Origin of the sequence: Deinococcus puniceus (assembly GCF_001644565.1) — a bacterium.
Classification (GTDB): domain Bacteria; phylum Deinococcota; class Deinococci; order Deinococcales; family Deinococcaceae; genus Deinococcus; species Deinococcus puniceus.
In genome coordinates this window covers 1,452,557-1,680,104 of sequence record NZ_CP011387.1, presented here as the reverse complement: position 1 = coordinate 1,680,104, position 227,548 = coordinate 1,452,557, and the positions used below count along the sequence as shown (strand labels likewise).

The 227,548-nt window shown below is 62.8% G+C and carries 209 protein-coding genes (1 of these 209 only partly in view); 126 read left to right on the top strand and 83 right to left on the bottom strand.

The features are described from left to right. The first annotated feature begins 70 nt into the window (after positions 1–70). The 7 genes from SU48_RS07650 (at position 71) to SU48_RS07620 (ending at position 7,063) form a co-directional block, all read left to right on the top strand. The gene (locus SU48_RS07650) at positions 71–832 is read left to right on the top strand and encodes a nucleotidyltransferase family protein (RefSeq protein WP_064014736.1); all 762 of its coding nucleotides are present in this window, start codon (positions 71–73) and stop codon (positions 830–832) included. A gap of 9 nt (positions 833–841) precedes the next feature. Continuing rightward, complete coding sequence (locus SU48_RS07645; RefSeq protein WP_064014735.1) at positions 842–1,747, top strand: NAD-dependent epimerase/dehydratase family protein; 906 nt, start codon at positions 842–844, stop codon at positions 1,745–1,747. After that, a complete protein-coding gene (locus tag SU48_RS07640) occupies positions 1,744–3,969 on the top strand; it encodes an Agd3-related carbohydrate-binding protein (protein WP_064014734.1) in 2,226 nt (741 codons plus the stop codon). Before SU48_RS07645 ends, SU48_RS07640 begins: the two co-directional genes overlap by 4 nt. A gap of 65 nt (positions 3,970–4,034) precedes the next feature. Then, positions 4,035–4,739 (top strand): endo alpha-1,4 polygalactosaminidase, encoded by a 705-nt coding sequence (locus SU48_RS07635; protein ID WP_064014733.1) that lies wholly within the window; start codon positions 4,035–4,037, stop codon positions 4,737–4,739. Continuing rightward, complete coding sequence (locus SU48_RS07630) at positions 4,736–5,680, top strand: MJ1477/TM1410 family putative glycoside hydrolase (protein ID WP_064014732.1); 945 nt, start codon at positions 4,736–4,738, stop codon at positions 5,678–5,680. The genes SU48_RS07635 and SU48_RS07630 overlap by 4 nt, the downstream gene beginning before the upstream one ends. Before the next feature lie 85 nt (positions 5,681–5,765). Next, entirely contained in the window at positions 5,766–6,275 is a 510-nt protein-coding gene (locus SU48_RS07625; protein WP_064014731.1) for a PsbP-related protein, read from the top strand. Between the two features lie 86 nt (positions 6,276–6,361). Then, positions 6,362–7,063 (top strand): DUF2259 domain-containing protein, encoded by a 702-nt coding sequence (locus SU48_RS07620; RefSeq protein WP_064014730.1) that lies wholly within the window; start codon positions 6,362–6,364, stop codon positions 7,061–7,063. 16 nt (positions 7,064–7,079) lie between these two features. Here the strand turns inward: SU48_RS07620 and SU48_RS07615 are convergent, their stop codons facing one another. Further along, positions 7,080–8,747 (bottom strand): VOC family protein, encoded by a 1,668-nt coding sequence (locus tag SU48_RS07615; RefSeq protein WP_064014729.1) that lies wholly within the window; start codon positions 8,745–8,747, stop codon positions 7,080–7,082. A 207-nt stretch (positions 8,748–8,954) separates the two neighbouring features. Here SU48_RS07615 and SU48_RS07610 point away from each other — a divergent pair, with 207 nt between their 5' ends. Further along, a complete protein-coding gene (locus tag SU48_RS07610) occupies positions 8,955–9,500 on the top strand; it encodes a DoxX family protein (RefSeq protein WP_064014728.1) in 546 nt (181 codons plus the stop codon). Between the two features lie 171 nt (positions 9,501–9,671). On the opposite strand, the gene SU48_RS07605 is transcribed toward SU48_RS07610, so the two are convergent. Both SU48_RS07605 and SU48_RS07600 read right to left on the bottom strand, forming a co-directional pair. Further along, a complete protein-coding gene (locus SU48_RS07605; RefSeq protein ID WP_064015925.1) occupies positions 9,672–10,202 on the bottom strand; it encodes a MarR family winged helix-turn-helix transcriptional regulator in 531 nt (176 codons plus the stop codon). A gap of 163 nt (positions 10,203–10,365) precedes the next feature. Further along, positions 10,366–11,655 carry a PLP-dependent aminotransferase family protein gene (locus tag SU48_RS07600; protein WP_064014727.1) on the bottom strand — a complete coding sequence of 430 codons (1,290 nt, stop codon included), beginning with the start codon at positions 11,653–11,655 and terminating at the stop codon, positions 10,366–10,368. A gap of 286 nt (positions 11,656–11,941) precedes the next feature. On the opposite strand from SU48_RS07600, the gene SU48_RS07595 reads away from it, so the two are divergent. Both SU48_RS07595 and queA read left to right on the top strand, forming a co-directional pair. After that, positions 11,942–12,505, top strand: coding sequence for a LabA-like NYN domain-containing protein (locus SU48_RS07595; RefSeq protein WP_064014726.1), 564 nt, complete (start codon positions 11,942–11,944; stop codon positions 12,503–12,505). 15 nt (positions 12,506–12,520) lie between these two features. Further along, positions 12,521–13,603, top strand: coding sequence for a tRNA preQ1(34) S-adenosylmethionine ribosyltransferase-isomerase QueA (queA, locus tag SU48_RS07590; RefSeq protein ID WP_064014725.1), 1,083 nt, complete (start codon positions 12,521–12,523; stop codon positions 13,601–13,603). Between the two features lie 114 nt (positions 13,604–13,717). Here queA and SU48_RS07585 read toward each other — a convergent pair whose 3' ends face one another. Continuing rightward, positions 13,718–14,671 carry a GNAT family N-acetyltransferase gene (locus SU48_RS07585; RefSeq protein ID WP_064015924.1) on the bottom strand — a complete coding sequence of 318 codons (954 nt, stop codon included), beginning with the start codon at positions 14,669–14,671 and terminating at the stop codon, positions 13,718–13,720. 96 nt (positions 14,672–14,767) lie between these two features. On the opposite strand from SU48_RS07585, the gene SU48_RS07580 reads away from it, so the two are divergent. After that, positions 14,768–16,819, top strand: coding sequence for a M3 family metallopeptidase (locus SU48_RS07580; RefSeq protein ID WP_064014724.1), 2,052 nt, complete (start codon positions 14,768–14,770; stop codon positions 16,817–16,819). A 109-nt stretch (positions 16,820–16,928) separates the two neighbouring features. Beyond that, positions 16,929–17,432 (top strand): CAP domain-containing protein, encoded by a 504-nt coding sequence (locus SU48_RS07575; protein WP_064014723.1) that lies wholly within the window; start codon positions 16,929–16,931, stop codon positions 17,430–17,432. A 98-nt stretch (positions 17,433–17,530) separates the two neighbouring features. On the opposite strand, the gene SU48_RS07570 is transcribed toward SU48_RS07575, so the two are convergent. Then, the gene (locus SU48_RS07570) at positions 17,531–18,163 is read right to left on the bottom strand and encodes a hypothetical protein (protein WP_064014722.1); all 633 of its coding nucleotides are present in this window, start codon (positions 18,161–18,163) and stop codon (positions 17,531–17,533) included. Between the two features lie 31 nt (positions 18,164–18,194). Between SU48_RS07570 and SU48_RS07565 the strand changes: the two genes are divergently transcribed. From SU48_RS07565 to SU48_RS07555, 4 genes are all read left to right on the top strand, one after another. Beyond that, positions 18,195–19,007, top strand: a complete 813-nt coding sequence (locus SU48_RS07565) for an inositol monophosphatase family protein (protein ID WP_231881561.1) — start codon at positions 18,195–18,197, stop codon at positions 19,005–19,007. Further along, the gene (locus SU48_RS14285) at positions 19,008–19,184 is read left to right on the top strand and encodes a hypothetical protein (RefSeq protein ID WP_197474630.1); all 177 of its coding nucleotides are present in this window, start codon (positions 19,008–19,010) and stop codon (positions 19,182–19,184) included. It abuts the gene before it with no gap. 410 nt (positions 19,185–19,594) lie between these two features. Further along, positions 19,595–20,515: a histone deacetylase family protein gene (locus tag SU48_RS07560; RefSeq protein WP_064014721.1), complete on the top strand. Its 921-nt coding sequence runs from the start codon at positions 19,595–19,597 to the stop codon at positions 20,513–20,515. A gap of 112 nt (positions 20,516–20,627) precedes the next feature. Then, complete coding sequence (locus tag SU48_RS07555) at positions 20,628–22,100, top strand: GGDEF domain-containing protein (RefSeq protein WP_064014720.1); 1,473 nt, start codon at positions 20,628–20,630, stop codon at positions 22,098–22,100. A gap of 461 nt (positions 22,101–22,561) precedes the next feature. Here the strand turns inward: SU48_RS07555 and SU48_RS07550 are convergent, their stop codons facing one another. Together SU48_RS07550 and SU48_RS07545 are read right to left on the bottom strand one after the other, a co-directional pair. After that, a complete protein-coding gene (locus SU48_RS07550; RefSeq protein WP_064014719.1) occupies positions 22,562–23,140 on the bottom strand; it encodes a DoxX family protein in 579 nt (192 codons plus the stop codon). Positions 23,141–23,318: 178 nt separating this feature from the next. Further along, the gene (locus SU48_RS07545; protein WP_064014718.1) at positions 23,319–24,194 is read right to left on the bottom strand and encodes a hypothetical protein; all 876 of its coding nucleotides are present in this window, start codon (positions 24,192–24,194) and stop codon (positions 23,319–23,321) included. A 193-nt stretch (positions 24,195–24,387) separates the two neighbouring features. Between SU48_RS07545 and SU48_RS07540 the strand changes: the two genes are divergently transcribed. Next, entirely contained in the window at positions 24,388–25,215 is an 828-nt protein-coding gene (locus tag SU48_RS07540; protein WP_231881560.1) for a hypothetical protein, read from the top strand. Between the two features lie 56 nt (positions 25,216–25,271). Continuing rightward, positions 25,272–25,598 (top strand): hypothetical protein, encoded by a 327-nt coding sequence (locus SU48_RS07535; RefSeq protein WP_064014717.1) that lies wholly within the window; start codon positions 25,272–25,274, stop codon positions 25,596–25,598. 33 nt (positions 25,599–25,631) lie between these two features. Here the strand turns inward: SU48_RS07535 and SU48_RS07530 are convergent, their stop codons facing one another. Beyond that, positions 25,632–26,408, bottom strand: a complete 777-nt coding sequence (locus SU48_RS07530; protein ID WP_064015921.1) for an intradiol ring-cleavage dioxygenase — start codon at positions 26,406–26,408, stop codon at positions 25,632–25,634. 138 nt (positions 26,409–26,546) lie between these two features. On the opposite strand from SU48_RS07530, the gene SU48_RS07525 reads away from it, so the two are divergent. Next, a complete protein-coding gene (locus SU48_RS07525) occupies positions 26,547–26,954 on the top strand; it encodes a hypothetical protein (RefSeq protein WP_064014716.1) in 408 nt (135 codons plus the stop codon). 183 nt (positions 26,955–27,137) lie between these two features. Here the strand turns inward: SU48_RS07525 and SU48_RS07520 are convergent, their stop codons facing one another. Beyond that, positions 27,138–28,247 (bottom strand): peptidylprolyl isomerase, encoded by a 1,110-nt coding sequence (locus SU48_RS07520; protein WP_064015920.1) that lies wholly within the window; start codon positions 28,245–28,247, stop codon positions 27,138–27,140. A 76-nt stretch (positions 28,248–28,323) separates the two neighbouring features. Here SU48_RS07520 and SU48_RS07515 point away from each other — a divergent pair, with 76 nt between their 5' ends. Together SU48_RS07515 and SU48_RS07510 are read left to right on the top strand one after the other, a co-directional pair. Beyond that, complete coding sequence (locus SU48_RS07515; protein WP_064014715.1) at positions 28,324–29,388, top strand: lipid II:glycine glycyltransferase FemX; 1,065 nt, start codon at positions 28,324–28,326, stop codon at positions 29,386–29,388. A gap of 74 nt (positions 29,389–29,462) precedes the next feature. Continuing rightward, positions 29,463–29,900: a hypothetical protein gene (locus SU48_RS07510; protein WP_064014714.1), complete on the top strand. Its 438-nt coding sequence runs from the start codon at positions 29,463–29,465 to the stop codon at positions 29,898–29,900. A gap of 115 nt (positions 29,901–30,015) precedes the next feature. Here the strand turns inward: SU48_RS07510 and SU48_RS07505 are convergent, their stop codons facing one another. Beyond that, positions 30,016–31,047 (bottom strand): NADPH:quinone oxidoreductase family protein, encoded by a 1,032-nt coding sequence (locus SU48_RS07505; RefSeq protein ID WP_064014713.1) that lies wholly within the window; start codon positions 31,045–31,047, stop codon positions 30,016–30,018. Positions 31,048–31,196: 149 nt separating this feature from the next. Here SU48_RS07505 and SU48_RS07500 point away from each other — a divergent pair, with 149 nt between their 5' ends. Continuing rightward, the gene (locus SU48_RS07500; protein WP_157451117.1) at positions 31,197–33,302 is read left to right on the top strand and encodes a 3-hydroxyacyl-CoA dehydrogenase NAD-binding domain-containing protein; all 2,106 of its coding nucleotides are present in this window, start codon (positions 31,197–31,199) and stop codon (positions 33,300–33,302) included. A gap of 94 nt (positions 33,303–33,396) precedes the next feature. On the opposite strand, the gene SU48_RS07495 is transcribed toward SU48_RS07500, so the two are convergent. The 3 genes from SU48_RS07495 to SU48_RS07485 all read right to left on the bottom strand — a co-directional run bounded on the left by SU48_RS07495 (position 33,397) and on the right by SU48_RS07485 (position 37,359). After that, the gene (locus SU48_RS07495) at positions 33,397–34,401 is read right to left on the bottom strand and encodes an ABC transporter permease (RefSeq protein ID WP_064014711.1); all 1,005 of its coding nucleotides are present in this window, start codon (positions 34,399–34,401) and stop codon (positions 33,397–33,399) included. Positions 34,402–34,438: 37 nt separating this feature from the next. Then, complete coding sequence (locus SU48_RS07490; protein ID WP_064014710.1) at positions 34,439–35,467, bottom strand: ABC transporter permease; 1,029 nt, start codon at positions 35,465–35,467, stop codon at positions 34,439–34,441. 299 nt (positions 35,468–35,766) lie between these two features. After that, complete coding sequence (locus SU48_RS07485) at positions 35,767–37,359, bottom strand: ABC transporter substrate-binding protein (protein WP_064015919.1); 1,593 nt, start codon at positions 37,357–37,359, stop codon at positions 35,767–35,769. Positions 37,360–37,595: 236 nt separating this feature from the next. Between SU48_RS07485 and SU48_RS07480 the strand changes: the two genes are divergently transcribed. Next, the gene (locus tag SU48_RS07480; RefSeq protein ID WP_064014709.1) at positions 37,596–38,861 is read left to right on the top strand and encodes a S1C family serine protease; all 1,266 of its coding nucleotides are present in this window, start codon (positions 37,596–37,598) and stop codon (positions 38,859–38,861) included. Positions 38,862–38,871: 10 nt separating this feature from the next. On the opposite strand, the gene SU48_RS07475 is transcribed toward SU48_RS07480, so the two are convergent. The 6 genes from SU48_RS07475 to SU48_RS07450 form a co-directional block, all read right to left on the bottom strand. Continuing rightward, positions 38,872–39,195: a hypothetical protein gene (locus SU48_RS07475; protein ID WP_064014708.1), complete on the bottom strand. Its 324-nt coding sequence runs from the start codon at positions 39,193–39,195 to the stop codon at positions 38,872–38,874. Between the two features lie 79 nt (positions 39,196–39,274). Continuing rightward, the gene (locus tag SU48_RS07470) at positions 39,275–40,078 is read right to left on the bottom strand and encodes a [LysW]-aminoadipate kinase (RefSeq protein ID WP_064014707.1); all 804 of its coding nucleotides are present in this window, start codon (positions 40,076–40,078) and stop codon (positions 39,275–39,277) included. Positions 40,079–40,098: 20 nt separating this feature from the next. Further along, positions 40,099–40,407 carry a DUF1294 domain-containing protein gene (locus SU48_RS07465; RefSeq protein ID WP_231881559.1) on the bottom strand — a complete coding sequence of 103 codons (309 nt, stop codon included), beginning with the start codon at positions 40,405–40,407 and terminating at the stop codon, positions 40,099–40,101. Positions 40,408–40,495: 88 nt separating this feature from the next. Continuing rightward, positions 40,496–40,822, bottom strand: coding sequence for a GNAT family N-acetyltransferase (locus tag SU48_RS07460; protein WP_064014705.1), 327 nt, complete (start codon positions 40,820–40,822; stop codon positions 40,496–40,498). 8 nt (positions 40,823–40,830) lie between these two features. Further along, the gene (yjjX, locus tag SU48_RS07455) at positions 40,831–41,403 is read right to left on the bottom strand and encodes an inosine/xanthosine triphosphatase (protein ID WP_064014704.1); all 573 of its coding nucleotides are present in this window, start codon (positions 41,401–41,403) and stop codon (positions 40,831–40,833) included. Then, positions 41,400–41,858, bottom strand: coding sequence for a hypothetical protein (locus SU48_RS07450; protein WP_064014703.1), 459 nt, complete (start codon positions 41,856–41,858; stop codon positions 41,400–41,402). Before SU48_RS07450 ends, yjjX begins: the two co-directional genes overlap by 4 nt. 192 nt (positions 41,859–42,050) lie before the next feature. On the opposite strand from SU48_RS07450, the gene SU48_RS07445 reads away from it, so the two are divergent. Further along, the gene (locus SU48_RS07445) at positions 42,051–42,524 is read left to right on the top strand and encodes a response regulator (protein WP_064014702.1); all 474 of its coding nucleotides are present in this window, start codon (positions 42,051–42,053) and stop codon (positions 42,522–42,524) included. 96 nt (positions 42,525–42,620) lie between these two features. Here SU48_RS07445 and argC read toward each other — a convergent pair whose 3' ends face one another. From argC to SU48_RS07415, 6 genes are all read right to left on the bottom strand, one after another. Beyond that, the gene (gene argC, locus SU48_RS07440) at positions 42,621–43,682 is read right to left on the bottom strand and encodes an N-acetyl-gamma-glutamyl-phosphate reductase (RefSeq protein ID WP_157451116.1); all 1,062 of its coding nucleotides are present in this window, start codon (positions 43,680–43,682) and stop codon (positions 42,621–42,623) included. 68 nt (positions 43,683–43,750) lie between these two features. Further along, entirely contained in the window at positions 43,751–44,557 is an 807-nt protein-coding gene (locus SU48_RS13925) for an NUDIX hydrolase (RefSeq protein ID WP_082869712.1), read from the bottom strand. Positions 44,558–44,573: 16 nt separating this feature from the next. Continuing rightward, entirely contained in the window at positions 44,574–46,625 is a 2,052-nt protein-coding gene (locus SU48_RS07430; RefSeq protein WP_064014701.1) for a beta-N-acetylhexosaminidase, read from the bottom strand. 52 nt (positions 46,626–46,677) lie between these two features. Next, on the bottom strand, positions 46,678–47,301 hold the full coding sequence (locus SU48_RS07425; protein WP_064014700.1) for a hypothetical protein: 624 nt from the start codon (positions 47,299–47,301) through the stop codon (positions 46,678–46,680). 159 nt (positions 47,302–47,460) lie between these two features. Continuing rightward, on the bottom strand, positions 47,461–48,702 hold the full coding sequence (locus tag SU48_RS07420; protein ID WP_064014699.1) for an ABC transporter substrate-binding protein: 1,242 nt from the start codon (positions 48,700–48,702) through the stop codon (positions 47,461–47,463). A gap of 124 nt (positions 48,703–48,826) precedes the next feature. Beyond that, positions 48,827–49,537: an N-acetylmannosamine-6-phosphate 2-epimerase gene (locus SU48_RS07415; RefSeq protein WP_064014698.1), complete on the bottom strand. Its 711-nt coding sequence runs from the start codon at positions 49,535–49,537 to the stop codon at positions 48,827–48,829. Positions 49,538–49,765: 228 nt separating this feature from the next. Between SU48_RS07415 and SU48_RS07410 the strand changes: the two genes are divergently transcribed. Together SU48_RS07410 and SU48_RS07405 are read left to right on the top strand one after the other, a co-directional pair. Continuing rightward, positions 49,766–51,241 carry a glycoside hydrolase family 3 protein gene (locus SU48_RS07410; RefSeq protein ID WP_231881558.1) on the top strand — a complete coding sequence of 492 codons (1,476 nt, stop codon included), beginning with the start codon at positions 49,766–49,768 and terminating at the stop codon, positions 51,239–51,241. Next, positions 51,238–52,128, top strand: coding sequence for a GNAT family N-acetyltransferase (locus tag SU48_RS07405; RefSeq protein WP_064014697.1), 891 nt, complete (start codon positions 51,238–51,240; stop codon positions 52,126–52,128). The genes SU48_RS07410 and SU48_RS07405 overlap by 4 nt, the downstream gene beginning before the upstream one ends. Before the next feature lie 240 nt (positions 52,129–52,368). On the opposite strand, the gene SU48_RS07400 is transcribed toward SU48_RS07405, so the two are convergent. The 6 genes from SU48_RS07400 to SU48_RS07375 all read right to left on the bottom strand — a co-directional run bounded on the left by SU48_RS07400 (position 52,369) and on the right by SU48_RS07375 (position 57,315). Beyond that, a complete protein-coding gene (locus SU48_RS07400; protein WP_064014696.1) occupies positions 52,369–53,247 on the bottom strand; it encodes a DegV family protein in 879 nt (292 codons plus the stop codon). Beyond that, positions 53,247–54,134 (bottom strand): NAD(P)-dependent oxidoreductase, encoded by an 888-nt coding sequence (locus SU48_RS07395; protein WP_064014695.1) that lies wholly within the window; start codon positions 54,132–54,134, stop codon positions 53,247–53,249. The genes SU48_RS07400 and SU48_RS07395 overlap by 1 nt, the downstream gene beginning before the upstream one ends. A gap of 226 nt (positions 54,135–54,360) precedes the next feature. Beyond that, entirely contained in the window at positions 54,361–54,945 is a 585-nt protein-coding gene (locus SU48_RS07390; protein WP_064014694.1) for a hypothetical protein, read from the bottom strand. A gap of 36 nt (positions 54,946–54,981) precedes the next feature. Beyond that, on the bottom strand, positions 54,982–55,977 hold the full coding sequence (locus tag SU48_RS07385) for a prohibitin family protein (protein ID WP_064014693.1): 996 nt from the start codon (positions 55,975–55,977) through the stop codon (positions 54,982–54,984). 40 nt (positions 55,978–56,017) lie between these two features. Beyond that, positions 56,018–56,821, bottom strand: coding sequence for a zinc-dependent alcohol dehydrogenase (locus SU48_RS07380; RefSeq protein ID WP_231881557.1), 804 nt, complete (start codon positions 56,819–56,821; stop codon positions 56,018–56,020). 107 nt (positions 56,822–56,928) lie between these two features. Then, positions 56,929–57,315, bottom strand: a complete 387-nt coding sequence (locus tag SU48_RS07375) for a YchJ family protein (protein WP_064014691.1) — start codon at positions 57,313–57,315, stop codon at positions 56,929–56,931. 535 nt (positions 57,316–57,850) lie between these two features. On the opposite strand from SU48_RS07375, the gene SU48_RS07370 reads away from it, so the two are divergent. The 3 genes from SU48_RS07370 to pepF all read left to right on the top strand — a co-directional run bounded on the left by SU48_RS07370 (position 57,851) and on the right by pepF (position 61,997). After that, positions 57,851–58,705, top strand: a complete 855-nt coding sequence (locus SU48_RS07370; RefSeq protein WP_064014690.1) for a TrmH family RNA methyltransferase — start codon at positions 57,851–57,853, stop codon at positions 58,703–58,705. Further along, on the top strand, positions 58,702–59,877 hold the full coding sequence (locus tag SU48_RS07365) for a hypothetical protein (RefSeq protein ID WP_064014689.1): 1,176 nt from the start codon (positions 58,702–58,704) through the stop codon (positions 59,875–59,877). Before SU48_RS07370 ends, SU48_RS07365 begins: the two co-directional genes overlap by 4 nt. 299 nt (positions 59,878–60,176) lie before the next feature. Continuing rightward, complete coding sequence (gene pepF / locus SU48_RS07360; RefSeq protein WP_064014688.1) at positions 60,177–61,997, top strand: oligoendopeptidase F; 1,821 nt, start codon at positions 60,177–60,179, stop codon at positions 61,995–61,997. 296 nt (positions 61,998–62,293) lie between these two features. Here pepF and SU48_RS07355 read toward each other — a convergent pair whose 3' ends face one another. The 3 genes from SU48_RS07355 to SU48_RS07345 form a co-directional block, all read right to left on the bottom strand. Beyond that, complete coding sequence (locus SU48_RS07355; RefSeq protein WP_064014687.1) at positions 62,294–62,764, bottom strand: YbjN domain-containing protein; 471 nt, start codon at positions 62,762–62,764, stop codon at positions 62,294–62,296. A gap of 148 nt (positions 62,765–62,912) precedes the next feature. Beyond that, positions 62,913–63,410, bottom strand: coding sequence for a septal ring lytic transglycosylase RlpA family protein (locus SU48_RS07350; protein ID WP_064014686.1), 498 nt, complete (start codon positions 63,408–63,410; stop codon positions 62,913–62,915). Beyond that, positions 63,407–64,456, bottom strand: a complete 1,050-nt coding sequence (locus SU48_RS07345) for a M24 family metallopeptidase (RefSeq protein ID WP_064014685.1) — start codon at positions 64,454–64,456, stop codon at positions 63,407–63,409. Before SU48_RS07345 ends, SU48_RS07350 begins: the two co-directional genes overlap by 4 nt. A gap of 203 nt (positions 64,457–64,659) precedes the next feature. Here SU48_RS07345 and sucC point away from each other — a divergent pair, with 203 nt between their 5' ends. The 4 genes from sucC (at position 64,660) to SU48_RS07325 (ending at position 68,148) form a co-directional block, all read left to right on the top strand. Beyond that, positions 64,660–65,823, top strand: a complete 1,164-nt coding sequence (gene sucC / locus SU48_RS07340; protein ID WP_064014684.1) for an ADP-forming succinate--CoA ligase subunit beta — start codon at positions 64,660–64,662, stop codon at positions 65,821–65,823. Positions 65,824–65,826: 3 nt separating this feature from the next. Then, entirely contained in the window at positions 65,827–66,738 is a 912-nt protein-coding gene (sucD, locus tag SU48_RS07335; protein ID WP_064014683.1) for a succinate--CoA ligase subunit alpha, read from the top strand. 279 nt (positions 66,739–67,017) lie between these two features. Continuing rightward, on the top strand, positions 67,018–67,599 hold the full coding sequence (locus tag SU48_RS07330; RefSeq protein WP_064014682.1) for a hypothetical protein: 582 nt from the start codon (positions 67,018–67,020) through the stop codon (positions 67,597–67,599). 192 nt (positions 67,600–67,791) lie between these two features. Then, positions 67,792–68,148: a hypothetical protein gene (locus tag SU48_RS07325; protein ID WP_064014681.1), complete on the top strand. Its 357-nt coding sequence runs from the start codon at positions 67,792–67,794 to the stop codon at positions 68,146–68,148. Here the strand turns inward: SU48_RS07325 and SU48_RS07320 are convergent. From SU48_RS07320 to SU48_RS07305, 4 genes are all read right to left on the bottom strand, one after another. Next, positions 68,142–70,460, bottom strand: a complete 2,319-nt coding sequence (locus SU48_RS07320) for a fimbria/pilus outer membrane usher protein (RefSeq protein ID WP_157451113.1) — start codon at positions 70,458–70,460, stop codon at positions 68,142–68,144. The two genes, SU48_RS07325 and SU48_RS07320, sit on opposite strands and share 7 nt — an antisense overlap. Continuing rightward, positions 70,438–71,172 (bottom strand): fimbrial biogenesis chaperone, encoded by a 735-nt coding sequence (locus SU48_RS07315; RefSeq protein WP_082869711.1) that lies wholly within the window; start codon positions 71,170–71,172, stop codon positions 70,438–70,440. Before SU48_RS07315 ends, SU48_RS07320 begins: the two co-directional genes overlap by 23 nt. Beyond that, positions 71,169–71,636 carry a hypothetical protein gene (locus SU48_RS07310; protein WP_064014678.1) on the bottom strand — a complete coding sequence of 156 codons (468 nt, stop codon included), beginning with the start codon at positions 71,634–71,636 and terminating at the stop codon, positions 71,169–71,171. The genes SU48_RS07315 and SU48_RS07310 overlap by 4 nt, the downstream gene beginning before the upstream one ends. 85 nt (positions 71,637–71,721) lie before the next feature. After that, entirely contained in the window at positions 71,722–72,258 is a 537-nt protein-coding gene (locus tag SU48_RS07305) for a hypothetical protein (protein WP_157451112.1), read from the bottom strand. A gap of 485 nt (positions 72,259–72,743) precedes the next feature. Between SU48_RS07305 and SU48_RS07300 the strand changes: the two genes are divergently transcribed. Beyond that, complete coding sequence (locus SU48_RS07300; protein ID WP_064014676.1) at positions 72,744–74,807, top strand: hypothetical protein; 2,064 nt, start codon at positions 72,744–72,746, stop codon at positions 74,805–74,807. Between the two features lie 51 nt (positions 74,808–74,858). Here the strand turns inward: SU48_RS07300 and SU48_RS07295 are convergent, their stop codons facing one another. Further along, a complete protein-coding gene (locus tag SU48_RS07295) occupies positions 74,859–75,425 on the bottom strand; it encodes a YceI family protein (RefSeq protein ID WP_064014675.1) in 567 nt (188 codons plus the stop codon). A gap of 187 nt (positions 75,426–75,612) precedes the next feature. Here SU48_RS07295 and SU48_RS14145 point away from each other — a divergent pair, with 187 nt between their 5' ends. The 5 genes from SU48_RS14145 to SU48_RS07275 all read left to right on the top strand — a co-directional run bounded on the left by SU48_RS14145 (position 75,613) and on the right by SU48_RS07275 (position 79,494). Further along, a complete protein-coding gene (locus tag SU48_RS14145) occupies positions 75,613–76,044 on the top strand; it encodes a hypothetical protein (protein WP_157451111.1) in 432 nt (143 codons plus the stop codon). Positions 76,045–76,166: 122 nt separating this feature from the next. Further along, positions 76,167–76,613, top strand: a complete 447-nt coding sequence (locus tag SU48_RS07290) for a DUF1775 domain-containing protein (protein ID WP_064014674.1) — start codon at positions 76,167–76,169, stop codon at positions 76,611–76,613. Between the two features lie 120 nt (positions 76,614–76,733). After that, the gene (locus SU48_RS07285) at positions 76,734–77,129 is read left to right on the top strand and encodes a copper resistance CopC family protein (protein ID WP_064014673.1); all 396 of its coding nucleotides are present in this window, start codon (positions 76,734–76,736) and stop codon (positions 77,127–77,129) included. After that, the gene (locus SU48_RS07280; protein WP_064014672.1) at positions 77,126–77,932 is read left to right on the top strand and encodes a CopD family protein; all 807 of its coding nucleotides are present in this window, start codon (positions 77,126–77,128) and stop codon (positions 77,930–77,932) included. Before SU48_RS07285 ends, SU48_RS07280 begins: the two co-directional genes overlap by 4 nt. Positions 77,933–78,078: 146 nt before the next feature. Continuing rightward, a complete protein-coding gene (locus SU48_RS07275) occupies positions 78,079–79,494 on the top strand; it encodes an aspartate kinase (RefSeq protein WP_064014671.1) in 1,416 nt (471 codons plus the stop codon). A 104-nt stretch (positions 79,495–79,598) separates the two neighbouring features. On the opposite strand, the gene SU48_RS07270 is transcribed toward SU48_RS07275, so the two are convergent. Together SU48_RS07270 and SU48_RS07265 are read right to left on the bottom strand one after the other, a co-directional pair. Then, the gene (locus tag SU48_RS07270) at positions 79,599–80,270 is read right to left on the bottom strand and encodes a phosphatase PAP2 family protein (RefSeq protein ID WP_231881556.1); all 672 of its coding nucleotides are present in this window, start codon (positions 80,268–80,270) and stop codon (positions 79,599–79,601) included. A gap of 210 nt (positions 80,271–80,480) precedes the next feature. Beyond that, positions 80,481–82,466, bottom strand: coding sequence for a lipocalin-like domain-containing protein (locus SU48_RS07265; protein ID WP_157451110.1), 1,986 nt, complete (start codon positions 82,464–82,466; stop codon positions 80,481–80,483). A 234-nt stretch (positions 82,467–82,700) separates the two neighbouring features. Here SU48_RS07265 and SU48_RS14140 point away from each other — a divergent pair, with 234 nt between their 5' ends. Then, complete coding sequence (locus tag SU48_RS14140; RefSeq protein WP_157451109.1) at positions 82,701–82,871, top strand: hypothetical protein; 171 nt, start codon at positions 82,701–82,703, stop codon at positions 82,869–82,871. Between the two features lie 301 nt (positions 82,872–83,172). On the opposite strand, the gene uvrC is transcribed toward SU48_RS14140, so the two are convergent. After that, positions 83,173–85,029: an excinuclease ABC subunit UvrC gene (gene uvrC / locus SU48_RS07255; protein ID WP_064014667.1), complete on the bottom strand. Its 1,857-nt coding sequence runs from the start codon at positions 85,027–85,029 to the stop codon at positions 83,173–83,175. 79 nt (positions 85,030–85,108) lie between these two features. Here uvrC and SU48_RS07250 point away from each other — a divergent pair, with 79 nt between their 5' ends. Further along, a complete protein-coding gene (locus SU48_RS07250) occupies positions 85,109–85,756 on the top strand; it encodes a histidine phosphatase family protein (protein ID WP_082869710.1) in 648 nt (215 codons plus the stop codon). Between the two features lie 113 nt (positions 85,757–85,869). Here SU48_RS07250 and aspS read toward each other — a convergent pair whose 3' ends face one another. The 3 genes from aspS to SU48_RS07235 all read right to left on the bottom strand — a co-directional run bounded on the left by aspS (position 85,870) and on the right by SU48_RS07235 (position 89,419). Then, complete coding sequence (aspS, locus tag SU48_RS07245; RefSeq protein ID WP_064014665.1) at positions 85,870–87,609, bottom strand: aspartate--tRNA ligase; 1,740 nt, start codon at positions 87,607–87,609, stop codon at positions 85,870–85,872. Continuing rightward, positions 87,609–88,913 carry a histidine--tRNA ligase gene (gene hisS / locus SU48_RS07240; protein ID WP_064014664.1) on the bottom strand — a complete coding sequence of 435 codons (1,305 nt, stop codon included), beginning with the start codon at positions 88,911–88,913 and terminating at the stop codon, positions 87,609–87,611. Before hisS ends, aspS begins: the two co-directional genes overlap by 1 nt. A 119-nt stretch (positions 88,914–89,032) precedes the next feature. After that, positions 89,033–89,419: an IPT/TIG domain-containing protein gene (locus SU48_RS07235; protein ID WP_064014663.1), complete on the bottom strand. Its 387-nt coding sequence runs from the start codon at positions 89,417–89,419 to the stop codon at positions 89,033–89,035. A 36-nt stretch (positions 89,420–89,455) separates the two neighbouring features. Between SU48_RS07235 and SU48_RS07230 the strand changes: the two genes are divergently transcribed. Beyond that, entirely contained in the window at positions 89,456–90,451 is a 996-nt protein-coding gene (locus SU48_RS07230) for a diacylglycerol/lipid kinase family protein (RefSeq protein WP_407919257.1), read from the top strand. Between the two features lie 75 nt (positions 90,452–90,526). Here SU48_RS07230 and SU48_RS07225 read toward each other — a convergent pair whose 3' ends face one another. The 3 genes from SU48_RS07225 to lnt form a co-directional block, all read right to left on the bottom strand. After that, positions 90,527–91,309, bottom strand: a complete 783-nt coding sequence (locus tag SU48_RS07225) for an amino acid ABC transporter ATP-binding protein (protein WP_064014662.1) — start codon at positions 91,307–91,309, stop codon at positions 90,527–90,529. Between the two features lie 108 nt (positions 91,310–91,417). Continuing rightward, positions 91,418–92,401, bottom strand: a complete 984-nt coding sequence (locus tag SU48_RS07220) for a tyrosine-type recombinase/integrase (RefSeq protein ID WP_064014661.1) — start codon at positions 92,399–92,401, stop codon at positions 91,418–91,420. A 218-nt stretch (positions 92,402–92,619) separates the two neighbouring features. Next, complete coding sequence (gene lnt / locus SU48_RS07215) at positions 92,620–94,092, bottom strand: apolipoprotein N-acyltransferase (RefSeq protein ID WP_231881555.1); 1,473 nt, start codon at positions 94,090–94,092, stop codon at positions 92,620–92,622. 59 nt (positions 94,093–94,151) lie between these two features. Here lnt and SU48_RS07210 point away from each other — a divergent pair, with 59 nt between their 5' ends. After that, the gene (locus SU48_RS07210) at positions 94,152–94,646 is read left to right on the top strand and encodes a tetratricopeptide repeat protein (RefSeq protein ID WP_064014660.1); all 495 of its coding nucleotides are present in this window, start codon (positions 94,152–94,154) and stop codon (positions 94,644–94,646) included. A gap of 63 nt (positions 94,647–94,709) precedes the next feature. Continuing rightward, positions 94,710–95,411, top strand: a complete 702-nt coding sequence (locus tag SU48_RS07205) for a metallophosphoesterase family protein (protein ID WP_064014659.1) — start codon at positions 94,710–94,712, stop codon at positions 95,409–95,411. Between the two features lie 63 nt (positions 95,412–95,474). On the opposite strand, the gene SU48_RS07200 is transcribed toward SU48_RS07205, so the two are convergent. The 4 genes from SU48_RS07200 to SU48_RS07185 all read right to left on the bottom strand — a co-directional run bounded on the left by SU48_RS07200 (position 95,475) and on the right by SU48_RS07185 (position 99,641). Continuing rightward, positions 95,475–96,650: an alanine--glyoxylate aminotransferase family protein gene (locus tag SU48_RS07200; RefSeq protein ID WP_064014658.1), complete on the bottom strand. Its 1,176-nt coding sequence runs from the start codon at positions 96,648–96,650 to the stop codon at positions 95,475–95,477. Between the two features lie 112 nt (positions 96,651–96,762). Then, positions 96,763–97,518 carry an alpha/beta fold hydrolase gene (locus SU48_RS07195; protein WP_082869709.1) on the bottom strand — a complete coding sequence of 252 codons (756 nt, stop codon included), beginning with the start codon at positions 97,516–97,518 and terminating at the stop codon, positions 96,763–96,765. Between the two features lie 47 nt (positions 97,519–97,565). Next, on the bottom strand, positions 97,566–98,312 hold the full coding sequence (locus SU48_RS07190) for an alpha/beta fold hydrolase (protein ID WP_064014656.1): 747 nt from the start codon (positions 98,310–98,312) through the stop codon (positions 97,566–97,568). Between the two features lie 60 nt (positions 98,313–98,372). Further along, a complete protein-coding gene (locus SU48_RS07185) occupies positions 98,373–99,641 on the bottom strand; it encodes a hemolysin family protein (protein WP_082869708.1) in 1,269 nt (422 codons plus the stop codon). A 60-nt stretch (positions 99,642–99,701) separates the two neighbouring features. Here SU48_RS07185 and SU48_RS07180 point away from each other — a divergent pair, with 60 nt between their 5' ends. The 5 genes from SU48_RS07180 to SU48_RS07160 are packed head-to-tail and all read left to right on the top strand — an operon-like array spanning position 99,702 to position 104,383. Then, a complete protein-coding gene (locus SU48_RS07180) occupies positions 99,702–100,685 on the top strand; it encodes a dipeptidase (protein ID WP_064014655.1) in 984 nt (327 codons plus the stop codon). A gap of 50 nt (positions 100,686–100,735) precedes the next feature. Continuing rightward, positions 100,736–101,614 (top strand): C40 family peptidase, encoded by an 879-nt coding sequence (locus tag SU48_RS07175; RefSeq protein ID WP_064014654.1) that lies wholly within the window; start codon positions 100,736–100,738, stop codon positions 101,612–101,614. Next, positions 101,584–102,648, top strand: coding sequence for a dipeptide epimerase (locus tag SU48_RS07170; RefSeq protein WP_407919256.1), 1,065 nt, complete (start codon positions 101,584–101,586; stop codon positions 102,646–102,648). Before SU48_RS07175 ends, SU48_RS07170 begins: the two co-directional genes overlap by 31 nt. Next, the gene (locus SU48_RS07165) at positions 102,645–103,175 is read left to right on the top strand and encodes a hypothetical protein (protein WP_064014652.1); all 531 of its coding nucleotides are present in this window, start codon (positions 102,645–102,647) and stop codon (positions 103,173–103,175) included. The genes SU48_RS07170 and SU48_RS07165 overlap by 4 nt, the downstream gene beginning before the upstream one ends. Beyond that, a complete protein-coding gene (locus SU48_RS07160) occupies positions 103,172–104,383 on the top strand; it encodes a Gfo/Idh/MocA family protein (RefSeq protein WP_064014651.1) in 1,212 nt (403 codons plus the stop codon). Before SU48_RS07165 ends, SU48_RS07160 begins: the two co-directional genes overlap by 4 nt. A 65-nt stretch (positions 104,384–104,448) precedes the next feature. On the opposite strand, the gene pdxT is transcribed toward SU48_RS07160, so the two are convergent. From pdxT to rho, 5 genes are all read right to left on the bottom strand, one after another. After that, positions 104,449–105,060 (bottom strand): pyridoxal 5'-phosphate synthase glutaminase subunit PdxT, encoded by a 612-nt coding sequence (pdxT, locus tag SU48_RS07155; protein WP_064014650.1) that lies wholly within the window; start codon positions 105,058–105,060, stop codon positions 104,449–104,451. Positions 105,061–105,281: 221 nt separating this feature from the next. Then, positions 105,282–106,187, bottom strand: coding sequence for a pyridoxal 5'-phosphate synthase lyase subunit PdxS (gene pdxS, locus SU48_RS07150; RefSeq protein WP_064014649.1), 906 nt, complete (start codon positions 106,185–106,187; stop codon positions 105,282–105,284). A gap of 75 nt (positions 106,188–106,262) precedes the next feature. Further along, entirely contained in the window at positions 106,263–106,676 is a 414-nt protein-coding gene (locus SU48_RS07145) for a response regulator (RefSeq protein WP_082869707.1), read from the bottom strand. Further along, a complete protein-coding gene (locus SU48_RS07140) occupies positions 106,673–108,088 on the bottom strand; it encodes a peptidoglycan DD-metalloendopeptidase family protein (RefSeq protein WP_231881554.1) in 1,416 nt (471 codons plus the stop codon). The genes SU48_RS07145 and SU48_RS07140 overlap by 4 nt, the downstream gene beginning before the upstream one ends. Positions 108,089–108,172: 84 nt before the next feature. Continuing rightward, on the bottom strand, positions 108,173–109,453 hold the full coding sequence (gene rho, locus SU48_RS07135; protein WP_064014648.1) for a transcription termination factor Rho: 1,281 nt from the start codon (positions 109,451–109,453) through the stop codon (positions 108,173–108,175). 779 nt (positions 109,454–110,232) lie between these two features. On the opposite strand from rho, the gene SU48_RS07130 reads away from it, so the two are divergent. Next, positions 110,233–110,577 (top strand): DHCW motif cupin fold protein, encoded by a 345-nt coding sequence (locus SU48_RS07130; RefSeq protein ID WP_064014647.1) that lies wholly within the window; start codon positions 110,233–110,235, stop codon positions 110,575–110,577. A 246-nt stretch (positions 110,578–110,823) separates the two neighbouring features. Then, positions 110,824–114,102, top strand: coding sequence for an isoleucine--tRNA ligase (ileS, locus tag SU48_RS07125; RefSeq protein WP_064014646.1), 3,279 nt, complete (start codon positions 110,824–110,826; stop codon positions 114,100–114,102). 85 nt (positions 114,103–114,187) lie between these two features. Here the strand turns inward: ileS and SU48_RS07120 are convergent, their stop codons facing one another. After that, a complete protein-coding gene (locus SU48_RS07120; protein ID WP_064014645.1) occupies positions 114,188–115,033 on the bottom strand; it encodes a DegV family protein in 846 nt (281 codons plus the stop codon). Between the two features lie 277 nt (positions 115,034–115,310). Here SU48_RS07120 and bshA point away from each other — a divergent pair, with 277 nt between their 5' ends. The 5 genes from bshA (at position 115,311) to tpiA (ending at position 120,096) form a co-directional block, all read left to right on the top strand. Then, positions 115,311–116,495, top strand: coding sequence for an N-acetyl-alpha-D-glucosaminyl L-malate synthase BshA (gene bshA / locus SU48_RS07115; RefSeq protein ID WP_157451107.1), 1,185 nt, complete (start codon positions 115,311–115,313; stop codon positions 116,493–116,495). A gap of 190 nt (positions 116,496–116,685) precedes the next feature. Next, on the top strand, positions 116,686–117,678 hold the full coding sequence (gene gap, locus SU48_RS07110) for a type I glyceraldehyde-3-phosphate dehydrogenase (protein ID WP_064014643.1): 993 nt from the start codon (positions 116,686–116,688) through the stop codon (positions 117,676–117,678). A gap of 200 nt (positions 117,679–117,878) precedes the next feature. Beyond that, positions 117,879–119,048, top strand: coding sequence for a phosphoglycerate kinase (locus SU48_RS07105; RefSeq protein ID WP_064014642.1), 1,170 nt, complete (start codon positions 117,879–117,881; stop codon positions 119,046–119,048). 14 nt (positions 119,049–119,062) lie between these two features. Next, positions 119,063–119,365 (top strand): NIPSNAP family protein, encoded by a 303-nt coding sequence (locus SU48_RS07100; RefSeq protein ID WP_082869706.1) that lies wholly within the window; start codon positions 119,063–119,065, stop codon positions 119,363–119,365. Beyond that, the gene (tpiA, locus tag SU48_RS07095; RefSeq protein ID WP_064014640.1) at positions 119,362–120,096 is read left to right on the top strand and encodes a triose-phosphate isomerase; all 735 of its coding nucleotides are present in this window, start codon (positions 119,362–119,364) and stop codon (positions 120,094–120,096) included. Before SU48_RS07100 ends, tpiA begins: the two co-directional genes overlap by 4 nt. A 98-nt stretch (positions 120,097–120,194) precedes the next feature. Here the strand turns inward: tpiA and SU48_RS07090 are convergent, their stop codons facing one another. After that, positions 120,195–120,725, bottom strand: coding sequence for a DUF1697 domain-containing protein (locus tag SU48_RS07090; protein WP_064014639.1), 531 nt, complete (start codon positions 120,723–120,725; stop codon positions 120,195–120,197). A 36-nt stretch (positions 120,726–120,761) separates the two neighbouring features. Between SU48_RS07090 and asnS the strand changes: the two genes are divergently transcribed. The 4 genes from asnS to SU48_RS07070 all read left to right on the top strand — a co-directional run bounded on the left by asnS (position 120,762) and on the right by SU48_RS07070 (position 124,636). Next, positions 120,762–122,117, top strand: a complete 1,356-nt coding sequence (gene asnS, locus SU48_RS07085) for an asparagine--tRNA ligase (protein ID WP_064014638.1) — start codon at positions 120,762–120,764, stop codon at positions 122,115–122,117. Positions 122,118–122,314: 197 nt separating this feature from the next. Further along, positions 122,315–123,202 (top strand): PhzF family phenazine biosynthesis isomerase, encoded by an 888-nt coding sequence (locus SU48_RS07080; protein ID WP_064014637.1) that lies wholly within the window; start codon positions 122,315–122,317, stop codon positions 123,200–123,202. A gap of 208 nt (positions 123,203–123,410) precedes the next feature. Next, positions 123,411–124,205: a Cof-type HAD-IIB family hydrolase gene (locus SU48_RS07075; protein WP_064014636.1), complete on the top strand. Its 795-nt coding sequence runs from the start codon at positions 123,411–123,413 to the stop codon at positions 124,203–124,205. A 65-nt stretch (positions 124,206–124,270) separates the two neighbouring features. Further along, positions 124,271–124,636, top strand: coding sequence for a DUF1622 domain-containing protein (locus tag SU48_RS07070; protein WP_231881553.1), 366 nt, complete (start codon positions 124,271–124,273; stop codon positions 124,634–124,636). Between the two features lie 102 nt (positions 124,637–124,738). Here SU48_RS07070 and recQ read toward each other — a convergent pair whose 3' ends face one another. Then, positions 124,739–126,922 carry a DNA helicase RecQ gene (recQ, locus tag SU48_RS07065; protein WP_064014635.1) on the bottom strand — a complete coding sequence of 728 codons (2,184 nt, stop codon included), beginning with the start codon at positions 126,920–126,922 and terminating at the stop codon, positions 124,739–124,741. A gap of 248 nt (positions 126,923–127,170) precedes the next feature. After that, positions 127,171–127,560 (bottom strand): S1 RNA-binding domain-containing protein, encoded by a 390-nt coding sequence (locus SU48_RS07060; protein WP_064014634.1) that lies wholly within the window; start codon positions 127,558–127,560, stop codon positions 127,171–127,173. A gap of 233 nt (positions 127,561–127,793) precedes the next feature. On the opposite strand from SU48_RS07060, the gene SU48_RS07055 reads away from it, so the two are divergent. The 5 genes from SU48_RS07055 (at position 127,794) to infB (ending at position 132,506) form a co-directional block, all read left to right on the top strand. Continuing rightward, a complete protein-coding gene (locus tag SU48_RS07055; protein ID WP_064014633.1) occupies positions 127,794–128,411 on the top strand; it encodes a septum site-determining protein MinC in 618 nt (205 codons plus the stop codon). Positions 128,412–128,574: 163 nt separating this feature from the next. Continuing rightward, entirely contained in the window at positions 128,575–129,126 is a 552-nt protein-coding gene (gene rimP, locus SU48_RS07050) for a ribosome maturation factor RimP (RefSeq protein WP_082869704.1), read from the top strand. A 36-nt stretch (positions 129,127–129,162) separates the two neighbouring features. Then, positions 129,163–130,347, top strand: a complete 1,185-nt coding sequence (gene nusA, locus SU48_RS07045; protein WP_064014632.1) for a transcription termination factor NusA — start codon at positions 129,163–129,165, stop codon at positions 130,345–130,347. A 3-nt stretch (positions 130,348–130,350) separates the two neighbouring features. Beyond that, on the top strand, positions 130,351–130,629 hold the full coding sequence (locus SU48_RS07040; protein WP_064014631.1) for a YlxR family protein: 279 nt from the start codon (positions 130,351–130,353) through the stop codon (positions 130,627–130,629). 38 nt (positions 130,630–130,667) lie between these two features. Then, complete coding sequence (gene infB, locus SU48_RS07035) at positions 130,668–132,506, top strand: translation initiation factor IF-2 (protein WP_064014630.1); 1,839 nt, start codon at positions 130,668–130,670, stop codon at positions 132,504–132,506. A gap of 159 nt (positions 132,507–132,665) precedes the next feature. Here the strand turns inward: infB and SU48_RS07030 are convergent, their stop codons facing one another. Next, a complete protein-coding gene (locus SU48_RS07030) occupies positions 132,666–133,319 on the bottom strand; it encodes a hypothetical protein (RefSeq protein ID WP_064014629.1) in 654 nt (217 codons plus the stop codon). A gap of 183 nt (positions 133,320–133,502) precedes the next feature. On the opposite strand from SU48_RS07030, the gene SU48_RS07025 reads away from it, so the two are divergent. Beyond that, on the top strand, positions 133,503–133,844 hold the full coding sequence (locus tag SU48_RS07025) for a hypothetical protein (RefSeq protein WP_082869703.1): 342 nt from the start codon (positions 133,503–133,505) through the stop codon (positions 133,842–133,844). 64 nt (positions 133,845–133,908) lie between these two features. Further along, positions 133,909–136,194 (top strand): protein translocase subunit SecD, encoded by a 2,286-nt coding sequence (gene secD / locus SU48_RS07020; RefSeq protein ID WP_064014628.1) that lies wholly within the window; start codon positions 133,909–133,911, stop codon positions 136,192–136,194. A gap of 62 nt (positions 136,195–136,256) precedes the next feature. Here secD and SU48_RS07015 read toward each other — a convergent pair whose 3' ends face one another. From SU48_RS07015 to argJ, 4 genes are all read right to left on the bottom strand, one after another. After that, positions 136,257–136,589 (bottom strand): hypothetical protein, encoded by a 333-nt coding sequence (locus tag SU48_RS07015; protein WP_064014627.1) that lies wholly within the window; start codon positions 136,587–136,589, stop codon positions 136,257–136,259. Positions 136,590–136,670: 81 nt separating this feature from the next. After that, entirely contained in the window at positions 136,671–137,429 is a 759-nt protein-coding gene (locus SU48_RS07010) for a TspO/MBR family protein (protein ID WP_064014626.1), read from the bottom strand. A gap of 68 nt (positions 137,430–137,497) precedes the next feature. After that, positions 137,498–138,280 carry a hypothetical protein gene (locus tag SU48_RS07005; protein ID WP_064014625.1) on the bottom strand — a complete coding sequence of 261 codons (783 nt, stop codon included), beginning with the start codon at positions 138,278–138,280 and terminating at the stop codon, positions 137,498–137,500. Between the two features lie 72 nt (positions 138,281–138,352). Further along, positions 138,353–139,501: a bifunctional glutamate N-acetyltransferase/amino-acid acetyltransferase ArgJ gene (argJ, locus tag SU48_RS07000; protein WP_064014624.1), complete on the bottom strand. Its 1,149-nt coding sequence runs from the start codon at positions 139,499–139,501 to the stop codon at positions 138,353–138,355. Positions 139,502–139,857: 356 nt separating this feature from the next. Between argJ and SU48_RS06995 the strand changes: the two genes are divergently transcribed. Further along, positions 139,858–141,450, top strand: a complete 1,593-nt coding sequence (locus tag SU48_RS06995) for a GMC family oxidoreductase (RefSeq protein WP_064014623.1) — start codon at positions 139,858–139,860, stop codon at positions 141,448–141,450. Positions 141,451–141,545: 95 nt separating this feature from the next. Then, positions 141,546–142,058, top strand: a complete 513-nt coding sequence (locus SU48_RS06990; RefSeq protein WP_064014622.1) for a hypothetical protein — start codon at positions 141,546–141,548, stop codon at positions 142,056–142,058. 61 nt (positions 142,059–142,119) lie between these two features. On the opposite strand, the gene SU48_RS06985 is transcribed toward SU48_RS06990, so the two are convergent. After that, the gene (locus SU48_RS06985) at positions 142,120–143,361 is read right to left on the bottom strand and encodes a hypothetical protein (protein WP_157451106.1); all 1,242 of its coding nucleotides are present in this window, start codon (positions 143,359–143,361) and stop codon (positions 142,120–142,122) included. Between the two features lie 205 nt (positions 143,362–143,566). Here SU48_RS06985 and SU48_RS06980 point away from each other — a divergent pair, with 205 nt between their 5' ends. The 4 genes from SU48_RS06980 (at position 143,567) to SU48_RS06965 (ending at position 147,753) form a co-directional block, all read left to right on the top strand. Next, a complete protein-coding gene (locus SU48_RS06980; protein WP_407919255.1) occupies positions 143,567–144,427 on the top strand; it encodes a serine/threonine-protein kinase in 861 nt (286 codons plus the stop codon). Beyond that, entirely contained in the window at positions 144,424–145,323 is a 900-nt protein-coding gene (holA, locus tag SU48_RS06975; RefSeq protein ID WP_064014620.1) for a DNA polymerase III subunit delta, read from the top strand. Before SU48_RS06980 ends, holA begins: the two co-directional genes overlap by 4 nt. 330 nt (positions 145,324–145,653) lie before the next feature. Further along, positions 145,654–146,790: an acyl-CoA dehydrogenase family protein gene (locus tag SU48_RS06970; protein ID WP_064014619.1), complete on the top strand. Its 1,137-nt coding sequence runs from the start codon at positions 145,654–145,656 to the stop codon at positions 146,788–146,790. A gap of 123 nt (positions 146,791–146,913) precedes the next feature. Beyond that, positions 146,914–147,753 (top strand): SDR family oxidoreductase, encoded by an 840-nt coding sequence (locus tag SU48_RS06965; protein ID WP_064014618.1) that lies wholly within the window; start codon positions 146,914–146,916, stop codon positions 147,751–147,753. A 64-nt stretch (positions 147,754–147,817) separates the two neighbouring features. Here SU48_RS06965 and SU48_RS06960 read toward each other — a convergent pair whose 3' ends face one another. Both SU48_RS06960 and SU48_RS06955 read right to left on the bottom strand, forming a co-directional pair. Continuing rightward, positions 147,818–149,422 (bottom strand): gamma-glutamyltransferase family protein, encoded by a 1,605-nt coding sequence (locus SU48_RS06960; RefSeq protein WP_064014617.1) that lies wholly within the window; start codon positions 149,420–149,422, stop codon positions 147,818–147,820. 225 nt (positions 149,423–149,647) lie between these two features. Beyond that, positions 149,648–150,919, bottom strand: coding sequence for an MFS transporter (locus tag SU48_RS06955; protein ID WP_231881552.1), 1,272 nt, complete (start codon positions 150,917–150,919; stop codon positions 149,648–149,650). A gap of 151 nt (positions 150,920–151,070) precedes the next feature. Here SU48_RS06955 and SU48_RS06950 point away from each other — a divergent pair, with 151 nt between their 5' ends. The 10 genes from SU48_RS06950 to SU48_RS06905 all read left to right on the top strand — a co-directional run bounded on the left by SU48_RS06950 (position 151,071) and on the right by SU48_RS06905 (position 162,378). Continuing rightward, positions 151,071–151,745, top strand: coding sequence for a PspA/IM30 family protein (locus tag SU48_RS06950; RefSeq protein WP_064014616.1), 675 nt, complete (start codon positions 151,071–151,073; stop codon positions 151,743–151,745). Positions 151,746–151,998: 253 nt separating this feature from the next. Further along, on the top strand, positions 151,999–152,715 hold the full coding sequence (locus tag SU48_RS06945; protein WP_064015905.1) for a hypothetical protein: 717 nt from the start codon (positions 151,999–152,001) through the stop codon (positions 152,713–152,715). Continuing rightward, positions 152,712–154,646 carry a 1-deoxy-D-xylulose-5-phosphate synthase gene (gene dxs, locus SU48_RS06940; protein WP_082869701.1) on the top strand — a complete coding sequence of 645 codons (1,935 nt, stop codon included), beginning with the start codon at positions 152,712–152,714 and terminating at the stop codon, positions 154,644–154,646. The genes SU48_RS06945 and dxs overlap by 4 nt, the downstream gene beginning before the upstream one ends. Positions 154,647–154,768: 122 nt before the next feature. Further along, positions 154,769–156,076, top strand: coding sequence for an adenylosuccinate lyase (gene purB / locus SU48_RS06935; RefSeq protein WP_064014615.1), 1,308 nt, complete (start codon positions 154,769–154,771; stop codon positions 156,074–156,076). Positions 156,077–156,391: 315 nt separating this feature from the next. Next, positions 156,392–156,760: a phage holin family protein gene (locus tag SU48_RS06930; protein ID WP_064014614.1), complete on the top strand. Its 369-nt coding sequence runs from the start codon at positions 156,392–156,394 to the stop codon at positions 156,758–156,760. A 17-nt stretch (positions 156,761–156,777) separates the two neighbouring features. Then, positions 156,778–157,755 carry a pantoate--beta-alanine ligase gene (gene panC, locus SU48_RS06925; RefSeq protein ID WP_231881718.1) on the top strand — a complete coding sequence of 326 codons (978 nt, stop codon included), beginning with the start codon at positions 156,778–156,780 and terminating at the stop codon, positions 157,753–157,755. Continuing rightward, positions 157,752–158,828, top strand: coding sequence for a PilT/PilU family type 4a pilus ATPase (locus SU48_RS06920; RefSeq protein WP_064014612.1), 1,077 nt, complete (start codon positions 157,752–157,754; stop codon positions 158,826–158,828). Before panC ends, SU48_RS06920 begins: the two co-directional genes overlap by 4 nt. 148 nt (positions 158,829–158,976) lie before the next feature. Continuing rightward, the gene (locus tag SU48_RS06915; RefSeq protein ID WP_064014611.1) at positions 158,977–159,447 is read left to right on the top strand and encodes a transcription elongation factor GreA; all 471 of its coding nucleotides are present in this window, start codon (positions 158,977–158,979) and stop codon (positions 159,445–159,447) included. A 666-nt stretch (positions 159,448–160,113) separates the two neighbouring features. Further along, positions 160,114–161,622, top strand: coding sequence for a 4-alpha-glucanotransferase (malQ, locus tag SU48_RS06910; RefSeq protein WP_064014610.1), 1,509 nt, complete (start codon positions 160,114–160,116; stop codon positions 161,620–161,622). A gap of 183 nt (positions 161,623–161,805) precedes the next feature. Further along, complete coding sequence (locus SU48_RS06905) at positions 161,806–162,378, top strand: cob(I)yrinic acid a,c-diamide adenosyltransferase (RefSeq protein WP_064014609.1); 573 nt, start codon at positions 161,806–161,808, stop codon at positions 162,376–162,378. Between the two features lie 79 nt (positions 162,379–162,457). Here the strand turns inward: SU48_RS06905 and SU48_RS06900 are convergent, their stop codons facing one another. The 3 genes from SU48_RS06900 to rsmA form a co-directional block, all read right to left on the bottom strand. Next, positions 162,458–163,594 carry an N-acetylmuramoyl-L-alanine amidase family protein gene (locus SU48_RS06900; protein ID WP_231881551.1) on the bottom strand — a complete coding sequence of 379 codons (1,137 nt, stop codon included), beginning with the start codon at positions 163,592–163,594 and terminating at the stop codon, positions 162,458–162,460. Between the two features lie 254 nt (positions 163,595–163,848). Then, positions 163,849–164,784, bottom strand: a complete 936-nt coding sequence (locus SU48_RS06895; protein WP_064014608.1) for a carbohydrate kinase family protein — start codon at positions 164,782–164,784, stop codon at positions 163,849–163,851. 145 nt (positions 164,785–164,929) lie between these two features. Then, positions 164,930–165,805: a 16S rRNA (adenine(1518)-N(6)/adenine(1519)-N(6))-dimethyltransferase RsmA gene (gene rsmA / locus SU48_RS06890; protein WP_064015902.1), complete on the bottom strand. Its 876-nt coding sequence runs from the start codon at positions 165,803–165,805 to the stop codon at positions 164,930–164,932. 217 nt (positions 165,806–166,022) lie between these two features. Between rsmA and SU48_RS06885 the strand changes: the two genes are divergently transcribed. The 18 genes from SU48_RS06885 to ftsZ all read left to right on the top strand — a co-directional run bounded on the left by SU48_RS06885 (position 166,023) and on the right by ftsZ (position 191,047). Further along, positions 166,023–166,940 carry a tetratricopeptide repeat protein gene (locus tag SU48_RS06885; RefSeq protein WP_064014607.1) on the top strand — a complete coding sequence of 306 codons (918 nt, stop codon included), beginning with the start codon at positions 166,023–166,025 and terminating at the stop codon, positions 166,938–166,940. 110 nt (positions 166,941–167,050) lie between these two features. After that, positions 167,051–168,427 (top strand): NAD(P)H-hydrate dehydratase, encoded by a 1,377-nt coding sequence (locus SU48_RS06880; protein ID WP_231881717.1) that lies wholly within the window; start codon positions 167,051–167,053, stop codon positions 168,425–168,427. Between the two features lie 235 nt (positions 168,428–168,662). Then, positions 168,663–169,388, top strand: a complete 726-nt coding sequence (locus tag SU48_RS06875; RefSeq protein ID WP_064014606.1) for a DUF4388 domain-containing protein — start codon at positions 168,663–168,665, stop codon at positions 169,386–169,388. Positions 169,389–169,892: 504 nt separating this feature from the next. After that, positions 169,893–171,578: a chloride channel protein gene (locus SU48_RS06870; protein ID WP_064014605.1), complete on the top strand. Its 1,686-nt coding sequence runs from the start codon at positions 169,893–169,895 to the stop codon at positions 171,576–171,578. A gap of 4 nt (positions 171,579–171,582) precedes the next feature. After that, the gene (locus SU48_RS06865; RefSeq protein WP_064014604.1) at positions 171,583–172,830 is read left to right on the top strand and encodes an MFS transporter; all 1,248 of its coding nucleotides are present in this window, start codon (positions 171,583–171,585) and stop codon (positions 172,828–172,830) included. 288 nt (positions 172,831–173,118) lie between these two features. After that, the gene (locus tag SU48_RS06860; RefSeq protein WP_064014603.1) at positions 173,119–174,087 is read left to right on the top strand and encodes a TAXI family TRAP transporter solute-binding subunit; all 969 of its coding nucleotides are present in this window, start codon (positions 173,119–173,121) and stop codon (positions 174,085–174,087) included. Between the two features lie 88 nt (positions 174,088–174,175). Next, positions 174,176–176,311: a TRAP transporter permease gene (locus SU48_RS06855; RefSeq protein WP_197474629.1), complete on the top strand. Its 2,136-nt coding sequence runs from the start codon at positions 174,176–174,178 to the stop codon at positions 176,309–176,311. A gap of 256 nt (positions 176,312–176,567) precedes the next feature. Further along, positions 176,568–179,693, top strand: a complete 3,126-nt coding sequence (gene uvrA, locus SU48_RS06850) for an excinuclease ABC subunit UvrA (RefSeq protein WP_064014602.1) — start codon at positions 176,568–176,570, stop codon at positions 179,691–179,693. 47 nt (positions 179,694–179,740) lie between these two features. Then, positions 179,741–180,388 (top strand): hypothetical protein, encoded by a 648-nt coding sequence (locus tag SU48_RS06845; protein ID WP_197474628.1) that lies wholly within the window; start codon positions 179,741–179,743, stop codon positions 180,386–180,388. A 224-nt stretch (positions 180,389–180,612) separates the two neighbouring features. Next, on the top strand, positions 180,613–181,101 hold the full coding sequence (locus tag SU48_RS06840; RefSeq protein WP_064014601.1) for a hypothetical protein: 489 nt from the start codon (positions 180,613–180,615) through the stop codon (positions 181,099–181,101). A 329-nt stretch (positions 181,102–181,430) separates the two neighbouring features. Further along, a complete protein-coding gene (locus SU48_RS06835; RefSeq protein ID WP_064014600.1) occupies positions 181,431–182,615 on the top strand; it encodes a pyridoxal phosphate-dependent aminotransferase in 1,185 nt (394 codons plus the stop codon). Positions 182,616–182,689: 74 nt separating this feature from the next. Next, complete coding sequence (locus SU48_RS06830; RefSeq protein WP_064014599.1) at positions 182,690–183,442, top strand: AIM24 family protein; 753 nt, start codon at positions 182,690–182,692, stop codon at positions 183,440–183,442. A gap of 184 nt (positions 183,443–183,626) precedes the next feature. Then, positions 183,627–184,856: an undecaprenyldiphospho-muramoylpentapeptide beta-N-acetylglucosaminyltransferase gene (gene murG, locus SU48_RS06825; RefSeq protein ID WP_231881550.1), complete on the top strand. Its 1,230-nt coding sequence runs from the start codon at positions 183,627–183,629 to the stop codon at positions 184,854–184,856. 248 nt (positions 184,857–185,104) lie between these two features. Beyond that, entirely contained in the window at positions 185,105–186,481 is a 1,377-nt protein-coding gene (gene murC / locus SU48_RS06820; RefSeq protein ID WP_064015899.1) for a UDP-N-acetylmuramate--L-alanine ligase, read from the top strand. Beyond that, positions 186,478–187,383, top strand: a complete 906-nt coding sequence (locus SU48_RS06815) for a UDP-N-acetylmuramate dehydrogenase (RefSeq protein ID WP_064014597.1) — start codon at positions 186,478–186,480, stop codon at positions 187,381–187,383. Before murC ends, SU48_RS06815 begins: the two co-directional genes overlap by 4 nt. Then, positions 187,380–188,120, top strand: coding sequence for a cell division protein FtsQ/DivIB (locus tag SU48_RS06810; protein ID WP_064014596.1), 741 nt, complete (start codon positions 187,380–187,382; stop codon positions 188,118–188,120). The genes SU48_RS06815 and SU48_RS06810 overlap by 4 nt, the downstream gene beginning before the upstream one ends. Next, a complete protein-coding gene (gene ftsA / locus SU48_RS06805; protein ID WP_064014595.1) occupies positions 188,117–189,493 on the top strand; it encodes a cell division protein FtsA in 1,377 nt (458 codons plus the stop codon). The genes SU48_RS06810 and ftsA overlap by 4 nt, the downstream gene beginning before the upstream one ends. A 480-nt stretch (positions 189,494–189,973) precedes the next feature. After that, positions 189,974–191,047, top strand: a complete 1,074-nt coding sequence (gene ftsZ, locus SU48_RS06800; protein WP_064014594.1) for a cell division protein FtsZ — start codon at positions 189,974–189,976, stop codon at positions 191,045–191,047. 179 nt (positions 191,048–191,226) lie between these two features. Here the strand turns inward: ftsZ and pfkA are convergent, their stop codons facing one another. The 4 genes from pfkA to SU48_RS06780 form a co-directional block, all read right to left on the bottom strand. Further along, positions 191,227–192,231 (bottom strand): 6-phosphofructokinase, encoded by a 1,005-nt coding sequence (gene pfkA / locus SU48_RS06795; protein WP_064014593.1) that lies wholly within the window; start codon positions 192,229–192,231, stop codon positions 191,227–191,229. 53 nt (positions 192,232–192,284) lie between these two features. Beyond that, positions 192,285–193,265 (bottom strand): 16S rRNA (cytidine(1402)-2'-O)-methyltransferase, encoded by a 981-nt coding sequence (rsmI, locus tag SU48_RS06790; RefSeq protein ID WP_082869699.1) that lies wholly within the window; start codon positions 193,263–193,265, stop codon positions 192,285–192,287. Beyond that, complete coding sequence (locus SU48_RS06785) at positions 193,258–193,494, bottom strand: hypothetical protein (RefSeq protein WP_064014592.1); 237 nt, start codon at positions 193,492–193,494, stop codon at positions 193,258–193,260. Before SU48_RS06785 ends, rsmI begins: the two co-directional genes overlap by 8 nt. Before the next feature lie 153 nt (positions 193,495–193,647). After that, positions 193,648–194,076: a hypothetical protein gene (locus SU48_RS06780; RefSeq protein WP_064015897.1), complete on the bottom strand. Its 429-nt coding sequence runs from the start codon at positions 194,074–194,076 to the stop codon at positions 193,648–193,650. 248 nt (positions 194,077–194,324) lie between these two features. Between SU48_RS06780 and SU48_RS06775 the strand changes: the two genes are divergently transcribed. Continuing rightward, on the top strand, positions 194,325–194,765 hold the full coding sequence (locus SU48_RS06775) for a 23S rRNA (pseudouridine(1915)-N(3))-methyltransferase RlmH (protein WP_064014591.1): 441 nt from the start codon (positions 194,325–194,327) through the stop codon (positions 194,763–194,765). 131 nt (positions 194,766–194,896) lie between these two features. Here the strand turns inward: SU48_RS06775 and SU48_RS06770 are convergent, their stop codons facing one another. Then, positions 194,897–197,842 (bottom strand): insulinase family protein, encoded by a 2,946-nt coding sequence (locus SU48_RS06770; protein WP_064014590.1) that lies wholly within the window; start codon positions 197,840–197,842, stop codon positions 194,897–194,899. Between the two features lie 177 nt (positions 197,843–198,019). Here SU48_RS06770 and SU48_RS06765 point away from each other — a divergent pair, with 177 nt between their 5' ends. The 11 genes from SU48_RS06765 to ilvD all read left to right on the top strand — a co-directional run bounded on the left by SU48_RS06765 (position 198,020) and on the right by ilvD (position 208,728). After that, positions 198,020–199,018, top strand: coding sequence for a putative Ig domain-containing protein (locus tag SU48_RS06765; RefSeq protein WP_064014589.1), 999 nt, complete (start codon positions 198,020–198,022; stop codon positions 199,016–199,018). Next, positions 199,015–199,887 (top strand): hypothetical protein, encoded by an 873-nt coding sequence (locus tag SU48_RS06760; RefSeq protein WP_064014588.1) that lies wholly within the window; start codon positions 199,015–199,017, stop codon positions 199,885–199,887. Before SU48_RS06765 ends, SU48_RS06760 begins: the two co-directional genes overlap by 4 nt. Beyond that, entirely contained in the window at positions 199,884–200,420 is a 537-nt protein-coding gene (locus tag SU48_RS06755; protein ID WP_064014587.1) for a hypothetical protein, read from the top strand. The genes SU48_RS06760 and SU48_RS06755 overlap by 4 nt, the downstream gene beginning before the upstream one ends. 178 nt (positions 200,421–200,598) lie before the next feature. Then, on the top strand, positions 200,599–200,811 hold the full coding sequence (locus tag SU48_RS06750; protein ID WP_064014586.1) for an RNA-binding S4 domain-containing protein: 213 nt from the start codon (positions 200,599–200,601) through the stop codon (positions 200,809–200,811). After that, positions 200,805–201,365, top strand: coding sequence for a DUF1684 domain-containing protein (locus SU48_RS06745; RefSeq protein WP_064014585.1), 561 nt, complete (start codon positions 200,805–200,807; stop codon positions 201,363–201,365). The genes SU48_RS06750 and SU48_RS06745 overlap by 7 nt, the downstream gene beginning before the upstream one ends. Before the next feature lie 11 nt (positions 201,366–201,376). Continuing rightward, positions 201,377–202,333, top strand: a complete 957-nt coding sequence (locus tag SU48_RS06740; RefSeq protein WP_082869829.1) for an NAD(P)/FAD-dependent oxidoreductase — start codon at positions 201,377–201,379, stop codon at positions 202,331–202,333. Between the two features lie 312 nt (positions 202,334–202,645). After that, the gene (locus tag SU48_RS06735; RefSeq protein WP_064014584.1) at positions 202,646–203,647 is read left to right on the top strand and encodes an isocitrate/isopropylmalate dehydrogenase family protein; all 1,002 of its coding nucleotides are present in this window, start codon (positions 202,646–202,648) and stop codon (positions 203,645–203,647) included. Between the two features lie 428 nt (positions 203,648–204,075). Beyond that, a complete protein-coding gene (locus SU48_RS06730) occupies positions 204,076–204,993 on the top strand; it encodes a phospho-N-acetylmuramoyl-pentapeptide-transferase (protein ID WP_064014583.1) in 918 nt (305 codons plus the stop codon). Between the two features lie 49 nt (positions 204,994–205,042). Continuing rightward, positions 205,043–206,026 carry a class I SAM-dependent rRNA methyltransferase gene (locus tag SU48_RS06725; RefSeq protein WP_064014582.1) on the top strand — a complete coding sequence of 328 codons (984 nt, stop codon included), beginning with the start codon at positions 205,043–205,045 and terminating at the stop codon, positions 206,024–206,026. Between the two features lie 129 nt (positions 206,027–206,155). After that, a complete protein-coding gene (locus SU48_RS06720; RefSeq protein ID WP_064014581.1) occupies positions 206,156–206,833 on the top strand; it encodes a c-type cytochrome in 678 nt (225 codons plus the stop codon). A gap of 200 nt (positions 206,834–207,033) precedes the next feature. Beyond that, positions 207,034–208,728 (top strand): dihydroxy-acid dehydratase, encoded by a 1,695-nt coding sequence (gene ilvD, locus SU48_RS06715; RefSeq protein WP_064014580.1) that lies wholly within the window; start codon positions 207,034–207,036, stop codon positions 208,726–208,728. Between the two features lie 71 nt (positions 208,729–208,799). On the opposite strand, the gene SU48_RS06710 is transcribed toward ilvD, so the two are convergent. The 3 genes from SU48_RS06710 to SU48_RS06700 form a co-directional block, all read right to left on the bottom strand. Then, positions 208,800–209,405, bottom strand: a complete 606-nt coding sequence (locus SU48_RS06710) for a hypothetical protein (protein WP_064014579.1) — start codon at positions 209,403–209,405, stop codon at positions 208,800–208,802. Between the two features lie 43 nt (positions 209,406–209,448). After that, complete coding sequence (locus tag SU48_RS06705) at positions 209,449–210,624, bottom strand: acyl-CoA dehydrogenase (RefSeq protein WP_064014578.1); 1,176 nt, start codon at positions 210,622–210,624, stop codon at positions 209,449–209,451. A 421-nt stretch (positions 210,625–211,045) separates the two neighbouring features. Next, on the bottom strand, positions 211,046–211,294 hold the full coding sequence (locus SU48_RS06700; RefSeq protein WP_064014577.1) for a hypothetical protein: 249 nt from the start codon (positions 211,292–211,294) through the stop codon (positions 211,046–211,048). A gap of 134 nt (positions 211,295–211,428) precedes the next feature. Here SU48_RS06700 and SU48_RS06695 point away from each other — a divergent pair, with 134 nt between their 5' ends. The 7 genes from SU48_RS06695 to SU48_RS06665 all read left to right on the top strand — a co-directional run bounded on the left by SU48_RS06695 (position 211,429) and on the right by SU48_RS06665 (position 217,510). Continuing rightward, entirely contained in the window at positions 211,429–211,680 is a 252-nt protein-coding gene (locus SU48_RS06695) for a hypothetical protein (RefSeq protein ID WP_064014576.1), read from the top strand. 154 nt (positions 211,681–211,834) lie between these two features. Next, complete coding sequence (mreB, locus tag SU48_RS06690; RefSeq protein ID WP_019010543.1) at positions 211,835–212,875, top strand: rod shape-determining protein; 1,041 nt, start codon at positions 211,835–211,837, stop codon at positions 212,873–212,875. 155 nt (positions 212,876–213,030) lie between these two features. After that, the gene (gene fabZ / locus SU48_RS06685; RefSeq protein ID WP_064014575.1) at positions 213,031–213,462 is read left to right on the top strand and encodes a 3-hydroxyacyl-ACP dehydratase FabZ; all 432 of its coding nucleotides are present in this window, start codon (positions 213,031–213,033) and stop codon (positions 213,460–213,462) included. A gap of 91 nt (positions 213,463–213,553) precedes the next feature. Then, entirely contained in the window at positions 213,554–214,699 is a 1,146-nt protein-coding gene (locus SU48_RS06680) for an LptF/LptG family permease (protein ID WP_064014574.1), read from the top strand. Between the two features lie 90 nt (positions 214,700–214,789). Continuing rightward, positions 214,790–215,971 carry an MGDG synthase family glycosyltransferase gene (locus SU48_RS06675; protein ID WP_064014573.1) on the top strand — a complete coding sequence of 394 codons (1,182 nt, stop codon included), beginning with the start codon at positions 214,790–214,792 and terminating at the stop codon, positions 215,969–215,971. 38 nt (positions 215,972–216,009) lie between these two features. After that, positions 216,010–216,702 (top strand): polysaccharide deacetylase family protein, encoded by a 693-nt coding sequence (locus SU48_RS06670; RefSeq protein WP_331710205.1) that lies wholly within the window; start codon positions 216,010–216,012, stop codon positions 216,700–216,702. Between the two features lie 67 nt (positions 216,703–216,769). Next, positions 216,770–217,510: a class I SAM-dependent methyltransferase gene (locus SU48_RS06665; RefSeq protein ID WP_064014571.1), complete on the top strand. Its 741-nt coding sequence runs from the start codon at positions 216,770–216,772 to the stop codon at positions 217,508–217,510. 399 nt (positions 217,511–217,909) lie between these two features. On the opposite strand, the gene SU48_RS06660 is transcribed toward SU48_RS06665, so the two are convergent. After that, complete coding sequence (locus SU48_RS06660) at positions 217,910–218,818, bottom strand: transglutaminase-like domain-containing protein (RefSeq protein ID WP_064014570.1); 909 nt, start codon at positions 218,816–218,818, stop codon at positions 217,910–217,912. Positions 218,819–218,921: 103 nt separating this feature from the next. On the opposite strand from SU48_RS06660, the gene SU48_RS06655 reads away from it, so the two are divergent. Then, positions 218,922–220,964, top strand: coding sequence for a thioredoxin domain-containing protein (locus tag SU48_RS06655; protein ID WP_064014569.1), 2,043 nt, complete (start codon positions 218,922–218,924; stop codon positions 220,962–220,964). 115 nt (positions 220,965–221,079) lie between these two features. On the opposite strand, the gene rpiA is transcribed toward SU48_RS06655, so the two are convergent. Continuing rightward, positions 221,080–221,784 carry a ribose 5-phosphate isomerase A gene (rpiA, locus tag SU48_RS06650; RefSeq protein WP_064014568.1) on the bottom strand — a complete coding sequence of 235 codons (705 nt, stop codon included), beginning with the start codon at positions 221,782–221,784 and terminating at the stop codon, positions 221,080–221,082. Next, the gene (locus SU48_RS06645) at positions 221,777–222,289 is read right to left on the bottom strand and encodes a peroxiredoxin (RefSeq protein ID WP_064015895.1); all 513 of its coding nucleotides are present in this window, start codon (positions 222,287–222,289) and stop codon (positions 221,777–221,779) included. Before SU48_RS06645 ends, rpiA begins: the two co-directional genes overlap by 8 nt. A 394-nt stretch (positions 222,290–222,683) precedes the next feature. Here SU48_RS06645 and deoC point away from each other — a divergent pair, with 394 nt between their 5' ends. The 5 genes from deoC to SU48_RS06620 form a co-directional block, all read left to right on the top strand. Further along, entirely contained in the window at positions 222,684–223,355 is a 672-nt protein-coding gene (gene deoC, locus SU48_RS06640; protein WP_064014567.1) for a deoxyribose-phosphate aldolase, read from the top strand. 15 nt (positions 223,356–223,370) lie between these two features. Further along, a complete protein-coding gene (locus SU48_RS06635; RefSeq protein WP_064014566.1) occupies positions 223,371–224,039 on the top strand; it encodes a Maf family nucleotide pyrophosphatase in 669 nt (222 codons plus the stop codon). Positions 224,040–224,076: 37 nt separating this feature from the next. Next, a complete protein-coding gene (gene mreC, locus SU48_RS06630) occupies positions 224,077–224,859 on the top strand; it encodes a rod shape-determining protein MreC (protein ID WP_064014565.1) in 783 nt (260 codons plus the stop codon). A gap of 212 nt (positions 224,860–225,071) precedes the next feature. Then, entirely contained in the window at positions 225,072–225,626 is a 555-nt protein-coding gene (gene mreD / locus SU48_RS06625) for a rod shape-determining protein MreD (protein ID WP_064014564.1), read from the top strand. Beyond that, a protein-coding gene (locus SU48_RS06620; protein WP_064014563.1) for a peptidoglycan D,D-transpeptidase FtsI family protein crosses the window boundary here: on the top strand, positions 225,623–227,548 show its 5' portion. The gene runs 198 nt beyond the window's last position; the window shows 1,926 of its 2,124 coding nt (coding positions 1–1,926); its start codon is at positions 225,623–225,625; its stop codon lies off the right edge, out of view. The genes mreD and SU48_RS06620 overlap by 4 nt, the downstream gene beginning before the upstream one ends.

The following is a 227,548-nucleotide window of genomic DNA, read 5'->3' as shown; positions in this document are numbered from 1 at the left end:
TTCCGACTGCTCTGTTCGGTCTGCCGCACCGTCTTCCCACCTTCTCTCCTGAGCTGTCACCGGAGGTTTTATGCACGCCATCATTCTTGCTGGAGGAAAAGGCACCCGCCTGCGCCCCTACACCACCCATATTCCCAAGCCACTTGTTCCCCTCGGCGACACCTATTCCATCTTGGAGGTCGTGCTGTACCAGTTGCGGCATCACGGCTTTTCCAGCGTCACGCTGGCCGTGGGGCACATGGGCCACCTGATTCGCGCCTTCGTGGGCGACGGCAGCCGCTACGACCTGCAGGTGGCGTACACCGACGAGGAAACACCGCTGGGCACCATTGGCCCGGTACTCACCGTGTTGGACGACCTCCCCGAACACTTTCTGGTCATGAACGGCGACATTCTGACCAATCTGGACTACAGCACTTTTCTGCGCCGCCATGCAGCGACCACCCGCCCCGTGACGGTGGCGACCTATCACCGCGAAATCAAAAGCGAATTCGGCGTGCTGGACGTTTCAGAGGACGGCACTACCATCGTGGCCTTCCGCGAGAAGCCTACGGTGCAGTTTCAGGTCAGCATGGGCGTGTACGCCATGACCCGTGAGGCCCTGCGCCGCTACACGCCCGGTCAGGCGCTAGGCTTCGACACCCTGATGCTGGATCTGTTGGGTGCAGGCGAGCAGCCCGGCAGCGACCTGTTCGGCGGCTACTGGTTGGATATTGGCCGTCCTGAGGACTACGACACCGCCAACACGCAGTGGGCGACGATGGCCCCCATCCTGCTGCCGCATCTGGCCCTGACTGCCGACGCACTCGCCCAGCCCAGCGCTGCCGACTGAGGCCCTGAGATGACTCAATTTTTAGCTCCAATCTTGCTGCTCGGCGCTTCCGGCTTTCTAGGCCGCCACATTCACGCGGCCCTACTGAGCGCGGGCTACGAGGTGCGTGGGCCGGATTTCGACTTGTCGGTGCTGCCTCCATCGGGCTGGGACACCCTGATGGAAGGGGTCGGAGCGGTGGTGAACGCCGCTGGGCGCACCACCGGGCCACTGACCGAACTGACCAAAGCCAATGTGATGCTGCCTGCCCACGCGCTGGACGCGGCCCAGCGTGCCGGACTGCGGCTGCTTCATCTGTCGTCGGCGGCGGAATATGGCCGCACCGCTGAGGGCTACGCTGCCGGGGAATGCGATCCGGCGCGGCCCTTGTCGGCCTACGGAGCCAGCAAACTGGCCGCCACCGTGATGATCGAGGAAGCGGCCCGTGGAGGGCGCGTGAACGCCCTGGCCCTGCGGGTGACCAACCCGATTGGCGCGGGCATGGCCCCGACAGGCCTGCCCGGACGCGCCGCACAAGAACTCCGTGAGGCCGTGTGGGAGGGCCGCTCCAGCGTGCGCTTTGGCCCGCTCGGTGCCCAGCGCGACCTGATCGCCGCCCATGATGTGGCCCGCGCCGTGGTGCATCTGTTACCCGGTTCCCCCGGTGAAACACTGACAGGCGTGGTGAATGTCGGCAGCGGCGAGGCGGTGCCCGTTCGGCAGATCGTACAAACGTTGGCCGAGCTGCTGGGCTATGAGGGAGAAGTGCAGGAGGACGCTCCCGGAAGTCCCCGCAGCGGCGACGTGCCGTACCAACGGGCCGATATTACCCGCCTGAACCGCAGCGGTTTTGTGGCCGAATGGAACCTTGGGCACGCCCTCAACGCCCTCCTGTACCCAGATTCAATTCCGACTCCTAGGACATTGCTGATATGACCCCTCAACCTGCCAACTCTGTGCCCCGCTCTCTCAAACGCCTCTTGCCCCTGCTGACCCTGAGTCTGGTTTTGGCGGCCTGCTCTCAGCCCTCCAGCATGCCCCTCAACCAGTCGGTCTCTGGCGACCCCAGCGCCTCTGCGCCCCAAGATCACGACGATCACGATGCTTCTCGCCATGCCAGTGAAAAGGGTCACATTCACGAGATTCATGCCGCGCTGCCGGGCGTGCCCCGTTCCGAATTGCCCACCAATGCAAAATTAGCTCCGGGCACCCTGACCGTGCCGCAGGGAACGCGCCTGAGTGCCCAGGCCCTGCCCAGCAACACGCAGACCAACAAAGTGGCCCTGAAAGTGCTGATTCTGAGCAGCGGCCCCACTGATTTCGGACTCAATTCGGCCAAGTCCATGCTGAGCCAGTCTGGTGTGCCGTTTGATGTGCTGGACGCCACCACCACGCCCCTGACGACACAGTCCCTCATCGCCAGCGACGGCGTGGGCAAGTATCAGGGCATCATCCTCACCGACGCCGCACTGACTTTTCAGAGCAGCCCCAACTTTTATTCCAGTGCGCTCGATACCAGCGAGTGGGCCACGTTGTTTGAATACGAAAAGGCTTACAAGGTGCGGCAACTCGCCCTGTACGGCGCACCGACCACCGTACCCGAAGATTACGGCCTGCGGATCGTGCCCGGCACCGAGTTCGCCACCGGAAACCTGAACGTGACGGCGGCAGGGAAGACAGCCTTCAAAGACCTGACCGGAAACGCTCTTCCGCTGCGCAATGCCTATACCTACGCCACCCAACTCGAAGCTGTGACCGGCGTGGTCACTCAGCCCCTGCTGACCGATGATGCAGGCCGAATCGTCGCGGCGACAAGCGCCACCGACGGCCGCGAGCGCCTGATCCTGACGAGCGCCCAAAATCCAGCGCTTCTTCACACCCAAATTTTGGGTTATGGCTTGGTGCAGTGGCTCACTAAAGGCGTGCATTTAGGCGAGCACCGCCGATTCCTACAGGTCGATATCGACGATTGGTTTGTGAATGGCAGCGTCTTCGACCCGGCGACGGGCGGCCTGCGCTCCGAACCCTTCCGTCTCTCGGCCAGCGACGCTCTGGGGGCCAGAGATCAGCAGCGGGCGATCGACAGGGCTTACAACGTCGTCAACAACTTTGAGTACGCCGTCATGTTCAATGGACGGGGCGCGGTTCCGTCCAGCCCAGCGACCTGTGTCCCCCAACTGTACGGCGATCAGATCAAGGATGCCCTGAGCAGTGTGTCGCGCTGCATGGCCTACGACTTCGATTGGGTCAACCATACCCGCGATCATTGGCGTATGGACGTGATGGATTTGCCCACCTCCACGGCGGCTATCGTAAGTAATTTTACAATCGGCACGCAGTTGGGTCTGCAACTGAGCCGCAAGAGCCTCGTCACAGGCGAACACAGTGGTCTGGGGTATATGGATCCCACCGACAACGGCAACAACAACGACGGCGGATTCTTGCAGCCCAAGCAGGATTTGGGGCTGGGGCGCAGCAACCCCAACCTGATTACGGCAGCGGTCAACAGCGGCGTGCGTTATCTGGCCTCTAACCGCAGCATCGCCAGCCAGTGGGACGCGAGTTGCCCCAGTTGCGGCGTTCCTCACCCCATGAACCCCAACCTGCTGCTCATTCCGCGTTACCCCAACAGCCTCGGCTACCATGTCACCACGCCGGAAGAAGCCACGACCTCCTACAACAACCTGTATGCACCGGGCGGCGCGGCGGCCTACTGGGATCACGCCTTCGATTACGCCGAACTGCTGGACGTAGACAGCACGCAGGGCGTGGGGCACCTGTTTGATGGAACGGCTTGGCCCACCTATATGCACCAGACCAACCTGCGCCAGTACGCCCCCGGCAAGAGTTTGGCGAGCGACTGGGTGAACGCTGTCGTGGAAAAATACGCCCGCTATTCCACGCTGCCCCTGAACACCCTGCGGTGGGACGCGCTGGGGGCCTATGTGGAGCGCCACACCCGCGAACAGAAAGCCTTGGCAGCCAACGCTTACACGGCCATTTGGAACCGTACCTTCAACACCGTGAGGATTACTCCTGCTGGCGCGCCCGTTCCATTTACCCTGACTGGCCTGTGGGGCGGCAAAGTCTACGGCGCGTATGAGGCTTACCCTCTGACCATTAACTCCGTAGTGGACATCGTCGTCAGAACCCGCTGAGCCGCACCGGTTAAGCTGAAACTCTGATTCCCACCTCTCCCTTTCTCCCTCGCCGCGCCCTGAGCATGTGCCCCCTCAGCGTGTACTACGGCCCCGCCACCCGGCAGGCTGTCAGCACGCTGGGGGGCTTTGACGTGGTGGTGCTGCATCCTACGCTGTACGCCCCTGCCGACTTGCAGGCCTTACGGGCGGGCGGAACCCGCGTGCTGGGCTACCTGAGTGTGGGGGAAGATCACGCTTTCGGAGACGTGGCGTGTGTGCCCGGCAGCGCCCCGTACCACTGCGGCGTGAATGCAGAGTGGGGCAGCGTGGTGGTCGACGCAGGCCATCCGGCTTGGCGCGAAGTGGTGCTGATGCGTGCAGAACAGGTGCTAGAACATACCGACGGCCTGTTGCTGGATACGCTGGACAGTGCCGACCCCGCCGCCACGCTGGAGTTGGTGAGGGCGTTGCGGGCTGCTGCTCCCCAAGCCACGCTGATGGCGAACCGGGGCTTCGGCCTGCTGCCGGGGCTGACCCCACTCGTTCAGTCCGTCTTGTTCGAGGCCTTCAGTACCACGCATTCGCCCCGGCTGGCGGCCCACGACCGGGAAGGGCTGGCGTATACGGCCCACTGGCTGGCTGTTCTCCGGGCCGCTGGCCTGCCCGTGTTTGCTCTGGACTACGCCGCCAAGCCCAAACTGATCGCCTTTGCCCGCGCCCGCGCCGCGCAGTACGCTGTGCCTACCTTCGTCACCAACCGTGACCTGACCCTGCCCGGAGGTTTATGATTCCCTTTGCTTCCACCCTCTGGCCCGCGCTGCTGCTGTACTCGCTGTCCGGTTCCTCTCCGGGGCCTTCCTCTGTACGGCCATCCTTTGTATGGCAGAGCCAAGCGGCGGCTTCTGCGACCCTGTCTCGCCACCAGAAACTCATGGCCGTGACCACTTGGGGCATTCAACTCACCGGCTACGGCCAGAAGCGCCTGACCAATGTCGTTCAGGGCGAATTTGATCTGGTGGTTATCGATCCCACCGACGACAACGCCGTGCCGTGGACAAAAAGTGAAGTCTCGCGGGCCTCACAGGGCACATCAGCACAGGGCAAACTCTTGATCGCTTACCTGAGCATGGGGGCCGCCGAAAGTTACCGCCCGTACTGGAAACCCGGCTGGCGCGTGGGCAACCCGGCGTGGCTGCTGCAAGAAGACCCGGATTGGCCCGGCAACTACGACGTAGCCTACTGGAACGCCGATTGGCAGCGCATCGCCCTCGCGCAGCTTGACCGGGCCATAGACGCCGGATTTCACGGCACCTATATGGACTTGATCGACGCTTACCAGCGCAATCCGGGGCGTGTCACCGCCCGCGCCGACATGGTGACTTGGGTGTGCCGGATCGCTGCCCATGCCCGCGCCCGCGATCCCGAATTTCTGATCATTCCTCAAAACGCCGCCGACCTGCTGAAAGACCCGCGCTACGCCGCCTGCGTGGACGCCACCGGGCAGGAAGAAACCTTCGTGTACGCCACAGACCGCCCCACCGAATCACAGCGGAAGCGGACGCAACTGGCCGACTACCACCTCTGGAAGAAGGCTGGAAAGCCGGTGCTGACGCTGGATTATGCCAACAAGCCCGCGTTGATTTCCAGCATTTATGCCAAAGCGCGGCAGGCAGGTCTGGTGCCGTATGTGACGACTGTGGCGCTCAATACGCTGCCGCCCTCCCGCTGAGTCTGACCGCTGGCTGTTCTCACTCTGGCCGCGCCCCCACCCAATTCACCCGCTGCACTCACATTCGGTTGGTACGGTGCAGCCCATGAAGGTTTCCCGCATGTTGCTGGCTTCGGCCCTGGTTTCGCTTCTTCCGTTGGCGGGCGCACAAACCCTGATCAAGTTCAGCGATCCCAAATTGCCGTTTTCGTTTAGTTACCCGCAGGGCTGGGTGGGCATCGACTTTAAAGACGACACCAACGGCGTGAGCCTGCTGTCGGCCAAGACCAAACCCGCATCGCTGGTGCGCCTGCTGTTTGCCAGCAAGGCCGGGCGGGCCGTGAACCTCGCCACCGAATACCAGAACTTCGAGTCGGGCGTGAAGACCAGTGGAGCCACCCTGAAACTGCTGAGCAGCAAGGCCGCGAGCTACGGCGGCGTGACCGGGCAGGAGCGCGAATACACCCTGACCATCAAGGAAGGCCAACTGCGCCTGCGCGTGTGGTACGGCAACGGAGCCAAGAATATCTATTCCTTCCAACTCACCGATACGCCTGCTCGGTATGCAGCGGCCAGCGCGACGTTCAGCAAGATCCTGAACAGTGTGCGGTTCTGATAGTGCAGGGGGCGTCTAAGGCTTTAGGCAGCGCCAGCAATCCTCCCTAAAGGGGGTGCCTGCCCCCAGCCGGTGTACGGTAAGCCATGCGGCGACTTTTTTTTCCGGCCTTGATCCTCTTGGCCTCTACTGCGTGGGCAGGCAACCGGCTAGACATCGTTCGGGTGGCGTTCTCGCCGTCCAGCCACCGGGTTGTCGCCGTCACCTCCGGCGAACTGGACGGCAGCGGCTTCGGCGCGGCGCAGATCGACGTGCTGAATACGTCTAGCGGGGCCACCGTCTACACCGTTCAAAAAGACGTTGAAGAAGCGACGGCCCCCGCCGTGTTGGCGCAAGTGCTGACCTCTGCGCCTGTGGTCAATATTTTTGCCCAATCGGGACTGAATCCGGGGGTGACGTCCGTTCCGCGTTACCGCCGCGTGTACTCCACCGGATATGCTTCGTGGTCAGACGGCATCGGGGCGGGGCAGCGCCGCACTACCTCTGTTTCACTCTGGACGGCGGGCGTTTTCGCACCCATCAAGCTCGATGTGTTTCGCCTGCCGTCCAAGTGCCCGCAGGAGTACTTCAACCCCGGCGATGTCGCGTCCGGCTTTCGCCTGAGCGTGCGGGGGCGCGTGGTGTATCAGGATAAGGTCTTGCCTGCTGCCCGCTCCTGCGCCGCCCGCTACAGTCTGGAACGGGTGGATGTGCGGGGCAACCGCGCCCTATTCACGCTACGGGCCTACGGCATCGGCTTTGAGGGCCCAGACGCCGATCCCGTATTTGTGGCCGTCACGCTGAAATAGCGGCGGAGAAGTGGGGCTAAACCAGCCCCGCCACGCCCTGCATCACCCGGCGCACGGCGTCCAATTCATCTTTGTTGATGGAATGCCCCAGCCCCGGATACACGCGGGCGTCTACGGCGGCCCCGCGTGCCCGCAGGTGATCGGCGCTGGCCTGAAAGCGGCTGAGCGGAATGTGGGCATCGTCGGGCGCGACGCCCATAAACACGGGTGTGCCGCCCAGATCGCCCCCCTGATCCAGCGTGATCAGGCCGCCGCTGAGGGCCACCACGCCGCCCAAGCGCCTGCCCTGCGCGGCGGCGCGGCTGGCATATTCCAACGCCAAGCACGCGCCCTGAGAAAAGCCGCCCAGTACCACGTTCTCTGGCCCGATTCCCTGTTCCCCCAGCGCGTCTATCACCGCGCCCACCGCCCCCAATGCCCGGTCTAAGTGCGGCTGGTTCTGCGCCACCGGAGCCAAAAACGACTGCGGATACCACGTGTTCCCCTCGGCTTGCGGGGCAAGGTAGGCAAAGGCGCTGAGGTTCAGATCGTCAGACAGGCTCAGGATGTCGGCTGCCGTGCCGCCGCGCCCGTGCAGCAGCACCATCGCCACCCGCGCCTCGGCCAAGGGGCGGCCCGCTGCATACACTTGCACACCGCCCGCTTCCTCAAGATCGTCTGGCGCTGCGTCCTGCGCGGCACTCAGGTCGCGGTTGCCGATGGTCACCCCGTATTCGCGGCTCACGATTTTGGGCGCGTTGGCTTCTATGGCGGGGCGCTGGGCCTCGTACCACGCGGGCAGTTTCAGGTGCTTGCCCAGTTCCTCTACCGCTTCGTCGTCGGGAAAACCGGGGGCGTCGGTGGCAATCTCGAACAGGACGCCATTGGGCTCCCGGAAATAGATGGAATGAAAATACTGGCGGTCTTGTACAGGCGTGGGCCGGAAGCCTGCCGCCGTCAGCGTTTGCAGGTAGGCCAACTGCTCGGCGTCGTTGCGGGTACGCAGGGCCACATGATGCACGCTGCCCGCCCCGAAGGTGCCGCGTGGCTGGCCGGGCCGCGCCACTACGTCTACATACAGGCCCACGCCGCTGCCACTGCCTCTAAAGCGGGTGCGCTGGCCTTCCGTCCCTTCCTCAGTGCTGTCCTCTCCAAACCCCAACTGCCCCACCAACAACGCCCGCACGGGCTGGGTGTCACCCACCCACGCCGTGACCGAATGAAAGCCGCGCAACTCGTGTTCGGCGGGTACGGGCGAAGCGGGCCAAGGTTGCACGGGTTGGCCATCGTCGAACACCAGTTCCACCCACGTGCCGTCCGGGTCTTCCAGCGTCAGCACGCGCTCGCCAAAGCGCAGGTCTTCTTTCAGAGCAAAGCCGTGCGCGGTCAGCCGCTCGCGCCAGTAGGCTTCCGATGCACGCGGGGCGCTGTAGGCCGTTGCCACCACTTCGCCATTCCCGCGCACACCCTTTTTGGCGGCGGGCCAGGGGAAATGGGTCATGATCGTGCCGGGTTGCCCGGTGTGATCGCCGTAATACAAATGGTAAGTGCCGGGATCGTCAAAGTTCACCGTCACCTTCACCAGCCGTTGCCCCAGCGTCTGCGAATAAAAATCGATGTTGCGCTGCGGGTCTTGCGCCATCACCGTGACGTGGTGAAGGCCCTGCACAGGAGAAGTGTCCGGCGTGGAAGGGGAGAGGGTCATGTCACTAGAGTAACTTAACATTGAACGATTTTAAAGCGGGTCTGAGCGGGGCGTTTCAGTTGCCTCAACAAATGCTGAAGCACTTGTCCAGAAGGGTGAGGGATCGGTATGGAGTTGCGGGGCAGATGTCTGCCCACTCGGTCACGACAATAGGGCCAGAGCCTCGGCGGGGCTATTCAATTCCTGCCGGGGCTGGGAGGAAGCCGTATGACCGACAACACTGGCCGCCGCGCCCTGCATCCGCTTGCTGCCCGCATCAATCACCTTGATCTGGAAATCGTGGGCTGGTTCGGACGGCACGGCATCACACTGCTGCGCCTGTCCATCGGCCTGATTTTCCTCTGGTTCGGCGTCCTGAAATTCTTCCCCGGCGTCAGCACCGCCGAGGGCTTGGCGACCCGTACCATCTCGGTGCTGACGTTTGGCGTTGTGCCTGCCAATGTCAGTTTGCCCGTGCTGGCCGCGTGGGAATGCCTGATCGGGCTGGGGCTGCTGTCGGGGCGTTTCCTGCGGGCCACCCTGTTCCTGCTGTTCGCGCAGATGGCCGGAACGTTCCTGCCGTTGCTGTTTTTCCCTGCCGAGACTTTTAAAATCTTTCCCTTCGTGCCTACGTTAGAGGGCCAGTACATCATCAAAAACTTCGTGATCATCTCGGCGGCGCTGGTCGTGGGGTCTACGGCACGCGGCGGACGTCTGATCACAGACCGCAAGGCCGCGCGGGTGGCCGAGGAAATTCAGGCGCACCGCTCGTAGATTGACGCTGGAAGGTGAACCCCCCCGTTGCTAGCGCAACGCCCCCCCTTAGAGGGGAGGACAAAGGCTCTTGCGCTCCCCTCTAAGGGGGGCTGGCTGCGAAGCAGACTGGGGGGTTCACCCTCCACCTCCAGCTCTCACCCCAGCCAGAAACCAGACCTTCCCACCCGCCTAATCCTCCGCGTTGGCCCGGATCGGTTCTGCCGCTCCCGCGCCACGCTTACGGGTCTTCTGCTGCGCTCCGTTTTCCTTCTCCGCCAAGCCCAATCCCAGCTTGCGCGTCAGGGCTGCCAGCTGAATCAGTTCCTCGGGCGTCAGGATGGTAAACAGGTCGTGAATCCCGCGCACATGCTGAGGCAGCACGCTGTCTATCAGGGCCTCCCCCTGCGGCGTCAGCGACACGTTGACCACGCGCCTGTCTACCGGATCGCGGTCACGGCGCACCAGCCCGTCGCGCTCCAGATTGTCAATGACCATCGTCAGGTTGCCGCTGGAACGCAGAATTTTGTCGGCCAGTTGGCGCTGGCTCAGGGGGCCGAGGTGATACAGCGCCTCGATGACTCCGAATTGGCTGATGGTGAGATCGTAGGCAGACAGGTGGCGGTTGGCCGTCACTTCAACGGCGTGTGCGGCGCGCCAGAGCTTGATGTACGCCTCCAGCGCCCGGCGCTCCTCGGGCGTTCCAGAGTAACGGGTGGGCATATAGGCGTCATCCTCGGGGTCAGCGGCCAGAAAATCAAGCCGGAATGTCCGGCGGTGCAGTTGGGGGGGAGCGGCTCGGTCTGACGTCAGGCCCGAAAAAAGAGGCTGGCAACGCCAAAACACAGCGCGGTCAGCCTCTTTTTGTGCCCACTCCAAACAAGCTCTATGCGGTTCGGCCTGCGCGGTATTCTTCTGTCGCCAGCCGGATACAGGTGGCGACGGCTTTCATGGCCGCGAAGACTTCGGCTTCTGGGGGGCGCGTGGGGGCCAAGCGGATATTGCGTCCGGTGGGGTCTTTGCCGCCCGGATAGGTGGCCCCGGCGGGCGTCAGGCTCACTCCGGCCATGTCGGCCAGTTGAACGACCCGCGCCGCCACAGGTTCAGTGGTATCGAGGCTGATGAAGTAGCCGCCCTTGGGCGTCGTCCACGTGGCGTATTCGCCCGACTCGCCCAATTCCTGCGCCAGCGTGGTGTATACGGCCTGAAACTTGGGCGCGATCAGGCGGGCGTGGTCACGCATCAAGCCTTCTAGACCGCCCTCGTACTGGGCCAAAAAGCGCACGTGACGGGCCTGCTCCAGCTTGTTGGGGCCGATGCTCTGGGCGTTCAGATACTTGGTGGCCCAAGCGATATTGTCTTCGCTGCTGCCCACGAAGCCGAGGCCGCCGCTGGCAAACGTGACCTTGCTGGTGCTGGCGAACACGAAGGCGCGGTCAGGAAATCCGGCGTCGCGGCACAGCGTCACAAAATTCACGGGTGCGTCTTGGTCGGTGTCCGAGAGGTGATGCACGCGGTAGGCATCGTCGGCAAAGATGGTGAAATCTGCCGCCGCCGCCTTGATTCCGGCCAGTCTCGCCGCCTTGGCCGCGCTGATGCTCTCGCCGCCCGGATTGGAATAAGTGGGCACGAACAGCACACCCTTCACGGAAGCGTCGCGGCCCGCGATCCGGGCGATGGCGTCCACGTCGGGGCCGTCGGGCTGCATGGCGACGGTCAGGAGTTCGAAGCCCAGCGTTTCCAGCAGCAAAAAGTGACGGTCATAGCCGGGCAGGGTCACGATCATCTTGGGCTTCTGGCTGTCCAGCAGCTTGACCCAGCCGCCCGTGCTGCCCCGGACGCCGTGCAGAAGGGCAAAGCTGAGCAGCAGGCCCTGCAATTCTAGGCTCGAGTTGTTCCAGACCAGTACGTTTTCGGCCTTGAGGTCTAAGTAGGCCGCAAACAGCGCCCGCGCACTGGGCAGGCCGTGAACGCCGCCCGGATAGTTGCGGAGGTCGAGGCCGTCCTGATGCGTGTCTGTTTCCCCCAACGCAGTCAGCAGGCCGTTGGAGAGGTCGAAATCGGCGTCGCTGGGCTGGCCGCGCTGCATGTTCAGTTTCAGCTTTTGCCCCTGCAATTCTGCATAAGCCGCCTGCGCCGCCGCCAAGCCGGCTGGAATGATCGCGTCCGTTGTCATGCCCCCAGCGTAACGGTCTGGGCCGCCCGGTGCAGCGAGTTATGTAGGGCGGCCAGCAGAGCTGAAGGCCTATCTGCCATTTCCAATCCCACTTTTGTTAAAATTCTTACACCTTCGCACAGATGGCAGGCCTATGCTTCTTGCCGCGTTCCCCCGGGGGCATTTACACTCCATTTGTTCATTTCCGTTTCTGTCCGCTCATTTTCCACCGCGTTTCTTTCCGCTGCCCTGCGCCGACTCACCCAAACCGTCTGCGCCGCGCAACACCCCAACAGGAGAATTCCCAATGCAATACGTCGTTTCCCGTCCCCGCGTCGGTGTGTTCATCGATACCCAGAACCTGTACCACTCCGCCCGCGATCTGCTGGAGCGCACCGTCAACTTCGAAACGCTGATGCGCGTGAGTACCGACAACCGCGAACTCGTGCATGCCATCGCCTACACCGTGGAGCGTGAAAACGAGGCCACTGCCCGCCCCTTCATCTACAAATTGTCTACGCTGGGGTTCAAGGTGCGCCGCATGAACCTGACGCTGCACCACGTCACCGAGGGCGGCAAGGCTATTTATGAGGGCAACTGGGATATGGGCATCGTGGCCGATATGGTGCGCCTGTGCGATCACCTCGACATCGTGGTGCTGGGCAGCGGCGACGGGGATTTCACCGACATCGTGGAAGTGCTTCAGGAGCGCGGCAAGCGGGTCGAAGTGATTTCTTTCCGCGAACATACGGCCCAAAAACTGATCGACGCCGCAGACCGCTTTATGCACCTGCCCGACATAGAGGGCGGCCTGATGCCTGCCCGCCACAAGCCCGCCCGCGCCGAAGAAGCGCCCGCGCTGGAGCCTTGATCCCCGTCCTCTGACATGCCCGATTCTCACTTGAACCCGGATGCGGTGCTGGCGCAGTTGGCCTTCATGCTGCCGCCGGAGCGCATCGCCCAATTGGGTGCAGAACCCCGCGACTCCTCCCGCCTGATGGTGGTGGGGAACGAAATAGCGCATCTGACCTTCCGCGACTTGCCCAGCCTGCTGCGTCCCGGCGATCTGCTGGTCTTCAACGAAAGCCGGGTCATTCCGGCCCGCGTGATGGCCCGCAAGCCCGTGCAGAACGGCTTCGGCGGCGGGCAGGTGGAAGTGATGCTGCTGCGAGAGGAATACGGTACTGACTTGGGGGCGCACCTCTGGTCTGCCTACCTGAAACCCGCCAAACGTGCTGGCCCCGAACTCCTGCTCGGCCCGCCCGACGCTCCCCACCGCGCCGAAATCGTGGGCCAACTGGACGACGGCGCACGCCTGTTGCGCTTCGAATACGACATCAAGCCGCACCTCGACACCATCGGGCGTTTGCCGCTGCCGCCCTACATCGACGCAGGCGACAACGACGAACGCTGGCGCGAACGCTACCAGACGGTGTATGCCTGCGAACCCGGCAGCGTGGCGGCTCCTACGGCGGGCCTGCATTTTACTCCCGAACTGCTGGCCGAGTTGGAAGCAATGGGCGTGCAGCGCACCGCCATCACCCTGCACGTGGGCGCGGGCACCTTCCGCCCCATCTCCGGCAGCGTGGCCGACCATGTGATGCACGCCGAACGCTATTCCATCAGCGCGGCGACGGCGGAGGCCATCAACACGGCTAGGGCAGAAGGCCGCCGCATCGTGGCTGTTGGCACAACCACCGTGCGGGCGCTGGAAAGTGCGGTGGACAGGGCAGGACAGGTGCAAGCGGGCGAGGGCGATACCCAGATTTTCATCACCCCCGGAACGCCCGTGCGCGTGCCCGATCTGCTGATTACCAACCTGCACCTCCCCGGAAGCACCTTGCTGCTGCTGGTGGCCGCCTTTGCGGGTGTAGATCGTATTCAAGCTGCTTACGCTGCCGCGCTGGAGGGCGATTACAGGTTCTATTCGTTGGGTGACGCGATGATTTTGGAGCGTGGTGAGCTGTAGGTGGATCGTAGAGATGTGAAATGAACCTCTAGGGGTGTTCCCAAACTTCAAGCTCAGAATCTTGACATTTCTGCCCACCCGCGCTGTTCCCACGATCCACCCACCACGATCTCTCTACACTCCCTTCTTCACCGTCACCCACGCTGTTTCCCGCACAAATCCCAGTCGCTCATTAATCCCCAGCATCGGCGCGTTGATGCTGTGATTCCCGGTGCGAACATGTGTAAATCCGCGTGCCAGTGCAGCGCGGGCCGAAGCCAGCTTAAGGGCGTAAGCGACGCCGTGACCGCGCCAGTGGGCCAGCACGCCAGTCAGCCCATTGCGGAGCGTGTGGGGATGCGCCGTGCTGACCAAATACAATTCATTCACGCCCACCCACTCGCCGTCCGGGCCTACCGCTACAAATAGACCTGCAGGGTCAATCTGATCCACGATCCGCAGTTGCCACGTTTCGAACGGCCACACCTTGACCGGAGACGTGCTGGGCACATCGCGCAGGAGGGCGGCGATCAGGGTATACAGCCGAAATTGCTGCGCTTCATCAAATGGCCCTAATTCGCTGAGGGGCCGAATCTGGATTCCGGCGGCGTGCGCTTTTTGCTCCTGCGCGGCAAAAGCGGCGAAGTCCAATTTGGTCAGGTCAAGCGTGCTGCTCCACAGCCGGTCATGCTCGCGGTAGCCGTGCGATTGAAGCAGCGGCAGTTCCCACCAGTCTTCCCGTGCACGGCTCAGCAGCGTGTGTGCGCCGCATTCGGCAGCCACCGCTTCGGCCCGTGCCAGCAGCACTTCTCCAAGCGCCGTATGTGTGGGCAAGGTACAGACGGAAATGCTCAGCCAGCCCGCGTGCGAGTCGCTCCGGGGCGTATCGACTTCATACAGGCCCACCCAGACGCCGTTTTCTTCTATCACCCCGCGCCTATGCACTTCGCTGGGCAAGTGGCCCCGCTCCAGCCGTTCCAGTTCGGCGGCGGTGATGGGGGCGTCGGGGTGGGCGGCGCTCAGCAAATCGGCCAAGCGATTCAGGTCTGTGGGCGTGTGCCAAGTCAGTTCGGGCGATAGGTCAACCATGCACCAGCACAGCACGGCCCGCGCCCCGGCACATCCGCCATTCGGCTTGTCTCACATTCATGAACCGACCCCATTCCAGCCTTCTATACTCAGTCTATGAGCAATCCAACACCTGTGCAGAGCAGCAACCCGCTGCTGAATGTCGGCTTCCGCATTCCGTTCGATCAGATTCGCCCCCAGCACGCCGAGGAAGCCATAGAGACGCTGATTGCGGCCACGCAAACCCGGCTGGATCATCTGGCGGCAGCGGGCGAGCGCGGCTTCGAGGGCTTTATGGCCGATCTGGACGACCTGACCGCCCAACTGCAAACCGTCAGCACCATCGTGTATCACCTCGACAGCGTGATCAGCGACGAGGCGTGGCAGGCGGCCAAGAAAGCCATCATTCCCAAAGTCAGCGAGTTCTATACGCAGCTCAGCCTGCATCCGGGCCTGTGGGCCGCCGTGAAAGCCTACGCCGACACCGACGCGGGCCGCGCCCTCGACCCCGTGCGGGCACGTCACCTGAAACTGACCATCGACGAATTCCGCCGCGAGGGGGCCGACCTGCCCGCCGAGCAAAAAGACCGCCTGATGGCCCTGAACACCCGCTTGGCCCAGATCACCAACGAGTTTTCCAAGAACGTGCTGGACTCTACCGCTGCCTTTGAACTGTACGTGTCCACCGAACGCCTAGCCGGAGTGCCGGGGCGGGTGCTGGACGCCACCCGCGCCGATGCCGAGGCGCACGGCAAAGAGGGCCACCGCCTGACGCTGCATATGCCGGTGGTGGAACCGATCCTGACCTACGCCGATGACCGCGAGTTGCGCCGCGAGCTGTGGGAGGCGTCGCAGAGTACGGGCGTGCAGGAAGGCCGCGACAACCGCCCGCACGTGCGCGAAATCCTGAAACTGCGCCGCGAGCAGGCCCGCTTGCTGGGCTTCCGCGACTTCGCCGACTACGTGCTGGAAGACCGCATGACGGGTGGGGGAGACGTTCCTCTGAAATTCCTGCGCGACCTAGAGGCCCGCACCCGCCCCGCCTTCGAGCGCGAGAACGCCGAGCTGGACGCCTTTTACCGCCAGCACGCCGGACAGGATGCCCCCGCGCTGATGGGTTGGGACATCGGCTACTGGGCCGAAAAGCAGCGTCAGGCCGAATACGACTTCGACGAGGAAGCCCTGCGCCCCTATTTCCCGCTTGACCGCGTGATGAACGGCATGTTCGACATCGTGACCCGCATTTTCGGCGTGACCGTCAAGGAATCGAGCGCCCCCGTCTGGCATCCCGAGGTTCGCTTTTACGATATTCAGGACGAATCGGGCACGCACATCGCCAGTTTTTACACCGACTGGTTCCCCCGCGACTCCAAACGCAGCGGCGCGTGGATGAACGGCCTGATCACGGGCGGCCCGCGCGAGCAAGGTGTAGAACCCCATTTGGGCCTGATGTGCGGCAACATGACCCCGCCCAGCGGCGACACGCCCGCGCTGCTGTCTATCCGCGAAGTGGAAACCGTCTTCCATGAATTCGGCCACCTGCTCCACCATGCCCTGTCTCGCGTTCCCGTTCGCAGCCTCAGCGGAACCCGCGTGGCGTGGGATTTTGTGGAGTTGCCCAGCCAGATCATGGAAAACTGGGTGGCCGAACGGGACGCGCTGGATCTGATCGCCGCCCACTGGCAGACCGGGGAGCCACTGCCCGCCGACCTGTTTGACCGCATGACCCGCGCCCGCAACTTCCGCGCCGCCAACTCCTCTATGCGCCAATATTCCTTTGGCCTGATGGATCTCACGCTGCACGTGGAATTTGACCCCGAAGGCGATGAAGACCCGATAGCGGTGGCCCGCGACGTGATGGCCCGCTTTTACCCCTACCCACTGGCCGAAGACTACGCCCGAGCCGCGCAATTCGGGCACTTGTTCAGCAGTCCGGTGGGCTACGGGGCTGGCTACTATTCCTATAAATGGGCCGAAGTGCTGGACGCCGACGCCTTCTCGCGCTTTGCCGCCGAGGGCATCTTCAACCGCGACACGGGCCGCGCCTTCGTGGACGCTGTGCTCAGCCGGGGCAACAGCGCCGAAGCCGCGCAACTGTACCAAGAGTTCATGGGACGCGGCCCCGACCCCGACGCTCTACTGCGCCGCAGTGGACTACTGGAGGCGTAAAACTCAATGTGTAAAGGCGGTGTTGCCCAGTGCAGCGCCGCCTTTTCTCATATCTCTCCACTTGATCCTCACAGCCTACACACAGCCTTAGCGTTTAGAATCCCTTCACATGCTTAAGCGTTTCTTTTGGCACGGCTTTCGGCACGTTCTGGGTCTTCTCGCGGTGGTTGCTTCTGCCAGCGCTGTCGCCCAGACCTCCGCAGAGTCGCAGTTGCTGGCCCGCCTGAACGCGGCGCGGGCGCAGGGCGTCACTTGTCCCGGCAGTGGCCGCCGACCCGCCGCCGGAGCTTTGGCCTTCAGCAACACCCACGCGCAGGCTGCCCGTATTCAGGCCAACTACATGACCGCCAGTGGGCGTATCAGCCATACGGGAGCAGGCGGAAGCACGCCCCGCATCCGGGCAGCCAGCAGCGGCGTCAATGCGGTCAGCGTCACCGAAATCATCTTTATGGGCACGGGCCTGAACCCCGAAGCGGCCATTCGTTGGTGGCTTAACTCCCCTGTTCACTGCTTCTGGATGAACGAGGCCCGTTACACCCACGCCGGAGCCAGCATCGTGCAGGGTTCGCGGGGCACGTCGTATGTGGTGGTGTTGAGCAGCCAGCCGCGTTGAGGTGACGTGTGGAAGTGCGGGGCTGAGCTTGAGGCGTTCTGCCAGAGTTCAAGGCCAACAGTTCTAACGCTCATCTCCACCTGCGCCTTTCCCACGTTCTACGATCCACCCTCTCCTTTCTGAATCCCTACCCACAGCACTCGGCCCCCAGCCACCGCGTCTTGCGGCAGATAAATTCCCCACGCATTGCGGGGCACCACGTCCGGCAGTCCGGCGGCGCGTTGCAGGGCGTTTTGATAAGTCGAGCAGTCGTAGTCCGGCCCCATTCCGCCCACGCTGTAGGGGGCACGGTTCAGGCGTTGGGCTTCGGCCCTCAGCGCGGGCAGCTTGTCCAAGGTCACGCCTGTGTCCAGCACGATGACGACGGCGCGGCGGTACAGGGTAGACGTCGGTACGGTTTGCACGCCGCCTGCGAACAGGTTGGGCGATTCGGTCAGCAGCCCTGCCGAGAGCTTGCGCGTGATGTGGCTGCACAGGCCCCACGACAAAGCGCCACGCGGCCCCGCTTGACAGGCCACGATCACGCTGCCGTCTGGGGCACGTTCTACGGCCTCGGGGACATCCAAAAGGCGGTCTGCGGGGACGAGTTGCGTGGGCAACAGCGTCGCCGCATCTATCTCGCCGCCTGCCACGCCTGCCCGGAAGTTCAGGGTGGCCACGTTCTGCACCGGGGTACAGCCCGTCAGGGCCGCCGCAGCCACCGCGAGGAGCAAGATTCGGGAAAAATTCATCCCCACCATTCTGAGCCTCTACACTCTGTACGTGACTGCACTTGCTTCCATTCTGTCTGATCTCGCCCCCTTCTTGGCTGTGGCTGTCGCGGCGGCGCGGGCAGCGGGGGCCGTGCATCTGGTGCACTTGGGCACGGCCCGCATCGTGCAGACCAAAACCACCTACGCCGATCTGGTCACCGAGGTGGACGGTGAAGCCGAACGGGTCATCCGCGCCGTCATAGCCGAGACTTATCCCGATCATGCCGTGCTGGGTGAAGAAGAAGGCTTGGGTGAAATAGAAGCCAAATCAGACTTCCGCTGGGTGGTCGACCCGCTGGACGGCACGGTGAACTACGCGCACGGCTACCCAGTGTTTTGTGCCTCGGTGGCGCTGGAATACCGGGGAGAGGCCATCGCGGGTGCGGTGTTCGATCCCACGCGCGACGAACTGTTTACGGCCACACTGGGCGGCGGCTCATTCCTGAACGGCCAACCCCTCGCCGTGAGTGCCACGCCCACCCTGACCACGCCCGCCCTCGTTGCCACCGGATTTCCCTACGACAACAGCGGCGAACGCAATCTGGCACTGGTGGCCCGCCTGCTGCGGCTGGGCATTCCGGTTCGCCGTCCCGGAGCGGCGGCCTTAGACCTGTGCAACGTGGCCTGCGGGCGCATGGACGCCTACTGGGAAATCGGTGTAAAACGCTGGGACGTGGCCGCCGGAAGCCTGATCTTGCAAGAAGCGGGCGGCCACGTGTCCGACGCTGGAGGAGTGCCCACCCCGCACGGAGAGATGATCGTGGCCACCAACCGCCTGCTGCACGCCGAATTGCTGGGAGTGTTGCAAGAAGGCGGAAGTTAAGTGCTTCCCGGTCTGCTGCTCGTTCTCCTTGTCAGCCTCAATCTAGGCGGCCTGTTCAGCATCATCATGCAGTTCGGGCGCGGCGAAATCGGGGCGGCGCTGGGATCGTTGGCCTTCGTGCTGGCGCTGAATGCCTTGGGATTCTGGATTCTGCGGGAGTTGAGGGAGAACGGGTAGGGGTGGGTGGGAAAGGCAATTGCTAAGGCCCACTCACCCACGTTGCTGGCTCCGAGCTTCCCCCATAGAGAGGAAGCAAACACCCCCGACACCGCCACCCCGACACCGCCACTCCAACACGTCCCCGCCCAAATGCGTGTGAGGCCGTCATCCGCGCAGCGGGTGGGCCCATTCCAGTGTCAAGACGACTGGCAATTCCGCTTCAGAAGAATGGGGAAGCCGAGTCTGGATGCGACAAGATCACTCCTGCCGAGCGCAGCGACAAACTCCCCTGACCCCTTTGGGGGCGGGGGCTGGGGGGTGGGGGAAGCCAACGTGGGAGAAGCCCAACAATCCTCAAGCTAATTCGAACTCCTCAAATCGTGCCATTCCATCCCACCCCCCTCCCCCCGCCGCGCCACACTGGCCCCGTGACCGCCTCGCCGCCCACCTTCTCCCACCCCTTCCGCGCCTACACGCCCGCCGCCTACACCTTCCCCCTGCCCGAAGGTCACCGCTTTCCCGCCTACAAGTACGCCGGAGTCCGTGACCGCTTAGCTGGCCTGCTGCCCGTGCTGGACACCCCCAACCTCCGCTGGGCCGACGCCGCCCGCGTACACGACCCGGTCTGGCTGAGACGCTGGCGGCGTGGCGAGGTGACGGCTGCCGAAGAACGCGCCTTTGGGTTGCCGTGGAGTTTGGGTGTGGTGGAGCGGGCGCGGCGGGCGGCGGGCGGGTCTCTGGCGGCGCTGCACGACGCATTGGCGGTGGGCTGGGGCGCGAACCTCGCGGGTGGCACGCATCATGCGTTCGCGGCCAGTGCCGAGGGCTTTTGTCTGGTCAACGACGCGGCTATCCTGACCCGGATCGCGCTGGATGAAGGGCTGGCGCGGCGCGTGGCGATCCTTGATCTGGACGTGCATCAGGGCAACGGCACGGCGGCGCTGCTGGGGGCCGAGGCACGCGCCTTTACCCTCAGCATTCACGGCGAGCGCAACTACCCCTTTCGAAAGGAGCGCAGCAGTCTCGATCTGGGCCTGCCCGATGGCGTCACAGACAGCGAATACTTGTCGGTGTTGCGGGAATCGGCGCTGCCAGCCCTGCAAGCCTTCCGGCCCGATCTGCTGCTGTACTTAGCGGGGGCCGATGTGCTGGCCGGAGACCGCTTCGGGCGCTTTGCCCTCACGTTGGACGGGGTGTACGAGCGCAACCACACGGTGCTGACTTGGGCGCGGACGGCGGGAATCCCCGTGGTGACCCTGATGGCGGGCGGCTATAACCGTGACCACAGCCTGACCGTCGAGGCCCACAGTAGCGTGGTCTTGGCTGGTCTAGACGTGTTTGCCCACTGAAACGATTTTTTGTGCCTTCATTCCCTCCCATCTTCCCTTTAGTAGCCGTTAGGTGTCTTAAGATGCTGAAAAAATCTCATTGTAGAGCCTTAAAGTTGCCTATGCTATTGAGATGCCGCACCCTCTGCCCACCACACTCACTGCCTCTGGGCGGGCGTGGGCTGACCGCGAGCTGAACCCCACCAGTGCGCGGCAATGGGCGCAGGCCTCGCCGCCCTCACCTGTGCGCGACGTCATGCTGGCATACCTCGATTGGCGCACTGGAGCCTACACTTCCGCCTTTGAGCATGTGAACGCCGCGCTGTCCGAGTTGACTGCGCCCGATGTCTGGCGTTCGCGTGCCCTGAATATCCGGGCAGGCCTGATGATGGCGCGTCTGGATTTCAGCGCGGCGCACGCCCTGTACCACGAGCAATTGGCGGTAGCAACGGGCTGCGGCGACCTTGTGGAGCTGGCCCATGCCAAGCACGATCTGGCCCTCGCGCTCCTGGATTTCAATGTGGGAGAAGCACTGCCCCTGTTGCAGGAGTCGCTGGAGTTGTTCGAGGACTGCGGCCAGTCCGAGCAGACTGGCGTGGCGTACCTGAATCTGGGGATGGTGTACCAGCGGCGCGGCGAATTTGGCCGGGCAGAACAGCACTATGCCCGTGCCGTGCAGCGCGGCCAAGATGGCTACGCGGTGCTGCATATTCTGGCGCTGGCGCAGTTGGTCGTCCTCAAGGTGCAGCAGGGCCAACTGGGAGCGGCCCAGGCGCACTTTAACGACCTCGATCAGCTTCCGCAGTCTCAGGATATAGAGGCGGAAGTCGAGCGTGCCCGCGCCAGTGTACTGCTGACCCAAGAGCTGAGCCGGGTGCGCTGGGCGCAGGATCAGGGTGACTGGGACGACACTGCACGCGAGCAGACCGCTGGGCTTCAGGCCGTTGACCCGGCCACCCTGGCGCTTGCCATGATCGGGCAGGCCAATGCACGGCAGGCCCAACGGTTGGCCGAACTCGAAGCCTCGTTGGCCCAGGCTGAAGCCCAGCACGCCGAAGCTGAACGCCGCAGCGTAACCGACCTGCTGACCGGCCTGCACAACCGCCAACACCTGATGACCGAGGGGGCGCGGCGCTTGACGAATGGAACAGCCCAGGCTCCTGCTCAGGCAGCCATGATCGACGTAGACCGCTTTAAACGGGTGAACGACACGCACGGCCACGCCACCGGAGATACCGTCTTGCGCGAAATCGCTGCTCTTCTCAAGGCCCATGCCCTGCCAGGTGATCTGGTGGCCCGCTACGGAGGAGAAGAATTTGTGCTGGTGCGCTGTGCGGGTCAGCCGAGCCTCGTGCCCACCTTGGAGGGCTTCCGATTGGCCGTGCAAAATCACGCGTGGACGACCCGGCCCGTCACAGTCAGCATCGGGATGACACTGGTGCCCGGCGACACCTTGGACGTGGCCCTAGACCGGGCTGACCAGCTGATGTACGCCGCCAAACGCGCTGGGGGCAACAGATTGCGCCATGACCTGCCCCGCGACAGCTCCCGTGGTACGCCGCACATCAACTTGATCTACGACCCCGAACGCGATTCCGTCTGCTGAGTTCACACTCTTTAGCCGCAAGCGTGACCCAGCATAGATTTGGGCCTGTTTGCCGCGCAGTATAGGCTCCTATACGAAATTAAAATGATCGCGTGACACTGCACGGGATGGCTCCCTCACCTCGCTGCTGGCGCATCGCTCCTTTCCTACAGGTGAAGAGAGCGAGAATATACGTTCAGAACTCTTCTTATTCTTGGATCAGGTGGAGTCCATGCGATCTAGGCACGCACGATTTGGGTGCTGGGGTACCCACCTTACAGCATTTGTCATCATAGTGACCGAGCGAAGCGAGTGAACTTTACCGAGCAGGAGGGAGAATGGAGCCACCGAAAGTCTCTTTTCTCGGTGGCGTAATTCGGGGAACTGCTCTAAGCGGCGTCGGTATTGACTGTTCTCAGCAATGAAAAACGAGTCAACCCTCCCACTAAAGTTGACCCCTTGTTTCCCTTAAATTTGAGCGGCTAAGTGGCCTTTGTTCGCGTTCTGCCAGTCTTGTCGGTATTCGTAACACTGACCCCCAACTTGGGCAGCACCCAACGGTCTAGACCCCAGTATCCAGCCACTCGCCAGCCCAAGACCAGCCACGTTGCCAGAATAAAGAGCAGCGGATTGGTACTAAGGGTTCCGGCCAGCAGGTAACTGACATTCATAAAGCCGCCGAAGAAGGCCGCCAAACCGGTCAACAGGCCCAGAATCAGGGCGATGCCCACCAGCACTTCTCCGTAAGCCACCAGATATGAAAAGACGGCGGCGTTGGGCAGCGCCACGTTTTGAATAAACCATCCGTACCAGCCCGAAACGTCTGGGTGATCGCCTGTGGTTTTGGCGAGTGCGCCAGTGAGGTAGCCGGTGACGGCTGTACCCGCCTTTTCGCCGACCCAGACGCCTGCTGGATTGGTCACTTTGCCCCAGCCCGCGACCAGCCAGGCGTAGCCCACATAAATGCGGATGAAGGCCCAGAGGGGCGCGAGGCGTGGGTTGGCGAACAGAAGCTGAGCCAAGTGCGGTTCAGGAATCATGGCATGGACGGTCTGGGTCATAGGGTTCCCTTTGATGTCGTGGTTCCAGATCAATTCTGTTCCCGCCCATACCCCTAGAAGGCGTCGTTTCGGCCCTGCATCTGCCCGAGTTCCGTATGACAGCCTAAACCCGCCACATGAGCTTGCGGGTTCGGTTGACCCAAAGCTGCGGCGGGAAGAGGTGTGCTGGCCTAAGTTTTTAGAACACGATGGGGCGCAGGCCGATGCTGCTCTGCCCGCAGGCCACCGTCACCGTCGCTCCGGCAGGCGTGACCGTGCAGCCCAGCGAGCGCAGGCCCAGCAATGGGAAGATCAGGTTTTTCCCGTCTGTGGCGGGCGCGAAGGGCAGTTCCACGTTGCCCGCCGTCGTCTGCCCGCCGCTCAGTTGGGCAGCTTTGGCTCCCACCGTCACGGTCAATGCGGTATCTCCTGCGTTCAGGCGGTAGCGGTTGCCTCCCAGCGCCGTCACATTCACCACGCCGATCAGGTCGCGGCCCAGCACATACGGCTGACCCTTGACCGCTCCGGCGGGGGTGGCGGGGCGGGCAGCGGTCGTGGCGGCGGCAGTCACGGCGTCAATGGCGACCAGCGATTCGGTGGCCGACAGCCCCCGCAGCAACACGAACGCGCCCACAGGCCCATTCACGGTTTCCGATGCCAACAGTGTGCTGCTGGTGCCAGTGGTCTTCCAGTCGCCCAGCGCCCGGCCCGCCAGCTTGCCGCGAATCAGGGGGCGCAGGCTGGCCGGGGTGTTTTTGGAGTACAAGCACACGGCCCGCACGCTCAGTTTTAGGGCAGCGGGGCATGAGATGATCTGGCCCTTGATGACGCCCCCAACCTCTACCGCGATGGCACTCACGGCGCGGGCGGTGGCTGCCGAGGGTGCGCCGGGCAAGGGAGTGCGGGCAGGCGCGGCAGGAGCCGTGACAGGCGCGGGCGTTGCTGGCTGTGCAGGCGCGGGCTGAGCAGGAGCAGTCTGGGCGGCACCCTGTGTTGACAGGAGCGCGGTAGACAGCAGCAGGGCAGGCAACAACAGCAGACCCGGAGCGCGGGCGGCAGGGGAGGATAAACGCATGATGCCTATGCTACCCGCCGTCCATGAGCGGCGACTTTGATTGTCTGACGGGCCTTCATCTGACGGGCCGACTGTTGGTGGGCAGAAGGGAAGTCGGCAGGAACACTGCCAGGTTTTGACGCTGTGGCGGGCGGGAGTCTTACCTGAACATACTGCCTTTATCCGGCTCGGCCAACTGAGGGATGAAGGCCTTATGCTTGCCCCCGTGAACCCCGCCGCCCGCCTAGACGCCCTCGACGCTCTGGACACCCGTATCCGCGCCGCGTTGCTGGCCGATGACCGCTTGCTGTACGCCCTCGCTTACGGCAGCCGCACCCAAATCCGCCCCGATGGTTCGCCCGCCGCCGATGAGTGGAGCGACTTGGAGTATTACGCTTTTGTGCGTGTTGGACGGCCTCTAGTTGCGTTCGAGTTCCTGCGTGCCATCACGCCTGTTGCGCTGGAAGTGGTCAATCCATTTGGCACACCCAATATTGTTACGCCCGATTTGTTGCGGGTGGAACTGCATCTAGAGCCTGAATCGGCGCTGGATCAGATACGCGGCTGGCCCAATGGGGGCGGCGACCCGGCACAAATGTTGATCAAGGATCAGGGCGGCACACTGGCGAGTATCTTGGGCGAGTGGGCGTCTAGACCGTCCTTCGCATCCACCTTGCCGGGTTCCCAAACAGAATTCGACAACATGCTGAACTGGTTGGTGTTCGCCTCTGCGGTTGCTCTGCGGGGCGAGAGCCTCCGGGCGTGGGAACTCCTGAACTGGGTGCGCGGCGGCCTGTTGCGCTTGGCCCGCACGCTGCACGGTGCGCCGCAACCTCAAGCTCCGGCGCGGAATGCCGAACGCGACTTGCCGCCGGGAGTGTTGGCCGCCCTGAATGAGACGGTCAGCGGAACGGCGGTGCAAGCTTGTTTTGCTGCTCTCGCGTTGGCCCGCGCCCTCGCTGCCCGTCTACAATTAGACCCGCGTGCCGAGGTGCTGGACGCCTTGCAAGCCGAGCTGAAGGCCCCAACTGACAGTCAATGAAACGGCAATGCATCGCTCACTCTGAGTCCTGCCCCCTGCCCTAGCCTACTTCCCTGATGGCCCGCCGCCTGCCTGCCTCCGATTGGCCGCCCCCGCCCAGCACGCCGGATCGCTGCGGCCTGTGTGACCGCGCCGTGCCGCACCTGACCGAGCATCACCTGATTCCCAAGTCACAGGGGCGTCGGCAAGGCGTCAAAATCCACGCGCTGCCGACGGTGTTGTTGTGCCCGCCCTGCCACAAGTTCCTGCACCGCACCTTCACCAACGCGGAACTGGCCGGAGAATATTCGTCGGTAGACGCGCTGCTGGCGCATGAAGACGTGCGGCGGTTCGTGGCGTGGATCAGCAAGCAGCCGCCGACGAAGGGGGTGCGCGTGCGCTGAGGGTGTGATTTGGCCCCAGTTCCAGTCCCAGCCTCAGCCGATATTCAGCCCCACGTCAAACGTTGCGCGGTAGCCCTTCTGAGGATTCCCGGTCAGGTTCAGCAGCAGCTGGCTGCCGCCGTTGCGGTAGATGCCGTCGGTGCTGTTCAGCGTATTGCGCTTGCCTTTGCGGTTGTAGGGTGCGGCGGCGTGGGCCGCGTCTGTCACGGCTTCGGGGAAGAACAGTTGCGACGTGAATTCCCCGGTGGGCTTGCCGCTGGCATCCAGTGGGCGCAGCTTGAAGTGGATATGCACGGCGCGGCCCGGATACCAGCCGGGATACACGGTGGTGAAGCTGGCCTTGCCCTGTGCGTTGGTGACCTGCGAGCCGCGCAGGAAGTCGTCGGTGTTGCCCGAGACGTCCGAATACACACCCAGCGCGTCGCATTGCCACACGTCTATCAGCACCCGGCCACGCGGCGTGCAAGTGCCTACCGTCACCTTCGACACCACAAAATCCAGTGTCAGCGGAATGCCCGCGCTGGCCTTGCCGGTCTTGGAATCCTTGCGAATATCGCTGCGGTTCAGTTTTTCGTCAATAAAATACGGGCCTTCGGTCTGGGCGGGCCGCACCACACATCCGGGCAGGCTGGTGGCACCAGTGGTTCCCGCGCTGGTGCGCTGGGCCAGCACGCTGCCTGCCGCCAACGCCGCCACGCCGCCGCCCCATCCCAGCAGCCTCAGCGCCCGCCTGCGGCTGAGCAGAGTCCCCACCATCTCATCGTCGTTGTCTTCGTCGGGCGCGGGGTTCACGTTCGGGTGCTGGTTCATGTCGGCTCCTTGGGGGTGCATGTGTCTCTTGAAATCTGTGTGCTGAAACAAGCTTACGCAGGCTGTGTTAAAGCAACGTTGGCGTGAATCTGATCTTGGCGTGCAGTGTGTTCATACTGGCCCCCGTACCCTTAATACATGACCCAGCCCGCCCCCCTCGTTTTCGTCTACAACGCCGATGGCGGCGTGCTGAACGGCCTCAAAGACCTGTGGATCAAAACGGTGCGTCCGCAGGACTACGAGTGCCAACTGTGCGCCGTCACGTATGGCCCACTGGGAATGAAGCGCGAGTGGCGCGACTTCGTACGCGGGCTGGGGCCGAATGTCCGCTTTCTGCACCGCGACGAACTCCGCGCCGAATACGGCCTAGACGGTGTGCCCCTGCCCGCCGCGTTCGAGGTACAACCAGACGGCACATTGCAGGAGTGGCTGTCAGCCGCCGAGATGCGTTCGTTCGGGACGTTGGATGACCTGATGGGCGCGGTGGGGCGGCGGGTGCATGGAGGCGGCGTTGGCGTTCCTGAGACAAGCGTCTATAGGGTCTAGGATCTAAGGGTCTAAGAACAGCGTAAAAGCGCACTTGTCCTCCCCTCAAGGGGGGGCGTTGTGGAGCAACGGGGGGGTTGAACTTCCAACGCTCCCACCCAGCACCTTAGACCCATCCGCACCGCCCAGCACAGCAAAGAGAAGGCGGAAGCCGCAGCCCCCGCCCTCCGGTTCGCTTGCCCCTTACTTGGCCGGAGCCGCGCCCACCACATCAGCAAAGCTCTGCACTTTCAGGCGGGCCACCTGAGCATTCACGTATTTCTGAGAGGCGTCGCGGGCCAGTTGCTCGCGGATCAGCGGCTCGGCCACGGTCAGCGGCGCGAGGCCTGCATTGGTGCGCCCAGTCACGGTCAGCACGTGGTATCCGAACTCGGTCTGAACCAACTGGGGCACGTTCAGCGGCCCCTTGAAGCTGGCGGTATCGAAGGCCGCCACCATTTGGCCCGGCCCGAAGCAACCCAGATCGCCGCCGTCTGCCGCGCTGCCGGGGTCTTGGCTCTTGGCCTTGGCAATGGCCGCGAAGTCGCCGCCTGCCACCAGATCCTTCTGAATCTGCTGGGCTTCGGGCTGGGTCTTGACCAGGATGTGCTTGGCGCAGGCCTCACCTTCACGAGTAAACGAGGCTTTGTTGAGGTTGTAAAAGCCCAAAACCACGGCATTGCCGAAGGTCAGGCGCTTCTTCACGCTGTCCAGATAAGCGGCGACCACGGCCTGCCGTTCCAGTTCTGCCCGGAGTTCAGCGGGCGTGCTGAAGCCGGTCTGCGCCAAGCCCTCGCTGAATTCAGCGTCGTCGGCAAAGTTCTCGCGGGCCTTGGCAACTTGTGCGTCAATCGCGGCTGCGTCGGGCTTGTTGGCAATCCGGGCAATCTGGTACACGGCGCGGTCACGCACGTACTGGGTCAGAAAGTCGCGGCGGGCGTCGGCAAATTCGGTCAGGTACGACTCTTCAAAGGGCACGCCTTGAGAATTGACGAGCCGCGCAACAGCCACCCGAAACGCCTGATCGAACTCGCCCAGCGTCACTTTCTCGGTGCCGATGGTGGCGACCAAGGTGGACGGATCGGCAGCGGGAGTGGCCGCAGGTGCAGGAGCCGCCGCCGGAGCCGTTGCGGGCGCAGTGGGCGCTGGCGCGGGGGTCGGAATCGTGGCCGGAGTTTGCACGGGTGCTGGAGTGGGTGTAGGTGCGGGGGTGGTTTGGGCCAGAGCAGCGCCCAGCAGCAGCGTTCCCGTCAGCACTGTTCCTCTCAGAAAGGGTGAGGTCAGACGAGCCGCAGTGTATCCAGCAAATTTCATGCTCATTACTCTAGCGTTCCGGCGGGCAGGCACGCTGAGCGCCACATGAACCCCGGCCTGTCGTACAATCCCCCCCGTGCGCCTGACTTTGGAAGAAACCACCGATGCCCGCGTCTATGACGACGCTGTAAGTAGCCTGCCGATTACAAGTGCCCTGCAAGGCTGGGGCTACGGCGAGGCGCGGCGCGTGCTGGGACAAACGCCTGTGCGTTATCTCATCAAGGCTGAGGGCCGCACGGTGGGTGCGGTGCAGCTTCTTCGCAAGCGCCTCGTGCCGGGGTTTTCGACGCTGTACGCGCCGCGTGGCCCCGCCTTAGAGTCGCTGGATTTGCTGCCCGCTGTGGCCGAAGCCCTGCGAAAAGTCGCCAAGCCCACCGACGCGCTGCTGAAAATAGAGCCACCCCTGCCCATCCCCGCCGACGATAGCGTGGCCGTGCCGGAAGCGTATGGCCCCTTTCGCCGCGCCGAAACCGAGCAGCCCGAACACACGATCATCGCCGACCTGACCCGCACCGAAGAACAGATGTTCGCTGACCTGCACAGCATGGCCCGCCGCAATGTGCGTGCCGCCCACAAATTCGGCGTGGTGGCAGGCCGGGATGACGACTTCGAAGCCTTCTGGGACATTTTTACGGCCACCAACGAGCGGGCCAAACTGGGCGCATTTCCCCGCGCCTACTACGAAGCCATGCTGCGCGAAGGCAACGCTTACGGCGGCGAGGCCTACATCGTGCTGTCTCGGCACGAGGGCAAAGCGCTGGCGGGCGGCTTCTTTTTGGGGATGGGCAAGGGCGCGTATTACCTGTTCGGCGGCAGCGTGCGCGATGACCGCGTTGGCGAAAATGGCGAACCCCGCAAGGATGCCAAAGCCCCCGACGCCTTTTACTGGAACGCCATGCTGGATGCCAAGCAGCGCGGCTACGAACTGTTTGATTTCTGGGGCATTCCCCGGCAACTGGACGAAGAAAAACACTCGTTCGGCGTGTTCAAGATGAAACTGAAATTCAGCGAGCAGCGTGTGTGGTATCCCGCCTACGATCTGAACCTGAATGCCGCCGCGCCCGCCATCGTGAAGGCCCTGCGTTGGCGCAAAACGCAGAACAATTTGAAGAAACGGGGAAGCAAAGAAGACGTGTTGTAAATCTGGGGTGCTGAGATTCGGCTTCTGCGCCAGCGGGCCAACCGCCCCACCCCCCATCCCTTAATCTGACCAACATGGCAACCCTCTATCTCATTTTGCTGACCTTCCACAACATCACGCGCTGGCTGGTGCTGATCGCGGGCGTGTGGGCGCTGATCCGCACGGTTCCGGCTCTGAGCGGCGATAAGGAGTTCACCGCCGCAGACCGCCGCCCCGTCGTGTTGTTCGCGGGCAGCGTGCATCTGCAAGTGGTGCTGGGACTCCTGCTCTTTGGCCTGTTGGGATCTCAGGGGGCCGGAGCGTTTGCCGACAGAAGCTCCAGCTATCAGTGGCAGCATGTGGGCCTCGGCCTGATCGCTGCCGTGACCGCCACCTTAGCCAGCGCCCTCAGCAAACGCGCCGCCACAGACCGGGCCAAATTCCGTGTGGCGGCCCTCTGGACGGCGGTGACGTTGCTGATTTTGCTGGTGTCTATTCCTTGGTGGCGGCCTCTGCTGCGGCTATTCAGTTAAAACCAGTGAGTGGTAAGTGGTCAGTAGTGACTGGGGAGGTCAAAACAGAATTACAGATCGTTTCTGCTCTGGCACCTCATCCACTGACCACTACCTACTCACCACTTACCGTCTTTCACCTCTGCGGTTCAATCACCACTTTGCCAGTCGTTTTCCGATCCAAGATGTCCTGAAAAGCCCGCACGCTTTCGTCTAGCGCGTAGGTTGGCCCCACTTGCGGCGTCACTTGCCCGCTGGCGATCAGGGGCGTCAGGGCCAGCGCTGCGTCGCGGGTGGCTTCGGCGTCGCCCATCAGGCTGGTCAGCCACAGGCCCGTCACGGTCACGTTGCGCTTCATCAGTTCTACAGGGCGCAAGTTGGCCTGCTCGCGGCTGGCGTTGCCGATCACGATTACGCGGCCCCGGTTTATCACCACGTCCAAACTCTCCTGAAACCTTGGCCCGCCCACCACTTCCAGCACGAGGTCTACGCCGCCTTTGGGGTTAGAGTCGCTGGCAGCGGCGGCGCGGATTTTCTGCACGCGGTCTGGGTCATCTTGCAGCAGGGTCACGTCTGCGCCCAGTTTGCGGGCCAGTTCCAGTTTTTCCTCGGTGCTGGCGGTGGCAACTACGTTCATGCCCATCGCTTTGGCAAGTTGAATGCTGGCCGTGCCCAGTGCGCCCGCTGCCGCCTGCACCCACACCCACTGCCCCGGCTGGCCGTATCCCAGCGTCTTCAGGCCGTGATAGGCCGTGAAATACGACACCGGAAACGCCGCCGCCTGAGCCGCCGTGAGGCTGGCAGGCACGGGAATCAGGGCCGCTGCATGGGCCACCGCGTAAGTCGCGAGGCTGCCGCTGCCGCCCAAGCAGGCCACCAATTGGCCCACTTGCACGCCTGTCACGCCCTCGCCCAATGCGTCCACGGTTCCGGCAAATTCCATGCCAGGCGTGTAGGGCACGCGGGTTCGTGTCAGATACTCGCCCGCCACACTCAGCACGTCGGCAAAGTTGATGCCCACCGCTTCCACCTTCAAGCGCACTTGCCCCGGCCCCGGCTGCGGCACGGGCACGCCTTCACGCACCTGCATCACATCGGGCGCACCCAACTGCTCTACCACAATGGCCCTCATCGTCTGTGCCGCTCCACTTTGGGCTGTATCGGTCATAGGCTGAAGCATACCTGACTGAATCCTGAAAGTGAACGTGCACGGACACTCTGAACGTCAACGTATTTGACCCAGCGGGGTAGGGCATGACAGCATGACGCACCAACCCCTCGTTTTGCCCCGACTTCTTTCCCTAGGAGGCTTCACCCATGACCACTGCCCCAACCCCAATGATCGACCAATCCCGCGACGGCGACATTTTGATTCTCACGATCAACAATCCGCCCGTCAACGCTTTTTCGCCCGGTGTACCGGAAGGCCTGCACGCGGGTCTGGACGTGGCCGAGCAGGATCAGAGCGTCAGCGCGGTGGTCATCATCGGCGGTGGGCGCACGTTTATCGCTGGGGCTGACATCAAAACCTTCGACCTGCCCCGCGAGCAGGCCCCCGATTTGCGCGGCTTCATCACGCGGCTGGACGCCTTCCCCAAGCCCACCGTCGCCGCCATTCACGGCACGGCGTTGGGCGGCGGCCTAGAAGTGGCGCTGGCCTGCACGTACCGCGTGGCGTTGTCGGGCGCTCAGCTAGGCCTGCCCGAAGTCAAGCTGGGAATCTTCCCCGGTGCGGGCGGCACCCAGCGCCTTCCCCGCGTGGTGGGCGCACAAAAGGGCCTAGAAATGATGCTGTCGGGGAGTCCCATCGGGGCCGCCGAGGGCGCACAGTTGGGCCTGATCGACGAACTGATAGAGGGCAAAACCGAGGCCGACTTACGCGCCGCTGCCGTAGCGTTTGCCCGCGCCCACGCTGCAACCCGCCCGCTGCCCCGTGTTTCTGAGCGCGGCGTGGAAGGCGCAAGCCCCGAACTGTTTGCTGCCGCCCGCGCAGGCCTAGGCAAAACCCACCGGGGCCAGATGTCGCCCGGCATGATCGTAGACCTCACCGAAGTGGCCGCCACCCGCCCCTTTGAGGAAGGTTGGAACGCCGAAGCCGGGTTGTTTTTGCAGGCCAAAGATTCGCCGCAGTCGCGCGGCCTGCGTCATATTTTCTTTGCCGAACGCGAAAGCGCCCGTGTGCCCGGCATCGGCAAAGACACCCCCCTGACCGAGATTCGCAGCGCAGGCGTGATTGGCGCGGGCACGATGGGCGGCGGCATCGCCATGAATTTCCTGAACGCGGGCATTCCCGTGACCATCGTGGAAACCGCGCAGGACGCGCTAGACCGGGGCGTGGCAACGATTCGCCGCAACTACGAGAACACCGCCAAAAAAGGCCGCCTGAGCATGGACGACGTGGAGGCGCGAATGGCCCTGCTGACGCCCACGCTGAACATGAATGATCTCGCGCAAGCCGACATCATCATTGAGGCCGTGTTTGAAAACATGGATGTAAAGAAGGATATTTTTACGCGCCTAGACGGGATTGCCAAGCCGGGAGCCATTCTGGCGAGCAATACCAGCACCCTAGATGTGAACGAAATCGCCAGCGTCACTTCGCGCCCCGAAAGCGTGATTGGACTGCACTTTTTCAGCCCCGCCAATGTGATGAAGCTGTTGGAAATCGTGCGGGCCGAGAAAACCAGCGCGTCGGTGTTGGCGACGAGTATGGCCCTCGCCCGCAAGATCAAGAAAGTGGGTGTGGTGGTGGGCGTCTGTGACGGTTTCGTGGGCAACCGCATGGTGCACCGCTACGGCGACGAAGCCCGCAAATTGGTAGAGGAAGGCGCGAATCCGCAAGACGTGGACGGCGCCATGCACGCGCTGGGGCTGGCGATGGGGCCATTCGAGATGTCCGATATGGCGGGGCTGGACATCGGTTATTCCATCCGGCAGCATCAGGCGAAGGTGCGCGGCGAACCGCAACCCGACGGCTGGCTAGACCGGATCGTGGCGCAGGGCCGCAAGGGGCAGAAAACACAGGCCGGAATCTACGACTACCCGGACGGCAGAAAGCCCGTGCCCAGCGCCGAAATGTCAGACCTGATCGCCACTTACCGCAGCGAAAAAGGCTTGCAGAGCCGTACCATCAGCCCGCAGGAAATCACCGAGCGGCTGGCCTACAGTCTGGTCAACGAGGGCGCGAAGATTCTGGAAGAAGGGATTGCCCAGCGGGCCGGAGACATAGATGTGATCTACATTTACGGCTACGGCTTCCCCGCCTACCGGGGCGGCCCCATGCAGTACGCCGACGAAATGGGCCTGAGCAACGTGGCTGCCGCGCTGGAGAAGTACGGCCAGACGCCCGCGCCCCTGCTGAAGCAGTTGGCCGACGAGGGTAAGACGTTTGGGGCGTGGGACAAGGAAAAAGGGCGAGGGTAAGGCGCTTTAAGTTTTGGACGACGACTCCAAAGAGAAGGGACACAGACTGAAACTGGTCTGCGTCCCTTCTGTTTAGCTCTTAAAGATTGTGGATTTACTGCGTACTGCGTGGGTCAAGTACATCGCGCAGGCCGTCGCCCAGCAGGTTGAAGCCCAGCACCGTCAGAAAGATGGCGAGGCCGGGAAAAATCATCGTCCACGGAGAATCCACGTAATACTGGCGGGAATCGCTGATCATGGTGCCCCATTCCGGCAGCGGGGGCTGAGCGCCGATGCCGAGGAACCCCAGCGCGGCGACCTCGATGGTGGCGGTGGCAATGCTCAGTGCGCCCTGCACGATCAGGGGTGAGAGGCTGTTGGGCAATACGTGCTTGAACACGGTGCGAATCTGGGTGGCTCCCAAGGCACCCGACGCCTGTACAAACTCGCGCTCGCGCAGGCCCAGCACCACGGCGCGGGAGAGGCGCATGTAGACCGGAATCTGCACCAGCGACACGGCCAACATCGCCGTGACCAGTTGCGGACTGTTCAGCACGAATATTCGGTCTATGGCACTGATCAGCAGAGGCGGATTGTCTGAACTGAAGATGCTGGCAAAGCCGATGGCGAGCAAAATACTGGGGAAGGCCAGCATCACGTCCGACAGGTAGCCGGTGACGCTGTCGAACCAGCCGCCAAAGTACCCGGCCAGCACGCCCACCAACGTCCCGATGACGAGGGCCAGCACCGTACTGACCACGCCCACCTTCAGGCTGATGGCGGTGCCGTGCCACACGCGAGTCAGCACGTCGCGGCCCAGATTGTCGGTGCCGAACGGGTGTGACCAAGGATTGACCTGACCCGTCACCGGATCGCGGTATTCCTCGGCTACTTCTGGATTCCACAGCGCGGCCACGCTAGGCGGCTTCAGGTTCAGGCGGTAATTGCGGTCACTGGAGGCGTCGTAAGGCTTGAGAATGGGGGCCAGCAGCGCCAGCAGCACGAAGACAGCCACGATGGCCGCGCCGACTTTGCCGGGCGTGCTGCGCCGAAACCGCCGCGAGAAGATGCTGGGCTGGCGCTTGGCTTTGGGGGCGGCGGCGGGGGAAGCAGTGGTCATGGGGTGCCCCCTGTGATCGGAAATGGCTGGAAAAGTCTCATCGGTACTGAATCCGGGGATCAAGAGAGGCGTAGCTGAGGTCGACCAGCAGGTTGGTCAGACTGACCACCAGCGCCGCAAAAATCACGCCGCCCTGAATGATCGGGTAGTCGCGCTGGCTGATGGCCTCATAGACCCATGAGCCGATGCCGGGCCACGAAAAGATGGTTTCGGTCAGCACCGCGCCGCCTAGCAAGGCTCCGGCTTGTAGCCCGATGACCGTGACGACGGGCAGCAGCGCATTCCTGAGCGCGTGCTTTAGCGTAATCGTGCGTTGAGACAGCCCTTTGGCACGGGCCGTTCGCACGTAGTCTTGGCCCAGCACATCCAGCAGACTGCTGCGCGTAATACGGGCAATGATCGCCAGTGGAATACTACCCAGCGCAATAGCGGGCAAAATCAGGTGGCGCAGGGCGTCCCACGCATCGGCGGGACTGCCACGTAAAATACCGTCCAGCACATAAAATCCGGTGATCGGTTCCAGTGTAGATTCATTGCCCAGCCGCGCACTCGGCGGTAGCCAGCCCAGCTTCACCGCAAAAAAGTAGGACAGCAGCAGCCCCAGCCAGAATACGGGCATACTCACGCCCACCAAACTGATGGTGGTGGCGAGATTGTCCCAAACGCTGTTGCGGCGCAGCGCGGCCAAAATGCCAGCGGGCAGGCCGATGATCAGGGCAAAAAACAGCGCGGCCAAACTCAGTTCGGCGGTGGCCGGAAAGCGCGAGCCGAGTTCATCGCGTACCGGAATATTGCTCTTGATGCCGCTGCCGAGATCGCCCTGAGCCAGCGCCGCCAGATATTTCGGATACTGCGCGTCCAGCGGGTTGGACGGGTTGAAAAACCACGGTTTATCGAGGCCCAACTGAGTGCGGAGCGCCGCCACAGACTGCGGCGTGGCGCGTTCGCCCAGCATCGCGGTGGCCGGATCGCCGGGAATAGAGCGCACGAATACGAACACCAACAGGCTGATGCCCAGCATCACCAGCAGCGTCCTTGCAATACGGCGAATCAGATAACTGCCCAAGGAAAAGCCCCCTTCTGAACATAGAAATTCCTAAACTCTGGAAACGGCAAAAATCGAACGCGGAAAAAAAGTGACGGGAGTGCCAGATTGGGGCTAGCGCCAGTTTACCCGCCCGGCGCTGAACTCGGATCAACGCGGCCAGCAGCGGTGGGCCACAGCAAAGGGGCAGGGTCGGCCAGTACAGGCCAGCCCCACCCCCATCAACCTTGTCCGGACGTGGTGTGCGGCCTCTAGAACAGAAGCCCGCCCACTCGTTCCACTCCGCTAGCACACAACAAGCGTGCCCCAGCGGAACAAACTTATTTCTTGCCCACCAACGAAATCGTGTTGTAGGCTTCGCTGCCCAGTGGGCTAGGAACCCAGCCTTTCAGGTAGGTGCGGGCCGCCGACAGCGGGTTGCTGTGCACCATCGGAATGCGGTACTTGGCGTTGTAGGTGATTTCGTGAATCTGCGAGTAGGCCTTGGCTTTCTCGGCCTGCGTGGTGGCGGCGCGGCCCTGCTCCAGCAACTTCTGAAGTTCGGGTGGGTTCCAGTTGATGTCATCGGAGGCGTTGGGGCCGTAGTAGGCGCTGTAGAAGTTGTCGGGGTCGCCGTAGTCGCCCGTCCAGCCGATCATGTACATATCGAAGCCGGGTTCCTTGTTGCGGTCTTCGAGGTACTTGGCCCAGTCCTGCGTTTTCAGGTTCACCTTCACGCCGATGGCGCTGAGGTCGGCGGCAATGGCTTCGGCAATCGGCTTGGGCGTGGGGAAGTACGGACGGCTGACGGGCATGTACCACAGGTCGATGGAGAACCCGTTGGGGTAACCTGCGTCGGCCAGCATCTTCTTGGCGGCGGCGGGGTCGAACTTGTAGTCGGTGGGCACTTTGGTGCTGTTGGCCCACGCCAGTACAGGCGGCACGAAGCTGGCGTTGCTGATGCCGAGGCCGTTCCAGAACGCTTCAGCGATTTCTTTCTTGTTGATCGCCATGCTGATGGCTTCACGAACCTTGGCGTTCTTGAGGAACTCGTTGCGGTTGTTGAGGCTGACGAAGCCGACGTTGAAGCTGGGGCGCTTGACGGCCACCAGATTCTTGTCGTTCTGAATGTTGCGCAGGGCGTCGGGCGTCAGGTCGTTGGTAAAGTCGATGGTTCCGGCCTTCAGCTCGTTCAGGCGCTGAGAAGCGTCTTTGATAGAGCGGATGACGAGTTGATCCACCTTGGCTTTTTCGCCCCAGTACAGCTTGTTGGGCAGCAAGACCACGCGGTCACCCGTGCGCCAGCTTTGGAAGATGAAGGGGCCGGTGCCGACGGCTTTGCTGGCAGGCGTGCCGTACTTCGCGCCGTCCTTGCGAATGGCGGTGGGGCTGGCGATACCGAAGTAGCCGCTGCCGATCACGTTGGGGAACACGCTGCTGGACTTGTTCAGATCCACGCGCACGGTGTAGGCGTCGACCTTCACGATGTTCTTGATGACGGCGGTGGGGTCACCCTTGTAGCCGCCCAAAAGTTCGCCCACAATTTCGAAGGTGCGGCCCTGATCGCGGAAGCCGAAGGGGTGCGCCTTGTCCCACCAACGGCTGAGGTTGAAGATCACGGCGTCGGCGTTCATGGGGGTGCCGTCATGGAACCGCACGTTGCGGCGCAGGTTAAACGTCCACTGGGTCGCGTTGGCATTGCTCTTCCAAGAGGTGGCGAGGCCGGGCACGGGGTCGGTGGTGCCGTTCTTGAAGTCGACGAGGGTGTCGTAAATCTGGCGCTGCACCAGAATGCTGATGCCGTCGGTGATGTTGGCGCTTTCCAGCGACACGGGATCGCCGTTGGCCCCGAAGACCAAGGTGGCGGCTCCGGCGGAGGAGAGGGTGGCCAGAGCTGCGGTCAGAAGCACGTTCTTAAAGAGTACTTTCTTCATGAAACCTCCAAACATCCCGCCACACGTTCGCCGCCCCCTGAGGAGGGCGTCCGATCATGAATGGCGGATAAAACGTGTCAAGCGTGCGCTTAGGGTAGGGGTGCAGACAGAGGGTGTCAAGCCAACAGATTCCGGTTGACAATTGACCGCCTGTCATGGGTGGGGCACCGACACACGTAAAGGCCCGGCCAGTTCTTTTTAACCGTCATATAACCGCTCTGGGGCATGCTTTGGCCATGAACAAAAACCTTTCCCTCTTGGCCCTCACCGGAACCCTTGCGCTGGGCGGGTTTGTCGGCTACGGCCTGAATGAACGCAGTAACGCGCAGGTGACGCCCAACAGCCCCACCACCGTTCAAACCTCTGTGACCACTCCTTCTGCCACCACCTACGACAATGGCCGCGCCCGCACCGAGGCCGAAGCCAACACCGTGCAAGTGGTCAAGCAGCGCCAGAACGGTCTGGTGTACATCGGCGTCACGGAAGGGGCTGACGACAGCGCCGAAGCCCAGATGCGCCGCCGCCTGCAAGACCAGTTCGGATTCCCCATTCCCGAAGGCGGCGAGGCACGCACCGGCACGGGCAGCGGCTTTTTCGTGAATGCGGCGGGCGATATCATCACCAACAATCACGTTGTGGAGGGAGCCAGCGAAATTACCATTCGGCTGCACGGCTCCAAGAAGACCTACAAAGCCAAAGTGGTGGGCCGCGCCCCCGATTTCGATCTGGCCCTTATCCGCGCCGAGGGGCTGCCCGCCGGAGCCATCCAACCGATTCCGCTGGGCGACAGCACCAAGCTGGACGTAGGCTTGAAAGCCATTGCGATGGGCGCACCGTTCGGGCTGGATTTTAGCGTGTCGGAGGGCATTATCAGCAGTCTGGAGCGCACGGCTCCGGTGGGCACCCGGCAGGTGTATCAGCAGGTCATTCAGACCGACGCGGCCATCAACCCCGGCAACTCCGGCGGCCCTCTCCTGAACAGCGCAGGTGACTTGATCGGCGTGAATACCCAAATCCTGACGGGTGGCATCGGCCAGAGCGCGGGCGTCGGCTTTGCGATTCCGGTGAATACTGTGACCAAGTTGTTGCCCCAGCTTCAGGCGGCAGGCGGCAAAGTGGTACAAACGCCCTCTCTGGGGGTCGGCTTCACCGATCTCAGCGCCCTGAGCGACGAAGACCGTCAAAAGGCCAAGTTGCCCGCTGCTGGCGCGTTGATTCAGCAGGTGTACCCCAACAGTCCCGCTGCCGCCGCCGGATTGAAGGGCGGAACGGGCAACAGCCTGAGCCTGAACACTCCCGGACAAGCTGCAGAACCCCTCTTTACAAACGGAGACATCATCACCGCCATAGACGGCCAAGCGATCACTGAAGGCGAAGATTTGCGCCGTCTGATCTTGGGCAAACGCATCGGGGACAGCATCAAGCTGACCGTGCAGCGTGACGGCAACAAACGGGATGTGACCGTAAAATTGCAACCCTTCACGCTGCCTACCACCGAGTAAACAGCCTGCTCTAGCTGAATAACGGCCCCAAGTCCGTCATCTCTCCCGTTGCCTCCGCGCCCCTGAACGTGTAGCCGCCGAAGATGTCCAGATACCCCGCCCGCGAAAGTTGGCGGGTTTGTCCACTTGGCCCAGTGGCCTGCACCGCGTCTCCGCGCACCGTAAAGCGGTATTCGCCTACTTCGCGCACCTCTTGGCGGCGGCCCCGGCCATGCACTACGCACGCAGCCACCCGGAATTCCTGCCCGCCGCGCACCGCCAACAAGTCCAGCAGGGCAGAGGCAGCGATGGGTTCGCGGTTCACGTGCGATGGGGCTGTGGCAGAGGCCGACATAGAGCGCGAAAGATAGCAGGTTGGCGGGGGTAGGGGTGAGTGGCGCAGAGATTGCCCTCACCTAACCCCTCAGACGCCCTCAGCTCACCACCGTTCCTGCCCCCTCCAGCGCCGCTGTAATCGGCAGTCCGGCGCGGGCGTCGCCAAAAATTACGCGCTTTACTCCGCCCTGTACGGCTTCGGCAGCCCCCAGTACCTTCTTTTTCATGCGGTCTTGGGCGAACTCCAAGTAGCTTTCCACGTCGGCGGCGGGAATGGCCCGGATCAGGCTGGCTTCGTCGGGGTAGTTGCGTAGCAGGCCGGGAACGTTGCTCAGCAGCAGCAGTGCGTCGGCTTTCAGGGCTACGGCAAGGGCGGCGGCGGCGCGGTCTCCGTCTACGTTAATGGCCACGCCTTCATAACTGGCAGCGGGCGGCGTCAGCACCGGCAGGTAGCCCGCGTTCAGCAGCAGGTCAATCAGGCCCGTGTTGACCTTTTCCACTGTTCCGGTATGATCCCCCCGCAGCACCTTCACTTTGCCGTTTTCCACGGCCCGCACGCTGTCCTTGTGCCGTCCCTCAAAAATCCGGCCATCCAGCCCGCTCAGGCCCACCGCGTTCACGCCGAGACGTTGCAGCCGCTCCACGATGCCTTTATTGATCTTGCCGCAGTACACCATCTCAAAAATTTCGAGCGTTTGGCGGTCTGTAAAGCGCGAGGTGTAGCCGCTGGGGCTGGTCACGAATTTGGGCGGATGGCCCAAGGCTTCGGCCACCCGGTTGGTTTCGCCGCTGCCGCCATGCACCAGAATCAGCCGCTCCCCGGTCTTCCAGCGGGCGGCGAGGTCTGCACATACGGCGTCGTAATCTATTCCGGCGCTCCCGCCGACCTTCACAACAATCATGCGTGCAAACTTAGCACATGTTAAGCGTTCAGGCGAGACACTATCCAGACGATAAGTACGAGTGTGCAGGCGGCCAGCCACATCAGCGCCGCACGTTTGTACACCCGCTGGTAGGATTCCTTGTACGTTTTGTGCCGCCAGAGCCGCTGTGCTAGCCCCGATCCCAGCCACCCGCCCCACCATTCGTAGCTGTGCAGGCGGTCTTCCGAGATTCGCCAGCGGTGGGCGGCAGCCAAGTTTTTATCGTGCCAGATAGCAATAAAGGCCACCAAGCTCCAGATAAGCTGCCACCCGACAAACACACTCACGGCGAGATCTAGGGTGTTCATCACGCCCTCATTTTCCCACAGTCGTGTTTGCGGCGAGTCAGGTTAAACCTTAACTCTACAGTCAGTTAAGCGGGGAGTCCACCGCTTTCTACAGCCCAAACATGCCCCGCTGCTGAGGCTGTACCAAGTCCAGATATTCGGCATGCTCGCGGATAAATGCAGCGACGAAGGGGCACATCGGCACCACGTCCACGTTGCGCGCCCGTGCGTCGTCCAGCGCGGCCCGCACCAGAATTTTGCCTAGGCCTTGGCCTTCGTGTCCTTCCTCTATTTCGGTGTGCGTGAGCATAATGGACGGCCCGGCGGGGCGGTATTCGGCCACACCCACGACGCGGCCCGCCAATTTCAGTTCATAGCGCCGCTCGGCTTCGTTGTTGTGGACTTCGGTGGACGGCGCAGGTTCGTTGGCGGTCATGCCAGAGCCTAAAGCATGGAGAGGGGCCGAGTCTGCTGTTCCGAACCGTATAACTCTGCGTTCAGAAACGGGGCTAGGGCCAGAGCCAGCCCCATTCGCCAGACGTCGGCCCGGTCTGCCAGCCCACCCGTCAGCACGCCCACGCTGCCCACACCGCGCTTCACGTCCACGGTACCCAGCAGGTCATCCATGACGCTGCCCAGCTCCTCGCCCCCTTGCACGCGAGCCAATACCGGGGGCGGCAGGCGCATCTCCGCCGTTCGCACGGTTTCCAGCTTGCCGCTGTGGGCCACCGCCACCATGCCAAACAGCCAGCCGTTGCCGTCGGCGTTTAGTCGCACGCCGCCCTCCAGCCCGATTCCCCAAGCGTCGGCGCTTTGCTCGGCTTCGGCCAGTTTTAGTGCCGCCCACGCCCGGTTCACCGCTCCCCACCGCGTTTCTTCCTCGCCCAAAGGTTGATCGGGCACGCCGCTGGGAACGTCGCGGCCTACCACCACGGCTTGCGGTTGCAGTTGCCCAAACACATCTTGCACGGGCCGGACTTTGGCCGGATTTTGGCTGCCCACGATGACCAGTCTCATGCGTCTGTTTCCCTGCCGATTCCCCCACCGAAGACCGGATCTTCGCCGCTCCAGTCGCCGTGCAAGCGCCGTATCAGGGCCACCTGCCCCCAGTGATAGGCGTTATGAACGGCCAGATCGGTCAGAATGTCCCGTGCCCGCTCCGACGGGTCTTCGGCCAGCATCACGGCTTCGGCCAGTGCCAAAGCGATTTCCAGCCGAGTCTGCGCCAGTTGTTCGGCGGTAGGCGGCGTGCCGGGCCACACTTCCAACCCTTCTGGCCAACCTGTAGCCCGCCCCGACGCCAGATCCAGGCTGGCCCGCATGGTCACATTCAGGTGGTGCAGCACATCTGAGATGGTGTAGGGCAGTCCCGGCACAAGCTTGGTCGCCCCCTCGAACGTCAGTTCCTTCAGGATGTATTCCGGCTCCCGGAAGGCGGCGCTGCCACCCAGCGAGGCTTGCAACAGGTTCATGCCCCCAGGCTAGCGCCTCTGGCTGGGCGAGAAGATAAACATCACCCAAGCGCGGCAATAAGAGTCTGCTAAGGCCAGCTTTCTAGACGGTAAAGCCGCCGTCATGCGGTACCCAGAACCCTTTGAGACACTGAAGATCAGGAAGAACTTTCGGTCAGAACCTCTGACCACCTGTAGGCAGGAGTAGCCCCAATGACCCCCCAGCTCGATCCCAGACTCCCCGCGTCCCAGCCCAGCACCCCCATAGAAATTTTGCTGGTAGAAGACAGTGAACCGGACATTATCCTGACTCAGGAAGCTTTCGCCGAGGCGGGCGTCACCAACAACTTGCATGTCACCCGCGACGGCGTAGAGGCCCTCGAGTTCCTGCGCCGTCAGGGGCCATACCGCCTCGCGCCGCGTCCAGACGTTATTTTGCTGGACATCAACATGCCGCGTATGAACGGTCTGGAAGTCCTGTCGGTGATCAAACACGATCCCAATCTGATGACCATTCCCACCATCATGCTGACCACCAGCGCCGCTGATGAAGACATCTTGCGGTCTTATCAGGCGCACGCGGCCAGTTACGTCGTCAAACCCATCGAGTTCGATACGTTTTACGCGGCCATTCACGCGCTAGGCCGCTACATGCTGAGCATCGTGCGTTCGCCGGGGCCGGGGTAAGGGATTGTAGAACGGAGGCTATGGCTGGTGGCACAGGCAAAACGCGGGGGCATTCATTTCAGCTCAAGCTGCCCCCGCCCTCCCTGCACTCTCCGGTTACGCCGGATGCAGTCCCGCGAATTCCAGCCCCGCCGTTTCCTCCCACCCATGCGCGATATTGAGGCACTGAATAGCGTGTCCTGCCGTGCCCTTCACCAGATTGTCTATGGCGCTCATCAGCACCACGCGGCCCGAATCCATGTCCATCTCGAAGCCCAGATCACAGTAATTGGTGCCGTCCAGCAACATGGGATCGGGGTAACGGTGAATGCCGCGCGCCACCTTCACGATGCGGATGAAGGGTTCGGCGGCGTAGACCTCGCGGTAGGCGCTCCACACGTCGCGGTCACTGTAGCCGTCGGGAATCCACGCCTGAATGGTGGACAAAATGCCGCGCACACGGGGCGTGCTGATGGCGGTCAGGTGAATGGGGAAATGGCCGGGGAGTTCTTGCTGCACTTCGGCGGTGTGGCGGTGGCCCACAGGTTTGTACACGCGCAAGCTTCCGGCCCGCTCCGGGTGGTGCGAGGCGTCCGAACTGCTGGCCCCCGCCGCGCTGCTGCCCACCAGTCCGGTGGCGATGATGTCTTTGGGTAGCAGCACGCCTAATTTAAGGAGCGGGTACAGCGCGAGAATTACGGACGTGGCGAAGCAGCCCGCGCAGGCGATCCGCGTGGCTCCCCGGAGTTCCTCGCGGCGCAGTTCGGGGTTGCCGTACACCCACTGGCCCAGCAAGTCGGGGGCTGGGTGCGCTTCTCCATACGCCTGCTGGAACACTTCGGGGTCTTTGAGTCGGAAGTCGGCGCTAAGGTCTACGATCACGCGGCCCTTGCCCTCAAATTCGGCGATACGTCCGGCTGCACTGCCGTGTGGGAGGGCCAGCACGATGATGTCGGCTTCTTTCAGTTCGGCGGCTTTGCGAAACTTGAGGTTGGTGCGCCCGCGCAAATTGGGATGCACCAGCGCCACAGGCTGCCCCGCGCTGCGCTCACTGGTGACCTGTGTCACTTTCAGGTGAGGATGCCCCAGCGCCAGTCGAAGGAATTCCCCGCCCGCATACCCGCTGCCGCCCACGATTGCCACGCTGAGAACGTTGTTGCCCTGATCAGATGAAGCCATGCTGCCAGTTCAGCACAAAACGCCGCGCCGAATGTTCCGAGTATTTACAAACGTATAGCTAAACCCTGTTACTGCTTGGCATACACAAGGTCGATGACATTCGGGAGATCGGGCTTGAGTTTTTCGCCTGCGGCCGCTCGCTTCCGCAGTTGCTCTGGTGTCAGCCATTCTGCCCCGCTGAAATCGTCGGGATTCAGATGAGGCAGGGTGTCTATACTCACCTCGTAAATCCGCATAAAGCAGCTTATGCCTGTGCTAAACGGCGAAAGATCGGCCATCACCCGCCAGCCAAACTCCCCAACATCCACATTCAGTTCCTCGCGGGCTTCACGTACAAACGAGTCGTCCAACGATTCGCCCGCTAGCGTGTAACCGCCCACGCTGAAATCTAGCGCTCCCGGCCAGCGCGTTTTGTGTGCTGCACGACGCGGAAACAGCAGTTGGCCAGCACTATTTCGGAAGAAGGCATTGACGCCCCGCACGCCCTTCACGCCGTCCGAGACCGAGCGCCACAGCACGCCCGACACCGCTCCGGAATCGTTCAGCAGATCAAGCAATTCATCGTCGCCAGCGTCAATCACGCGTCCCAGCAACGTACTGAAATAGCTCAGCTTGCGCCCCGGCAAGGCTGCCCGCAACGCCCACCACAGCGCATGGCCCTCGCGCTCGAAGGCGGCGTCTTCGTTCTCGCCCGCCCCCAAAAAGTTGGCCCGCATCGGTAGGGGTGACATAGGGTCACTCATATTCAGCGTGGAATCGAAGGCGTCGGCCCACGCTTCTAGCCGCGCTGTCAGTGTGTTCGGCAAGCCCAGTGTGGCCGGGTCTAGGTTGTCTCCACCTGTCTCCCACAGCGGAAAACAGTGGTAGTCGGCCATCAGCTTGAGGGTCAGATTATTTCCCTTCCCCGATCAACGTCAGCCCGATCAGCGTCAGGTTGGCGTTTTTGCCCTCACTCACCACCGTCACCGAAGAAATCACCTTGTCGGGCTTGGGGTTCACCCAGTCCAGCACGGGCACAGCGACCTCTAGACCGTCTTTGGTCTGACCCGCCCACGCCGGGGCCGGAATCATGGAGGTAGTCAGCGTGTCTGTCCAAGCCCGGATGTGCCGCCCGTATTCCAATGGCTGATTGATCAGGCTGCCATCGGCGTAACGCACCTCGTAGCGCCCGATGACCTCGCGGGCGGTGGCGGCGGGCCAGCCAGTCGTGTGCAGGAAGGCAATGGACGTGGCCTTGCGCCCCAGTTCCAGCGTCACCCGTTCGGGCAAGTCTTTGGCGGCGGGCCGAGAACCTTTCAGCATCACCGCACCAGACACGTCGAATTTGTATGCGCCGAAGCGGTTGACACCTGTTTTTAGATTCCGCAAATCTATGTCCGCACCCTTCAAAATCCAGCCTTTTTCATCGTCGTCAGTCAGCGAACGCGTGACCAGCGGGGCCAGATTCACCACCATGCCCGATGTGGCCCGGTATGCTTCTGGTTGGTAGGTGGCGCGGTAAATGCCCTCAGCGTTGGGCACGCTCCCCGCCGCCGGGTTCCAGAAGGCGTTGGCCGCCCGCACGAACGGCACGCCCTGATCTGCCGCCCCGTCCCAGATGCTGGGGTTGCCAAAATAGCCTGTCCAGCGCGTCTGGATCATGCCGGACGCGCCCACCAGCGCGGCCACTTTGGCGTAGCCTTCCGCGTTGCCTACCTCGGCCCAAGACGCGCCCAGCACCGGAAATCCCAGCGCCTTGATGCGTTCCAGCAGGCCAAAGCTGTTGCCGGGAGCGTAGTTCCAGTAGGCCACCTGAATATCTTTGGGCAACTGCGCGGGCAGCGTGGCAATCACGGAGTCGGCAAACGCGGTGTCGTGCCACATCATCGTGCCCACACTCTGCTCTTTCAGAAAGCCGTGTAGCTTCACTACGTCGTCTACAAACAGTTTCTCGAAGCCCACTGCCTTGCCGTTTTCGCGGGCCGGAAAGCGGTCACGGTTCCTCACCTCGTCGTGCCCGATATGAATGACCTTGGGCTGAAACACTTCCACCGCTTCCTTCAAAATCGGCAGGATGACCCGCGAATAGGTGGCCGGATTCAGGGTGTCGTAGGCCCAAGGATTCTGGCTTTCGGTGTCTTGGCGCAAGTCCATGTTTTTGCCGCCGTAGAACATCCAGCCCACGTGCCCCAGCGTTTCTAACAGCGGAATGGGTTCAAGGCCGTAGGAGCGGGCCAACGCCGCCACCCGCACCGCCTCTGCCTTGCTGGCCCCGCCGGGATGAGCGAAGCCGCCCGATTTGGCCGTGTCCCACTGCACGTAATTGCTCATGACCAGCACGCGGTTGTATTTCAGCGCGGCTAGCATAGGAATCAGTTTGTTGTTGATGGCGGCGCTGTACTGATCGAGGTAAATCATGGCAATGCGCTGAGACAGAGCGGGCGCGTCGCTGATGCGGGCAAACTTGAGGCCGTCTGCCGTGAGCAGTTGCCGGAGCGTTTGCGCCCCCAGATACGCCCCGCGTGCGTCTGCGCCGACCACATACGCGCCGCCTGCTTCCACCCACAGCGCGTAGCCTTCCGCGCCCGCCGCCGTCAGGCCCGCCGCCTTCACTTTGGCCGCCAAGCCCGTATCGGCCACCGTGCCCACCGTCACCAGCACCTTGCCTGAATCTGGCAACTCTGCGCCCAGCCGCGTTTTCCACTCGGCCCGTAGGTCACGCACGGCCCAAGCCAATTCAGGGGCATTGCCCACCACGCGCACGCCCAAGCCCGAGAGCGGCAACGTTCCCGCAGGGAAACTGGCCTGCTTGGGCGTAGGCACCAGCGTTCCATGCGGCGCAAGGGCGCGGGCATCGGGAACGGGGGAGAGTTGGAGTGGGGCGGCGTCGGCAACTCCGGGCAGGAGCAAACTCAGCAGGAGGGCCGCGCCCAACCGTGTTGCCAGTCGTGTTTTTGGTTGCATCTCAATCACCTTTGTGTATTTGCCTGACGTGAATCCGATGGGCTGAACCTGCTTACTGTCGGCAGCGGTCAATCCTGCCCCAACCTTCCGCCGCGCCCACACCATTGAAGGTCAGTGCCAGAGGTTTCCCCAGCACCGCGCCTGAGCCGGATGAAGGTGAAACAGTGACCAGCACCTTCTGGCCCGTCAAAAGAATGCCGAAGAAGGCTGTGGCGTCGGCCTTCGCCAGCAAAACGGAGTCCGTCAATTCTGGATCGGCAGGCCCAAGCTTCAACGTGCGCGTGCTTCCGCCCCAAGTCGCCTGAAAGCGGAAGGCTTGTGCCGCCAACGATTGCTTCAGCACCAACCGCAATTCGTATTGGCCGCCATCCACGCACCGCATCACCAGATACTCCTCGCCGATGCGCGATTCGTCGGCTCCAATGAATAAAAATCCCCGGTGTACCCCATTGTCGGTGAATACGCCCACCCGCGTGCCCCCAATTAAATCCGGGGGCGTGTCCCAAATGCCGGGGGCGATCCGGGTTTCGTCGACAGTGGCGGTCAACGGGAATTCCGGTTGATCGTCCGGGCGGTAGGCGGGTTTATAAGGCGTAGAAAACGGCGCTGAGGCACGAGGCTTTTGCGGTCTGACCTTTTGGGCATGTGCCGCACCACACAGCAACAGGGCCGCCATCAAGACGGCCCTGCAATCTGACTCAACTCGCCCGGTTCCGGCCATTTCATCCTCCTCCAGAACAGCGCCGGAGGAAAATTCCATTCCGGAATCCGGCTTTTTCCTTTTCCTGCCAGTCGGGTAGGCCAGTTGAAAAGGGCTGGCCTACCGGAATCATCCTTACAGGCTCGCGTTCCAAGCCTTCACAATGTCATCAAGTGCCTGCTTGGCACTCTTCTGGCCTGCCATTGCCGCTTCCACGTTGTCCTTAAATACTTTGTTCAGTTTGCTGGCATCCGGGTACACCAATGTCAGGTCTTTGGCCTTTTTCAGTTCGGTGCTGCTCACCAGTTTGCCCTGATCGACAGCATTGGTTCCGCCCTGCTTAAAGAATTTGTCGGTGCTGGCCTTCACGGTGCTGGGGAAGGTGGTCTTGGTGACCTTGCTGAATTGCAACTGGTTCACATCGTTGGTCAGGAACAGTGCCAGCTTCTGCGACAGCGCCTTGTCCTTCACACCTTTGGGTACGGTAAAGCCCATCAGCGGCGTATGAATCACGTTTCCAGCAATGTTGATGGGATAGGGCGCGACTTTGGTCAGGTCATAAATGGCTTTATTGTCATTTTCTACCCGGAGGATAAACTGCGGCCCTGTAATCAACATTGCCAGTTTTCCGCTGGAATACAGCTCGGTAGCAGCCACGAAGCCCCGGCGCATGGTGTCTTCGGGAATGTAGCCACCTTTGTACAGGTCTACATAAGTTTGCAGCAGTTTTACATGCTCGGGGCTATTAAACACAGCCTTGCTGCCGCTCTTGTCAAAGATGGGAAGGCCCGCTTCCTGAAACATGAACAGCATGTTGATGTTGTTGATGTTGGGCATGAAGCCGTACATACCGGTCTTGTCTTTGATCTGCTTGGCCGCCGCGATCAGCGTCTGAATGGTGCGGGGCGGGTTGGCGGGGTCTAGGCCAGCCTTGCGGAAAATGTCGGTGTTGTAGGCCACGACTTTGGGAGCCCAGTACCACGGCAGGCCCATGTTTTTGCCCTCGAAGGTAAAGGTGCTGAGCGGGCTGGGGAAATAGCTCTTTTTCTGTGCGTCGCTCAGCGTCAGGGTTTCCAGTGCGCCTTGTTGGACCAACTTCACGGCCATATCGCTGCTGAGGTTCACGGCGGCAGGCGGGCGGCCCGAAGCGACGGCAGCCAGCAATTTCTGCTCGATGGCGTTGGCGGGCACATCCACCCATTTCAGGTTCACCGTCGGGTTTTCCTTCTCGAACTGCGACACCAGACGGTTCATCTCATCGTTAAACAATGGCGCGAGGCTGATCGTCCAGAATTCCAACTCGGTCTTCTGTGCGCCTGCGGTGGAAGCGGCAATCAGGGCGGCGGTCAGCAGGGCTTTTTTGTAGGTGGATGTCATAGCAACTCCTTGGAGTCGGCTGGCCCAGTCTGTGGTGTGGCGGGCTGGCCTTGAGGTCATGTTGAGATTGCGCTCAGAGTAGCGTGTGAATCTAACGGCAACCTGAGAAACGGGCGTCCGCCTCTCATGCGCCCGGTGTGCCACTCCGCAGGGCTGCGGCAAACCAGCGGGTTACGTGGTCTGGACGGGTAATGGCGCTGCCCACCACCACGCACAGCGCTCCCGTTTGCAACGCTGCCGCCGCCAACTCCGGCGAATTGATACGCCCCTCGGCGATAAAGGGCAGTCCTGCCGCCGCCAACGCCTCCATCAACGCGAAATCTGGCCCTGTGAGTTGCGGACTGTGAGGCGTGTAGCCGCTCATGGTGGTGCCCACGATGTCTGCGCCCGCCGCATAGGCTGCCCGCGCTTCCTCCAACGTGCTGACATCAGCCATAGCCAACGCACCCGCCGCGTGTGCCGCCTCAATTAATTTTGCCACGCTGTAGGGGCGCGGCAAATCGGTGCCGTCGAAGGCCACGATGTCGGCCCCGGCTGCCGCTACTTCCCGCACCTCGCCCGGTGTAGCCGTGATATACACGTCGGTTCCGGGATGCGCCTGCTTGGTCAGCCCGATAATCGGTACGTCCGTCATCGCCCGCACAGCCCGAATATCCTCTGCCGAACGGAGGCGCAGGCCCGCCGCGCCGCCCAAAAGTGCCGCCCGACTCAGCGCCACGATATGCACCACTTCTCTCAGGGGGCTGCCGTCGTCGGCCTGCACGCTGACCACCAGTTGCCCGCGCAGGCGTTCGAGAGCGGCGGGCAGGGGAGAACGGGCTACTTGTTCGGTCATGGGGGAAGCCTAAGGCATCGGCGGGGGACGGGGGGCACAAGGCGTCTAAGGGTCTAAGAACTGCTGACACACCTGCTTAAGCCTTTTGTCTGCGGAAGAAGCTACCACCCAGCACCGTCCCCGCCCCAGCACCTTAGACCCTAGACCTTTAGACCAGGCATCCGCAAACGCCACCGCCACACCCAAGAAGGCACAGCCCATCCCCCAATCCGTATTACCCTGAATCCCGTGACCCCACAAACATCCCGCCCGCTGCACGGCGCACTGGCTATGGTAGACATCCCCGGCCCTGTCCTAGACGCCGACACCGCCGCCCACCTGACCCGGCACGGCGTTCGGAGCGTGTGCCTGTTCGGTAAAAACATAGAGTCGGCGCAGCAGCTTTCGCGCCTGTGTGCCGACTTGCGGAACGTGCTGGGCGAGGGGGCCCTGATTGCCCTAGATCATGAAGGCGGCGCAATTCTGCGGCCCACCTTCTGGCCGTTTGCCCCCTCGGCCATGAGCCTCGGCGCGGCAGATGACCCCGCCCTGACCGAAGAAGTGAACGCGGCGCTCGCCCGCCAACTGCGCTCGGTGGGCATCAACTGGAACTTTGCGCCCGTGCTGGACGTGAATGTGAACCCCGCCAATCCCGTGATAGGCGAGCGGGCTTACGGTGCAGACGCCGCGCTGGTGACCCGGCACGGGCGGGCAGCGTTGGCTGGACATGCCGCCGGGGGAGTCGCCGCCTGCGTCAAGCACTTTCCGGGGCACGGCGACACGCACCTCGATAGTCACAAAGCTTTGCCCCGCGTCAGCAAAAGCCGCGCCGAACTGGACGCCACCGAATTCGCACCCTTCCGCGACTTGCTGCCCGTGACCCCCGCCATCATGACCGCGCACATCGTGTACGACGCTCTGGACGCCGTTCACCCCGCTACATTGTCGCGCCCAATCCTCACCGACTTGCTCCGCGCTGAATGGGGTTACGATGGAATAACTCTGACAGATAGTATGGGGATGCAGGCCATCGATTCCCACTACGGACGCGGAGAAGCAGCGGTGCTGGCGCTGCGGGCCGGAGCCGATCTGGTCATGGCCCTAGGCCGCCGCGAAGCCCAAGAAGCCACCCTGAACGCCGTGCAAGCCGCCCTGCCCACCCTGAATCCCGGCGAACTGGATGCCAGCCTGCGCCGCCTGCACACGCTCGCCGCCGCTTACCCGTCCGCCTCCACCCCCTTCGATCCCGCCACCGACGCGCCCCTGTTTGCCGAAGCGTGGGCACGCGGCCTAAGTGGTTACCAAACTCCGGTTGCGCCGCCCCCCGGCTCCCGCGTGTTGCTGGTAGCCCAGCGCCGTGTGCAGCGCGAAAACGTCAGCGAGGCCAGCGTAGATGCCGACACCTTGGCCCGCGAACTGGGCAGTGTGTATTCGGTGCAGCTTCACGCTTACGACGCACCCGAAGAGCTGGACTGGGCAGCCATTCGCGCCGCTGGTCTGCCCGTCATTCTCGCCACCACCACCCGCCACCGCCAACCCGCGTTACTGGGGGTGCAACCCGATCTGCATTTGGCCCTCTACAACCCGTATGCCGTGCTGGACGTAGATTCGCCAGCGGTGGTGTCGTTCGGCTTTCGGCCCGAAGCCCGCGCCGCGTTGCTGGGCTGGCTGGGCGGCGGGAGGGAGCTGACTGGACGTCTGCCCTTTGCCGGGGCGATCAAATGACTCCTCCGACTGCTGCCGAAATCCACACGCTCTGGGCTGCCGCCCTGCCCGAACTGCTGCCCCATCCACACGGCTTAGAGCAGCGCTTGGGTGACCCCGCTCACCTCCTACAGCGCCGCGCCCCGGACGGAACCTTGCTGGCCGCCCTCGCCCTGCGCCCGCCCGAAGCCTACGCCCATGCTCATATTCGGCTGCTGCTTGTTCACCCGGAGTTCAGACGGCAAGGGCTGGGGCGCTCGCTGATGCAGGAAGCCCGCGAACGCCTCGGCCCCGTCGCACTGGCGCTTGGCGAAGAACGCGGCCACTTTTTGCCTGCCCCCACAGCGTCCAGCCTGCCTTTTTTTGAAGCCTTGGGATTTACCCCGACAGGCCGCGAAAGCTCGGACATGGCGCTTGACCTGCGCTCGCCCCTGCCCGCGTCCGAGCTTTCGCCCGAATTTCGCGTGACCGACGCCAGCCAAGACAACTTGATACCGCCCCTGCTGGCCTTTGCCGAAGCCGTCTTCGGCCCCCGCTGGAAGCACGACGCCGGAGCTGTGGCCGCCCGCGACGCCTCGCAAGTGCTGATGCTGATGAACGGCCCGCAAGTGGCCGGATTCGCCCTGACCGGCCTAGAAACTGACGCCGCCGTGCTGCCGTCCTTCTTCTTCCCAGATGCGTTACGAAAAGCAGTGGGACTAGAAGGGTTGGTAGGCGGCCTCGGCCCCATCGGAATTCACCCCGACCTGCGCGGAGGCGGTGTGGGCAGCGCCTTTATGCTGGCCGCCATGACCCATCTTCAAACTCGCGGGGCACAGGCGATGGCCATTGATTGGACGAATGTGGCCCCGTTTTACGAGCGGCTGGGGTTTAGGGAATTCGTGCGGTATTTCCACATGCGAGGGTGAGAGCTGGGGTTGCCACGAGAGCTGAGCGACGTTGAACGGAGGCCAGACATTCAGAACGTGGATCGTGGAACGTGGGAAAACCAAACCACGATCTACGATCCACGTTCTGTAGAGCAGTTCTCCGAATTACACCACCGAAAAAAGAGACTTTCGGTGGTTCCATTCTCCGTCCTGCTCGATAAAATTCACTCGCTCCGCTCGGTCATTATTATGACAAATGTTGTAGTCCAGCTTTGGCTTTTACCGCTCCCATGGCCAAGCGCCCGGTGCCGCCGCGATGCCCACCGTTCTCGGCCCGGTATGAATGTTCAGCACCGGATTGACGCCCGCAACGCCTGCCCACACCACCGGATGCCGGGCCTGAACTGCCTTCAACAAGGCGTCGGCGTCGGCCTGTTCGCTGCCGTACAACAGGCCCAACCGCAGCGGCGTTCCTTCCCCATAGCGGGCCGTAATTTGCGTGGCAATCGCTTCTATGGCACTCCGGTAAGAGCGCACGCGGGCCAAATTGGTATAGGTTCCGCTGGCCTTGTCCACTGTAATCACGGGCTTGAGGTTCAGCAGGCCGCCCAGCGTGGCCTGTACGCGCCCGATTCGCCCGCCGCGCCGCAGGTATTCCAGCGTCTCAATCGTAAAATACAGTTCGGTTTCCTGCTCTACGGCTTTCATCCATTCCAGCGCCGTTTGCAGGCTTTCGCCGCGTTCGGCAGCGGTCACGGCAGCATGTACCTGAAAGGCCTGCGCCGCGCTGAGCGTGCGCGAATCGTGAATGGTCACCTTCGCGCCGTCCATCACCTGCGTCGCCTGCTCCGCCGCGTTCCGGCTGCCGCTGAGGCCCGCGCTGATGGTCACGGCCAACACTTCTGGCGTGCCCGCCGCCCGGTAAGCGTCGGCCCAGTCTTGCGGCGTGGGCTGGCTGCTGGTGGGGTGTTCGGGGTTGCTCGCCAACTCGCGCAGCAGGTCTTCCCGGCTGATTTCATGCGTGCGCCGACTCACGCTGCCAAAATTCACGCTAAACGGCGCTATTGGCACACTGTTCTTCAACTCCGCGTAGGCGTCCAGCCCACCGTCAGTTACGACTCCAAACTTTGCCTGCCCAATTTGTCCCTGTCCAGTCATCACTCGATCACCACCTTATTCATCTGCTCGATAAGTCGAAGGGCCGCCGTGTGGTCTACGTCGCTGCCGACGATGTTGGCCGCCGCCCGCATCAGGGCCGCCGTCTGCGCCAACATCGGGGCGCTGCTGTGCGTGCTGTTCACCATATCCAGCGCAATGCCCGCGTCTTTGGCTAAGAGCCCCAGCCCAAACGTGGCCGGAAATTCCCGCGTCAGCACCCGCGCCGGAATCAGGTTCTGGCTGGCATTGCTGCGCCCGCTGCTGGCATTGATGACCTCCAGCGCCGCGCCCAACTTCACGCCGCTGCGCCCCAATACGGCCAAGCCTTCCCCGGTGGCCCACAGCGTCACGGCCAACAGCGCATTGTTGATGGCCTTGACCGCAAAGCCCGCGCCCGTGTTGCCCACCCGGATCACCCGCCCCGCGAAGGCGTCCAGCAGGGGCCGCACCCGTTCTAGGTCAGCTTCCGCACCGCCCACCATCACCGTCAGTTGGCCCGACACTGCGCCGCCTGTGCCGCCACTGACCGGAGCATCCAGAAAAGCCACGCCGCGCTCTGCCAGGGCCGCCGCCTGTCGGGGTGCCGCGTCAGGATGCCCGCTGGTGCAGTCCACCCACACCGCGCCGCGTTTCAGGGCGGGTAGGGCGGCCAGTACTTCATCAAGGTCGGCGCTGGTAGGCAGGCAGGAAAACAGCACGTCGGCTTCGGCCAAGCTGTCAGGCGTGGCAAGTTCGCTGCCGTAGGTCTGGGCGTGCGCTTCGGCCCGCGCCGCTGTGCGGTTCCACACCAACGAGCGCCCGTCGGTGGCCTGTGCGTGCCGCGTCAGGTGGGCGGCCATCGGCGTGCCCATCGCGCCGAGGCCCAAGAATGCAGTCGTGAGGGTCATAGATGATGGCAGGCTAGCGGCTCTCTCGCCTCTGGCCTGCCATTCTGAACCGAGTACAATCTTTAGGATTGAGGTTTGTGCGTGGCTTGTCTAAGGGTCTGAAAGTCGAGGGTCTAAGGTGCTAGGGCGGGGACGTTGCGGTGTGGCTGCTTCTTCCACACATAAAAAGGGCTTGAGCAGTTGCCTTTAACCAGTTCTTAGACCCTTAGACCAACCCCAAGCAACCTCAAACGTCTCCCACTTTCCCCAAACTCAGGCTCCCCTCCGTGCCCCCAAAGCGTTCGCGCAAAAAGCGCCCCTGCGTCAGCAAGCGGTCTGCCGCCGCGTGGTCATGGCGCAGGGCTTCCCGCACGCCGTCTTCCATCAGCGCGATCTGCTCGGTCAGCAGCGTTTCGGGCGACTGGCCCTGAGCTTCCAGCGCCCGCCGCGCTCCGTCGGTGAGTCCAAGGTAGGCCCGCAAGGTGTCGGGCAAGTACGATTCCCGCGTCTGGCGCAGCAGATAAGCCGTGCGCGTGTCGGCGTTTTCGGTGCCTTTCTGGGCGTCGGCCACCGTAGACAGCAGCGCCCAAGCCCGCGCTCTGGCCTCGGCGGGCAGGCGCAGGGTCAGGGTCTCGGGGGCGTCCTGCACGGTGGGGTGTGGGGCAGGCAACGCGGCCAAGGCTTTGGCTGCTGCCGCTGGCAACGCCTGCCCTGCTTTGGCCGCCGCGTCCTCCAGTTGCCACGCCCGCTGCCGCGCCTGATTGTTGCTCTCCACATACTTGATTAGGGCAATGCCGCCGAAAATCACGATCAGAATCAATACGGCAATCATGCGTTCATCCTAATCCAACCGGCCTAGCCAACCGGCTCAGGGTTTGGGCGTGCTGGCCGCCGTCTGCAAGCTCTTCATATCCAGCAGGAAATTGCCGTCGGCGGGCAGCATCACTGTCTGAATGGTGGGAGCCAGTTTCTCGGCCACCGTCAGCTGAATCAGTTGAGGATTTTCACGCAGCGCACGCCCCCGCAGCGTCAGCGCCTCGGCGTCGCCGCGTGCTTTGGCAATGGCCGACTTGGCCGCGCCCTCGGCCACCACCACTTCACGCTTGGCACTGATTTCGGCCTGTTGCAACTTGTTGCGCTCCACCGCGACTTGTTGCTCGGCGGCCTGCTTCAACTCAATGGCCTTGGCGATACTGTCTGGAATCCGCAGTTCGCGCAGCAGCACGGCGTCCAGCAGCAGGTTGTTCTTGGTGAACACGTCGCGCAGTGCGCCCGAAATGCTGGCCTCCACCTGTTGCCGCTTGGTGCTGATGATGTCGGCGGCGCTGAATTGCCCGATGGCGTCGCGTACCTTAGAGCGAATTTGCGGGCTGATGACGGTCTGAACGTAGTTGCGCCCCAGTTCCTTATGCAAAATGGCCGCTTTGCTGCGGTCTATTCGGAACTGCACGGTCACGTCTGCCGTGATGTCCAGTCCTTCCTGACTGCGGGCGCGAATCGCCCCGGACTCGCCGCCGTCCTCATCGGTATGGGCCAGCGTGATCTCTTGCAACCGGGCGTCGTACAAGTTCACGCGGTCTACGAACGGGGTCACGAAATGCACGCCTTCCTGAATCACGCCGGGCTTGACGCCGCTCAGGGCGCTGAACACTACGCCCACATGCCCCGCCGGAATGACCTTCACACTCTGGCCGATCAGGAGTGCCGCCGCCACGACGCCGCCCACCGTCCACAGCAAGCGGCGAGAGGGGGGAGTGCGCTGCACGGGCGCGTCGTTGCCCATCTTGGGAAAAGAGCGGGCGCGCTTGGTGTCGCTGCTGGCTTCATTGTCCGCCGTGTTGCCCGGCGTGCTGTTGTCGGTCATATGCCTGAGTACGAGGCTCGGTACGGCAGAGTTGCCGGGATCACTCGAATGCTGTGCCGCGTGTCCAATCCGCCACCACCGAAACCGGACGCGGCCAACGGCGCAGACGCTCGAACATCGGTATCAGTTCCGCTGGAGAAACCGTGACCTCAAAAAGCCGTTCGAGCAGAGGGTGAGCGTTGACCCATAGCCAAGCTGCGTAGGCGTGGTAATTGTCGCCGTCGCTGGACGCAACCAGAGACAATTCCCGCTCATGGAAGGCCGCAGGCAGCGCCAATTGGCCCCAGTTGCCGTCACTCAGCACACAGGCACGGGCGTGTGGCCGCAGGCAGGTCAGGAGTTCTGAGAATCCCGCTGGACTCGCGCTGCACTCGAAGCCCACATCGAATTGATCGTGGTCGGTTTTGCCGGGCCGGAGTGCCTCCGCGCCAAAGAGCCGCGCCAATGTGCGCCGTTCAGGGTCAGGTTCCAGAACTGTGACGTCCTGAATGCCCAGGCGAGTGAGATTAAAGATAGTCAGCAAGCCCAACAGGCCAGCACCAGCAATCAATACACGTTCATCAGGACGGGGCGCGACCTTGCGGATGCCTTTAGCAGTTTCCTCGCCCAATACGGCGGCCAGAGCTGTCCGGTCTGTAATGTCTGTCGGAACCTCTATGCAGCGGCTCGCCTGAGCAATAGCTGCGCTGGCGTGTCCGTAAAAAGCCACCACACGTGTACCTACAGCAAGGTCAACGCCAGCGCCTGCCTGTTCCACCACGCCCAAGCTCTGATAACCCAGCGAATAGGGGAGAGCGTGAGCCGTTCTGCCGTCCACCACGCTCAATTCTGAGGCCACACTCACAGCGCTCAACAGGGTTCTGATTCTTACCTTTCCCTCAGCGGGTGCATCCAGTTGATGCGTCTCCCAAGTCATACGCCGCAGCCCATCAAGGCGCAACTGCTGGGCCTTCACCCCTCCACTTCCTCCCCGTCCACATAGACCCACGCCCCGCTTACCTGCTCGAAGCGGCTGCGTTCGCGCAGGCTGTAGCGTTCGCCGCCCGGCAATTTCAATGAGGCCGTGAACTCTACCGTTTCGCCCGCCGCCGTATGCACGCGCAGGCCCATGTAGCGCGTGCCGTCGTTCAGGTCAAGGTGGCTGGGGCGGGTGCTGGCGTGCCAAGTGTGCAGCACAAATGGCAGATTGCCCAGAGCGTATGCCGTATACCGCGCCCGCATCAGCGTTTCGGGGGTGGCGGGGGGCCGGGAGCCGTCGTGGGCAGGCCCGCAGCACGCGCCGTAGCTGCGGCCCGACCCACACGGGCAAGACTTGAACGGCGGATAGGCGAGCGGCATAAGGGTAAGGTAGTGCAGGAGCAGGCGCTTCGGTAAGTGGTCAGCAGAGGGTGAGGAGTGGAAAAAGCCTGGTAGCCGCATCATCCATGCCCTGAGCAAGACGGGCCGCTTTCGGGGAGCCGCCCTACTGTGAACGCTGTGCTGGGCATTTTAAATTATCGTCCGAATCTACCGATTATCGATGCAATACTTATATGCCGCCTACCTCTAAATCCCACGCACTTCCTCAATAATACGGTTCTCGACACTGCATCTCATCACCAATCCGTTGGGAAAGATTTCAAATTCATACTCTCCTCCGCACTGAAGACATCTCCATTCTGTTTTTTCGTATTTCTTGATCTCCTCTAGGGATAAAAATGCATCGTCTATTTCTTATCTAAGGGCGCTTATATCATTTTGGCTTTGAAATTGCATACTCTGGCCTCCATTATCCTATACACAGATTGACTGGCTTGCCTTCACGCCACAATAACGGCAGGGGGATTAGGCGAATGTGCCAGCACAGGCCACCCGGCGGGCATAATGAGGCCCGATGACCGCGCCGGACGTAATTACTTCTCTTCAAAATGCCCTCGTCAAGCGGTTGGTGCGCCTGCGTACCCGCCGCGAGCGCGAGCTGGACGGCGTGATCGTGATCGAGGGGGCCAGAGAAACCACACGTGCTTTGGCTTCTGGCGTGCGCCCCAGCCTGACCGTGACCTGCCCGCCGCTGTACAGCCCCGAAGCGTTGGCAGTGGCCCACACCCTCACGGGCGAGCGTGCCGAACTGTCGCGCACCGCCTTCGAAAAGGTCAGTGGCCGCGAGAACCCAGACGGCTTACTGATGCTTGCCCCCACGCCTATGCCTGTGCTGCCCGACCCACCCGAACAGGCGACGGTGATCGTGCTGCACGGCCTGGAGAAACCCGGCAACGTGGGCGCGATTCTCCGCAGCGCCGATGCAGCCGGGGCGCACGCGGTGTTGGTGCTGGGGCGCGGCGCTGATCCGTATGGCCCCAACGTGATCCGGGCTTCTCAGGGCAGCGTGTTCCGGGTGCCTACCGCCGTCCTGACCGAAGAAGAAGCGTGGGTGTGGCTACTGCGGCACGGCTTTACTACTGTGGCCTGTACGCCCGACGCGCCCCACGCCTACTGGGACGCCCCCCTCACTGGCCGCGTGGCCCTGCTGCTGGGCACCGAACACGAAGGCTTGCCCGAAGAATGGCGCACCTCCCGCAGTGCGTCCAGCCTCAGCGTCGGTATTCCGATGCACGCTGCACCCGGCGGGGCCGACAGCCTGAATGTCTCTACCGCCGCCGCCCTCGTGCTGTTCGAATGCGTGCGCCAACGCCGCAGCCTGTTGACCCAATCTCACCACCCACAGTTTTCCTCCGAGGTACAACCATGACCAATTTGGCGTCCACCCATTCCAACGACCCCTACCGAGAATGGCTGCGGCAACGACTCGGCCAAGAAATGGGCGTGCGTGAAGCCGAAATGACCATTCAGGGCGCGGTGCAGCGCCGGGGTTGGACGGCGGTTCGGGCGCTCGGCCCGCGTGACGTGGTGGCTGTACTGCAAGACGTGTACAAAGTCATGCGCGATCAGGTGGGCGAGGGCCGCGCCGACAAATGGCTGGAAGTGGCCTCCACCGATCTGGCACAGTTGGCCGAAACGGTGCCTGTGCCCACCGTCACGCCCGCGTTTACCGAGAGTGCGCCGCGTGCCCTGCGCTGGGGCCGCCGCGCCCACGATCTGGCGTTGCTGCTGGCCCGCTCTCACGCCGAAATTGCCATGCGGAGTCTGGGGGCCATCCGCTCCAATCCAGACCTGTCGGCCCTCGAAACCGCCGCCGAATGGGACGTGCAGGCCACCCAAGCCGAAGTGCGCCGCTGGGAAACCGAGGACATGCTGACCAACTTGCGGGCCGACCATGCCCGCGTGGAAGTGGCCGATCAGGTGGCCGCCTCCCGCGCTCAGGCCGAACTGCTGTTCTTACGCGTAACAGAATTGGAAGGTGGGAAAGGCCGCGAGCAGGCCACGCCCGCGCAACTGGCCCACAGCCGCTTGATGCTGACCCAGACCACCTCGTTTCTGGACGCCTTTGCCCCGCTGGTGGCCGAAGAAGACGCCGACACGCCCCTGACCATGCTGGATATGAACCTCGACAACGCCCGATTCTCGTTGGGTGTGCCGCTGCATCCCAACGTCCTCCGCGCCCGCCACACCCTCAACTATGCCCAGTGGCAGGCCGGAGAACAGGTCAATCAGGCTCCCGTTGTGGCCGAGGCCCGCCGCAATCTGGCGCAGGCCGAGGCCGAAGCAGGCGCGCAACTTCACGCCGCGCTGGACGCCGCCCGCACCCACCAGACGGCCCTGCGTCAGTTGGCCCAGACCGTTGAAGCCTTGGAAACCCGCGCCGTACATCTGAAGGCCAATGGCGGCGATCCCCTCAGCCTCGCCCGTGTGCGCTTCGAATGGCGTCAGGCCCGCGCTTCCGCCCGGATTCAGAGTCACCGCATGGAAGAAGCGATTCGCCTGCTGGAAGCGTTGGTGAGCGAGCCGGGGGACTTCCGGTAAGTGGGCGGGGTGGATTGGAGGAGAAGGGCAAGAGCGGTCTGAGGGTCTACGAAGGTCAAACGCTGACGCTCGTCTGTTGGTGGGTTATGCCGTCACCGAACCCGCCCCAGCACCTCATACCAAATTGCGATGATTTGCGAAAATCATCCGAGCGGAGCGAGTGGCAAAAGTACGGGCTGGCGCCGATGGACGAACATCCGGTGGGGTTGCGGATGTTCGGGAATCAGAGCAAGTCCGGATCAGACTCTCGACCTTTAGACCCTTCGACCTCGTCCCCTGGCCGTGTTAACCTTCCCGCCATGACCACAATTCAACCCGTTGTGAGCCTCCCCAAACGCCACGAAGTGCCCCGCGAGCAGACATGGGATATCGAAGCCATGTACGCCACCCCGCAGGCGTGGGAAGCCGACGCCGAAGCCTTGCCCGCCGACATAGACGCGCTAGCTGCCTATTCGGGCACGCTGGGCCAAAATTCTGCCGCGCTGCTGGCCTACCTGCAAGCCGAATCCGAATTGGAACTGCGCCTGACCCGCTTTTTCTCCTATGCCTCCATGAATGCCAGCGTCGACGGACGCGACGCGGAAGCCGCCGCCCGCCGCGACCGGGCCAGTGGCATCGCCGCCCGCTACGGCAGCGTCACCGCGTTTGCCCGCCCGGAACTGCTGGCGCTCGATGAAGCCACGTTGGCAGGCTGGATCGCGCAACCCGAACTGGAACCCTTTCGTATCCGTCTGGAGCGGATTCTGCGCCAGAAACCCCATGTGCGGAGTGCCGAAGTCGAAGAACTCTTGGGCGCGGTGCAGGCTCCTTTTTCCTCGGAACGCGGCATTCACCCCGCACTGGTGAACATGGATTTGCGGTTTGGTACGGCAGGCGGCACGCCCGTAACGCAGGGCAACGTAGACCGCCTCACCACCGACCCTGACCGCGAGATTCGCCGCCAAGCATGGGAAGGCTATGCCGACGCCCATTTGGCCGTGCAGCACGCGCAGGCCGCCGCCTATTCCACCAACGTTCGGCAAAATGTGTTCTTGGCCCGCGCCCGCCGTTATCCCGATGCCATCACGGCCACCCTCGCACCAGACCGCATCCCCACCGATGTGGTCACGACCCTGCTGGACACTTACCGCGCCCACACCCCCACTTGGCACCGTTACTGGAAGGTGCGCCGCGAGTGGCTGAAGCTGCCGGAACTGCGCGAGTACGACGTAAAAGCCTCGCTGGTGCCGCCTGTGCCCGTGGACTACGCGCAGGCCGTGGAGTGGCTGGCCGAAGGCATGGCCCCGCTTGGCCCCGATTACGTGACTGAGATGCGGGCGGGCCTGACCACCGAGCGCTGGGTGGATTACGCCGAGAATGACGGTAAACGCCAAGGCGCGTATTCCAGCGGCGGCGGGCGCGTCAAGCCGTACATCTTCATGACTTGGAACGGCACGCTCGCCAGCTATTCCACCCTCGCCCACGAAATCGGCCACTCCATGCACTCGCTTCTCTCGGCCCGTGAGTATCCCTTCAGCGTGCCGCGCTACACGCTGTTTCATGCCGAAGTCGCCAGCAATTTCAATCAGGCGATGGTGCGCCAGCATTTGCTGAAGGGGGCGCGTGAGGCAGGCGATACCCACATGGAAGTCGCGCTGATCGAAGAAGCGTTGGGCAATTTCCACCGCTACTTTTTCATCATGCCCACGCTGGCCGCCTTCGAACTGGAAGCCTACCGCCGCGTCGAAGCGGGCGGCAGCCTCAGCGCCCCCGACCTGAATACTCTCACCGCCGACCTCTTGGCGGAAGGCTACGGCGACGGCGTGACGATGGATCGTGACCGCAGCGGCATCCTCTGGGCACAGTTTTCCACTCACCTGTACGCCAATTTTTATGCCTACCAGTACGCTACGGGCATCAGCGCGGCCCACCAACTGCTGAGCCAATTCGACGCCGACCCGGACGCCGCCCGCGAGCGCTACCTGACGTTCCTGAAATCCGGCGGCAGCCTTGACCCCATCGACGCCCTGAAAGCAGCGGGCGTGGATATGCTCTCGCCAGAGCCGGTGCAAGCCACCTTCCGCACGTTGGCCGGGTATGTAGACAGGTTGGAGGAGTTGTTGCGGGAGCGGCAGAACTGATTGAGGTCATTTCGACGGGCATAAAATTTCGCAAACATGGACGGGGCTAGAATATGGCCCGTCCGTGTTTTGTTGTTGGGGCCGAACAATTCCAGTCGTCATTCAGAACGCTTTCCCGCAGCACTCAAGAGATGACACGCTGGCCTTCGCCCCTCCTTAGACCCTCAGCCCCTTGACCCTTAGACGCATTAAACGTAACAAACAAAACCCTCACAACCCGGATTTATCGTGAATCATTTCACTTGTTCTCTCAAAGCAAAGGCGGGAATGACCCCGCCCCGCTTAATCCCTGAGGCTTATGCCTGAGGCATCTGCAACTGCGGGCCGTTGGCGTCGGGCACGTAGCCTTCCAACGTCGCGTAGTCGTCCTGAAAGTGCATCAGCACGCCGCCGAACAGCGTGTCGAAGGTTTCCTGAGGCATTTCGGCCAGCGTAGGGTAAAAGCCGACGTACTCCAGCCACACGTTGCCGTCGGCGTCGATGCTGCGGGCAAAAGCGCGTTCGCGGTTGCGGTCATTCAGCATGTTCACGATCTCGGCGCGGCGTCCGGGGTACTGCTTCTGGGTCACGCAAGTGACTTCCAGACGGCTGGTGTTGTTGGGGCCGTCGTTGACGCTGACCAAGACGGCGGCGTCGCCCATCTCGAAGCGCCAGCCCATGCGAATGAAGCGCTGGCCGTTGTTCTCTTCCATATCCAGCTGAACTTCTTTTTCCTTCAGGTATTTTGCGAGCGTGTCCAGCGTAAGCAGTGCCGTTTCCATCGTCATTAAAACCATCCTCCTCGGTGGGGTGAAACACAAACAGGTTGAGACTAAAGCTTGTGTGGTTGAAACCCGTGAGATTCTAACACCCCTGCCGATGCCTACGCGGTAGGAAAGGTCTTCATGCAGCCGGGGGCCGGGTACGGGCCAGAACTCAGGGCCTTGACAAGATCGTCAGCGTCACCGGAGCCACGCCCTGCGACAAGATGCCCAGCACCGCTGCCGCCTCGTTGGAAATGTCGATAATGCGGCTAGGCACGCCAAACGGCCCCCGGTCATTGATCATCACATCCACGCTGCGGCCTGTGCTGGCATGCGTCACACGCACCCATGTTCCAAACGGCAAGCTCAGGTGTGCCGCCGTCATAGACGTTTGGCTGTTGCCCCGCCCGCCGTAATACACCGCCGAGCCACGCTGAAACACCGGGGCTTCCTGATTCACCACCCGCGCCGTGTCCGTTCCCCCCGGCAACTTCAGCACTTGCCCGACTTCCAACAGTTGGCCCGGCAAGTCGTTCATTCGCTGTAAGGCCGCCACCGTCACCCCGTTTTGCTGGGCCAGTTTCCACAGCGTATCACCGGGCTGCACGCGGTAGACCCGTTCGGCAGAGGCCGTACCGAGCACTAGGAGCGCAAGCAGCAACCGCCTCATATGGCTTCCTTCGGCGTCAGGCTCAGCACCTCATACCCGTCCTCCGTCACCAGCAGCAAATCCTCGATCCGCACGCCGCCCACTCCCGGCAGATACGCGCCCGGTTCGATGGTAATGACCATGCCCGCCGCCAGCACTTCCTCACTGGTTTTGCGGAGGCCGGGAGCCTCGTGGATATTCAGGCCCACGCCGTGCCCCAGCGAGTGCGCGAAGGCTTCGCCCAAGCCGTGCCGCTCCAAGATGCCCCGTGCAACAGCGTCCAGATCGGCACACTTCATGCCCGGTTTCACGGCGGCGATGGCGGCTTCCTCAGCTTCCAGTACCGCCCCGTACACCCGCCGCATCTCATCCGATGGCGTGCCCACCGCCAGCGTGCGCGTCATATCGGAGTGGTAACCGTGCAGCCGTGCGCCAAAGTCGATGGTCACCAGATCGCCGTCTTCGATCACGCGCCCTGACGCGACGCCGTGCGGCATGGCCCCGCGTGGCCCGCTCGCCACAATCACGTCGAAGCCCACTTCGGCCCCGGCGCGGCGCAGGCCCAATTCCAGTTCCAGCGCCACGTCCAGTTCTCGCACTCCGGCCCGGATCATGGGGCGCACCTCGGCAAACACGTGGTCTGCCACCGCCTGCGCTTCCCGAATGGCCTGCACTTCCTCCGGCGATTTGATGGCCCGCAGTCCCTCGATCAGCCCGCGCATCGGCACCAGTTCGGCGTCCCAGTGCTGGCCTAAGTCTTCCAACCCTGCCACCGTCAGATGCTCGGCCTCGATGCCTACGCGCAGGCCTTTTAAGCCGTCTGCCGCATGTTGAAAGGTTTCCGGTGGGCGGGCAATATGAACCGTCACCCGCGATTCTTCCTGTGCCTGCACGGTGTAGCGCGAGTCGGTATACAGCGTCACCGCGTCCCCCGGCCCCACCAACACCTTGCCGTCTGCGCCGCTGGAAAAGCCCGTCAGCGCCTGCACGTTGGCCGGAGTGCTGACCCACAGGGCGTCTACACCCGCTTCCCGAATGACCTGCTGTAAGTCTGCAAGTTGTGTCATGCCCGCCAAGGTACCAAAAGAGACGGCGGCAGGCTGTGGAGTCTCAGACGGCCCGCCACTGTCCCCACTCTAGGGACATTCGCCCACCCCCACTCCCCGGCGCTTATACTTCTTCGGGACGAAAAGACGGCGGCCCCTGCCTGACCGGGTATGGGTCAACACAAGACAGACTGTTCCCGCGTGGGAACCAAAGAGGAGAAACCGTGAAACTTCACGAGTATCAGGGCAAGGAACTGCTGCGCCAATTCGGCGTGAACGTGCAAGACGGCAAAGTGGCCTACACCCCCGACGAAGTGCGCTCCATCGCGCGTGAGTACGGGCAAGCGGTGGTCGTCAAGGCTCAGGTTCATGTGGGCGGGCGCGGCAAAGCGGGTGGCGTGAAGTTCAGCCCCACCATCGACAAGGCCTTCGAGAACGCCGAGAAGATTCTGGGCATGGACATCAAAGGCCTGACGGTGAACAAGGTGCTGGTCACCAAAGCCGTGGACATCGACGCCGGAACCGAGTACTACGTGGGCATGATCGTTGACCGCAACGTGCAGAGCTTTACGCTGATGGCCTGCGCCGAGGGCGGCATGGAAATCGAAGAGTTGGCTGCCGAGCGCCCCGAAGCCATCATCCGCCACCGCGTCGACCCCATTACCGGCCTGCGCCCCTACGAGGCCCGTGAAGTCGCCATCCGCGCCGGATTCAAGGGCAACCTGAACAAGATTGCCGACATGATGGTGAAGATGAGCCAAGCCGCACTGGCCCGCGACGCCGTGCTGGTGGAAATCAACCCGCTGTTCATCGACGCCGACGGCACGCCCCTCGCGCTGGACACCAAATTCGAAATCGACGACAACGCCATGTACCGCCACAAGGATTTGCTGGACTGGCGCGAACTGGAAGCCGAGCATCCCCTCGAAATCGAAGCCAGCAAGTACGGCTTCGCTTACGTGAAACTGGATGATGGCAACGTGGGCGTGCTGGGCAACGGCGCAGGCATCGTGATGACCAGCCTCGACGTGGTGAACCGCGCCGGAGCCAAACCCGCCAACTTCCTCGATATCGGCGGCGGTGCCAAAGCCGAAATCGTGTACAACGCCGTCAAGCTGGTCTCCAAAGACACCGACGTGAAGGCCATTTTCATCAACATCTTCGGCGGCATCACCCGCGCCGACGAAGTGGCTAAAGGCGTGATTCAGGCCCTCAAGGAAGGGATTCTGACCAAGCCCGTGCGGATGCGGATTGCCGGAACCGCCGAAGAGGAAGCCAAGGCGCTGCTTGCCGAAGTCAACAGCCCCCTGATTCAGATGTACCCCGATATGTTCCAGGCGGCAGAAGCAGCCTCTAGAGACGCAAACTCAGCTGGGGAGGCGAAATAAGTCATGGGCATCCTAGTCAATAAAGACAGCAAGGTCATCGTGCAGGGCATGACCGGGCGCGAAGGCGCGAGCCACAGCCGCGCCATGAAAGAATTCGGCACCCAAGTGGTGGCAGGCGTGACCCCCGGCAAGGGCGGCAGCGACTTTGAAGGCTGGCCCGTGTACAACAGCGTCGCGGAAGCCAAAGCGGCACACGGCGCGAACGTGTCCATCATCTTCGTGCCCCCCGCCGGAGCCGCCGACGCCGTGCTGGAAGCAGCCCACGCCGGAATGCCTCTGATCATCCTGATCACCGAGGGCGTGCCCACCACCGACATGATGCGGGCCGTGCAGGAAGTCAAGGCGCTCGATGCCATCAGCCGTGCAAATGGTGGCGAAGGCGTGCGCCTGATCGGCGGCAACTGCCCCGGCCTCGTCACCAGCGGTGAGTGCAAGGTGGGCATCATGCCCAACAAGATTTACAGCGAAAAGGGCCGCATTGGCCTGATCAGCCGCTCCGGAACCCTGACCTACGAAGCCGCCAAGCTGCTCAGCGACGCGGGCCTCGGAACGTCTACGACGGTGGGCATCGGCGGCGACCCTGTGATCGGCACCACCTTTGCCGACGTGCTGCCCATGTTTGAAGCCGACCCCGACACCGACGCCGTTGTGCTCATCGGTGAAATCGGTGGAGCCGACGAAGAAGCTGCCGCCGAGTACATCGGTCTGCACATGAAAAAGCCCGTGATCGCCTTCATTTCGGGCCGCAGCGCTCCTGCTGGCAAGCGCATGGGCCACGCCGGAGCCATCATCATGGGCAACGTGGGCACGCCTGAAAGCAAGCTGGCTGCCTTCGCCGCCGTGAACGTGCCTGTGGCCGACACCATGCCTCAAATCATGGATATGGTCAAGAAAGCCCTGAATATTCAGAACTGATTCCGATTAAAAGCCATGTATTTGGGCTTTTAATCCGAGCAGACTTGCAAAGCTGCGCAGCAGAGCGAGTGGGAAACAGTACGGATTCCAGAATGGAGTTATCCTCCGGTGTTTTTCCGGAGGATAACGGAATGGCCGGAATCTGTATGAGCAAGCAAAACAGGGGAGAGGCCGGGGCACACGCTCTGGCCTCTTTCTCATGCTGTTCTGCTCTCGTGGACGTAAAGGAATCGTCATCCGTCGTCACAACACCATCAGGCCCGCGAGTAGAATATGGGTATGAACCTCACTGCTCGGCCCCTCGCCACCTTGACCCTGCTGGGACTCGGAACGCTGGCCCCGGCGTCCGCGCAAAGCATCGCGGGCACGGTAACGGGCAGCGCCGCCGAGGGTATACGCATCAGCGGCTGGGCCGTGACCCCCAGCGGTCAGGCGGTACAGGAAATCGTGAGCGTGCCCATTAACGGCGGCAAATTCCGGCTGGAGTTGCCTGCCATCGCTCCCAGCGCCCGCGCCCAAACTACACTCAGCGCCCAGAATGTCAGCTGGCCCGGTGTGATCGACCCCGTGACGGTCAGCGCCCCGGTGCAAACGGCAGAAGTCAAGTTCTTTACCTACCGCGACACCAACCGTAGCGGCCAGCGCGACGACAACGAACCCCTGAACGAAGTCACGCTGAATTCGGGCAACAGCAGCGTGTTCGTGGCTTGGGTGGGCACCGACGTGACCGTGAAGGCCAACCGGGGCTACGAGGCCACCCTGAAACGCGGCTGGAACGTGTTTCTGGTCGATGTGGGCCGCGCCGTGAAAGTCTCGCCCTTTGCCGATACGGCCCAGGTGTCGCTGAATCTGGGCCGCTGAGTCCGGCACAACGCACCTACACCTCACAGGGCGTGCTTTAGTTCACGCCCCTTGTGCTGCCGCGTCGAAAATTCTGGATTGATCTCGCCTGTAGAGAGAAGCGCGTGAGAAGCCGCCTCCTACGCTGAGCCGTATGAAGGTGAGGGCCGAGCGCTGCTGGATGTGGCGCAACACCTCCACCGGGGAGGCTCTATGTTCCAGCCACAGTTCAAACAACTGCTTATTCGTACCACTGCTGCCGTCCTGCTCTCGGCGGCCTGCGCTGCGTCGGCGGCACAAACGACCATCAGATTCACGGTCACGGTCGTCGGCACCTGCCAGATTCAGGCGCAGGATGCAGCAGGCGTCACGCTGCGCTGTACCAAAGATTTCAGCCCGGCAGACCCGCGCACCCTGCCTGCTTTACTGGGCCAGTTGCCGCCTCAGCAGCTTGCCTTGGTCGGCGCAGAGGCCGCCGCCGAGGGCGGAACGCTGAACCGCTACGCCTTCGCTGCGGCAGCCAACGCCGAGCAGCAGGAGCAGCACTCGGGAGTCGTGGCCTTTTACTGATCCTGCGTCAGCTGATCTTGGGCCGCTGAACTGGGCGTACAGACTGCACGTTCGTCGCCCGGCTGGATATCGACCTGACACCGTCTGGCGCTGGTGTTGCTGCGAATCTCGCCCCGAAGGACTTCCGAAGAACTGGGAGTGAGACCGTAACCCTCGTCGTCGACCAGCACGCGCTCGCCATCTATCAGCACGTCAGTTCCGGTGGCGACTTCCTGTTCCGACCAGAAAAACCGCACGAAGCGGAAGGCTCTGAAGTTTTCGCGCCAGTCCACCACCGTGACGCCGCTGAGTGGAGGTACAATTTCTCGCTGCTCTGCTCCCAGGGCTACACCAAATGGCAGCGACGCCACATCGACTCGCACCGACACGACTTCTCCAAGTGGCAGTTCAGTAATGAGAGCCTCGCCACGGGCGTCGGTGACTGCGACTACCGTTCCGCCCACCAGCAGGCGCACATTGGGTATGCCCGTCTGAACTAAGAGGGCTTTCTGGGCCAAAGCAGGCTTGAGCTGCACCGTTCCGTTGGTCAAGATCAGCGCGCCAGTCGCCTGTGCCGACGCGCCACGCAGGCCCACAGTCGCCTGCACATTCACTTCCCGGTTATAGGCGTAGGAGAGTGCGGCGTCACTGGATGACACGTTGAGGCGCATAGCCTGAGCCGGGCTAAGTTGATAGCCCAGGCTGCCACTGATCTGGCTTCCTGTGGGCGCAGTCGATACCTGCGCGGCCACTTGCAGGTTGGGCGTAGGGATGAACGACGCACTCAGGCCGACTCGGTAGCTGCCGGGCAACACATCGGCCTGGGCCGAAACACTGCCCCGTTGACCAAAAAAGTAGGTGGCCGAAGCGCCCGCCTGCCAGGTCTGCGGCTGAAATCCGGTGGAACCATTGGCCCCCACCAGCCAGTTGCGGTTGGAATACGAGGCTTTGGCTCCTACGACGCTGCCCCGCAACTCATGCAGGGGCAGGATGACAAAGCCCTGCACCTGTGCGGCCCCCACCCCTGTTCCGGCATTCAGGTTGGCCGTCAACCCCTGGCTGACTTGCCCCGCCGAAGTGGTGGCACGGGTGGCCTCCAGTGCCCCCGCAAAGCTGAAGCGGTCTTGGGTGTAAGTGGCACTGGCCCGCACGGAAAAGCTGGTTTCTGCCGAGGGGGAACGCTGTGCGGCGGCCTGAGTACTGACCGCCCAACCGTTCGTCAGGCCCAGTTGAACTGCGCCGTAGCCCAACAGGGTGCCGTTGGAGACCCCTGCCTGAGCGCTGGCCAGATACGCACCGGGGGGCAGCGCCCGCAAGCTGCCGGGCACATCGGTGGTCACTTGCCGGGTGCCGCTCTCGTCGGTGATATACACCACGACACGGCTGGGGCCAGAGACGCTGAGCGGAATGTTACGCAGCGTGAACGACCCGGCGGTGGCCCGAAAGGCCCGGATTCTTTTCAGATTGACGGTGACTTCGATCTCTGCATCTACGGGCAATTCGATGACCAGTTCATCAAGCTGGCGCGTAAAGCCGCCCCGTGCAGAAACCGCCACTCCCCGGAAGGCAGACGAGGCGAACCCCGGATCGTTGCCGTTTGGACTGGCATTCCATGCGCCGTAGACCACCAGATTAGGATTCACCGTGAACTGCGCCACCCCCCGGAATTCGGTTGCCGCCGATTGGGTCGCCGTCCCAGTGCGGGCCAACAGTCCGGCGTATCCAGCCAGCCGACCCTGTGCGGCACCGACCCCCACGTAACCTGCGCCCGTATAGCTGTTGGGCACGTCCAATCCGGCTCCGTCCCTCTGGCGGTAGGTCGCGTTGCCCTGCGCTCCAGCGTTTATGCCCCAAGATGACCGCTGGGCCTGAGGCTCGCTGGCGGTGTCCTGTGCCGGATCAGGCAAGCTTAAATCCACGCTGCCGCTGCCCAGCAGATTCAGTGCCGGAGACACACGAACAGCTTGGTTGCTCTGGTCGTAGCGCACCTGAAGCTCAGGTTTCAGCATCACGAACGCTTCGCCGTCACAGTCGAGCCGCTGCAAAATGTAGGTCTGTTCTGCGGGGCGCAGGGCAGCGGCGGGCAGCAGTACCGACACCTGATCCTGGGGATCACGGCTGACCCGCACGATGAACGTGCCGCGTTCAGTTCCGCCCACCGCCACACTCAGCAACTCTTCCGGCGCGCTGCACTGCGCAGGCAGTCCCCTGCTGGCCTCTTGCGCCGCCGCGCCGCAGCACAGCAAAACGCTGCACAGTACCAGCCCACTCCACCTTTTTGCGGAGCGCTGGGCCGTGCAAGGCGTGTGTTTAGGGAACAGAGATGAGGTCATTGACGGTCACTCCATCCTCGTTACGGAAGGTGAGCTTGAGCTGTCCGCTCTTGTCGGCAAGTCCCGGCACACGCAGGGTAAACTCTGCACCACTCAGTACGGCAAACGACTGAATATCGACCTTCTGATTGTCCCGCGTGACCGCCAGATTGTTGAACGTGGCGTGGCGATTGCCCTGGTTGGTCACCTTGACGGTCAAATCATCGCCTGCTCGCTCCACGGTGTATTTGACCGCCGACTTCATGGAGGGATTGGCTACGTAAATGGGCACGGAAAAGCCCAGCGCCAGATTGAGGTTGGTCGTGATGCCGTTGGGCTGCTGGGTCTCGATCTGCGCCATGCTGCCTTCCAGCGGCAACTGCTGAACAAGAACGCGGTAGGTCAATTCCTCGTTGCCCGGATTTTTCCGCAGGCCCACACGCAGAATCTGATTGCCTCCCGCCGGAATGGTGAAGGTGGTCGGATTGACCAGCACATCACGGGTATCGGTCAGCACGGTTTTCCCGTCCACCATTGTCCAGCTTTTTAGGGTGACGGCAAAGCGGGCGGGGCGATTGGTCGTATTAAACAGCGTTGCCGAAGTCGTCAGCGACTCGCGTGAATTGATGTTCAGAACCGTTGGCGCTATGCCGAAGCCCTGCGCCTGCGCTTCTGGAGCCAGCAAGCCCAGTGCGAGGGCCAACAACACACCGCGAAAAGATCTTGAAATCATGGTTTAGCTCCGAAAGGAAGAGTGAGAGGGTTCAGGGAAGCGGGCGATTCGGCAGGCAGCAGGCTCAGACGGAGGTTGGCCGCGTATTGGCCGCCGCCCGTCCACTGTCCAGCAGGCACCGAAACTGGAAAACGCAGGCGCTGACTGCCCTCCATCACCCCACCGCTCAGGAGTGTCCCTGCTCCCTGCATCAGCATCAGCAGTTGACCCGGAGTGTTCAGGCCGTGCAATCTGATCTGCACCGTTCCGCCCGGCTGGTCAGGCTGGCCCCCTGCCCCCAGCAATTCCAGTTGGTAGCGGTCTGTGGGCGCGTCACAGCGAATCTCGACCTGAAAGCTGCCGTGTTGCGGTTGCAGCGCCACGTAACTGCTCAGATCGAGAGCTGTCCGGGTAATTTCACATCCGGCCTGTGCGGGTGCGCTGAGGGCCAGCACCATGAACAGAGAAAAGAATTTGGGGAACATGGCGACCTCGTTGCACACAGGAAGAAGGCGTAGGGTAAGAGAGAGGCGTCCGAGCACAACGGCCCGGACGCCCCGAACGGGCCGCTTAGTTGTAAGAGACCGTGAAGTTTAGGGTTCCGCTATAGCTGCCTGCGGGTACGTTCCATTGGCCAGCTTCAGGAGTGAAGGAAAATTCGCCCTGCCAGACGTCGCCGTTGCTGGAGGCGGTAGCAGTTTGGGAAAGCTTGGCCTCGTAATTGCCAAGCAAAGAATTGCCGCCGTTAGCCAAGTTCATGCCACCAGTGTTAATGATGTCACCGGCGTTGAGGCTGGCGCTGGTCGTGGTCGTGCCACCAGCAGGAGTGGTGCTCAAGGTCAGAGAAGTACCCGTGGTGCACTGAAGGTAGCCGATGTTTCCAGTTGTGCTGGTGGCCGTCGGGTTTTGCAATGCGGTGTAGTTGGGCGTGTTGACTGGCACGCTCACTGATGCGGGAACGCTAGACAAGGAGCCGCCACCTGCTGAATTTCCGGAGATCGCACAAACGTTGACGACAGTGGTGTTAAAGGTGATAGCTCCACTTGCAGCGGGTGCAGCACCAGCGGTTCCAACCATCATTGCGGCGAGCAGCATCATTTTCTTCATAACTTCCTCCCGTTCAACGTCTCTCGCGTGCAGTCTTGATCACCGACCCGGCATCCCCCCGGAAGCCTGAGTGGGTCGTGGTGCTCTGCAGTGCGAAGTTGTCTTGAACTGCAGTCACTGTAGGGGCGCAGCCGCAGAGGGTCAAGTTCCCCCCCTGCTAAGACGTAAAGTTCAACGTTAAATGGTGATGAAGTTTTATTATGCCTGTAAATCTAAGGTTAGTTACATTAGGTGGCACTTTATGGGGCATGCTTGTGAGCAAACACACTTATCTCACACCCGATGCATCCGTTCTGCCGGAGCAAAAACAGAAGAGCGCCAACGTTAAAGTGAAGTTTCCGTCATCTAAGCACACCCGACAGTGAAATCTGTAAAGTAGTCCTCATTAGCACTGTTTAAGAGTAGAATAGAAACTAAATGAGAATGGGCAGCCGTTAAAGTGTGAGGTTTTTCATGAAAATGTGCTGGCAAGTTATCTGTTTTGTATGTTGACGTTGAAGGTGCTGGGTTCTACTTCTCTGCAGACCACCACGGGTTCGGTCAAGGTGTCGGCAAAAGGTTTGGCGTTGCTGGTCTACCTGACGCTCGAAGACCGCCCAATTCACCGCGAAACACTGGCCAACTTGTTGTGGCCGACCGGTGGGGGACTGGGGAGTTTACGGGTCGAACTCTCTAAATTGCGGCAAGCGGGCGTTGACTTGTCGCCGGGTCGTGCGCCGCTGCTGCGCTGCACCTTGCCCACCGATCTGGCGCAACTGGAACACGCCGTAACTGGAACCACATGGCAACAAGTGTTGCGCGGCCCGCCACTGGGCGGCCTGGACGACGCCATGTGTCCAGAACTGTTGCCTTGGCTGCACAGCCAGCGCACCCGCATTTCGGCGCAGGTGCAGCACGCCCTGCAAGGCGCTTTGGCTCACGCGGCTCAGCACGGCCACACCGCCCAAGTCGCCCTGCTTCGGGAGCGGGCCGAGGCAGCGGGCGTGACCTTGGTGTCGCCGCCCGAGGTGCAAGCGTTTCACCCGGCGCGGGCTTTGGCAGGGCCACTGGAACAAGATCTGCTGCGGGCGACCCGGTTGGCCGAGCGTGCGCCCCATCTGCTGGTGCTGGTGGGGCGGCACGGCAGCGGGCGGCGCGAGATGTTGCAGGCGGCTCTGGAAGGCCATCCCTGGCCCGTGGCGCATCTAGACGCGGTGGGTCATCCTACGCTGCTGGTCATGTCGCTGATGATGCGGCTGCTGCCCCTGCTGCGCGAGGATCTGAAGCCCGCCCTACACGCACTGATGGCCCGCTCGCTGCCTGCGCCGGAAGCCATGACCGCGCTCTCGGCCCTGCTGCTGGAGGCCAATGCGCCGCTGACTGTGGTGATGTATGGAGCCGAAGCCCTGTCGGACGAAGTGGCCCCCCTGTTCGACTTTGCGCTGAACTGGCCGTTGCCTTTTTTGCTGGTGCTGGTGACCACCGACACCCGCGAGGCCGCCCTGATGCAGTTGCTGGGGCGTCATGTGCGTCCCGAACGTTTTACGCTCAGCCGTTCTCGACCCTTGGCGGCCCCCGATCTGCATGCCCCTCACCTTTCTGCACCCGGCCCCGCTGCCGAGCGCCATCTGTTTCAGGTGGCCCGCCAATCCGAGGGCTGGGCGACGGCGGCGCTGGCCCTGTTGCCACTGCCCGCGCCCTTGCCCCAGCGCGTCCCTATGCCCCCCGAAGTCCGGGCCGTCCTGATCGGAGAGGCGTATCAGGCGTTGGGCAGTCACTTGGCCGTACTTGCGCCGCTGGCGGCCCTGCCTGGCCCTTTTTCGGTCGAGCTGGCGCTGCACACACTCCGCCGGGTGGCGCGTGGCTCAGGAGCAGAACAGAGTCTGGATCAGCAGGCGCTAGAACGTGCCCTGCAAGCGGGCCTGCTGGAACGTGTCCCGGCGCATCTGGACGTCGCCCTGCCCAGTGGCCGGTTCAGCGTTCCCGACGGCGATCATCCGCTGGCTTTCCGCAGCGAATTGCAACGTGCGGCGCTGGCCGGAACGCTGGATTCGGCGTTGCGGGCCAGCCTGCGCCAAAGCAGCGCGGAATCGCCCTCAACCAGCGAAGTCTGTCCCGGCGTCGTTCCATTTGCCGTCCAGTCCACTCTGGCTCGCTCGGCATTTTCTGGCCTGCCGGAAACCACCGTCTCCCCGCCCGGCGGCTACCGCCTGCATGTGGCCCCCGATCTGATGACCGTGTTGCGGCTCGGCGCACGCGGCCACCGCCCACCCGAACTCCGGCTGCATGTGCCCACACCGCCCGGCGCTCGGCACTGGCAGTTCAGCTTTTGTCTGGAAACACCCTACAGCAGCGCCGACGTGTTTCCCCTCTGGCTGCTGGGCAGCACCGAGGCGGCAACGCTGACCCCCATCAGCGTGCCGGAAAGTGGCCTGTGGTACGCGGCGTCCGGCGAATTGTCCGCGCCCGGCTCACCCCTCGTTCTGGGCGTCCGGGCGCATGACTTGATCTTGCATCTGGCCGATTTTGCGTTCCCTTCTACAGATTCCGCACCGGTTCAGCACATCTAGAACCCTGCACTGAGTCCGCTTGCCGCCTGACCTCTACAGCAGTCCCCAGAATCAGCGCGGCGCGAGCGTAAACGTCACGTTCAACGTGGCCGAATCGCTGCTGCCCGGATAGTTCACTTCGTAGTCCTTCGGATTGATCTTGAACTGCGTACTCACATTGACCTTGCCGCCCTGCAAGGTGGCCTTCACCGGCGCACTGATCGGCAATGTTTTGCCCTTGATGGTCAGCTTTCCGGTGGCCGTCGTGGACAGCGTTTGGCCTTCCACCAGTTTGCCGCCCGTCAGTTTCTCCAGCGTAAACACCGCGTTGGGAAACTTGGCGGCGTTCAAGGCCACGTCGCTCTTGGCATGATCATCGCGCAGGCCGATCCCCGTTTTCAGCCGCACCACAGGCACCGTGACCGTGCCCTTGGTGGCCGCCAGATCGTTGGCATCAAGCTGCACGGTGCTGGTCACGTCGGTGATATTGCCCTTGACATTGATAAAGCGCACCTTGTGTTCGAAAGTCGCCATTCCGCCCGCAGCGGTGTAGGGCACAGTGGCGGCGGCGGCAGCCCCCAGCAGGCCAGCGACAAGGGCAGGAAGTGACAACCAGCGCAAGCTTGAGGGTTGATTCATGTCCTTATGGTGAAGGCTGGTCAGTGAATGAAATGAGATAAAGCTGACTGACTCTAAATATCACTCTACTTTGAATCATAAACTACAGGTCAGCTGCGTTTATCTTGGAATAACTCGAACATCGCACTGTCTGCTCTCCGCTTAGAAGGGACATCATTCTTCCCCCGATTGCTACACTGCCCCCACGATGCAGCGCAGAAGGCGGCACACAGCCAAACGCTGGTGGGCGGCCCTGCTGACCCTCGTGGCCGCCTTCGCCTTCCCGGTGCGCGGGCCACTGCTGTCTCCGCACCCCGTCTCCGCTGGCCCACAAGTGCAGCACGGAGCAGCGCCAGCCCATCCGCACGGGCCACCTGCCGAGGCCACAGCTCACGCTGCACACGTTGAACGCTCCGAATCCCCCACCAGCCCGCATCAGCACTCGCAAGCCCACTGTCTCTTTTGCCTGACCGGGGCTTTTGCGCTGACAGCCGACTCTGCCGCGCCACCGCCCGCACCAATAGTTCACCTTGCCCCGGCCTTACCAGTGGTGGTGCAGCCCCGCGCCGCCGCCCTGACCCATACCGATGCCCGTGCGCCGCCCCCCGCGCCTGAGCTGCGTCAGCACAGCCGAGTCTAAAGAGCTGAGCCGAACGAATCACACCTGCGTTGCGCGTCAGCAGGAGCCATCTCACGGCCCTCTATGGTGCAGAACACTCTGTCCGCTTCACCCTCTCTCCACTTTCCCCCCGGAGTTTCCCCATGTTCAAATCCCTGATTCTGACCGTCCTGCTCGCTGCCCTCCCGTTTGCCGCCGCCCACGCCACCGTCAGAACAGAGGCGGGTCTGAGCGAAAGCAAGGCAGGCGCGGGCGAGAGCTACCGCCTGAACGTCCCCACCGAAAAAGAAATCAGCACCACTGAAGTCCGTCTGCTTGTTCCGGCGGGCGTGACCATCACCCGTTTTCAGACCATGCCCGGCTTTACCCGAACCGTCACCAAAAACGCGGCTGGCCTCGTGACCGAAGTGGTCTGGAAGGGCCGCATCGCCCCGATGGAATTCGCCCGCTTCTTGTTCAGCGCCCGCAATCCTGCCGACGCCGGAACACTGAGCTGGAAGGTGTACCAGAAATACAGCGACGGCTCGGTGGTGGCGTGGGATGACAGTGACCCCGAAAAAACGCCTGCCAGCAAAACCACCGTCAAGTAGGCGTGACCGCGTGTCAGATGTGTGCAGGCCTCATCTGACCGTCTGACCGCGTTCGCATTCACCAAAGCGGAAGGTTGAACCGTTGCGCCTTCCGCCCCCATTCGCCCCGGAGGTTTTCCCTTGACCCGCACCCTTGCCCTCCTATTGGCCGCCCTCGGTACGGCCTCTGCCCACACCGAAGTCACGGTGGTCAGCCCCACCCCCACCTTGCCCGTCAGTGCCCCCAAAGCCGTACTGCTCCAGTTTTCAGAACCCGTGAATCTGCGCTTTGCTTCCTTCCGGGTGCTGCCGATGCCCAGCGCCAAAACGCCTGCCGAAGTTGCAAAAATGGCGCTGGCGCTGAAGCCTGATTCTCCTCAACTGGTCAACACTGGCGGCCTTCTCAGCGGCATGGCGGCCAAGCTCAGCCTGCCCCTCAAGCCCAACCTGAAAGCAGGCCCGTACCTGATCGCTTGGGCCGTCCTGTCGGAAGACGGCCACCCCGTAACCGGCCAAAGCCTGTTCCGCGTCCGGTGATCCCCCTCCTGATCCTCGCCAAAGGCCTGCTGTACGCGGGCGCTGTGGTGCTGGTGGGCGGCACCTTTACCCGCCGCGCCCTGACGCCCGCCCACCCTGCCCGCCGAATCTTGGGCGTGGGCGGCCTGTTGCTGCTGGCAGGCATGTTCCTGACGCTGCTGGGTACGCTGGCCGTGGTGGGCTTCACCGCGCCTGCCGATTACCTCGATTACCTGACCCAGACCGGGGCGGGCCGCGCCCTGACGCTGCTCCTGATCGGCGCATTGTTGCTGCTGGCCGCCGAATTGGGGCAGTGGCCCCGCCCCCTGACTGCCGCCGCCGCCGCCATCACCTTGTGGGGACTGGCGGGAATCGGGCACGGCGCGACGCACGGCCCCACCGTCCGCCTGCTGCACGTGGTTCATGCCGGGGCCATGTGCCTGTGGGTAGGTGGCGTGCTGGCTCTCCTGACCCTGCGCGTGGCTGGCCCACAACATGCAGCCCGCTTTACCCCAGTCGCCACTGCCTGCGTCTTCACCCTGGCCCTTACCGGAACGTTTGCCACACTGGAACACGCCGGAACGCTGTGGGGCGTCTGGAACAGCACTTACGGTTTCACGCTGATGGTCAAGCTGGGTGTGGTGGCCCTGACCCTGCTGGCTGCCCTGCTGGCCCGCCGCGCCTTTGCCCGCGTCCGGGGAATCCGGCCCCAATTGGCACTGGAACTGGCCCTGTTGGTGGGGGTACTGGCCGTGACCGCCACCCTGTCGGAAACGCCTCCGCCGACGCATGATTCGGGGCAGATGAACATGGAGGGGCATTGAGTAGGACGTGTGGGAAGGCGTGTAAGGCACAAGGGTCTAAGAGCCGCTGAAACCAAAACTTGAAGAGGGGAGACGATGCCCCTCATCCCCGGCTTGCCCAGACGCCCCCGCTGCCCACACAGGCCGGGGGCTTCATACTGCTGGGTATGTCAGACGCTCCCACCTTACTCGTCATGAAATTCGGCGGCACCAACATGGGCGACGCCCGCGCCATTCGCCACAGCGCCTCTCTGGCAGGCCGCAGCGTGCGGGAAGGCGTGCGTGTGGTGGTGGTGGTGTCGGCCATGGCGGGCGTGACCAACCAGTTGCTCCGCTTGGCCGACGCCGCCCAGACGGGCGATATCGCCGCTGCCAACGATGAGATCGCCGCCATGCGAACCCGCCACTTCACGGCGGCGCAGGAACTCGGCGCGGCCCCCGACAGCGACGCCGTGCGCGAAATCCGCGAGATGCACGAAACCCTGCGTCAGGCGGTGTACGGCGTGTATCTGCTGCGCGAACTGACGCCCCGCAGCCGTGACCTGATCGTGGCCTTCGGTGAGCGGCTGTCTGCCCCCCTGATGACGCTGGCCCTCGAACAGTCGGGCGTGCGTGCCCACCACGTCACGGGGGGCGAGGCAGGCATCGTCACCGACACGCATTTCGGCAATGCCCGGCCCCTGCCCAGTGCCTACGCCCGCATCAAAGACCGACTCAGCGGCCTGCTCAATGCGGGCGTGACCCCGGTGGTGGCCGGATTCATGGGCGAAACCGAACAGGGCGCACTGACCACGCTGGGGCGCGGCGGCACCGATTTCAGCGCCACGATTATCGGCAAGGCGCTGGGAGCCACCGAAGTCTGGGCATGGAAAGACGTGGACGGCGTGATGAGTGCCGACCCCAGAGTCGTGAAAGACGCCCGCAACATCGAAATTCTGAGCTACGGCGAAGTGATGGAACTGGCCTATTTCGGGGCCAAAGTACTGCACCCGCTGGCCGTGACCCCGCTGCAAGAGAGCGGCATTCCCCTGCGCGTCAAGAGTGCCGCCGACCCCGATTTCCCCGGCACGCTGGTGCAGGCCGACCCCCACGACGACGCCCGCCATCCGGTGAAGGCTGTCACCGCCATTCGCAATGTGAGCATCATCAACGTGACCGGAGCAGGCGTGCTGGGCGTGCCGGAAGTCGTGGCCAGTCTGTTCAGCGCCATAGCCCGTGAAAACATCACCCTGCTGATGGTGTCTCAGAGCAGTTCGATGAGTAACGTGTCGCTGGCCGTGCAAAGCGTGTACGCCGAGCGCACCGTGTCGGCCCTGCGTGCGGCGGTAAGCGGGGAACTGAAAGTCGAGGAACAACCCGGCGTAGCTGTCCTTGCCATCGTGGGCAGCGGCATGCGCGGGCAAAAGGGCGTGGCGGCCAAGCTGTTCGGGGCGCTCGCGGGCGACGACGTGAACATTCTGATGATCAGTCAGGGCAGCAGCGAGCTGAACATCAGCGTGGCCGTAGAAGACGCACAAGTCGAACACGCGACACGGGCGGTTCACGGCGCGTTTGCGCTTCAGGAAGTGGCGAGCGGCGTGTAGGAAGTGGGTTGTGGATCGTGGGAAAAGCGGGCCAGCCGCGTTGTAGCAAGTCACCCACAACCAGACGGGCGAACAGGAGAGCTTCCGCGTTCGCCCTTTTCCCATTACCGCGTGTCCCGTTCCCCCTTCGGCGATTTCCTCAGCCTCGGCCACCTGCGGCCCATCAGCAGGTACAGCCCGGCCACCCACGCCGCCGAAGCCAAAAAACCCGCCAGCACATCGGACGGGTAATGCACGCCCAGATAATTGCGGCTGGCCCCGACGGCAATGGCCCACACCCCGGCCACCACCGCCACCGGCCAGCCCGCCCGTGAGCGCCAGAACACCAGAATTAGGGCAAATCCAAACGCGGCATTGCTCATGGCGTGGCCGCTGGGAAAGCTGAAGCCCGGCTCCCGCACCAACGCCTCCAACACGTCAGGCCGGGCACGTTGGAAGAACAGCTTGGCCGCTCCGTTGAGGAGGGCCGCCCCCGCCAAGGCCAACACCAGAAACCAACCGTGTGCCTTGGCTCCAGCGCGTGCCAACAACCAAGCGATCAGGGCCGTGACCACCGGCAACACCCAGACGCCGCCCAGTCCGGCCAAAGCGTTGGCCAGAGCAGTCAGCCCCGGTGTCCGGTTCTCTCTGTACCACGCCAGCACCGACACGTCCCACGCGAATCCGCCTTCCTCGAACACTTCTTCGGCCAGTTCCGAAAACAGCAGCAGTGGCCCCAGCACACCCAGCAGCAGCAACAACAACGCCCGCCAATTGGCCTTCAGGAACGCCCACAACTCCCGGCGTGTGAAGTGCCACCTCGAGGTATACCGTTTCAATCGCTGCCCAAACATGCGGGTCAGTAGAGCATTGTCCGGCGTTCGTCAGCTCTCGCTCGGTGCGCCGGAACCTTAACTAAAGACAGTGTTCTGTCTCGGGAGAGTGGTCGGTGGGACGAGCGTGGTGGGCCTGGAAGTCTGGCCCTGAGTACGTGCCAACACCCCGCCTCACTTGCCATCATCCAAAAAATAGTTCCGGCCACCCACATACAGCCATTCCAGATCCGGTTTCCCGTTGTTGGTGTTAGGCCAATAGGCAAACTGTTTTTCTACCCGCCCATCGTTATACGTCAGTGTCAATGTATTGCCCGACAGCGTGTATTTGCCACTGTTTTTGCGCTGGCTGCTGCTCGATACCCCGCCTGTCGTTTCACCAAAAGCTGTGCCGTCGGTGGTGGTGGTGATAGAAACACCGCCACTCGATTCTCTGCTAAACGTGCCGTCTTTTCGGAAGGTCAGATTGTTGTAGAAGACGCCGCCGCCCGAACCTACTACCGCCGTGAATGTACTGATGGCCTGATAGTCTCCCGCCAATTTGAGGTTCCCCAACGGCGTCACTTTGTTCAGTTCTTCGCCGTCCAGTTTATAGCTTGTGGCGGTGCGTTCCCACTTCTCCGGTTTGTCGTTGCCAATCGTGATCAGGCCATTTTTGATGGAATACACCTCACAGAGTGGCAAGCCATTGGGCCGAGTCTTGCTGCAATCGGCGTCGGCCAACGACGTTTCTGGATCGCCAGTAAACACATACCCGTTCTTATTGAAGATATAGAAGTAATGATTCAGGCTGGCATTCGGGTAAAAGTTCTGGACGGTTTGAGAATATGCGCCCTCGATGCCGCCCGACCCGGCAGGCGGGGCCGGAGCCTTGGCGGTGCCAAATTTCGGCTCGACTATCGGCTTGGCCACCAGACTACACCGCATCTTCCGTAGGATGCGGTTAAATTCACGCTCGCCCAACTCATCTTCGGAGTAGGTGGAATATTCCTCGTCCAGCGGGCCACCCACAAAATCCACGCCGCTGAACGAGTCGCCCTGTTTGCCCATGATATTGACGGCGTATTTGCCCGTGCCGCCGCCATAGCGGTACACGCGGCCCGCCAGCAATTCCAGCGTGCCCAAGTCGGTGTTTTTGCCGTCCAGCGAGCGGCAGGGATACTTGCCCACCTGCGGGTCTTTGCGCCGAAATTCCACCAGTGCGTGATTCTCGGCGCTGCCCCGTTGGTGGCAGTACAGCCGCCGATCTTCATCGGTCACGCCGTCTAGCTGAAGGGTCTGGCCGTAGGTGCTGTCGAACAGCAAAAAGGCGTCGTCGGTGCCTGCCAGTGGCCCGCCCTGCCAGCGCACGTAATTCAGCGAGCTGCTGCTCGATTGCACCATTTTGTAAGTGCCCTCGCCGCCGGGAGCGCGGTACCGCCCATTCGGCAACATCTGGAGTGCGAAGGCTGGCTTGGAATAGTCGCTGCCGTTGTAGGACAGGTAGCAGCGGAATTCGTCGGGAAAGGGTTGCTTCTGTGGATTCAGCCCCGCCCGCACCAGTTGCGCCACGTTCGGCGCGGCCAAGGCGGGCAGCGAGCTGGAAGCCTTGACCACCGGAGCAGGAGTGCTGACCGATGGAGTGGCCGCTTTCGTTGTTCCTGCGGTCGCCGGAGCTTTTACGTTCGCAAAGTTCAGCCGGTCTGTGAAGCCCGTCAGTTCCCCCTGATGCGCCGTGAAACTTTCCAAGCTGGAGGCGCTGAATACCAGCATCTCGGCCCGGTTACCGGCTTTGGTGGCCGCGAACAACCGCCATTCGCTGCCGCTGCCCGCCTTCACCACCACAACAGTCGCCAGCACAGGCAGGCCGTTCTCATCGGTATCGGCCTGCGTGGCTGACTGGCTCTGTACCGCCGCGCCCTTGTTAAATGCCGCCACCTGCGCCGCGAACCAAGCCTCGAGGCTTCCCGTCAGTACCGCCCCCGCCGTGAGCCGAATGGTGGCCCGGTCTCCGGCACTCTTGGGCGGCAGCGTCAACACCAGTCCGCTGCCCTGCTTGGCCTGCGTCCAGCCCGCCGGAAGATCGAACACATAGTTGCCGAACGTGGCGGCGTGGGCACTGCCCGACAGCGCACCCACCAACAGTCCGGCCCTCAGCAGCATCTTCCAGCGCGGTTCCATCCTCTATACATATCCGCTGGCACGTGAAGCGGGATGAGGGCGAAGGGCAGCTGCTTAAGGCTCAGGCGTCGACGTAAGTTACAGCGGAATAACTTAAATATTACCCTAAGCCACTCTGCTCATTCCTCTATGCGCCACTCGGAGCATGCGCCGCGCCCCCACCAGAGCGCACCATAAGGCCACAAGAAAGGCGCACCACCGGGCCACCCACAGGCCGCGCCCCCGGAGAACACCATGCACTTCCTGACCGTCGAGATTAGCGCTCTGCACGCCGAAGCCCTCCGCGCTGAGGCCAAACGCGAAGCTCAGGCCCGCGCCGCCCGCCAAGGCCGACCACAACGCCCCGGCTTCAGCCTCCGCACCGTCCTGCACCGCCTCTTTGCCGCGCCAGTCCGTCCCGCGTGAAGCCAGTCAACGCAGTTAAGTCAAACCCCCTCAGAAGTTGAGGGGGCAATTTTTTGGCGTTGGGCTTGCGTCACGGCTCTCTAATGGTCTTGCTCGGCCACCAACACGTGAAGTTTAGGATCGCTCAGTAAGTCCTGCGAGATGGGCGATTTGTAAGCTCAGCTTGGGCGAAGAGAGACTGAGTTGCTTGTACAGTGTTTGCAACTTGGCAAGATCGCTGGAGCGTGCATGTCGAATGAGACCTTCGGGTAGAGGGCAGTCTGGAGACCCCTGACAACGCTGCTTTTGACAACAACTCTCCCTACAACGGAGCTGCGTTTGCTTCCCGCTGCACCAAAAAGTCTTTCACGCTCTGCGCAGCCCGTGCGTTCATGCCCGGTACGCGGGCAATGTGTTCCACGGGCGCACTCGCCAAATCCTCCAAGCTCGTGAAGTGTTCCAGCAGAGCGTCCCGGCGTTTTTGCCCGATCCCCGGCAAGTCGTCGAACACGCTGCGGAGCATGTCCTGCCCCCTCAATTTCCGGTGGTACGACACAGCGTAATTGTGCACCTCGTCGCGCACGCCGATCATCATGCGGAGGGCCGGGTGCGTTTGCGGCAGCAACAATTCCCGGTCTACGCCGACTTCCGTGCCTTCCGTCAACCACCACTGCGCCCCGAACCGCCCCGGCAAAATCAGGCGTTCTTCGCGCTTGGCGAGGCCCACCACCGGAACCCGGATATCCGCTTCCTTCAAGGCGTCCAGCGCGGCGTTCACCTGCCCGCGCCCCCCGTCGATCAGCAGCAGATCAGGCAGCGGCAACTTGTCAGCCAGACTGCCCGTAAAGCGCCGGACAATCGTCTGCTTCATCGACGTGTAGTCGTCCGGATGATCCAGCCCTTTTACCTTAAAGCGGCGATGTTCGCCCCGGCGACTGCGCCCGCCCTCGAACACCACCATGCCCGACACGATATTGCTGCCGAACAGGTTGGAATTGTCGTAGCCCTCGATGCGCCACGGACGCTCCGGCAAGGCCAAGACTTCGCGCAGAGCGTCCAGCCCCGGATGATCGCCGCGCCGCTCCAGCAGGGCCATTTCGGATTCCAGCCCGTTCACGGCGTTGCGCTGCGCCATCTCGATCAAGTCCACTTTATCGCCGCGCTTGGGCGTCCTCATCTCAATCTTGCGGCCCGCTTTCTCGGTCAGGAACTCGCTCCACACAGGCGCGGCCTCAAAGTCTGCTGGAAGCAGGATCAGCCCCGGCACATGCGTAGCCTGCGTGTAGTAGTCCTGCACGAAAGCTTCCACGATTTCGCCCTCGCCGCCGCTGCCGTCGCCCTCCGCATCGGTCAGGAAGCGCTTATCGCGGCCCACCACCCGCCCCGCCCGCATGCGGAACAGTTGCACCATCGCGTATTCGCCCGCCCGCGCCACACCCAAGAAATCCAAGTCGGTTTCATCGCTCACAAAGGCGTGCTGCTCGGTGCCGAACAGCTTTTCCACGGCCTGCACCCGGTCACGCACGCGGGCGGCCTGCTCGAAATCCCGGCCTTTTGCGGCAACGGCCATATCGTCACGCAAGCGGGCAATCACGGGAGCGGCGCGGCCTTCCAGCAGCCCTTTTACGTCCTCTACGATCCGGGTGTATTCGTCAGGATCGGCCTTGTCCACGCACGGCCCCAAGCAGCGCCCCATATGAAAATTCAGGCACGGGCGCGGCTTTTTTTGCAGCGGCAGTCCACTGTTCTTCCTCAGCGGAAACATCGTGTCGATCAGGTGTTTCACCCGCCGCACCGCCGAAGCATCCGGATATGGGCCGTAATAGTTGGCCCCGTCCTTGATGACCCGCCGCGTGACCAGCAGCATCGGAAACTGTTCGTTGGTCAGCTTCAGGAACGGGTAATGCTTGTCATCCTTGAGCATCACGTTGTAATGCGGGCGGTGCTGCTTGATCAGGTTGGCTTCCAGCACCAAGGCTTCCACCTCGTTGCGGGCGGTAATAAATTCCAGCGTATCGGCCAGCGACGTGAACTTGCCGCTTTTGCCGCCCGCCTTGAAATGCTGGCCTACCCGCGAGCGGAGGTTGTTGGCCTTGCCGATATAAATAGGCGTTCCGGTGCGGCGAAAAATGTACACGCCGGGCGTGGTGGGCAGCACGGGCAGGTCGTCAAAATGCACGCTTTAGCATAGAGCGTAATGGCATGTTCAACCGGATGTCTGCTTACGGGGGCCTTCAGATGGCGCTAGTCTAGGGTTCATGCCCGTTCACGCCTCCTCCCCAGACCGCGTTTTCCTGGTTCGACATGGCCGCACAGCAGGCAACGTCTCGCAGGTCTTGACTGGGGGCGCGGATGACCCTTTAGATGAAGTGGGGCAAGCACAGGCCGAAGCCGTCGCCCGCTGGTTCGCCGTGGAGAACATAGAATCGCCGCGAATTTTCACCAGCTCTTTCCTCCGGGCCAGACAAACCGGAAGCGCTATTGCTACAGCTCTAGGCACGCAACTCACCGTGCTGGACGGCCTGCAAGAAATCGCCCCCGGAGACTGGCAGGGGAGAGCGTATGCCGACATGCACACCCACGTGCATGAATTGGTGCGCTCTGACGGCAGCTTCGGCTTTCCCGGCGGCGAGAGTTTGGCGGAAGTGGCAGCAAGATTCAAGGCCGCGTTGGAACCTGTGCTGGCCGAACCCGCAACCCCCATCGTCGTCGCTCACGGCGGCTCCCTGACCGCTTATCTGACTGACCTGATGGGCGCAGATGTCCGGCAAGCGTGGCTGGATGGCCGCTACGCCCATGCCAACACAGCGGTAACGGAACTGCAGAAGTTGAATCAGGGCTGGCACGCCGTGAAGATCGCTTTCACAGGCCATCTTGAACACCCTGAAAAGACGAATAAGCAATAACAAACAATAATTTCACGAGCCAGATTTATCGTGAATGATTTCACTTGCGTACTGTCAACATTAATAGGGGAGAGGCCCACACTCTCGCCTCCCCCTATCCACATCCCTACGCTTTATTCCACCTCAACCCGCGCCGCCACCTGAACGCCTACTTCCGCCAGTTGCGCCGCGTCCACCGCTGCCGGAGCCAATGCCATCAAATCCGCGCCCCGGTTATTCTTCGGAAACGCGATGACTTCGCGGATACTTTGCGCTCCGGCCATCACCATCAGCAGGCGGTCAAAGCCCCACGCGATGCCGCCGTGCGGAGGCGTGCCCGCCGCCAGCGCATCCAGAAAAAAGCCGAACTGGGCGTGGGCTTCCTCGGGCGTGAACCCAATCGCCGCGAACATCTTTTCCTGCACGGCGGGGTCATGAATCCGGATGCTGCCGCCGCCGATCTCAAACCCATTGAGCACCAAATCGTAGGCCTGAGCGCGAATCTCGCCCTGCCGCTCGGTGCCGAACAGCCCGATGTCGTCAAGGTGCGGAGCAGTGAACGGGTGATGCATGTACGTCCAGCGGGCGTTGTCCTCGTCGTATTCCAGCTGAGGAAATTCCGTAACCCACGACACGTGGAATTGCCCACCCGCCGCCAGCCCGAACAGGTCACGCAGGGCCAAGCGTACCGCGCCCAACGCCGTCACGGCTTTTTGCCAATCGCCCGCCGCAAACAGGAGCGTGCCGCCCGCCGCGACGCCCGTGCGCGACATCAGTTCTGCCGCCTGATCGCCCACGAACTTGCTGATTCCACCCGTAAACCCGTCACCGTCGCGCTTGAGCCATGCCAAGCCTTTAGCCCCATGTTGTTTAGCGACTCGTTCCAGTTCGTCGATCTGCTTACGCGTGAGCTCCGGCGCAGCAATCACCTTCACGCTGCCCGCACTGGCAAACGCCTGAAATGCACCGCCCGCGAACAGGTCAGTCACGTCTACAAACGCCGAATCGAAGCGCAAGTCGGGCTTGTCGGAACCGTATTTATCCATCGCCTCGAAATACGACAGGCGCGGAAACGGCAGCGGCAACTCTACGTCCAGCACGTCGCGGAACACCGCCGCCAGCAGGCGCTCCTGAAGCTCCAGCACGTCTTCTTGCTCCACGAAGCTCAGTTCCATATCGAGCTGCGTGAAGTCGGGCTGGCGGTCTGCCCGTAAATCCTCGTCGCGGAAACAGCGGGCCAACTGGTAGTAGCGGTCAAATCCGGCGATCATCAGCAGCTGCTTGAACAGCTGAGGCGACTGCGGCAGCGCGTAAAATTCGCCGGGATTCAGGCGGCTGGGTACCAAAAAGTCGCGCGCGCCTTCCGGCGTGGACTTGGTGAGCATCGGCGTTTCTACCGCAATAAACCCCTCAGCGTCCAAAAAGCGCGTGACCGACGCCACGGCTTTACTGCGGAGCATCAGGTTGCGCTGCATTTCGGGACGGCGCAAATCCAGATAACGGAACTTCAGGCGTATGTCTTCGGCGACGCTGTCGCCCTTGTCCAGCTCGAAGGCGGGCGTTTTGGCGGCGTTCAGCACCTTCACGCGGGAAGCGATGACTTCAAAATCAGCCGCGCCACCCTTGCGCTGTGCTTCCGGGCGCATCTGATATATCCCCTCGATCTCGGCCACGTACTCGCCCCGCAGCTTATCGGCCTCAGCAAACGCCGCCGAATCGGGTTCCACCTGCACCTGTACCAGTCCGCTCCGGTCTCGCAATTCGATGAAAATCAGCCCGCCCAAATCGCGGCGGCGGTTGATCCAGCCTTGCAGCGTGACGGTTTGTCCAGCGTGCTTCTCGTTTAGTTGCCCCATCATTGCCGTGCGTTTCATCAGTTGCTCTCCAATTCGGTCAGTACGGCATTCAAGTCATCCAGCGACACTTCCCGCTGCTCGCCCGACACCAGATTCTTCAGATTCAAGACGCGTCGCTCTGCTTCATCCGTGCCGATGACGGCAGCATAGCGGGCGCGGCGGCGCTCGGCATCCTTAAAGGCATTGCCGGGTTTCTGGGCCTTGTAGGCAAATTCCACACGGGCCACTGCACGCGCTCCCAATGCAGTCTGAGCGGCCAACCCTACATTCTCCGTATCCATCGCCGCCAAATACAGCAGCGGCCCCGGCGTCTGCGGCAAGCCCACACCCTCGGCTTCCAGCGCCAGCAGCAGCCGCTCTATGCCAAAGGCCCAGCCGATCCCCGGCACTTCCGGCCCGCCCAACTGTGCGCTGAGGCCGTCATAGCGCCCGCCCCCGCCGAGGGCCGACTTTGCGCCGACGCCCTCGTGGTGCAGTTCCCAAGCCGTGCGGCGGTAATAATCCAGCCCGCGCACGATGCTGGGGTCAAGGTCATACTCCACACCCCACGCCGCCAAGTACGCCTGCACCTCCGCAAAGTGGGCCGACGCCTCCGCGCCCAAAAAGTCCAGCATAGGCCGCACGTTCAGTTCCCGCAGCAGCGCCTGATCTTCCGCGCTCTTGCTGTCCAGAATCCGCATGGGGTTGCGGGTCAGGCGGTCTTTGGAATCGTCCGAAAGGCGCTCCAGTTGCGGCGAGAACAGCCCGCGCAAATACTCGTTATAGCTGTCCCGGTCTGCCGGATCACCGATGCTCCCCAGCTTCACGCGCACGCCCGTCAACCCCAGCGCCCGCACCACGTCCACCATAAGCGCAATCGCTTCGGCATCGACCAGCGCGTCGGCACTGCCCAGCACCTCGTAATCGACTTGGTGAAACTGACGGTAACGGCCAGCCTGCACATTTTCAGCGCGGAACATCGGGCCATGCGTCCACAGCTTCAGCGGCGCGGGCAACTGCTTCAGCCCATTTTGCAGATAAGCCCGGACAATGCCCGCCGTGCCCTCTGGCCGCAGGATGTACCCGCCATGACCGCCAAAATACGTCACGGTGTACATCTCTTTCCGAACAATGTCCGTGCTGCCGCCTACGCCACGCTTGACCAATTCAGCTTCTTCAAAAATCGGTGTCGCTATGAATTGCGCTCCGGCCCGCTCCAGCACTCTCCGCGCAATGTTGGTGACGTGGGTGTGGGCCGACGCGACGGTATGAGCTTTTAATGCAGGTGTTCCATCCGGCAAAAGGTCGTTGGTACCTTTAATACTGTTAATCTTCGTCGCCATAACGCCCCGGAGTCTACAGGGCAGCGGGCAGGGAATGAATCGGCCTGATGGCAGAGCAGCAAAATGGGCAGGGGAGAGGGCGGCCTCCGCACCAACAGGCCGCCCCCAACTTTCTCAGTTTACTGGGCGATGCTGTAAGGCAGGCCGTTAGACTTCGAGTTTCCAACGAGAATAAAGATGTAGCCGCCGCCCGCAGGCAGATCAGACGGGACAGTGAAGGTAATTTCGTCTGCCGTCCAACTTTGAATGGCGTTGGCGGGAAGGTCAAACCCGCCGCTTCCATCAAATGCAAGGCCCATCCGAATCTTGGCACTCGCTGGGCCGCCCAGATACCGGCCCTGAACGGTGAGTGTGCCGCCACGAACGACGGGGGCGGAAACTTTGTAGAGCACGGGCGCAACCGTAACAAACCGCTCCGTGCCAGCTTGTTGACGCGGCGCACAGGAAGAAAGCGAACCAAGAAACAGGCCAGTCATCAGTAAAGAACCCACCAAGAAACGCGCCATAAAGAGCCTCCGTGCGGGCAGTCTAATGAGCCTTGTATGACCGGTCAAATCACCCCCCCCACTGCTGCATTGTTCACAGCACTTTCTGACGCAGATCAGGCCACCCTCGCTCCCCTTGCTGGCAAGCGGGTGATGGTCGTCTTCAACCCCAAAAGCGGCCAAGGCGACAGCGATTTGCCCGCGTTTATCGCGTTTCTGAAGGATGCCGGGGCACAGGTTACCGAGCGCGAACTCGTGCCTGACAGGCCCATGAGCAGCTATGTAGAAGACATCGCGTCGTTTGATGTGGTGGTGGGCGCGGGCGGTGACGGCACGGTCAGCAGCCTCGCCTATGCCAGCCGCTACAAGAATGTGCCGCTGCTGGCGTATCCGGCGGGAACGGCCAACCTGATCGCGCAGAATCTGGACTTGCCCCGTGCGCCACTGGCACTCGCGCAGGTGGTGGCGGGCGCACACGCCGTGCGGGTGGATCTGGGAGAGATCGAGGTCAAAGAGCAGAAGTACGGTTTTGCCATGCTGGCCGGAGCCGGGGCCGACGCCGCCATGATCCGCGACTCCGAGGAACTGAAGGAAAAGTTTGGCGCGATGGCCTACGTCATGAGCGCCATGAAGCAGCTGAATCCCAAAAAGACCACCTTCCATCTTGTGCTGGACGGCCAAAAACGCGAGTTTGAAGGCATCGGCGTGATGGTGGCGAACTTCGGCATGGCCAATTACCGCCTGCCGATCACCAGCGACATCAGCCCCAGCGATGGCCGCTTCACGGTGGTGCTGATGAAGGCAGGCAACATCATGCGCCTCGTACCCAACCTGATCGACTCTGTGCGCGCCAAGCTGAATCTGGGCGATCCCCTGTTCAGCGGCAATCTGGAAACCATCGAAGCCAAAGAAGTGACTGTGGTGGCCGAGGAACCCTTCCCACTGCAATACGACGGCGAACTGCACGAGGAAACGACGCCCTTCACGGCGCGGATTCTGCCGGGGGCGATCCGGTTTTTGACGGCGGCCAAGAAGGCGGACTTGGATACGTAGAAGCGGTAGGTGGGATAAGGATAAACAGCCGGAAGCTTTGTGCCCCGGCTGTTATTTTGTAGCTCAGAGCCGCCCTCAGTGACCCAGTACCTTGCTCAAAAACGCTTTGGCCCGCTCGTGCTGAGGGTTGTTGTAAAACTGCTCCGGAGTCGTATCTTCCACGATGTTGCCCTGATCGAAGAAGACCAAGCGGTCTGCCACTTCCCGCGCGAAGCCCATTTCGTGCGTTACACACAGCATGGTCATGCCGCTGCCTGCCAGCCCCTTCATCACGTCCAGCACTTCTTTGATCATCTCGGGATCGAGGGCTGAAGTCGGTTCGTCGAACAGCATGACTTTGGGATCCATGGCGAGGGCGCGGGCAATAGCGACACGTTGCTGCTGCCCACCCGACAATTGCGCGGGGTATTTGTAGGCTTGTTCCTCGATGCCCACCCGCGTCAGCAGCTCCATCGCCCGCGCCTCCGCCTGCGCTTTGGGCTGCTTGCGTACCCGAATGGGGGCCAGCGACACGTTTTGCAGCACGGTCAAATGGGGAAACAGGTTGAAGCTCTGAAACACCATGCCCACTTCCCGCCGAATAGCGTCCAGATTCTGCCCGTCTTTGAGTTCCATTCCGTCTACTACGATGGTGCCCTGATCGTGCGCCTCTAGACGGTTGATGGTGCGAATAAAGGTGGATTTGCCGCTGCCGGACGGCCCGATGATGACCACCACTTCCCCGGACTGCACCGACATATTCACGCCTCGCAGGGCATGAAAAGAGCCGAAATGCTTGTGCACATCGACGGCCTTGATGATCGGTTCGCCAGATTTGGGGGGGATTGCCTGCTTGCTGAGATTGGGTTGGGCGGTCATGGCTCCTCCAGAATAAATGAGACGGCGTTGTCGGTTGCTGGGGCTAGTCTAAGGCCACAGCCGAAGCGCGACGTGGTGGAGTGTCTAACCCGATGGGGAAGACCCCGATCAAACAAACCCCTCCATCACCTCATCTAGATCGTCTTCCGGCAATTCCACGTAGCGGCGCGTGGTATCCACCTGTTCGTGGCCCAAGAATCCGGCCACCCGCGTAAAGTCTTTGACGGCGGCGTACAGCTGCGTGCCCGCGTACTTGCGCCCTGCGTGGAAGCCCCGGAACTCATGCTCGCGCCCGCATTTTAGCGCCAGCTTTTGCAGCCGCTCGTAGGCGCTGGAATACGCCGAGAAGGAGAACAGGCGACTGGTGGGCGTGGACACCGTTTCGGCCTTCAGAGCTTCCAAGGCTTCCCGCAACTTGGCACTCAGCGGCACGATCCGCGCCTTGTCGCCCTTGCCGTGCGCCACCAACAGCCGCCTGCGCCGCAAATCGATGTTGCCCCACTCCACCGCCAACGCCTCAGCGATCCGCAGGCCCGCGTGCGTGAGCAGCAGCACCAGCACTGCTTCCTGCGCGTCAGCCTCAGCCAGCATGGCCTGCACAAAATCAGCGCGGTATGGAGGATTTTTCACGATGCCTTTGGTGCGGTCTTTGGGGCGTTTCACGTCGCCAAACGGATCGGCGTCGGTGGCCCCGGCCCAACGCAGGGCGCGGTACAGGGCGCAGGCCGCAGCCACACGGGCCTGTACGGTGGCCGGTTTCAGACCCGATGCACTGAGGCTCGCCACATACAGCGCGGGTTCGCGGCGGCCCGGATGCGTGAGGTTCCACGCGTGGGTGCAGGCATGCTCTAGGAGCACCTTCACACCCGTTTTATAGGCCCGCAAGGTATGGGGGCTGACGCGCACGCCCGCGCTGGTGTCGCTGCTCAGGCAGGCGAGCGTGAGCGCCCAGAGGTCTTCGGCGTCCTTGTCACGGGCCGCGCGAATGGCCCGCACGCGCAAGGCTTCGTCGGTCAGTCCTGCAAAAGCGCGGGCTTGGGTCAGGCGATCACCGGAGTACAGGACGGGGGCAGCTGTCGGCGTGTCGGACATACCGCCCGATGATAACAAGCCTTATCAACGGCGACTAGAAGCAATTAGCTTTGAGTGTCACCCTCTGAATGATGAATAGCTGCAAACGCCGTCCTACACAGCAAAAATCTAACAAGCCCACAGGAAGGCCGTGAAGGGCCGCCGAATGTCATTTGAGGGGGAAAATACCAGCAGCTTTGTCAGCGAGCGCTTCAGTTCAGAGCTTGCATGACTTGCGCTTACAATCTCCGCCGATAGCGCCGATCCGCCAGCCCCGCGAACGCCAGCATCAGCCCAGCCAACCCCAGCGCCAGCCAGTCGCCCAAGCGCACGAACAGGGTTTGCCCGGTCAAGCGCAACGGACGGGCATGCAGGACGCCTTCGCCAGATTCCAGCGTTTGCCGGGGCCGCCCCAGATCATCAATTTCGGCGGCGATCCCGAAGTTCACGCTCCGTACCACATAGCGCCGGGTTTCTATGGCCCGCACTCGGCCCATCATGAAGTGTTGCTGCACCCCCCAGCCGTCGTACCAGCCGTCATTGGAGACGTTGACCAACACTTCTGCGCCTTTGCCCACCAGCACGCGGGCCACCCACGGAAACACGGAATCGTAGCAGACATATGCGCCGTACTGAACACCGTTCAGTTGGAGGGTATTCAGGGTTTGAGCGGGCGGTACACTTTCCAGCCCGATGCCGATGATGCGCTCGATCTGGCTCCAAGCTGGGGCGAGGGCTTCCCGGAAGGGAAAGTATTCACCAAAGGGGACGGGGCGGGCCTTGTCGGTTTCGGAGGTGACGCTGCCGCCGTCCCATGCGCGAACCGAGTTGCGGCGGGGTTCCATCTGACTCACGCCGTAAATTCCCGCAGCGGGCACGGCGGGCAGCAGGGCCGGGTCTAAGACGCTGCTTTCGCTCCAGACCACCACTTCTTCAGGGCGGCGGTTGGCGCGGGTCAGGTTGGCCTGCAACTCGAACTGCTCCTGCACACTCAGGCGGCGGGAGGCGCGGTCAAAGGAATCGATGGTGGTTCTGAGCAGCAACATCGGGGTTTCTGGCCCCGTGCCCGCCGTGCGGGTCAGGCCGTAGACCAGCGCCAAGGCCCAAGCCACCGCCATCAACCCCAGCGGGCGGCGTCTCCCCCATCCTTCTCCCCGCTGGCGCACGGTGCCCACAAAGCACGCCAGCGCCGCAGCCGTCGCCGCCACCAGCACACTGCCCAGCAGCACGCCGCCGAGGTCGGCAATCTGAATGGCGGGTGTGGGCAAGAGCGTATAGCCCAGCGTGGGCCACGGAAAGGCGGGCGGGCCGAGGAAGCGCAGCCATTCCAGCACCACCCAGCCGCCTGCCAGCCCCCACACCCGCGCACCCGGTGACCGGAGTAGGCGGCCCACCAGCCACGCCATGCCCGCCAAAAACGCACCTTCTAGGGCAAACAGGGCGAAGGCCAGCACGCCAGCGGGCGGAAAACCGAACAGCTTGCCTAAAAACGCGGTGAGCCACCACAGGTGTACGGCGCTGTAGGCACTTCCTGCCCAGAAAGCGCGGCCCGCCACGTCGCGTGCGCTTTGGCCCTGAGCGGCAAACGCCAGCAGCGCGGCCAGCGGCAAAAAACTGAGAAAGCTCCAGCCCAGCGGCAATCCGCAGAGGGCCAGCAGGACTCCGAGCAGCACGGCGAGCAGGATGGTGGGCAAGGAGGGCGAGACACGCACCGGGTCATTGTAAAGCGGGCGCGGGTGAGCATCTTGCAGGGCATGCGGCACACTGGGGCATGACCGCTGCTTGGGAAGATGACTTGGCCGCCTTGTGGGCCACGCTGGACAACGTGAGTGGCCCGGACTTTGTGGCGCAGATGGAACTGTTGACGGCGCGAATGCCTCCGGCGGAAAGCCTGTTTGAGCGCGGTGCGGCCTTCGATTCCACCGGACATCCGGAGCAAGCCTCCGCGCTGTACCGGGAAGCGCTGGCCGCTGGACTCGTGGGCGAGCGCCGACGCCGGGCGGTGATTCAGTGGGCGAGTTCGCTCCGGAATTTGGGGCAGGCCGAGGAAGCCTTAGCGTTGTTGACGGCCGAAGCGGGCCAGCCCTCCGATGAGTTGGACGGAGCAGTGGCGACGTTTCTGGCCCTCACGCTGGCCGACTTGGGGCGCGAACGGGAAGGCTTGGCGGTGGCACTCACGGCGTTGGCCCGCACCTTGCCGCGCTACAACCGCTCGGCGGCGCGGTATGCGGGGGCATTGATGAACGACACGTTGATGAACGGATAGGGCATCCCCTGTTGGGGGGTTTGCTGCTGCGCCGCGCCGCTGGGCTGCTAGGATAAACAAACCTTGAGAATCGCGTTTATCAGTGACCTGCACGCCAACATTCACGCGCTGACTTCCGTGAAGCGGTTTTTGTCGGAAAATATTGTCAATCAGGTGATCGTGGTGGGTGATCTGGTGGGCTACGGCGCTTCGCCCGGCCCCGTTATCGACTTTGTGCGGCGCGAGGGCTGGGCCACCGGTCTCGGCAGCAGCGATATGCGCGTGTCTATGGAACTGGGCGAGCGCGCCGAGCGCAAGGGCGTGGCCGATCAGGTGCTGACGTGGACGCGCAAAATGCTGACGCCAGAGCAGAATGACTACCTGCGCCGTCTGCCGCCCGGTGGCCGGATCATGACTCCGGTGGGCCGGGTGCGCTTTTTTCACGGTTCGCCGCACAATCCCGAAGACCGGATAGACCTGATGGCGCAGGAGCGGGATCTCGAAGCTTTGGCCGATACCCTCAGCGCCCGCGTGATCGTGGTGGGCGGTTCGCACGTGCCGTTCGTGCGCGTCATCGGAGACACCACTTTTCTCGATCCGGGCAGCGTGGGCCTGAGTCTGAACCACGAACCCGGCGCGGATGTGGCGATTGTGGACTGCGTGGGCCGCCGCCCGAAAGTGTCGCTGCACAAGGTCACGTATGATTTCGCGTCCAGCGCCTTCGACATCATGGCGTGGAACCTGCCGCCTGTGATCGCGGATGTGATTCGCACGGGGAAAATGTAGGCAGTGGGAAAAGAAGAAAGAGGCGTCCGCGTGTGCAGACGCCTCTTTCTTGTGGTTTGAAATCTAGACCAGCACGCTTTGCTTCTCCCCCACCAAGCCCGCCGCTTCCAGTTCTTCTTCGTAGCGGGCCACCAGACCGGGAGCGCCGAGCAAGTCTTGCAGGGCCACCATCAGGGCGCGGTACGGCGCGGGGCGGGCGGCTTCTCCCATCAAGCCCAAGCGCCAGATCACGCCAGCGGTGGGGCCGAGGCCGCCTGTCACGCTGATTTCGCGGGCGCGGAGTGCCAAGCGCACGGCGCTGTCATCCATGCCAGTCGGCAGGCGCAGGGCCAGTACGGTGGGCAGGCGGTCTTCGGGGCGGCGCACATAGTGTGAAAATCCAAGCGGCGCGAGGGTGCGGGTGATGACCTGCCCAAGCTGCTGCACGCGCAGTTTTCGGGCGTCTAGGCCTTCTTCCAATGCGGCTTGCAGGGCGGCGTGAAAGGCGTAGTGCAAGTTCACGGGGATAGTGTGATGGTAGGTATGCTCCACCCAGTAGTCGCGCAGGCCCTCGAAGTCGCAGTACCACAGCGGCGTGGGCGTGCGGCGGGCGGCGTAGCGGGCAAAGGCGCGTTCGCTGATGGCAATGGGCGCGAGTCCGGGCGGGGCCGACAAGCATTTCTGTGCACCCGTGTAGGCGTAATCCACGCCCCAGTCCTGCATATGGAAGGGTTCCATTCCAGCCGTCGTCACGGCGTCTACCGTGAGCAGCACGCCGCTGCCGCGTACCAGCCTGGCAATTTCGGGCACAGGATTCAGCACGCCCGTACTGGTTTCGCCGTGAACGACGGCCACCATCGCTACGCCGTCAAGGTGCGCGGCCACGTCTTCTGGCTTGATGGCTTCACCCAGCGGGGCCGTCACCAGCCGCACGTGAGCGCCGTAACGGGCCGCCATTTCGGCCATGCGCCGCCCGAAGCTGCCGTTGGCGCAGACCAGAATTTCGTCGCCCTTTTCTACCAGATTCGCAAAACCCGCTTCCATGCCGAGGCTGCCCGTACCCGCCAGCAGCGCGGTGAAGGCTTCGGGTTCCGTGCCGTACATCACGCGCAAGTCGGCCTGAATTTCGCGGTTCAGGGCGAAGACTTCGGGATCCATGTGGCCCAGCATTCCGCGCATCAGGGCTTGTTGGGCGCGGGGATGAATCGGGGTGGGGCCGGGCGTCAGGAGTACGTGGTGGTCGTGGGTGTCCTCGAACATTTGACTGAGTGTAGCATTGCGTGGGGCAACTCTAGCAACGGGGTTGCGTCGATGTGCCTAGACGGATCAGCCAAAGCAATAGGATTGCGTCAAAACCGATTTGGCTTGGCGTTCACGGCTCACATAGAGCGGCTGGCTCTTGCGATTGGCCCGCTTCGACCCGCCGCAAGAAATCCAGCGTGTAACGGGCCACCGTCTTGGGGTGAGAATCGGTCAGGGCATGGGTGCCGCCGGGCACGGTTCGCACGACGGCTCCGGGAATGGCGCGGCGAATTTCGCGCACCGTCCACGACTGAATCACCGGATCGGCGTCGCCGTCGAGCAGCAAGGTCGGCACCTGCACGGCGGGCAGGAGCGGCCCGGTATCGTGCTGGCTCTGGTCGCTGGCGAGCCGCAGCATCAGGCCGAAGCCGCTGGTGGAATAGGCGCTCAGGGCGGGCAACAGCAGGGGCAAGCGCTCGCGGGGCAGGTCACGCAGCAGGCGCAGGAGTTGCATGGTCACGCTGGGATTTTCGGGAATGCCGGTGGGGGCGCAGGCGATCAGCGCCGACGTGCAGGTGGGATAGCGGGCCGCCAGATCAAAGATGACCTCGCCGCCCAGCGAATGCCCGAACAGGGGCGCGCAGTTCAGGCCGCACTCGACCAGCCACTCGGCCAGATGATCGGTCAGGTCTTCCATATTGCGTGGGTAGTCGCGGCGGCCCTTGCTGAAGCCGTGTCCGGGCGGGTCGTACACGTACACGGTGCGCTCGCGGGCCAGTTCGCGCGACACGCGCACATACATCCACGACGCGCAGCCCAGCCCCGGCACCAGCACCAGCGGGGGGCCGTCGCCGCGTACCCAAGCGTGGGTCTGCAGGCCGTTCACGCGGGTAAAGTGGGATGTTCCGAGCGGTGAGGTTGCAGCAGATTTGGTCACGCGGGCTGACCCTGACGCAGGAAGTCCAGCACCAGCGCGTTGAAGCGCTCCGGCGCGTCCACCATGACCACGTGGCCTGCCCCCGCGATTTCTTCGTAGCGTGCGCCGGGAACGGCGGCGGCTAGGGCGCGTCCCAGCCGGGCCGGAACCAGCGCGTCGCGGGCACCCCAGATGACCAGTGTTCGGGCATTCAGGGCGGGCAACACGTCCAGCACGTTGTCTCCCAGCAAATGCAGGGTACTGCGCCACATGTTGGGCAGGCCAGCGCGGGCGGCGTCCAGCAGAATGCGCGGCACGAAGGAGGGCCGCCCGGTGATGACGGCGCGCGGCAGCTTGAGCGCCACCCGCACCGGATGCCCGTCCAGTAGGCCGCTGGCACAGGCCAGCACGAGGTTATTCACCCGTCCGGGGCGCAGGGCCGCCACGCGCAGGGCGATGTGTCCGCCCATGCTATGGCCGATCAGGGTTACCTGTTCCAGATTCTGGTTGTCCAGCCACGCCGCGATCAGGGCCGCGTCTTCGCGCACGCCGAGGGAACGCTGCCGCCGCGCGCCGCCGTAGCCAGCGAGATCGAGGACGTAGACGCGGTGAGACTGCGAGAACACGGGCACATTGCGCCGCCACCAGCGGCTCGAACCGCTGAGGCCGTGAATCAGCACCATCGGTTCGCCCTGACCTGTCGCGTCGTAACGCAGCGTAGCCTGACCGTACCGGAACTCGAGGGAGCGCACGCGGGGCAGCATAGCGTTCCGGGGGGTCAGGCGGGCCGAGGGTCAAGATTCGGGGAAGCCTGCACCACACTCTCAGGGCTGCGGCGGCACGATCAGGATTCGGTCGAGGCGCGGGCCGTCCACGTCCACCACTTCCAACGTCCAGCCGCCGACTTCGGCCACCGCGCCCACCTGCGGAAATTCGCCCAGCGCTTCGAGGACGTATCCGGCCAGCGTACTGAAGTCTTCCCGGTCTTGCTGCGGCAAGGGCAGGGTCTGGCGCAGGATGTGCATGGGCAGGCCGCCGTCGACCAGAAACGAGCCGTCGTCCCGGCGCACGATCAGGTCATCGCCCGGCGCGTCTGTTCCGGCCAGTTCGGTCAGCAGGTCGGTGGAGGTCAGTAGCCCCGACGACGTGCCGTATTCATCGACAGCCACAGCGAGGCGGCGCAGGCCTTCTCTGGTCAGGCGGCTCAGGACATCTTCGGCCCAGGCGGTTTCGGGAATGAAGACCACCGGGCGCAGCAAGTCCGTGAGGGCTTCTCCGGTTTGCACCGCGCGCAGGATGTCCACCACGTCCAGTTGGCCTATCACCTCGCCGCGTGCGTCCACCACCGGGTAATGATCGTGCGGATGGGCCAACACCTGATCCACCAGCGCTTCCAGAGACAGCCGGGCGTCGAGGGTCACCACGTCCAGCCAGGGCGTCATCAGTTCGCGGGCGCGGCGGTCATTGAAGCGCAGGACGCGCTCGATCCGCTCGGTTTCCACGTCTTCCAAACTGCCGCTCTCGGTGGCCTGAACCATCAGGGCGCGCACGTCTTCTTCCGTAATCCGTTCTTGGGGTTCTCCGCGCAACCCGGCCAGCCACAGCAGCCCCCGCGTGGTGGTTTCCAGCAGCCACACCACGGGCCGCGCCACCCGTGACAGCACCTGAAAAAGGGGGGCCACCCGGACGGCGAGGGCTTCGGGATTTCGCAGGGCGATGCTTTTGGGGGCCAGCTCGCCCAGCACCAGGGACAAGAACGTGACCAGCAGGATGACGGCCACCGAAGCGACTGTATCGGCAGCGTCGCCCAGCAAGGGCCGCAGCGCCGCCGTAAAAGGCCCAGTCAGACTGCCGCCCGCGAAGATGGCGCTGATGGTGCCGATCAGGGTAATGCCGATCTGAACGGTGGCGAGGAAGACGCCGGGGCGCTCGGCCAGATCGAGGGCTTGCGCGGCGCGGCGCTGTCCGGAAGCGGCCTGAGCTTGCAGGCGCGACTTGCGGGCCGACATGACGCCCAGTTCGGAGCCGGAGAACAACCCGTTGACGAGCAGCAGCAGCACGAGGATGGCGAATTCAAACAGAGGATTGCCCACAGGGGGCAGTCTAGGGGACGGCGGCTAGAATGGCTGATCTATGACTGACGGGATGAACGGGTGCTGATCGACGGACATCTGGACTTGGCGTTCAATGCCGCGCTGGGACGGGACTTGACCTTATCGCTGGCAGACTTGCGGCGCGCTGATCCGGTGGCGGGCGAAACGGCCACCGTGACATTTTCGGAGCTGGGGGCGGCGGGCCTGCGCGTGTGCTTCGGGACGCTGTTTGCCTTGCCCAAAACCGCCGAGAGCCCGGACGGGTACGAGGGTCACGCCGGGGCACGGCGGCAGGCATTGGGGCAACTGGAGCAGTATCGGCGCTGGGAAGACGGCGGGCAGCTGCGGCTCCTGAGAACGGGCGCGGAGGTGGCGGCACATCTGGCACTGGAGGGCGCACCCCCTGGTGTCGTCCTGCTGATGGAAGGTGCTGACCCGGTGCGGGATGTGGATGATCTGGCGTTTTGGGCAGCGGCGGGCGTGCGGGTCATCGGCCCGGCGTGGGGGCGTACCCGGTACGCGGGCGGCACGGAAGCGCCCGGCCCTCTCACGGCGGCGGGGCGGGAACTGGTGGGGGCGATGGCGTCGCTGGGCATAGCGTTGGACGCCTCGCATCTGGACGATGCCAGCTTCTGGGACGCCGCAGAGTTGCACCCGAGGATGATCGCCACACACGCCAACAGCCGTTCCATCGTGGCCGGAAACAGACACCTGACCGACGACATGGCCCGCGCCATTGCCGAGAAGGACGGCGTGACCGGGCTGGTCTACCATTCACGCTTTATTGGGGCGGGCTGGCAAGACGGCGACGAACGTGCCCCGCTGAGCGGGTTGGCCGCCCACGCCGCGCACTATGCGGGCCTGATCGGGTGGAACCGTGTTGCCCTCGGCACCGATCTGGACGGCGGATTCGGGCAGGAAAAGTGCCCGGCGGGGGTGGACAGCTACCGCGATGTGCCGGGCAGTGCGGACGTGCTGCCCCCAGAGGTGCGGGCCGGGGTGCTGGGGGAAAACTGGGCGCGGTGGATGACGCAGTATCTGTAGAAGCCGGGAGGGGTCATCTCCTCACCGCGCCTATGCTCTAGGCTGGGGCCATGACTGCTGCACCTCCCTTAGACACGCGCCTGCACGCCTATGACCCCGAACGCCGCTTGGCCGAAACAGGCTTGCAGGGCCAGTTGGAAGGCGGGGATTGGCACTGGCTGACGCCGCGAGCGCGCTGGGCCGGGAATGCCCGCCTGAGCCTGCGGGCCGCGCCGGATGCAGGGGCCGAGCAGGTGAGTGAGGCCCTGCCGGGAGAGCCGCTGTCGGTGCTGCACCGGGAGGGAGACTGGTCGTGGGTTAAGACTGGGCACGACGGCTATCCGGGCTGGGTGCGGGCGGACGGGGTGCTGGACGGGTTGCCCACCGGAGAAACGCTGACGGTCACAGCTTTACGTGCCCATGCGTATGCCCGCCCGAAGGTCAGTGCGCCCATCATGGCCGAGCTGTGTTTTGGGGCGGCAGTGGTACAGGGCAGCGGCGAGAATGTGACCGAGGGGGGCCGGGTCTGGCGGCCTGTGCTGCTGCCGGACGGCGCGGCGGCGTGGGTGCAGGCGGTGTGCTTTTTGCCTGTTTCAGAGGGTGATCTGGCCGACTTCGCGCTGCGTTTTTTAGAGGTTCCGTATGTGTGGGGGGGCCGCTCTGCGTGGGGACTGGACTGTTCGGGGCTGTCGCAGGTGGCGTATGCGGCGGTTGGCCGGGCCTTGCCGCGTGATGCTGATTTGCAGCAAGAGGCACTGACGGCAGTGACCGAGCCGACGCGCGGAGATCTGGCGTTTTTTCCCGGTCATGTGGGCATCATGCTGGATGAGCGGCGCATGCTCCACGCCAACGCCACGCACATGCGGGTGACGGTGGAAACGTTCGGGGAAGGCGACTACGGCACGCGGCTGGCGGCGAGTTGCACCGGGTTCGGGCGGTGGACGGCTTGAACCTGACTTGGGAGACCCTCTCTTGGGAAACACTGGAACTCCACACCGCGCAGCCGTTCGGCATTGCCCGCTGGACGCATTCGGTGTATCCGCGCACCTTCGTCAGCCTGACGCACGAGGGCGTGACCGGGCAGGGCGAAGCCGCACCCAACGCCTTTTACGGCGAAACGCGTGCTACGGTGGAAGCGGTGCTGCCGCTGCTGGCCGGGGCCGTTTCTGACGATTTGTGGGACTGGGACGGCCTGCATGCCCGCCTCACCGCGTTGATGCCGTTTCACCATCCGAGTGCCAAATGTGCGCTGGAAATGGCCGTACTGGAGTGGTGCGCCCGGCGGGTGGAGCTTCCGGTGGGGCGGCTGCTGGGCCTCTCCCCCGCTCCCATTCCCGAAAGCAGTTACACGGTCAGTTTGGCCGACTTGCCCGAGATGCGGCGGCAGGCGCGGGAAGCCGTAGGGCGCGGGCACGGGATTTTGAAGGTCAAGTTGGGCACAGAGCGCGATGAGCAGATCGTGGAAGCGTTGCGCGAAGAAGCGCCGAACGTGGCCCTGCGGGTGGATGCCAACGCCGCGTGGACGCGCCCGCAGGCGAAACGGATGCTGGGCGTGCTGGACGCGGCCCGCGTGGAGTTTGTAGAGCAGCCCCTCGCGGCGGCGGATTTGGAGGGGCACGCCGCGCTGCGGGCGGTGTCCCACGTGCCCATCGTGGCCGACGAGAGCCTGCACTCTGTCTCGGATGTGCCTGCTTTGGCGGCGGCCTTTGACGGCGTGAACCTGAAATTGGCGAAACTGGGGGGGCCGTTGCAAGCCCTACACGCGCTGAGGTTGGCCCGCACGCACGGCCTACAGGTCATGATGGGCTGCATGATCGAAAGTTCGCTGGGCATCTCGGCGGCGGCACAGTTGGCAGGCGCGTGCGACTGGGCCGACTTGGACGGGGCGTTGCTGCTGGCTGACGACCCTTACACGGGGCTGGACTGGCAGGCCGGAACGGTGGGAAGGCCGACTGGCATAGGCTGGGGCGTGACGCGGGCGTGAGTGAGGATGAATTGCTGGATGCGTTGCGGACACGAATAGCCCATCACGCCGCCGATGAAGTGAAGGATGCGAAGGTCGGCACGCCCCTCACTGCCGCAGATGTGCAGGCCGCCGTCCAAGAATTGGAGATGCCAGTTCCTGCACTCTTGGCGCGTGTTCTGACTGAACTTGGGAACGGTGATTGGGGGCCGGGATACGGTTTCTATCCGCTCCTCGTGCCAGAGAACCAAAACCTGAGCTTATCTGTGACGGAATTGGAAACCAGCAGCGTCCAGTGGATGCGCGACTGCTCTCCGGATGGTTGGCCGCGCCAGCTGCTTTTTTTGGCCTATTGGGGATGTAACGTCAGCTCGATCCTGAACTTGAAAGATGGACGGGTCGGCATCTTTGATTTCTCGGTGTTGGCTGACACTGAGGATTTAACGGGTGCAGCAGAGTCGATCTTGTGGCAAGCAGAGTCGTTGCACGACTGGCTGAGCCGCTGGGTGGATGGGGAATCGCTGTTTTACGAATTGGATCAGTCATGAATTCCGTCCCAACCATCGCCATTCTCGGCTGCGGCAATCGGGGCGCGGATGTCTACGCCCGGCATTTGGCCGCACAGGGCGCACAGGTCACCCACCTGATTGACCCCCGGCCCGCGCGGTTGGCCGAAGTCGCCGCGCGGCATGGGCTGGGTGCGGGTGCCTGTTTTGCCGATACCGACGCCTTTTTTGCACTGGGGCGGGTAGCCGATGCACTGGTGATCGCCACACCTGACGACGCGCATGTGGGGCCGTGCCTGCAAGCGCTCGCGCTCGGCTACGACGTGCTGTTGGAAAAACCCATCTGCTTGCAGGAATCCGATTTAGACCTGTTGCTGGCGGCAGAAGCGGCGTCTGCTGGACGGGTGACGGTGTGCCATGTGCTGCGGGCCACCGCCTTTTTCGGAGCAATACGGGCCGTGCTGGATTCGGGGCGACTCGGGCGCTTGGTGGGCATTCAGCATGCTGAAAACGTGGCGTACTGGCATTACGCGCATTCGTTCGTGCGCGGCAATTGGCACTCCAGCCCGCCTGCCGCGCCATTCATTCTCGCCAAAAGCGGGCACGATCTGGACTTATTGCGCTGGTTCGCGGGTGCGCCGCCGCTGCGGGTCTCCAGTGAGGGTGGGCTGCATCATTTCCGGCCCGAAGACGCTCCAGCGGGGGCCACAGACCGCTGCGTGACGTGCCCGGTGGTGCAGTGTCCCTACGATGCCCGCGCTATCTACGAGGGGCGCGACCCGGCGGTGTGGCCCGTCACGGTTCTCACGGCGGGTGGGGTCACATTGGCCGATGCTTTAGCACATGGCCCGTATGGCCGCTGCGTCTACGGCGGTGGCAACAACGTCGCAGACCATCAGGCCGTGACCGTCACATTTGCCAATGGCGTCATCGCCCAGCTCACGGTCAGCGCGTTTACGCACAACAACACGCGCACGCTGAAGCTGCTGGGCACGCACGGCGAACTGCGCGGCCAGATGGAGCGGGGCGAATTGGAGTTGCACGACTTCCGCACGGGTGAAGTGGAACGCTGGGCGGTGAACGCGGCGGGCAATCACGGCGGCGGTGACGTGGGCTTGGTGGCCGCGTGGCTCGCGTACCTACGGCGTGAAGGTGCGCCGCCTATCCCACTGGCCGAGTCGCTGGATTCGCACCGGATGGCCTTTGCGGCAGAACGGGCACGGCTGGCGGGGACAGTCGAACGGGTGTGATGAAGGCGGAAAATAGGTAAGTGAAATCATTCACGATAAGTCTAGTTCGTGAATAATTTGTTTGCCTATCTGACACTTTCCAAGACCGTTTCGTTGACCAGACCGAGGAAAAGCTCGTGTAGACGCGGGTCAAGCGTCAGCTCCGGGTGAAATGAACTGGCGAGGAGGCGGCCTTGGCGGGCGAGGACGACTTGGCCGTCATGCTCGGCCAAGATCTCTACGCCCTCGCCCACGCGTTCAATTACGGGGGCGCGAATAAAGACGGCGGGAAAGGGTTGCTGGAGGCCAGCCACAGCCAGCGGCGTCGTGAAGGAATCCACCTGCCGCCCAAAGGCGTTGCGGCGGACGCGAATATCCATCAGATTCAGGCTGTCCTGCACGCCGAATTGCGGCGGTGCGCCCTGCACGTCACGGGCCAACAGAATGGCTCCGGCACAGGTGCCCCAGAGTGCGCCGCCGCGTGCGTAAAAGTCTCGGACAGGCTGCCAGAGGACGTAATCGGTCATCAGGCGGGCCATCGTGGTGCTTTCGCCGCCGGGAATGATCAGGCCGGACAGGCCGCGCAGATCGGCGGGCAGGCGCACTTCTTTCACAGGTGCGCCGAGCGTTTGGAGGCGGTGGCGGTGTTCGCGGAATGCGCCTTGCAGGGCCAGAACGCCGAGTGTGGGCTGAGTCATGGGAAACCTCATGGAAACAGGGAGAGCGGTGGTGGCCGTCTCCCCTGTTTGGGTGGTGAGTGGTGGGGTGATTCAGATGACCCTCAGACGTCGCCGCTCTCGTTCCGAATATGCCCCAACACCGGGCAAACTCTACACTTCCACTGCGACGTCTGTTGTTCGCTTCTCGCTCTGCTCGGTTCAGTCGGGGCTAAATGGCGACTGTCTTATCAGCCGCTGTCTTACCAGCCGCGAGAAGCCAGACGCTCGGCGGGAATCAGGTCATCAATATTGATGCCAGTCATGGGTGCGCCGAGGTTTTCGCTGATTTCGGCCAGCATGTCGGGGTTGTCGAAGTGGGTCACGGCCTTCACGATGGCGTGGGCGCGGCGTTCGGGGTTGTCGCTCTTGAAGATGCCGCTGCCCACGAAGACGCCGTCTAGGCCGAGGTGCATCATCAGGGCGGCGTCGGCGGGGGTGGCGATGCCGCCCGCAGCGAAGTTGACGACGGGCAATTTGCCGTGCGCGTGAACGTACTGAATCAGGTCGTAGGGAGCCTGAAGATCGCGGGCCACCGTCATCAGTTCTTCGGGCGGGCGGGTCTGGATGGCGCGAATTTCGCCCAAAATGGTGCGGGCGTGCCGGACAGCCTCGATCACGTTGCCGGTTCCGGCCTCGCCCTTGGTGCGGATCATGGAGGCCCCTTCTCCAATGCGGCGCAGGGCCTCTCCGAGGTTCTTGGCCCCGCAGACGAACGGCACTTTGAAGCCGTGCTTGAGGATGTGGAACTGGTCGTCGGCGGGGGTCAGCACTTCGGATTCGTCGATGAAGTCCACGCCGAGCGCCTGCAAGATCTGGGCTTCCACGATATGACCGATGCGGGCCTTGGCCATTACGGGAATCGTGACTGCGCCGATGATTTCCTTGATCATGGAGGGGTCGCTCATGCGGGCTACGCCGCCGTCTTTGCGGATGTCGGCAGGCACGCGCTCAAGGGCCATCACGGCGGTGGCTCCGGCAGCTTCGGCAATGCGGGCCTGATCGGCGGTGACCACGTCCATGATGACGCCGCCCTTGAACATTTCGGCAAAGCCCTGCTTGATCTGTGGGGTTCCAGTTTGGGGGGTTCCGGTCTGAGAATCGGTCATGAACAGAGCGTAAAGAAAATCTGACCCCAATGATAGGGCCAGATGAGGGGCGAAAATGGGGTCAGTCTGTTGAAATCAGTCCGAGGGGCGATTTCGGGCGGCGCGGGCCACCTGACCGATGACCTCGACCAGCTGAGACGGGCGAAAGGGCTTGACGAGGTAGGCCGCGATCAGGGCGTCTCCGAGGTCGGGCACCTGTGCGGCGCGGTTGAGGCCCGATAGGAACACGACCGGAGGCAGCGCGGGGCCGAGGGCGGCGTGCAATTGGCGCACGGTTTCGAAGCCGTCCCAAGGGGTCATCAGGATGTCGAGGACGATCACGTCGAAGGCCCGCGACTGGGCCAGAGCTAGGGCGTCTGGGCCGCTGCGGGCGGTGGTCACGAGGAAGCCGCTCATGGTGAGGGTCAGGTCGAGCAGCTCCAGAATCTGGGCCTCATCGTCCACCACCAACAGGTGCAGGCCCGCGTCTTCCCCGTGCGGCTGGGTCATGGCAGCAGCGCCAGTGGGTCAACCGTTTGCCCGCCGAGCCGAATTTCGAAGTGCAGGTGCGGGCCGGTGCAGATGCCGGAACAGCCCACGTAGCCGATAAGTTGGCCGCGAGACACGGTTTGGCCCGCAGCAACGGCAGTGCGGCTCATGTGGCCGTAGACCAGCGTGGCATTGCCGCTGGCCGTGAACACGTTCAGGCCATACGCGCCGTAGCCGCTTTGGGTCACCGTACCGCCCGCCGCCGCGTAGATGGGCGTGCCAGTCGGGGCGGCCAGATCGATGCCGCCGTGAAACACCTGCTGATGGAAGGGAATATCGCGCTCGGCGTAGCGGCTGGTGATGCGGTAGGAACGCATAGGCCAGCCCAGACCGCCGCCCGCTGTGACGCGGCCTACCACCTCCCCCCGGCCTATGTTCGAGCTGGAGGCTGCGGTGGTGGCAGCGGCGCGGTTGGCGGCGGTCTGCTGCTGGGATGCTTGTAATTGGTCTGCCCGTTCGCGGGTGCGGCGGGCAGCCTCTGCCGCTTCAAATTGCACCTGACGCTGGTAGGCGGCGATCCTGCGCTGGCGCTCCGGGCTGGTCTTCCAGGCAAGGTACGCCTCGTATTTGGCCTGCTTGGCGTATTTTTCCTCCAGCCGGGCGCGTTCGCGGTCTTTTTTCCACTGCGTGAAGCGGGTGTACTGGGCCAGAATCCGGGCCTCGGCGTCGGCTTTTTCCTCGTTCTCGCGGCGTTCTACGAGTTGCTCGTGAAAATCTTCGGCCAGGATGCCGGGCAGAAGCAGTTCGTCGCCTACCCCCAGTTCGGTGGGCAGCACGCCGTTGGCCTGCGCGGTGGCCTGCAAGTCTGCGCCGTAGCCTGCGATCAGGGACAGGGCGGTCTGACCAGGCTTGATGCGGACAAGGACGCCCGTTTCGGCGGTGGGAATCCGCACGGTTTCGCCGGATTTCAGGTCGTCCAGGCTTTCGCGCTCCAGATTGACGCCCAGCAGTTCGGTCAGCGTCAGGCGGTGGCGGCGGGCTACCAGATCGAGGGTCTCGCCGGGACGCACGGTGTAGTCGATGACCGACTCGGGGCGCACGGGGACAGCTGCCGCCTGCTCGGCGGGCAGTTTGACGCGGCGCACCCGCACGCCCGGCTCCGGTGTCGGCAACAGGTCGACGGCCTCTGCGGGCACGCCGTAGCGCCGGGCCACCGCCGCCGAGGTTTGGCGGGCGTCGGTGACGATCAGGAGCGTGGGGGCGGCAGAGGCCCGCTTGAGGGACACGGCGGGCGGAGGCACCAGCAGCGCGGCGGGGTCGCGCAGCAGGGGTTGAGCGTCGGCAGCGCCGGGCAGCCACGCAAGAAGGGTCAGGCTGAGGGCAGAGAGGATGGGAGCGCGAGAGGCCGGGAAAGGGTGAGAACGGTCAGGCACTAACAGACTCCGGTCAGGGGATACCGCCTGCCCACACGGGAAACAGGCGGCAAGAAAGAAGGAAAGGCAGGCACAGGCAGAGGATCAGCCGCCTGCCAAGGCCTGCAAGAATTCGACGTTGTTGCGCGTTTTGCCCATGCGCCCCAACAGCATTTCCATCGCGTCGGCAGGATCCATGTCACTGATGACTTTGCGCATCAGCCACATTTTTTTCAGGACTTCAGGCTGAAGCAGCAGTTCCTCGCGTCGGGTTCCCGATTTGAGGATGTCCATGGCCGGGAAGATGCGGCGTTCTTCGAGGCGGCGGCTCAGGACAAGTTCGGCGTTGCCTGTGCCTTTGAATTCCTCGAAGATCACGTCGTCCATGCGCGAGCCGGTTTCGACGAGCGCGGTGGCCAGAATGGTCAGGCTGCCGCCCTCGCGGATGTTGCGGGCCGCGCCTAAAAAGCGCTTGGGCCAGTGCAGCGCGTTGGAGTCCAGACCGCCCGAGAGGGTGCGCCCGGTGGGAGGCGTCACGAGGTTGTTGGCGCGGGCAAGGCGCGTGATGGAATCGAGCAAGATGACGACGTGGCCGCCTTCCTCGACAATCCGGCGGGCGCGTTCGTGCACGAATTCGGCCACCCGGACGTGGTGCTGCGGCGGCTCGTCGAAGGTAGAGGCGATCACCTGTGCGCCCTGCACGCTTTCGCGGAAGTCGGTCACTTCTTCGGGGCGCTCATCGACCAGCAAGACCATCACGGTCACGTCGGGGTAGTTTCGAACGATGGAATTGGCGATCTTTTTCAGCAGCGTGGTCTTGCCTGCTTTGGGCGGCGCGACGATCAGGGCACGCTGGCCCCGGCCAATCGGCACGAGCAGATCCACGACGCGCAGGCTCAGGCCGTCGTCGGTGCCGGGTTCTTCCAAGACCAGCTGAATATCGGGAAACGTCGGCGTGAGGTCGTCGAAGCGGGGGCGGCGGCGGGCGGCTTCGGGGTCGAGGCCGTTGACGGCTTCCACCTGAATCAGCGAGCCGTAACGCTCGTTTTCACGGGGCCTGCGGGCGCGGCCAATCACGTCGTCCCCGGTACGCAGGTGAAACTGCTTGATCACGCCCGCCGTGACCAGCACGGAGCGGGACGCCGGATCAAGCAGATCGGACTGCAAGAAGCCGTAGCCGTCGGCGCTGATTTCCAGAATGCCGCGTGCCAATACCTGCCCGTCGCGGTCAGCCTGGCGCTCCATGATGGCCAGCGACAGGGCATCTTTTTTCAGCTTGCGGTAATTTTCTATGCCGTACTCGGCGGCAATCAGGTGCAGTTCGGGCAAAATCTTTTGCTGAAGCTCGTGAAACGGCAGGGCAGGCTGAGACTGAACGTCTGTCATAGAGACTGCTCCTGAATAGTTTTGTGCTGCAGAGGGCTCATCTTGTCTGGCCTCTGGCACGGGCCATTTTTATTGAAATAAGCAGTGATCGGGTTTGAAAACACCGCTGTATCTGTAAAAAATTTCATGTTCTCACTCCCTGTAGGGAATTGTAAGCGCAACTCGTTCAGGAATCCATGACCAAGTCGTCAGTAGCGGAAAGCGGCCCGCCGTTGGCAGGAGGCTGGCTCCGGAAAGCGGGGCAGCGGCGGGAGGCCAGAAACTCTGGCACCATTGCAGCGCTGCTGCTGTTCTTCCGTAGGCCTTAGCATACCCACAAGTGGCAAGGGGGATCTGTAAATGTCTGGCACTGGCGTGTAGAGACGGCCATCCGTCATCTGACGCATTGACCGTTGCCATGATGCCGCCCTACCATGAGCATTGCCCCGGCTCCCAGATGAGCCGGGTGCGACAACACAGCAGCGAACGTCAGGCCAGTAGAGAGTGCAGGGCAGCCACAGCGAATCAGGGACGGTGAAAGCCTGATGCCAGCCGCACCCACCGAAGATCTCCTGCCGCGCTGGGCGAAGAAAGGCCCCACAGGCCGACTAGACCGCCCCGGACACCCCCCGACAGAGGGCCGCAACGAGACTCCTCCACTTTAAGAGGTGAGGGAGTGAAGTTGGGTGGTACCACGCACAACCGCAGCAGACTGTACAGGCGGCGCGTCCCAGCATTTTCCGCTGTGGCGTGCCGCCTTTTTTGTGCCGCCTTCCCCCTCATCTCCGCGAGGTTTCCGTATGCAACTCACCGATATTCCGTTTGGCGTGACCGATTGGGCCACCGTTGCCTCCACGCACCACCCCGGCGAAAGGGGTACGGCCACGTGGCGCACACAATATTTTGGGCCGGATGGGAACCAGACGCGGGTGCGCTGCGTGGAGTACAGCCCCGGTTATCTGGCCGATCACTGGTGCAGCAAAGGCCATGTGCTGCTGGTGCTGGAAGGCGAGTTGCTGACCGAGCTTGAAGATGGCCGCACTTTTACCCTGCGCGCAGGCATGAGCTATCAGGTGGCCGACGCCGCAGAGGCCCACCGCTCCAGCACGGGGGAAACGGGCGCGAAGTTGTTCATCGTGGATTAGGGGCAGTCTAAGGGTCTAGTGTCTAAGGGACTAAGAAACCCAAACGACGATGCAGTTGTCCTCCCCTTTAAGGGGGGGCATTGCGGAGCAATGGGGGGGTTCACCCAGAATCTCACCGCCCCTGCACCCTAGACCCCGCCCCCCAAAACCTCAATCCTCTGCACCTTAGACCCTTGACCTTTAAACCCTTAGACTCCGCCCCCAGAAACTTACCGCCCTATCAACTTCTACCCAAAAGGACACCCCATGACCAAGCCTTCAACCGATCAGCCCCAGACAACCAACAGGTTCTCGCCCGTCCCTTCTCAACCAAGCTTTAAGGACATGGAAGCCGAAGTCTTGGCGCACTGGCAGGCCAGCAGTGTGTTTGCCCGCACGCAGGAGCGCCGTGAAGGGCAGCCGGAATTCGTGTTCTATGAAGGGCCGCCCACCGCCAACGGGAAGCCCGCACTCCATCACGTGCTGGCGCGGTCTTTCAAGGATCTGTTTCCGCGCTACAAGGTGATGCAGGGCTATCACGTGACGCGCAAGGGTGGCTGGGATACGCACGGCCTGCCCGTCGAAATCAGCGTAGAGAAAAAACTGGGTCTCACGGGCCGCAATCACGGGGCCAGCCGCGCCGAACTGGAAGAATTTAACCGCCTGTGCCGCACCAGCGTCTGGGAAACCATTCAGGAGTGGAATACGTTTACGCAGCGCCTCGGTTATTCGGTGGACTTGGACGATGCGTATGTGACGTACAAAAACGACTACATCGAGTCGGTGTGGAACCTGCTGGCCCGCCTGCACGCCAAAGGCTTAGTGCAGCAGGATTACAAGGTGGTGCCGCTCTCTCCGCGCATCAGCACCACGCTGTCTAAGGCCGAATTGGGCGAGGTGGATTCTTACCGGATCGTGGACGATCCCAGCGTGTACGTGCGCTTTCCGGTGATCTGGGACACGCTGCCGGATGCGGCGCGGGCGGCGTTGGCAGGCGTGCCGGAAGGCGAGCGCGTGGGCCTGAGCCTGCTGGTCTGGACGACGACGCCGTGGACGTTGCCGAGCAATACGTTGGCGGCGGTGAACGCGGGCCTGACGTATGTGGCGGCAAAAGGCCAAGGTGGAGTCGTTGTGGTGGCCGAAGATGCCCTAGAGCGCTTGAATGGGCTGCACAAGGATTCCCCGGCGCTGGAAGTCTTGGCGCGGTTTTTGGGGCAGGAGTTGGAAGGCATGGAGTACGAGCCGCCGTTTCCGGAAGTGGCGGTGGAACTGGGGGCCGTGAAAGTGCTGCACGAGCGCACCCCCGAAGGCCGCCCGGTCATGCATTTTGTGACGCTGGCCGACTTCGTGAATGCCGCCGACGGTTCGGGTGTGGCGCACGAGGCCCCGGCTTACGGCGCGGAAGACTTGGAACTGGCCCGCAAATACGGTGTGCCGCCCATGTTCGGCGTGGACGATCACGGCATCTTGCAAGTCACGGCAGAGCGCGGCAAGTTCTTCAAAGACGCCGACAAGGGTTTGATCGCTGACCTGAAGACACGCGGCTTGATGTTCTGGTCAGGCACGCTGCGGCACAGGTACCCGTTTCATGACCGCACGGGCGACCCGATCCTGTATTTTGCCAAGAAAGGCTGGTATATCCGCACCAGCACGGTTTCGGAGCAAATGCAAGAAGAGAACCAGAAGATCAACTGGGTTCCGGCGCACATCAAAAACGGGCGCTTCGGCAACTGGCTGGAAGGCAACGTGGACTGGGCCATCAGCCGGGAACGGTACTGGGGCACGCCGCTACCGTTTTGGGTGGCCGACGACGGTGAGTTGATCGTGGTGGGCAGCGTGCGCGAGCTGAGTGAATTGGCGGGCCGTGACCTGTCGGAGTTGGATCTGCACCGCCCATACATCGACGACATCACCTTCGAGAAGGGCAGCAAGAGCTACCGCCGCGTGCCGGAAGTGCTGGACGTGTGGTTCGATTCGGGGTCGGTGCCGTATGCCCAGTGGCATCTGCTGTTGGACAAGGCAGGCGAAGAGGCTTTGCCGGGAACGGAAGACCAGAAGAACGTCTTCGAGCGGCACTATCCCGCCGATTTCATCAGTGAGGCTATAGACCAGACTCGCGGGTGGTTTTACAGCCTGCACGCCATTTCGACGATGCTGTACGGCCAGCCCGCGTATAAGAACGTGATCTGCCTCGGGCACATCGTGGACGAAAAGGGCGCGAAGATGTCCAAGAGCAAGGGGAACGTGGTGGAGCCGCTGCCCATGTTTGACCGCTACGGGGCCGACAGCGTGCGCTGGTATATGTTCATGGCGTCCGATCCCGGCGATCAGAAGAGGTTTTCCGAGCGCTTGGTGGGCGAGGCGCAGCGCAGTTACGTGAACACGCTCTGGAACGTGTATTCGTTCTTCGTGCTGTACGCGAATTTGGATCAGCCGGACTTGGGGGCCGCGCCTGCGGTGAATGAGCGGCCAGAAATTGACCGTTGGCTGCTGGCGAGGCTGGAAGAAACCGTACAGGACGTAACAGCCGCGCTGGATTCCTACGATGCACGCGGCGGCGGGCGGGCGCTGGAGCGCTTTGTGGGCGACCTGAGCAACTGGTACGTGCGCCGCAACCGCTCACGGTTCTGGGGCGAGGGCGGGCAAGTCGACACTGCTGCGTATGCCACGCTGCACGAAGCTTTGTTGGTGGTGTCGCAACTCACCGCGCCGTTTACGCCGTTCTTGGCCGATGCCCTGTACCGCAACCTGACGGGTGGGCAGGGACAAGACAGCGTGCACGTGACCCAGTGGCCGCAGGTGCGCCCGGAGCGGCTGGATTCGGTGCTGACGGCAGAAATGGACGGCGTGATGAAGGTCGTGGATTTGGGCCGGGCGGTGCGTGGGGCGCACAACCTCAAGACCCGGCAACCGCTGGCAGGCGTGACGGTGCGGGCGGGCACGCCGGAGCGCACGGAATCCCTGCGCCGCTTCGAGGGCCAGATCGCTGAAGAACTGAACGTGAAGGGTGTGACCTTTCTGGAGGCCGTGACTGACTTGGTGCAGTACAGCCTGCGCCCCAATTTGCCCGTGATCGGCAAAGTGTACGGCAAGCAGTTGCCCGCGCTGAAGGCGGCGTTGGCGGCGGCAGACGCGGCGGCGGTGGCGGGGGCGGTACAGGCGGGCCAGAACTTTACGGTTGGAGAGTTTGATTTGACCCCAGACAGCGTGCTGGTGGATGCCCGCTCGCCGGAAGGGGTGGCCGCTGCCGAGAGTGACGGGTATCTGGTGGCCTTCGACACCACCCTCACGCGGGAACTGGTGCTGGAAGGGCTGGCCCGCGACCTCGTGCGCGGCGTGCAGGAAGCGCGGAAGGCGGCGGGCTTTCAGGTGCAAGACCGGATTGCGCTGGGGCTGGTACTGGAAGGCGACGCCAAGGACGCGGCGGAGGCGTGGCAAGACTTCATTGCCGGGGAAACACTAGCGACCCGCCTCAGCTTCGGCCCCGCAGAGGGCTTCGAGGCGGACGTGGAAGGCGGGAAAGCGTACCTGACCAAACAAGGTTAAAACGGACAGAAGAAGGGGGCCAGAGCGTCAATGCTCTGGTCCCCTTCTTCTGTTCCCACGCTCTACGATCTACCCGCCAGGTTCCTCACGCCTCTACGGGCCGCGCCATGAATCCGTAAGTTCCCGGCCCCACGTGCGCCCCGATCACCGGCCCCATCAGTTGCACGCGGCCTTTGGCAACGTTCAGGCCACTGGCGATCATGGCGGCTCGGAGTTCGGCGATACGGGCGGGATCCCGTCCGGCATGGGCGATGGTCACGCTTAGGGGTGTATCGCCGTAGCGTTCCCTGATCGTGCCCAGCAGATCTTGGGTGGCACCTGTGGCCCGCACGCGGCGCACGGCTTTCAGCTGGCCGCCCGTAAAAGCCAGCACCGGGCGCATACCTAGCACATTGCCGAAAAATTCCTGAGCGCGGCCAATGCGTCCGCCCCGGCGCAGGTATTCGAGGCTGGGCACCGTGAATTCGGCGTGTAGGTCACGGCGCACCGTTTCTACAGCCTGACGGGCGGTTTCGGCTGTGCCTCCGGCCTGCACCGCTTCACGGGCGGCGATCACGGCTTCGGCCAACGGCGCAGAAGCGAGGCCCGAATCCACGATATGGATGCGGCGGGCCGCTCCCAAGCGTTCAGCGGCCTCGCGGGCGTGCTTCACCGTTTCTGAGAGTTGCCCGGACAGATGGACGGAGACGATCTGCTCGTGGGTGGTCAACAACGTTCGGTAGGCCGCCTCGAAAGCGTCGGTGGTCACCGGCTGGGTGCTGACGCTGCCACCTGCCCGCAAGTGGTCATACACGGCGTCCGGGTCTACTTCTTGCCAGTCCAGCAGCGAGCGGCTGCCGAGTTGCACACTCAGGGAGACCGTGTGGATGCCCAACTGCTGGGCGGTGTCTGGATGAAGATCACATGTAGAGTCGGTGAGAACGGCGAGCATATCTGGCCGAGCTTAGGCAACCGCTGGGGCGCTGTCTGTACGGTTCCCGGCGCAAAGCGTAGCAAAAATGACAATGAGAGATCATGAAGTGGGGGTGGGGGGTGAAGTCCTCCAAATGTGCTTGACCTGTCCTCTGGTCTGCGCCCCCGATCCCTCGCCCATTTCTTCAGGAACTCGAAACCTGCCTCGGCTGTGCTTGACACGCTTGTGACGTGGGGGGAGTCCTATACTCCGCAGCCATGACCTACTTTTTCTTATTTTGTTCTGATTGTTCTGTGTGCAGGAGCCGCCGTTGAAGGTGGCCGTGTTGTGCCATGCCAGCGCGGGCGGATCGGGCGTGGTGGCTACCGAATTGGGGCTGATGGTGGCGCAGGCGGGCCATGAGGTGCATTTCGTGGGGTCAGCGCAACCGTTCCGGCTCTCTGGGCATGGCGGCGTGCAGGGGCCTTTTTTTCATCAGGTCAGCGGCTTTGCCTACGCGCTGTTCGATCAGCCTTACCCGGAGTTGGCGGCGGCTAATACCCTGACCGAAGTGATTTTGGAAAAAGGCGTGGAGCTTACGCACGCGCACTACGCCATTCCGCACGCGACGGCGGCTATTCATGCGCGGGCCATGACAGGTAAAACGCGGGTGATGACCACGCTGCACGGCACAGATGTGACGCTGGTGGGCGCGGAACCGGCTTTCCGGCACACCACGCGGCATGCCATAGAACGCAGCGACCACGTGACGGCGGTGTCGCAGTTTCTGGCCGACCAGACGCGGGAAGTCTTCGGCCTAGACCGCGAAATAGAAGTGATTCACAACTTTGTGGACGCCGGACGGTTCGTGCGAATTACCGATCCCACCGTGCGTGCCCGTTTTGCCCACCCCGACGAAGCCCTGCTGGTGCATGTCAGCAACTTCCGGCCCGTGAAACGTGCAGAAGACGTAATCGAGATTTTTGCGCGGGTGGCCTCCGAGATTCCGGCCCGCCTGCTGATGATCGGAGACGGCCCAGAGCGGCCCCGCGCCTTCGAGTTGGCCAAGACGTTGGGCGTGATTGGGCGCACGCATTTCTTGGGATCGTTTCCGGATGTGCAGACCGTTCTGGGCATCAGCGACCTGTTTTTGCTCCCCAGCAGCAACGAAAGCTTCGGGCTGGCGGCGCTGGAAGCCATGAGCTGCGAGGTTCCGGTGGTGGCGACCCGCGCCGGGGGCATTCCGGAAGTGGTGGAGGAAGGCGTGACCGGATTCCTGACCGAAGTGGGAGACGTGGACGCGATGGCCGACGCTGCGCTGAGGGTGCTGCGTGACCGCGAACTGTACCGGCGCATGGGGACGGCGGCGCGGGTCGCGGCCACCACACGCTTTCATCCCGACCAGATCGTGCCCAAGTACTTGGAAGCCTACGCACGCACGGTGGCAGGCGGCATGGTGGGCGCTGATCCGGCCAGCACGTACAGCCGCAGCCGACATTGAGCGCCACTTCTAGACAGCTGGCTCTGAACTCAGTCTAAAGACGGGTTGGTGTCCAGAAGACACGAAGCCGCCGCGTACCGGGTAGAGTAGACTCGCTCACGCGTGGTCAGCAGGATGGACTTCTGACCCGAACTCTGTTTGCACTCGATCTCTCAGTAGGCCCATTTCAGGAACACTTCAAGGAGGCAGTATGAAGGTAGGCATCAACGGGTTTGGCCGCATTGGCCGTCTGGTCTTCCGCAATCTGGTGGAACGCGGCGTGGAAGTCGTCGCCATCAACGACCTCACCGACAACAAGACGCTGGCGACCCTCCTGAAGTACGACTCCACCGCCGGACGCTTCAACGGCACCGTGGAGTATGACGACACCAGCCTCACCGTGAACGGTAAGAAGATTCAGGGACTGGCCGAGCGCGACCCCGCCGCCATTCCTTGGGGCGAATTGGGCGCAGACATCGTGATCGAGTCCACCGGCATCTTTACAGACCGCGCCGGAGCCAGCAAGCACATTCAGGGCGGCGCGAAGAAAGTCATTATTACCGCTCCTGCCAAGAACGAAGATATTTCTATCGTGCTGGGCGTGAACGAGCAGGACTACGATCCCGCCAACCATCACATCATCTCTAACGCCAGCTGCACCACCAACAGCCTCGGCGCGCCCATGAAGCTCCTTGATGAAGCGTTCGGCATCGAGAAAGCCATCATGACCACCGTCCACAGCTACACCAACGATCAGCGCATCTTGGATTTGCCTCACAGCGATCTGCGCCGCGCCCGTGCTGCCGCCGTGAACATCATTCCCACCAGCACCGGGGCGGCCAAGGCCGTGTCTCAGGTCTACCCCGCCCTGAAGGGCAAGTTCGACGGAACCTCGTTGCGCGTGCCTACGCCCGTCGGTTCCATCAGCGACGTAGTGGTCATCGTGGGCCGTGAAGTGACCGTAGCCGAAGTGAACGACGTGTTCCGCAAAGCCGCCGAAGGCAGCCACAAGGGCATCATCTCGTACACCGAAGACCCTATCGTGCTTCAGGACATCGTGGGCGACCCCCACAGCGCCATCATCGACGGCGGCCTGACCATGACCATGGGCAACCTGATCAAGTTCTTCTCGTGGTACGACAACGAGTGGGGCTACTCCAACCGCATCGCGGACTTGGTGCAACTCGTTCAGGAAAAAGGCTAAACAAGCTTTGGGAGATGGGCTATGGGTCTGGAGCAGCAACGCTCTCGCCCGTAGCCCATTTTGTATGTTGCCCAGAGAGAAAGCCGGAGCTTGTTGTTTGTGATTCGGCTGTAGAACATAGCGTCGAGCTTGATGTGCTGACGTTCGGCTCAGTGCCGCAAGTGACGCAAGGCGATTCAACCCGAAGAAAAGGAGCAACGATGCAAACACTGGATTCACTGAACGTTTCAGGCAAGCGCGTGCTGGTGCGCGTGGATTACAACGTGCCCCTCAAAGACGGCGTGGTGCAAGACGATACCCGCATCACCTCTAGCCTGCCCACCATTCAGGCGCTCTTAGACGGCGGCGCGAGCGTGGTGCTGATGAGCCACTTGGGACGCCCCAAAGGTGGCCCGGAAGCCAAATACAGCCTGAAGCCAGTGGCCGAGGCGCTGGAAAAGGTGCTGAAGCGCGACGTGCGGTTTATTGGCAGCCTGCCCAGCAGCGACGAAACCCTGAACGACGTGCAGGAAATGCAGCCGGGTGATGTGGCCCTGCTGGAAAATGTGCGCTTTGAGGCGGGCGAGGAAAAGAACGACGCGGCCCTGTCGGAGAAGTTAGCGCGTTTGGGCGACGCTTTCGTGCTGGACGCCTTTGGGAGCGCACACCGCGCTCATTCGTCAGTCAGCGGTGTGGCGGCGCACTTGCCCCATGCAGGCGGAACCCTGCTGGCCGCCGAAGTGGTGGCCCTCAGCAAGCTGCTGCACGAGCCGGAGCGTCCGTATGTAGTCATTATCGGCGGCGCGAAAGTCTCCGATAAACTCTTGGTCATCGAAAACCTGTTGCCGGTGGTAGACCGCATGCTGATCGGCGGCGGCATGGCCTACACGTTCGTGAAAGCGCAGGGCGGCAAGATCGGCAAGAGCATTCACGAGGACGACTTTTTGGACAAGGCGCGTGAACTGCTGGGCAAATACGGCGACAAGATCGTGCTGCCCACCGATACGCTGGCGGGCGACAGCTTCAGCGCCGAGGCCAATACCCGCGTCGTGCCCACCGCCGACATTCCCGACGACTGGGAAGGCATGGACATCGGCCCCGACAGCCAGAAGGCGTTTACGGAGGCCTTGCAGGGAGCCAAAACCGTGTTCTGGAACGGGCCGATGGGTGTGTTCGAGTTCGCGGCCTTTGCCAGCGGCACCAACGCTATTGCCAAAGCGGTGGCCGACTTGGGGCCAGACACCTACAGCGTTATCGGCGGCGGCGACAGCGTCAGCGCCATCAACAAGAGTGGGCAGGCAGACCGCGTGAGCCACATCAGTACCGGCGGCGGTGCAAGCTTGGAACTGCTGGAAGGCAAGGCACTACCGGGCGTGGAGGCGATGAAATAGCTCCTGTCACCTGCTTGTTACGCTATGAACTGAAGGCGGGGCGGGAAGCTGACTTTGAGACCTACGGGCGCAAGTGGATCACGCTCGTGAACCGGTTCGGCGGGCAGCATCACGGGTATTTCATGCCCTCCGAGGGCGCGAGCGACGTGGCCTACGCGCTGTTCACCTTTCCCAGCCTTGCCGCGTATGAGACGTACCGGGCAGCGTCGGCTGCCGATCCGGTCTGTCAGGCCCTTTTTAAAGAATTGCCTGCGCTGATGCACCGCTATGACCGCACCTTTTTAAGACCCGTCCTAGACGGAATGGAGCCCCAATGAAGAACCTACTCGCGCTGAACTGGAAGATGAACAAAACGCCCTCGGAAGCTCAGGCTTGGGCCGAGGAACTGAAAACCCAATTGACGCTAGGGGATGCCGAACTGGCGATCATGGCCCCGGCCATTAATCTGCAAGCCCTGTCGTGGTTCTTGAAAGATTCTGGCGTCGCCATCGGCGGTCAAGATGTCTCGGCGCACGAATCGGGCGCGTATACAGGCGAGATCAGCGCGGCGATGCTGAAGGATGTGGGGGCGAAATACGCCGTCGTGGGTCACAGCGAGCGGCGCGAGTATCACGGCGAAACCGACGCGGTGGTAGCGACCAAAGCAGCGCAGGCTCAGGCGGGCGGTTTGGTGCCGATTGTTTGCGTGGGCGAAGGACTAGATGTACGCGAACGCGGCGAGCAGGTGCCGTACACGTTGGCCCAGTTGCGCGGCAGTTTGGCGGGCGTGGGCGCGGACGTTGTGATCGCTTACGAACCCGTGTGGGCCATTGGCACGGGCAAAACCGCCACCGCTGAGGACGCTGAGGAATTGGCGGCGGCGATTCGTGCCGAGTTGCATACCCTCTACGGCGAGGCTGCCGAGAGCATCCAGATTTTGTACGGCGGCAGCGTGAAGCCTGACAATATCGCTTCTATTTGCGCCAAGCCGAATGTGAACGGCGCGTTGGTGGGCGGCGCGAGCCTGAAAGTGGCTGATGTCGTGGGGATGAACGACGCTCTGAAGTAAGGCTGGAACCTCTGCCCCGCTGTGAGTTGGCGGGGTTAGTGGTAAGATAGTAGGTGAAAGTATTCACGATGAATCTATTTCGTGAAAACTCTGTTTCTTTATCTGATGCGTGCTGTCAGGGCTTCCACCGTTTGCCAGTTCCGCACCGTTGCAGACGCATTGAGCACCCGTTCTATCAGGGCATGGGTCAGCCGCGCCGCTTGGGTCCCATTGGGGTAATGCAGATGCAGATCACGCCCGATGAGTGTCCAGAGATCGGGCGCGAAGTCTTGGGATTGGAGGGCCGCCACGCGCTCTGGCTCTGGTGTGTGCGAGAGGAAGGCGACATGGGTCTGCTTGCCCGCCGCGTATGGGCTGGAGAGAGCTTGAAACTCGGCAGCGGTGCGGAGGGTGATGGCTACGGGGAAGCCGAATTCTGTTTGCAGAGCGGTGAAAATGACGGGCAGCAATTCCGCCTCTCCCCTGTCGCTGCTGAAGACGGCGTTCCCACTTTGAATGTAGGTTTGGACGTCGCTCAGGCCTAAACCGGACAGCACACGGCGCAAGTCGGCCATCGGCACGCGGCGATGCCCGCCTACGTTGATGCCGCGCAGGAGCAAGACAAACCTTCCAACCCCAGCGCCAGCCATAGAAGAAGTCTAGCCCGCCCGCCTATACTTCCGCTCATGGCATCAGAGTTTTCTGCAACCACCACTATTCGTGACCTGAAACAACATATCGGCCAGACCGTGACGCTGGGCGCGTGGCTGACCGACAAGAGCGGCAAAGGCAAGATTCAGTTTCTGAAACTGCGTGACGGCACGGGATTCGTGCAGGGCACGGTATTTAAGGGCGACGTGACCGAAGAAGTCTTTGAGGCCGCCAAACGGCTGACGCAGGAGCAGGCCGCCTGGATCACGGGCGAGGTGCGGGCCGACGAACGCGCTCCGGGCGGCGTGGAACTCAGCGTGCGTGAGGTAATGCCGATTGGCGAGAATCACGGTGAATACCCGATTACGCCCAAAGAACACGGCATCGAGTTTTTGATGGACAACCGCCATTTGTGGCTGCGGCACCGTCGCCCGTGGGCCGTGCTGCGGGTGCGCGACTGCGTACAGCGGGCCATCACCACGTTTTTTCACGGCGAGGGATTCGTGCGCTTCGACGCGCCGTTCTTTACGCCCAATGCCGCCGAGGACACCACAGAGCTGTTTGAAATAGATCTGTTTGGCGAGGACAAAGCTTACCTGAGCCAAACCGGGCAACTGCACGCCGAGGCCGGGGCGATGGCGTTCGGCAAGGTGTATACCTTTGGCCCCACCTTCCGCGCCGAAAAGAGCAAAACGCGCCGCCACCTGCTGGAATTCTGGATGATCGAGCCGGAAGTGGCCCCCAGCAACCATGAGCAGAATATGGCCCTGCAGGAGCGCATGATCAGCTTTATCGTGCGGCAGGTGCTGGCGGAATGTGCAGCAGAGCTGGAATTACTGGGCCGTGATGTGAGCCGCTTGCAGGGTGCGGCGGAGGGCAACTATCCCCGCGTGACGTACACCGAGGCGCTGGAGATCATTCGCACACGCATCGAGGCGGGCGACTTGCCCGACAACGTGCAGGCCGATGTGCAGCCCGTGGAATGGGGCGACGATCTGGGTGCGCCGCATGAAACCATCGTGGGCAGTGCCTTTGACCGCCCGGTGATGATCGAGAAGTACCCGGCGACGATCAAGGCCTTCTATATGCAGCCCGACCCCGAAGACCCACGCTTGGCTCTCTGTGACGACATGATCGCCCCCGACGGCTACGGCGAGATTATTGGTGGCAGTCAACGTATTCACGATTACGACTTGCTGAAAAGCCGGATCGAGGCGCAAGGATTGCCACTGGAAGCGTTCGAGTGGTACTTGGATTTGCGGCGGGTGGGCAGCGTGCCGCACGCGGGCTACGGTATGGGCCTAGAGCGCGTGATCGCATGGATAACGGGAATTGACCATATTCGTGAGGCGATTCCGTTTCCCCGGATGCTGACGCGGATGCGGCCTTGAACTGAGAGTCCGATAGGAAGGTATGCCCCCGGTGTGAAGGCTGGGGGCATTTTGCTCTATATAGTATGGTTTGTTGTTAGTTATTCCATAGTAAACTGACTTGGAATTATCTCCCCTGTCCCAACAGATCTCCTCGCCCACGCTGTCGCTGCTTCCCTGAACGCACGGCTGGCTCACCGATACGCTAGATTCCGGACATGATCGCGTACAGCGAAGTCAGTGCCTTCACGGATACGCCGGGATTTGGCAACCGGGCGGGCGTAGTGTTGGACGCATCCGGCCTGTCGGAGCGGGAGATGCAGGCCTTGGCCGCCTTCTTGGACGCACCCGAAACCGTGTTCGTGACCCGTCTCAGCAGCGGCGCAGTGCGGGTTCGGTACTTCACGCCCTCGCAGGAAGTGGATTTTTGCGGGCACGCGACTGTGGCGCTGGGGCTGATGCTGGCGCAGAACGGGCACTGGGCCGGAGAAGACTTGGTGCTGGAAACGTTGGTGGGGAGGATTCCGCTGCAATTGGTGTGTGACGCGGGCGTGCCGTCGCGCGTGTGGATGAAGCAGCGCTTACCGGAAGTGCGGGCCGTACCGCGTAGCCTGCACGCCGATTTGGCCGAAGCCTTGGGCTTAGACGTCCGGATGATCCACAGAGGTTTGCCGCTGGCTGCGAGCAGCACAGGCTTGTGGAGCGTATTCGTGCCGCTGCTGGACAGCGTGATTCTGGACGGTCTGGAACCCAATCTGGCCCAGATTCGGATGCTGTCGGAGGCGCTGGATGTGGTGAGCGTGTACGCCTACACGCCGGTGGGAGTGAACCGCTTTGCGGCGCGGGATTTTGCTCCGGCGGTGGGCATTCCTGAAGACCCGGTGACCGGCAGCGCGGCGGGCGCTTTGATGGCGCTGTTGGCGGCAGAAGGAAAATTGCCGGTACGAAATGAGCGGGCCTGCGGTGTGGTGTTTCAGGGCCACGCGCTGGGCACGCCGGGAGAGGTGGAAGTGGAGGTGGAAGTGCGCGGGCAGACGGTAACGGCGGTGTATGTGGGCGGGTGCGCGGTGCTGGACAGGGAAGGGGTGTGGAAACGGGAAGTGTAGGGTGGTGGCATGGAACAGATCGGAATACTGGCTCTCACTGCTGCTAGTCGTGGTCATTGGCTTTGGGTTATTCCTGTTTAATTAAATCCTGCTCCTCATTCGAGCGACAGGGACACGAGTGCGGGTCTTCGCACCCTCTCTTCAACACGTCCACCCTGCTAGATTCCTGACCCAGTGCCTTCTGCAAACGCCCTAGACTGCACCCTATATGCTCGGTTTGATCTGTGTGGATGTGGACGGAACGCTGGTGGGAACTGGCAACCTGATTCGGGACGACGTGTGGGCGGCGCTGGCTGGGGCGCGGGCGCAGGGTGTCCGGATCGCGCTGTGTAGTGGGCGGCCCGCACTGGGCCATGCTCTGGGGTACGCCCAGCGGATGGACGCCGACGGCTGGCATGTGTTTCAGAACGGGGCGAGCATCGTGAATGCCGGAGACGGCGAAAGTATGAGCGAACCGATTCCCGATGGGCCGCTGAACCACCTGATCGCCCACGCCCGCCAGACGGGGCGGCTCTTGGAGGTCTACACCGACACCGAATGGGCCGTAACGCAGCCCGGAGATTATGCCGAGCGCCACGCGACGTTGCTGGGGGTGCCGTATGCCCCACGTGAGCCTGAAACGTTGGTGGGCACGCGGGTTCGGGCGCAGTGGGTGGTGCCCAGAGCACAGGAAACCGAAGTGGTGAATGAACCCCACGACGGACTTGACCTTCACCCGGCGGGCAGCCCCGCCATGCCCGACGTGATGTTTATTTCGGCCACCCGCGCAGGCGTCAGCAAGGGCAGCGCCATTCGCCGGATTGCGGCGGGCTACGGCCTGACCCTAGACCGCGTGATGATGGTGGGCGACGGAGAAAACGACGTATCGGCCATGCAGGTGGTGGGGCATCCGGTGGCGATGGGCAACGCCGACGCCCCAGCACGCGAAGCGGCCCGCTACCATGTGGGACACGTGGATGACGGCGGATTGGCCGAAGCCGTGCGGCTGGCGCTGACGCTGTAAACAAGTATTTCTAAGGACGCCGCGCCAGCTTGGGCCGCTATAACAGAGGGGTGATAGAAGGCACGGTGAAGGTCTGGACGGCGTTGGTGGCGACAGGAGTCGAGGCCGCCGCCGCGCTGATCATTACGCTAGCTGTCCTGATCGCTACTTGGCGTGCCCTGAAAGCTTTCCTGTCCCGCTCCGCCGTACCTGATCTGACCAAGGAGCGAATCCGCCTTGATTTGGCCCGCTGGTTAGCGGTGGCGCTGGAATTCACGCTGGCCGCCGACATTCTCAGAACGGCCATTGCGCCCACTTGGGATGAAATCGGCAAACTGGCCGCCATCGCCACCCTCAGAACGCTATTGAACTACTTTCTGCAACGCGAGATAGACGGCCATACGGCGCGGCAAAGGGGAACGCCGGGTGGAGGGGGTTCATCTGAAACCTGAAAACCAGTCTAGATTACCGATAATAAGCAGTCTGAGTTATTCCCATATAAAATTTCTGGATCGGATTCTCCCCCATGCCCAATCGAATCCTAGAACCGAGAATCAATCGGCGTTCACGCTCCGAACGACGCCCACAATTCGCTCCCCATACGCTTGAATGCGTTTCTCCCCCATTCCGGGAATGCCGTGTAGATCGGCCACGCGGCGCGGTTGGCGTTGAGCCAATGCTTCTAGAGTGGCATTGGGAAAGATCAGGAAGGCGCTAAGTTCCGATTCGCGGCTAAGGCTGGTGCGCAGTTCGCGCAGAGCGTCGGTGAGTGTGGCGGGCGGAGTAGCTGGGGACGCCGTCGCCTTCGCGGGGGCCTTTGGCGCGGCCTTCAGTACATTCAGCACCGCCAGATTGGAGGACACGCCGCGCACCGCTTCGGCCTGCTGGCGGGTGAGGGCCGGAGATGAGATGCTGCCGAGATCACGAATCACGGCCAGAACGTCGTCTCCGTAAGCATCAAGCTTGCGGCCACCCACACCCGTGACACTGCCCAGCGCGGCCAAACTGCCGGGGCGCATTTGGGCAATGGCGGTCAGGGTGGCGTCGTGGAAGATGACATACGGCGGCACGCTCTGTTCACGCGCTTTGGTCAGTCGCCATGCCCGCAGCGCATCGAACACAGGTTGATCGGCGGCATTCAGGGTGGCCGAGCAGTTGTTGGGGCGTCGTTCGGCGCGGCTGGCCGTGCGCGGCAGCAACACGTCTTCGCGCAGGCTCAGAGTCGTTTCACCTTTCAGCAGCGGGCGAGCTTTGGCCGTCGCGATCAGGCTGCCGTGCCCATTGGCGTCGGTGTTCAGGTAGCCGAGACTGACCAATTGACGCAGCACATTGCGCCACGTTTTTTCGCTGTGATCCGCCCCCACGCCGAAAGTAGGCAAGAGGTTGTGGCCCATGCCACGCACTTTTTCGGTGTCGCGGCCCAGCAGCACGTCGGTCAGGTGCGCCGCGCCGAAGCGGTTGCCAGTGCGAATGGCGGCAGACAGGGCCATCTGCGCCTCACGGGTAGCGTCACGGGTGCGCGGCGGCGTGAGGCAGGTGTCGCAGTTGCCGCAGGCTTCGGCCATATTTTCTCCGAAGTAGTCCAGCAGCATTTGGCGGCGGCAGGTGGCGGTTTCGCAGTAGGTCAGCAGGGCGTCCAACTTGGCGGCTTCCACGCGGCGCACTTCTTCGGGCGCGGCACTTTGGGCCAGCATCCGGCGCACGTTCACCACGTCGGCTAGGCCGTACACCATCCACGCCGTGCTGGGCAAGCTGTCCCGGCCCGCACGCCCGGTTTCCTGATAATAGCCCTCCATGCTTTTGGGCAAATCAAGGTGGGCCACGAAGCGCACGTTGGGTTTGTCTATGCCCATGCCGAAGGCCACCGTTGCCACCACGATCAGGCCTTCTTCGTTCAGAAAGCGGTTCTGGGCATATTCGCGCTCACGGGGAGCGAGGCCCGCATGGTACGGCACGGCGTCTATGCCCTGCGCCACCAGCCACTTGGCGGTTTCCTCTACCGACTTGCGGCTCATGCAGTACACGATGCCCGCGTCTCCGGCGTGTTCGGAACGAATAAAATCCAGCAGTTGCAACTTGGGACTCTCTTTGGCCGCCACCCGGTACTGGATATTGGGCCGATCAAAGGAACTGACGAAGGCGGGTGCACCCGTCAGGCCCAACACCTGCACGATGTCGGCGCGGGTGCGGTCATCGGCAGTGGCGGTCAGGGCAAGCCGCGGAATGGTGGGAAAACGTCCCGGCAGCACCGATAACTGCTGATACTCAGGCCGGAAATCGTGCCCCCACTGAGACACGCAGTGCGCTTCATCTACCGCGAACAGGGCGATCTGCACGCGCTCCAGCAGTTCAAGGGTACGCGGCAGCAGCAGGCGCTCCGGCGCGGCATACAGCAGATCGAGTTCGCCTGCCATCAGCGCCGATTCCACGTCCCGCACTTCGCTGAGGCTGAGGCTGGAATTGAGGAACGCGGCCCGCACGCCCAATTGCCGCAGCGTATCCACCTGATCTTTCATCAGCGCGATCAGGGGCGACACGATGATGCCCACGCCGGGGCGCAGGAGGGCGGGCAGTTGGTAACACAAGCTTTTGCCCCCGCCTGTGGGCATCAGCACCAGCGCGTTGCCGCCGTCCAGCACAGTCTGCACAATGCCGCCCTGCACGCCCCGAAAGGCGTCATAGCCCCAGACGGATTTCAGAATTTTCAGGGCATCAAGGTGAGAAGGAGCGGCAATCATCGGGCCTAGCATAGCGCGTTCTGCCTACAGCGTAATGAAAGAGGCGGCTAGGGTGTGAGGCAGGGGCGTCTGAAGGGCAAAGTACTGATTTCAAGGTCTGCCCAAAATGTAGGCGACACAGGACAGCAGGGCTCAAAAACGCCTCCGCCCCAGTACTTTAGACCCTTAGATGCCGCCATACACCAAAAGAAAGAAGAGCAGCACTGGGCCGCCCTTCCATCTGGTCTGAGAATTTTTGCGCTCCGAATTTACTTCTTGCGCTTGGTGGAGGTGGAGGCAGGCTTCTTGCCGCCGCCAGCGGTGGTGCGCTCTTTTGCATCACGCATAAACGAACGCAGCTTGGCTTCGAACTGAGGACTCTGACGGCCAATGGCGCGGGGCCGGGGCACTTCTTCAGGTTCTTCCAGCAGTTCTTTGATAGACAAATCGAGGCGGCCCCGATCATCGCGGCCCAGAACTTTAACTTCTACGTTTTCGCCCTCGCGGACGTGATCGTGGATGTTCCGGACGAATGAGTGGGCGATCTGCGAGATGTGCACAAGGCCAGTTTCACCGTTCTCGAACTGGATAAACGCACCGAAATCGGTGACGCGTGTGACGCGGCCTTCTGCGACCGCGCCAGAATCAAGCTGCACCAAGGTTGGACTCCTGAAAGGGCATGAGAAGCATCTTACACCAAATGGGTGAAGACCGCATTCCGATTTGGCACATCTGCTAAACAACACTGTCACGCGCGGCGGAGTGGGAGGCAAAAAACACGCCCCAGCGCACGTCGGCGGCCCTCAAGTGTATGTGTGGAGTAGAAAAGAAATGTCTGTTCGGTGCGGGCAGAGTCAGACACTTTGTGCAAACTGACGCTACAGTGAGGATCATGAAGTTGCGTGGCACTTTGGGTGGACTGAACCTCTTGTTGGAACCGGGCGACACCGGGCCAGACGTGGCCGGGGCACTGGCTGTCCGGGCAGAGTTGCTGACGACCAGTGTGACCATCGAAGTGGATGGAGACGCCGACCCAGAGGCGCTGGAAGCGGCACTCTCCGCGATCCGGGCAGCAGGCGGAATGCCGGGGCGAGTGCGTGCGCCGCGCGTAACAGTCACTGGCCCGAATGCGGCGACACCCACCGATTTCGGCCCCGCTCAGGCCCGCACCGAAGTCGTGCCGCACAACCTGCGGGCCGGATTCCGGGGCGAATACCGGGGCAGCGTGGTGGTCATGGGCGACGTGAATCCGGGCGTGGAAATTGTGGCGGGCGGCGACGTGATCGTCATGGGAGCCTTGCGGGGCGTGGTACATGCTGGATTCGGCGGCCATGAAGGAGCCATCGTGTGGGGGCGTCCAATTGCCAGCCCACAGATTCGGATCGGGAACGCGGTGGCCCGTGCCCCGGAAGGCAGCAGTCTGAGCAACATGCGCCGCATGGAGGGCCATGAGGGGGCGGAACTGGCCCGCCTGCAAGACGGCGTGATCGTGATAGACGCTCAAAAATAACCAGAGTGCAGCGGCCCACACGCTCTTTGTAACGCCTTTCTCCGCGTTCTGGCCCCCATCCTGTATACTGGCCTTCAGAATTCCTCGATTGAGGGGTGGGTGATTTGCCCACCTTTTTTCGTGGAGGGGGTGGTTTTCAGGCCGCACGATTGGCCGACACAATATGAATAACAACGCAGCCGACAACACCAGTGATCACTTAGCCGAGAATTCAGCCGACAATTCATACGATCAGCCCCTCACGCCCGCAACTGCGGGGCAGAAGGAAACTGGTCACAAGTTACAGGCCATCGCTCAGGCGGCGGTGGAGCATCTGGGCTTAGAAGTGCTGGAAGTGCAGATGCAGAACATGGGCGGGCAACCGATTGTGCTGGTGCGGATTGACCGACTGGACGAGCAGCCTGTGACCATGTCCGATCTGACGAAAGCCAGCCGCGCCGCCGAAGCGGAGTTTGACCGCCTTGACCCGATTGCCAGCGAATACCGCCTAGAGTTCGAGTCGCCGGGAGCCAAACGGCCCCTGATTACGGCCCGGCACTTCGAGCGCATGGTAGGCCTGAAGGCCCGTGTGCGCGGCGAAGGGCAGGCGTTTACCGCGCCGATCAAGAGCATAGACGGCGATCAGGTGACCTTCGAGGTGACCGGAGGCGACGTGACCCTCAAAGTCGGAACGTTTCAGGGAAACCTCGCTGAATTCCCGGATCGTCACCGATGAGCCGCCCTCTCTTCAAGTTCTATAAGGAAGCGTGATATGACCCAACCGGAATTTAACTTTGCGGACGCGCTGCGTGAAGTGGCGCAGGCCCGCAACATCAACGAAATGCAGCTGATCGAAGCCTTCGAGCAGTCTCTGGCGCAGGCCTACACCCGCAACGTGGAACCCGACAAGCGCATCGAAGTTCACCTCGATCCCGGCAGCGGCGAGCTGGAAGTGCTGGTTGTGCGGGAAGTCGTGGAGAAGGCCGAAGACGAGCATATGCAGATCAGCCTTGCCGACGCGCTGGAACTCGATCCGGGCGTGGAAATCGGTATGGAAATGGAATTCCCTGTAGACCGCGAGAAGTTTTCGCGCATTGCTTTGCAGGCCGCCAAGCAGACGCTGACGCAGAAAATGCGTGAAACCGAGCGCAACGTGGTCTTCAACGAGTACAAAGACCGCGAAGGGCAGGTGTTGACCGCGCAGGTGGTTCGCAGCGACAACAAGGGCAACTGGTTCGTGGAACTGGGCGCTGGAGAGGCGATTTTGCCCCCCCGCGAGCAGATTCCCGGCGAGAAGCTGACCCCCGGCACCCGCGTCAAGATCTACCTGAAGGAAGTTCGCAAGACGCCCAAAGGCCCCACGATTTTGGCGAGCCGCGCCGACGAGCGCCTGCTGGACTACCTGCTGAAGCAGGAAATTCCGGAAGTCGCCAACGGCATCGTGGAAGTGAAGGCCATCAGCCGTGAGGCGGGGCAGCGTTCCAAGGTGGCCGTGTTCAGCCACAACGCCAACGTCGATCCCATCGGCGCGTGCATCGGTCACCGGGGCAACCGCATTCAGGCCGTCACGGGTGAACTGGGGCGCGAGCGCGTAGACGTGATCTTGTGGGACGCCAACACCCGCGACTTCATCCGCAACGCGCTGTCTCCGGCCAAGGTGGGCCTGATCGAAGTGCATCAGGATCGCCGCGAATCCACCGTGACCGTGACCCCTGACCAACTGTCCTTGGCGATTGGCAAGGGCGGTCAGAACGTGCGTCTGGCGGCCAAACTGACCGGATTCAAGATCGACTTGCGCGAAACGGCGGCCATCAGCGATCTGGACGCCGCCATGCAGCAGGCCCTGCAAGACGAGCAGGACGGCGTCAGCAGTGGCAACGCACAGTCGGCCTTCGACGCGCTGTTTAAGGACAGCAAGTCGGTGGCGACGGCCAGCCCGGAAGACATCGGAGAATAAGCCTTGCCAGACGCCCGGCCCACCACCGACACCCTGCCTCGGCACACGCCTGAGCGCAGCTGTGTCGCGTGCCGCCGCAAACGCCCACAAGTAGAATTTGTGCGCGTGACCAAGCAGGAAGGCGTCTGGGCAGTGCAACTTGGCAAACGCAGTGGGCGCGGCGCGTATGTGTGCAGCGACTCGCCCGCGTGCTGGCAAGACAAAAAACTGCGGCGGGCCTTCGGCGCTCAGGCGGTGCAAGTGGCCGCGCAGTTGCTAGAGCGCCAAGCACCAGCCTCTTGATTCCATCTCATTTAGCACCAACCTCACCGGAGGTGAGCATGTCGAAAGTTCGAATTTATACCCTCGCCAAAGACCTTGGCGTAGAAAATCAACGGATGCTGGAAATTCTCGACGGACTAGGCGTTTCTTATAAGAGCGTCAGCAGCACCATCGAAGAAGAAACCGTAGACCTGATCAAGCAGATTTTGGCTGAAGAAGGCACGGAAGGGACAGAAACCGCGCCGGAAGCAGTGGCGGCGGAAGCGGAAGCGGCCCCAGCCGTAGCAGCGACAGCACCAGTCGTTTCGGCCCCGGAAGCCCCCGCCACAGCAGGCAGCGACGACGTTGCGCCTGTGGCCGTCGCTGCCGAAGCCGCTGCTCCCGCAACTGCCGAAATCCCCCACCGCGCTCCCGTCGTCACCATCATGGGACACGTCGATCACGGCAAAACCAGCCTGCTGGACTACATCCGCAAGACCAAAGTGGCGGCCAAGGAAGCAGGCGGCATCACGCAGCATGTGGGCGCATTCGAAGCGCAGACCAGCAAGGGCCGCATCGTATTTATCGATACGCCCGGCCACGAAGCGTTTACGACCATCCGCGCACGCGGGGCCAACGTGGCCGACATCGCGATTATCGTGATCGCCGCCGACGACAGCCTGATGCCTCAGACCCGCGAGGCGATTGCCCACGCGCAGGCCGCCAAAGTGCCCATGATCATCGCCATCAACAAAGTAGATTTGCCTCAGGCCGATCCTGACCGCGTGAAAACGGACTTGACCCAGTTGAACCTCGTCCCGGAAGAGTACGGCGGCGATTTGGTGGTTGTCCCCGTGAGCGCCAAGACCGGCGAGGGCGTGGAAGAACTGCTGGAATACATCAGCCTGACCGCCGAACTTGAAGACCTGCGGGCCGATCCCAAAGCTGCTTTTGGTGGCGTGGTCATCGAAGGCCGCGTAGACCGTCAGCAGGGTGTCCTGACCACCGTGATGGTGCAGGAAGGCACGCTGCACGTGGGCGACTTCTTGGTGGTGGGCGAGAACTACGGCAAGATCAAGGCCATGAACGACAGCAACGGGGCGCGCATCAAGGAAGCTGGCCCCAGCACCCCGGTGCAGATTCTGGGCTTCAGCGATGTGCCCAACAGCGGTGAAAAGGTGGCGAGCGCCAAGAACGAGCACGCCGCCCGTGAAGTGGTCGCCAGCCGTCAGTCGGATCGCCGCGACATCGAGGACGCCCGCGTACAGCGCCGCAAGACGCTGGAAGAAATGATGGGGCCGCTGAGCGAAGACCGCACCGTGAACCTGATCGTGCGGGCCGATTCGCAGGGCAGCGTGGAAGCCATTCAGGGCATTTTGGCCCGCCGCGAAACCGACAACGTAAAGCTGAACGTGATGCTGGCCGGAATCGGCGCACCCACCGAAGGCGACGTGCTGCTCGCCAGTACCGCCGAAGCCACGATCTTGTGCTTCAGCGTCACCGCCCCGGCGGGGGTCAAGAAAATTGCCGACAACAAGGGCATCGATCTTAAGAGCTACAAGATCATTTACGAGATGATCGACGAAGTAGACCGCCTGATCAAAGGCAACCTTGAACCCGTATTCGAAGAGAAATACTTGGGCCGCGCCGAAGTCCGCATGGTCATTCGTCACCCCAAGAACGGCAACATCGCCGGGTCTTACATCACCGACGGCAGCTTTAAGCGCAATGCCAAAGCCAAAGTCACGCGCGGCAAAGAAACCGTGTACGAAGGAACTATCGTGGGCCTCAAGCGCTTCAAGGACGATGTGCGCGAAGTCAAGAACGGCTTCGAGTGCGGAGTGAACTTGGATTGGGAAGGCGTGATGGAAGGCGACATCATCGAAGCCAGCGAAATGGTGGAAGTCATTCCGGCGTAAGCCAGAGCCAGCAACCACTCCAGCAAAACAGAGAGGCGGTGTCCCAGTGGGGATGGCCGCCTCTCTCTTGTATTGGGTTGGGAATAGTTTTGGTTGATCTGGGGCTGGTCTAAGGGTCTAGGGTCGAAGGGAGGACAAACACCATTTAAGGGCGAGAGGTTACGCGCCGTCAGTGGGCAAGTCTCCACGGGGGCCAGCGGGACGGTCATTGTTGTTGCGGTTGTTGTCGGCGGGGCCACCGTTCCGCCCACCATCGGGGCCGCCACGTCCACCGTTTGGGCCACCATCAGGGCCGCCGCGTGGGCCGCCTGCCATCAGGCCAAAGTTGGCGTCTGCCGTAGCGCGGGCCAAGCGCTGATCGGCCTGAGCCTGCGTCAGTTTGCCTGCTTTGACCTCTGCGGCCAACTGGGTTTTCAGGGCGGCCAGAGCAGCGGCGCGGAGGGTGGCGGTGCTGACGCCTCCTGCTTTGGCAAGGTCAGCGATAGTTTTTCCGGCCTTGAGTTGCTGGCGCAGGGTTTCGGGGGTCAGGCCGAGGGCTTTAGCAACGGCAGTGTCGATAACGGCGCGGGGGCCACCGCCGCGTTGACCGTCACGTGCTTGACCCTGAGGGCCACCGCGCATGCCGGGTTGCTGGGTCTGGTTGTTCTGGTTCTGGGTGGGCCGGGCCTGCTGGGTCTGGTTGCCCTGAGTGCGCTGATTCTGCGCGGCGGGGGCAGCGGGCGTGGTTCCAGCGGCAAAAGCGGCGACGCTGGTCAGGGGCAACAGGGCGGCGAGGACGGTCAGGGGAAAGCGGGCCAGTGTACGGTTCTTCATGGTGATCTCCTTGGTGAAGGCTAGGGGGAAGCTGGTTTCTGTCTTCCTCGGCCACGAGCAGATGATGTGGGCAACCGGTTAAACAAGGGCTAATGACGCGGCGTCAAGTTCAGCAGACGTCCCCGCAGGAAACGGAAGCTTGGTCAGGAGCCGGACAGACTTGTTTTGATATGCTGCGGCGCTTTGAGACGCTCCGGGTTTCCTCAACATTTCTGGTCGCACCTGCTGGCGTGGCCGGGACTGCTGACGGTGCTGTCGGTGTTGGCCGTGCTGCTGGGGTCGCCGCCGCCTTCGCCCGATGCCGGAGCCAGAATGTCGGCGGGCAGTGTCGCGCCTGTGTTGCCGGAACTGCGGCCCGCGCCTCAGCCGTCACCGGGTTCGCCCACGCTGACGCCAGCAGCAGCCGAACCTTTCCGGCTGCCGCGTGCGCCTTACGGTGTCGTGGCCGCGCTCCCCGAGTGGGAAGAACCGCTGCTGAAACTTGACCTGAATGTGTTGGGCAGACGCCAAATAGACGGCGGTTAGGGCGGGTTGCGCCTTTCCGATAACCACTACCCACCCCCCACACCCCACATCAGGAGTTTTCCCTGTGACCTACAGCAACAACCGAAACAACCGCAATAAACGCCCCAATTCACGGAAGGCGGCCCCCACCGGCGCGAACCGCTGGACGGGTCTGCTTCTCCTCTTGGCCCTGCTGGGCAGCCTGCTCTACATCTGGCGGCCTTGGGAACACCGCAACAACCTCTGGACAGTCTGGAACGATCAATATCAGTTCATTACGCTGGGCCTTGACCTGAAGGGCGGCCTGAGAATCGAACTGGCCCCCGAAAGTGGCACGGCCACTCGCGAAGACCTTGACCGCGTAAAAACGGTTATCGAGAACCGAATCAATGCGCTGGGCGTGGCCGAACCCACCGTCACGGTCAGCGGCGGCAAGCGCGTAGTCGTGGAAATTCCCGGAGCCACCCCCGCCGTGCAGCAGCGTGCCCGCGAAATTATTCAGCGCACCGCTCGCCTAGAGTTCCGCATCGTGCAGCAGGGCGCACAGCAGGACGCCGCGCTACTGGCCAGAAATCCACGTTCGGGCGGCTACACACTGGCACAACTGGGGCCAGTGGAGGCCACCGGGGAAGTCATCGCCAACGCAGCTTCGGCCACCGACCCACAGGGGCAGTGGGTGGTGACCTTCCAGAACACCGATAAAGGGGCAGCCACCTTTGGCGAATTTACGGGCAAAAACGTGCAACGGTCTATGGCGGTGGTGCTGGACGACCAAATTCAGAGCGTGGCGACCATTGAGCAACGTCTGTTCCGTGACGTGCAGATCAGCGGCAACTTTACGCCCGAGGAAGCCAGCCAGTTGGCGCTGGTGCTGAAATCGGGTGCCCTGCCCATCAAGATCAAAACCGAAGCCGAACGCGCCATCGGGCCAACGCTGGGAGCCGACGCCATTCGCAGCGGCGCTATTGCCGCCCTGGTGGGCATCGGGCTGGTCTTCGTCATGCTGTTCTTCTATTACGGCCTGTGGTTCGGTCTGGTCGGCGCTTTGGGCCTGCTGTTCTCCAGCATCGTGATTCTGGGTCTGCTGGGCGGACTGGGTTCCACACTCACGCTGCCCGGTATCGCCGGACTGGTACTGACCATCGGCGCGGCAGTCGACGGCAACGTCATTTCCTTCGAGCGCATCAAGGAAGAACTGTACAAAGGCAAAGGCATCAAAAACTCGATTGGCGTGGGCTACGAACACTCCACGCTGACCATTTTGGACGTGAACGCCTCGCATTTGCTGTCGGCTCTGGCCCTTTACAACTATTCCAGCGGCCCCGTCAAAGGCTTTGCCGTGACCCTCATGATCGGCGTGGTGGCGTCTACATTCTCTAACCTGCTGTTTGCCAAATGGGGCATGGAATGGCTCGCCAAGCGCAAACCCAATATGACTGCACCGCAGTGGATCAAACCCACCAACATCAACTTCATTAAAGCCGCGCCGATCATTACGACCATCAGCGTGCTGTTGGCTATAGCGGGCAGCATCGTGCTGGCCAACAAGGGCCTGAATTACGGCGTGGATTTTACCAGCGGTACCACACTCGCCATCAAAACCAGCAGCGCCACCTCCACCGAGCAGGTTCGCAACGCCGTTGCAGGCGCAGGTCTAGGCAAAGTCACGGCCCAAAACGCCAGCATTCAACGCGACATCACCCCCAGCGTCAGCGGCGCGACGTACACCATCAAGGTGCCGCAGCTGACCAGCAGTGAAGTCCAGACGCTCACCGGGGCCATCGTCAAACTGCCGCAGGGCGAAGTGCAGTCCAGCGAAACGGTGGGGCCAGCGGTGGGCAAAGAACTGACCGACAACACCATCCGGGCCGTGCTGCTCGGCCTCGGCCTGATTCTGATCTACGTGGGCTTCCGCTTCGACTTCATCATGGGTCTGGGCAGCATCGTGGCCGTGCTGCACGACGTGGCTATCGTGATGGGCCTGTATTCGCTGCTGGGGCTGGAATTTACGATTGCCAGCGTGGCCGCGCTCCTGACTCTGATCGGCTATTCGCTCAACGATTCCATCATCGTCTCTGACCGAATCCGCGAAAATATCCGCGAAATGCGGGGCAGAAGCTACCGCGACATCGTGAACACGTCAATCAATCAAACTCTTTCACGCACGGTCATGACCTCGGTGGCGACTATGCTGCCCCTCGTCAGCCTGCTGATTTTCGGCGGCCCCGTGCTGCGCGACTTCAGCTTGGTCTTGCTGGTAGGTATCCTTATCGGCACCTATTCCAGCATCTACATCGTGGCCCCGCTGGTGGTCTACTTTGAAGAATGGAACCGCAAACGCAAGATCAAGCCGGACGCTGTAAAGGCGTAAGGCAGGAATAGACAGAGGCGCACCTTGAGAACGGGTGCGCCTCTGCTCTTGGTTGCACCGCCCTACTTCACTTTCACGGCTTTACTCACCGGCTGTTTTTTCACCCACTTCACAAACTTGATGACGCCTTCGTGTTCGCTGAGGGCTTCCAGCGTGCTGTACGGCCCCGACAAGTCAGCGTTGGAAAAAGTGCTGTGGACGTAGCCGTGACAAGCTGAACACAGGCCCACAGTGGGCAAGTCCTGCACTTTCATTCCTTTGCGGCGGCCTTGCAACACGGGCATCAGGTGGTGCTGGGTCAGCGCAGGCGTTTCGCGGTGGCACAGGGCGCACACCAGCGGTTCAGCTTCAGGGAGAGGTTCGGGCCAAGTGGATTCGGAGTTGCGGCGTGCCATAGGTGCAGAGTACGGCACTGGGGCCAAACAAAGCGGCGTACCCGTGAAAGGTACGCCGCTTTTGTTTGCTGTTCTCTTTCTCTAGATCAACGTATTGCGCCCGCGCCGTGCGGAGGCCGCGCCACCCAACACCACCACCAAGGCTGCCGCTATAGCCACCGCAATCACCACCGTGTTCACTTCTGGGCGAGCCAGATATACGCCGTAAAACGCCCACAGCAACACCCCTGCAAAGGCGTAGTCGCGGAAGCGGGCGAGGAAAAACACGCCGATCAGGGCCGCGATGACCAGCAACACCGCCGACCACGCCTGAGCGCCCAGCCCCAGTGCGCCCTGCGTGACGCCCGCGCTGACCAGAAAAGCGGTGACGTTGGCAATCGTCGCCACGCTGATCCAGCCCAGATACAGGCTGGCGGGCAGTTGCAGAGTCAGGGTTTCTGCGCCCTGCGGTTTCATGTCACGCACCGTCAGGTACAGCCAGATCAGGCTCGCCAGCAGCGCCAGCATGATGACCACACTCGGCCCAAAGTTCAGGCTCTGGAAGGCGAACAGCCAAGACACGTTCAGCAGGTTGCCCAGCAGGAACGGCCAGAACAGGCGGTCATGGCGGGGGCCACGCTGGGCGGGCAACGCCTGATACACAGCGAACGCCAGCATCCCCAAAAAGATCGGCCCCCAGATGGCGAAAGTCAGGCCAGCGGGCGTAAAAGCGTTGGGTAACCTGTCGCTGATATCGCCGTTGCTGTTGCCGAACAGCGGGAGGGCGTTACTGAGATAATTCATGACCAAGGTCAGCAGGGTTGCCGCTAGCAGTGTCAGTTGTCGGGGAAGTCCGGTCATGGGGGCATGGTAAGCAAAAATAGTTGATCTGGGCTGTCAGAAAGGGCAAGATTTCAGGCGCAATCGGTTTAGGGAATCTTGATCAACCCAGTCTTGATCAACCTAGTGCGCCGCAAGCCCACGTTGAACGCCGCCGCCGCCAAAGGCACGAACGAGCGGGATTGCCGCCCCAGTAGGCTGAGGGCCAACGCGCCTGCCGCCAATTGACGGGTCAGCCGAATCTGGTCATCGTCCAGTCTGTGCCCGCCATGATCGGCTTTGCTGGAGATGCGTTCGGGGGCAACGAGCGTGGCGGCCAATCCCAGCGCGGCGAGGCTCAGCAGATCGGCGGCGACGCTACGCCCTTGCCCCGGCCTCAGCGCAGGTGAAAGGGCGGGGGCCAGTGCCAACGCTGCCGCTTGGGGTTGAACTTTGCCCGACAGCAGCAACGCCAAGCCGGGCACAAAGGCCGAGAACCTCTCCCCTGTCAGGGCAGCCAAGCCAGCTTGCACACCCAGCGCCGCTTCATCTGCCGGGGTGGGCACTTGCCCAGTGGTGCCCGCCAGCACGCGCAATCCGCTCATCACACTCGCTCCGGCCAGCGGGTTGACCGGGCCGCCGATGAGGGTCACCAGTGCCGCCAGTGGCAACGCGGCGTTGGCGGTGTCGGGATGGTCTGGGTCAAGCTCGCGGGCAGTGGCCCACGCCGTAAATCCGGCCCCACCGATGCCGAGACTGGCAGGCCAACTGCGCCCCGATAGCCTCGCTGCGATCACCCCTACGAGGAGTCCGGCCACAGCAAATCGGTTGGAAGGCACAGAAGGATCGATAGGGCGGGCCAACGCGGATTGAGGCGGAACAGAGATTGACATGGCCCACGCTACTCCCCAGACGATTTAGGGGTGGGGCGCGTGAGCGTTGGCTCAATCACAGCCTCAGCTTGATTAAGTGGTGTATTCCGCGTTGATACTCACATATTCCGCGCTGAGATCGCAGCCCCACGCTTCGCCCACGGCTTCGCCAACACCCAGATTCACGTCGAAGATCACTTCATCGGCTTTCATGCTGGCGCTGACAGCTGCGGCGTCGTAGGGCAGGGGGCGGCCTGCGAAGACAGGTGTGCCCTGCACCGCCACCGTCATTTTCTCGATGTTCACGCCTGCACCGCTGCGGCCCACCGCCATGATCACGCGGCCCCAGTTGGGATCGTTGCCGTGCAGAGCGCTCTTCAGCAGCGGGCTGACGCAACAGGTGCGGGCGGCGGCCAACGCTTCGGCTTCGGTAGCGGCTCCAGCCACACGCACGGTCAGCAGCTTGGTGGCTCCCTCACCATCGGCGGCGATCTGGCGGGCGAGGTCACGCATCACGCCTTCTAGGGCCGTCAAAAATTCGGCGCTGTCTACCGCCCCGGCTTGCCCGTTTGCCAGCACGAGGGCCATATCGTTGGTGCTGGTGTCGCCATCGACGGTCACGGCGTTGAAGGTGCGGTTCACGATGGCCGGAAACGCTGCCCGCAGCGCCGCTTGGTCTACGGCTGCGTCTGTGAAGGCGAAGGCGAACATGGTCGCCATATCGGGGTGAATCATGCCGCTGCCTTTGGCGGTGCCTACGATGGTTGCGCCTGTAGACAGCGTGACCGACGCCGTTTTTGGTACGAGGTCAGTGGTCATGATGGCTGCTGCAAAAGCGTCGGCTTGGGGTGAGAGGTCTTCGGGCAGATGCTCCACGCCGCTCAGCACTTTGTCCATCGGCAGCAGGTGGCCGATGATGCCGGTGCTGGCCGTCAGTACGGCGTCTTGGTCTACGTTCAGCACGCTGCCGAGCGCGTCGGCTATATCGGCGTTGTCGTTTGCTCCACGCTTGCCGGTGGCGGCGTTGGCATTTCCGGCATTCACCACAAGGGCACGCACCGGGCCGCCCGCTGCATACACTTCACGGTTGCGCGTCACACACGCGGCGGCGGTGGTGCTGCGCGTGCCTGCAAACGCCCATACGCAGTCCGTGTCCGACACCACGCAACTCAAGTCTGTTTTGCCACTCGGCTTGATGCCCGCCGCGATGGCCGCCGCTAAAAACCCCTTGGGAAACTGCATGGGAAGGAGTGTAGAGCAAGGGCGCGGGGCGGTTGCGGGGGCTGGTCAGACGGACTCGAAGGGAGGTTTTGATTGGTCGCCATTGGGCGATTCCTTGAATGCTTGGGAGATAACCCCCCATCGCTGACGCAACGCCCCCCTCCCTTCGGGCTGTGCCAGTCAAAGGGAGGATATAACCGCTTTTGCACTCCCCTTCAAGGGGGCTGGCTACACCGCAGACTGGGGGGTTTACCTAGAACCGTCAACTCTGGAGCTTGACCAAATCAAGATAGCCATTTTCCCGCAAGCCCGTTTTCCCACTGACCACCAACAGAACACTGAAAGTCTCGTCTAACGCGCCCTATACTCCTCCCGACATGACAACCCAGACCGGAGCAACTGACTTGCGGGCAGACGTGATTATCGTGGGGGCAGGTTCGGGCGGCTGCGTGCTGGCGCGGCGGTTGCTGGACAAGGGCGCACGGGTGCTGCTGCTGGAAGCGGGCGGCTCCGACACCCAACCCGGCACCGGCCTGCTGATCCGTGCGCCCGCCGCGTTTCCCAAGCTGTTCAAAACGGGCGTGGACTGGGCCTTCGACACCGTAGAGCAGCCCCACGCGGGTGGGCGGCGCTTTTATTGGCCGCGTGGCAAAGTGCTGGGCGGCAGCAGCGCCATCAATGCCACCATCTACATTCGCGGTTCTAAGGCCGATTTTGACGGCTGGGGCGAGGGCTGGCGCTGGGATGACGTGTTGCCCGCGTTTCGGGGAATAGAAAAGTTTACGGGGGAAGGGGGCGAGTTTCGCGGCGACGCTGGAGAGTTGGCGGTGGGCCACCGGGCCGCGTCACATAGCCTGAGTCACGCCTTCGTGCAGGCGGCCAGCGGCGTACTGGGCGTGCCAGCCGTAACAAGCTTCAATCACGGCACGCTGGAAGGCGCGGGCATTCTGGAAAGCAACCACCACCGGGGCGAGCGGCAAAGTGCGTTCCGGGCGTTCCTGCAGCCTGTACTGAACCACCCGAATCTGACCGTACTGACCGGGGCGCGGGTGCTGGAACTGCTCTGGGACGGCAAGCGGGCAGTGGGCGTGCGAATGCGTTGGCGGGGGCGCACGCTGGACGCTCCGGCGGGGGGCGTGGTGCTGGCGGCGGGCGCGGTTCAGACGCCGCAATTGCTGATGCTGTCGGGCGTGGGGCCGGACACAGAACTGGCGCGGCACGGAATAACTGTGCGTGTGAATCTGCCGGGCGTGGGCGGGGGCCTGCAAGATCATCTGGCCGTGCCTGTCATCTTCCGGTCAAAGGTGCAGTCGCTGGACGGAGGCTCGGAAGGGGCAGCCTTCGCGCAGTGGCTCCTCAACCGCACGGGGCCGCTCGCCAGCAATATTGCCGAGGCGAGTGCTTTCGTGCGCTCTGGGCCGGACTTGCCGCACGCCGATTTGCAGTATCACTTTGGCCCGGCCTATTTCCGCGATCACGGGTTTCAACGGGCTGACGGCTGGCATTTTTCGGTTGGCCCGGTGTTGGTGGAGCCGTACAGCAGCGGGCGCATCGGCCTCAGCAGTGCCGATCCGCTGGCCGCGCCGCGCATAGACCCGCAGTATCTCAGCGACGAGCGCGACTTGCGGGCGCTGGTGTCAGGCGTGCGGCAGGCGCGTGACATTGCGGCGGGTGAGGGACTGCGGCAGGTGAACGCGGGCGAAGTCTTGCCGGGCGACGCTTCGACTTCCGATGCGGCATTGGCGGACTATGTGCGGCAGGAATGCGCCACGCTTTATCACCCAGTCGGAACGGCGGCACTGGGCGACGGAGACGACGCGGTGGTAGACCGGACATTGGCGGTGCATGGGACGCAAGGGTTATGGGTAGCCGACGCCTCCGTGATGCCGCGCATCATTCACGCCAATACCAACGCCACATCAATGATGATAGGGGCACGCGCCGCCGAATTCGTGGGCCGCAGCCTGTAGTTCGGCGCGTCAGTTGACCCGTTTTTGATGGGAACCGCACGTTCCTCACCCACGGTTCATGAGGAAGCAGGCCACTTTGAGTAGGGTAGTGGAACATGAAGCAAGCGCTCCTCTCCCTGACCCTGATGATGGGCCTCGCGTTCGCCGCGCCCGTCACCCTTCCCAATCTGCCCGTAACCGTGGAGCCGAACGCCAAACTCGCGGAACTGAACCAGTCGTTCCTGCAAAGTGCGTTCCCCAACCCGGCCACCCGCCCGGCTTATGTGTTCATCACTGAGGACCGCAAAGTGACAGTGGCCTTCGAATGGCGCGAAAGCCGACTGGCCGCCACCGAAATTGAAGGCTTGGTGGCCCAGTTTCCTGCCGTCATCCGCTCTCAGGTCACAGGAATCAAATCGTTGAAAGCCAACCTCATGCAGTTCGGCGGCGGCTCGTGGGCGCAGTTCGTGTTCACGACTCCCGGCAAAGGCGACGATCAGCGCCGTGAACTCCTCGTGACCAGCGCGGGGAACCGGATGCTGGTGGTGACCATTTCCGGCAACGTAAAGGACTACAGCAGAAACGAAGCTGTGGTACGGAACTTGGCGAACAGCATTCGCGTGAACTGAAGGAAGCATCAACCCAGAAGGCCGCTCCCAAGACTCAGGAGCGGCCTTCTGGTTGTGCTTATTACTGGCTGAGCAGGAAGCTTGCGCCTGTTTTGGCGTCCCAGACGTGCAGCGCCTTGCCGAACGCCACGATGAACTTGCTGGTGCCGGGGATGGCGGCGACGATGTTGCTGCCCGAGTCGCGGGCATCCTTGAGCGAGCCCGTAGCAGAAGGCATTTTCCGGTCTCCGGTCTGAGAGTTGACCATCACTGGCTCGAAATATTCAGTTCTAGACGCGCCGCGCAAAGTGGCGATTCCCGCACTGCCGACGGCCAAAGTCCCGAGGTAGCCCACTTCGGCTTCCCCTGCGCCTTTGCTGCGGGCAGGCGTCTGAAGGTTTTTGGCGCTCAGGGTGCGGCGTTCGCCCGTTTGGGTGTTGATGGCAAACAGGGTGTTGCCGCTGGGATTTGGGCCAGTGGCCGCCACAAATTCGCGTCCCAGCAGACTGGAGGCAAATACGAGCGGAGACAGGGTGTTGATGGTGGGGCCTGCGCCGATTTCGCTTTTGCCATCGGGCCAATACTGGCTGACCCAACTGCAATTGCCGCCACTGAGGGGCACTTTAACCAAGCCGATGCCTGTGCCACTCGGACTATTTGCGAGGAAAAAGTAGGCAAACTGTCCATCGGTTTCAAAGGTTTCGCTGGGCTTGAGCGCCGTTTTGTCTCCGCCCCGGCACAGGGCGTTGCTGCCAAAGTTGAAGCGCTGCGCTTCGATGTCACGGATGGCTGTGGGGCCACTAGGGGCGGCGTCGTTGAAGACTTTGCTGGCCCAAACCAAGCTGCGGTTGCCGGTGTTGGGGTCTATCTTGATCAGTTCGCTGCGGGACTGGAGGCCCTTATCAACTAGAGCCAGAATGCTTCCGCCGGGGCCGGGGCGCACCACTTTCACGCGCCCAAGGTCATAGGCCTCGCCCCTTGCGCCCCGGTCACTGACATATGCCACGCCCGCGCCCTTCCATTCTTCGCCGTCGTAGCCACTGACGATGCTGCGGTTGCCCGTCGCCAAATCCACGCGCATGACCACGCCCTGAGTGTCGTCCTGACTGCCGAATTCCACGGGCACGACAACGCTGTTGCTGGCCCCATCAACGTAGCCGCTGCCAATAAATTCGAAGCCGCCCAATTTGAAAGGCAGGCCGGTTCCCGTCTTCCCGATACGGCTGCTGGCATCCGAAAACTTGCAACGGGCGTCGCTGGGCGTTTTGGCGCAGTCGGTGGCGGGAAGGCGCACGGCGGCCTGCGCGGTACCAACAAGAGTCAAGGAAAGAGAGAGTAGTAGCGTGATATTTTTCATAGCCAGCCATACAATAGCAATTGTTGTATGAGATTCTGACCACATGTTTTTTTATGGGCTGCGGGAGTGGCGTGGTTTCCCACCCTGTTCGGCGGGCAAAAGTTGCAAAGTGGAAAGCTGAACTGGACAGCCTGCTACTATTGTGTACAATTTTCGTGGTTAAATAGAGCGAGTGTTAGATTTATCCGGTTCGCAACCTATTGAACACCCCCGCACGGTGGCGGCGCGGGGCGGCGTGCTGAGCGAAACAGGCGAGTGGCGCGGCCAGAATGTCTTCGTCAAGACCCTGCTGACGGCTGACCCCGATGTACGCGAACGCTTTAAGCATGAGGGCCAGATTGCTGCCATGCTGGATCATCCGCTGGTGGTGCCGTTACTGGCCCGCACACCCACGCAGTTGCTCTTTCCTTTTATTCCCGGCGGCACGTTGCGCGATCTGGCACTGTGCGGCCCCATGTCGGCAGCCGAGGCGAGCGCGGTGGCCATGGGCGTGCTGCACGCCACCGCCCACCTGCATTCGCGGGGCGTGACCCATCAGGATCTGAAGCCGGAAAATGTATTGCTGATGCGCGGGCCTGTGCAGGCGGACTCGGTGCGGGTCATCGACTTCGGCATGAGTCACGCCCGCACCTTGCCGCTCGATATTCACAGCGGGACGCGCATGGGCACGCCGCATTTTATGGCTCCAGAACAGTTCAAAGGCGTGCGCGGCGATCCCCGCAGCGACCTGTATTCGGTGGCCGTGCTGATGTTCGATTGCCTCGCCGGACACCCACCCTACGAGGACGCGCTGGGCTGGCTGGTGGGCATCCATGAGCGCCGCGCCGCGCTGCCCGGCCCCGCCGAACTACATCCGGTGATGTTGGCAGCCCTTGACCGAGACCCCAGTGGACGCCACAACAGCGCCGCCGAGATGCTGCAACAACTGTGTGCAGTGCGGCGTCAATTGGGCTTTTCGGTCAGTGGGCCATACGAATCTGCGCTGTCGCCGGACATTACGACACCGGGCATGACTGTGGGGGAAACCGCTTGAGCCTGGTCGTGTTTACGGGCAACCGCTTTCTGGCCGAAGAAACGCTGCGCGACACCCTGACCGCGCGTGGACTGAATCCACGAGAATTGCCCCGCATGGGTGCCGAGGACGTGACCGCTGAGGCCCTGCGCCCCCACCTCTCGCCCGGCCTGTTCGGAGACGGCGGCGTGATCGTGGATTTTGACGGTGTGAAGCCCGACAAGGCGCTGTTGGAACTGCTGGCTTCAGCACAGGTGACGGTGGCAATTTTGGATGAAGCACCGCCCGCCACGCGCCTGAAGGCCTACGCTGGGGCCGAACAGATCGCCTCGGCGGCTCCGGCCAAAGCGGGCGAGGTGGCCGGATGGGTAGGGATGCGGGCCAAAAAAATGGGGATCAAGCTTGAACGGGACGCCGCCCTGTACTTGGCCGAAGTGTTCGGGGCCGACCTCGCGGGGATCGCGTCGGAATTGACCAAGCTCACGCTGATAGACGGGCCATTTACCGCCGACGCCGTGCAGCACGTGGTGGGCCGCGAGCCACCCGGAGACAGCTTTGCCATGTTGGGCGCGGCCACGGCGGGGCGTCCGGGTGAAGCCGTGATGCAGCTGCGCCGCCTGATCGCGTCGGGCGAAGACCCCTTCAAGCTGATGGGCGCGGTGGTCTGGCAATACGCGCTGGTGGCCCGCTGCGTGGCCCTGCTGCAAGAAGGGGGTCGCGTGACCGAAGCCGCCGCCGCCCAACGCCTAGGCGTGAAACCGTACCCGGCGAAGAAGGCGCTGGACGTTGCAAGGCGTCTGAACGAAGGCAAGATTCGCGCTCATTTGGGCCGGATTCTGGATGCGGATTTGGCAATGAAGCGCGGGCTGGATGCGGGAGTAACGATGGAACGGCTGATGGTGCAGTTGAGCTTGTAGGATGGGTGATACTGACCGCCCATGTCTCTTCACATCTTCTATTATTCCCGTGTTATTCCCTATTAACTCCTACCCTATTTCGCCCAATCAGAACAGCTAGTTTTGACTGACGCCAGACTCTGTGGGCGAAGCAAGACCAGCTTTGGATTTAGATAGTTTTTTCCGGTTATTCCTCAGTAATTTTATAGAGATGAGGTGACTCGCTTAGGCTTACGCTTCAGGCGACTGGCCCCGCCCTCCCCCATTCCGTACCCCTGAATCTGATAGATTGAACTCAGTTCAAAACCTTCTCCCCCACCTTTTGATACAGCCATTCCCACAGGAGCGCACATGGATTTCACCTTGTCTGACGAGCAACGCCAGTTGCAGCAACTTGCCCGCGATTTTGCCCGCAAGGAAATTATTCCGATTGCCGCCGAGTACGATCAGCGCGAAGAATTGCCTTGGCAAGTGGTTGAAAAGGCCTTTGAAGTGGGCCTGCTGAACGCCGCCATTCCTGAACACGCGGGCGGGCTGGGACTGGGCATGTTCGACGAATGCCTGATCGGAGAGGAACTGGCTTACGGCTGCATGGGCATCTACACGATTCTGATGGCCTCCGAGCTGGGCATTACGCCGATTCTGGTGGGCGGCACCGAGGAGCAGCAGCAGCGGTTTTTGGGGCCGATGACCGAGAAAGCCAGCCTCGCCGCTTTTGCCCTCAGCGAACCCAACAACGGGTCTGATGCTGCCGCCATGCACACGACGGCTGTGCTGGACGGCGACGAGTGGGTCATCAACGGCACCAAAATGTGGATCAGCAACGGTGGGATGGCCGAAGTCACGGTGGTATTCGCCACCACAGACCGTCAGGGCGGGCATAAAGCAAGCGTCGCCTTGGTGGTTCCGAAGGACGCGCCCGGCTTCAGCTACAACAAGATCAAGCACAAGATGGGTCAGCGGGCCAGCCTGACCAGCGAACTGGTGTTTGAAAACGTGCGTGTGCCGCGTGAAAACCAGTTGGGCGGCTTGGGCGACGGCTTCAAGATTGCCATGAAGACGCTGGACAAAACCCGCATTCCGGTGGCGGCAGGTTCGGTAGGCATTGCACGGCGGGCGCTGGATGAATCGGTGAAGTATGCCAAAGCGCGGGAAGCCTTCGGGAAGCCGATTTCCACCTTTCAGGCCATCCAATTTAAGATTGCGGAAATGGCGATGGGCATAGAAACGGGCCGCCTGATGTACCAAAAAGCCGCGTGGTTGGTGGATCAGGGGCAGGCGCACGGGTTCGAAAGCGCCATTGCCAAGGCCTACTGCTCCGAAATGGCCTTCGACGCCGCCAACGAAGCGATTCAGGTACACGGCGGTTACGGCTACGTGGGTGAATACCCGGTAGAAAAACTGCTGCGCGACGTGAAACTGAACCAGATCTACGAGGGAACCAACGAGATTCAGCGCGTGGTGATCAGCCGTCAATTGCTGAAGTAAATGGGATGGATGCGGGGCCGTGAACTGTGCTGGGGTTCACGGCCCCGCTCTGTTGCCCCTCTGTCTTCTCACATTGTCAGGCTTCCTGCGCCACACGCCGCCCGCGCCGCCTATGCTGTAGGCATGAGTTACGGCGATCTAGTAGGCAAAACAGTGTTGGTCACGGGGGCCACCAACGGCATCGGGCTGGTGACGGCGCGGGAACTGGCGAACCGGGGCGCACGGGTAACCATCGTGGGGCGCGACGCCGCCAAAACCGAGCGGGTGGCACGGGAAGTGAACGCGGTGGGCACGTTGCTGGCCGATTTGAGCGAAATGAGTCAGGTGCGCCGCGCTGCTGCCGAATTTGCAGAGAAAAATACTGCGCTTGACGTGTTGATCAACAACGCTGGGGCGTTCTACTCCAAGCGGCAGGAGTCACGGGAAGGCGTAGAGCTGACGTGGGCGCTGAACCATCTGGCCCCGTTTTTGATGACGCAGGAGCTGTTGCCGTTGCTGCGGGCCACAGTGGGCGCACGGGTCATCACAGTGGCATCGGCGGCGCACGGGATGGGCCGAATCCGCTTCGAAGACCCCGAATTCCGCACGGGCTACAGCGGTTGGGCAGCCTACAGCCAGAGCAAACTCGCCAACATCCTGTTTGCCCGCGAACTGGCCCGCCGCGAACCGGGCATTCTCAGCAACAGCCTGCACCCCGGCATGGTACGCAGCGGGTTTGCCCACAACAACGGGGGCGCGGCTTCCCTGCTCTGGGGCGTGATAGACCGCTTTGCCATCTCGCCGGAAGACGGGGCTAAGACCACCGTACATCTGGCAACCGAGGGCGGCGACGGCATTACTGGACGGTATTACAGCAACAGCCGGGATACGATGCCCACGTCGCAGGCGTTGGACGATGGGGCGGCGGCGCGGCTCTGGGCGCTGAGTGAGCGGTATGTGGGCGGGGCGGTGTTGGCGGGCTGAGGGAGAAGGGAGATCACTGACCACTTACAGCTTATCCACGATCTACCCTCCACACTCTCTCGCCTCACCAAGCGGCGATATGCCCATCCGTCCGGCTTTCCGTGCCGCCTTCCAACACGCCCGTTTCTGGGTTACGGCGAATCATTTGACCCCGGCCAAACGAGCCGGAATCGAGTTGCACGCGCACGTCGTGGCCTAATCCAGCCAGAGCGCGGGCGGTGGCGGCGGGCAGGCTGTGTTCCACCTCTACCGTTTTGCCCGCCAGCCATTGCCAACGCGGGGCATCAAGCGCTTGCTGGGGGTTCATGCCGTAGCGCACGGTATTTAATACTACTTGCAGGTGGCCTTGCGGCTGCATAAAGCCGCCCATGACCCCAAACGGGCCAACCGGCGTGCCGTCGCTGCGGGTCAGGAAGCCGGGGATGATGGTGTGGTACGGGCGGCGTCCGGGCGCGAGGGCGTTGGGATGGCCCGCCTGTAGGCTGAAATTGTGGCCCCGGTTGTGTAGCGCGATGCCTGTGCCGGGAACCACCACGCCGCTGCCGAAGCCCATGTAATTGCTCTGGATCAGGCTGACCATCTGGCCCCTATCGTCGGCGGTGGCGAGGTAGACCGTGCCGCCCGTGCTGGGTGCGTGGGTGCTGGGATCGTGGGCAGCGGGGCCAATGTGGGCGCGGTGGGCAGCGGCGTTGGCACTGGACAGCAGGTGCGCGGCGTCCACAGGCACATGGCGCGGATCACCGACGTGAGCGTGGGCGTCATGAAACCCGCGTTTCATGGCTTCGATTTGCAGGTGCAGCCCCGCTGGATCGCCCCAATGGTCGGGCAGCGGCAGGCCGTCCAGCACATTCAGCGCGATGAGGGCGGCAATGCCCTGACCGTTGGGCGGAATCTCGTGGACACGGTGGCCCATGTACTCGGCAGCAATAGGCGTGATCCACTCCGACTGGTGCGCGGCGAGGTCTGAGGAGCGGAGCAACCCGCCTGTGGCTTGGGCGTAGGCATCGATTTGGGCTGCTAAGTCGCCGTCATAGAACGACGCGCCGTGTGTGGCGGCAATCGCTTCCAGCGTGCGGGCGTGGGCCTCGCTGCGCCACAGGGCACCGGGCGTGGGTGTAAATCCGTTGGGGGCGAAGGTGCGAAACCATTCCTCGAAAACAGGCAGATTCAGACCGCTGTAAATGCGAATGGCCCGCGCCCAGCCCGCCGCCAGCACGGGCGAAAGCGGGTAGCCCTCGCGTGCGTAGGCAATGGCTGGAGCCAGCACCGCCGCGAAGGGCAGGCGGCCAAAACGGGCGTGCAGGTCGGCCCAGCCGCGCACCGCGCCGGGTACGGTCACGGGCGTCCAGCCATGTTTCGGCATCTGGCCGCCGTGCCGCTCCTCTAGGGCGTCCAAGCTCAGGGCTGCCGGGGCCGCGCCGCTGGCGTTCAGGCCGTGCACTTCCCCGCCGTCCCACACCAGCGCGAACAGGTCGCCGCCGATGCCGTTGCTGGTCGGCTCCAGCACCGTCAGGGCGGCAGCGGTGGCGATGGCCGCATCAACGGCGTTGCCGCCCGCTGCCAGCACACTCTGGCCCGCCTGCGCCGCCAGCGGTTGAGAGGTCGCCACCATGCCGCGCCGCGCATACACCGGACGCCGCACTACCGGAAATTCAGGTTGAACCGTCATGCAGGGAAGCTTAGAGCAGTTGTCCAAATCACACCACCGAAAAAGGAGAATTCCGGTGGCTCCGTTCTCTGCTCCTTGCGCTCTCCGAGTCCGTCCTGATCGGTAAAATTCACTCGCTCCGCTCGGTCATTGTTAGAACAACTGCTCTAGAGCGTGGGTGGGTTGGGAAATCCTTAAGCGGACAGGCCGAGCGCGGGCTTCATCAACACCGCACCGCAGGCAATTTTACGCCGCCGCCGCCCGCACTCCCGCCTGCCGGGTCACGCCCAAGGCCAGCCCCGCCGCCAAAATGGCCAGCACGCCCGCCGCCAGAAAAGCCGGGCCGTAAGTGCCCAGCGATTCCCGAACGAGGCCACCCAACGCGGTAGCGGAAGCCGCGCCCACCTGATGAGAAAAGAAGACCCAGCCGTAAACCGTGCCAACGTTGGCTGTGCCGAACGTGCGGGCGGTGAGCGCCACGGTGGGCGGCACGGTGGCGATGTAATCCAGCCCGAACAGCACAGCAAAAAATACCAGCCCTGTTCCGGGCGGCAGCAGCGGCAACGCCAGCAAGCTCAGCCCCCGAAAGGCGTAGTAGGCGGCCAGCAACAGGCGTGGGTCTAGGCGGTCTGTCAGGTAGCCGCTGCCCAGCGTGCCCACGAAGTTGAAGGCCCCCATCAGGGCCAGCATTCCGGCGGCGTACCCGGCGGTGAGGCCAAGGTCGCCGCAGTAAGCGATGAAATGCGTGCCGATGATGCCGTTGCTGGTGGCCCCGCACACGAAAAAAGTGATGGACAGCAGCCAGAAATCCCGCGAACGCAGCGCCCGGCGCATCACGTTTCCATCGGGTTTGGCAGGCACGATCACGGGCGCGGCCGGGTCGAGGGGGCGGCCATCCATGCCGAGGCCCACTTCTGCCGGACGGTCTCGCAGCAAGGCCCAGAACACAGGCGTGAGGAGCAGCGCCAATACGCCGATGCCTAGGCTGGCCATTCGCCATCCGGCTCCCTGCGCGGCCAAGGTCAGCAGCGGAATAAACATCAGTTGGCCTGCGCTGGTAGCGGCCCCAAACACACCTGTGACCAAGCCGCGCCGCGCCTGAAACCAGCGGGAAGCCACCGTCGCGCCCAATACACTGCCCACCAAACCAGTGCCGAGGCCGCTCAGCACGCCCCAGAGGATGAACAGATGGGCTTCGGTCTGGATCAGGGCACTGAGACCGAACGACAACGCGACCAACACGAGGCCGAACGTGGCGACCCGGCGCGGCCCCTGTCTGTCCATCAGGTAGCCGCTGAGGGGTGCGCCGAGGCCGAACATCAGCAGGCCCACGCTGACGGCGGCGCTGAGGGTGGTCAGGCCAAAGCCCGTGCCGACGGTCATCGGCGTCAGAAACACGCCGGGGGCCGACCTTGCTCCGGCGGCCAGCAACAGCGCGGCAATGGTGATGGCGACGATAATTCCTGCCCGGCCCCTCAGCATTCCGCCGCCTGCTGCGCCCGCTCCCTCTTTCATCATGCCTTGACTTTACCTTGATGCTCTGGTGCTGTCTGCGGCCAAAGGAACCACAAGCAGCGTGCGTGCGTAATGATAGCCGGGCCACTTCCCAGTCTTCGACTCTCTAACCCGGTAATCCAGACCTGCCGAACTTCTCTTAGGAGGCACCACCATGACTATTCTTGACCGCTTGTCCCGTCTGCTCCGCTCCAACGTCAACGACCTGATCAGCAAGGCCGAAGACCCCACCAAAATTATCGAGCAGGCCTTGCAAGACATGCGGGCCGCCTACACCGACGCCCGCAGCGAAGTGGCCGGAGCCATGAGCCAGAACGCCAAGCTGGAGCGCGAGGCCAGCACCAACCGCAAATTGGCCGCCGAGTACGAGAAGAAAGCCGAAGAAGCCCTGCGCGGCGGCAGCGAAGATTTGGCCCGCGAGGCCCTCCGCCGCGCCCAGAACCACAAAGACCTCGCCGCCGGATTTGGCGAGCAGGTGGCCGTGCAGAGCAGCACCGTGGACGCCCTGAAAACCCAGTTGCGTGCACTGGAAGCCAAAATCGACGAAATGGAATCCAAGAAGACCCTGCTGGCCGCCCGTCAGAAGACCGCTCAGGCAGGCGCGACGCTTGACCGCGTGTCGGGCTTCGACAAGGCAGGCGGCGCGATGGACGCCTTCGAGGACATGGAAGAAAAAGTGGCGGGGATGGAAGACCGCAACAAGGCGATGGGCGAACTCCGCAAGGAAAACGACTTCGACGCCCAGTTGAAAGACTTGGGCCGCGACAAAGATCTGGACGACGCGATGGCGGCCCTGAAAGCCAAAGTGCAGGGCGGCAGCCAGAGCTGAGGCCCGCGCAACAACTCAGGGGGGCGGCGACGATGGAGGTTGCCGCCTCTTTTTGGTTGGATTCGGGGTTGAAAGGTGAACCCCCGGTTGTTGACGCAACGCCCCCAACCTGACCCACCCTTCACGCTCCGGCCCCCTCCCGCTTTTGGGGGACGCCTGACCCGGCCCGGCGGCAGACAATGGGGGCAACAAAGGACGGAACGCCATGAATGCTGACAGAATGCTGGGGATGCCGCGCTTTAGCCTGAAGGCCATGTCTGGCCGTATGCCAATTCGTTCTTCTGCCGTGTGGGGGGTAGCCGCCCTGACGATGCTGCTGGGGGCCTGTGCGCCCGCTCCAGCACGGGTTTCGCCGCCAGTACAGTCCAGTACCGTGCCCGCCAGCATCTCGTTTTATCCGCAGGAAACGGGCCTGAACTGGACGTATGTGCCCGAAGGTGAAAGCACCGCCAGTACGCCGTATCTGCTCCGCACGTTGGGGCCAACCGTGTTCGGGGGCCAAACCGCACTGGCTTTTCAGCTGACCGGACGGGGAGCTGACCAGACGTGGTACAGGCTGATCGGCAGTTCGGGCGTAAAACTCTTGGGATTCCGCAAACCCGGCGTAACCGTTACGCTGACGCCCCCTTGGACGGAAGCGCCCGCCGAAAATGCGTGGCGCGTGGGCCTGAGTTGGGAAGGCACGACCACCGCCCGCGTGAGCAGCGACGACGGCAAGGTGCAGTCCGAAGGCCTGCTGCGCTACCGCTACGACGTGCAGGATCGCCGCCGCGTGAGTACCCCCGGCGGCAGTTTTGATGTGTGGGTGATCACGCGGCAAATTTCGGGCGAGTTGGGCAGTCTGTTTCCAGCGGCGCAGCAGATCTGGTTTACCCCGTTTGTGGGCGATATTCGCACGCCCGAAGCTCTGTTGCTGACCGCCCGCAATTTTTCCAGCCCCGCAACTGCCCCCACAGGAGGCCAGCCATGACCCGCACGCCCGAACAATCCGCCTCTACTGCCGATTTGGTGGCTGCATCTCCCCTCACACCGCTGCTTGACCGCGTGAACAGCCCCGCCGACCTGAAGCGGCTGTCGCGGGAGCAGTTGCCCACGCTGTCGCAGGAGTTGCGCGACGAAATTACGCGGGTCTGCTCGGTAGGCGGGCTGCACTTGGCAAGCAGCTTGGGCGCAACCGACCTGATCGTAGCGCTGCATTACGTGCTGAACTCGCCGCGTGACCGCATTCTGTTTGATGTGGGACATCAGGCCTACGCCCACAAAATACTGACCGGGCGGCGTGACCAGATGCATACGGTGAAAAAGGAAGGCGGGCTGTCGGGCTTTACCAAGGTCAGCGAAAGCGAACACGACGCGATTACGGTGGGCCACGCCAGCACCAGCCTCGCCAACGCGCTGGGCATGGCGATGGCCCGCGACGCACTAGGCGAGGATTACACGGTGGCCGCCGTGATCGGAGACGGCAGCCTGACTGGGGGCATGGCACTGGCCGCCCTGAACACCATCGGGGACGTGCAGCGCAAGATGCTGATTGTCCTGAACGACAACGAAATGAGCATCAGCGAAAACGTGGGAGCCATGAGCAAATTCATGCGCGGCCTACAGGTGCAAAAGTGGTTTCAGGAGGGAGAGGGAGCCAGCAAGAAGGCGATGCAGGCGGTGAGCAAGCCCTTGGCCGACCTGATGAGCCGCGCCAAGAGCAGCACCCGCCACTTCTTCGACCCGGCCAGCGTAAATCCGTTTGCGGCGATGGGCGTGCGCTACGTGGGGCCAGTGGACGGCCACAACGTGGGCCAATTGGTGTGGTTGATGGAACGCCTGATCGACCTTGACGGCCCCACGATTCTGCACGTGGTGACGCGCAAAGGCAAAGGCCTGAGCTACGCCGAAGCCGACCCGATCTACTGGCACGGCCCCGGCAAATTTGACCCGGCCACTGGAGACCTGTCCAAAACGGCGGGCGGCAAACCTACTTACTCTTGGAGTGCAGCATTTGGCGACGCCGTGACCGAACTGGCTAAGCTTGACCCCCGAACCTTCGTGATCACGCCCGCCATGCGCGAGGGCAGCGGTCTGGTGGGCTTCAGCAAGGCGCACCCCAAGCGGTACTTGGATGTGGGCATTGCCGAGGACGTGGCCGTCACAACGGCGGCGGGCATGGCCTTGCAAGGCATGCGGCCCATCGTGGCGATTTATTCCAGCTTCTTGCAGCGGGCCTACGATCAGGTGCTGCATGACGTGGCGATTGAAAATCTGAACGTGACCTTTGCGATAGACCGGGCCGGAATCGTGGGCGCGGACGGGTCTACCCACAACGGCGTGTTTGATCTGAGCTACCTGCGGAGTATTCCCAATGTGCGGGTAGGCTTACCCAAAGACGCCTCCGAGTTGCGCGGCATGCTGAAGGCGGCGCAGGAAAGCCCCGGCCCGTTTGCCATTCGCTACCCGCGTGGCAACACCGAACTGGTGCCGGAAGGCACGTGGCCCGACCTGAAATGGGGCACTTGGGAGCGCGTGCAGGCCGGGACGGACGTGGTGATTCTGGCGGGGGGCAAGGCGCTGGAGTACGCCCTGAAAGCCGCCGCCGACTTGCCGGGAGTCGGTGTGGTCAACGCCCGCTTCGTGAAACCGCTGGATCTGGAGATGCTGCGCGAAGTGGCCGCGAGTGCCCGCACCCTAGTCACTGTGGAAGACAACACCGTGCTGGGTGGCTTCGGCAGCGCGGTGCTGGAAGCCCTGAGTGACATGGGCCTCCGCGTGCCTGTGCGCGTGTTGGGGATTCCCGACGAGTTTCAGGATCATGCCACCGTGGAAAGTGTGCATGCCCGCTCCGGCATAGACGCGCAGGCGATTCGGACGGTGCTGGCGGAGTTGGGCGTGGATGTGCCGCTGGGCGTGTAGGGCATGGAACGTGGCAACGGCGCGCGTGAACGCCGGGGCATCAGGAGTCGTTTCTGGCTTCGCCGCCCGCTCCCCCACAACGCACAACCCATTCTTGCTACGCTGCCCCCCGTGATTGCCCAATGATTGACCGCTACCTGACCCCCGAAATGAAGGCGCTGTGGAGCGAAGCCAGCAAATACCGGGCGTGGCTGCGGGTAGAACTGGCCGCGATGGGGGCGCAGGCCGCGCACGGCGAAGTGCCCGCCGACGCTTACGCCGCCCTGACCGCCCGCGCCGCCGCCGACCCGCTGGACGAGGCGTTTGCCGAGCGCGTGGCCGAAATCGAGGCCGTGACCCGCCATGACATCGTGGCCTTCACGCGGGCGCTGACCGAGCGGTACGGCGAGGAAGCCCGCTTTATTCATCACGGGCTGACCAGCACTGATGTGGTGGATACAGCCCAGAACCTGCTGCTGGACGAGGCGCTGACCGTGATTCTGGCTGACGCCGCCAAGCTGCGCGAGGTGTGCCGGGTGCAGGCGGTGGCCTACAAATACACACCCACAGTAGGCCGCACGCACGGCATCCACGCCGAACCGATGACCTTCGGTCTGAAGTTTCTGAACTGGATGGCGACCCTAGACCGTGACGCCGAACGCCTGACCGCCGCCCGTGAGCGTGTGCGCGTGGTGATGCTGTCGGGCAGCGTGGGCACCTACGCCCATGTCAGCCCCGAAATTGAGGAAGCCGTGGCCGCCGCGTGGGGCTGGACAGCCGCGCCCATTACGAACCAAACGCTGGCCCGTGACCGTCACGCCGAAGTCCTGTCGGCACTGGCGATTTTTGGCACTACGTTGGAGCGGATCGCCGTCGAAATTCGCCACTTGCAACGCAGCGAAGTGCGCGAGGCGATGGAACCGTTCGGGAAGGGACAGACGGGCAGCAGTTCTATGCCGCACAAGAAAAACCCGATCCTGACCGAAAACGTGACCGGATTTGCCCGCTTGCTGCGCGGTTTCCTCACCACCGGACTGGAAAACGTGGCCCTCTGGCACGAGCGCGACATCAGCCATTCCAGCGCCGAACGCGTGATTTTGCCCGATGCCACCGCTGCCGCCAGTTACGCCGCCCGCCGCCTGACTGGGGTGCTGCGCGATCTGGTGGTCTTCCCCGAACGGATGCTGAAGAACATGAACGACCTCGGTGGCTTGGTCTTCAGCCAGCGCGTGCTGCACGCCCTGATCGACGAAAAAGGCATGAGCCGCGAAGCCGCCTACGAACTGGTTCAGCGCAACGCCCTGCACAGTTGGGAAACGGGCGAGGGCCTACGCGACCTACTGAAAGCCGACGCCGCCAACCCTCTGAATGATGCGGAATTGGACGCCGCGTTCGACCTGGCGTTCTATCTGCGGCATGTGGATCATATGTACGGGCGGTTCGGGCTGTAATTGACTCCTGAAGAGGAAAATTCATGTCGAAGAAACACGTGTATTGGATTTTAACTGCACATGGCATCGGTTCGTTTTTCGTTCCCTTTGTACTCACAGGCGACGCTATAGTAAGTCTTATCGTTTTCCTGTGTTTCGTGTTGTCTTTTGTGGTGTTTACTCGGATTAATAAAGTTAAATGGCCCTAAGGGCGAATTCGCTCTTAATTCTTAGATGGACGGAGGAAAAATACAACCGTTCAACGTTTAGCTGCCCAGTAATCAAGGGCGTACAGTCGATTTCCCCACTCCACCCATGCCGCCGTATGATAGGCGCATGGGCTTCTTAATTCGCTTGCTGGTGAATGCACTGGCGCTGTACCTGCTGACCCTCGTGTACAACGGCGTGCGATTTGCGCCGGGGGCCGACGTGGTGGGCGTCATTTTGGCCGCGCTGGTGCTGGGCATCGTGAACGCGCTGATTCGGCCTGTGCTGCTGCTGCTGAGTCTGCCCGTGAATGTGCTGACGCTGGGCCTGTTTACGCTGGTGGTGAACGCAGTGGTGCTGTGGATCGTGGCGGGCGTGACCGTGCTGGACGTGGCGGGCTTCGGCGCGGCGTTCATCGGGGCCATCGTGCTGGCGGTCATCAGTTGGGCACTGGACGCGGTGATTGGAGCTGTGGGACTGGACGGGAAACGGGCGTGAGGGGCGCTGTGGAAACCTTGCCGCAAATCATCAGTGACCCCGCCGAACTGCGCTCGGTGCTGGCTGGGCGCGGGCGCGTAGGCTTTGTGCCCACGATGGGCTACTTACACGAGGGCCACGCCACTCTGATCTCTCAGGCGCGGGCCGAGTGCGACCTGTTGGTGGTCAGCATTTTCGTGAATCCGCTGCAATTTGGGGCAGGCGAAGACCTGAACAAGTACCCCCGCGACCTGCCCCGCGACTTGGGCGTGGCGGGCGGGGCTGGGGCCGACGTACTGTTCACACCGTCCGTAGACCTGATGTACCCCGACGGGTTCTCCACCCGCGTGACCGTGTCGGGCGTCAGCGAGGGGCTGGACGGCGCTTCGCGGCCCGGACACTTTACGGGCGTGGCGACGGTAGTCCTCAAGCTGCTGAATCTGGTGCGCCCTGACCGGGTGTATCTGGGCGAAAAAGACTGGCAGCAATTGGCCGTGCTGCGGCGCATGGTGCGCGACCTGAACGTGAATGTGGACGTGATCGGGGTGCCCACCGTGCGGGCGGCGAGCGGGCTGGCCCTCAGCAGCCGCAACGCCTACCTGACGCCGGAGCAGCAAGCGCGGGCCGCCGTGCTGCAGAGGGCGCTGCGGGCCGTGCAGGACAGCCACGCCGCCGGAGAAACGCAGGTGCAGACGCTCCAGCAGGCGGGACTGGATGTGCTGGCAACCGATGAGGCCGTTGAACTGGATTACCTCAGCATAGTAGATGCAAAAATGCAGCCGCTGGACAGTGTGGAGCCGCCCAGTAAGATGCCGGGGAAGACGCTGGGGGTTGATGCACAGGAACGTGACAGGAATGACAGAGCCGGGGGCGACAATAGGAACATGACCCGTGTGCTGCTGGCGGCCCGCATGTTCGGCGTGCGCCTGATCGACAATTTGCCCTTGATGGCCGCACTTTCGTCGGAGGATCAGGCGTCCGAGTCTCAGGCGTTTGAGGCTCAGGCACCAGCATGACCCTCGACGAATTGCTGCACGAAATGGTCACCCGGCGCGTGTCGGACGTGCATTTGCAGGCAGGCAGCCCACCGATGGGCCGGGTAGACGGCGTGCTGATGCCCTTCGGCACGCAGGCCCTCATGCCGCCCGATACCCTCAAGCTGGCGCAGGCGCTTCTGACGCCCGACCAGTGGGAAGATTTCGAGTACCGCAACGAGCTGGACACCGCCTACAGCGTGGCTGGACTGGGCAGATTCCGCTGCAACGTGTTCCGGCAACGCGGCGCGGTGGGCATCGTCATGCGAATCGTGGCAGATTCGATTCCGGGCTTCGAATCGCTGGGGCTGCCCGTAGACGTGATGAAAGGGTTTGCCGAGGCGTCACGCGGCCTGATCTTGGTCACCGGGCCGACTGGGGCGGGCAAAAGCACCACGATGGCCAGTCTGATCGACCACATCAACAGGCATTACTCGTACAACATCATCACCATCGAAGACCCGATAGAGATTCTGCACCGCAATAAGAAATCCATCGTGGTGCAGCGCGAGGTCGGCAGCGATACCCGCGACTTCCGCACGGCCCTGAAGTTTTCTATGCGCCAAGACCCCGACGTGATCATGATCGGCGAAATGCGCGACAAGGAAACGGTAGAAGCCGCTCTGACCGCCGCGCAGACCGGGCATCTGGTACTCAGTACCCTGCACACGCAGGACGCCGTGAAAAGTGTGAACCGCATCATCGACTTTTTTGCGCCCTACGAACGCGACCAGATTCGGCTGCTGCTGGCCGAGTCGCTGGTCGGAATTGTCAGCCAACGCCTGTTGAAGCGGGCCGACGGTGTGGGCCGGGTGCTGGGCACCGAGATTTTGCTGGCGACGCCACTGGTGCAGGAATACGTGAAGGACGAGGAAAAAACTGCTCTGATCAAGGACGCGCTGATCGAGGACAACATCCGGGGCATGCACACCTTCGACCAGAATCTGGTGGAACTGTACCGCCACAATCTGATCACGATGGACGAGGCGATGAACAATGCCACCAGCCCGCACGAACTGAAACTGATGATTACCAAATCTGGTTTTGCGTACTGACAGCTCGGTTCGGATCAGGCGTCCCAGCGGCGGGAAGGGCGTGCTGGCCGCGCTCTTGCTGGCCTGAATCACAATGGCGACTGCGGTGGATGGCCTTGACCTGCTCCCCGCTCCCCACTCACGCGCCCGCGCTCTATACTCTGGTGTTATGACCAAGGATCGCATCACCATGACGCAGCGAGGCTACGACAAGCTGCAAGAAACACTCCAACACCTCAAAACCACGCGCCGGGAGCAGATCAGCGAATATATGGGATCGGCACTGGCCGACGGCGACCTGCGCGAAAGTGCCGCCTACGACGAGGCCCGCATGCAGCAGAGTGAGAACGAGGGCCGAATCGTGGAGATCGAGCATCAGTTGGAACGTGCCCTGATCGTGGCCGAGGATTCCAGCGGCGGGATCGGGCTGGGGGCCAAAGTGCTGGTCAAGGATGCCAAGGGTGTGCAGCGCAAGTTCGAACTGGTGGGCACCTACGAAGTTGATGTGCTGAACGGCAGAATCAGCGACGCCAGCCCTATCGGTGTCGCCCTCGCCGGAAAGCGCACAGGTGATTCTGTGACCGTGCAGTTGCCCAAAGGCACCATGCAATTCGAGGTGCTGAGCGTCGAGTACGACTGACTTTTTAGGTCTGAAGTTCAGCGTTGAGCTGGGGGCGGGGCCATGCGCCTTGCCCCTCTTCTTATCCGGAATCCGCACCACTGCCGCCACAACCTTGGCCGCACCGCCTGCGGCTCTATTGTCGTGAACGGACGCTTGTCTCGGGTAGAACGGACGCCCATGAGGACGCCTTCCCGCATGAGGACACCATTCCTCCATACCGCCTAGCCCGTAGTGTTTCCCACTCGCTCTGCTGCGCAGCTTGGCAAGTCTCCTGCCCTTCGGGCCTCTGCAAGTCGGAGTGGATCCTGGAGCATTTGTCATCATAATGACCGAGCGAAGCGAGTGAATTTTACCGAGCAGGACGGGCTCAAAGAGCTGCGGAGCAGAGAGTGGAGCCACCAAAAGTCCCTTTTTTCGGTGGCGTATTTCGGAGAGCCGCTCTAGAAGAGCAGGATTCAATCGAAATCCGTGTTACTCGTGTTTTTGTGTGGGTTCTGGCGCAGCGCTCTTCTCCGGTTCAGGCAAAGTTGAGGATGCGACACAATCTGCGCCGACCTTGGGTAGAATCGGGCCAGAAATGGACAGGCTTCAGACGAGCGCTGCAGATTTAGATCATCATGGAAGCACTTCCATCAGGGTTGGATCCGGCACCTTATCCGGGGCTAGACAGTGCAGAGGAGAATCATGACCATCAAACGTTCAAGCGGTGTGCTACTTCATCCGACCAGTTTGCCCGGCCCCTACGGCATCGGCGCTTTGGGTGTTGAGGCACGGAAATTCGTAGATTGGTTGGCCGAAGCGGGGCAGGCCTACTGGCAGGTCATGCCGCTGGGGCCGACGGGCTACGGCGACAGCCCCTATCAGGCGTTCAGCGCCTTTGCGGGCAATCCGTACCTGATAGATCTGGAAACCCTGCACGCAGACGGCCTTCTGCAAGACAGCGACTTTACGGTGGTGCCCGAATTCGGCCCCAAAAAGGTGGATTTTGGGCTGCAATACGTGTGGCGCAATCAGATGCTCGACCGCGCCTACGCCCATTACGCTTTTGGTGGCTCGCAGAACCTCAAGCCGGAATTCGAGGCGTTTAAGGCCGAGGAAGCCGCGTGGCTGGACGATTACGCGCTGTTCATGGCACTCAAGGATGCACACGGCGGCCTGCCGTGGAACGCCTGGGAAGCCGCCACCCGTGACCGCGAAGCCGGGGCACTCGCCAAAGCACGCGACGCCCTGGCCTCGCCTATAGAGCGCGTCAAATTTATCCAGTTTCTGTTTTTCCAGCAGTGGCGGGCCATTCGCGCCTACGCCGCCGAGCGCAAGGTACAGATCGTGGGCGACATCCCCATTTTCGTAGCGATGGATTCCAGCGACGCCTGGGCCAACCGCGACCAGTTTTATTTTGACGATCAGGGCCAGCCCACGGTGGTGGCTGGCGTGCCGCCCGACTATTTCAGCGCCACCGGGCAGCTCTGGGGCAATCCGCTGTACAACTGGAAGAACATGCAGGCGGGCGGCTTCAAATGGTGGATCGAGCGTTTTGAAGGCAGCCTGAAGCTGTTCGATCTCGTCCGAATCGATCACTTCCGGGGCTTTGCCGCCAGCTGGGAAATCCCCTTTCCCGCAGAAACTGCCATTCAGGGCGAGTGGGTTCCGGCGATGGGGCAGCAAATGTTCGCCGCCGTGCGCGAGGCCTTGGGCGTGCTGCCCATCATTGCCGAAGACTTGGGTGTGATTACCCCCGACGTGGAGAAACTGCGCGACGATTTCGGGTTTCCCGGCATGGCCGTGCTGCAATTTGCCTTCGGTGGCGGCGATTTCAGCGTCAACGACTTCTTGCCCGAAAACCTGCGTGAAAATCAGGTGGTGTACAGCGGCACGCACGACAACGACACCACACGCGGTTGGTGGCAGCACGCCGAGGAGCAGGAAAAACACAACTTCCGCACCTACACCAGCAGCGATCCCACCGAGGAAACCTTCGCGCCTCAGCTGATGCGCATGGCCTTCGAGAGCCGCGCCAACTTGGCCGTTGTGCCGCTGCAAGACGTACTGAATCTGGGCACCGAGGCCCGCATGAACCTGCCGGGAACCACGGGTGATCACAACTGGACGTGGCGCTACCAAGCTGGCGACCTGTCTCCCGAAACGGCGGCGCAGTTGCGGGTGCTGACGGGAGAGACGGGTCGATTGGCGTAAACGGAGGAAGTGGGGCGTGGGCTGTAGGACGTGGGGAAACCTGCGCCTATGGCCTGCTTTTTGGGTTTGGGTTGGAGGGCGACCCCCCCAGTTGCTGACGCAACGCCCCTTAAAGCTGGGACAACACCGTCAATCTTGGCCCTTCCCACACCCTAGCCGCCACAACCGACTACCCTAGAGGCCATGAAGCTCTACACCAAAACAGGAGACGGCGGCACGACTGGGCTGTACGGCGCTGACCGCGTGAGCAAGGCGCATGTGCGCGTGGAAGCCTACGGCACGGTAGACGAACTGAACAGCGTGCTGGGGCTGGCGCGGGCGCACAATACCCGCAGCCACAAGCCCGACGCCCCGCTGGACACCGATCTGGAATATCTGCAAAATGCCCTATTTGATCTGGGTGCAGATTTGGCGACCCGTGCAGGCGGCATCTACGAGAAGAACCTGAGCCGAATAGATGCCGAGGACGTGGCCTTTCTGGAAGCCATGATCGACCGCTATCAGGCCGACGCGCCGCCGTTTACGGGCTTCGTGCATCCGGGGGGCACACCCGCCGCCGCCACGTTGCAAGTGGCCCGCGCTGTAGCCCGCCGCGCCGAGCGGGACGTGATTCACCTGATGCACGAGGAAGACACCAACATTCACGCTCAGGTGTACCTGAACCGCGTGTCCGATCTGCTGTTCATCATGGCCCGCGCCGTGAACCAGCGCAGCGGAATAAATGAAGAGGCGTGGAACGTGAAGAAACGGCGGTAAGTCTACTTAAAGGAGCAGGGCTTCAGCCAAATTGTCGCTGAAGCCCTGCTCCTTTCTCACTCACTACTCCCGACACCCTCTACTTCGTATTGAGAAAATCCAGAATGGCCCGCGCAATAGCCTGCGCGATCCGGTCACGGTAGGCGGGGTTGGCGAGGCGGGGGCCTTCGACGGGGCTGGAGCCGAAGCCGATTTCGGTGAGGATGGCGGGCGTGGTGGGGTTGCGGATCACGTAAAAGGTGTCGGTGCGAACGCCCCGGTTCACGGCCCCGGTGGCCGCGATCAGGTTGGTCTGCACTCTTTGAGCCAACTGGCGACTGAAGGCCACCTTGGCCTGAGCCAGAATGTCGCCCAACATGCTCTGGGCGCTGTTGGCGGCCTGCCGGGTCAACTCTTGTCCTACGCTGCCGCCGCCGTTTTCCCGCACGGCTTGGCTCCGGTCACTTCCGGCCAGCGGTTGCCCGAAATAGAAGGTTTCTATGCCCTGTGCGCTGGAGGCGGCGGCGTTCACGTGGATACTCACGAAAGCGCTGACGGTTCCGGTGGTCGCCAGCCGCGAGCGCATATCGAGATCGGTGCGTTTGTCGCTGCTGAGGTGGCGGTCTGTTTCGCGCACCATGACCACATCTATGCCGTGTTTGATCAGTTCGGCCCGCACACGCATGGCAATGGCCAACGTCACTTCTTTTTCGGTGACCCAGCGGCTGACCATGCCGGGGTCATAGCCGCCGTGCCCAGCGTCCAGCACTACCCTTGGGCGAATAGACGTTCCCGATCCGGCAGGGCGCGTCACCGCCGTTGGCGTCGGCGTGCGGGCGGGGGCGGGTGTGGCGCGGGCCTGTGGTGTGGCGGGCACCCGCGCGGCTGCCGCACTCGTGGGCACATCGATGACCAAGCGTGCGGGCTGCCCCGAAGCGGCGGGCAACACACTGGCCTTGGCACTGGCATGGCCTTTGGCCAACGTGACCGTGACCGTGCCGCCTGCCACCGCGTAGGCCGTGACCCCCGCAGCATTCAGCGCTCCCTGTTCGGCGGGCAGGGTGACATTCAGGCGCACCGTGACGCTCTGGCCGCTCACTTTCACAGTGCTGGTCGCCACTTTGGGAAGGTTGAAGACGAGCCGCGTGTAGCCGTCGTGGCTGCCCACACGGGGCACGGCGAGGGCCAGCGGCGCAAGCAGAGAACAGGCCAGCGGCAACAGCAGACGCCGGGACACAGAAAAAAGAGTGTTTCGAATTGGAATGAGCTTCACTGGCATGGAGTTTAACGGCCCCGCTGCCACAACACACTGGAAAGCCATGAGAAATGCGGCCCCTTTGTGAGATTGGGCACGCGCTGGCCCCCAAAGGATGAACGACACAGGCAAGCAGCAGACAAATAGGCACACAAATGAGAGGAAGGGCCAAGCAGCCGATCTGGCCCCTCCGCCCCCTCCATCAATACCGCAGCAACAGCACTCTGCCCGGCCTGTTACTTCTTGGTCATCACCGTCGCGAGGTCGCCGGGGGTGATTTCGCGGCTCTGGGCACCGAAGCGGGTGGCGGCCAACGCTCCGGCGGCGTTGGCGGCGCGGGCGGCGCGGGCCAGCGGCAGGCCAGACAGGGCCGCGTGGGCAAAGGCCGCCGTGAAGGTATCGCCCGCGCCAGTGCTGTCCACGACGTTGCCCTCCGGCGGCACGGCGTCCACGAGTTCGGTTTCGTCGGGCGTCCAGACGATGCTGCCCATCTTACCTACCTTCACGATGACTCGCCGCGCCCCGCCTGCGCCGAGTTGGGCCAGTGCCGTGCTGATGCTGCCCGTCCCCGTGAGCGCCAACAGTTCGTGCTGGTTCAGCATCAGGTAATCCGCGCCGATCACGTCCTGTTCCAGTTTGGTTCCGGCCTTGTTCACGGCCCCGGTGCCGAGGTCGATGAAGACGGGCACAGGCTTTTTGGCATTCTTGGCGGCTTCGATGGCCTTCAGCGAATACTCGCGCTGCGGCCCTTCGGTCAGGGAATAGGCCGAGATGATCAGGGCGTCGCTGGTTTCCACGTCCTTCTTTTTCAGCTTGGCCGGGTCGAGTTGGCGGTTGGCTGCCCCGTCGCTGATCATGGCCCGCAGACCGTCGGGGGTCTGCATCACCGTGATGGTACTGGTGAGGTGGTCGGGGTCGCGCTGAATAGCTGCCTCGGAAACGCCGCTCCCGCGCACACGGCCTAGGGCGTATTCGGCAAAGGGGTCGTCTCCGACACGGGCCGCCAGAATGACGCTGTGGCCGAGGCGGGCCAACGTGACGGAAATGGTGCCGCCCGCGCCGCCGGGTTCCATCGTGGAGCGGCTGGGGGCGGTTTCGCTGCCCGGTGTGGGCAACTGGTCTAGGTGATACAAGTGGTCAACTGTAACGTCGCCGATGACGTAGAACTTCACGGTTAGAACCTCCGGGCCGGGGTGGGACGTGGCCCTATGGATAGAAAAGCACTGTGGACAGAACAAGGAGGGGTGGAGACCGGGCCGACAGACATGAGGGAAAGACAGACCCCCTACCCGGTCAGACCTGCGTGTAATACGGCCTTTACCGTACCACGCCTAAGCTGCGGGCAACGGCTTGCAAATCGTCAAGCGCCACGTCTTCGGCCCGCACGTCGGCGCGTAGGCCCGCCCCGGCTATGGCGGCGTCTACAGGCGCGCCCTCATGCCCGATCAGGCGCAGATTGTTCCGCAGAGTCTTGCGGCGGTGGTGCAGGGCCGCGTCTATAAAACTGACCAACGCGGGGTCAGGCAGGGGACGGGCGCGGTCAAAATCGAGGCGCACCACGCTGCTGGTCACGTCGGGCGCAGGCAGGAATGCGCCTTTGGGCACGTCCCGCACATGCTTGACACTGCCGTAGAGGGCTGCCAGCGCACTCAGGAACCCGTAAGCCTCCTGACCGGGCTTGGCCGCGAGGCGCTGCGCCACTTCTTTTTGCACCAGCACGGTGGCCGACAGGATGTTGGGGGCCTGCATAAAGCGCGACAGCAGCACGCCCGTGATGTAGTAGGGCAAATTGGCGATAACACGGGTTCCGGGGGGCAGCCCCGCGTAATTGAAATCGAGGGCGTCGCCCCAGATCACGTTGACGCCTGTTCCCGCCAAAGTGTCGGCCAGCACAGGCTTCAGCCGCTCGTCTTTTTCCAGCGCCGTCACAAGCGCCCCGCGTGAAGCCACTTCACGGGTCAGCACGCCGAGGCCGGGGCCGATTTCCAGTACAGGCACGCCGGGGGCGGCCCCGCCTGCTTCGGCAATAGCCCGCAGAATATTGCCGTCGATCAGAAAATTCTGGCCGAGGCTTTTGGTAGGGCGCAGGCCGTGCAGCGTCAGCAGTTCGCGCACGCGGGCGGGGGAATACAGCGGTAAGGCCGACTGGGGCGCGGTTTCGGGGGAACCAGTATCGGTTGGGTCTGAATTCAAATCATTGTTCAAGGGAAACACGTCTCCGTTGGGGAAAGGCTGGGGTCAGAAAGATGGGGGGAGGGCGGCATCAGAGCAGAAGGTGACAGGCGGGCGAGACTGGCAAGCAGTCGCCCAAGGGCCGTGTGGCAGGGGTCAGCGCCCCGACATGGGGCTGCCTGAAAAGACCGCCTCGGAACTCTCAAAGTCTGCTGGGCGGCGTCAGTATACTGCCGACATGACCGATCCTGCCCGCGAGGGCGTTCTCGTTGCTGCGCCGAACACAGCTGTACCGGAGGGGGGGCGGCCTGATTCTCAAGTGCCTGAACCTGCTCCCCAGCCGTCTGACCCTTCCAAACCTGTGCTGGACTGGAAACCCTTTGCCCGCAGCGGCGAGTGGCGCAGAGCGCAGGCGGCGGCCCATTTGCTGCCCGCCGCACCCGAAATCTCGGCGGCGTTGGGTGCACTCGTGGCCGCGCAGGACGATGTGCGTGCCCGCAAATATCCGGGGGCGCGGCGGGCACTGGCCGCCTACAGTCAGGCCCTGACCGAAGGCGAGGCGGCGGGGCTGGTGGGCGAAATGGCCCTCCTGAGATCGCTGGTGGCCCCCGAGGTGCTAGGTCTTGGGCTGGCAGCGCTGGAGGCGGGCAGCGGCAAAGCCGATCCGGGCGAACTGAGCGAGGTGCTGAAGCCCGCGCACGCCCACCCCATCACACACGCGGAAGCCTGCAATGCTCTAGGCGTGCTGCACGCCCTGCGCGAAGAACCCGACGCCGCCCGGAGTGCTTTCGAGGATGCCCGCCGCCTCGATCCGGGCCATTACCGGGCGCTGATGAACTTGGGTAATCTGGATTTGGAGGCAGGCCGCCCCGCCGACGCCGAGGTGTGTTACCGCGAGGTGCTGAAACTGGCCCCCGACTACGAGGGCGCACACCACAACTTGGGTGTGGCCCTGCGGCGGCAAGGCAAGGTCTACGAATCGGTGGGGTCTATCCGGCGTGCCCAGCGCCTCAGCGTGCGCCAGTCTCAGGCCGAAACGCGGGAAGACATGCGTGAGCAATTCAAGGCCAATCCCAAATTGCGGGCGGTGCGCTGGGTGCTGCTGGCGGCGGTCGTGATTCTTCTGCTGCTGATTTTCCGGGGTGCTGGGGGGTAAAAACCGTGCAAGATACGAAGATCACGCTGCCAGCCGAGCCGATCCTCTCCCCGGCTGGCGTGCGGGCGCTGGATGCCCGGCTGGAGCAGGCGGGGCTGCTGGATTTGGCGATGGAAGAAGCAGGGCGGGCGGTGGCCGACGCCGTGCAGGACGCTTTTCCGGAGGGGCGGGTGCTGCTGCTGGCGGGCGGCGGGGCCAACGGCGGAGACGCCTTGGTAGTGGCAAGGCATTTGGCAGCACTTGGCCGAGACGTGCGGGTGCTGGCGGCCCCGCCGCGGCATCCCCTGACGCGGGCCAACCGGAAACGGCTGGGCGCGGTGGGCGTACGGGGAGCAGCGCTGAGTGCGGCGGCAGTGGCGCGGGAATCCACAGCGGCGGCAGTATTGGTAGACGGCCTGCTGGGAACCGGATTCACGCCCCCGCTTCGGCCCGAATTGGCTGAAATCGTGGCGGCGGTGAATGCATCCGGCTTGCCTGTGGTGGCGATAGACCTGCCGACTGGACTGGACGCCACCCGCGCTGATCTGGTGGGCGAAACTATTGAGGCCGCGCTGACCGTCACCCTGTCGGGCCTGAAAACCGCCCTTTTGTTTGGCCCCGCCGCGCACCGGGCCGGACGGGTCAGGCTGGCCGATCTGCGCTTGCCCCCCGGCTGGGCGCAGGCCGAAGCTTTTGCCACCCGGCCCACGCGGGCAGCCGTAGCGGGACTGTTGCCCACACGTTTTGCCGACGCCCACAAAGGCACGGCGGGCCGGGTGTGGGTGGTGGGGGGCCATCCGGGCACGGCAGGGGCGGCGGCGTTGGCGGGCGTGGGGGCGCTGCGGGCCGGGGCAGGCTTGGTCACGGTGTATTCGTCGGCAGAGGTGCCCCTCGTGATGCCCGAACTGATGATCCGGCAGCACGAAGATGTGGCTGGCGCGCTGGCGAAAGCGGCGGCTCAGGGGTTGCCGGACGCCCTGTGCATCGGCATGGGCTTGGGGCCGGACGCGCCCGCTTTGGCCCGCCTGATCCTCAGTTGGGGCGTGCCCTGCGTGCTGGACGCCGACGCCCTTCAACCCGAATTGGCTGGTCTGGGGCACGAGGGCTGCGTCTGGACACCGCACCCCGGCGAAGCGGCCCGTCTGCTGGCCTGCACGACAGCCAATGTGATCCGTGACCCGCTGGCGGCGGCCCGCGCCTTGCAAGAGCGGTACGGCGGCGCGGTGATCCTGAAGGGCGGCCCCAGTGTGGTGGCGCACAGCGGCGGGCTGTGGGTCAGCCGGGGCGGGCATCCGGGGATGGGCAGCGCGGGCATGGGCGACACGTTGGCGGGCGTGGTTGCCGCGCTGCTAGGACAAGGGCTGAGTTCCCCGAACGCCGCGCTGTGCGCCGTCACCCTGCACGCCAGAGCGGGCGAGCGGGCGGGGGCGCGGCACGGCTACGGCCTCAGCGCCAGCGATGTCAGCGGGGAAGTGGGCGGGGCTTGGCTGGACTTGGTGGCGGGGTAGAAGGTAAACCCCCCCGTCGCTGATGTAACGCTCCCTCAAAGGTGGGGACGAGAGCTTGTGCGCTCCCTTTGACTGGTACAGCCCGAAGGGAGGGGGGCTGGCTGCGAAGCAGACTGGGGAGTTCACCCAGAATCGTGAACCATCCTCAAACCCCCTCCCCCCCACTGCCTAAACCGCTCCATCTGTAACCGCCGCGCACGCATGGGCCGCGCCAGCCGCTACACTGGGCACATTCATGCAGGGCCTCCTCTCAGATCTTCCACTCATCGGCGTGATGGAACTCATCAACGGCACCCGGCAAACGGGCGTGCTAGAGGTGAAGTCCGAAGTGCCTTACACCGTTGCCTACGTGCAGGGCGAAGTCGTGGCAGGCGGCATTCTGGACTGGATGGGCGTGGACGCCATTCATGCCAGCCCGATGCTGCCCGACAGCGGCACCTTCGCCTTCGAGCTGAAGCCTGTAACGGGCAAGGCGCTGGGGCCATACGATCACTTCATGACCGACTGGGCGCGGGCCAGCGATGAATGGACGCAAATTTGCGCCGTCATCGGCAGCCCCAGCCGGGTGTTTCAGGGCAACCTGTCGCTCTTTAACGACATGCAGGGCCGCAGTGTCCGGGCCGCCGCGAGGCAAGCCGATCTGCCGCTGTTTCAGGTGGCGCAGCAGGTGGCCGAGGCCGTAAAAGAAGGCAAGGTTGATGCCACCAACCGCTACGCGTGGTTCGGCCTGCGCCTGCGTCCGGGCGGAAACCGGGCGGCCATTCATCCGATTGCCCGCGCACTGGACGGCGAAGTCAATCTGGGCCAATTGATCGAACAGGGCTTTAACCTGAACGAGGTGCGCGAGTACCTGCTGGGAGAATTGCGGCTGGGCCTACGTTTTCCCGGCAGCGGCTGGGTCATGCGCGACCTGATCTGGGAGCAAAACCAGCGGCGCATGCAGGGGGAAACTTCAGCGTAACTGCTGGGCTGTAGAAGGTGGGGCTGTAGGTTGTGGGCAGTGGAACAACCAAGGGGGCCAGCGGAAGGTTATGGCGCTGGCCCTCCACCGTGTTCGTGATCCATGGGTCTGTACTACACGGCGTCTCTGTTCGATGCTGATCTATTCGACACTGGTATGGACAGGTTTTACCGAGGAACAGCAGGCCATAGACAAACGTCGTCTAGAACGCCTTGCTTGTTCCTCCCTCTGCTTCGCAGCTCTGCGAGTCCCAGCTTCCCCCGCAAGGAGGGAGGAGCAAAAACACCATGTTCTTGGACAGTGATCGGCAATATTCGGAACCTGTCCGAACCACCGATTCGAGAGGCTTGAGCCGCAGGAGAATGGCCCCACCGGACGGGCGTCAACTCGACACTTCTTGCCGTCACACTGCTGGTGCCGCTAACCACATCTGGTCTGGCGTATCCGTTCCGAGTTGCCCGTCAACTTGCTCCGGCACACGCCACTTGGGTTAGCATGCTGCCGATGCGTTCTCCCCTGCCCCGTGCTGTCCTGACCCGCCTAGAAACGGGCCGCGTGGTGGTACTGAGCGTGCTGCTGGGTGGACTGGTCGGCGGGCTGTGCATCGTGCTGCGGCTGGCGCTGGACGAACTCCTGCGGCTGGGCGCACAATTGACCGGATATTCGCCCCCTGGCACGCCCGGAGAAGGCGGTCTGCTGATGGCTTTTGGGACGGCCCTGCCTTGGGGCCTGCTGGCCTTGCCGCTGCTGGGCGCGGCCTACACATGGCTGATTCCGGCCAAATCGGGCGACCCGCTGACCCAGTTGGTGCGCGGCTACCACGCGCGGGGGCAATGGCCGGGGCTGCGGGTTCAGCTCCGCACGCTGGCCGCCACGCTACTGGGCTACGGCGGGGGGCTGCTGGTGGGGCGCGACTCGGCCTTTACGATGGTGGGCCAACTGGGCACGCGGCTGCTGGGCCGGGTCACGCGGCTGGATTCGGTAGAGGCCCGCACGCTCACGCTGGCCGGGGCCGCCGCCGCGCTGGGAGCCGTGCTGCACGCGCCGCTGGCCGCCGCCGTCCTCATTGCAGAAGTGCTGTACCGCCGCTTCGAGTTCGAATTCGAGGTACTGATGCCGTGCGTGTTGGCGTCGGTGGCGGCCTACGCGGTGTACGGGTTGGCCTTCGGATTTCAGCCGCTGTTCAGTATTGCCGATGTGCAGGCTCCCGCTGCGACGCAGCTCTTAGAGGTCATGGGCATTATTCTGGCGGTCACGCTGCTGGGATGGCTGTCGCTGCTGGCCTGCCGCGCCATTCCCGAACAATGGTCGGATGGACGGCTGCGGCCTGTGCTGGGGGCTGTGTTTGGACTGCTGACCGCTGCGGTGGCGTGGGCAGGCACCTTTCCACTGGGCAACTTCGGCACGGTGGGCACGCCCGCCATACTGGGCGACGGCACCGGCTGGATGCAACTCGGCGCGTCAGGATTCTTGGGGTCGGAGGCGTTGGGCGGCGGGCTGTGGCGCTGGCTGCTGCTGGCGCTGGGCGCACGAATCGCCTTTGGCGGCGGCGTGCTGCCCTCGGTGGGCATAGGCGGCGTGCTGGGCGCGGGGTTGGGGGGCGTGTTGGGCGTCGATCCGGCGGTGGCAGCCTTGGTGGGCATGGTGGCGTTCGTCACGGTGACGCTGAATGTGCCGGTGGCCGCCGCGCTGCTGGCCGTGGCTTGGGGCGGCGACGCCGTGTTGCCTGTAGCCCTGCTGACGGCGGGGGTGGCGCACGCCCTCAGCGGCGAATCGGGGCTGGTGCCGGGTCAGGCGAGGTCACGGGCGGCCAGCGCCGTTCATGCCGGGGCCACCGCGCCGCCGCTGCCCGAAGGCGTGCGTTTTATTCCGCGCCGCACACCCGACACGCCCGCCACTCCCTTTGATGCACCCCGGCCCGACGACGGCGCAGACGCAGAAACTGTGCCTGCACTCGCTCCTGCTGAACGCGAACTGTACCGCCGGGGTGTGCCGCCGAGTTGGCGCGGCGCACGGCTGAGCGTGCTGTCGTTGCCGCCGGGTGTAGAAGTGGTGGGCATCGTGCGGGACGGTACCGTGCGCCTGCCCCGCCCCGAACTGCTGCTGACCACCGACGACGAACTGGTCTTTTTGGCCCGCCCCGACGCTTACGCCGCGCTGGAAGGCGTGCTGCGGCTGCCGGGAGCCTGAAGGGATGAACGGCCTCCGCCCACGGCTGAACGTATTTGGTGGTTGGGATCGCAACGGGCGGCTGGGCATCCTGAACGGGTGGTTTATTTTTACCGGCGATGGGTTTTTTAATGTGACGGTGGTGGTGGCCGGGTTCGCGGCGCGGCTGGGCGCACCCAACGCCGTGATTGGGCTGCTGCCCGCCATCGCCGGGGGCGGCTGGATGCTGCCGCAACTGCTGGTGGCCGCGCGCGTTCGCAGCCTGCCGTTCAAGCTGCCCGTGTATCGTTCGGCGGCCCTGATCCGCACCCTCAGCTACGTCTCTATGATCTTGGTGGCCGCGCTGCTGTGGCACACGCCCGCGCTGTGTCTCACGCTATTCGTGCTGGCGATGCTGGTCAATGCGCTGGCGTCTGGAGTATCGGGCCTGCCTTTTTTGGAAGTGGTCAGCAAGACGGTGCCCACCGAAAAGCGGGCGAGGTTTTTTGGCACGCGCAACCTCTACGGCGGCCTGCTGGCGTTTGGCGCGGGGCTGCTGGTGCGCTGGATTCTGGGTTCCGGGTTGGCCTTTCCCTACGATTACGCCCTGATTTTTACCCTCGGCACAGTCGCTTTCAGCATCGGCTACTGGCTGTTTGGCCGCCTGAGCGAGCCGCCCGACCCACCGCAGCCGCCGGAAGGGGTGCGGGCCGAAGTGCGGGCCATTCCCGAAACGCTGCGTGACCCGCACTTCCGCGCCTTCCTGAGCGTGCGGTTGCTGTTGGCGGGCGCAAGCATGGCCGAACCATTTTATGCTGTGTATGCCCTGCGCGAGCTACAGTTTCCGGCAGCCACACTGGGCATTTTCGTGATGACCCTGACCGGAGTCGCGCCCCTGTCAAACGTGGTGTGGCAGCGGGTAGCCGAGCGCAAAGGCTCGCGCCGAATTATCCGCTACGCCAGCGTCTCTGCCGGACTTGCACCGCTGTACGCGCTGTTGGTGGGAGCGCTGGGCTGGACTTCTTGGGCCTACCTTGGCGTGTTCGTGCTGTCCAGTGTAGCCGCACAGGGCTTCAATCTGGGCCATACCAACCACCTGCTGAATATCGCCCCAGCACATGCCCGCAGCCGCTATATCGGCACCCTGAATACTTTGGTGGGCGCGGCCCTGTTTGCCCCGGTGTTGGGCGGTCTGCTGGCCGACGCCGCCGGATACACCCCCGTGTTCGTCCTAAGTGCAGCCTTCTGTGCGGCGGCGTGGTGGCGCTGCGGCAAGTTACGGCGGGACGCCTGAGCGATACACTTTTCTTAGGCCTTACCTCGTTTTGAGGCCCTCTCTCTGCACTTTGTCTAGGAAAATTTTAACATTTTGAGAAAACTGCGCTAAGGTTTGCTTCAAGCCAAGTTCAAGAGGCCAGTCGGAATCCGCATGATGCTTGGCCGGTCTGGAAATTGCCGAACGTACATTTTAGGGCGCAAAGGTGGTCTGGAGAGCGGTGCATTTTTTAGAGTGTGCTAATATTCCGCCATTCTCAACGCGCTCGTGTGGTGACAGTTCAGTCAGCCACCGGAAGGAACATACATGAAAAAGTCCATCAAGACCGTCTCTACCTTATTGCTTCTTGGAACCGCTGCCATCGCCTTTGCACAGGGCACCACCATCCTGACCATCGGGTCGGGCAGCACCACCGGCGTGTATTTTCCAGTCGCCACCGGTATGGCCAAAATGATCAACGATGCTGGTGCAGGCCTCCGCGCCAACGCCCGCAGCACTGGCGGCAGCGTGTTCAACATGAACGCCCTCGGCACCGGCGAACTTGACATCGCCATCGCCCAGAACGACATCGCCTTCTATGCCTACAAGGGCACGGGCATCACCGCCTTCGAGGGCAAGGGCAACAACAAGATTCGCAGTATGGCCGTGCTGTACCCCGAAGTGCTGCACGTCATTGCCCGTAAGGATTCTAACATCAAGTCGATTGCCGACCTGAAGGGCAAAAAAGTCGTGATTGGGGACTTGGGTTCCGGCACCGAGCAAACGGCCCGTCAGGTGATGGAAGCTTACGGCCTGAAGCTCGACGATCTGGGCCAGACCCTCCGCGTTTCTCCGGCACAGGGCATCAGCCTGATGCAGGATAAGCGGGCCGACGCCCTGTTCTACACGGTGGGCGTGGGCGCGAGCGCCATTGCTCAGATTGCCCAGACGGTCGACGTGAACGTCGTGCCGGTGAGCGGCAATCAGGCCAGCAGCCTGCTTAAGAAGTACCCCTTCTACGTGCGCTTCAACATTCCGGCCAAGTCGTACAAAGGCGTGGGCGCGACCGTGCCCAGCGTAGCCGTACAGGCCGTGATGGTCACCAGCACCGCCGTCAGCGAAGACTCGGTGTACAAGGCCATGAAAGCCACCTTCGGCAACGAAGCCGACCTGAAAGCCCTTCACCCCAGCCTCGGCCTGAACTACACGCTGGACAAAGCCGTCAAAGGGTTGCCCACGCCTCTGCACCCCGGCGCAGTCAAATTCTTCAAAGAAAAAGGCTTGAACGTCAAATAAGGCCCGGCACCTTGGCCTGAGCTGTTGGGGCCAGTCGCGATTCTCCCTGCGGCTGGCCCCCTGTCTTTTTCAAAAGAATGAGGTAAATATGAGTGACCCCACAAGACCCATCAGCAGCAACCCCAGCCTGACTCCGCCCGGACAGGAGATGACCGAGGGCGAACGCCGCGCCATAGAGATGGTGGAAGCCGCTGAAACAGGCGGGCGCAAGCTGTTCGGTTGGCAGGCCATGATGGTCACGGTCATTGCCGTCAGTTGGTGCTTGTTCCAGATGTACGCCGCCTATGTGGGTACCATCGTGCCGACGACGCTGCGCTCTATTCACCTCGCATTTGCCTTTGCACTGGCCTTTATGGTCTTTCCGTTCAAGAAAACGCCGGGCAATCCTCAGACCAAAGTGCCTTGGGGAGACTGGGTATTGGGCGGCCTCGCCACGGCGGCGGCCCTCTACTTTTTTGTGGAGTATTCCAACATCGCCAACAACGGCGGCCTGCGTGCCGACGCACCCTTAGACCTGATCGCCAGCAGCGCCCTCGTAGTCATGCTGCTGTTGACGGCTTGGCGCACCCTCGGTATCGCCATGCCGCTGATCTCGCTGGCCTTCATCTTGTTCGCATTTATGGGGTCACGCGGCCTGATTCCGTTCATTCAAAGTCCCTTCCATAACGGCTACACGTGGCCGCAACTGATGGGCCAGCTCGCCACCAACACCGAGGGCATTTTCGGCACGGCCATCGGCGTCAGCGCCCAGATCGTGTTCCTGTTCGTGCTGTTCGGCGCGGTGTTCGACAAACTCGGCGCGGGCGACTGGTTCATGCGCGTGGCCCAGAGCTTATTGGGCGGGTTCCGGGGCGGAGCGGCCAAGGCCAGCATCCTCAGCAGCGGCCTGAACGGCATTATTTCGGGCAGCGCGGTGTCCAACGTGGTCACGGGCGGCAACATCACCATCGGCACCATGATCCGCACAGGCTACAGCCGCGAAAAAGCTGGAGCCATCGAGGTCGCCAGCAGTTCTAACGGCCAACTGATGCCCCCGGTCATGGGCGCGGCGGCCTTCATCATGGCCCAAAACCTGAACATCGAGTACCGCTCCCTGATCTTGGCGGCGGCCATTCCTGCCTTCCTGTGTTACGCGGCCCTCTTGGTTGTGTCTCATATCGAGGCCCTGAAACTGAACCTGAAGGGCCTGCCCAAAAGCGAGTTGCCCCCTATCCGCAAAACGCTCCTGGAAGGCTGGTATTACCTCGTGCCGCTGGGCTACCTGATCGGCGTCCTGACCTCCAACCCCGAAGCCAACCCGGAGCGCGTGGCCCTGACCACCATCGTCATCATGATCGTGATGATGTTCCTGCAAGAAGTGTTCTGGGGCACCCGCGATGGCCGCAGCCCCGCCCGCAGCCTGATGGACGGCGGCAAAAAACTGATCGAGGCCTTCGAGGGCGGCGCACGCTCCATGATCGGCATTGCCGTCGCTACCGCCGCCGCCGGAATCATCGTGGGCATCGTGACCATCACGGGCCTCGGCTTCGGCCTGGCCGACTTGGTTCAGAACGTCGCCAACCTGTTCAGCAACGAATTTATCCGGATTCTGGTGGTGCTGTTCATGGGCCAACTGATCGCGCTCGTGCTGGGCATGGGTCTGCCGACCACCGCCAACTACATCCTCATGAGCGCCCTGATCGTGCCGATTATCGCCAAGATCGCGGGGCTGGATACCAGCAATCCTGCCGAAATGCTGCCCGTGCATATGTTCGTCTTCTACTTCGGCATCATGGCCGACAGTACGCCGCCGGTGGCGTTGGCAGCGTTCGCGGCGGCGGCTATTTCGGGCGGCGATCCGCTCAAAACGGGCATTCAGGCCTTCCAGTACGAACTGCGAACCGCGCTGCTGGCTTACATGATGTTCTTTAACCCGGTGCTGCTACTGATCGCAGAAGTGGACGGCAAAGCCACACTGGGCGCGGTTCCGTGGAGTGAAGCCGTGCCCATGATCATCTTCGCCTTCATCGGGCTGGTGGCGTTCAGTGCGGCCACTCTGCGCTTCCTGCACCGCAAGACCAACCCGATTCAATTTATTCTGCTGCTGGTGGCGTCGTTCATCCTGATCATTCCCACCGATCTCATTTGGAACGTGGCTGCGCTGGGCATGATCGCCGCTGTGTACTTCTGGCAAAAAGCTGGAAGCCGCAACGAACCGGGTCAGCCGTTGCCCGCCGCTGCCTAAGCTTTTTTCTGCAAATGCGCCTCTGCCCTCTTTGGGTGGGGGCGCTTTTTTGCGGCGCTGTTTTGCTGGCCCGCTTTCCCCTTCACCTGACCATCGGCCCTACACACGGGCATTCCCCCACCCTGCCCCAAAGTGCTAGAATATCCCGTTTCAGAGCGAAGGGCAGACCTTCCCTTATGCATCCGACATAACCCGCCAGACAGTCTAAAGCGCGTGCTGGCCGCCTTCAAAGTGTCAAAACAAAGGAGCTTCCGACTTGCAGAACCTGATTGTTCGTGGTGCGCGGGAACACAACCTCAAAAACGTGACGGTAGAGCTTCCCCGTGACCAATTCATCGTGATTACGGGCGTGTCGGGCAGCGGCAAAAGTACGCTGGCCTTCGACACTATTTATGCCGAGGGCCAGCGCCGCTACGTGGAATCGCTGAGTGCCTATGCCCGCCAGTTCCTTGGCCTGATGGAAAAGCCGGATGTGGACGGCATCGAGGGATTGTCTCCGGCCATCTCTATTGACCAGAAGACCACCAGCCACAACCCCCGCAGCACGGTGGGCACGGTCACCGAAATTCACGACTATTTGCGCCTGTTGTACGCCCGCATCGGCACGCCGTATTGCCCGGTCTGCGGGCGCAAAATTGAAAAACAGAGTCCCAGCGAAATTACAGACCGCCTGCTGAGCGGCTACGAGGACGCCCGCGCGATTTTGCTGGCTCCCGTGGTGCGCGGACGCAAGGGCGAATACCGCAAGCTGTTCGGCGATTTGCGGCGCGAAGGGTACGCACGGGTGCGGGTAGACGGCACGCTGTATGAACTGGACGAAGCCGAAAAGCTGAAACTGGAGAAGTTTGAAAAGCATGATGTGGACGTGGTGATTGACCGCGTGACCCTGCGCGGCAGTGACCGCACCCGCATTGCCGAGAGCGTGGAACTCGGCCTGCGCCGGGGCGAGGGCCTGCTGCGTGTGCTGATGCCCGAAGGCGGCCCGGACGGAGAAAGTGCCGAAGAACTGTATTCCGAAAAGTTTGCCTGCCCGGAACACGGCAGCGTCTTGGAAGAACTCGAACCGCGCTCCTTCTCGTTCAACTCGCCGTATGGCGCGTGCGGCGACTGCGCGGGGCTGGGCCACAAAAACGAATTTTCGCCCGACTTGGTGATAGACGAAAAGCTGAGCATCGCCGAGGGCGCGATTCTGCCTTGGTCTAAGAAGGGCACGGGCGGCGGCGTGTACTACTGGGACAAACTGAAAGCGCTATCGGAGCACATGGAGTTTGACCTGAAAGCGCCTTGGCGCGACCTGCCCGAAGCCGCCAAAACCGCCATTCTGAACGGCCCCGGCGAACCGTTCGAGGTGATCTACCGGCGGGCGGGCAAAGAAACCATGCGCTTTATGACCGAATTCGAGGGCGTGATTACCAATCTGGAGCGCCGGTTTGCCGATACCGAATCGGACTTCATGCGAGAAAAGCTGGAAGAAATGATGGAGCTTCGGCCTTGCCCGACCTGCGCTGGCACGCGGTACAAGCCCGAAATCTTGGCGGTGCGCGTAGGCAGCCTCAACATTTCGCAGACCAGCGGCATGAGTGTGCTGGACGCCGACGCCTTTTTTGCGCGGCTACAAGAAGGCACGCTGGATCATGACGCGGTTGGGGCGCACCTTGCAGGACACCTCGGCGGCACGGCCAAAGCGCACGCCCCGGCCCGCTACGACTACAAGCTGAATGTGTTTGGCGAAGCCGTAGCCGCCCCGATTCTGAAGGCCATTCGCACCCGCCTGAAGTTTTTGGTGGATGTGGGATTGGATTACCTGAGCCTGGATCGTACCGCGAACACCCTGAGTGGCGGCGAGGCGCAGCGGATTCGGCTGGCGACCCAAGTCGGCTCGGGCCTGACCGGGGTGCTGTACGTGCTGGACGAACCCTCCATCGGGCTGCATCCCAAAGACAACCACCGCCTGATCGGAACCCTCAAGCATCTGCGCGACCTCGGCAACACGTTGCTGGTGGTAGAGCACGACGAAGACACCATGATGGAAGCCGACTATCTGGTGGATATGGGGCCGGGTGCGGGCGTTCACGGCGGCGAAATCGTGGCGGTGGGTACGCCCGCCGAGGTGCGGGACAACCCCCACAGCCTCACCGGAAAATACCTGCGCGGCGAACTGAAAATCGAGATTCCGGCAGAGCGGCGGCGCGGCAACGGCAAGCGCCTGAAGGTGATTGGGGCGCGGGAACATAACCTGCAAAACGTGAGCATCGACATTCCGCTGGGCACCATGACCGTCATGACCGGCCCCAGCGGCAGTGGCAAATCCACCCTGATTCACGACATTCTGCACGCCACCCTCGCCCGCGAACTGAACGGCGCGAAGACCAGTCCGGGCCGTTATGACCAAATTGAGGGCATGGAGCATCTGGACAAGGTCATCGAGATCGACCAGTCTCCGATTGGCCGCACGCCACGCTCCAACCCAGCCACCTACACGGGCGTGTTTACCGAGGTGCGCGACCTGTTTACCCGCACGCCCGAATCGCGTCGGCGCGGGTATCAGGCGGGGCGCTTCAGCTTTAACGTGAAGGGTGGGCGCTGCGAACACTGCAAGGGCGACGGCGTGATGAAGATCGAAATGAACTTCCTGCCCGACATTTATGTGCCCTGCGAAGTCTGCAAGGGTGCGCGTTACAACCGCGAAACGCTGGAAGTGAAGTACAACGGCAAGACCATCAGCGACGTGCTGAACCTGACCGTCGAGGACGCCCGCGAGTTCTTCGAGGCCATTCCCGCCATCGAGCGCAAGATGCAACTGCTGTGCGACGTGGGCCTCGGCTACATGCGCATCGGGCAGCCCAGCACCACGCTGTCGGGCGGCGAGGCGCAGCGCATTAAGCTGGCGTCGGAACTGAGCAAGCGGGCCACCGGGAAGACCATCTACATTCTGGACGAACCCACCACCGGCCTGCACTTCGAAGACGTGCGGAAGCTGATGGAGGTGCTGCAGCGGCTCGTGGAAGGCGGCAACACGCTGCTGATCATTGAGCACAACTTGGACGTGATGAAGTGCGCCGACCACATCATCGACTTGGGGCCGGAAGGCGGCGTGCGCGGCGGACTCGTGGTAGCAACCGGAACACCAGAGCAGTTGGCCGCCCACGCCACATCGCATACAGGGGCGTACTTGCGGCGCGTTCCGGGCATTACGCCTGCCGGAGAAGTAGACGCCCCAGCAGACGCAGCGGCCAAGCCTGCGACCAAAGCAACACCTAAAAAAGCCGCTGCCAAAGCGAAAGTCCCAGTCGTTGCAGAAGATGACGTGCAGGAGCCGGAGCGTGAACTGGTGGCCGCCGCGCCTGCCCGCAAAGGCCGACCCAAAAAGAGTGATCTGTGAGTCAGGGTGAACTTCAGGTCAGGGTGAACTATGATCACGGGTAAGCCATGACCACGCCTCCTCCCAACCTCTCCAAACCCGATTCACAGAAGGCGGACTTGCCGCAAGACCTCCCGACCCCCGCGCGGCCTTCCCGTGCAGAGCGCCTGAGGGCCGCACGACGCCGCGCCGGATGGCTGGACTTGGCGCGGTTGGTGGGCGGCTGGGCGCTGCTGGCGGTACTGGCCTACTTTATGTGGACACCCGGAGACTGGCCTGTGCGCCTGCTGGCATGGGTACTGCTGGTCATTCTGGCCGATGAATTTGGCGGTTGGTTCGGCTATCTCGGCGTGGTACTGGGCGGCTTGGCCTTCCTGAGTCCGAGTGCGCCGCCTGCCCAGTGGCTGATCATCGTGCCGTTGGTGGGCGGGGCACTCCTGTCACTGCTGCTGGTCAAGCACTCGGGCGGGCCGCTGGTACTGCCGTTCGCGGGCCTGCTGTTTGCGGGAACACTGCTGGCGGTGGGCCGCTTTGGCCCCAGAATAGATCCGACCCTGACCCTGCCCGCCAACCCCGAATTTCAGCGCACGGCGATTCTGGCGATGCTGGCGGGCCTCGGGTTCAGCTTTGTGCGCCAGATCGTCAACAGCCTAATTAAGCGCCGTGCCAGACGCCGTGCCGCCAGATTGTCGGGCGTGCCGGAACTGACCCATTGAACCCCACCTGAGATGGGTTCGGTGCAGGGTCTGGACTCATCCGAAGGGCGATGGTTTGCAAGAATCATCTGAACGGGCTGTTCCACCAAGTGGATAGAGGCAGAAAGGACAACCCTCTGGTGGGGTGAGGACGTTCGGCAAGCAAAGCAACTTCGGATGAACTGCGGCCAGAGGCAACTAGAGTGCCGGTGGGCCACCCCTGCGCCAGCAGCCAGAATGAAACCATGATGAAGCTACTTTTCTCTGCTCTAAGCCTTGTCGCGGTCTTGGGAAGCGCCACAGCACAGACGGCCCGCGTGCCTGCCCAGTGGACGGTCTGGAGCGGCTTGAATGCGGAGACGGTGTATTTGCCGGGAATCAGCCTCGGCATAAGCCGCACTGTAGGGCAGCTAGGCGCACTTGATCTCTCGGTGCGGGGCGTGCTGGACGTGGTGCTTATTCCGGCTTCGGAGAGTCCCGTTCCCCTGCCCGCACCCCTGCTGGGAGCCGACTTGCTGTTCAGCGGGCCAGTCGGCGGCGTCACGGTATACGGCGGGTCGGGAATCGGCACTTTTTTGGGCGACGCCTTCTGGCTCAGCGGCACCGCTGGCCTGCGGGATTCCTTCGGAGAGGGACAGTGGGGCTATTTTGGTGAGGTGAAGGCCCGGTATTCGTGGGCACAGGGCGGCAATCTGGCTCCCGGCGTGCGCCTTGGGGTGACCTACCGCTTTTAGAGCAGTTCTCCGAATTACGCCACCGAAAAAAGAGACTTTCGGTGGCTCCTTTCTCCGTCCTGCTCAGTCAAATTCACTCGCTTCGCTCGGTCATTATTATGACAACTGCTATAAGTACGCTGCACCTCACAGTGCGCGTGTCCAGAACACCGCCCCAACCGCTTCGTTCGGTAACTCTGGAGATGAACTTCGACCTGCTGAGCAGTCTGAAGGAAGGAACAGAGGGAGCGTGGGAACAGCCAAACCACGCTCCACGATCCTGTTTTCCTCTACTCCACTCGCATAGATTCCGCCCCACCGTGTTTCAGGCTGCCGGGTACACTCTCGCCATGACCACTGCCGCCCCGTTTCGCCTGTCCGGACGCGCCCAAAGCCTCAAGCCTTCCTCGACGGTGGCCGTCACCACCCGCGCCCTAGAACTGCGGCGGGCGGGCATAGACGTGATCAGCATGAGCGTGGGCGAGCCGGATTTCGATACACCCGCGCACATCAAGGCGGCGGCTGTTGCAGCGATCGAATCAGGCAAAACCAAGTACACAGGCGTGAACGGCATCCCCGAACTGCGCGAGGCCATCAGCGCCAAGTTTGCGCGGGAAAATGGCCTGAGCTACGCGCCCGACGCCGTGACCGTGACCAGTGGCGGCAAACAGGCCCTCTTCAATGCCTTTTTCGCCCTGCTGAATCCCGGCGACGAGGTGCTGATTCCCGCGCCGTACTGGGTCAGTTACCCGGAAATGGTGGCGTTTACCGGGGCGGTTCCGGTGGCAGTGCCCACCACGCCAGAAACGGGGTTCATGCTCGATCCGGCAGAGGTGGAAGCCCGGATTACGCCGCGCACCCGCATGATTATTCTGAACAGCCCCGGCAACCCCACTGGCGCAGTGTTTCCGCCCGATGTGCTGCGGGCGGTGGCAGACCTCGCGGTGCGGCACGGCCTGATGATCGTGACCGACGAAATGTATGAGCATCTGGTGTACGACGCCGAGCAGGTCAGCATCGGCACGTATGCCCCCGATCACACGCTGACCATCAACGGGGCAAGCAAGGCCTATGCCATGACGGGCTGGCGCATCGGCTATGCAGGCGGGCCAAAAGCGGTGATTGCCGCCATGAACGCCATTCAGTCTCAAAGCACGAGCAATGCCAGCAGCATCAGCCAATATGCTGCCCTCGCCGCGCTGGAGCAGCATGAAGCGACGACGGAATTTATCGGGATGGCCCGCACCGCCTACCGCCAACGCCGCGACGCCATCGTGTCTGGCCTGAATGCGCTAGGGCTGCCCACGCCCACGCCGCAGGGGGCTTTTTACGTGATGGCCGATACCACCCGGCTGCACCCGGACGAGTTGGAAGCCGCCCGCCTGATTCTGGATGAAGGCCGCGTGGCCGTGGTTCCCGGCACCGATTTCGGCGCTCCGGGGCAAGTGCGCCTCAGTTACGCCACCAGTTTGGAGCAGATCGGGGAAGTGCTGTGGCGGATCGGCGGGGTGCTGGAAGGGCAGGGTACAGACTAGACGGTCTTAATCTCCACTTCATTTCCCCCACCCACTATGGGAACTCAACTCACCTTCCCTCCGTACCCCACAGCATGACCAACATGACCCCCGGTGCCGATGGCAGCTACAACCTCCGTGACTTTTTGGTGCAGACCGCCGAGCGCGACAATCCCGGCGACGTGTTTGAGCTGGAAAGCAGCAAGATGCTCGAAGCCCGCGTGGATGGCCGCATCTGGAGCAAGTTGGGCGCGATGATCGCCTACAAGGGCAATCTGAATTTCAAACGCGAGGGCACGCTAGAGGGCGGCCTGATGAAAGCCCTGAAACGCGCCGTGAGTCAGGAGATGAGTCCGCTCGCCAAAATCGAGGGGCGCGGCGTGGTGTATCTGGCCGATCAGGGCAAAGAAGTCAGTATTTTGCGGCTGCAAGGCGACACCCTGAACGTCAGCGGCAATGACCTGCTGGCTTTCGAGGACAGCGTGAAATACGACATCACCATGCACCGCCGGATCGCGGGTATGGCGGCGGGCGGCCTGTTCAGCGTGAAGGTGCAGGGGCACGGACTGGTGGCCATCCTCAGTCACGGCAAGCCGCTAACCCTGCGCGTGACGCCCAACGAACCCCTGTTTACCGATCCCAACGCCACCGTTGCATGGAGCGGCAACCTGACGCCCCAACTGCGCGTGGATTCCAGCCTGCGCTCTATTTTTGGGCGCGGCGGCGGCGAAACGTATCAGATGGTGTTTCAGGGCGACGGCTTCGTGGTGGTGCAGCCCTACGAGGAATTTGAGCAGGGTGTGGGCGGCGAGAGCAAGGGGGGCGGGATCAGCGACTTGTTTGACTGAACGGCTATCAGTTGTGGTTTGTCGGGCGTAGGAGAACAGGAGCGTGGATCGTAGATCGTGGTTGGGCTGTTTCCACGTTCCACGATCCACGTTCTAAACACATCCCACCCCACAGCAGACAACCCACATCCCACGCCCCCCCGCCCCCGGCGCTACACTTCCCCCCAATGAGTCAGGTGATCCGGTGAGTTTGATAGTCATGGCAACGGGCGGCACGGGCGGGCACATTTACCCGGCGGTGGCGACGGCACGGGCGTTAATGGCGCGGGGGCACACGGCGCTGATCTTGGGGCAGCGGGACGGCATGGAGGAGCGCGTGGCCGCCGAACAAGGCTTGCCGTTCGAGGGTGTGGACGCCGGAAAACTGGCCCGCAGTGGGCAAGGCCGCCCCGATCCCCGCGAACTGCTGAAGGCTGGGCAGGGATTGGCACAGGCGCGGGCTGTCTTGAGCCGCCTCAAACCCGTCGTGGTGGTGGGTTACGGCGGGTTTGCCAGCTTGCCCGGAGTGTTGGCTGCCCAAAGCTTGGGCCTTCCTACCGTGCTGCACGAACAAAATGCGCGGCTGGGGCTGACGCAACGGTTGGCGGTGTACCGGGCCAAAGCGGTGGGAACCGCCTACGAGCGTGTGATCGGATTGCCGCTCGCCAAAGCCACGATGGTCGGCATGCCCACCCGCGAAACCCGCATGAGCCGCGCCGACGCTCTGGCCCAGTTGGGTTTGCAAGACGGCCCGCTGACCTTGCTGGTCATGGGCGGTTCTCAGGGATCGTTGGCCCTCAACAATGCCGTGCCCGACACGTTGCGGCATGTATTGGGCGAAGAGGGTCTCTTGGGCGCGGGCGCGGGCGGCGGCATCTCTCAGATGAGTACGCCCGTGAGTACGGGGGCCAGAGGAGAACTGCGGGCCGGGGGCGTGCTGACCCAGATCGATCTGGATTTTACCGGGCTGCCTTCTTCAAACAGTCCTGTCCTGAACGACAGCCCCGCCGTACAGGTCATTCATTCCACCGGGCCGCGCTGGCTGGGCGAAGTGGCCCCCCGCGTGCAGGACTTGGGCTGGTATCACCCAACCGGGTACGTGGACGCGGTGGCAGCGTGGTCTGCGGCAGATTTGGCGATCACGCGTGCGGGCACAGGCACGCTGGCCGAAGCCGCCTTTCACGGCGTACCCGTGATCATGATTCCTCTGCCCGAATCGGCAGAAAACCACCAATACCACAACGCGGCGGCGGTGCAGGCAGCGGGCGCGGGCCGAATGGTCGAGCAGCACCGCGTGGGCGAGGCTCTGGGGGATGCGGTGTTAGAGTGTGCGGCGTCAGGCACGCGAACCGCCATGCGGGCGGCGGCCCTGTCGCGCTCTCCTGTGGGGGCCGCAGACCGCTTTGCAGACCTGATCGAGCGGCATCTCAAGTAGCACCATCTGTAAGCAACATTGTTTTGAAGTGACACTGTTTGGAAGTAACGCTACTTGCAAGTAACGCTGTTTGGTTGTACCGCCCCACCTGAACCCCCCAACCTATGACTGACCCTGCCCCTGCTTCTGCCCCGTCCATGCCCGCCCCGGCTGCTGGACGCTCCGAATCCGCCTATCTCCCCCAATCTGATTTGCCCCTCTCCGACTTGCCCGAGTCCGAACACACCCCCGCGCGTCACTACCATCTGATGGGCATCGGCGGCATCGGCATGAGTGCTTTTGCCCGCTTGCTGGCAGCGCGTGGCCTGCGGGTCAGCGGCTGCGACGCCCAGAGTTCCGAGCTGACCGCCCAACTGACCTCTGAGGGAATCCTGGTGGCCCAGCACCACGACGCGGCACATATTACGGCCCAGCCCTATGGCCGGGTAGACGTGCTGGTGGCCTCTGAAGCCGTACCCAAAGACCACCCGGAAGTGCTGGCGGCGTTGGCGGCGGGCGTGCGGGTGCAGCCCCGCATGTCGCTGCTGGACGAATTGCTGTCGGCTGGCCCCAGCATCGGCGTGATCGGCACGCACGGCAAAACCACTACCACCTCCATGATCGCCATTGCCATGCAGGGCGCGGGCCTCGATCCGGCGGCGTTCGTGGGCGGCATCGTGCCCGAATTCGGCAGCAATGCGCGGGTGGGCGCTGGCCCCTTTGTGGCCGAAGTGGACGAATCTGACCGGGCCTTTGCCCTGCTGGGCTGCGAAACTGCCGTGTTCACCAACGCCGAGGATGACCATGTGGGCGGTAACATCGCCACGTACTGGAACACGGTAGAAGAACAGCACGCCGGATTCGCCCGCTTCGTGTCTCAGTCGCGGCGGGTGCTGGCCTGCGCCGATTGGCCGGGGCTGGAAGAACTGACGGGCGGCGCACCCGAACAGCTGACCTATGGACAGGCACAGGGGGCTGATTACCGCGCCGTGAATGTGCGCCCTGACCCGGACGGCACGGCCTTTACGGTGACTTGGCAGGGTCAGGAATTGGGCGAGGCGCGGGTGGGCCTGCCAGGAACGCACAACGTGCTGAACGCGCTGGCAGCCTTGGCCGTCACGCACCTGTACGGCGGGAATTTTGAGGCCGCAGCCACAGCGTTGGCCGCTTTCCGGGGGCCGGGACGCCGCTGGCAGCACATCGGCACGGCGCGGGGGGAAGCGGGTGGGGCGCTGGTAGTGGACGATTACGCCCACAACGCCACCAAAGTCGCCGCCGCCGTACAAGCGGCCCGTCAAACCGGGAGGCGCGTGCGGGTGGTGTTTCAGCCTCACCGCTACCTGCGAACCCAGCAGTCTTGGCCCCGCTTGGCCGACGCCCTGATGGACGCTGATGAAGTGCTGCTGCTCGATATTGCCGCCGCTTCCGAAGACCCGATAGAAGGCATTCACGCCACGCTGATTTCGGGCCGAATGACGGACAACGGACACGGCGGCGTAACGTACATGCCAGACCGGGCCGAAGTTGTGCGCTACGTGCGCGAGTCGGCCCAGCCTGCCGACATCATCGTGACGATGGGCGCGGGCGATGTGTGGAAGCTGGCCCGTGAAGTGGTAGCGCTGGACTCGGCTGAGGTGAGTGCGTGACGGCTTCCGAACCTGTTCCGATCAGCCGCACCGGAGCGCGGGTGGAACGCCTGCCGCTGGCCCGCTACACCACGCTAGGCGTGGGCGGCGAGGCCGAGGTTTGGTTCGTCTCTACGCACGAGCAACTGGCCGAGGCCATGAGCCAGCCCTACCGAATTCTGGGCGGCGGCAGCAATCTGGTCATTGCCGACGAGGGCCTGCGCGAGCGCGTGATTCGCCTCACGGGGCCGCTGGCCGAGGCCGACTTGGAGCCTGACCCGGCCCTCAGCACGCCCGATCAGATCATTACGGGTTGGGTGGGCGGCGGCGTACCCCTGCCGGGGCTGATTCGCAAGCTGCAAAAGCTGGGTTGGTCTAACCTAGAAGGCACGGTGGGCATTCCGGCGCAGGTGGGCGGCGCGGTGTGGATGAACGCGGGCACGCGCTACGGCGAGATGTTCGACGGCCTGCACACGCTGGAAATCGTGACGCCGGAAGGCACGCGGCAAGTCACGCCGGACGATCTGAAGTGGGGCTACCGCGACAGCGGCATTCCGCGTAACCATATCGTGTCGCGGGTGCGCCTGAAGTTACGGCCAAGCACACCCGACGCCGTGTTGGACGCCATGAACTTTGCCGACAATGCCCGTAAGGGTCAGCCCAAGATGAAAACTCCGGGGTGTGCCTTCAAAAATCCGGGCGGCGTGAGTGCCGGAAAACTGATAGATGAGGCGGGCCTCAAGGGACTGCGGGCCGGAAACGCCATGATCGCCCCCGAACATGCCAACTTCATCGTGAATTTGGGCGGGGCCACCAGTGCTGATGTCCACGCCCTGCTGGACGCCATCCGCAGCCGCGTTCCTGTGCCGATGGAACTGGAATATGAACTTTGGCCGGAGCAACATGGTCTGGAGCAAGCGTGAGCGCACGCAAGGTGGGTGAGGGCAACCGCCGAATTGTGCCGGATTTGCCTGAACCCCTCATGACACCTGTTGTTGTACCGGAGCCGCAGCCAGAACCCGCTCCTCTCCCTCCTCCACCCAAGCCGCGCCGCACCCGCCTCTGGACAGCGTTGGGCCTGACCCTGACTGCCGCCGCTCTGGCGGGTGCTTGGTTCGCCTTACCCATACGCACAGTCACAGTCGCAGGCAACAGCCAACTGTCGGAGGCGCGGGTGCAGGAGCTTGCGGGCCTGACGCCGCAGTTCGGGTGGCTGTACTACGGCGCGTGGCGGGCGCGGACACTTGCCAACCATCCTTGGATACTGTCAGCAAAAATCGTCGAAACGTTCCCAGATGCTGTCAGTGTGGAGATCGTGGAACGTAGGCCCTACGCCCGCTGGAAGCGCCCGGACGGCAGCATCGTGACTCTGGCCGCGGATGGAACGCTCCTGCCCGGCGCGGCCCCCAACAGCAAATTGCCCCTTCTGGGAGGTTGGGGGCCAGACCGCCTAGCAGACGCCCTCTACGTCACGCAGCTTTTATCGCGCTACACTGTGCAATCGGTTGCCTATACGCCGTCGGGGGTCACGGTCAACACGGGACTCGGCGCGGTGTGGAGCGGTGATCTGAAATCCCTCGTAAAGTATGCTGGGAGTATCAGCATGTACCCAAACAAAAAAATCAACATCTACCCGTGGGGGGTGAGCGTCCAAGAATGAAGGAAAATTCAATCATTGTGGGCCTCGATATCGGCACCACGAAAATCACCACCGTCATCGGGGAAATCGCACCCGGCGGTACTCTCGACATCATCGGGCAGGGCAGCGTGCCCAGCGAAGGCATGAAACGCGGCAGCGTGGTGAACTTGGAGCGTGCTACCCACGCCATCCGGCAATCGGTGGCCGCCGCAGAGCGCGTCAGCGGTGTAAAAGTGGGCAGTGTGTTCGTCAGTGTGGCGGGCAACCATGCCAAAGCCATTACCAGTCATGGGCTGGCCGCCATTCGCCGCAACCAAGAAATTGCCCAACCCGACGTAGACCGCGCCATAGAGAACGCCCGCGCCGTGCCGCTCGATCCTAACCTTGAAATTATTCATACGCTGCCACAGGAATACGTGGTAGACGGACAGGAAGGCATCAAGAGCCCGGTGGGGATGCACGGCGTGAGGCTGGAAGTGGACGTGCATATCGTGGCCGGAACCGCTGGGCCGCTGCTGAATCTGCGCCGCTGCGTACAGGAAGCAGGCCTGAAAGTGGACGGTTTCGTGCTGCACGCGTTGGCCTCCGGGCTGGCGACGCTAGAAGCGCTGGAGCAGACCCAGACGGTCATCGTGATCGACATGGGCGGCGGCACCACCGACGTGGGCGTGTTCAAGCGCGGCAACCTCGCCCACAGCGCCAGCATTCCGATTGGCGGCGAACACGTCACGGCGGACTTGGCCCAAATTCTGAAGATTCCTATTGAGGAAGCCGAGAACGTGAAGCGCAAGTACGGCGCGGCCCTGCCCGAACTGGCCGATCAAGACCTGACTCTGGAAATCACCACCGCATCGGGCAGCACCCACGCCATCAGCGCCTTCGAACTCTCACGCATCATCAAGCCGCGCATCGCCGAGATTTACGGCATGATCCGCGACGAGATTGATCAGGCGTTGGGGCCAGTGGAACTCGTGGCCCAGACAGTGGTCATCACGGGCGGCGCGTCGCAGCTTCGGGGCAGTGCAGAGCTGGCCCGTGACCGGTTCCGCTTGCCCGTGCGGGTGGGCCGTCCTCGCGGCATCGGCGGCCTCAGCGACATCGTCAGTAGCCCGGCCCACGCGGCCAGCGTCGGTCTGGTGCTGTACGGCATCGGGGAAGACGGCAAAGTACCCGACATGATTTTTGAGGGCATGGACACCGGGCAACAGGGCACCCCAGCGCCCGTCAGCGCGGGCAACGGGACTCTGGTCACCGCACCTGTAGCGGCACCTGTCCCGTCAAACGACGGTGGCCCCGTCATTCCCCCAGCGAAGCCTGATCCGACGGCCCTGCCCAAAAAAGACAAGCCGAGCTTTGGAGAACGCATCAAAAATATATTCAAGGACTGGGTGTAAGGGCGCAAACCGGAGTGGCAACACCGCCCCTCCACCGTTCCAAACAGTGCGCCCCACTCTGATCGGTGGGGTGTTTTGTTTCAGTCCTACGGATTCCACGTGAAGTGCAGCACCAAGCCTAGACTTTTCGGCTGGAATCTACTTTCAAGGACGGATTTTTAGGGCGGTCAACTCTCAGAATCAACTCATCCTGTACATGAATCACCAGCCTGTTTACGAAAAAAACGGCAAAGCTATGGATGAGCTTGCGTTGGCAAGGATCAGACGGCGCGTCTACTTTAGACGGCTGAAACGTCATTCACGCATTCGGCAGTGACCATCTGACTTGCCTTCTCACGAGCGTTCAGACCCACGTTGACCCCTGTATGTCCCACCTTCGAGGCCAACGCCCACAGGAAGGGATCGTGCGTTAAACTACGCCGAAGAGCGAACAGCTACGGGACAGCCCTAGGCGGCCGTGCCGGAATGGAAGGAGACAGAATGCAAGCGGCCAAAATTCGTGTGATCGGCTTGGGCGGGGCGGGCAACAACGCCGTTAACCGCATGATCGAATCAGGACTCGAAGGCGTGGAGTTTATCGCCGGGAACACCGACGCTCAGGTGTTGGCCAAAAGCCACGCCGAGGTGCGGATTCAGCTCGGAGACCGCCTGACACGCGGCCTCGGCGCAGGGGCAGACCCGGAAGTGGGCGAGAAGGCGGCCCTCGAAGACCGGGAACGCATCAAGGAATACCTCGACGGCACCGACATGCTGTTCATTACGGCGGGCATGGGCGGCGGCACGGGCACGGGCAGCGCCCCTGTGGTGGCCGAGATTGCCCGTGAAATGGGCGTGCTGACGGTGGCTATCGTCACGCGGCCTTTCAAGTTCGAAGGGCCGAAGCGTCTGCGGGTCGCCGAAGAAGGCATCGGCAAACTGGCCGACCGCGTAGACGGCATGATCGTGGTGAACAACGAGAAATTGCTCACAGCCGTAGACAAGAAGGTCAGCTTCCGTGAGGCGTTTCTCATTGCTGACCGCGTGTTGTACTACGGCGTCAAGGGCATCAGCGACGTGATCAATGTGGAAGGCATGATCAATCTCGATTTTGCCGATGTGCGCAACCTGCTGGCCAACTCGGGCACGGTGCTGATGGGCATCGGCGCGGGCCGGGGCGAAAAGGTGGCCGAAGAAGCCGCCATGAGCGCCATCCACAGCCCGCTGCTGGAACGCGGCATCGAGGGCGCACGCCGGATTCTGGTCAACGTGACGGGCAGCTTTGATCTGTCCATGACCGACGCCAACGAAATCGTGGAGAAAATCCGCGAGGCCACTGGCTTCGAAGACCCCGACATTCTGTTCGGCATCACGCCTGACGAGGCTGCGGGCGACGAAGTGCGCGTGACCGTGATCGCTACTGGCTTCAACGACACGCCCATCAGCATTGCCGGGGGCACGAGTGGCCGCAGCAGCATCGAGACCATCGTGAAGCCCGTGCGCGGGACAGCCACGAGCAGCTACGATCCCAAGGATTACGATATTCCCGCGTTTTTGCGGAATGTAGAACGGGAATAAGAAGAAGGCTCAGAGGGCCGCGTGCTGGGTGAGGCGCGGCCTTGCCTGCTGGCTCAGGAGTGGTCTAAGGGCCGAGGGTCTAAGAGTCTAAGGAAGGGCAGTTTCAGGCGTTCAGCGCTGCATTCAGCGTAAAAAGCCAGCCGCCCTGCACAAATTGGGGCGGCTGGCTTTGTTTCGTCCTACACGCTCAGGGTCTTGGCGCAGCGGTACAGGTCGCGGTTCACGTCTTTTTTCTTCTCCCACGTTTCGTGCAGGGGAATATGGCTGATGCCGCCGCCTTGCCTTCCTACCATCACGTCACTCTTGCCGTCCATCAGGGCGTACACGGCGGCTTCTCCCAGTCGGCTGGCCAACACGCGGTCACTGGAAACAGGCGTCCCGCCGCGCTGGATGTGGCCCAGAATACTGACGCGGGTTTCTTGGCCCGTGCCTTCGTGAATAGCCTTGCTGACACCCTCCGCGCCGCCGGGGTAGCCCTCGGCCACGATGATGATGGAACTGGCCTTACCCTTGGCGAGACTCTGCTTCACGATCTCGACGACGCCGTCTACAGGCTTGGCGTCTTCGGGAATAAAGACTTCCTCGGCCCCGCCCGCCACCGCGACTTCTAAGGCAATGTGTCCGGCGTGGCGTCCCATGACCTCGATCACGAAAATTCGCTCGTGGCTGGCCCCGGTATCGCGCAGTTTATCGACGGCATCCAGCGCCGTCTCGACTGCCGTGAAGTAGCCGATGGTGTGATCGGTACCGTACAAGTCGTTGTCGATGGTGCCGGGCACGCCGATGACCGGGAAGCCGTGTTCCTGCTGTAGATAGTGTGCGCCGTGAAAGCTGCCGTCTCCGCCGATGACGATCAATCCGTCGACCTGCCAGTCGCGTAAGTTTTGTGCGCCCTTGGCCCGGCCTTCCGGACTGCGCCACGTATGAGAGCGGGCGGTGAGCAAAATCGTGCCGCCGCGCTGGATGGTGTTGGCTACGTCGCGGGGGCCGATCAGGGCCATGTCGCCCTCGTGCAGGCCCTGAAATCCCCGGCGCACGCCCACGACTTCTATGCCGTTGTGGGTGGCGGTGCGAACCACAGCGCGAATGGCTGCGTTCATGCCGGGGGCGTCGCCGCCGCTGGTCAGGACGGCCACACGTTTCAGGCCGCTGGGATTGGGGTGGTGGGTTTGCGGTTCAGTCATGGTGGGCCTCATGGATGGATACAGAACAGGAAAGGGTTGAGGAAAAGGGGCGCTCAGGGTTGCTGAGCTTGCGTCACCTGTAAGGCCAGCGCGTAAGCGTCATTCTTACGCAAACCCTGCCGCATGAGTGCGTCACGTATATCCCTGACCCCTTGCCCCGCTGCGGCCCACGCTCTGGCCTGCTCTGCCGGATCGGTCACGGGCTGCGCTGGGTCGGCCTCGCCCTCGGGTCGGCCCCCTACCACCACCACGATTTCGCCGCGTGTACCCGCCTCGAAATGGGCTGCCAATTCTGCCAACGTGCCGCGCCGGGTTTCCTCGAAGCGCTTGGACAGTTCCCGCGTGACGCTGCCGCGCCGCAGCGGGCCGCAACTGGCCGCCAATTCGGTCAGGGTGGCGTGCAGGCGGTGAGGACTTTCATAGAGGATGCTGGTTTCGGCCCGCGCTGCTACGGCACTCAGGCGGGCTTTGCGGTCTTTACCCGAACGCGGGAGGAAACCCTCGAAGGTAAAGCGAGCAGAATCCAGACCTGACAGCACCAGCGCGGGCACGAAGGCAGTGGCTCCGGGCAGCACTTCTATGGGCACGTCGGCGGCAAGGGCGGCCTGCACGAGTTCCGCGCCGGGATCGCTGATGCCGGGCGTGCCTGCATCGCTGACGTAGGCAAGGCGGGCGTACCGTTCCAGCACTTGCGGGGCGCGGCGCATGGTGTGGGCATCTAGGCGCACCAGCGGCTTGCGAATGCCTAGATACGACAGCAACGCCCCGGTGCGGCGGGTGTCTTCGCAGGCCACAGCGTCGGCGGCCCGCAGGACTTCTATGGCCCGCAACGTCAAGTCACCCAAGTTGCCCACCGGAGTTGGAACCAACCACACCCGCGCTCCATCTGGAATCGGACTGAGCGGGGGCAAGTCGGCGGGGGCGTCTGCTGCTGCTTGCGCTGTTTCCGCCCACCCTTCGTGAAGTACCAGTTCGTCAAGGCTGTCAGCTTCAACCTCTTCAGCCTCGATTCGGTCTTGTTCTGCCCTACTCATCGGACTGAGGACGCGCCGACGTGCCTTCCAACTGCAACTGGCCCATCGCCATGCCGGGTGTGGGCTTGACGCGCACCCGCACCTTGCGTGGGCGTTTCAGGGCGCTGGTGATGCGGGCGCGGAGCAGTTCGGTTTCTCCTACCGTGACCGTGACCACCGTGCCTTCGGGCAGGCGTGCGCCGATCAAGACCACCACTCCGTCTTCCACGATGCCCTTATAGGCCCTCATAGGTGCGCTCCTTGCCTGCCGTACTGCCGGGGGGACTGCTGATGAACACTGGCAACCTTCATGCCTCTCAGGATACGCATCCTTGCCGCGTTGGTTCCGCAGAGCCTCACGCTTCGCGCTCCCATGTCTTCACGTTGTCTCGGCTCAGGGTCTTCACGCCTCGCGTCCTTGGGCGCGGCGTTGGCGGCGTTCGGCGTTAGACAGGGCTTCACGCAGGGCCACGATTTCGCTCTCGCGTGCCCCGCCCAGACGGGCAAAGCGGTCTATCACCTCAGCGGCCTCACGGCGGCGGTCTAGCCGGAGCAGGATCAGCCCCAGATGTTCGCCGCCCACAAAATAGGCGCGGGGGCTGGACGGATCGGCGGCCACTTGCGCCCGCGCCGCCGCCAACCGCTGCACCGTGACCCGGTGGCGCGTGACCTGCCAGCGCACCCCGTAGGCCGCCAGCGCAAAGGTCAGGACTGCGCCCAGCATAGACGCCCCCAGCACCTCCGGCACGCCCAACTGAGCGCCCAGCCGCACCGTCAGCGGAAAGCTGAACGACAGCACCACCAACACCGCCAGAGTCGCCGCGTAGTTCAAGTGCGCTCCCCCACTGGAGGCCAATGGAGTGGAAGCCAAAGCAAACCGGACATACCCGCCAGTTTAGCGGGCGGGGCGTGCGGACGCTGTGTGTCTGTGTACTGCGGTGGATTGAGGTGTATCGGGGTGGAAGGCGAACCCCCCGTTGCTCGGCAACGCCCCCCTTAGACTTGAAAAGCTCCGCAGGAGAGGTGGGGTCTACACGCGGCGTGAATCCGCCCCGCAAACCCTTCTGCCACACTGCCCCCATGAGACTGCACCTGATTACTGTGGGCGAACCCAAGCTGGCCTATGCCCGCGCAGGCTGGGACGAATACGAAAAACGCCTGCGCCGCTACCACAAGCTGACCGTGACGCGGGTGGCAGGCAAGACGCAGGCGCTGGAAAGTGAGGCCATTCGCCGCGCCGCCGGAAAAACGCCGCTGATTTTGCTCGATCCACGCGGCCAGCAATTCACGTCGGAAGGGTTGGCGGCGTATTTGGATGGGCAAGGCGTGGGCGGCACTGGCGAATTAGCTTTTGCCATCGGCGGCCCGGAGGGACACACCGACGAGTTGCGGGCCGGAGCTTATGCACTGTGGAGCCTTGGAACCCTGACCCTGCCGCATGATCTGGCGATGGTGGTGCTGGCTGAAGCGCTGTACAGGGCGGCGACGATCAGTGCGGGGGAGCCGTATCACCGGGGATGAGGGGAACGTAGAGTTTGGAACGTGGAAAAAGCGCGGTGGGAGAGGCTTTCCCGCTCGCCTCCCCCACCACACAGCCCTGATTAATCAAGCTCCGTTTTGCCCCTTCTACGACCTACTCACCACTAACGGTTTTAGACTCCCTGTACCTCAAATTTCAGCCCCAGCCCTTCCACTTCCGTATTCGGATCGCGCCCGGCCACCAGCGCGTAGGCGGCCCGCTCCGGCGTCAGGTAGGTATCCATCACGCGGCGAAGGTCGTCCAGTTTTACGGCCAGCAGGCGGGCCTTGAAGGATTCCTGCACTTCGGGCGTGAATCCGGCCTGATCGCCGTAAAAGCGCAGGCGGCCCACCGTGTCCGGGCTGGTCAGGGGGTCTAGGATTTTGCTGGCAGTCAGAATGGCTTCGGTGAGTTCGCGCTCGCCCAGCGGCGTGTCGAGGAAGGCGCGGGCGTCGCGGAACACCTGATACGTGCGGGCAATGTGCGGGTCACGGTAACTGGTCATAGAGAAGACGCCGCCCCGCGTGTCGAAACCTGCGCCGCCGCCGTATGCGCCGCCTTTTTCGCGGATTTCCTTGAGCATGTACTCGCTCCTGAGCAGGCGCGACAGCACCAGCAGCGCGGGACTGTCGGGATGGGTGTAGGGCACGGTGGGGTAGGCAATGGCATTGAAAGCCACCGGAGAATCGGTGGTGCGGGCCTGCGGGCCAGTGGCGAGCGGGGCCAGCGCGGGGCGTCCGGTGGGGGCGTCTCCGGTAAACAGCGTGGTGATGGGCTGCACATCTAGGCCGATATCGTCGGGGGTGGCGGTGAGGCAGAGGAGCGGTTGCCCCCGCGTGATCAGCTCTTGCAGTTGCGAAAATTGGCCCAGCAGGGCGTCTATTCGGGCGTCCAGACCTTCCGCACCCGATTCACCTTCTGGCCCTTCCACAATCGCCTTGAGGGTCGCCAACGAGGTCAGTCCGCCGAAGCGTTCCTCCAGCACGGCGGCGGCGCTGACCTGTGCCGAGGCGAGGCGGTCTGCGTAGGCGCTGCCCGAACCCACCACGCTGGCTTTCATGCCCGACAGACGCTGCTCCAGCAGTTGGCGGGTGCGTTCGCGGGTAAATTCGGGGGCAGCGATCAGGTCGTGCAGTACGGCCACCAGCGCCTCGGCGTTGCGGGCCAAGGCCTTGCCGCTGAAGGTGACAGCCAACCGCACGGCGCTCAGGTCGTCGGGGGCGGTGCCCACGCCCGCGCTTGCGCCGACGCCACCCGTCACGGCTTCTATGCGGCGCGACAATTCGGCGTAGTCCTGCCCAGCTGCGCCGCTGCGGGTGACCGCATAGGTGTAGAGCGGCAGCACGTCCAGCAACTCGGCGGGCACGTCAGGCAGGCGGATTTGCACATCCAAGTAGCTCAGGCCGCCGGTGGGTTGGGGCACACGGCCCACGAGGGCGCGGCCTTCTTGCGTGGTGCTGTAGTCGGGGCGCTGCACGCCGGGGGTCACGTCGCTGAGGGCCAGCGTGGGCAACACATTCGGGTCGGATTCCTGCGCCTGAAGCGACTGAAGTTGCAGGCTCTCCCGCACAATTCGGGCGCGGTCTTCATCGGTGAAATCCTTGCTGAGACGCTCAACGAGTTCACGCTCGGCCTGCTCGGCCTGCGACGCCAGCAGCGGATCGGGCGTGACCACCATCGTGACGCGGTGGGGCAGCGCCAACAGTTCTTCCAACATGGACTCGAAGACGCGCTTGCCACTGTCCAGATCGGCGCGCAGGCTGTTCAGTTCGGCATCCAACCGCAATCCGGTGACCGGGTCGCCGCCGTACAGCCAAGGCCCCATCAGCCGGAACATCACTTGCAGACCATACGGATAACCGCTGTTGCTGACTTCCTTTTGCCCGATCTCGAATTGATGCAGGCTGCTGGCGATCAGGTCGGCGGGAATACCGTCCCGCGCAATGCCCGCCAGCGTGTCCAGCACCAGTTTCTCGACTTCGGCGGCCTTGCCCGCGCTGAGTCCCTTGAGGCCCACCGCGAACGCACCCTCGCGGAAGGAATCGCGGTATCCGGTCAGGTCGGCCAGCGCCGAACCGATACCCGATTCGATCAGAGGGCGGGTCAGCGGCGCGGCGGGGTTGCCCAGCAGCACGTCGCTGAGGACGCTCCAACGCAGATTCAGGTCGGGGTTGCTGGAGCGGCCCAGTTTCCAGGCCAACAGCACCTGTCCGCCGCGCTCCACATCCGAACCCGGATAGGTCACGTCCACGCGGCGCGGTTCGGCAAAGTCGGGCTGATCGGGCACGCTCACGTCCAGCGATTGCGGCGCAAAACGGGCCATGACATGCGACTCGATTTCGTCCAGCACACGGGTCAAATCCTGATTGCCGTAGGTGAAGAAAAAGGCGTTGCTGGGGTGATAATGCGCCGCGTGGAAAGCTCGCAGGCCGTCGTAAGTCAGGCCCGGAATGTCGTTCGGCTCGCCGCCGCTGTTGACCGCGTAGGTCAGGTCGGGATACAGCGCCTTGCCCAATGAGCGCCACATCACGGCCCCCGCGCTCGCCATCGCGCCTTTCATTTCGTTGTACACCACGCCCTGCAATTTCAGCGTGCTGGTGGGGTCGTCCAACTTCTCGAACTCGAAGCGGTGGCCGTCTTGCCGAAAGGATTCGTAGCGCAGCAGCGGGAAAAAGGTGGCGTCTAGGTACACCGACAGCAGGTTGAAATAGTCCTGTACATTGCGCGTGCTGAACGGGTAAGTTGTCCAGTCGTTGGCGGTCATGGCGTTCATGAACGTGTTCAGACTGCGCGGGGCCATCGCAAAAAAGGGATCGGGCACCGGGTACTTCTGGCTGCCCATCAGGGCCACGTGTTCCAGAATGTGCGCCACGCCCGTGCTGTCTTTGGGCACGGTGGGAAAGGTGACGCCGAAGGCCAGATTGTCGTCTTCACGGATCACGTGGGCGTGGCGTGCGCCGAGTTCGTGGCGCAGCAGCACCAGCGTGCCCTGCATTTCGGGCAAGGCTTCGACGCGCTCGACGGTGTAGCGCCCCAACGGAGTGCCTACGGTGGGCGGCTTAGTGAGTTGCATGGTCATAGGTGCAAAGTCTAGCGCCGGAAAGAGGGCAGAACCGTAGGAGGTGTGGCCCCCGTTGTCAACGCCCTCTCTGGGCATCCTTCTGCGGGCACCCCCCGTCCGGCGTCTTCATGGAATCGGCGGCGGCGCTTACGTTTTCCCCATCTGCCCGCCCGCCCAGCCCGGTACACTGCCCCCATGCAAGCTTCAACTCACCCGCTGCGGCGCGCGCCTGCCCCGCGCCTCTGGCCGCTGCTGACGGTGGCGCTGTTGGGTCTGGGCACCCTCAGCGCCTGCGGCAGCAGCACAGGCACAGGCAGCACCGCCACCACTGGAGCAGACCCCCTGACCTTTACCCTCACGTCCCTGCCTGTGGGTTACGTGGCCGAAGCCTACGAAGCGGCGCTGGTGGTCACGGGCGGCACCGGGCCATACGGATTCCGGGTGGCGGCGGGCAGCTTGCCACCGGGCATCAGCTTGAGTGGGGGGCGCTTGGTCGGCAGGCCCACCAAAATCGGGGCCTTCAAATTTACGCTGGAAACCAACGACGCGGGCCTGAGAAGCAAGGTGCAGGAATACACGCTGAACGTGAACGACTTGCCGCCGCTCTCACTTTCGCCCACGCTGCCCACCGGGGAAATCCGGGGCGAAACGCGGGTTCCAGTCACCATCGCCGGGCCGCGTGCCGTGCGTGCTGCTCGCCTGATGTGGACGCTGCCCAAAGGCGTGACCGTGACCCGCGTGCAGCCCGGCGAAAACGGCGGCGTGCTGTTTTGGCGGCAAGAGGGGCAAACCCTCAGCGTCAGCGTGGGCTTCAAGGCCATTCCGAGGGCAGGCGCACGGGTGATGCTGGTGAGCATCCGGCCCAGCAGCCCCGTGACCCTGAGTGCGACTGGGTTGGCCTTCGAGGCCCGCGACGGCACCGGCAAACTGCTGGCGCAACAGGGCATGCCGAATGTTCCGGGGGCAACTGTTCCGGCTCCGGCGGCGACTCCGGCCAGTACTCCCACCCCAGCGACTTCCGCTCCGGCCACCACACCGCCAGCCACCAGCACGCCCCCCGCCTCCCAACCTGTGACGATTCCCCCCCCGCCACGCGGCGAACCTGACCCCACCCCGCCCGACAGCGATACACCTGTGCCCATAGACCCGCCCGGCCCCGGCACACAGCTTCCCCCCACAGGTGGCAGGGCATGAAGCGGGCGCGACTTGCCCTCGGCTTGACGGCGGCGCTGATGACCCTGAACCCTGTACAGGCCAGCACATTCACAGCGCTGACGCTGACGCAGCAGGCCAAAAAAGCGCAGGTGATCGTGCGGGCGACGGTGGGTGCGCCCACCACCACACAAACCGGTGCAGGGGCAACAGCGGTGTCTTGGATCAATTACCCGCTGACCGTGACCGAAACCATCGCCGGAGACGTGGCGAGCTTGCCCGTGCGTGAGGGCAAACCCACGCTGATGTTCTTGGCGGGCCTTCAGGACGTGCCCACGCTGAATGCCGGACAGGACGTGTTTTTACTGCTGTACACCGGCACGCAGGACAGCCCGCTCGTGGGCTTCAATCAGGGCGCATACCCGGTGGTCAGTGGCCGCGTGACCCGCTGGAACGAGGCGGCAGTTGAGGCAGCGACACCCGTTGCAGCAGCAACCACAACAACGGGGGCATCGGCCAGCGCAGCAACCGGAACGGCGGCAACCGCCAGCACGGCCACTGGCACGGCCACTGGCACGGCCACTGGCACGGCCACCCCGGCAAACGCTTCGGGCACCGCTACGACTCCACCCGCCACCCCCCCAGTCGACGGCGCGACGGCAGCAGTCAGCAACCCGGTCACGCCCAGCCCGACGCCGCCTGCACCCCCGGCTACACCTCCTGCAACGCCACCCGCTACAGGAGCGACGGCGGCGGCAGCGGCGGCAACGCCTGTCGTAACGGCCACGCCAGCCAGCACTGCGGCCCCAGCACGCGCCGTTACACCCCCGCCCACCTCCACCCCAGACGCTTTCGAGCGTGATCCGGCCAAGTTCCGAGACCAACTCCGGGCCGCGAGGACAACGCCATGAGCCGTGCCGCACACCGTTTTTTCCTTCTCAGCGCATTGGTGTTGGCCGGTTCAGCCAGTGCCGTCACCGTCAAGCTTCGCCCACAAGGAGCCGAATTGACGCGGCTGGTGCAAGAAGCCCTCGCCGCCATCAGCACCCCGGAACTGCCTGTGACGCTGGACAGCAGCAGCGGCCCGGTTCTGAGCATCGGCAGCAGCACGGGCGTGGCCTTCAACCCGGATGTATCGGCCCGCGTGGTGGGCACGGGCACCGATCAGCGCATCGAATTTAATCCGAACAGCCCGCAGCCACTGGCCGAAGCCTTGCGTGCCGAACTGACCCGATTTATCGGCCTGAAAGCATGGACGCCCGAAGCCGCCAAACTGCGTCTCAGCGGGGCCGATCTGAACGGCGACGGCGTGATAGACCTGACCGACTTTGCGCTGCTGATGAACAATTACGGCAAAACAGGCAGTTTGCCCGGTGACCTGAACGGAGACAGCCGGGTAGACGACTTGGATTTGCGGGTATTCGGGGGGCAGTACAAGCCGTAAAAGTGGGTATGGAACGTCGAAAAACGTCTAAGGGTCAAGGGTCTAAGAAAAGATTCCAACCCGACTCAAAGTTCTTGCCCTCGCCCCTTGTCGGACTCGCAGAGCTGCGAAGTAGAGGGGCAGTTCTGCGGTGAACCCGCCCCACACTCCACCCGCCCCGGCCTGCTACCCTGCCCCCATGACCGGGCGCAACGACCAACCTACAGACACGATTGATCTGCAAGACTTTCTCAAACTTCAGGGCGTGGTGCAAACGGGCGGTGAGGCTAAATTTCGCGTCCAGGGCGGCGAAGTGCTACTGAACGGCGAGGTAGAGACGCGCCGACGCAAGAAGCTGCGGCGCGGCGACGTGGTGGAATACGCGGGCCAGACGATGAAGGTGGATTGGTGAGCCAAGCGCACGCCGAAGCCGTTGCCGAGTTCCGGCGGCGCAAAGACGAGCACTTTGCGGCGGGACGCGGGCCGATTGGAGCCGCAGCCTTGGCCGACTTCCGGGGCCTCAGCTACTACGCGCCCGATCCGGCGTGGGTCTTCACGATGCCCGTGCAACCCGGCGACTTGGCCGAGATGACACTGGGCACGAATACAGGCGAAACCCGGACGATGGCACGGTTTGGGGTTGCGACGGTGGAATTGCCGTCCGGCCCGCATACGCTGTCGCTGTTTGCGCCGCTGGGTGAGGAGAAACCCGTACGGGTGTTCGTGCCCTTCCGCGACGCCACCTCGCGCACGGGGGAAACCTACGGCGCGGGGCGGTATTTGGATGCCCCGCTGGCCCAAGCCCCCGACAGCGACGAAACGCTGGTGCATCTGGATTTTAATATGGCTTATCACCCGTACTGCGCGTATGGCGACGGCTGGACTTGCCCGCTGCCCCCTGCCGAAAACATGCTGCCAGATGCCGTGCAGGTGGGGGAAAAACTGCCGAGTGGAGTGGCAAACTGACCGACGTTTTGGTGATCGGAGCGGGCGTAGCAGGCGCGTCGGTGGCCTATTTTCTGGCACTGGCAGGGGCAACTGTGACGGTGCTGGATGCAGGCCTTCACGCGGCCAGCACGGTTCCGGCGGCCTTGTTGAACCCAGTGCGCGGGCAATCGGGCGCGGTAGACGCTGGAGCGGTGGAAGGCATGGCGCTGACTTGGGAGTTGGTTCAGACCCTAGTTGGTGGCGGATACGACGTGCCACACGGTAAGACTGGCGTGTTGCGGCCTGTGCCCGATGCCCGCACCCGCGCCCGCTTTGAAAAACGCTTACCCGCCGAACTTGCCCACACTTGGCTCACTCCGGCTGAATCGCCTGTGCCGCTCAGCCCCGGCTGGGACGCCATTTTACATCTGCCGGAAGGTGGTTGGCTGGACGGCGCGGCCTTCACGCGGGCACTCTTGGCGGCGTCGGGGGCGCGGGTGGTGCTGGGACAGGCACGCAAGTGGGACGCGACATCGGTAGAGTTACACGGCGGTACACGGCTGGAAGGAAAAGCGGTGGTGTGGTGCGGCGGCTCTGTTGGCGCAAGCTGGGCGGGCCACCCTGCTACCCACCGCGCCGGAACCATGCTGCTGCTCTCGCGGCCTGTGTCTCCGCTGCCCATCAGCTTCGGCGCTTACCTCTCCCCTGCTGCCCCCTCTGGAAAAGCACTGGGTGGTGTGCTAGGCGCGACTTTTGAGGAACCCTCGCTCACTTTTAATGCTGGCCCGCTGCCGCTGGGATCGCTAGACTGGCTGCTGAAAAAGGGTGACGCACTGGCCGACATGAGCGGCGTGCAAGTCACCGGGCGCTGGAGCGGCTCGCGGTTGTCGGGTCTGAGGGTGGGCCAAACGCAGCAGGGCTGGTGGCAACTGACCGGACTGGGCAGCAAGGGCTTTTTGCTGGGGCCACTGCGGGCGCGGGAGTTGGCGGGGCAGGTCGTAGGCTGAGGATGGGTTGGGGGGAGGCAATCGCTGGCGCTCACTCACCCCCTCTGCTTCGCAGCTCTACGAGTCCCAGCCTCCCCCCTCAAGGTGGAGGAGCAACAGCCCAGATTCTTGCCCTTGGCTGTGAGCCCTCGTCTCTTGCGGGACTCGTAGGGTTGCGGAGCAGAGAGGGGCGCTTGGGTTGCAGCGGGGTGAGGAGAAGTGCGCGAAGCGATTGTCTTGACTCAGACCCTTCGACCCCAGACCAACCCCAGTCACGCCCCCGGTAACGCTTCCATTCTTACAATTGCCCCGCCCGTCCTCTAGACTGACCTTATGGCGAAGTACCGTATTTGTTTAATTGAGGGAGACGGCATCGGTCACGAGGTCATTCCCGCCACCCGCCGCGTTCTGGACGCTGCCGGGTTCGACGCAGAGTACGTAATCGCGGAAGCCGGTTACGAGTACTTCTTGGATCACGGCACCAGCGTGCCGCAGGCCACCTACGACGCGGTAGAAAACACCGACGCGACCCTGTTCGGCGCGGCCACCAGCCCCAGCGGCATCAAGCCTGCCGGGTTCACCGGGGCCATTCGCCACCTGCGCCAGAAGTACGGCCTGTATGCCAATGTGCGTCCCACACGCACCCGTCCTGTGCCCGGAGCCTACGAAAACGTAGATTTGGTCATCGTGCGCGAGAACACGCAGGGCTTATACGTGGAGCAGGAGCGGCGCTACGGCGACACGGCCATTGCCGACACCGTGATCACCAAAGACGCCAGCGAGCGCATCGGCAAATTTGCTGCCGACCTTGCCATGAAGCGTGACAAGCGCCTGACCGTCGTGCACAAGGCGAACGTGTTACCCGTGACGCAGGGCCTGTTTCTAAACACGATTCTGGATCACACCAAGACCGTAGAAGGCCTGAACACCAGCACCATGATCGTGGACAACGCCGCCATGCAGCTTGTCCGCAATCCCCGCCAATTCGACGTGCTGGTCATGACCAACATGTTCGGTGACATCCTGTCTGACCTCGCCGCCGGACTGGTGGGCGGGCTGGGCATCGCGGCCAGCGGCAACGTGGGCGACAAGTTCGGCATCTTCGAGTCGGTTCACGGCAGCGCCCCCGACATCGCCGGACAGGGAATCAGCAATCCTACCGCCAGCATTCTGGCCGCCGTACTGATGCTGAACCACATCGGCGCAACCGAACTGGCAACCAAAATAGACAACGCCGTGAACACCGTGCTGACCGAAGGCCCGCGCACCCGCGATTTGGGCGGCACGGCAGGCACGGAAGAATTTACTCAAGCGGTGATTGCACAGCTTAAGTAAGGCCGATGAGATAGAGAGTAGGACGTGGTCTGTGGAGTGGAGGAAAACCACGCGCCAAACGGAAGAAGCTGGGGCTTAATGCTCCGGCTTTTCTCTTGTCTGGATGCTGTGAGGACTCGGTTCCAACCCGTAGGTTTCTGACAATACTTGGAATCCTCGGCAGAACAACCCCCCCCGTTGCTGACGCAACGCCCCCCCTTAGAGGGGAGGACAACAGCTGTTGCGCTCCCCTTGAGGGGGGCTGGCTGCGAAGCAGACTGGGGGGTTTACACGCGGCTTTAATCTCCTCACAACCCGAATCACCTTCACCCCCGACCCAGCCCAGTCCGGCGCGTGGTACTCTCCCCGGTTGAGATGCTGCCCACTTTCTTGCCACCCCAATTGCCCCGCAGTTGCCCGCCTGCCCACCGCCCAAAACAGGTGCGCCCATGATGATCCTCGCGGCGTTCCTGTCTTGGTTTTTGGTGGGTCTGTTTATTCGGGTCAGCAAAGCGCGGGGCTGGGGGCAGCCGGTTCGCAAAGACGGGCCGCAAACCCATTTGGTGAAGGAAGGCACGCCCACGGCAGGCGGCGTGGCCTTCGTGCTGGCGCTAGCAATCGTGTTTTTTCCGCTGTACCTCACCGGGCGGGCGGGCGACTCGCGGGAATTGCTGCTGATGGGGGTGGCCCTCGGCATGGGCATCATCGGCGGGCTGGACGATTTTCTGAAAGTGGTATCGCGGATGCGGGGCAGCGGCAAAAAGGAACTGCTGGCCCGCGAAAAGTTTCCGCTGCAAATTCTGGTGGGCCTGATCTTCGCCTACTTTGCCGCGCCGCTTGCCAGCCATGAACTCGTGCCCTCGTTCGGCACGGCGGGCGACATTGTTTTGCTCACACTGGTCATGGTGGGTTCGGTCAACGCCTTCAACTTTACCGATGGGCTGGACGGCTTGCTGGGCGGCGTGGCGATCATCGTGCTGCTGCCGTTGCTGGCGGTGTCGCCTGTGTCGGCGCTGCTGGTGGCCGTGCTGCTGGGCTTCTTGTGGTTCAACGCACACCCGGCCCGCGTGTTCATGGGCGACATGGGCAGCCACGCCATCGGCGCTATCGCGGCGGGCGCGTACATCCTCTATGCCGATGTCTGGCTGCTGCCGCTGGCCGCCATCATTCCCGTCGTGGCCGTGCTGAGCGTGGTTATTCAAGTCGTATCGTTCAAAACGCGGGGCAAGCGCGTGTTCCGAATGAGTCCTATTCAGCACCATTTTGAGCTGAGCGGCTGGCCCGAAACACACGTCACGCTGCGGTTTTGGGTCATTACGGCGGTGGCGACGGCGGCAGTGTGGTGGATTCTGGGGGGCAGGCCGTAAAAAACCGTAGGTGGTCAGTGGTGAGGAGTCAGTGGGAAAGGCGGGCAGCATGACGGGTGAAGTTTCTACTCTTCCAGCCAATTTAGAACAGCTGTTGGCCGACGCTTGGGCGGCTCGGGCGCATCTTCCGGCTTCTGGCACCACGTTTTATCGGGCGGTGCATACCACCGAAACGGGCGGGCTGTTTTGCGTAGATCTGGCAGGTGACGCGGGCATTCTGAGCCTGTATGCCGACTTGTGGCCCGCCGATGAACAACGCCTGGCCGAAGCCTGTGCGCAGGCGGGGCAACTGGCGGGCGTGTACCTGAAGCGGCGGCCTGTGGAAGCGCGGCATGCGGCCAACGTTGCGCGTGACCTGCTCTCGCCGCCCGATCCCGTGTGGGGCGAGGCGCGGCCCGAAGTGACTGTGCTGGAGGAAGGCGTGCCATTCTTGATTCGGCCCGGTGCAGACCTGAGCGTGGGCCTCTTTGCCGATTCCCGCCGCGCCCGGCAGTGGGTACGCGAACACGCCACACACCAAGAGGGGCGGGTGCTGAATACCTTTTCGTATACCTGCGGCTTCGGCGTGAATGCCCTGTTGGGCGGCGCGAGCAACGTCAAAAATGTGGATCAGTCGCGCAAGGTGCTGGACTGGGGACAGGAAAATTACGGCCTCAGCGGGCTGGATGCGCCCCGAACCGACTTCATTTCCGGCGACGTGTTCGAGTGGCTGGAACACTTCCGGCGGCGCGGCCAACTGTTCGATCTGGTGATTCTTGACCCCCCCAGTTTTGCCCGCAAAAAGTCGGGCGTGTGGCGGGCCGAACGCGATTACGCCCGCCTTGCCACGCTGGCCGCCAAAGTCACGGCTCCCGGTGGGCAACTGCTGGCGATGCTGAACCATGCGGGCGTGTCTCCGGTGGCCTTTGATCGCATGATGGAAATTGGCCTGCCCGAAGCTGCGCGGCGGGGGCGGCTGGATGTGCGCCTGCAACTGGGCGAGGATTACCCGCAAGCACGGCATCTGAAGGCGCATGTGTGGCAACTGGACTAGGGAGGCAGTGCTAGAGACGGGACGCGGGAGGATTTGCGTTGTGTGGGGCAACAGAACAGGTATGCTGATTACAGTTTCCTGCAACCCTTGACACCACTGCTCCCCTCACCCAGCCCCGGAGGTTTGCCTATGCCCACCCGTTTTCGTTCGGCTCTGCTCTGGCTCGCGCCTGTGCTGCTGGCTTCCCCTATCGTGGCCGCCGCACTTCAGACGGCTCCTGTAGCCACAGTGACTTTGCCCGTGTTGAAATTTACAACCCCCAATGCAGCGCGGGGCGCACAGATAAGCGCCAACTGCGCGGGCTGTCACGGCGTGGGTGGGGTCAGCAAAGACGAAGCGGTGCCCGCGTTGGCTGGACAGGTGGCGAGCTTTACGCGGCAACAATTGGTGGCTTTTAAAGCCAAACTGTTGCCTGATCCCACCATGCAAAACATCGCCGGACGCCTGAGCGATCAGGATATGGCCGACATCGCGGCCCACTTTGCCACGCTCGCTCCCGGCCCGGCGTGGCCGAATACTGACGCAGCGGTGCGGGCACAGGGCGCAACTCTTTATGCCAAGGGTGACCCGGCCCGTAAGCTGATCGCCTGTGCAGTGTGCCACGGAGCCGATGGGCGCGGGAATGACGCACTGGTGATGCCCGGCATAGTCAACCTTGCCCCCGCCTATGCCGAAGGGAAACTGGCCGAATACCGCGAAGTCGTGCCGTATGCCCACCCCAGCCCGCAGGCCATGCACGCCGCCGCGCAGGGGCTGACGGATGAGGAATTGACGGCGTTGGCAACGTATGTGAGCAGTTTGAAGTAGGGGGTTTTTAAGTAAAGATTGCGGGTGAACCCCCCAGTCTGCTTCGCAGCCAGCCCCCCTTGAGGGGAGCGCAACAGCTGTTGTCCCCACCTCTAAGGGGGGGCGTTGCGTAGCAACGGGGGGGTTCACCTTCCAACCCCTCCGCCCCTGTCTGACCCACACGCCTCCCCTGCCGCCTGCGCGGGCCTATGCTGTAGCGCATGACCGACACCACCAGCAAACGCAAACTGAACTGGAACAGCCATCAGGTCACGCAGGGCGACGCCCGCGCCCCCAACCGGGCCATGTTGCGGGCGGTGGGCTTTCAAGACGGCGATTTTGAGAAGCCGATTATTGGCGTGGCGCACGCGCAGAGCAACATCACGCCCTGCAACAACGGGCTGGGCGAACTGGCGGGCCACATCACCGGGGCCATCACCGAGGGCGGCGGGATGCCACAGGTGTACGGCACCATTACCGTGTCGGACGGCATCAGCATGGGCACCGAGGGCATGAAGTGCAGTCTGGTCAGCCGTGAAGTGATCGCCGATTCCATCGAAACGGTGAGCCGGGGCCAGAGTCATGACGGCGTGATCGTGGTGGGCGGCTGCGACAAGAACATGCCCGGAGCCATGATCGGCATTGCGCGGCTGAATATTCCGGCTATTTTCGTGTATGGCGGCACCATCAAGCCCGGCCATTACAACGGCAAAGACCTGACCATCGTCAGCGTGTTCGAGGCGGTGGGCGCACTGGGCGCGGGCAAAATGAGCCGCGAAGACTTCAATGAAATCGAAAAACGCGCTTGCCCCGGCAACGGCTCCTGCGGCGGCATGTACACCGCCAACACCATGAGCAGCGCCTTCGAAGCGATGGGCATGAGCCTGCCGTTTTCCTCCACCATGAGCGCCGTGGACGCCGAAAAAGCCGTGAGCAGCGCCGACAGCGCCCGCGCCCTGCTGAAACTGATCGAAGCAGACATCCGGCCCAAAGACATTCTGACCAAGAAGGCCTTCGAGAACGCGATTACCGTGATTATGGCAGTAGGCGGAAGCACCAACGCCGTGCTGCACCTGATGGCGATTGCCCACGCCTGCGACATAGACCTTGATCTGGCCGACTTCGAACGCATCCGCGAGGCCACCCCGGTCTTCTGTGACCTGAAACCCAGCGGCCAATATGTGGCGACTGACCTGCACGATGTAGGCGGCATTCCCCGCGTAATGAAGATGCTGCTGAAAGAGGGCCTGCTGCACGGCGACTGCCTGACGGTGACCGGCAAAACCATTGCCGAGAACTTGGAAAGCGAGCCGGAAGAACCCAACGCCGGGCAGGACGTGATTCGCCCTTACGATCAGCCGCTGTACGCGCAGGGCCACCTCGCCATTCTGCGCGGCAACCTCGCCCCAGAAGGCAGCGTCGCCAAGATTTCGGGCCTGAAAAGCATCAAAATTACTGGCCCTGCCCGCATCTTCGAGAGTGAAGAGGAGAGCATGGCGGCGATCATGGCCGATCAGATCAACCCCGGCGACGTGCTGGTCATCCGTTACGAAGGCCCCAAAGGTGGCCCCGGCATGCGCGAAATGCTCTCGCCTACCAGTGCCATCATCGGCAAGGGCCTCGGCGACAGCGTGGGCCTGATTACCGACGGGCGCTTTTCGGGCGGCACCTTTGGGCTGGTGGTGGGTCACGTCGCGCCGGAAGCCTTTGTGGGCGGCCCCATCGCGCTGGTGCATGAGGGCGACACAATTGAACTGAACGCCGAAACCTGCGAGTTGACGTTGCATGTAGACGACGCAGAAATTGAGCGCCGCCGGGCCGCGTGGGTGCAGCCGGAACCACGTTATAAGCGCGGCGTGCTGGCGAAATACGCGAAACTGGTGAGTAGCGCGGCGGTTGGGGCTTACACGGACTGAAGCAGGTCTAAGGGTCTAAAAGTCTAGGGTCTAAGGAGATGGGCCGTCTGCCGAAGGGTGGGCGGCTTCATTCATGCAACAAGAATGATGATTCCTGTTTGCTTTTGTAGAGCGTGGTTGACAGCCCCAGAGATATTACGAAACAGAGCTTCCTCTTCCGTAAACTCTGCACCTAGAAGTTCTCGCGCAATCGTAGCTACCTCTTTATAAGTCCAAAAAGCCAGCCTAACGCCACCATCTTCTGAGTAGAAAGGCTGGTGATCACGCGACCTTAAGATTGGTCTACCCGTAAAAATATATTCTAAGAGGCGAATGACCGAAAGTGGTAGGCGCTCTTCTCTAGCGGTAATGGCATCTCTATAAAATCTGATATTAACCCAAGACTCATGAGCGTACTCAAACGGGTAGGCTGAATCCTCTTTCTGATCAGAGACAAACGTCAGATAAAAGTCGGTGAGGAGAGCATCGGTGGCTTTGGCGTTAGCTGGATGCTCCAAAACAGCAGAACCTTTATCCAACACACTTTTTAGAAGCTCTATGGCGTCGGGGTTGAAGTCATTGGGGAACTCTTCGGATACAGATATATACCAATCGTGGAATGCAGCAAGAGGTGCGCCCAAGAAGTGTCCAAGCATCCCGTCTTCTGAGCCTAAATAGAATCCAACTCTTATACCCATGCCTCATTCTGACCGACTATCTTTTAATTTTCAATTCTGACCCTCACCCACCCAATTCCTTAAACACGGCCCGACTGATCACCAACTGCTGAATTTCGCTCGTGCCTTCATAAATCTCGGTAACTTTGGCGTCGCGGTACAACCTCTCTACGGGGTAATCGCGGCTGTAGCCGTTGCCGCCGAAAATCTGGATGGCGTCGCGGCTACAGTTCACGGCGGCGTCACTGGCAAGGAGCTTGGCAATGCTGGCCTCTTTGCCGTAGGGCTGGCCCGCGTCCTTCAGCCACGCGGCTTTGAGGGCCATCATCCGGGCGGCCTCGGTGTGGGCGGCCATCTGCGCGATCTTGAACGACACGCCTTCAAATTCGCTGATGCGTTTGCCGAACTGCTCGCGCTCTAGGGCGTAGCGGGCGGCATGTTCCAGCGCACTGCGGGCAATGCCGAGTGCCTGCATAGCAATGCCGATGCGCCCCGCATCCAGACTCGCCAGCGCGATAATCAGGCCTTGGCCCTCGTCGCCAACCAGTTGATCTGTGCCCACGCGCACGCCATCAAAATTGACGGTGGTGGTATGGGCAGCGTGCAGACCCAGCTTTTCTTCGGGCTTGCCGAAGCTGAGGCCGGGGGCGTCGTGCGGCACCACGAAGCAGCTGACGCCGCGTGCGCCCGCTCCGCCTGTGCGGGCCATCACGAGGTAGGTGTGGGCCTGCCCGCCGCTGGTAATCCACGCCTTGCTGCCGTTCAGAATCCAACCGTCAGCATCGGCTTCGGCCTTCAGTCTCAGGCTGGCGGCGTCGCTGCCCGCGCCGGGTTCGGTCAGGCAAAACGCGCCGATGTGCTGCCCGGTGGCGAGTGGGCGCAAATATTGCTCGCGCTGGGCGTCGGTTCCGTAGCGCAAGATCATCTGTTCGGGCAAGCCGTTCTGCACACTCACGATCACGGCCACACTCGCATCCGCCGCCGCGATTTCCTCTAGGCACAGCGCATAGGTTACGCTGTCTAGCCCCGCGCCGCCCCATTCTTCGGGCACGGTGGCCCCCATCAGGCCCATGTCGGCCAACCCGCGCAACTGCTCGTGCGGGTAGTCGCCGCTCCGGTCAAACGCGGCGGCTTTGGGCGCAATCTCGGCGCGGCAATATTCGCGCACGTGCTGAACGATCATGCGCTGCTCGTCGGAGAGGGCAAACGACATGCCGGGGGCGGCTAGGGTGGCGGTCATGGGGCTAGGCTACCAAACGGGCGTTAGGCAGACAGTGAGGGGAATGGGGCGGTTGGAGTGGGTGGTCTGAGGAGGCGTTGTCTGAGGGTCTAGGGTCTGAGGGTCTAAGGAAGGGCGAAAGGCAATCGCTGGCGCTCATTTCCCCCTCCCGCTGCTATGCAGCGCCCTCCCCCGCAAGGGGAGAGGGCTAGAACAAACACACAGCGTTCCCGCCACATCCATGTGAGGCCGTCGTGCGTGCAACGCGCGGGCCAATTCCATTTCGGAATGAACTGGCGATTCCGGTTCAAGTGAGGGATTGGGCCGACTCAAAACGCGACAAGATCAATCCTCCCGAACGGAGCGCTTCGCTCCCCCTACCCGGTGGGGTAGGGGGCTGGGGGGTGGGGCAAATCGTGGGACAAGGCAAGCAACCCCAACCTCAATCGCCCAACACCCGCGCCAACTCCTCCTCAATCCCCCGCCCCCGCCACCCCGACTCTATAAACTCGGCCTCTCCCCCGTCCCAGCGCAAAGAAGCGCCGATGACGGCCCCGCCCGCAATTGCCAATGCCGCAGCCGTGAGTTCCTTTACTGGAGCGGCAGGGAACATACGAACAACGGCGTTGCGGAGGGTGTGAGACAAGGGCAAGGGCGGGCGGGTCACACGGACGCGGGCAGGCAAAGACACGCGGGCCAGTGTAGCGGCTGAGCAGGGCATCAGACGGCCCCCGCCAGCACCAATGCTGGGTTTTTCACCCCATTCCCACCCAGCACAACTAGAATGCCCCGAATGAAGGGTTCGTCAAGATCGCAGGGGGTTCAGTGCGCGTTGTCGCGTGGATTCTGACCCTGTTGCTGCTAGTGCTTGGAGCTGGATTGGCCGCCCTGACACTGGGCGCTTTCGCGGCGCTGAGTGCGGGTGCGCCGCTGTGGTTGCGCTCGGTGGGCAGCTTGGAAAGTGCCATGAGCGCCGGACTGGGCTGGGCCGATGTGCCGGGATTTACACGGGCGCTGGTGCTGGCCGTCCTGACTAGCGCGGTGGCCGCGTTAGGGGCGTATATCAAACCGCGCTGACAGGCTGATGAACATGAAGAGATTGGGTCAATTTTAATTGGATGAGGCGTGATTTAAGCTCTCCTCATGGCCCGTGATACCATGACAGGGTTTGCGCCCTGGCAGGATCTAAAGCCTGCGCTGGGCTTCCCCAATTGGGAACCGGAGGAAATGCGTGCGGTTGTCTGAAGATATTGGCATTGATCTGGGAACGGCGACGTTCCTTATTTACAGCAAGACCCGTGGTTTGGTACTGCAAGAACCCAGCGTGATCGCCATGACGCGCGACAGCAAGCAGGTCAAGGCGGTGGGCGAGGAGGCTTACCGCATGATCGGGCGCACGCCGGGCGGAATCGTGGCGGTGCGGCCTATCAAAGACGGCGTGATTGCCGATGAAGGGCTGACCGAAAAGATGATCACCATGTTCCTGCAAAAAGTGCAGGGCAATGCGGGCCGTCTGTTCGGATTCAAGCCTCAACTGATGGTGGGGGTGCCCAGCAACGTCAGCGACGTAGAAAAACGCGCCGTGCTGCGGGCCGCCCTGAACTCGAATGCCAAGCGGGCCTTCCTGATCGAGGAACCGCTGGCCGCCGCAATCGGCGCGGGCCTGAAGATTGCCGAGCCGATTGGCAGCATGGTTGTCGATATTGGCGGCGGCAGTACCGATGTGGCCGTGATTTCTCTGGGCGGCATCGTCGTCAGCGAGTCTATGCGAATCGCGGGCAACGAGTTCGATGAAAGCATCATCCGCTACGTGCGCCGCAAGCATAACGTGCTGATCGGGGAGCGCACCGCCGAAGAAATCAAGGTGAAAGTGGGCGCGGCCATGCTGCTGAACGACGGCGAAAGCCTGACCGCAGAAGTGCGCGGGCGTGACCTCGTGAACGGTCTGCCCAAGACCATTTCGCTGGACAGCCATGACGTGGTGGAAGCCCTGTCGGAACCCGTCTCCAAAATCGTGGACTGCGTAAAGCGCGTGCTGGAAATTACGCCGCCCGAACTGGTCAGCGACATTATTGACCGGGGCATCGTGATGACGGGCGGCGGTAGCCTGCTTCGTAACTTTGATGAACTGCTGCGCCAGACCACCGGGATTCCCGTAGCTGTGGCCGAAAACGCCGTGGAAGCCGTCGCGGTAGGTACAGGCATGGCGCTGGAAATGATTCCGGTGCTGGGCGACAGCCTTGTTTCGAGCGACAACTATTTGCGCCGATAGCGTGCGCTGGTAGGGGGCGTCTAAGGGTCTAAGGATTGTTAGGCGAAAGAGTGGGCGCGGGCCGGATAAGATGGCTGCGCCCGCTTTTTGGCTTACGCTGCATCCCCTGCTCTTTTCTTAGACCCTTAGACTGCCTTCCGCCCCACAGGAGCCACATGACCGAACCCCTGCTGATCCAAGACATCCTCAACATCCTGCCCCACCGCTTCCCCTTCGTGATGGTTGACCGCGTGCTGAGCGCAGAGGGCGGCGTGGTGCATGCCGTCAAAAATGTGAGTGTCAACGAGCCGTTTTTTACGGGGCACTTTCCCAGCGAACCCGTGATGCCGGGGGTGCTGATTATTGAAGCCTTGGCGCAGGCCAGCATGTTTTGCATGCGCGAGGGGATGGAGCCGGGGCAGATCGGCTATCTCGCGGGCATCGAGGGCGCACGCTTTAAGCGCAAAGTCATTCCGGGCGACGTGCTACACCTACACGCCAAACTGGAATTTCTGCGCCGGGGACTGGGCAAAACCACCTGCCGCGCCGAGGTAGACGGCGTGCTGGCCGCCGAAGCCACGATTTTGTTTGCTGTGGCGAAAGGGTGAGGATCGTGGATTGTAGAGAGTGGATCGTGGAGAGATGCGAGCTGACCACGATCCACGATCCACAATCCAGCCACCGGGCCAAAGGCACTCCATGACCCGCCTGTCCCGCTACGTCACGCTAGAGCTGCTGCCGCCGCTGCTGGCGGGTGCGCTGCTGTTCACGGCCATCCTCAGCTTCGGCTATTTCTTCATTTCCAGCCAGTGGCTGACGGGCGTGCCCATTGGCCTGATTGCCCGTTGGATCGGCTACCAAACGCCCGATACGCTGGTGAAAGTATTGCCGATGGCGGTAGTACTGATGACCGTGGTGGCTTTCGGGCGACTGGCAACCGAGCGCGAATTGGTGGCGGTGCAGTCGGGCGGCATCAGCTTGGGGCGGGTGGCTCGGCCCGTGTGGGTCACGGCGGCAGTGGTCACGGCCCTCTCCATCTGGCTGTCGCTGTGGGTGGCCCCGCGTGCCAACATAGAGACGCGCGGCCTGTACTGGGATGTCCTGACGGGCGCTGGATTGTCGCAACTGGTGGGCAAAACCGTGGATTTGGGCAACAATCTGACACTCGCTTTGGGCGGCTATGACGGAGCCAAGCGCGAACTGAAACAGATTAGGCTGGAACAGTGGTCAGCCGACGCACCCAAGCAGGGCCGGATTATTTTCGCCGACGCCGGAACCTTTGAAAACAACCGCCTGACCCTGCGCGGTTACAGCGTGTACAGCGTAGATTACGCGGCTGCGGCGCAATTGTCGAAGGTGTCCGAGACTGACCCGGTGGCCTTCCGTGAAGCGGTGCAAGCCGTGTTCCCCAGCGTCATTCTGCCGCCCAAACCTTCCGACACGTTGGCGATAGATACGGGCCTGAGCCGCAAGAAAACGCTGGCGACCTATGCCGACGCGATCGGCGCAGACGGCGAGGGTTGGAATGAGCTGATGGCCGTGCTGAACGACAAGAATGCCAAAGCGTCCGAGCGACAAACCACCCGCGTGAACCTGAACCGCAAGCTGGCCCTGCCCTTCGGAAATCTGGTGCTGGCGCTGGTGGCCCTGCCCTTTGCGCTGCGGTATGGGCGCACCCTCGGCGTGTCGCTGGGCCTCGCCCTGATGATTGCGGTGGGCTACTACTTGGTGTTTTTTCTGGGCCTCACGCTGACGCCGCTGCTGCCCGGTCTGCCCGAAGTGGGCGTGTGGTTGGCGAATGTGGTGTTTGCAGGGCTGGGACTGGCGCTGTTGAGGCGGGGATGAAGGGGCGGTTAGTGGTGAGTGGTCAGTGGACAGTGGGAAGGTCAACAGCGTGTGGATCGTGGATCGTGGGAATAGCTTTGGGCGGCGCGAATGCCTGAGCTTGCTCTGCCTGAGCTTCCCGCCCCTGATCCCTTGCGGGCGCTGATCGTTTCTGCTTCGTTTGGCAGTGGGCATCATCAGGCCAACGACGCGATAGACCGGGCCTTACGGGCGGCGGGCACGACGCTGGAGGTGCGGCACGCCGACTTTATCGAGTACATGACGCCTGTGGAGCGCCTGTTCACGCTGCACATCTACGATTGGTGGTTGCGGCACGCTCCCGGCATGTACCGCGCCTTTTATGACTGGACAGACCGGGAGTCGGAACCCAAGGCGCTGACCAATGTATTCACGTGGCTGGGCAGGCGCGGCATGTTGCGCGATGTGCGCGAGGTGCGGCCCGAAGTGGTGGTCAGCAGTTACCCCACGCCCACCGCCCTTGCCAACGCTGCCCGCATGCGGCTGGGCGCAGATTTCCTGAACGCCCTAGTGGTCACCGATTACCGCGTGCATCACCACTGGGCGCGGCCCGAAGCCGAGTTGCTGATGGTGGCGACGGATGAGGCGCGGGAACAGATGGGCCAGTGGAAGATTCCGCCGGAGAGCGTGGTGGTCACGGGCATTCCGATTGCGCCGATTTACCGCCAACTCATCGGCTCGGATCAGGCGGCGCTGAGGGAGGAACATGGCCTAGACCCAGAGTTACCGCTGATTTTGCTGTCGGGCGGGGGCACAGGCGCTTACCGGGCGTTGGGCCGCGTGCTGACCGAGTTGGGCGGGCTGGGGCGGCGCGTGCAAGTGCTGGTGCTGGCCGGAGCCAAGGAGCAGGGGGTAACGCGGCTGGGCGGGGCCACCATTCACCATCTGGGCTTTACGCGGCGCTTTCCGCAACTGCTGGCCGCGTCCGATCTGGTGGTGGGCAAGGCGGGCGGCCTTACGGTGGCCGAATCTACGACGCTGGGGGTGCCACTGGTAGTTTACGAACCGATTCCGGGGCAGGAAGAACACAATGCCGACTACCTCGTGCGGCACGGCGCGGCCCTGTGGGTCAAAGACCAGAATCAGTTGCGCGGCTCTGTCCTGCACGCCCTAGACGCCAGCGAACGCGCCCGCCTGAGCGCCGGGGCTATGGCCGTGAGTAAGCCGGATGCGGCGGACAGGGTGGCAGCAGCGGTATTGGGCAAGTTGGGCAGAACAATGGAAAAACCGTTAGTGGTGAGTGGTCAGTGGTGAGTGGGTTGTGGTGGCGGGAGGTTGGGATTTTAGGGGCGGTGGGGGCCGTCTACATCGGCTTGCCCTATCTGCTGGTGCAGCGGCTGAATCTGGGGATTGTGCGGCAGGGATTTGGGACTGACAAAACTGTTGCTCTGACGTTCGACGACGGGCCAGACCCGGCTACCACGCCTGCCGTACTGGATGCTCTGCGGGCGGCGGGGGTGCGGGCCACCTTCTTCGTCATTGCGGCCAACGCCGAGGCGCACCCTGACCTGATCGCCCGTTTGCTGCAAGAGGGGCATGAAGTGGAACCACACGCGGCGCGGCATGTGCATGCGTGGATTCGCTCGCCGTGGGGGGCGTTGCTTGACCCAGTGAGGGCCGCCCGCCGGGTGAGTGCGGTCACGGGGCAAGTGGCCCGCTATCACCGCCCTCCACACGGCGCGTACACGCTGGCAACGGTGCTGGGGCAGCACATGGCAGGGGTCACGGGCGCACATTGGAGCGTAGAAGGCGGCGACTGGCAGCGGGGGGCCACACCCGAAAGCCTGCCCGCCCAAGTGCTCGCCAAACTTCACCCCGGCGCAGTCTTGGTACTGCACGACGCTGGCCCCGGCGCAAGCGTAACTGTGCCCGCCCTACCCGAATTGCTGCGGCAGATACAAGAAGCAGGTTGGCAAGCCCTGCCACTGGGGGAATTGCGGGGGGTAAAAGCGCGGGGATGGCGGGATGTGCTGAGTAGAAAGTAATCCACTACAACACGTAAACCGGAGCACTTGCGCCCACGATCCACCCAAAGCGCCTACCCTATTCCCTGTGAACTACGACGACTTTGCCGACCTCTACGACCACCAATACGACATCTACCGCGACGACCTGCACTTTTACGCGGGTGTGGCCGAACGCACAGGCGGCCCGGTGCTGGAAATCGGCGCAGGCACGGGCCGAGTCACGGCGTTTTTGGCGCGGAGAGGCGTGGTGGTCACGGGTATTGAACCTAGCGCACGCATGATCGAGCGGGGGCGGGCGCGGGCGGCGTCAGATGGCCTGAGCCTGAACTTTGTACAAGCCGACGCACAAACCTTCCGGCTGGAGGAACGCTTCGGGCTGGCGCTCGCGCCCTTCAATGCCCTGATGCATCTGTACACGCCGGGGGAACAATTGGCCGCGCTGCACAACATTCACGCGCATCTGGCACCGGGCGGCGCGTTCGTGTTCGACCTCTATCTGCCCCGTTTCGGCAAGATGAATACGGTGCGGCACGAGGGTGAAACCTTTTACGGCGCAGACGGCTCGCGCACCGACGTGTTTTTGGTGCAGCGCCACGACAAACCCCGCCAGCACATCACCACCGAATACCACGCCGACACCACCCACCCAGACGGACGGCTGACCCGGCGGCACTACACCCTGACGCAGCGGTACTACACGCGCTTTGAAATGGAATGGTTGCTGCGCTACGCCGGATTTGAAGCGCCCCGCGTGACGGGCAGTTTTCACGGCGGCCCGCTGGACACGCACAGTGAGGTGATGGTGTTTCAGACGCGGGCGCTGTAGCGTTTGCTGAACAGTGAGTTATAGTAAACTCCCGACCCACATTAACGCGAACTTCATAAACACATCTACTGACCCGGCATAGAGCTGTGACACCGCTGTGACAATGAGGGTGTTAACTTAAACGTATCAGCGCACTGAATAGACAGCGGGCCGGGTGAAGCCCGTGCGCACGGAAGGCTGGCCTTACTTGGGGTCGGCCTTACCTTTTTTGGGCCAAAATGGGCACGGCGGCTTGAGTTATACGGGATTGCTTTGATTCCCGAACATCCGCAAACCCACCGGATGTTCGTCCATCGTCGCCATCCCGTATTTTCTAGTACTCGCGTTACTCGAATGATTCCAGACAACGCACTGGAATCATCTTAGTTTGGTATTAGGCCGCCGCACTTGTAGAGTTGATCAGAACACTCGGGGCCGGGGTAAGTCGTCCAGCGTGGTTTCAGGACTGGTTTCGTCGGCCCAGACCTTCATGTGGGTCAGGCGGGCGCTGCCGAAGGTGGTCGAGAACGCCACATCGCTGGCGTCTCGGCCCTGCGCGATCAGCACGCGGCCTGCACGGGGTTTGTTGTGGCGGGCGTCGAAAGTGCGCCACTGGCCGTCGAGGAACGCCTCGAACCAAGCGTGGAAGTCCATCGGCACGGGGTCGGGCACGATGTCTATGTCGGGCATGTAGCCGCACACGTAGCGGGCGGGAATATTGAGGGCGCGGGCAAAGGCCACCCCCATATGCGCGAAGTCGCGGCACACGGCGCGTTTGCTGTCGAGGGCTTGCTTGGCCGTGGTAGACGAGTTGCTGCCGTAGCCGTACACGCATTCATCCTGCAAGAAGTCGCTGATGGCCTGCACCTGCGCCCAGCCGCCCTGAATGTGACCGAACCTGTCCCACGCTTCCGCGCTGACCAGATCGCTGTCGACGTAGCGGCTGGGCAGCAGATAACCGATGGTGTCGTCGGGCAAGTCTTCCACGTTCATTTTGCGCAGGGCAGGCAAAATGGGGTCAGGGTAACGGGTGATTTCGGCGATTAGGTCGTGGCCGATGGTGAGGGTTCCCGGCTGGGCCAGCATGCGCCACACCGTATTGCCGTGAGAATCGGTGTAGGTGTGGATGCCCTGCGCCGCGCCCAGCGCCCGCTGATCGATGATGCGCTGACGGGTTCCGGTGGGATCGAGGCGGTCTTGCGGCTGCACGACGAATAGCATGGGCGTGGGAAACGGCACGTCGAAGGTTAAGGAAAAGCCCGCGCGGACGCGGACAGGGTTTTCAAAAGGGGCGACTTCTGGTGTAAGAGCCGGGTCGTGCGGTGCCATATGCCTATAGTGTGACGGTTTTTGAAGCGGACAAGGGGGGGAAGTCTACGCTTGCATAACATTCATCTATCCAAAGGCCCGCCGGGGCACGTACCCTGCACTTATGAACCGCCTCGCCGCCGAGTCCAGCCCGTATTTGCTTCAGCACGCAGACAACCCGGTGAACTGGCAGCCGTGGAGCGACGCCGCCTTTGCCGAAGCCAGAGAACGCGACGTGCCCGTACTGCTGAGCATCGGCTATTCCACCTGCCACTGGTGCCACGTGATGGCGCACGAAAGCTTTGAAGACGAGGCCACCGCCGCCTACATGAACGCCCATTTTGTGGCGGTGAAGGTAGACCGCGAGGAGCGCCCAGACGTAGACGGCGTGTATATGGCCGCGACTCAGGCCATGACCGGGCAGGGCGGCTGGCCCATGACCGTATTCCTGACGCCCGACGCCGAGCCGTTTTATGCAGGCACGTATTTTCCGCCGCAAGACCGCTACGGCATGCCCAGCTTTGGCCGGGTCATGGCGAGTGTAGCCAACGCTTGGGCCACCCAGCGAGAGAAAATGCTGGCGAACGCTGAGGCCTTGGGCGACCATATCCGCGAAGCGAGCCGCCCGCGTGCCGCAGAGGGAACGGGCTGGCAATTGACGCCCGACTTTTTGGGGCAGGGCGTGGATAATTTGCGTAGGGCCTACGACAGCACCCACGGCGGCTTTGGCGGCTCTCCCAAGTTTCCGGCCCCCACGACGCTGGATTTCCTTTTGGCCCAGACCAGCGGGCGCGAGATGGCCCTGCACACCCTGAAGATGATGGGGCGTGGCGGCATTCATGACCAGTTAGGCGGCGGCTTTCACCGCTACAGCGTGGATGAACGCTGGCTGGTGCCCCATTTCGAGAAGATGCTGTACGACAACGCCCAACTGACCCGAACCCTGCTGCGGGCCTATGGGGTCAGCGGCGATGAGGAGTTTGCGCGGGTGGCACGCGGCACACTTGCTTATCTGGAACGGGAAATGCTTGCACCGGACGGCGGCTTCTACAGCGCACAGGACGCCGACACGCAGGGTGTGGAAGGTCTGACGTTTACGTGGACGCCGGAGGAAGTGAGGGAGGTGCTGGGTGAGGGGCCGGAAACAGACCTGATCCTGCGCTACTACAACCTGACCGACGCAGGCAATTTTGAAGACCCGCACCGCCCCGACGCGGGCAAGCGCAACGTGCTGCATGTGTTGACACCGCTGGAGGCATTGGCCCGTGATTTGGGCGAGCCGGAAGAAGCGTTGCGAACCCGCCTAGATTCCGCCCGCGCCCGCCTGCACGCCGCCCGTCAACTGCGCCCCCAACCCGGCACCGACGACAAGCGCCTGACCTCTTGGAATGGGCTGGCACTGGCCGCCTTTGCCGATGCAGGCCGGATTTTGGGCGACGGTCAATATTTGGAGATCGCCCGCCGGAACGCCGAATTTGTGCGCCGGGAATTGCGCCTGCCAGACGGCACCCTGCGGCATACCTTCAAGGGTGGCGTGGCCCGCGTGGAAGGCCTGATGGAAGACCACGCCCTATACGCGCTGGGGCTGGTGGCGCTGTTTCAGGCGGGCGGGGACACGGCGCACCTGCACTGGGCGCGGGAACTCTGGGCCATCATCCGGCGCGAGTTTTGGGATGAAGAAGCGGGCCTGTTCTACTCCACCGGGGGCAAGGCCGAACGCCTGCTGACGCGGCAAGCACAGGCTTTTGACGCCGCCGTGCTGTCGGACAACGGAGCGGGAGCGCTGCTGGCCGTGTGGATGCACCGCTATTTTGGCGATGAAGCCGACGAAACGATTGCGCGGAGAGTCGTAGAGCGCCACCACGCCGACTTGCTGGCCGCCACCGGGGGATTCGGGGGGCTGTGGCAGGCGGCGGCCTTCCTGCTCGCGCCGCATCTGGAGATTGCCATCATCGGCACGCCCGCCGAACGTGCGCCACTGGAACGGGTAGTGGCCGCCCACGCCCTGCCTTACGCGGCGCTGGCCTTTGCCGAGGCCGGAACCGATCTGCCTGTGCTGCAAGACCGTCCGGGCGGCGGCACGGCGTATGTGTGCGTGGGCCACACCTGCGATCTGCCCACCCGTGACCCGGAGGTGCTGCGGCAGCAATTGGTGGGGCTGGATTGAGGGTGGAGTCGCGTGTGAACCCCCCGTTGCTGGCGCAACGCCCCCCTTAGAGGAGAGGACAACTGCTTCTGCGCTCGCCTTTAAGCGGAGCTGACTGGGGGATTCACCCAACAACTCAACCCCGCCGCACCACCTCCCGCACCCCGTCCAGCCCCGCCACGAACGCGCGTTCGGCCATACCCAAAAAGAACCCGGTTTCGATGACGCCAAGCGTGCCTTTCAGCGTGCGCTCCAGCGTCAGGGCATCACAAGGCTGGGGCAGCGCGGCATCAAAAATATAGTTGCCGTTGTCGCTGACGTAAGGCTGTGCGCCGGGTTGCCGCAGCCGTCCGCCGAGGCCCAGCGCCCGCAACCGCTCGATGGTAGAGAGGAAACCAAAGCGGGCAATTTCTATCGGCACAGGGGCTTTTTCGCCCAAACCAGACACGAGTTTGGTGTGATCGGCAATGACGATAAACCGCCGGGCCTGCACTTCGGTCAGCTTTTCGCGCAGCAGTGCGCCGCCCAGCCCTTTGATCAGGTTCAGATCGGGGTCGATTTCGTCCGCTCCGTCTATGGCGATATCGAGGGGGCGGGGGTCTAGCGGTTCGACTGGAATGCCCACTTGCCGCGCCAGCACGTCGCTCGCCTCGCTGGTCGCCACGCCCACAATTCCTGACAATTCGCCCGCCGCCAGCCTGCGCCCAATTTCTTCTATGGCGTATTTGGCCGTGCTGCCCGTGCCGAGGCCCACGCGCATACCACTTTCTACCAACGCCACGGCCCGCACCGCCGCTTCCCGTTTCAGGGCTTCCAGCCCACTGAGTTGGGCTTCAGGCATGGCCCACCTGATCGGCTGCAATCGCGGCAGCCACCGCGTCGGCGCGGCCTTCCACCTTCACGGCCAGCCACGATTTCACCAGTTTGCCCTGTGGGTCGATCACGAAGGTTTGCCGCTTCACGCCGTCGCTGGTTTTGCCGTACAGCGTTTTGGGGCCATACGATCCGATTTCTTTCATAAACGTGGCGTCGGGATCGCTGAGCAACGGAAAAGGCAGGCTGTATTTCTCGGCAAAGGCCGTGTGGCTGCCCGCATCGTCGCGGCTGAGGCCCAAAATGGCCGCGCCCACCGCCCGCAGCGGCGCAGAATCGCGGAAATCGCAGGCTTCTTTGGTGCAGCCGGGGGTGTCGTCCTTGGGGTACACGTAGAGCACCACGTAGTTGCCCGCATAGTCGGCCAGCGCGTGCGTTTTGCCATCGGCATCCGGCAGCGCGAAGGCGGGAAATGCTTCGCCGGGTTGCAAGCGCGAGGTTTCGGGAGTTTCCGGGGCGTCGGGCGTGGTCATGGCCGTAGCGTAGAGCATTTGGCAAGATTCGGCTGAGGGGGAGGGGCGTCTAAGGGTCGAGGGTCGAAGGGTCTAAGGGAAGGGCAATCGCGTTGCTCATTCACCCCCTCCCCAGCCCTCCCCCCTCCCTTCGGGCTGTGCCAGTCAAGGGTGAGGGAGCCAAACCAAGCCTCTACCCTTTAGCTGTTAGCCCTCGCCCTTTGCGGGACTCGCAGAGCTGCTCAGCAGAGAGGGGCGCTGTGAAACAGCGGGGTAAGAGGGCCACCGAGCAATCGTTCCCGCCCCAGCACCTTAGACCCTTCGACCCTTGACCCTTAGACCCAGCCCCCGTAAACCAAGCCCCTCTCCCCCATCCGCCCAAGTCATTTACCTTTCTTACCCTCTGCCGCGTAACATGGGCAGCGTGAAGCTCGCTCCGTACATCGACCATACTTTGCTTAAAGCCACCGCCACCGCCGAGGACATCCGCACGCTGTGCGCCGAGGCCCGCGAACACAATTTTTACGCCGTGTGCATCAACCCCGTCTATGTACCCATGGCCGTCTCCGAACTGGCGGGCAGCGGCGTGAAAGTCGCCACCGTCTGCGGATTTCCGCTGGGAGCCGTCAGCAGCGACCAGAAGGCGCTGGAAGCCCGCTTGAGCGCCGAAGCCGGGGCCGATGAAATCGATATGGTCATTCATATCGGTGCGGCGCTGGAAGACAACTGGGACGCCGTAGAAGCCGATGTGCGGGCCGTGCGGCGGGCCATTCCAGACCGGGTGTTGAAGGTGATTATCGAAACCTGCTACCTGACCGATGACCAGAAACGCGGCGCGACTGAAGCCAGCGTGAAAGGTGGCGCAGATTTCGTGAAGACCAGCACTGGCTTTGGCACGGGCGGGGCCACGCCTGCCGATGTGCGCCTGATGCGCGACGTCATCGCGGGCCGCGCCCAGATCAAGGCGGCGGGCGGCGTGCGCTCTCCTGCCGACGCGCTGGAAATGATCGAAGCGGGCGCAACTCGCCTCGGCACCTCGGGCGGCGTGGCGTTGGTGGCGGGCGAGAAGACTGGCACAGGGTACTGAAATGAGGGCACTGAAATGACCGTTCCGGAGGCAGACCCTCTTGAAATCACCCTTCCTGAAGTGATTCTGGCGTCGGGTAGCCCGCGCCGCCGCGAACTGCTAGGCAACTTGGGCGTGACTTTCCGGGTAGTCGTCAGCGGCGAGCCGGAAGACAGCCCAGAGACCGATCCGGCGCGGTTGGCAGCAGAACTGGCGACGCTGAAGGCCAGAGCCGTAGCCGCCCTGCATCCGGATGCTGTGATTATTGCCGCCGATACGGTGGTGGCGGTAGACGGGCAATTGTTGGGCAAGCCCGCCGACGCTGCCGAAAACCGGGCGTTTTTGGAAGCATTGGCAGGCCGCACGCATCAGGTGCTCACGGGCGTGGCGGTACAGTCGCCAGCAGGCTTAGCTTGCGAAGTAGAGCGGACTGACGTGACGTTTCGGCCCCTGACCGCGCAAGAAATCGCCTATTACGCCACTACGGGCGAAGGGCTGGACAAGGCGGGCGGCTACGGCATTCAGAGCGTGGGCATGGCGCTGGTGTCGGGCATTCGGGGCGATTATTCCAACGTGGTGGGCTTTCCTCTGACGCTGGTCACGCGGTTGCTGCGGGCGGCGGGCGTGCCCGTGTGGGGCCAACTGAATCCCGTCAACCTCTCCGCCGACTCTCTCCCCAAACCTGTCGGGGTGTCTTCGGCGTGACCTGTGTGGGCCAGTTCTTTTTACATTCGGGCACGGCATGAAAGGCTGGCGTTCCGTGCTGCTGGTGTACGGCGGCCTGCTGCTGCTGAGTATGGTAGCCACCCGCTTTCAGGTGATCGTACCCACTGCCATTTCGGGTTCGGTGGCCCCGATTACGCGCATCGGCGTGGTGGCCGCCGACAACCTGCGCCGCGCCTATACCACGGTGGTCAACGAGCGCAATTTGGCGGGCGAAGTGGGCAGTCTGCGCAAACAAAACGACGTGCTGCGGCAGCGCAACGAACTGCTGACGCGGGAAGTGTCGCGCCTGCGCCAAGTGATGCAGATTACGGCCACGCAAGCGCCCAACGCGCTGGGCATTGCACAGGTGGTGGCCGTCGATCCGAGTCCACTGCTGGCCCGCATTACCCTCAACCGGGGCACCGACGACGGCGTGCGCGTGCGAATGCCCGTGACTGTTCCGGGCGGTCTGGTGGGCCAAGTCACGGGCGTGAGCAGCAACCGCGCCACAGTGGTGGCCCTCGTCGACCCCGAAAGCAGCGTGGGTGTGACCCTGCAAGGCAACCGGGGCGGGCGCGGCCTAGCGGTGGGGGTGTCTCCAGACCGTTTGCGGGCGCAGTTTTCGCGCAGTGTGCCCGTGAAGGTAGGCGACGTGCTGGTGACCAGCAGTTTGGGCGGCGTGTACCCGGTAGGCATCCGGGTGGGCACGATAGAAAGTGTGCTGCCACTCGGCCCCAACGACGTGAACCGCACTGTGATCGTGAGGCCCGCCATCGACGTGGGCGTGGTGGAAGACGTGACCATTTTGGAAGGGCTATGAGCGCCAACGTGGCTGGGACTGGACATGGAACTGTAGGGAAATGCCGACCTAGACCGCAGTGTGAAGCCGTAGCGGGCACTACCATAGGGCAGGTCTATGGTTGAGCTGCCTGTGAAGTCTGCCGTGTTCGGCTGTGTTCGTGTCTGTGTTCGTGTCGCTGCCCCCCACTATCCCTTTGCCGATTGCCTCCGTACCACACAGGTTTTTTACACATGTTAAGGCGTTCCGGCAGAAATACCGGGCTGGCTCCACGTGGGCCGGGACGCTGGGTAGGCGTGGTGGTCTATATCTTGCTGCTGCTGATCGTGCAGGGCGTGTTGTCGCGGTTGCTCGATCCTCTGCGGATTCCGGCTCCCGACCTGTTTTTGCTGACTGGCGCGGCGTTGGCGTGGCGCTTGCCCCCGGTGCAGGCGGTGGTGGCGGCCTACGGTGTGGGCCTTGTGCAAGACGTGTTGGGCGGCGGAGCGCTGGGCCTGCACGCGGCGGGCGTGGGGGCCGGAGCCTTGCTGGTGCTGTTGGTGCGGCGCTACGTGGGCGATTCGGGCATTTTTCAGGCGCTCTTTACCGTGTTGGCGGCAACGGTAGGGCAGTGGGCGGCTTTCTTGTTCCTCACCTACTGGCTGCGCTCCGATCTGGTCACGGTAGAGACCCTGCGCCAAACCGTACCGATGGCGCTGCTCAGCACGCTGCTGATCTACCCATTTTGGAATCGGTTGGTCACTTGGGGAATGGGCGAGCGTCCCGGCCCAGAGGACGGCCTGTCATGAGTCGGGCGCGGGCCGGAGACGTGATAGACCGCCGCAACCGCATTCGCAAAAAGGCGGGTGGGGGCGCGGTGGGGACAGGGGGGCGGGCTGGAGCCGGGCGCGTGGGCACCAAAGCGCAGGTCAGCGGTGCGCCCGCCGTGCAGTGGGTGGCGTTTGGCCTCAGTCTGGCGCTGGCGGGGCTGGGGTTCCGGCTGTACCAGTTGCAGATCACGCAGCACAGCCAATTTGCCGTGCAGGCCGACAGCAACTTTCAGCGCGACGAAGTGATTCCCGCCCTGCGCGGCGAAATTCGTACCCGTGACGGCGTGTTGCTGGCGACCAACCGCCTCGCGGTAGACCTAATCTATACCGGGCGGCGCGACCCCAAAGACCCCGAACAAGCGTTTCCGGCTTGGGACAAGATCGTGTATTTGGCGGGAATCCAGCCCGACGTGCTGAGCGGCGGCCAACCCCGCGAACCTGACCGCAGCAAAGAAACGGAAACCGTGTTGGCCCGCAACATCCCGCAGGACAAGCTGTCGGCCCTGTACGAATACACGGTGCTGATTCCCAGCCTAGAACTGCGCGAACGTGTAGAGCGGATCTATCCTGAGAATAAGTTCGCTGCACACGCGCTGGGCTACGTGCTGGAAGCCAATGAGGAGCAGGTCGCGCAGGGCGAATATACGGTGGGCGACCTCGTGGGCGTGTCGGGACTGGAGTACAGCCTGCAACAGACGTTACAGGGCAAAAACGGCCTGCGCCGCCGCGAAGTGACGGCCAACGGCAAGCCCCAAACAGACCGGGTGCTGAATGCGGGCCAAAAAGGGCAAGACGTGACCCTGACGATAGACAGCCGCCTGCAACGCGCCGCCGAACAGGCCCTTCGGGAAGGCTTGACCGATGTGAACGCGGGCCGCCTGAAGTACGCTCAGCCCCCCGAACCGCTGACACGCGGCGCAATTATTGCCATAGACCCGCGTACCAACGAGGTTTTGGCAATGGCGAGCAGCCCCACCTTCGACCCCAATTGGTTTTCCCGTGTGCCCAGCCCCGACAACGCGGCCAAAACAGCGGCTCTGCTCTCGAGCAGCCTGGACGCCGTGATGCAAAACCGGGTGGTACAGACCTTCGATGCAGGCAGTGTGTTTAAGCCCGCCAGCACGCTGGCCTATATAGAACGCTGGGGCAACAAGACCTTCAATTGCCTGCCCAGCGTGCGGTTCGGCGGCCCGCGCTACAACTGGTACCGCAGCGGCAGCCTCGGCAACGTGGATGGGCGGCTGGCCATCGCCTATTCGTGCAATACGTGGTACTACCAAGCCTCTATAGACGCCGACCCCATCACCTATGCCAACTATCTGGGCAAGCGGGCCTACGAGTTGGGCTTCGGGCGGCCCACCGGGCTGGAACTGGTGGGCGAAAAGAGCGGATATTTGCCCACGCCGCTGAATTTTGCCGACACTTACAAGAGCGCCAACTTGCGCCGCAAGGCTGCCGGAGAAGAACCCTTGGTGTATTACCCCGGCCAGTCGCTCAGCTTTGCCATCGGGCAAGACAGTCTGTTGGTCACGCCCGCACAGGTCACGTCGGTGCTGAGTACGATTGTGAACGAGGGCAAACGCCGCCCGCTGACGCTGGTGAAAGCGGTGGCAGGCAAGCCCGTACCGCGCCCACTGCCCGAACAGGTGCCGGGCAAACAGGCCGACTTCCGGCTGGTCAAGGAAGGCATGAACATCACCACTGCCGGAACGACCCCTTGGGGTACGGCTCAGCATGTGGTGGGGCCGCAGTGGTTCCCGGTACGCACCGCAGGCAAAACCGGAACTGCCGAAAACGGAATGAGCTTCCGTAAAGGCTACGCCTACACCAACGCTTGGTACGAGGGCTATGGCCCCATCGACAACCCTAATTTTATGGTCGTGGCGTTCTTTCAAAACGGT

What these genes read in the sequence shown, in the direction of transcription:
- dxs (WP_082869701.1), top strand. Translation starts at nt 152,712, where the DNA reads ATGACCCGCACGCCCGAACAATCCGCCTCTACTGCCGATTTGGTGGCT.
- SU48_RS07250 (WP_082869710.1), top strand. Translation starts at nt 85,109, where the DNA reads ATGCCCGTTCACGCCTCCTCCCCAGACCGCGTTTTCCTGGTTCGACAT.
- SU48_RS07375 (WP_064014691.1), bottom strand. Translation starts at nt 57,315, where the DNA reads ATGCCGCTCGCCTATCCGCCGTTCAAGTCTTGCCCGTGTGGGTCGGGC.
- SU48_RS07130 (WP_064014647.1), top strand. Translation starts at nt 110,233, where the DNA reads ATGCAACTCACCGATATTCCGTTTGGCGTGACCGATTGGGCCACCGTT.
- argC (WP_157451116.1), bottom strand. Translation starts at nt 43,682, where the DNA reads ATGGCTTCATCTGATCAGGGCAACAACGTTCTCAGCGTGGCAATCGTG.
- SU48_RS07210 (WP_064014660.1), top strand. Translation starts at nt 94,152, where the DNA reads ATGACCGCTGCTTGGGAAGATGACTTGGCCGCCTTGTGGGCCACGCTG.
- SU48_RS07575 (WP_064014723.1), top strand. Translation starts at nt 16,929, where the DNA reads ATGCTTAAGCGTTTCTTTTGGCACGGCTTTCGGCACGTTCTGGGTCTT.
- SU48_RS07370 (WP_064014690.1), top strand. Translation starts at nt 57,851, where the DNA reads ATGACCGCGCCGGACGTAATTACTTCTCTTCAAAATGCCCTCGTCAAG.
- SU48_RS07425 (WP_064014700.1), bottom strand. Translation starts at nt 47,301, where the DNA reads ATGGCGGCCCTGTTGCTGTGTGGTGCGGCACATGCCCAAAAGGTCAGA.
- SU48_RS07315 (WP_082869711.1), bottom strand. Translation starts at nt 71,172, where the DNA reads ATGATTTCAAGATCTTTTCGCGGTGTGTTGTTGGCCCTCGCACTGGGC.
- SU48_RS06865 (WP_064014604.1), top strand. Translation starts at nt 171,583, where the DNA reads ATGAACGGCCTCCGCCCACGGCTGAACGTATTTGGTGGTTGGGATCGC.
- rimP (WP_082869704.1), top strand. Translation starts at nt 128,575, where the DNA reads ATGAATAACAACGCAGCCGACAACACCAGTGATCACTTAGCCGAGAAT.
- recQ (WP_064014635.1), bottom strand. Translation starts at nt 126,922, where the DNA reads ATGATTGCCGCTCCTTCTCACCTTGATGCCCTGAAAATTCTGAAATCC.
- SU48_RS07420 (WP_064014699.1), bottom strand. Translation starts at nt 48,702, where the DNA reads ATGACATCCACCTACAAAAAAGCCCTGCTGACCGCCGCCCTGATTGCC.
- mreD (WP_064014564.1), top strand. Translation starts at nt 225,072, where the DNA reads ATGTTAAGGCGTTCCGGCAGAAATACCGGGCTGGCTCCACGTGGGCCG.
- SU48_RS07585 (WP_064015924.1), bottom strand. Translation starts at nt 14,671, where the DNA reads ATGGTTGACCTATCGCCCGAACTGACTTGGCACACGCCCACAGACCTG.
- SU48_RS07580 (WP_064014724.1), top strand. Translation starts at nt 14,768, where the DNA reads ATGAGCAATCCAACACCTGTGCAGAGCAGCAACCCGCTGCTGAATGTC.
- SU48_RS07275 (WP_064014671.1), top strand. Translation starts at nt 78,079, where the DNA reads ATGTCAGACGCTCCCACCTTACTCGTCATGAAATTCGGCGGCACCAAC.
- SU48_RS06845 (WP_197474628.1), top strand. Translation starts at nt 179,741, where the DNA reads ATGACCACGCCTCCTCCCAACCTCTCCAAACCCGATTCACAGAAGGCG.
- SU48_RS06655 (WP_064014569.1), top strand. Translation starts at nt 218,922, where the DNA reads ATGAACCGCCTCGCCGCCGAGTCCAGCCCGTATTTGCTTCAGCACGCA.
- rpiA (WP_064014568.1), bottom strand. Translation starts at nt 221,784, where the DNA reads ATGCCTGAAGCCCAACTCAGTGGGCTGGAAGCCCTGAAACGGGAAGCG.
- murC (WP_064015899.1), top strand. Translation starts at nt 185,105, where the DNA reads ATGGGCATCGGCGGCATCGGCATGAGTGCTTTTGCCCGCTTGCTGGCA.
- SU48_RS07235 (WP_064014663.1), bottom strand. Translation starts at nt 89,419, where the DNA reads ATGGCGCGTTTCTTGGTGGGTTCTTTACTGATGACTGGCCTGTTTCTT.
- SU48_RS06860 (WP_064014603.1), top strand. Translation starts at nt 173,119, where the DNA reads ATGAAAAAGTCCATCAAGACCGTCTCTACCTTATTGCTTCTTGGAACC.
- SU48_RS06750 (WP_064014586.1), top strand. Translation starts at nt 200,599, where the DNA reads ATGACCGGGCGCAACGACCAACCTACAGACACGATTGATCTGCAAGAC.
- SU48_RS07620 (WP_064014730.1), top strand. Translation starts at nt 6,362, where the DNA reads ATGCGGCGACTTTTTTTTCCGGCCTTGATCCTCTTGGCCTCTACTGCG.
- deoC (WP_064014567.1), top strand. Translation starts at nt 222,684, where the DNA reads ATGGGCAGCGTGAAGCTCGCTCCGTACATCGACCATACTTTGCTTAAA.
- infB (WP_064014630.1), top strand. Translation starts at nt 130,668, where the DNA reads ATGTCGAAAGTTCGAATTTATACCCTCGCCAAAGACCTTGGCGTAGAA.
- SU48_RS07400 (WP_064014696.1), bottom strand. Translation starts at nt 53,247, where the DNA reads ATGACTGGACAGGGACAAATTGGGCAGGCAAAGTTTGGAGTCGTAACT.
- SU48_RS07640 (WP_064014734.1), top strand. Translation starts at nt 1,744, where the DNA reads ATGACCCCTCAACCTGCCAACTCTGTGCCCCGCTCTCTCAAACGCCTC.
- SU48_RS06785 (WP_064014592.1), bottom strand. Translation starts at nt 193,494, where the DNA reads ATGAGGGCCTATAAGGGCATCGTGGAAGACGGAGTGGTGGTCTTGATC.
- mreC (WP_064014565.1), top strand. Translation starts at nt 224,077, where the DNA reads ATGAAAGGCTGGCGTTCCGTGCTGCTGGTGTACGGCGGCCTGCTGCTG.
- SU48_RS07550 (WP_064014719.1), bottom strand. Translation starts at nt 23,140, where the DNA reads ATGACCCAGACCGTCCATGCCATGATTCCTGAACCGCACTTGGCTCAG.
- SU48_RS07390 (WP_064014694.1), bottom strand. Translation starts at nt 54,945, where the DNA reads ATGATTGCCGTATTGATTCTGATCGTGATTTTCGGCGGCATTGCCCTA.
- SU48_RS07600 (WP_064014727.1), bottom strand. Translation starts at nt 11,655, where the DNA reads ATGACAACGGACGCGATCATTCCAGCCGGCTTGGCGGCGGCGCAGGCG.
- SU48_RS07500 (WP_157451117.1), top strand. Translation starts at nt 31,197, where the DNA reads ATGACCACTGCCCCAACCCCAATGATCGACCAATCCCGCGACGGCGAC.
- SU48_RS13925 (WP_082869712.1), bottom strand. Translation starts at nt 44,557, where the DNA reads ATGGCCGACTACCACTGTTTTCCGCTGTGGGAGACAGGTGGAGACAAC.
- SU48_RS07355 (WP_064014687.1), bottom strand. Translation starts at nt 62,764, where the DNA reads ATGACGATGGAAACGGCACTGCTTACGCTGGACACGCTCGCAAAATAC.
- SU48_RS07365 (WP_064014689.1), top strand. Translation starts at nt 58,702, where the DNA reads ATGACCAATTTGGCGTCCACCCATTCCAACGACCCCTACCGAGAATGG.
- rho (WP_064014648.1), bottom strand. Translation starts at nt 109,453, where the DNA reads ATGACAGACGTTCAGTCTCAGCCTGCCCTGCCGTTTCACGAGCTTCAG.
- SU48_RS07005 (WP_064014625.1), bottom strand. Translation starts at nt 138,280, where the DNA reads ATGTCAATCTCTGTTCCGCCTCAATCCGCGTTGGCCCGCCCTATCGAT.
- SU48_RS07555 (WP_064014720.1), top strand. Translation starts at nt 20,628, where the DNA reads ATGCCGCACCCTCTGCCCACCACACTCACTGCCTCTGGGCGGGCGTGG.
- SU48_RS06840 (WP_064014601.1), top strand. Translation starts at nt 180,613, where the DNA reads ATGATGAAGCTACTTTTCTCTGCTCTAAGCCTTGTCGCGGTCTTGGGA.
- SU48_RS07055 (WP_064014633.1), top strand. Translation starts at nt 127,794, where the DNA reads ATGAAGTTGCGTGGCACTTTGGGTGGACTGAACCTCTTGTTGGAACCG.
- SU48_RS07415 (WP_064014698.1), bottom strand. Translation starts at nt 49,537, where the DNA reads ATGACCGAACAAGTAGCCCGTTCTCCCCTGCCCGCCGCTCTCGAACGC.
- SU48_RS07465 (WP_231881559.1), bottom strand. Translation starts at nt 40,407, where the DNA reads ATGAACACCCTAGATCTCGCCGTGAGTGTGTTTGTCGGGTGGCAGCTT.
- SU48_RS06880 (WP_231881717.1), top strand. Translation starts at nt 167,051, where the DNA reads ATGGAAGAAGCAGGGCGGGCGGTGGCCGACGCCGTGCAGGACGCTTTT.
- ilvD (WP_064014580.1), top strand. Translation starts at nt 207,034, where the DNA reads ATGACCGACACCACCAGCAAACGCAAACTGAACTGGAACAGCCATCAG.
- ftsZ (WP_064014594.1), top strand. Translation starts at nt 189,974, where the DNA reads ATGCAAGCGGCCAAAATTCGTGTGATCGGCTTGGGCGGGGCGGGCAAC.
- SU48_RS06755 (WP_064014587.1), top strand. Translation starts at nt 199,884, where the DNA reads ATGAGCCGTGCCGCACACCGTTTTTTCCTTCTCAGCGCATTGGTGTTG.
- gap (WP_064014643.1), top strand. Translation starts at nt 116,686, where the DNA reads ATGAAGGTAGGCATCAACGGGTTTGGCCGCATTGGCCGTCTGGTCTTC.
- SU48_RS07635 (WP_064014733.1), top strand. Translation starts at nt 4,035, where the DNA reads ATGTGCCCCCTCAGCGTGTACTACGGCCCCGCCACCCGGCAGGCTGTC.
- SU48_RS06930 (WP_064014614.1), top strand. Translation starts at nt 156,392, where the DNA reads ATGGGCTTCTTAATTCGCTTGCTGGTGAATGCACTGGCGCTGTACCTG.
- SU48_RS07445 (WP_064014702.1), top strand. Translation starts at nt 42,051, where the DNA reads ATGACCCCCCAGCTCGATCCCAGACTCCCCGCGTCCCAGCCCAGCACC.
- SU48_RS07460 (WP_064014705.1), bottom strand. Translation starts at nt 40,822, where the DNA reads ATGACCGCCAACGAACCTGCGCCGTCCACCGAAGTCCACAACAACGAA.
- SU48_RS06775 (WP_064014591.1), top strand. Translation starts at nt 194,325, where the DNA reads ATGAGACTGCACCTGATTACTGTGGGCGAACCCAAGCTGGCCTATGCC.
- SU48_RS06870 (WP_064014605.1), top strand. Translation starts at nt 169,893, where the DNA reads ATGCGTTCTCCCCTGCCCCGTGCTGTCCTGACCCGCCTAGAAACGGGC.
- pepF (WP_064014688.1), top strand. Translation starts at nt 60,177, where the DNA reads ATGACCACAATTCAACCCGTTGTGAGCCTCCCCAAACGCCACGAAGTG.
- SU48_RS07405 (WP_064014697.1), top strand. Translation starts at nt 51,238, where the DNA reads ATGACTCCTCCGACTGCTGCCGAAATCCACACGCTCTGGGCTGCCGCC.
- SU48_RS07610 (WP_064014728.1), top strand. Translation starts at nt 8,955, where the DNA reads ATGACCGACAACACTGGCCGCCGCGCCCTGCATCCGCTTGCTGCCCGC.
- SU48_RS14145 (WP_157451111.1), top strand. Translation starts at nt 75,613, where the DNA reads ATGCAGCGCAGAAGGCGGCACACAGCCAAACGCTGGTGGGCGGCCCTG.
- SU48_RS07190 (WP_064014656.1), bottom strand. Translation starts at nt 98,312, where the DNA reads ATGCTGCCCCGCGTGCGCTCCCTCGAGTTCCGGTACGGTCAGGCTACG.
- queA (WP_064014725.1), top strand. Translation starts at nt 12,521, where the DNA reads ATGCCCGATTCTCACTTGAACCCGGATGCGGTGCTGGCGCAGTTGGCC.
- SU48_RS06955 (WP_231881552.1), bottom strand. Translation starts at nt 150,919, where the DNA reads ATGATGAAAGAGGGAGCGGGCGCAGCAGGCGGCGGAATGCTGAGGGGC.
- SU48_RS07120 (WP_064014645.1), bottom strand. Translation starts at nt 115,033, where the DNA reads ATGCTCGCCGTTCTCACCGACTCTACATGTGATCTTCATCCAGACACC.
- SU48_RS06760 (WP_064014588.1), top strand. Translation starts at nt 199,015, where the DNA reads ATGAAGCGGGCGCGACTTGCCCTCGGCTTGACGGCGGCGCTGATGACC.
- SU48_RS06675 (WP_064014573.1), top strand. Translation starts at nt 214,790, where the DNA reads ATGCCTGAGCTTGCTCTGCCTGAGCTTCCCGCCCCTGATCCCTTGCGG.
- ftsA (WP_064014595.1), top strand. Translation starts at nt 188,117, where the DNA reads ATGAAGGAAAATTCAATCATTGTGGGCCTCGATATCGGCACCACGAAA.
- SU48_RS07430 (WP_064014701.1), bottom strand. Translation starts at nt 46,625, where the DNA reads ATGCAACCAAAAACACGACTGGCAACACGGTTGGGCGCGGCCCTCCTG.
- SU48_RS06730 (WP_064014583.1), top strand. Translation starts at nt 204,076, where the DNA reads ATGATGATCCTCGCGGCGTTCCTGTCTTGGTTTTTGGTGGGTCTGTTT.
- malQ (WP_064014610.1), top strand. Translation starts at nt 160,114, where the DNA reads ATGACCATCAAACGTTCAAGCGGTGTGCTACTTCATCCGACCAGTTTG.
- SU48_RS06645 (WP_064015895.1), bottom strand. Translation starts at nt 222,289, where the DNA reads ATGACCACGCCCGACGCCCCGGAAACTCCCGAAACCTCGCGCTTGCAA.
- argJ (WP_064014624.1), bottom strand. Translation starts at nt 139,501, where the DNA reads ATGCAGTTTCCCAAGGGGTTTTTAGCGGCGGCCATCGCGGCGGGCATC.
- rsmI (WP_082869699.1), bottom strand. Translation starts at nt 193,265, where the DNA reads ATGAGTAGGGCAGAACAAGACCGAATCGAGGCTGAAGAGGTTGAAGCT.
- SU48_RS06960 (WP_064014617.1), bottom strand. Translation starts at nt 149,422, where the DNA reads ATGACGGTTCAACCTGAATTTCCGGTAGTGCGGCGTCCGGTGTATGCG.
- SU48_RS07530 (WP_064015921.1), bottom strand. Translation starts at nt 26,408, where the DNA reads ATGAACCAGCACCCGAACGTGAACCCCGCGCCCGACGAAGACAACGAC.
- sucD (WP_064014683.1), top strand. Translation starts at nt 65,827, where the DNA reads ATGGGCATCCTAGTCAATAAAGACAGCAAGGTCATCGTGCAGGGCATG.
- SU48_RS06950 (WP_064014616.1), top strand. Translation starts at nt 151,071, where the DNA reads ATGACTATTCTTGACCGCTTGTCCCGTCTGCTCCGCTCCAACGTCAAC.
- SU48_RS07495 (WP_064014711.1), bottom strand. Translation starts at nt 34,401, where the DNA reads ATGACCACTGCTTCCCCCGCCGCCGCCCCCAAAGCCAAGCGCCAGCCC.
- SU48_RS07525 (WP_064014716.1), top strand. Translation starts at nt 26,547, where the DNA reads ATGACCCAGCCCGCCCCCCTCGTTTTCGTCTACAACGCCGATGGCGGC.
- SU48_RS06945 (WP_064015905.1), top strand. Translation starts at nt 151,999, where the DNA reads ATGTCTGGCCGTATGCCAATTCGTTCTTCTGCCGTGTGGGGGGTAGCC.
- SU48_RS07225 (WP_064014662.1), bottom strand. Translation starts at nt 91,309, where the DNA reads ATGACCGCCCAACCCAATCTCAGCAAGCAGGCAATCCCCCCCAAATCT.
- SU48_RS07325 (WP_064014681.1), top strand. Translation starts at nt 67,792, where the DNA reads ATGTTCCAGCCACAGTTCAAACAACTGCTTATTCGTACCACTGCTGCC.
- SU48_RS07220 (WP_064014661.1), bottom strand. Translation starts at nt 92,401, where the DNA reads ATGTCCGACACGCCGACAGCTGCCCCCGTCCTGTACTCCGGTGATCGC.
- SU48_RS06705 (WP_064014578.1), bottom strand. Translation starts at nt 210,624, where the DNA reads ATGACCGCCACCCTAGCCGCCCCCGGCATGTCGTTTGCCCTCTCCGAC.
- pfkA (WP_064014593.1), bottom strand. Translation starts at nt 192,231, where the DNA reads ATGACTGAACCGCAAACCCACCACCCCAATCCCAGCGGCCTGAAACGT.
- SU48_RS07545 (WP_064014718.1), bottom strand. Translation starts at nt 24,194, where the DNA reads ATGCGTTTATCCTCCCCTGCCGCCCGCGCTCCGGGTCTGCTGTTGTTG.
- SU48_RS06765 (WP_064014589.1), top strand. Translation starts at nt 198,020, where the DNA reads ATGCAAGCTTCAACTCACCCGCTGCGGCGCGCGCCTGCCCCGCGCCTC.
- SU48_RS06990 (WP_064014622.1), top strand. Translation starts at nt 141,546, where the DNA reads ATGAAGCAAGCGCTCCTCTCCCTGACCCTGATGATGGGCCTCGCGTTC.
- SU48_RS07605 (WP_064015925.1), bottom strand. Translation starts at nt 10,202, where the DNA reads ATGCCCACCCGTTACTCTGGAACGCCCGAGGAGCGCCGGGCGCTGGAG.
- purB (WP_064014615.1), top strand. Translation starts at nt 154,769, where the DNA reads ATGATTGACCGCTACCTGACCCCCGAAATGAAGGCGCTGTGGAGCGAA.
- SU48_RS06915 (WP_064014611.1), top strand. Translation starts at nt 158,977, where the DNA reads ATGACCAAGGATCGCATCACCATGACGCAGCGAGGCTACGACAAGCTG.
- nusA (WP_064014632.1), top strand. Translation starts at nt 129,163, where the DNA reads ATGACCCAACCGGAATTTAACTTTGCGGACGCGCTGCGTGAAGTGGCG.
- SU48_RS07345 (WP_064014685.1), bottom strand. Translation starts at nt 64,456, where the DNA reads ATGACACAACTTGCAGACTTACAGCAGGTCATTCGGGAAGCGGGTGTA.
- fabZ (WP_064014575.1), top strand. Translation starts at nt 213,031, where the DNA reads ATGACCGAACCCCTGCTGATCCAAGACATCCTCAACATCCTGCCCCAC.
- SU48_RS07535 (WP_064014717.1), top strand. Translation starts at nt 25,272, where the DNA reads ATGGCCCGCCGCCTGCCTGCCTCCGATTGGCCGCCCCCGCCCAGCACG.
- SU48_RS06635 (WP_064014566.1), top strand. Translation starts at nt 223,371, where the DNA reads ATGACCGTTCCGGAGGCAGACCCTCTTGAAATCACCCTTCCTGAAGTG.
- pdxT (WP_064014650.1), bottom strand. Translation starts at nt 105,060, where the DNA reads ATGACTCAGCCCACACTCGGCGTTCTGGCCCTGCAAGGCGCATTCCGC.
- SU48_RS07265 (WP_157451110.1), bottom strand. Translation starts at nt 82,466, where the DNA reads ATGGAACCGCGCTGGAAGATGCTGCTGAGGGCCGGACTGTTGGTGGGT.
- SU48_RS07090 (WP_064014639.1), bottom strand. Translation starts at nt 120,725, where the DNA reads ATGGCTGGCGCTGGGGTTGGAAGGTTTGTCTTGCTCCTGCGCGGCATC.
- SU48_RS07200 (WP_064014658.1), bottom strand. Translation starts at nt 96,650, where the DNA reads ATGTTCGAGGACACCCACGACCACCACGTACTCCTGACGCCCGGCCCC.
- SU48_RS07570 (WP_064014722.1), bottom strand. Translation starts at nt 18,163, where the DNA reads ATGAATTTTTCCCGAATCTTGCTCCTCGCGGTGGCTGCGGCGGCCCTG.
- SU48_RS07395 (WP_064014695.1), bottom strand. Translation starts at nt 54,134, where the DNA reads ATGACCCTCACGACTGCATTCTTGGGCCTCGGCGCGATGGGCACGCCG.
- SU48_RS06875 (WP_064014606.1), top strand. Translation starts at nt 168,663, where the DNA reads ATGCAGGGCCTCCTCTCAGATCTTCCACTCATCGGCGTGATGGAACTC.
- pdxS (WP_064014649.1), bottom strand. Translation starts at nt 106,187, where the DNA reads ATGACCGATTCTCAGACCGGAACCCCCCAAACTGGAACCCCACAGATC.
- SU48_RS07540 (WP_231881560.1), top strand. Translation starts at nt 24,388, where the DNA reads ATGCTTGCCCCCGTGAACCCCGCCGCCCGCCTAGACGCCCTCGACGCT.
- SU48_RS07485 (WP_064015919.1), bottom strand. Translation starts at nt 37,359, where the DNA reads ATGAAGAAAGTACTCTTTAAGAACGTGCTTCTGACCGCAGCTCTGGCC.
- SU48_RS07015 (WP_064014627.1), bottom strand. Translation starts at nt 136,589, where the DNA reads ATGGCACGCCGCAACTCCGAATCCACTTGGCCCGAACCTCTCCCTGAA.
- tpiA (WP_064014640.1), top strand. Translation starts at nt 119,362, where the DNA reads ATGAAGAACCTACTCGCGCTGAACTGGAAGATGAACAAAACGCCCTCG.
- SU48_RS06855 (WP_197474629.1), top strand. Translation starts at nt 174,176, where the DNA reads ATGAGTGACCCCACAAGACCCATCAGCAGCAACCCCAGCCTGACTCCG.
- SU48_RS07520 (WP_064015920.1), bottom strand. Translation starts at nt 28,247, where the DNA reads ATGAAATTTGCTGGATACACTGCGGCTCGTCTGACCTCACCCTTTCTG.
- SU48_RS07450 (WP_064014703.1), bottom strand. Translation starts at nt 41,858, where the DNA reads ATGAACCTGTTGCAAGCCTCGCTGGGTGGCAGCGCCGCCTTCCGGGAG.
- SU48_RS06660 (WP_064014570.1), bottom strand. Translation starts at nt 218,818, where the DNA reads ATGGCACCGCACGACCCGGCTCTTACACCAGAAGTCGCCCCTTTTGAA.
- SU48_RS07385 (WP_064014693.1), bottom strand. Translation starts at nt 55,977, where the DNA reads ATGACCGACAACAGCACGCCGGGCAACACGGCGGACAATGAAGCCAGC.
- SU48_RS07350 (WP_064014686.1), bottom strand. Translation starts at nt 63,410, where the DNA reads ATGAGGCGGTTGCTGCTTGCGCTCCTAGTGCTCGGTACGGCCTCTGCC.
- SU48_RS07305 (WP_157451112.1), bottom strand. Translation starts at nt 72,258, where the DNA reads ATGAAGAAAATGATGCTGCTCGCCGCAATGATGGTTGGAACCGCTGGT.
- SU48_RS07310 (WP_064014678.1), bottom strand. Translation starts at nt 71,636, where the DNA reads ATGTTCCCCAAATTCTTTTCTCTGTTCATGGTGCTGGCCCTCAGCGCA.
- SU48_RS06905 (WP_064014609.1), top strand. Translation starts at nt 161,806, where the DNA reads ATGAAGCTCTACACCAAAACAGGAGACGGCGGCACGACTGGGCTGTAC.
- SU48_RS07080 (WP_064014637.1), top strand. Translation starts at nt 122,315, where the DNA reads ATGATCGCGTACAGCGAAGTCAGTGCCTTCACGGATACGCCGGGATTT.
- SU48_RS06770 (WP_064014590.1), bottom strand. Translation starts at nt 197,842, where the DNA reads ATGACCATGCAACTCACTAAGCCGCCCACCGTAGGCACTCCGTTGGGG.
- SU48_RS06885 (WP_064014607.1), top strand. Translation starts at nt 166,023, where the DNA reads ATGACCGATCCTGCCCGCGAGGGCGTTCTCGTTGCTGCGCCGAACACA.
- SU48_RS14140 (WP_157451109.1), top strand. Translation starts at nt 82,701, where the DNA reads ATGCACTTCCTGACCGTCGAGATTAGCGCTCTGCACGCCGAAGCCCTC.
- hisS (WP_064014664.1), bottom strand. Translation starts at nt 88,913, where the DNA reads ATGGCGACGAAGATTAACAGTATTAAAGGTACCAACGACCTTTTGCCG.
- aspS (WP_064014665.1), bottom strand. Translation starts at nt 87,609, where the DNA reads ATGAAACGCACGGCAATGATGGGGCAACTAAACGAGAAGCACGCTGGA.
- SU48_RS06830 (WP_064014599.1), top strand. Translation starts at nt 182,690, where the DNA reads ATGACCAACATGACCCCCGGTGCCGATGGCAGCTACAACCTCCGTGAC.
- SU48_RS07160 (WP_064014651.1), top strand. Translation starts at nt 103,172, where the DNA reads ATGAATTCCGTCCCAACCATCGCCATTCTCGGCTGCGGCAATCGGGGC.
- SU48_RS06920 (WP_064014612.1), top strand. Translation starts at nt 157,752, where the DNA reads ATGACCCTCGACGAATTGCTGCACGAAATGGTCACCCGGCGCGTGTCG.
- SU48_RS07105 (WP_064014642.1), top strand. Translation starts at nt 117,879, where the DNA reads ATGCAAACACTGGATTCACTGAACGTTTCAGGCAAGCGCGTGCTGGTG.
- SU48_RS06995 (WP_064014623.1), top strand. Translation starts at nt 139,858, where the DNA reads ATGACAACCCAGACCGGAGCAACTGACTTGCGGGCAGACGTGATTATC.
- SU48_RS07330 (WP_064014682.1), top strand. Translation starts at nt 67,018, where the DNA reads ATGAACCTCACTGCTCGGCCCCTCGCCACCTTGACCCTGCTGGGACTC.
- SU48_RS07030 (WP_064014629.1), bottom strand. Translation starts at nt 133,319, where the DNA reads ATGAAGAACCGTACACTGGCCCGCTTTCCCCTGACCGTCCTCGCCGCC.
- SU48_RS06680 (WP_064014574.1), top strand. Translation starts at nt 213,554, where the DNA reads ATGACCCGCCTGTCCCGCTACGTCACGCTAGAGCTGCTGCCGCCGCTG.
- SU48_RS06725 (WP_064014582.1), top strand. Translation starts at nt 205,043, where the DNA reads ATGACGGGTGAAGTTTCTACTCTTCCAGCCAATTTAGAACAGCTGTTG.
- SU48_RS07625 (WP_064014731.1), top strand. Translation starts at nt 5,766, where the DNA reads ATGAAGGTTTCCCGCATGTTGCTGGCTTCGGCCCTGGTTTCGCTTCTT.
- SU48_RS07630 (WP_064014732.1), top strand. Translation starts at nt 4,736, where the DNA reads ATGATTCCCTTTGCTTCCACCCTCTGGCCCGCGCTGCTGCTGTACTCG.
- SU48_RS07145 (WP_082869707.1), bottom strand. Translation starts at nt 106,676, where the DNA reads ATGACCCAGCCGCACGGGGAAGACGCGGGCCTGCACCTGTTGGTGGTG.
- SU48_RS07510 (WP_064014714.1), top strand. Translation starts at nt 29,463, where the DNA reads ATGGCAACCCTCTATCTCATTTTGCTGACCTTCCACAACATCACGCGC.
- SU48_RS07075 (WP_064014636.1), top strand. Translation starts at nt 123,411, where the DNA reads ATGCTCGGTTTGATCTGTGTGGATGTGGACGGAACGCTGGTGGGAACT.
- SU48_RS06970 (WP_064014619.1), top strand. Translation starts at nt 145,654, where the DNA reads ATGGATTTCACCTTGTCTGACGAGCAACGCCAGTTGCAGCAACTTGCC.
- SU48_RS07595 (WP_064014726.1), top strand. Translation starts at nt 11,942, where the DNA reads ATGCAATACGTCGTTTCCCGTCCCCGCGTCGGTGTGTTCATCGATACC.
- SU48_RS07290 (WP_064014674.1), top strand. Translation starts at nt 76,167, where the DNA reads ATGTTCAAATCCCTGATTCTGACCGTCCTGCTCGCTGCCCTCCCGTTT.
- SU48_RS06735 (WP_064014584.1), top strand. Translation starts at nt 202,646, where the DNA reads ATGGCGAAGTACCGTATTTGTTTAATTGAGGGAGACGGCATCGGTCAC.
- SU48_RS07505 (WP_064014713.1), bottom strand. Translation starts at nt 31,047, where the DNA reads ATGACCGATACAGCCCAAAGTGGAGCGGCACAGACGATGAGGGCCATT.
- SU48_RS07295 (WP_064014675.1), bottom strand. Translation starts at nt 75,425, where the DNA reads ATGAATCAACCCTCAAGCTTGCGCTGGTTGTCACTTCCTGCCCTTGTC.
- SU48_RS07470 (WP_064014707.1), bottom strand. Translation starts at nt 40,078, where the DNA reads ATGATTGTTGTGAAGGTCGGCGGGAGCGCCGGAATAGATTACGACGCC.
- SU48_RS06720 (WP_064014581.1), top strand. Translation starts at nt 206,156, where the DNA reads ATGCCCACCCGTTTTCGTTCGGCTCTGCTCTGGCTCGCGCCTGTGCTG.
- SU48_RS06835 (WP_064014600.1), top strand. Translation starts at nt 181,431, where the DNA reads ATGACCACTGCCGCCCCGTTTCGCCTGTCCGGACGCGCCCAAAGCCTC.
- SU48_RS06710 (WP_064014579.1), bottom strand. Translation starts at nt 209,405, where the DNA reads ATGGGTATAAGAGTTGGATTCTATTTAGGCTCAGAAGACGGGATGCTT.
- SU48_RS07480 (WP_064014709.1), top strand. Translation starts at nt 37,596, where the DNA reads ATGAACAAAAACCTTTCCCTCTTGGCCCTCACCGGAACCCTTGCGCTG.
- SU48_RS07645 (WP_064014735.1), top strand. Translation starts at nt 842, where the DNA reads ATGACTCAATTTTTAGCTCCAATCTTGCTGCTCGGCGCTTCCGGCTTT.
- ileS (WP_064014646.1), top strand. Translation starts at nt 110,824, where the DNA reads ATGACCAAGCCTTCAACCGATCAGCCCCAGACAACCAACAGGTTCTCG.
- SU48_RS07475 (WP_064014708.1), bottom strand. Translation starts at nt 39,195, where the DNA reads ATGTCGGCCTCTGCCACAGCCCCATCGCACGTGAACCGCGAACCCATC.
- SU48_RS07175 (WP_064014654.1), top strand. Translation starts at nt 100,736, where the DNA reads ATGACTGCTGCACCTCCCTTAGACACGCGCCTGCACGCCTATGACCCC.
- SU48_RS07010 (WP_064014626.1), bottom strand. Translation starts at nt 137,429, where the DNA reads ATGACCGGACTTCCCCGACAACTGACACTGCTAGCGGCAACCCTGCTG.
- SU48_RS07615 (WP_064014729.1), bottom strand. Translation starts at nt 8,747, where the DNA reads ATGACCCTCTCCCCTTCCACGCCGGACACTTCTCCTGTGCAGGGCCTT.
- SU48_RS07230 (WP_407919257.1), top strand. Translation starts at nt 89,456, where the DNA reads ATGACCGGTCAAATCACCCCCCCCACTGCTGCATTGTTCACAGCACTT.
- SU48_RS07300 (WP_064014676.1), top strand. Translation starts at nt 72,744, where the DNA reads ATGTTGACGTTGAAGGTGCTGGGTTCTACTTCTCTGCAGACCACCACG.
- SU48_RS07650 (WP_064014736.1), top strand. Translation starts at nt 71, where the DNA reads ATGCACGCCATCATTCTTGCTGGAGGAAAAGGCACCCGCCTGCGCCCC.
- SU48_RS06965 (WP_064014618.1), top strand. Translation starts at nt 146,914, where the DNA reads ATGAGTTACGGCGATCTAGTAGGCAAAACAGTGTTGGTCACGGGGGCC.
- SU48_RS07320 (WP_157451113.1), bottom strand. Translation starts at nt 70,460, where the DNA reads ATGACCTCATCTCTGTTCCCTAAACACACGCCTTGCACGGCCCAGCGC.
- yjjX (WP_064014704.1), bottom strand. Translation starts at nt 41,403, where the DNA reads ATGAGACTGGTCATCGTGGGCAGCCAAAATCCGGCCAAAGTCCGGCCC.
- asnS (WP_064014638.1), top strand. Translation starts at nt 120,762, where the DNA reads ATGGCATCAGAGTTTTCTGCAACCACCACTATTCGTGACCTGAAACAA.